At 57.9% G+C, this 230686-nt stretch carries 185 protein-coding genes and 2 tRNA genes (1 of these 187 cut by a window edge); 109 read left to right on the top strand and 78 right to left on the bottom strand.

Annotated features, from left to right (window positions below; all coding sequences use genetic code 11):
• Window positions 1-162: 162 nt before the first annotated feature.
• The gene (locus tag RDK48_RS00005) at window positions 163-1845 is read right to left on the bottom strand and encodes a lytic transglycosylase domain-containing protein (protein ID WP_298991778.1); all 1683 of its coding nucleotides are present in this window, start codon (window positions 1843-1845) and stop codon (window positions 163-165) included.
• Between the two features lie 271 nt (window positions 1846-2116).
• Between RDK48_RS00005 and RDK48_RS00010 the strand changes: the two genes are divergently transcribed.
• The gene (locus tag RDK48_RS00010) at window positions 2117-2929 is read left to right on the top strand and encodes an RNA methyltransferase (protein ID WP_298991781.1); all 813 of its coding nucleotides are present in this window, start codon (window positions 2117-2119) and stop codon (window positions 2927-2929) included.
• A 407-nt stretch (window positions 2930-3336) separates the two neighbouring features.
• Here the strand turns inward: RDK48_RS00010 and fliQ are convergent, their stop codons facing one another.
• The 7 genes from fliQ to era form a co-directional block, all read right to left on the bottom strand.
• Window positions 3337-3606 (bottom strand): flagellar biosynthesis protein FliQ, encoded by a 270-nt coding sequence (fliQ, locus tag RDK48_RS00015; protein ID WP_298991784.1) that lies wholly within the window; start codon window positions 3604-3606, stop codon window positions 3337-3339.
• 83 nt (window positions 3607-3689) lie between these two features.
• Complete coding sequence (gene fliP / locus RDK48_RS00020; RefSeq protein WP_022659839.1) at window positions 3690-4403, bottom strand: flagellar type III secretion system pore protein FliP; 714 nt, start codon at window positions 4401-4403, stop codon at window positions 3690-3692.
• A gap of 16 nt (window positions 4404-4419) precedes the next feature.
• Entirely contained in the window at window positions 4420-5013 is a 594-nt protein-coding gene (gene fliO / locus RDK48_RS00025; protein WP_308587757.1) for a flagellar biosynthetic protein FliO, read from the bottom strand.
• Window positions 5006-5581 carry a flagellar motor switch protein FliN gene (fliN, locus tag RDK48_RS00030; RefSeq protein WP_192112805.1) on the bottom strand — a complete coding sequence of 192 codons (576 nt, stop codon included), beginning with the start codon at window positions 5579-5581 and terminating at the stop codon, window positions 5006-5008. The genes fliO and fliN overlap by 8 nt, the downstream gene beginning before the upstream one ends.
• 160 nt (window positions 5582-5741) lie before the next feature.
• Window positions 5742-6398 (bottom strand): flagellar basal body-associated protein FliL, encoded by a 657-nt coding sequence (fliL, locus tag RDK48_RS00035; RefSeq protein WP_298995859.1) that lies wholly within the window; start codon window positions 6396-6398, stop codon window positions 5742-5744.
• 92 nt (window positions 6399-6490) lie between these two features.
• Window positions 6491-7219, bottom strand: coding sequence for a YggS family pyridoxal phosphate-dependent enzyme (locus RDK48_RS00040; protein ID WP_298995861.1), 729 nt, complete (start codon window positions 7217-7219; stop codon window positions 6491-6493).
• A gap of 2 nt (window positions 7220-7221) precedes the next feature.
• Window positions 7222-8145, bottom strand: coding sequence for a GTPase Era (gene era / locus RDK48_RS00045; RefSeq protein WP_298995863.1), 924 nt, complete (start codon window positions 8143-8145; stop codon window positions 7222-7224).
• Window positions 8146-8604: 459 nt separating this feature from the next.
• On the opposite strand from era, the gene RDK48_RS00050 reads away from it, so the two are divergent.
• Window positions 8605-9123 (top strand): VUT family protein, encoded by a 519-nt coding sequence (locus RDK48_RS00050; protein WP_298995865.1) that lies wholly within the window; start codon window positions 8605-8607, stop codon window positions 9121-9123.
• A 142-nt stretch (window positions 9124-9265) separates the two neighbouring features.
• Entirely contained in the window at window positions 9266-9544 is a 279-nt protein-coding gene (locus tag RDK48_RS00055; RefSeq protein ID WP_192112800.1) for a DUF5665 domain-containing protein, read from the top strand.
• Between the two features lie 80 nt (window positions 9545-9624).
• Here RDK48_RS00055 and tgt read toward each other — a convergent pair whose 3' ends face one another.
• On the bottom strand, window positions 9625-10764 hold the full coding sequence (gene tgt / locus RDK48_RS00060) for a tRNA guanosine(34) transglycosylase Tgt (protein WP_298995867.1): 1140 nt from the start codon (window positions 10762-10764) through the stop codon (window positions 9625-9627).
• Window positions 10765-11080: 316 nt separating this feature from the next.
• Between tgt and alr the strand changes: the two genes are divergently transcribed.
• The 20 genes from alr (at window position 11081) to RDK48_RS00160 (ending at window position 30862) form a co-directional block, all read left to right on the top strand.
• Entirely contained in the window at window positions 11081-12217 is a 1137-nt protein-coding gene (gene alr / locus RDK48_RS00065; protein WP_298995869.1) for an alanine racemase, read from the top strand.
• A gap of 140 nt (window positions 12218-12357) precedes the next feature.
• Complete coding sequence (rpsF, locus tag RDK48_RS00070) at window positions 12358-12666, top strand: 30S ribosomal protein S6 (RefSeq protein ID WP_298995871.1); 309 nt, start codon at window positions 12358-12360, stop codon at window positions 12664-12666.
• Between the two features lies 1 nt (window position 12667).
• Window positions 12668-12931: a 30S ribosomal protein S18 gene (gene rpsR / locus RDK48_RS00075; protein ID WP_022659828.1), complete on the top strand. Its 264-nt coding sequence runs from the start codon at window positions 12668-12670 to the stop codon at window positions 12929-12931.
• A gap of 10 nt (window positions 12932-12941) precedes the next feature.
• Window positions 12942-13448, top strand: a complete 507-nt coding sequence (rplI, locus tag RDK48_RS00080) for a 50S ribosomal protein L9 (protein WP_298995874.1) — start codon at window positions 12942-12944, stop codon at window positions 13446-13448.
• A gap of 8 nt (window positions 13449-13456) precedes the next feature.
• A complete protein-coding gene (gene dnaB, locus RDK48_RS00085; RefSeq protein ID WP_298995875.1) occupies window positions 13457-14953 on the top strand; it encodes a replicative DNA helicase in 1497 nt (498 codons plus the stop codon).
• Window positions 14954-15420: 467 nt separating this feature from the next.
• Entirely contained in the window at window positions 15421-15687 is a 267-nt protein-coding gene (locus RDK48_RS00090; protein WP_022659825.1) for an RNA-binding protein, read from the top strand.
• Window positions 15688-16156: 469 nt separating this feature from the next.
• Window positions 16157-16402: a hypothetical protein gene (locus tag RDK48_RS00095; protein ID WP_298995877.1), complete on the top strand. Its 246-nt coding sequence runs from the start codon at window positions 16157-16159 to the stop codon at window positions 16400-16402.
• Window positions 16403-16718: 316 nt separating this feature from the next.
• Window positions 16719-18533 (top strand): putative nucleotidyltransferase substrate binding domain-containing protein, encoded by a 1815-nt coding sequence (locus RDK48_RS00100; protein ID WP_298995879.1) that lies wholly within the window; start codon window positions 16719-16721, stop codon window positions 18531-18533.
• Window position 18534: 1 nt separating this feature from the next.
• The gene (locus RDK48_RS00105; RefSeq protein WP_298995881.1) at window positions 18535-19167 is read left to right on the top strand and encodes a 3'-5' exonuclease; all 633 of its coding nucleotides are present in this window, start codon (window positions 18535-18537) and stop codon (window positions 19165-19167) included.
• 54 nt (window positions 19168-19221) lie between these two features.
• Entirely contained in the window at window positions 19222-19536 is a 315-nt protein-coding gene (locus RDK48_RS00110) for a DUF485 domain-containing protein (protein ID WP_298995883.1), read from the top strand.
• Window positions 19537-19601: 65 nt separating this feature from the next.
• Window positions 19602-21242 (top strand): cation acetate symporter, encoded by a 1641-nt coding sequence (locus RDK48_RS00115; RefSeq protein ID WP_298995885.1) that lies wholly within the window; start codon window positions 19602-19604, stop codon window positions 21240-21242.
• 339 nt (window positions 21243-21581) lie between these two features.
• Entirely contained in the window at window positions 21582-22136 is a 555-nt protein-coding gene (locus RDK48_RS00120) for a hypothetical protein (RefSeq protein ID WP_298995887.1), read from the top strand.
• Between the two features lie 145 nt (window positions 22137-22281).
• A complete protein-coding gene (locus tag RDK48_RS00125) occupies window positions 22282-22761 on the top strand; it encodes a siroheme decarboxylase subunit beta (RefSeq protein ID WP_298995889.1) in 480 nt (159 codons plus the stop codon).
• A gap of 15 nt (window positions 22762-22776) precedes the next feature.
• On the top strand, window positions 22777-24048 hold the full coding sequence (gene hemL, locus RDK48_RS00130; RefSeq protein ID WP_298995891.1) for a glutamate-1-semialdehyde 2,1-aminomutase: 1272 nt from the start codon (window positions 22777-22779) through the stop codon (window positions 24046-24048).
• Between the two features lie 121 nt (window positions 24049-24169).
• Window positions 24170-25390, top strand: a complete 1221-nt coding sequence (locus tag RDK48_RS00135) for a cobalt-precorrin 5A hydrolase (RefSeq protein ID WP_298995893.1) — start codon at window positions 24170-24172, stop codon at window positions 25388-25390.
• Window positions 25387-26166, top strand: a complete 780-nt coding sequence (gene cobJ, locus RDK48_RS00140; protein WP_298995895.1) for a precorrin-3B C(17)-methyltransferase — start codon at window positions 25387-25389, stop codon at window positions 26164-26166. Before RDK48_RS00135 ends, cobJ begins: the two co-directional genes overlap by 4 nt.
• Window positions 26167-26263: 97 nt before the next feature.
• On the top strand, window positions 26264-26650 hold the full coding sequence (locus RDK48_RS00145) for a cytochrome c3 family protein (RefSeq protein WP_298995897.1): 387 nt from the start codon (window positions 26264-26266) through the stop codon (window positions 26648-26650).
• A 291-nt stretch (window positions 26651-26941) separates the two neighbouring features.
• Entirely contained in the window at window positions 26942-29491 is a 2550-nt protein-coding gene (locus RDK48_RS00150; RefSeq protein WP_308587759.1) for a hypothetical protein, read from the top strand.
• Between the two features lie 458 nt (window positions 29492-29949).
• The gene (locus tag RDK48_RS00155) at window positions 29950-30120 is read left to right on the top strand and encodes a hypothetical protein (protein WP_022659812.1); all 171 of its coding nucleotides are present in this window, start codon (window positions 29950-29952) and stop codon (window positions 30118-30120) included.
• Window position 30121: 1 nt separating this feature from the next.
• Entirely contained in the window at window positions 30122-30862 is a 741-nt protein-coding gene (locus RDK48_RS00160) for a ubiquinone/menaquinone biosynthesis methyltransferase (RefSeq protein ID WP_324835793.1), read from the top strand.
• 108 nt (window positions 30863-30970) lie between these two features.
• Here the strand turns inward: RDK48_RS00160 and RDK48_RS00165 are convergent, their stop codons facing one another.
• On the bottom strand, window positions 30971-31168 hold the full coding sequence (locus tag RDK48_RS00165) for a DUF2065 domain-containing protein (protein WP_192112783.1): 198 nt from the start codon (window positions 31166-31168) through the stop codon (window positions 30971-30973).
• A 160-nt stretch (window positions 31169-31328) separates the two neighbouring features.
• Between RDK48_RS00165 and mqnB the strand changes: the two genes are divergently transcribed.
• The 5 genes from mqnB to RDK48_RS00190 all read left to right on the top strand — a co-directional run bounded on the left by mqnB (window position 31329) and on the right by RDK48_RS00190 (window position 38381).
• Window positions 31329-32090: a futalosine hydrolase gene (mqnB, locus tag RDK48_RS00170; RefSeq protein ID WP_298995903.1), complete on the top strand. Its 762-nt coding sequence runs from the start codon at window positions 31329-31331 to the stop codon at window positions 32088-32090.
• Window positions 32091-32097: 7 nt separating this feature from the next.
• A complete protein-coding gene (locus RDK48_RS00175) occupies window positions 32098-33063 on the top strand; it encodes a polyprenyl synthetase family protein (protein ID WP_298995906.1) in 966 nt (321 codons plus the stop codon).
• A 27-nt stretch (window positions 33064-33090) separates the two neighbouring features.
• Window positions 33091-36090 (top strand): AIR synthase-related protein, encoded by a 3000-nt coding sequence (locus tag RDK48_RS00180; RefSeq protein ID WP_298995908.1) that lies wholly within the window; start codon window positions 33091-33093, stop codon window positions 36088-36090.
• A 434-nt stretch (window positions 36091-36524) separates the two neighbouring features.
• Entirely contained in the window at window positions 36525-37343 is an 819-nt protein-coding gene (locus tag RDK48_RS00185; protein ID WP_298995910.1) for a septal ring lytic transglycosylase RlpA family protein, read from the top strand.
• Between the two features lie 144 nt (window positions 37344-37487).
• The gene (locus tag RDK48_RS00190) at window positions 37488-38381 is read left to right on the top strand and encodes a DMT family transporter (RefSeq protein ID WP_298995912.1); all 894 of its coding nucleotides are present in this window, start codon (window positions 37488-37490) and stop codon (window positions 38379-38381) included.
• A 54-nt stretch (window positions 38382-38435) separates the two neighbouring features.
• On the opposite strand, the gene RDK48_RS00195 is transcribed toward RDK48_RS00190, so the two are convergent.
• The 7 genes from RDK48_RS00195 to RDK48_RS00225 form a co-directional block, all read right to left on the bottom strand.
• A complete protein-coding gene (locus tag RDK48_RS00195) occupies window positions 38436-39293 on the bottom strand; it encodes a (Fe-S)-binding protein (protein ID WP_298995914.1) in 858 nt (285 codons plus the stop codon).
• A gap of 100 nt (window positions 39294-39393) precedes the next feature.
• The gene (gene leuB, locus RDK48_RS00200) at window positions 39394-40467 is read right to left on the bottom strand and encodes a 3-isopropylmalate dehydrogenase (protein WP_298995916.1); all 1074 of its coding nucleotides are present in this window, start codon (window positions 40465-40467) and stop codon (window positions 39394-39396) included.
• Window positions 40468-40784: 317 nt separating this feature from the next.
• Window positions 40785-41276 (bottom strand): 3-isopropylmalate dehydratase small subunit, encoded by a 492-nt coding sequence (locus RDK48_RS00205; protein WP_298995918.1) that lies wholly within the window; start codon window positions 41274-41276, stop codon window positions 40785-40787.
• A gap of 68 nt (window positions 41277-41344) precedes the next feature.
• Complete coding sequence (locus RDK48_RS00210; RefSeq protein ID WP_298995920.1) at window positions 41345-42607, bottom strand: 3-isopropylmalate dehydratase large subunit; 1263 nt, start codon at window positions 42605-42607, stop codon at window positions 41345-41347.
• Between the two features lie 198 nt (window positions 42608-42805).
• Entirely contained in the window at window positions 42806-44353 is a 1548-nt protein-coding gene (locus tag RDK48_RS00215) for a 2-isopropylmalate synthase (RefSeq protein WP_298995924.1), read from the bottom strand.
• A gap of 115 nt (window positions 44354-44468) precedes the next feature.
• The gene (pssA, locus tag RDK48_RS00220; protein WP_374042241.1) at window positions 44469-45233 is read right to left on the bottom strand and encodes a CDP-diacylglycerol--serine O-phosphatidyltransferase; all 765 of its coding nucleotides are present in this window, start codon (window positions 45231-45233) and stop codon (window positions 44469-44471) included.
• A gap of 62 nt (window positions 45234-45295) precedes the next feature.
• On the bottom strand, window positions 45296-45937 hold the full coding sequence (locus tag RDK48_RS00225; protein WP_298995926.1) for a phosphatidylserine decarboxylase family protein: 642 nt from the start codon (window positions 45935-45937) through the stop codon (window positions 45296-45298).
• A gap of 260 nt (window positions 45938-46197) precedes the next feature.
• Here RDK48_RS00225 and RDK48_RS00230 point away from each other — a divergent pair, with 260 nt between their 5' ends.
• From RDK48_RS00230 to infA, 5 genes are all read left to right on the top strand, one after another.
• The gene (locus tag RDK48_RS00230; protein WP_298995928.1) at window positions 46198-46536 is read left to right on the top strand and encodes a chemotaxis protein; all 339 of its coding nucleotides are present in this window, start codon (window positions 46198-46200) and stop codon (window positions 46534-46536) included.
• 3 nt (window positions 46537-46539) lie between these two features.
• Window positions 46540-47748: a metal-dependent hydrolase gene (locus RDK48_RS00235; RefSeq protein WP_298995930.1), complete on the top strand. Its 1209-nt coding sequence runs from the start codon at window positions 46540-46542 to the stop codon at window positions 47746-47748.
• Window positions 47749-47981: 233 nt separating this feature from the next.
• Window positions 47982-48473 (top strand): cyclic pyranopterin monophosphate synthase MoaC, encoded by a 492-nt coding sequence (moaC, locus tag RDK48_RS00240; RefSeq protein ID WP_298995933.1) that lies wholly within the window; start codon window positions 47982-47984, stop codon window positions 48471-48473.
• A complete protein-coding gene (gene lgt / locus RDK48_RS00245; protein WP_298995936.1) occupies window positions 48470-49315 on the top strand; it encodes a prolipoprotein diacylglyceryl transferase in 846 nt (281 codons plus the stop codon). The genes moaC and lgt overlap by 4 nt, the downstream gene beginning before the upstream one ends.
• A 136-nt stretch (window positions 49316-49451) precedes the next feature.
• Window positions 49452-49670: a translation initiation factor IF-1 gene (infA, locus tag RDK48_RS00250; protein ID WP_006008898.1), complete on the top strand. Its 219-nt coding sequence runs from the start codon at window positions 49452-49454 to the stop codon at window positions 49668-49670.
• A 103-nt stretch (window positions 49671-49773) separates the two neighbouring features.
• Here infA and RDK48_RS00255 read toward each other — a convergent pair whose 3' ends face one another.
• Entirely contained in the window at window positions 49774-50244 is a 471-nt protein-coding gene (locus tag RDK48_RS00255) for a phosphatidylglycerophosphatase A (protein ID WP_298995938.1), read from the bottom strand.
• A 122-nt stretch (window positions 50245-50366) separates the two neighbouring features.
• On the opposite strand from RDK48_RS00255, the gene RDK48_RS00260 reads away from it, so the two are divergent.
• From RDK48_RS00260 to RDK48_RS00305, 10 genes are all read left to right on the top strand, one after another.
• Window positions 50367-50798 carry a hypothetical protein gene (locus RDK48_RS00260; RefSeq protein ID WP_192112768.1) on the top strand — a complete coding sequence of 144 codons (432 nt, stop codon included), beginning with the start codon at window positions 50367-50369 and terminating at the stop codon, window positions 50796-50798.
• A 41-nt stretch (window positions 50799-50839) separates the two neighbouring features.
• Window positions 50840-50925: transfer RNA gene (locus RDK48_RS00265), tRNA-Leu, on the top strand.
• Window positions 50926-51098: 173 nt separating this feature from the next.
• Window positions 51099-52298 (top strand): integrase arm-type DNA-binding domain-containing protein, encoded by a 1200-nt coding sequence (locus RDK48_RS00270; protein WP_298995941.1) that lies wholly within the window; start codon window positions 51099-51101, stop codon window positions 52296-52298.
• 111 nt (window positions 52299-52409) lie between these two features.
• Window positions 52410-53327 carry a hypothetical protein gene (locus RDK48_RS00275; RefSeq protein ID WP_298995943.1) on the top strand — a complete coding sequence of 306 codons (918 nt, stop codon included), beginning with the start codon at window positions 52410-52412 and terminating at the stop codon, window positions 53325-53327.
• Window positions 53328-53478: 151 nt separating this feature from the next.
• On the top strand, window positions 53479-53688 hold the full coding sequence (locus tag RDK48_RS00280) for an AlpA family transcriptional regulator (RefSeq protein ID WP_298995945.1): 210 nt from the start codon (window positions 53479-53481) through the stop codon (window positions 53686-53688).
• A gap of 249 nt (window positions 53689-53937) precedes the next feature.
• Window positions 53938-55068 (top strand): AAA family ATPase, encoded by a 1131-nt coding sequence (locus tag RDK48_RS00285; RefSeq protein WP_298995948.1) that lies wholly within the window; start codon window positions 53938-53940, stop codon window positions 55066-55068.
• Between the two features lie 55 nt (window positions 55069-55123).
• A complete protein-coding gene (locus RDK48_RS00290) occupies window positions 55124-55570 on the top strand; it encodes a hypothetical protein (RefSeq protein WP_298995950.1) in 447 nt (148 codons plus the stop codon).
• Window positions 55563-56684, top strand: coding sequence for a primase-helicase zinc-binding domain-containing protein (locus tag RDK48_RS00295; protein WP_298995952.1), 1122 nt, complete (start codon window positions 55563-55565; stop codon window positions 56682-56684). The genes RDK48_RS00290 and RDK48_RS00295 overlap by 8 nt, the downstream gene beginning before the upstream one ends.
• 10 nt (window positions 56685-56694) lie before the next feature.
• Window positions 56695-57195 carry a hypothetical protein gene (locus RDK48_RS00300; protein WP_298995954.1) on the top strand — a complete coding sequence of 167 codons (501 nt, stop codon included), beginning with the start codon at window positions 56695-56697 and terminating at the stop codon, window positions 57193-57195.
• Window positions 57192-57677: an ERCC4 domain-containing protein gene (locus RDK48_RS00305; RefSeq protein WP_298995956.1), complete on the top strand. Its 486-nt coding sequence runs from the start codon at window positions 57192-57194 to the stop codon at window positions 57675-57677. The genes RDK48_RS00300 and RDK48_RS00305 overlap by 4 nt, the downstream gene beginning before the upstream one ends.
• Before the next feature lie 378 nt (window positions 57678-58055).
• Here the strand turns inward: RDK48_RS00305 and RDK48_RS00310 are convergent, their stop codons facing one another.
• From RDK48_RS00310 to RDK48_RS00320, 3 genes are all read right to left on the bottom strand, one after another.
• On the bottom strand, window positions 58056-59267 hold the full coding sequence (locus tag RDK48_RS00310; RefSeq protein WP_298995958.1) for a reverse transcriptase family protein: 1212 nt from the start codon (window positions 59265-59267) through the stop codon (window positions 58056-58058).
• A gap of 142 nt (window positions 59268-59409) precedes the next feature.
• The gene (locus tag RDK48_RS00315; RefSeq protein ID WP_298995960.1) at window positions 59410-60618 is read right to left on the bottom strand and encodes a hypothetical protein; all 1209 of its coding nucleotides are present in this window, start codon (window positions 60616-60618) and stop codon (window positions 59410-59412) included.
• 144 nt (window positions 60619-60762) lie between these two features.
• Window positions 60763-60984: a helix-turn-helix transcriptional regulator gene (locus tag RDK48_RS00320; protein WP_298995961.1), complete on the bottom strand. Its 222-nt coding sequence runs from the start codon at window positions 60982-60984 to the stop codon at window positions 60763-60765.
• 169 nt (window positions 60985-61153) lie between these two features.
• Here RDK48_RS00320 and RDK48_RS00325 point away from each other — a divergent pair, with 169 nt between their 5' ends.
• On the top strand, window positions 61154-61651 hold the full coding sequence (locus tag RDK48_RS00325) for a hypothetical protein (RefSeq protein ID WP_298995963.1): 498 nt from the start codon (window positions 61154-61156) through the stop codon (window positions 61649-61651).
• 554 nt (window positions 61652-62205) lie between these two features.
• Window positions 62206-63201 (top strand): hypothetical protein, encoded by a 996-nt coding sequence (locus RDK48_RS00330; protein WP_298995965.1) that lies wholly within the window; start codon window positions 62206-62208, stop codon window positions 63199-63201.
• A 472-nt stretch (window positions 63202-63673) separates the two neighbouring features.
• Here RDK48_RS00330 and RDK48_RS00335 read toward each other — a convergent pair whose 3' ends face one another.
• The 7 genes from RDK48_RS00335 to RDK48_RS00365 form a co-directional block, all read right to left on the bottom strand.
• Window positions 63674-64498, bottom strand: a complete 825-nt coding sequence (locus RDK48_RS00335; protein ID WP_298995967.1) for a 4Fe-4S binding protein — start codon at window positions 64496-64498, stop codon at window positions 63674-63676.
• Window positions 64495-65019, bottom strand: a complete 525-nt coding sequence (locus RDK48_RS00340; protein ID WP_298995969.1) for a 4Fe-4S dicluster domain-containing protein — start codon at window positions 65017-65019, stop codon at window positions 64495-64497. Before RDK48_RS00340 ends, RDK48_RS00335 begins: the two co-directional genes overlap by 4 nt.
• Complete coding sequence (locus RDK48_RS00345; protein ID WP_298995970.1) at window positions 65016-65363, bottom strand: hypothetical protein; 348 nt, start codon at window positions 65361-65363, stop codon at window positions 65016-65018. Before RDK48_RS00345 ends, RDK48_RS00340 begins: the two co-directional genes overlap by 4 nt.
• Before the next feature lie 78 nt (window positions 65364-65441).
• Window positions 65442-67712 carry a nitrate reductase gene (locus tag RDK48_RS00350; protein ID WP_298995972.1) on the bottom strand — a complete coding sequence of 757 codons (2271 nt, stop codon included), beginning with the start codon at window positions 67710-67712 and terminating at the stop codon, window positions 65442-65444.
• A 109-nt stretch (window positions 67713-67821) separates the two neighbouring features.
• On the bottom strand, window positions 67822-68268 hold the full coding sequence (locus tag RDK48_RS00355; protein ID WP_192112751.1) for a hypothetical protein: 447 nt from the start codon (window positions 68266-68268) through the stop codon (window positions 67822-67824).
• A complete protein-coding gene (locus tag RDK48_RS00360; RefSeq protein WP_298995974.1) occupies window positions 68265-68837 on the bottom strand; it encodes a NapC/NirT family cytochrome c in 573 nt (190 codons plus the stop codon). Before RDK48_RS00360 ends, RDK48_RS00355 begins: the two co-directional genes overlap by 4 nt.
• A 341-nt stretch (window positions 68838-69178) precedes the next feature.
• Window positions 69179-69991 carry an alpha/beta hydrolase gene (locus tag RDK48_RS00365; RefSeq protein WP_298995976.1) on the bottom strand — a complete coding sequence of 271 codons (813 nt, stop codon included), beginning with the start codon at window positions 69989-69991 and terminating at the stop codon, window positions 69179-69181.
• A 310-nt stretch (window positions 69992-70301) separates the two neighbouring features.
• On the opposite strand from RDK48_RS00365, the gene uvsE reads away from it, so the two are divergent.
• Entirely contained in the window at window positions 70302-71561 is a 1260-nt protein-coding gene (gene uvsE, locus RDK48_RS00370; protein WP_298995978.1) for a UV DNA damage repair endonuclease UvsE, read from the top strand.
• A 41-nt stretch (window positions 71562-71602) separates the two neighbouring features.
• Here uvsE and RDK48_RS00375 read toward each other — a convergent pair whose 3' ends face one another.
• The 5 genes from RDK48_RS00375 to RDK48_RS00395 form a co-directional block, all read right to left on the bottom strand.
• A complete protein-coding gene (locus tag RDK48_RS00375; protein ID WP_298995980.1) occupies window positions 71603-72124 on the bottom strand; it encodes a GNAT family N-acetyltransferase in 522 nt (173 codons plus the stop codon).
• Window positions 72121-72435, bottom strand: a complete 315-nt coding sequence (locus RDK48_RS00380) for a hypothetical protein (protein WP_298995982.1) — start codon at window positions 72433-72435, stop codon at window positions 72121-72123. The genes RDK48_RS00375 and RDK48_RS00380 overlap by 4 nt, the downstream gene beginning before the upstream one ends.
• A 21-nt stretch (window positions 72436-72456) precedes the next feature.
• Complete coding sequence (locus tag RDK48_RS00385; protein ID WP_298995986.1) at window positions 72457-72915, bottom strand: MOSC domain-containing protein; 459 nt, start codon at window positions 72913-72915, stop codon at window positions 72457-72459.
• Between the two features lie 246 nt (window positions 72916-73161).
• The gene (locus RDK48_RS00390) at window positions 73162-77592 is read right to left on the bottom strand and encodes a translocation/assembly module TamB domain-containing protein (protein ID WP_298995988.1); all 4431 of its coding nucleotides are present in this window, start codon (window positions 77590-77592) and stop codon (window positions 73162-73164) included.
• Entirely contained in the window at window positions 77592-79604 is a 2013-nt protein-coding gene (locus tag RDK48_RS00395) for an autotransporter assembly complex family protein (protein ID WP_298995990.1), read from the bottom strand. The genes RDK48_RS00390 and RDK48_RS00395 overlap by 1 nt, the downstream gene beginning before the upstream one ends.
• Window positions 79605-79709: 105 nt before the next feature.
• Here RDK48_RS00395 and RDK48_RS00400 point away from each other — a divergent pair, with 105 nt between their 5' ends.
• Together RDK48_RS00400 and thiM are read left to right on the top strand one after the other, a co-directional pair.
• Window positions 79710-80057 carry a DsrE family protein gene (locus RDK48_RS00400; RefSeq protein WP_291445143.1) on the top strand — a complete coding sequence of 116 codons (348 nt, stop codon included), beginning with the start codon at window positions 79710-79712 and terminating at the stop codon, window positions 80055-80057.
• A 96-nt stretch (window positions 80058-80153) separates the two neighbouring features.
• Complete coding sequence (gene thiM, locus RDK48_RS00405) at window positions 80154-80987, top strand: hydroxyethylthiazole kinase (RefSeq protein WP_298995993.1); 834 nt, start codon at window positions 80154-80156, stop codon at window positions 80985-80987.
• Window positions 80988-81119: 132 nt separating this feature from the next.
• Here the strand turns inward: thiM and RDK48_RS00410 are convergent, their stop codons facing one another.
• The 3 genes from RDK48_RS00410 to RDK48_RS00420 form a co-directional block, all read right to left on the bottom strand.
• Window positions 81120-83081: a cache domain-containing protein gene (locus RDK48_RS00410; protein ID WP_298995995.1), complete on the bottom strand. Its 1962-nt coding sequence runs from the start codon at window positions 83079-83081 to the stop codon at window positions 81120-81122.
• 615 nt (window positions 83082-83696) lie between these two features.
• Complete coding sequence (gene typA, locus RDK48_RS00415; RefSeq protein WP_298995998.1) at window positions 83697-85526, bottom strand: translational GTPase TypA; 1830 nt, start codon at window positions 85524-85526, stop codon at window positions 83697-83699.
• A gap of 182 nt (window positions 85527-85708) precedes the next feature.
• Window positions 85709-86620 (bottom strand): purine-nucleoside phosphorylase, encoded by a 912-nt coding sequence (locus RDK48_RS00420; RefSeq protein WP_209818201.1) that lies wholly within the window; start codon window positions 86618-86620, stop codon window positions 85709-85711.
• 314 nt (window positions 86621-86934) lie between these two features.
• Between RDK48_RS00420 and RDK48_RS00425 the strand changes: the two genes are divergently transcribed.
• The 16 genes from RDK48_RS00425 to rlmN all read left to right on the top strand — a co-directional run bounded on the left by RDK48_RS00425 (window position 86935) and on the right by rlmN (window position 104512).
• Complete coding sequence (locus RDK48_RS00425) at window positions 86935-88389, top strand: biotin carboxylase N-terminal domain-containing protein (RefSeq protein ID WP_298996002.1); 1455 nt, start codon at window positions 86935-86937, stop codon at window positions 88387-88389.
• A 13-nt stretch (window positions 88390-88402) separates the two neighbouring features.
• On the top strand, window positions 88403-88573 hold the full coding sequence (locus RDK48_RS00430; protein WP_298996004.1) for a hypothetical protein: 171 nt from the start codon (window positions 88403-88405) through the stop codon (window positions 88571-88573).
• A 16-nt stretch (window positions 88574-88589) separates the two neighbouring features.
• Window positions 88590-90845 (top strand): acetyl-CoA carboxylase carboxyl transferase subunit alpha/beta, encoded by a 2256-nt coding sequence (locus RDK48_RS00435; protein ID WP_298996007.1) that lies wholly within the window; start codon window positions 88590-88592, stop codon window positions 90843-90845.
• 141 nt (window positions 90846-90986) lie between these two features.
• Window positions 90987-91637: a biotin attachment protein gene (locus RDK48_RS00440; RefSeq protein WP_298996009.1), complete on the top strand. Its 651-nt coding sequence runs from the start codon at window positions 90987-90989 to the stop codon at window positions 91635-91637.
• Window positions 91638-91741: 104 nt separating this feature from the next.
• A complete protein-coding gene (locus RDK48_RS00445; protein WP_298996012.1) occupies window positions 91742-92080 on the top strand; it encodes a hypothetical protein in 339 nt (112 codons plus the stop codon).
• A gap of 34 nt (window positions 92081-92114) precedes the next feature.
• Window positions 92115-92678 carry a single-stranded DNA-binding protein gene (locus tag RDK48_RS00450; RefSeq protein WP_298996014.1) on the top strand — a complete coding sequence of 188 codons (564 nt, stop codon included), beginning with the start codon at window positions 92115-92117 and terminating at the stop codon, window positions 92676-92678.
• Window positions 92679-93168: 490 nt separating this feature from the next.
• Window positions 93169-94440 carry a sulfate adenylyltransferase gene (sat, locus tag RDK48_RS00455; protein WP_298996016.1) on the top strand — a complete coding sequence of 424 codons (1272 nt, stop codon included), beginning with the start codon at window positions 93169-93171 and terminating at the stop codon, window positions 94438-94440.
• A gap of 400 nt (window positions 94441-94840) precedes the next feature.
• The gene (locus RDK48_RS00460; protein WP_298996018.1) at window positions 94841-95818 is read left to right on the top strand and encodes a hypothetical protein; all 978 of its coding nucleotides are present in this window, start codon (window positions 94841-94843) and stop codon (window positions 95816-95818) included.
• A 219-nt stretch (window positions 95819-96037) separates the two neighbouring features.
• Window positions 96038-96571 (top strand): RsbRD N-terminal domain-containing protein, encoded by a 534-nt coding sequence (locus RDK48_RS00465; RefSeq protein ID WP_298996021.1) that lies wholly within the window; start codon window positions 96038-96040, stop codon window positions 96569-96571.
• Window positions 96572-96688: 117 nt separating this feature from the next.
• A complete protein-coding gene (gene dsrM, locus RDK48_RS00470) occupies window positions 96689-97708 on the top strand; it encodes a sulfate reduction electron transfer complex DsrMKJOP subunit DsrM (RefSeq protein ID WP_022659762.1) in 1020 nt (339 codons plus the stop codon).
• A 12-nt stretch (window positions 97709-97720) separates the two neighbouring features.
• Window positions 97721-99364, top strand: coding sequence for a sulfate reduction electron transfer complex DsrMKJOP subunit DsrK (gene dsrK / locus RDK48_RS00475; protein ID WP_022659761.1), 1644 nt, complete (start codon window positions 97721-97723; stop codon window positions 99362-99364).
• A complete protein-coding gene (dsrJ, locus tag RDK48_RS00480; protein WP_192112731.1) occupies window positions 99365-99745 on the top strand; it encodes a sulfate reduction electron transfer complex DsrMKJOP subunit DsrJ in 381 nt (126 codons plus the stop codon).
• Window positions 99745-100536 carry a sulfate reduction electron transfer complex DsrMKJOP subunit DsrO gene (gene dsrO / locus RDK48_RS00485; protein WP_298996025.1) on the top strand — a complete coding sequence of 264 codons (792 nt, stop codon included), beginning with the start codon at window positions 99745-99747 and terminating at the stop codon, window positions 100534-100536. The genes dsrJ and dsrO overlap by 1 nt, the downstream gene beginning before the upstream one ends.
• A 12-nt stretch (window positions 100537-100548) precedes the next feature.
• A complete protein-coding gene (gene dsrP, locus RDK48_RS00490; RefSeq protein ID WP_298996026.1) occupies window positions 100549-101718 on the top strand; it encodes a sulfate reduction electron transfer complex DsrMKJOP subunit DsrP in 1170 nt (389 codons plus the stop codon).
• 212 nt (window positions 101719-101930) lie between these two features.
• On the top strand, window positions 101931-103262 hold the full coding sequence (locus tag RDK48_RS00495) for an HD domain-containing protein (protein WP_022659757.1): 1332 nt from the start codon (window positions 101931-101933) through the stop codon (window positions 103260-103262).
• A 185-nt stretch (window positions 103263-103447) separates the two neighbouring features.
• Window positions 103448-104512 (top strand): 23S rRNA (adenine(2503)-C(2))-methyltransferase RlmN, encoded by a 1065-nt coding sequence (gene rlmN / locus RDK48_RS00500; protein ID WP_298996028.1) that lies wholly within the window; start codon window positions 103448-103450, stop codon window positions 104510-104512.
• Window positions 104513-104538: 26 nt separating this feature from the next.
• Here the strand turns inward: rlmN and RDK48_RS00505 are convergent, their stop codons facing one another.
• From RDK48_RS00505 to RDK48_RS00530, 6 genes are all read right to left on the bottom strand, one after another.
• On the bottom strand, window positions 104539-105045 hold the full coding sequence (locus RDK48_RS00505; RefSeq protein ID WP_298996030.1) for a FeS-binding protein: 507 nt from the start codon (window positions 105043-105045) through the stop codon (window positions 104539-104541).
• Entirely contained in the window at window positions 105042-106031 is a 990-nt protein-coding gene (locus RDK48_RS00510) for a 4Fe-4S dicluster domain-containing protein (protein ID WP_298996031.1), read from the bottom strand. The genes RDK48_RS00505 and RDK48_RS00510 overlap by 4 nt, the downstream gene beginning before the upstream one ends.
• A gap of 156 nt (window positions 106032-106187) precedes the next feature.
• Window positions 106188-107597 (bottom strand): oligosaccharide flippase family protein, encoded by a 1410-nt coding sequence (locus tag RDK48_RS00515; RefSeq protein WP_298996032.1) that lies wholly within the window; start codon window positions 107595-107597, stop codon window positions 106188-106190.
• Window positions 107598-107606: 9 nt separating this feature from the next.
• Window positions 107607-108575 (bottom strand): HlyD family secretion protein, encoded by a 969-nt coding sequence (locus RDK48_RS00520; RefSeq protein ID WP_298996034.1) that lies wholly within the window; start codon window positions 108573-108575, stop codon window positions 107607-107609.
• Window positions 108575-110035, bottom strand: a complete 1461-nt coding sequence (locus RDK48_RS00525; RefSeq protein WP_298996036.1) for a TolC family protein — start codon at window positions 110033-110035, stop codon at window positions 108575-108577. The genes RDK48_RS00520 and RDK48_RS00525 overlap by 1 nt, the downstream gene beginning before the upstream one ends.
• 52 nt (window positions 110036-110087) lie before the next feature.
• Entirely contained in the window at window positions 110088-113585 is a 3498-nt protein-coding gene (locus tag RDK48_RS00530; RefSeq protein WP_298996038.1) for an acyltransferase domain-containing protein, read from the bottom strand.
• Between the two features lie 325 nt (window positions 113586-113910).
• Here RDK48_RS00530 and RDK48_RS00535 point away from each other — a divergent pair, with 325 nt between their 5' ends.
• The 7 genes from RDK48_RS00535 (at window position 113911) to RDK48_RS00565 (ending at window position 122538) form a co-directional block, all read left to right on the top strand.
• Window positions 113911-115230 carry an aminotransferase class I/II-fold pyridoxal phosphate-dependent enzyme gene (locus RDK48_RS00535; RefSeq protein WP_215648357.1) on the top strand — a complete coding sequence of 440 codons (1320 nt, stop codon included), beginning with the start codon at window positions 113911-113913 and terminating at the stop codon, window positions 115228-115230.
• 174 nt (window positions 115231-115404) lie between these two features.
• Window positions 115405-116772, top strand: a complete 1368-nt coding sequence (locus RDK48_RS00540; RefSeq protein WP_374042242.1) for a glycosyltransferase family 4 protein — start codon at window positions 115405-115407, stop codon at window positions 116770-116772.
• Entirely contained in the window at window positions 116769-117788 is a 1020-nt protein-coding gene (locus RDK48_RS00545) for a glycosyl transferase family 1 (protein ID WP_298996041.1), read from the top strand. The genes RDK48_RS00540 and RDK48_RS00545 overlap by 4 nt, the downstream gene beginning before the upstream one ends.
• Window positions 117789-117906: 118 nt before the next feature.
• Window positions 117907-119265, top strand: coding sequence for a glycosyltransferase family 4 protein (locus tag RDK48_RS00550; RefSeq protein WP_298996043.1), 1359 nt, complete (start codon window positions 117907-117909; stop codon window positions 119263-119265).
• Entirely contained in the window at window positions 119253-121169 is a 1917-nt protein-coding gene (gene asnB / locus RDK48_RS00555; RefSeq protein ID WP_022659744.1) for an asparagine synthase (glutamine-hydrolyzing), read from the top strand. Before RDK48_RS00550 ends, asnB begins: the two co-directional genes overlap by 13 nt.
• A gap of 91 nt (window positions 121170-121260) precedes the next feature.
• The gene (locus RDK48_RS00560) at window positions 121261-122121 is read left to right on the top strand and encodes a zinc metalloprotease HtpX (protein WP_298996045.1); all 861 of its coding nucleotides are present in this window, start codon (window positions 121261-121263) and stop codon (window positions 122119-122121) included.
• A 21-nt stretch (window positions 122122-122142) separates the two neighbouring features.
• Window positions 122143-122538 carry a DVU_2496 family lipoprotein gene (locus RDK48_RS00565; protein ID WP_298996047.1) on the top strand — a complete coding sequence of 132 codons (396 nt, stop codon included), beginning with the start codon at window positions 122143-122145 and terminating at the stop codon, window positions 122536-122538.
• Window positions 122539-122618: 80 nt separating this feature from the next.
• Here RDK48_RS00565 and RDK48_RS00570 read toward each other — a convergent pair whose 3' ends face one another.
• The 7 genes from RDK48_RS00570 to RDK48_RS00600 all read right to left on the bottom strand — a co-directional run bounded on the left by RDK48_RS00570 (window position 122619) and on the right by RDK48_RS00600 (window position 131607).
• The gene (locus RDK48_RS00570; RefSeq protein WP_298996049.1) at window positions 122619-123482 is read right to left on the bottom strand and encodes a bifunctional 2-polyprenyl-6-hydroxyphenol methylase/3-demethylubiquinol 3-O-methyltransferase UbiG; all 864 of its coding nucleotides are present in this window, start codon (window positions 123480-123482) and stop codon (window positions 122619-122621) included.
• Window positions 123483-123747: 265 nt separating this feature from the next.
• The gene (argJ, locus tag RDK48_RS00575) at window positions 123748-124935 is read right to left on the bottom strand and encodes a bifunctional glutamate N-acetyltransferase/amino-acid acetyltransferase ArgJ (protein WP_298996052.1); all 1188 of its coding nucleotides are present in this window, start codon (window positions 124933-124935) and stop codon (window positions 123748-123750) included.
• Between the two features lie 222 nt (window positions 124936-125157).
• A complete protein-coding gene (gene fusA, locus RDK48_RS00580; protein WP_298996054.1) occupies window positions 125158-127236 on the bottom strand; it encodes an elongation factor G in 2079 nt (692 codons plus the stop codon).
• Between the two features lie 102 nt (window positions 127237-127338).
• Window positions 127339-127809 (bottom strand): 30S ribosomal protein S7, encoded by a 471-nt coding sequence (gene rpsG / locus RDK48_RS00585; RefSeq protein WP_022659738.1) that lies wholly within the window; start codon window positions 127807-127809, stop codon window positions 127339-127341.
• A gap of 110 nt (window positions 127810-127919) precedes the next feature.
• Window positions 127920-128291 (bottom strand): 30S ribosomal protein S12, encoded by a 372-nt coding sequence (rpsL, locus tag RDK48_RS00590; RefSeq protein ID WP_008683436.1) that lies wholly within the window; start codon window positions 128289-128291, stop codon window positions 127920-127922.
• Between the two features lie 184 nt (window positions 128292-128475).
• Window positions 128476-128805, bottom strand: a complete 330-nt coding sequence (locus tag RDK48_RS00595; RefSeq protein ID WP_366005759.1) for an SMR family transporter — start codon at window positions 128803-128805, stop codon at window positions 128476-128478.
• A 138-nt stretch (window positions 128806-128943) separates the two neighbouring features.
• The gene (locus tag RDK48_RS00600; RefSeq protein WP_298996060.1) at window positions 128944-131607 is read right to left on the bottom strand and encodes a valine--tRNA ligase; all 2664 of its coding nucleotides are present in this window, start codon (window positions 131605-131607) and stop codon (window positions 128944-128946) included.
• Between the two features lie 28 nt (window positions 131608-131635).
• Between RDK48_RS00600 and RDK48_RS00605 the strand changes: the two genes are divergently transcribed.
• From RDK48_RS00605 to lipA, 3 genes are all read left to right on the top strand, one after another.
• Window positions 131636-133090, top strand: a complete 1455-nt coding sequence (locus tag RDK48_RS00605; protein ID WP_298996063.1) for a BPL-N domain-containing protein — start codon at window positions 131636-131638, stop codon at window positions 133088-133090.
• Window positions 133091-133215: 125 nt separating this feature from the next.
• Window positions 133216-133899, top strand: a complete 684-nt coding sequence (gene lipB, locus RDK48_RS00610; protein WP_298996065.1) for a lipoyl(octanoyl) transferase LipB — start codon at window positions 133216-133218, stop codon at window positions 133897-133899.
• Between the two features lie 91 nt (window positions 133900-133990).
• A complete protein-coding gene (lipA, locus tag RDK48_RS00615; RefSeq protein WP_298996067.1) occupies window positions 133991-134872 on the top strand; it encodes a lipoyl synthase in 882 nt (293 codons plus the stop codon).
• A 126-nt stretch (window positions 134873-134998) separates the two neighbouring features.
• Here lipA and RDK48_RS00620 read toward each other — a convergent pair whose 3' ends face one another.
• The 3 genes from RDK48_RS00620 to RDK48_RS00630 all read right to left on the bottom strand — a co-directional run bounded on the left by RDK48_RS00620 (window position 134999) and on the right by RDK48_RS00630 (window position 138313).
• On the bottom strand, window positions 134999-135982 hold the full coding sequence (locus tag RDK48_RS00620) for an AEC family transporter (RefSeq protein WP_298996068.1): 984 nt from the start codon (window positions 135980-135982) through the stop codon (window positions 134999-135001).
• 323 nt (window positions 135983-136305) lie between these two features.
• Entirely contained in the window at window positions 136306-136872 is a 567-nt protein-coding gene (locus RDK48_RS00625; protein WP_298996070.1) for an OmpH family outer membrane protein, read from the bottom strand.
• Window positions 136873-137026: 154 nt separating this feature from the next.
• Window positions 137027-138313, bottom strand: a complete 1287-nt coding sequence (locus RDK48_RS00630; RefSeq protein WP_298996071.1) for a transglycosylase SLT domain-containing protein — start codon at window positions 138311-138313, stop codon at window positions 137027-137029.
• A gap of 387 nt (window positions 138314-138700) precedes the next feature.
• Here RDK48_RS00630 and RDK48_RS00635 point away from each other — a divergent pair, with 387 nt between their 5' ends.
• The 10 genes from RDK48_RS00635 (at window position 138701) to RDK48_RS00680 (ending at window position 156611) form a co-directional block, all read left to right on the top strand.
• Window positions 138701-139822 (top strand): hypothetical protein, encoded by a 1122-nt coding sequence (locus RDK48_RS00635; protein WP_027180987.1) that lies wholly within the window; start codon window positions 138701-138703, stop codon window positions 139820-139822.
• Between the two features lie 2 nt (window positions 139823-139824).
• Window positions 139825-141732 carry a SulP family inorganic anion transporter gene (locus RDK48_RS00640; protein WP_298996075.1) on the top strand — a complete coding sequence of 636 codons (1908 nt, stop codon included), beginning with the start codon at window positions 139825-139827 and terminating at the stop codon, window positions 141730-141732.
• On the top strand, window positions 141729-142730 hold the full coding sequence (locus tag RDK48_RS00645) for a tRNA-dihydrouridine synthase (RefSeq protein WP_298996077.1): 1002 nt from the start codon (window positions 141729-141731) through the stop codon (window positions 142728-142730). The genes RDK48_RS00640 and RDK48_RS00645 overlap by 4 nt, the downstream gene beginning before the upstream one ends.
• A gap of 152 nt (window positions 142731-142882) precedes the next feature.
• Complete coding sequence (gene ispH, locus RDK48_RS00650; RefSeq protein ID WP_298996269.1) at window positions 142883-143740, top strand: 4-hydroxy-3-methylbut-2-enyl diphosphate reductase; 858 nt, start codon at window positions 142883-142885, stop codon at window positions 143738-143740.
• A 39-nt stretch (window positions 143741-143779) separates the two neighbouring features.
• Window positions 143780-144784, top strand: a complete 1005-nt coding sequence (locus RDK48_RS00655) for a chemotaxis protein (RefSeq protein ID WP_298996079.1) — start codon at window positions 143780-143782, stop codon at window positions 144782-144784.
• Between the two features lie 135 nt (window positions 144785-144919).
• Window positions 144920-146893 carry a selenocysteine-specific translation elongation factor gene (gene selB / locus RDK48_RS00660; protein ID WP_298996081.1) on the top strand — a complete coding sequence of 658 codons (1974 nt, stop codon included), beginning with the start codon at window positions 144920-144922 and terminating at the stop codon, window positions 146891-146893.
• A 104-nt stretch (window positions 146894-146997) separates the two neighbouring features.
• On the top strand, window positions 146998-148707 hold the full coding sequence (locus tag RDK48_RS00665) for an FAD-dependent oxidoreductase (protein WP_298996084.1): 1710 nt from the start codon (window positions 146998-147000) through the stop codon (window positions 148705-148707).
• 698 nt (window positions 148708-149405) lie between these two features.
• Window positions 149406-152939 (top strand): pyruvate:ferredoxin (flavodoxin) oxidoreductase, encoded by a 3534-nt coding sequence (gene nifJ, locus RDK48_RS00670; RefSeq protein ID WP_298996086.1) that lies wholly within the window; start codon window positions 149406-149408, stop codon window positions 152937-152939.
• A 188-nt stretch (window positions 152940-153127) separates the two neighbouring features.
• Window positions 153128-155236 (top strand): phosphate acetyltransferase, encoded by a 2109-nt coding sequence (gene pta / locus RDK48_RS00675; protein WP_022659720.1) that lies wholly within the window; start codon window positions 153128-153130, stop codon window positions 155234-155236.
• A 163-nt stretch (window positions 155237-155399) separates the two neighbouring features.
• The gene (locus tag RDK48_RS00680) at window positions 155400-156611 is read left to right on the top strand and encodes an acetate kinase (RefSeq protein WP_192112697.1); all 1212 of its coding nucleotides are present in this window, start codon (window positions 155400-155402) and stop codon (window positions 156609-156611) included.
• Window positions 156612-156710: 99 nt separating this feature from the next.
• On the opposite strand, the gene RDK48_RS00685 is transcribed toward RDK48_RS00680, so the two are convergent.
• The 4 genes from RDK48_RS00685 to RDK48_RS00700 all read right to left on the bottom strand — a co-directional run bounded on the left by RDK48_RS00685 (window position 156711) and on the right by RDK48_RS00700 (window position 161457).
• The gene (locus RDK48_RS00685; protein WP_298996088.1) at window positions 156711-157460 is read right to left on the bottom strand and encodes a hypothetical protein; all 750 of its coding nucleotides are present in this window, start codon (window positions 157458-157460) and stop codon (window positions 156711-156713) included.
• A gap of 42 nt (window positions 157461-157502) precedes the next feature.
• The gene (locus RDK48_RS00690) at window positions 157503-159185 is read right to left on the bottom strand and encodes an NFACT RNA binding domain-containing protein (RefSeq protein ID WP_298996090.1); all 1683 of its coding nucleotides are present in this window, start codon (window positions 159183-159185) and stop codon (window positions 157503-157505) included.
• Window positions 159186-159610: 425 nt separating this feature from the next.
• The gene (dksA, locus tag RDK48_RS00695; protein ID WP_022659715.1) at window positions 159611-159973 is read right to left on the bottom strand and encodes an RNA polymerase-binding protein DksA; all 363 of its coding nucleotides are present in this window, start codon (window positions 159971-159973) and stop codon (window positions 159611-159613) included.
• Between the two features lie 332 nt (window positions 159974-160305).
• Window positions 160306-161457: a tRNA(5-methylaminomethyl-2-thiouridylate) methyltransferase gene (locus RDK48_RS00700; RefSeq protein ID WP_298996093.1), complete on the bottom strand. Its 1152-nt coding sequence runs from the start codon at window positions 161455-161457 to the stop codon at window positions 160306-160308.
• Window positions 161458-161667: 210 nt separating this feature from the next.
• On the opposite strand from RDK48_RS00700, the gene recA reads away from it, so the two are divergent.
• The 6 genes from recA to RDK48_RS00730 all read left to right on the top strand — a co-directional run bounded on the left by recA (window position 161668) and on the right by RDK48_RS00730 (window position 169682).
• Window positions 161668-162750, top strand: a complete 1083-nt coding sequence (gene recA, locus RDK48_RS00705) for a recombinase RecA (RefSeq protein ID WP_298996095.1) — start codon at window positions 161668-161670, stop codon at window positions 162748-162750.
• A 79-nt stretch (window positions 162751-162829) separates the two neighbouring features.
• Window positions 162830-165505 carry an alanine--tRNA ligase gene (gene alaS, locus RDK48_RS00710; RefSeq protein ID WP_298996097.1) on the top strand — a complete coding sequence of 892 codons (2676 nt, stop codon included), beginning with the start codon at window positions 162830-162832 and terminating at the stop codon, window positions 165503-165505.
• A 10-nt stretch (window positions 165506-165515) separates the two neighbouring features.
• A complete protein-coding gene (gene ahbC, locus RDK48_RS00715) occupies window positions 165516-166700 on the top strand; it encodes a 12,18-didecarboxysiroheme deacetylase (protein ID WP_298996099.1) in 1185 nt (394 codons plus the stop codon).
• Between the two features lie 275 nt (window positions 166701-166975).
• A complete protein-coding gene (gene hemB / locus RDK48_RS00720; protein ID WP_298996101.1) occupies window positions 166976-167962 on the top strand; it encodes a porphobilinogen synthase in 987 nt (328 codons plus the stop codon).
• Window positions 167962-169167 (top strand): heme b synthase, encoded by a 1206-nt coding sequence (gene ahbD, locus RDK48_RS00725; RefSeq protein WP_298996103.1) that lies wholly within the window; start codon window positions 167962-167964, stop codon window positions 169165-169167. The genes hemB and ahbD overlap by 1 nt, the downstream gene beginning before the upstream one ends.
• 59 nt (window positions 169168-169226) lie before the next feature.
• Window positions 169227-169682, top strand: a complete 456-nt coding sequence (locus tag RDK48_RS00730; protein ID WP_298996271.1) for an AsnC family transcriptional regulator — start codon at window positions 169227-169229, stop codon at window positions 169680-169682.
• A gap of 81 nt (window positions 169683-169763) precedes the next feature.
• On the opposite strand, the gene RDK48_RS00735 is transcribed toward RDK48_RS00730, so the two are convergent.
• Entirely contained in the window at window positions 169764-170510 is a 747-nt protein-coding gene (locus RDK48_RS00735; RefSeq protein ID WP_298996273.1) for a cyclopropane-fatty-acyl-phospholipid synthase family protein, read from the bottom strand.
• Window positions 170511-171072: 562 nt separating this feature from the next.
• Between RDK48_RS00735 and RDK48_RS00740 the strand changes: the two genes are divergently transcribed.
• Window positions 171073-172215: a D-alanyl-D-alanine carboxypeptidase family protein gene (locus tag RDK48_RS00740; protein WP_298996104.1), complete on the top strand. Its 1143-nt coding sequence runs from the start codon at window positions 171073-171075 to the stop codon at window positions 172213-172215.
• A 93-nt stretch (window positions 172216-172308) separates the two neighbouring features.
• Here RDK48_RS00740 and RDK48_RS00745 read toward each other — a convergent pair whose 3' ends face one another.
• From RDK48_RS00745 to RDK48_RS00770, 6 genes are all read right to left on the bottom strand, one after another.
• Entirely contained in the window at window positions 172309-173058 is a 750-nt protein-coding gene (locus RDK48_RS00745; protein WP_209818235.1) for an SDR family NAD(P)-dependent oxidoreductase, read from the bottom strand.
• A gap of 3 nt (window positions 173059-173061) precedes the next feature.
• Window positions 173062-173493: a MarR family winged helix-turn-helix transcriptional regulator gene (locus RDK48_RS00750; RefSeq protein ID WP_298996108.1), complete on the bottom strand. Its 432-nt coding sequence runs from the start codon at window positions 173491-173493 to the stop codon at window positions 173062-173064.
• 154 nt (window positions 173494-173647) lie between these two features.
• A complete protein-coding gene (locus RDK48_RS00755) occupies window positions 173648-175171 on the bottom strand; it encodes a YifB family Mg chelatase-like AAA ATPase (RefSeq protein ID WP_298996111.1) in 1524 nt (507 codons plus the stop codon).
• Between the two features lie 129 nt (window positions 175172-175300).
• Window positions 175301-175921, bottom strand: a complete 621-nt coding sequence (gene lepB / locus RDK48_RS00760) for a signal peptidase I (RefSeq protein ID WP_298996113.1) — start codon at window positions 175919-175921, stop codon at window positions 175301-175303.
• 238 nt (window positions 175922-176159) lie between these two features.
• Window positions 176160-177470 (bottom strand): NCS2 family permease, encoded by a 1311-nt coding sequence (locus RDK48_RS00765; RefSeq protein WP_298996115.1) that lies wholly within the window; start codon window positions 177468-177470, stop codon window positions 176160-176162.
• A 294-nt stretch (window positions 177471-177764) separates the two neighbouring features.
• The gene (locus RDK48_RS00770; RefSeq protein WP_022659699.1) at window positions 177765-178364 is read right to left on the bottom strand and encodes a MarC family protein; all 600 of its coding nucleotides are present in this window, start codon (window positions 178362-178364) and stop codon (window positions 177765-177767) included.
• A 267-nt stretch (window positions 178365-178631) separates the two neighbouring features.
• Between RDK48_RS00770 and RDK48_RS00775 the strand changes: the two genes are divergently transcribed.
• Complete coding sequence (locus RDK48_RS00775) at window positions 178632-178937, top strand: hypothetical protein (protein ID WP_298996119.1); 306 nt, start codon at window positions 178632-178634, stop codon at window positions 178935-178937.
• A gap of 49 nt (window positions 178938-178986) precedes the next feature.
• Here RDK48_RS00775 and epsC read toward each other — a convergent pair whose 3' ends face one another.
• Window positions 178987-179898, bottom strand: coding sequence for a serine O-acetyltransferase EpsC (epsC, locus tag RDK48_RS00780; protein ID WP_192112680.1), 912 nt, complete (start codon window positions 179896-179898; stop codon window positions 178987-178989).
• An 888-nt stretch (window positions 179899-180786) separates the two neighbouring features.
• Here epsC and RDK48_RS00785 point away from each other — a divergent pair.
• The 12 genes from RDK48_RS00785 (at window position 180787) to RDK48_RS00840 (ending at window position 194551) form a co-directional block, all read left to right on the top strand.
• The gene (locus RDK48_RS00785; RefSeq protein ID WP_298996122.1) at window positions 180787-182178 is read left to right on the top strand and encodes an FAD-binding oxidoreductase; all 1392 of its coding nucleotides are present in this window, start codon (window positions 180787-180789) and stop codon (window positions 182176-182178) included.
• Window positions 182175-183443 carry a (Fe-S)-binding protein gene (locus RDK48_RS00790; protein ID WP_298996124.1) on the top strand — a complete coding sequence of 423 codons (1269 nt, stop codon included), beginning with the start codon at window positions 182175-182177 and terminating at the stop codon, window positions 183441-183443. Before RDK48_RS00785 ends, RDK48_RS00790 begins: the two co-directional genes overlap by 4 nt.
• 523 nt (window positions 183444-183966) lie before the next feature.
• Complete coding sequence (locus tag RDK48_RS00795) at window positions 183967-185094, top strand: 2-oxoacid:acceptor oxidoreductase subunit alpha (RefSeq protein ID WP_298996126.1); 1128 nt, start codon at window positions 183967-183969, stop codon at window positions 185092-185094.
• 12 nt (window positions 185095-185106) lie between these two features.
• Window positions 185107-185937 (top strand): thiamine pyrophosphate-dependent enzyme, encoded by an 831-nt coding sequence (locus RDK48_RS00800; RefSeq protein ID WP_022659691.1) that lies wholly within the window; start codon window positions 185107-185109, stop codon window positions 185935-185937.
• Window position 185938: 1 nt separating this feature from the next.
• A complete protein-coding gene (locus RDK48_RS00805) occupies window positions 185939-186469 on the top strand; it encodes a 2-oxoacid:acceptor oxidoreductase family protein (RefSeq protein ID WP_298996129.1) in 531 nt (176 codons plus the stop codon).
• Complete coding sequence (locus RDK48_RS00810; RefSeq protein ID WP_022659689.1) at window positions 186469-186693, top strand: 4Fe-4S dicluster domain-containing protein; 225 nt, start codon at window positions 186469-186471, stop codon at window positions 186691-186693. The genes RDK48_RS00805 and RDK48_RS00810 overlap by 1 nt, the downstream gene beginning before the upstream one ends.
• A 16-nt stretch (window positions 186694-186709) precedes the next feature.
• The gene (locus tag RDK48_RS00815; RefSeq protein WP_298996132.1) at window positions 186710-187615 is read left to right on the top strand and encodes a bifunctional enoyl-CoA hydratase/phosphate acetyltransferase; all 906 of its coding nucleotides are present in this window, start codon (window positions 186710-186712) and stop codon (window positions 187613-187615) included.
• A 109-nt stretch (window positions 187616-187724) separates the two neighbouring features.
• Entirely contained in the window at window positions 187725-188801 is a 1077-nt protein-coding gene (buk, locus tag RDK48_RS00820; RefSeq protein WP_298996134.1) for a butyrate kinase, read from the top strand.
• Window positions 188802-189328: 527 nt separating this feature from the next.
• A complete protein-coding gene (locus RDK48_RS00825) occupies window positions 189329-190759 on the top strand; it encodes an SLC13 family permease (protein WP_298996135.1) in 1431 nt (476 codons plus the stop codon).
• A 335-nt stretch (window positions 190760-191094) separates the two neighbouring features.
• Entirely contained in the window at window positions 191095-193071 is a 1977-nt protein-coding gene (locus tag RDK48_RS00830) for a sigma 54-interacting transcriptional regulator (protein ID WP_298996137.1), read from the top strand.
• A gap of 127 nt (window positions 193072-193198) precedes the next feature.
• Window positions 193199-193381, top strand: a complete 183-nt coding sequence (locus RDK48_RS00835) for a hypothetical protein (RefSeq protein ID WP_298996139.1) — start codon at window positions 193199-193201, stop codon at window positions 193379-193381.
• Between the two features lie 246 nt (window positions 193382-193627).
• Window positions 193628-194551: a phosphoglycerate dehydrogenase gene (locus RDK48_RS00840; protein ID WP_298996141.1), complete on the top strand. Its 924-nt coding sequence runs from the start codon at window positions 193628-193630 to the stop codon at window positions 194549-194551.
• A 116-nt stretch (window positions 194552-194667) separates the two neighbouring features.
• Here the strand turns inward: RDK48_RS00840 and RDK48_RS00845 are convergent, their stop codons facing one another.
• Entirely contained in the window at window positions 194668-205869 is an 11202-nt protein-coding gene (locus tag RDK48_RS00845; RefSeq protein WP_298996143.1) for a VCBS domain-containing protein, read from the bottom strand.
• 707 nt (window positions 205870-206576) lie between these two features.
• On the opposite strand from RDK48_RS00845, the gene RDK48_RS00850 reads away from it, so the two are divergent.
• The 3 genes from RDK48_RS00850 to RDK48_RS00860 all read left to right on the top strand — a co-directional run bounded on the left by RDK48_RS00850 (window position 206577) and on the right by RDK48_RS00860 (window position 215468).
• Window positions 206577-208337 (top strand): methyl-accepting chemotaxis protein, encoded by a 1761-nt coding sequence (locus RDK48_RS00850; protein ID WP_298996276.1) that lies wholly within the window; start codon window positions 206577-206579, stop codon window positions 208335-208337.
• 693 nt (window positions 208338-209030) lie between these two features.
• A complete protein-coding gene (locus tag RDK48_RS00855) occupies window positions 209031-211268 on the top strand; it encodes a methyl-accepting chemotaxis protein (protein ID WP_298996145.1) in 2238 nt (745 codons plus the stop codon).
• A gap of 225 nt (window positions 211269-211493) precedes the next feature.
• Window positions 211494-215468 carry a response regulator gene (locus RDK48_RS00860; protein ID WP_298996147.1) on the top strand — a complete coding sequence of 1325 codons (3975 nt, stop codon included), beginning with the start codon at window positions 211494-211496 and terminating at the stop codon, window positions 215466-215468.
• A gap of 81 nt (window positions 215469-215549) precedes the next feature.
• On the opposite strand, the gene RDK48_RS00865 is transcribed toward RDK48_RS00860, so the two are convergent.
• From RDK48_RS00865 to RDK48_RS00900, 8 genes are all read right to left on the bottom strand, one after another.
• Window positions 215550-216734: a YibE/F family protein gene (locus RDK48_RS00865; RefSeq protein ID WP_374042244.1), complete on the bottom strand. Its 1185-nt coding sequence runs from the start codon at window positions 216732-216734 to the stop codon at window positions 215550-215552.
• A 206-nt stretch (window positions 216735-216940) separates the two neighbouring features.
• Window positions 216941-218515, bottom strand: a complete 1575-nt coding sequence (locus RDK48_RS00870) for an alkaline phosphatase (protein ID WP_298996151.1) — start codon at window positions 218513-218515, stop codon at window positions 216941-216943.
• A gap of 263 nt (window positions 218516-218778) precedes the next feature.
• Entirely contained in the window at window positions 218779-219567 is a 789-nt protein-coding gene (locus RDK48_RS00875) for a DmsC/YnfH family molybdoenzyme membrane anchor subunit (RefSeq protein WP_298996153.1), read from the bottom strand.
• A 4-nt stretch (window positions 219568-219571) separates the two neighbouring features.
• Window positions 219572-220129, bottom strand: coding sequence for a 4Fe-4S dicluster domain-containing protein (locus RDK48_RS00880; protein ID WP_022659675.1), 558 nt, complete (start codon window positions 220127-220129; stop codon window positions 219572-219574).
• Window positions 220126-222396 carry a molybdopterin-dependent oxidoreductase gene (locus RDK48_RS00885; RefSeq protein WP_298996156.1) on the bottom strand — a complete coding sequence of 757 codons (2271 nt, stop codon included), beginning with the start codon at window positions 222394-222396 and terminating at the stop codon, window positions 220126-220128. Before RDK48_RS00885 ends, RDK48_RS00880 begins: the two co-directional genes overlap by 4 nt.
• Window positions 222389-222952: a molecular chaperone gene (locus RDK48_RS00890; protein WP_298996158.1), complete on the bottom strand. Its 564-nt coding sequence runs from the start codon at window positions 222950-222952 to the stop codon at window positions 222389-222391. Before RDK48_RS00890 ends, RDK48_RS00885 begins: the two co-directional genes overlap by 8 nt.
• A 211-nt stretch (window positions 222953-223163) precedes the next feature.
• A complete protein-coding gene (locus RDK48_RS00895; RefSeq protein ID WP_298996159.1) occupies window positions 223164-224588 on the bottom strand; it encodes a LuxR C-terminal-related transcriptional regulator in 1425 nt (474 codons plus the stop codon).
• A 375-nt stretch (window positions 224589-224963) separates the two neighbouring features.
• Window positions 224964-225039, bottom strand: a tRNA-Phe gene (locus RDK48_RS00900).
• A 173-nt stretch (window positions 225040-225212) separates the two neighbouring features.
• Here RDK48_RS00900 and RDK48_RS00905 point away from each other — a divergent pair.
• On the top strand, window positions 225213-226607 hold the full coding sequence (locus RDK48_RS00905) for a chloride channel protein (RefSeq protein WP_298996162.1): 1395 nt from the start codon (window positions 225213-225215) through the stop codon (window positions 226605-226607).
• A gap of 148 nt (window positions 226608-226755) precedes the next feature.
• The gene (locus RDK48_RS00910) at window positions 226756-228021 is read left to right on the top strand and encodes a phenylacetate--CoA ligase family protein (RefSeq protein WP_022659670.1); all 1266 of its coding nucleotides are present in this window, start codon (window positions 226756-226758) and stop codon (window positions 228019-228021) included.
• A gap of 125 nt (window positions 228022-228146) precedes the next feature.
• Here RDK48_RS00910 and RDK48_RS00915 read toward each other — a convergent pair whose 3' ends face one another.
• The 5 genes from RDK48_RS00915 to RDK48_RS00935 form a co-directional block, all read right to left on the bottom strand.
• Window positions 228147-228644: a GNAT family N-acetyltransferase gene (locus RDK48_RS00915; protein WP_298996165.1), complete on the bottom strand. Its 498-nt coding sequence runs from the start codon at window positions 228642-228644 to the stop codon at window positions 228147-228149.
• 125 nt (window positions 228645-228769) lie between these two features.
• Window positions 228770-229240 (bottom strand): hypothetical protein, encoded by a 471-nt coding sequence (locus RDK48_RS00920; protein WP_298996167.1) that lies wholly within the window; start codon window positions 229238-229240, stop codon window positions 228770-228772.
• Between the two features lie 11 nt (window positions 229241-229251).
• Window positions 229252-229689 carry a hypothetical protein gene (locus RDK48_RS00925; RefSeq protein ID WP_298996169.1) on the bottom strand — a complete coding sequence of 146 codons (438 nt, stop codon included), beginning with the start codon at window positions 229687-229689 and terminating at the stop codon, window positions 229252-229254.
• A 165-nt stretch (window positions 229690-229854) separates the two neighbouring features.
• Window positions 229855-230319, bottom strand: a complete 465-nt coding sequence (locus RDK48_RS00930; protein ID WP_298996171.1) for a DUF3828 domain-containing protein — start codon at window positions 230317-230319, stop codon at window positions 229855-229857.
• 17 nt (window positions 230320-230336) lie between these two features.
• Window positions 230337-230686 carry the 3' portion of a hypothetical protein gene (locus RDK48_RS00935; protein ID WP_298996173.1) on the bottom strand. 88 nt of this gene lie beyond the right edge of the window, so only the last 350 of its 438 coding nucleotides appear in the window; the start codon falls outside the window, past its right edge; its stop codon occupies window positions 230337-230339.

Genomic DNA, 230686 nt, shown 5'->3' on the forward strand with positions numbered 1-230686 from the left:
TTCCGCGAAAATTCTTTTCGCTTGCGTTTCCGTGAACCGCTTTCTCTTGTCGCGAAGGGGGAAATTGCCTTAAAGGCCCCCGCAAGTCAAGCAACAAATGCAAATTCTTACAAAACAATTTATCCATATCTGCGCAAACGGGCCACCAGCGCGGTTTTCAGCCTACTGCTCCACAACCAGACGTGCGCCAGTGCGCAGGTTCTTTTCGTCCACGCTGTTCCAGCGCTTCAGGTCATCCACACTCACATTGTAGGTGCGGGCGATCTTCCACAAGGTATCGTTGGCCTGTACGGTATAGGTAGTTTTGCTGGTTTTGGCTGCTTTGGCAGGCTTGTCCTTATCCCGATCCTTGCCGAGACGCCCATCAGGCCCGGCAGCCACCGGCCGCCCAACTGCGGGCACAGCCTGTCCGCTGCTTTGACCGCCGCCCTGGGCCGGGATGCGCAGCACAGCGCCTGCATGCACCTTGTGCGGATCAGAAATACCATTGCTCTGCTGGAGATCCTGTACGCTCACACCATATTTGCGGGCCACAGAGGTGAGTGTTTCATCCGCCCGCAGGGTATGCTTTGGCCCATCATTGGCGACAACCACCCGTGCAGAGGATCCCTGCGGTTCCCGGCTGGCAGCCTCATTGCCGGACTTGCCCGCCTTGGCCTGCCCCTTGGCCGGTTTTGCATCCAGAGCCGCCACGGCTTGGGCAGACATGTTCACCGAACGCGGGACCAGCACCGTTTCGCCAGCTTTCAAATAGGGATTGCCTGGATTGGCAGCCCGCAGCGAAGCCACAGGCACACCGCATCGACGGCTGATTTTATCCCATGAGTCGGCGCTGGAAGCCACCGTGCTGGGAGCCCAACCCGCATAGGGCGCGCACTGGGATGAAGACAGAAATGCCTGAGCCGCCCGTTCCCGGCTTGCCGGTACATATATATATGTAGAGCGGCTGGTGTCGGTCATGGGGCGCTTGTGATGCCGGTTGAATGCCGAAAACTCGTCCATATCCATGCGGCAGGCGCGGGCCACGCCCGCCAGATCCGTGCCGGGCTTTGCGGTCAGGCGCAGCACCCCCGGTGCATTGTCGGGATGTATGGGATCAAAGCCAAGCTGGGGAAGGTTGCGCATGATCTTGGTCACAGCCAGATAGCGCGGCACATACTGCTTGGTTTCATCGCGCAGCTGCGCCTTGTCGTCCAGCATATGGTTACGCGACTTGATTTCAAAAAAGTCACGCCCGCCCGTGCCCTGCTTGGCGCGGCCAATCTTGCCTTCCCCGGCGTTATAGGCCGCGATGGCCGTGGGCCAGTCGCCAAAGTCGCCATAGAGTTTTTGCAGATAGTCCGCCGCTGCCTCGGTGGATTTGAAGGGATCAAGCCGCTCGTCCGTCCACCAGTCCTGATTCAGACCATACTTTTGCCCGGTATAGGGCATGAACTGCCATGCTCCGGCTGCCCCGGCAGGCGAGCGCACCTCGCTACGATAGCCGCTTTCCACAATGGCAAGATAGGCCAGATCTTCCGGCATGCCCCGAGAGCGGAACACGCGCTTGGCATAGGCAAGAAACTGCTCCGCCCTTTTTGATGATGCGCTCATGGTGGGGCGGCCCTTGCGCAAAAAGTATTTGTACTGGCGCGTTACGTCCGCCATAGCGCTTTCGGGGATGTTTTTGTCCACCTGCCCGGTAGTGTTGAGGGCGGCGGTTTCACTGGCAGTCAACGGCGGGGAAGTGTCTTCTTCCGGCACAGACATCGACAATCCACCTCCGGAATCGCTACCTTGCCGTGAGGCGCAGCCCCCGGCAAGCAGCAGACAGCAGACAACAGCCAAAAAGCACAGTCTTGCCATTGCCGATCCGTTCCTGTTCGATGCTGCAACCATTGTTCCCTCCCCTTTTGCCGCCCCGGCTTGCCATCTGCCGGGAAGATGCGTACACAGCCGCCAAGGGCTGTCTGTTCCTTCCCCGTGCGCGATGCCACGGCATGGACTGCCAAAAGCCCACACACGTGCGCAACCGCGCAGCATATCGCATAAATATTTCTAGCGGGTTCTTGCCCGCGCAATCCTCTCCAATCACTCAGGCCGCACGGCGGCCAATGCACACAGCCCGGAGGCGCATATGCATAATGAAACTGAACAAGCCCCGCTGCTGCCGGGCCTCAAGCCTGTGCTGGAACTGCTTGCCAGCGAGCCCCAGCGCATCGACTGCGTCTTCTGCAAAAAAGGCCTGCGTGGCCCCGATGCGCAGGAAGTGCTGAACCTTTGCCGTCAGCACAACGTGCGCTTCAGCCTGGTAGACCAGGTGGCCCTTGACCGCCTTTGCCGTGGCGCTGGCGGTCAAACTACCCAGGGGCGTCAAGGCCGTGACGGCGTTTCCCATCAAGGCGTTGTGGCCCGTCTGGCCGCCACTGGCTTTACCGAACTTGCCGACCTGCTGGCCGCGGCGGGCGATGCCCCCCTGCCCCTCATTGTAGCCCTTGACCAGGTACAAGACCCCGGCAACGTAGGCACAATCTGCCGCACCCTGTATGCACTGGGCGGCGCGGGCATTATTCTGCCCCAGCACAACAGCGCCTACCTTGGCCCTGCAGCCCGCAGGGCCGCAGCGGGCGCACTGGAAAAGCTACCCGTGACCCGCGTTACCAACCTGGGCCACGCCCTGGACAGCGCCGAAGAAGCTGGCTTGACCATTTACGGCGCGGGCGGTGATGGCCCATCAAGCCTCAATGCCTTTGATGAACCCATGCAGTTGCCTGCCGTGCTGGTTCTGGGCAATGAGGACAAAGGCCTGCGGCCCGGCGTCGCCAAACGATGCGCGCACATGCTGCGCATTCCGCTTGCCCGTACCTTTGACTCACTCAATGTGGCGCAAGCCGGTGCCGTACTGCTGGGCCTTGCCGCAGCACACAGGGCGAAAGATTCTGCACCGTAGGGCAATTTCTGCTCAGCAAATCCCAAAGCAAAAAGCACGCCAACATAACTGGCCATTTTTGCGCAGCTCAGACAAGCTCTTGACAGTATAAAAAAGGAAGTGCGGCCGCACTTCCTTTTTTATTGCAAACAAAATAACCCTAAACTTTCTCTAGATTTTTATTAGATAGATTTTATACATCACAAGCAGCGGATTAAACATGCAAGATACAGTTATACTACTGCCCATATCAGAATCGAAACATGCGAAGCAACAGGATCCGAACTGTTGGCGTGTCACGTCTGCGTAAGTTCGTAAACCATCCATTGTTGGACGCAAAAAAACCCGCCCATGCCAGCACCGCGCAAGGATGCGCGGATGGCGGGGCGGGTTGTGCGCGCCAATAAGGGCGACCCGTGAGACAGTCTTTACCGGATATAAGTGGGGATATTGATGAATACGTCACGGGTAAAGGTAATCATGCGCTCCATGAGCCAGGGCAGGGCCAACAGCAGAGCCAGAAACATGCACACGATTTTGGGGATAAAGGTCAGCGTCATTTCCTGAATCTGGGTTGCCGCCTGGATAATGCTCACAACCACACCCACACCAAGGCCCACACCAAGCATGGGCAAGGACATCATCAAGCAAAGTTCAATGGCCTGCCGGCCGAAACCGATGACGAAATCTGGGGACATGGGTGACTCCTGAAAATTGACGGTGTGCGAATCTTTCCAACCCTTAGGCAAAAACCGGGCCAAAGCTGCGCGCGGCACGCCGGTCAGAGCAGAAAGCTGTTCACCAACGAGCCGACCAGCAGATTCCAGCCGTCCACCATGACAAAGAGCAGTAGTTTGAAGGGCATGGACACCATCATGGGGGGCAGCATCATCATGCCCATGGCCAGCAGTACGCTGGAGATGACCATATCCAGCACCAGAAAAGGAATGTAGATGAGAAAGCCGATGGTAAAGGCGGTTTTAAGCTCGCTGATGACATAGGCAGCGGCCAGCAGCATGGTGGGCACTTCCTCCTTGCTGCGCGGCGCTTCCATCTTGCTGATGGAGTAAAAGACAGAGAGATCTTTTTCGCGCGTATGCTTGAACATAAAGGTGCGCAAAGGGGCCTGCGCCCTGTCGAGCGCCACCTTGTAGTCGATCTGCTCGGCCAGATAGGGTTGCAGGGCGTTATCATTGATCTGCTTGCCCACGGGATACATGATGACCACCGTCATAAAAATGGCAAGGCTGGCAAGAATCTGGGTGGGAGGCAACTGCTGCACGCCCATGGCCTGCCGCAGAAAGCTGAAAACAATGATGATGCGGGTAAAACTGGTGACCGTGAGCATGATGGCCGGGGCAACGGAAAGCACGGTGAGCAGGAAGAGAATTTCCAGCAGCACCGAGACCTTTTCCGGTGATTGCGCCCCACCGGCCAGGGTGAGCTGCATTGTGGGCATGGCCAGATCCTGAGCCGCAAGGGCCAGAACCGGCATGAGGAGGATGAAGAGGCTAGCTGCCGCCAGCGCCGCGACGGGCTTCTTCCATGATCTGTTTGAAATCGGCGTTCTCTGGCTCATGCTGTGCCTGCTCCTCTGTCAAAAGGGTAATCTGCTGGTCGGTGACGCCCAGCAGCAACCTTCTATTCAAGAAGCGTACCACCATCAAGCCTTTACGCGGCCCAAGCGGAAGCTGGGCCTCCATGACCAGGGCATCGCGCGGAAGCGCCCCCGGACGCGGCAGAAAATTGAACTTGCCGAAACGGCGCGCCAGCCATACGGCCAGCCACAGCACGGCCACCAGCAAAAATAGAATGCCCACGGCCTGTATGTAGCTGCCCCACGAAAAGGACGACTGCCCAAGCGTTGAAGCCGGTTCCGCCAGCGAGGCAGCGGCCTGCTCCGTAGCAATGCCCACGCTCTGCGCGGCCTGCGCGGCCATGTCCAGCCCGTGCAGCATCTGCTCGGCTGCGGCAGCCACTGTCTGTTCCAGCCCCGGCGGCACCGCTGCCGCAGACCCTTGCGCGCCAGAAGTGACCACGCCGCGCACGGCGCTGCCCGAAAGGCCGCCTTCGGCGGCGGCCAGCAGTATGGGCAGGCTAGCCAAGCTGCTTCACCCTTTCAATGGGGCTGATGATGTCGGTAAGGCGTACGCCAAACTTTTCGTTGATGACCACGGCCTCGCCGCGCGCCACCAGCTTGCCGTTCACAAATACTTCCAGCGGTTCACCAGCCAGCTTGTTCAGTTCCACCACAGAACCCTGACCAAGTTGCAACAGTTCGTTGATAAGCAGACGGGTGCGCCCAAGTTCGGCAGACACATCCAGCGGAATATCCAGAATAAAATCCAGCTCCCGCTTGAGCTTGTTGTCCTTGGGCTGGCGGGCCATTTCAGTCATGTCCTGAAAATGGGCGTCTACCGGATGACCGCCAAGCCCTGCACCTGCACCGCCAAAGGAGGTCGGACCTTTGTCTTCCTCATCCTGGGCCAGCGATTCAGCCCACTGAGCCGCCAGAGCTTCTTCATCCAAACCGCTGCCAGCCGCACCACCAGGCGCAGCATCAGCAGCAGGCGCAGCGGGTGCAGCAGGCGCAGCAGGTTCTGCCGCATTGGCTTCATCTTCCAGTTGCGCGGCCCACTGGGCCGCCAAGGCTTCCTGATCTTCCTGCGACATACGTCACCTCATTCTCTATTCCAACATGCTCACCCGAAATTCGGGCGGCATCGCGGCAACGGCGCGCCCCGCAACGGGCATGGCTGCCAAAAGCCTCTATCAGAAACCGCGTCCGCACAAAATCATCTGCCAGGGGCCGCCAGAGGCAGAGCTTCCCGCGCTATTCCACAACAAAATCGGTAAAATACACGCGTATGACCCTTTGCGCGCCCAGAATCTGGTTCAGCCGCGCGGCCACCTCCGCCTTCAACAGCACCTTGCCGTCAGGCGTGGAGATATCGTTAAACGTCTTGCCCGCCAGCAGCATGATGATGGCATCGCGGATACGCGGATTGTTGGCCTGCAATGCAGCGGCAACGTCCGCATTGACCTCGACCTCCATCCCCAGCTTGAGATACCGCCGCCCCGAGGGGTCGGAAATGTTCACGGTTATGGGCGGCAGAGGCAAGACCTGCCCGCCGCTGCGCGGCAGATCGCCCTGCCGTTCAATGCGCCCGTCACCCGCGCCTCCCGCGCCGCCAGAACCGCCCGCCCCGGCATGACCGGATGCGCCGCCTGCGCCGCCAGAACCGCCTGCGCCTGTCTGGCCCGCCGCGCCCTTGCCTGCGGCATCCGCAGATGCAGCTTCAGCAGGCGCAGAACTTGCCGAAGACGGCGTGCGGATGAAAAACCACCAATAGCCGCCAATGCCAGCGCCGCTCAGCGTGATAAGCAAGATCGCCAAAATAATGACGATGCGCTTGGCCTTGGAGCCCTTCTTGGGGTTTTCAGCCTGCCCTTCCGGCAGGGCCTTTGATTCTTTTTCTTTGGCCGCCATACGTACTCCACCGCTATTGTGGGGTCATGGATGCGAACCGCTCAAGTCATTCCGGTCTGTACGGCATGTAGCAGACTTTGTGCCAAAGCTGTTCACACCTTGGCAGGACGCGGCCCGAAAATATCCGTACCTATGCGCACCATGGTGGCCCCTTCGGCCACCGCGCCTTCAAAATCGCCGCTCATACCCATGGAAAGCTCGGGCATGGGCAGGCCAAGGCGGGTGCTCAAGGTGTCGCGCAATTCACGCAGCCTTGCAAAATAGGGCCGCGCTGCCTCGCCCGCGTCAAAAACCGGGGGCAGACACATGAGGCCCTGCACCTCAAGGTGCGGGCAATGCTCAAGAACATAATCGGCCAATTCCGGCAAATCTGCAGACATCACACCGGATTTTTGCGATTCGCCCCCAACATTTACCTCAAACAGCACGGGCTGACGCGCTCCGCCCTCCGCCAGACGCCGTTCAAAAGCGTCCGCAAGCTTGCGGGAATCAAGGGTATGCACGAGATTGAAAGCCCCAGCCACCAGCGGGGCCTTGCGGCTTTGCACATGACCGATCATATGCCAGCGGATCCCGGCGCACTGCGCTGCTGTGGCCGGGTCTGCGCTCAGGTCTTGCCTTTTCTGCAGGGCTTCCTGAACGTAGTTTTCGCCAAAATCAATCTGCCCGGCGGCGGCCACATGGGCCAGGGATTCCGCCGGATGCAGTTTTGAAACGGCAATAAGCCTCACGCTTTCGCGGGGGCGGCCAGCCGATGCGCAGGCCGCGTCAATGCGGTCGAGCACCCGCGCATAGCGTTCGAGCAACAATGTATCGCCCATGACTACTCCGCCATCAGGCCCATCTCGCGCAGGAAGGCGGCGTCTTCAGTCCAGTGCTCGCGCACCTTGACCCAAAGCTCCAGATGCACCTTGCCGCCCACCAGGTCCTGAATTTCCTTGCGGGCCTCAATGCCTATCTGCTTGATGGATGCGCCCGCACGGCCAATAACCATAGCCTTGTGCATGGGCCGCCCCACGTAGATGACCGCGTGGATCACAGTCTGGCCGCGTTCTTCGTCTTCCTCCCAGCTTTCCACGTCCACTGCCACGGAATAGGGCACCTCCTGACGCAGATGCAGGAACAGCTTTTCGCGCACGATTTCCGCAGTCATAAAACGCATGGGGGCCGTGGAAATCTGGTCTTCGGGGAACTGGGCCTGAGCAACGGGCAGCTTGGAACGGATAAGTTTTGCCAGATCCGGCAGGCCGTCCCGGTTCAGGGCCGAGGTGGGGAAAATTTCCGCCTTGGGCCACATTTCGCTCAGGCGGGTCAAAAGCGGCAGCATGCGGCTTTTGTCCGAGAATAGATCCACCTTGTTGACCACCACAACCATGGGCCGATCATCGTTGGAAAGCGCCCTGGACAGCGGCTCAAGGTCGCGTTCCAGAAATTCCGGATGGCGGATGTACAGGTGGGCGTCAAGCACGGGCATGATGACTTCGGCCTGGGCAAGGCTCTGCCACACGGCCTGGAGCATGGTTTTGCTCAGCCGGCCGCGCACCTGGGCAAGGCCCGGCGTATCCATAAAAATAACCTGGGCTTTCTCGTCCGTAAGGATGCCCACAATCTGATTGCGCGTGGTCTGCGGCTTGGGGGTGACGATGGTCACCTTCTGGCCCAGCAAGGCGTTCAGCAGGGTGGATTTGCCCGCGTTGGGCGGCCCCATAAGAGCGACCCAGCCGCAACGATAGTTCTGATCCGACATTCTTTCTCCCGGCTGGAAACATCCAGCCTCTACCGCCGTAAACTTCGACGGAAATTTTCTGGCAATTTTGCAGGGCGCAGGCGCACTGGCACGACAAAGGCCGCCCTATGCGGGCTAACATCTCAAAGAAATTGCGCTTCCGCGTTCGGGCGGGCATGGATTTGCGCACCTGCCCGGCACACTCAGAGTAAACTTTACTCTAGAAACATACTATAACTGGCTTTCTGTCCCACATCCGCGCTTCGGGGTCAAGACGCGGAGCATTGCCCCGGCCCATCCTCCGGCCCAAAACCGGACAGAGACGGGGGGGCAGACGTTGGCGCAAAACAGGACGCAAAAATCGATCACGAGGCTGCCCTGCGTTTTCCCTGCCTCGGAACATCCCATCATTATTATATTTCTGTCACGCCCCAAACGGCGGGACATTCCACAGCCCACCGCTTGACTACAGGCGCGCCAATGCCTACTCTCCCGCCCATGTTCAGCCTATTTACCTATATTGCACTTATTGTGGGCGTTAACTTCGCCTTTTCTGTCACCCCGCTCATTCAGTTGCCCAATGGCGATATGTGGGCTCCCCTTTCGCTCATCGTCGGCTTTATTTTTGTGGTGCGCGATTACGCGCAGCGCCGCGTGGGGCATCATGTGCTCTGGGGCATGCTGGTGGGTTGCGTGGTCAGCTGGTTCATGGCCAGCCCGCAGCTCGCGCTGGCAAGCGCCGCGGCCTTTGCCGTGGGCGAACTGGGCGACTGGGCGGTATACACCTTTACCCGCCGCCCCTTTTCACAGCGCATTCTCATTTCAAGCCTTGTGGGCGCGCCGCTGGACAGCATCGTGTTTCTGGGCATGATCGGCATTGCCACACCATGGTCTATCATTACCATGAGCCTGAGCAAGCTGTCAGGATCACTGCTTGTTTTCTGGCTGGTACGCCGCCGCGAACAGCGCGAATGCGGGCTGGAGCACATTCAGGCATAGAGATTGACCCCGCAGGAGCATGCCCGAACATCTGCCGCACAACACCGTTTAAACCCGTGATCGCTGGATCACGGGTTTTTTGTTATTTGGGGGCTTACCGTATAGACTCTGCCTCAAGCGACATTCCGCACGAGGGGGATCAATGGACAACAGACCTGAAGCCAGACAGACCGATGCCGAACTCCTGCTGCAACGTCTCGACAACGCGGGCCTCATGGAATACGTCCGGCTGTCGCAAAAAACCGGCAAAATACTCTGGCTCAACTTTCTGTCAGGCATTGCCAGAGGGCTGGGTTTCAGCATTGGCGCATCGTTGGTGCTGGCCGTTCTCTACAAGATACTGGCCCGCATCATCAGCATGAACATCCCCTACCTCACAGAACTGCTGCAACAGATCATGAATATGGCCAAGGGCGGCTGACAGGAACGCACATTCGTTTGCCGCAAAAAAGGGAGGGAACCAAACGCTCCCTCCCTTTATATGGGTAGTATTTGTTGCGCTTACGAGCCAGCGGCGGCGCGGGCGGCTTCATCGGGATACAGGGCCGTGATTTTCGCCAGAAAATCCATATAGCGCCCTTCCACGATGGCCTGCCGCGCGTTGCGCGCCAGATCGAGAAAATAGGTGAGGTTGTGCAGGGAATTGAGCCGGAATGACAGCAATTCCTGACTGGCATACAGATGCCGCAGATAGGCGCGCGAAAAATTGCGGCAGGCGTAGCAACGGCAGTTGGGGTCAAGGGGGCCGTCGTCTTCGGCAAATTCGCGCCGCTTGATGTTGATCTTGCCAAGCGACGTGTAGAGCGTGCCGTTACGCGCATTGCGGGTGGGCAGCACGCAGTCGAACATGTCCACCCCGGCATGGATGCCCGTGGCAATGTCCAGCGGCGTCCCCACGCCCATAAGGTAGCGCGGCTTTTCACCCGGCAGCAGGGGCGCTGTGTGGTAGAGCAGATCATACATCTTGTCTTTCGGCTCGCCCACCGAAAGCCCGCCAATGGCAAAGCCGTCAAAATCCATGCTGCACAATTCGTTTACCGAGCGTTCGCGCAGGTCTTTGTAAAAACCACCCTGCGTGATGCCAAACATCAGATTGTGCGCCGAACCGGGCGGATAGGCGTCCATGGCGCGCTTGGCCCAGCGCGTGGTCAGGGCCAGGGATTTTTCCGTATAGGCGTAATCCGCGCCAAAGGGCACGCATTCGTCAAGCACCATCATGATGTCTGAATTCAGATTGCGCTGAATTTGCAGCACTTTTTCAGGCGTGAACAGATGCTTTGAGCCATCAAGGTGCGAGCGGAACTCCACGCCTTCCTCGCGGATCTTGCGCAGCGAGCTCAGGCTGAATACCTGAAAACCGCCGCTGTCCGTCAGGATGGAGCCAGGCCAGGAGGCGAACTTGTGCAGCCCCCCGCGCCTGTGCACAAGCTCATCGCCGGGGCGCAGATAAAGGTGATAGGTATTGCCCAGAATGATGGGCGCGCCAATGGCGGCCAGATCATCCGGGGCAAGAGCCTTGACGGATCCCACGGTTCCCACGGGCATAAAAATAGGCGTGGGGATAGTGCCGTGAGCCGTGCGCAGCACCCCGGCGCGGGCCGCGCCGTCGGTGTGTTCGATGGTAAATACGGATTGGGACATGCCGCGCAGAGTAGCCGCAAGCGCCGCACTGCGCAAGAGGGGAGCACGCCGCACCGTGAGCAGATATTCGCGGATTCCGGCTCAAAAAATTAAGGTTTGCGGCAAAAGTGACGCGGATGCAGCACGGCTAATTGTTGTGCCTCGGGGGCAATATTGTTAAGGTTGCTCCCTTTCATTAAAGGGTGTTGCGCGCAAGGGCCGGGGCCGTTGCGCCGGGGGGCCGCAAAGGACGGCGACCCTTCGCTGCCGCCATGCGCGGTGCGCGGACAAACCGCGCAGAATGTCCTTCAGCAAAGTTCAAATGAGGGAATTCCCTGTGAGCGATTGCACGTTTTCACCATCGCTGTGCCACATTGATCTGGCCGCCATCCGCCGCAATTTTGGCCGCATGGGCAAGGCTGAAAAGCTTATGCCGGTCATCAAGTCTGACGCCTACGGCCACGGCCTTGTACCTGTGGCGCGGGTTTTGTCTGATGCAGGCGCACGGCGCTTTGCCGTGGGAACCGTATCGGAAGGCATGGCCCTGCGCGACGCTGGACTGCGGCAAACCATTGTACCGCTTCTGGGCGCGCTCACCGATGTGGAATGGCAGGGAGCGGCCATGCAGGGCCTGACCCCGGTGGTGGGCAACTTTGACCAGCTTGAACGCGCCGCCGCCCATTGCCACGCCGGGCGCATCCTACGCGTTGCCATAAAGTGCGAAACCGGCATGGGCCGCCTTGGCTTTTCGCAGGAAGAACTGCCTCATGCTATCGACCGTCTGCGCAATATCCCGGGCATCTCCCCGGCCATGGTCATATCGCACTTTTCCTGCGCCGATGTGCCGGAACAGGAAGCCTATTCGCAGGATCAGATCAAGCGCTTTACCGCCATGTCTGACGCGTTGCGTGCGGCATTCCCCGACATTGAGCGCTCGCTCTGCAATACGGCTGGCACCATAGGCCGCCCCGAAGCGCATTTCGAGGTATGCCGCCCCGGCATTTCGCTCTACGGCGGCAATCCCTTTACGGGAACCTCATGGGAAAGCAAGGGTGCCGCGCTCGGTCTGGAATGGGCCATGAGCGTCAGCGCACCTGTTATCGAAGTACGGCAGGTGACCGAGGGCCGCAGCGTGTCGTATGGCCGGCTGTTCACGGCGCAGAAGCCTGCTACAGTGGCGGTTGTTGCCATTGGCTACGCCACTGCTTTCAACCGCTCGCTCTCCACACGTGCCGCCATGCTCATCAACGGACGGCGCGCCCCCCAGGTGGGCCGGGTGTGCATGGGCATGATCATGGCCGATGTCAGCGATCTGCCGCCCGTGCGCGTGGGCGACACCGCATGGCTTGTGGGCGGCCCCGCCGAGGCGGGACAAAAAGCGGTGACGCCGCAGGACATAGCGGATACGCTGGGCACTATTTCCTACGAAGTCCTCTGCCTTTTTGGCGGCATGAACCCGCGCGTCTACGCATAGCCCACTGCATCCCCCTGGCAGTGCAGGCTTTCGGCCTTCTGAAAATTTCGGCTTGACAGGCCCATTTGCCGGAAGTATAAGACTCGTTCCTTGCTCGCGCCCCGTGTGGCGTGGGCTGCCAATCCAAAAGGAGAATACCAATGCGGAAATTTGAAACCCTGCTGCTCCTTTCCCCGGAGCTTTCCGCCGACAATCGCGAGGGCATCATCAACGCCCTTACCGCGATCATCGAGCGTGAGAAGGGCATCATGGTGGAAGTGGACAATTGGGGCATGCGCGACCTCGCCTACCCGGTTCGCAAACTGATGCGCGGCTTTTATGTGCGTCTGGTGTACCAGGCTCCTGCTGAGCTTATCGCAGAGCTGGAACGCAACATTCGCATCACCGACGGCATCTTCAAGTTTGTGACCGTCAAGCTGGCCGACGAAGTGGCCGGGGAGGTTGCCTAACATGGCTTTTAAAAAGAAATTTGCCCCGCGCCGCAAGTTCTGCCGCTTCTGCGCAGATAAAGATCTGCCCCTGGATTACAAGCGCGCCGACATCCTGCGCGACTTTATCACCGAGCGCGGCAAGATCATTGCCCGCCGCATCACCGGCACCTGCGCACATCACCAGCGCCTGCTGACCCGCGAAATCAAGCGCGCCCGCCAGATGGCCCTGCTCATCTACACCGCGACGCACGATTCCGGCGTCAAGAAAAAGAGCACCATTTAAGGAGGCGCACATGAAACTGATACTTCGCGCCGACGTTGAAAATCTCGGCAGCCTTGGCGATGTGGTTGAAGTGAAAGCTGGTTATGGCCGCAATTTCCTGCTCCCGCAGGGTCTGGCCATGGTCGCTTCACCTTCCAACCTCAAAAGCTTTGAACAGGAACGCAAAAAGCTTCAGGCCCGCATGGATGCCGTGCGCGCTGACGCCCAGTCCCTCCAGGCACGCCTGGAAGCCCTGGAAGTTGTTATTCCCATGCACGTGGGCGACAACGACAAGCTTTACGGCTCCGTCACCACCACCATCATCGGCGATGCTCTTACCGCCCTTGGTGTGGAAGTTGACCGCCGTCGTATCCTTATGGATGCCCCCATCCGTACCCTTGGTGAACATCCCGTTCGCGTGCGCCTGCACGCCAGCGTGATCGCCGTGGTGCCGGTGAAGGTCATCTCCGACCATCAGCCCATCGAAGAAGAACCCGCACCTGCTGCGCCCGCTGAAGAAGCCGAGGCAGCCCAGTAGGGGTTTGCGTGGTTTCCCGCAACGATAGCAATTCCGCCCCCGGCCACGCGGCCGGGGGCTCGCCTTTTGGGCAGGGCCGCAACAAGGATGGCCAGTCTCGCTCTTCAAGCGCGCACAGCGCAGAAAAGGCCGAGGCCGACATTCTGCGACGTGTGCCCCCCCACAGTGTTGAAGCTGAACAGGCTGTGCTCGGCGGCGTTTTCATGCGCCCCCAGCTCATGCACTCCATCGCTGACCAGCTCACTGACGAAGATTTTTACCTGCCCGCACACGCCACCATCTTCAAGGCGTTTCTAGAACTTTACCGCAAATCGGCCCCTCTCGACCTTATTGCCACCGCCGAGCAGCTCAAGAGCATGAACGCCCTTGAAGAAGCCGGCGGCGCGGTATATCTGGGCGAGCTGGCGCAGGCCGTTGTTTCCGGCGCCAATGCGGAATACTACGCCACCATAGTCCGCGACAAATCCTTACAGCGCAGCCTGATCAACGCCTGCTCTGGCATCATAGTCAACTGCTACGATGCCACGCGCGAAGTCGGCGAATTGCTGGACGAATCCGAACAGGCGGTATTTTCCATCTCGCAGCGCACCTCGGGCAAGGATTTTACCCCCACGCGCGAACTGCTGGAACGGGTATTCGACAAACTTTCCAAACTGGCCGATGCCAAGGACGTCATTACAGGCGTCACTACCGGCTATACCCGCCTGGACAAACTGACCGCCGGTCTGCAGCCCTCTGACCTCATTATTGTGGCGGCCCGTCCAAGTATGGGCAAGACGGCTTTTTCCATGTGTATGGCCATCAACGCGGCCGTACGCCAGAACGTGCCCGTGGCTGTTTTTTCGCTCGAAATGAGCAAGGAGCAGCTCATGCAGCGCATGCTGGCCGTGTGGGGCAAGGTGGATCTTTCCAAGCTGCGCCGTCCCTCGCTGCTGACAGACGAAGACTGGCAGCGCCTCTATGACGCGGCGGACGTTGTTGCCCGTGCGCCCATATTTATTGACGACACCCCGGCCCTCACCACGTTGGAACTGCGCGCCCGCACCCGTCGCCTCAAGGCGGACAAAGGCCTCGGCATGGTGGTGGTGGACTACCTGCAGCTCATGCGCACCAGCCGCCGCACAGATTCGCGCGAACTGGAAATTTCGGATATTTCGCGGTCGCTCAAGGGGCTTGCCAAGGAAATGAACGTGCCCGTGGTTGCGCTTTCGCAGCTTAACCGCAAGGTGGAAGAACGCAGCGACAAGCGCCCCATGCTTTCTGACCTTCGTGAATCTGGCGCTATCGAGCAGGACGCGGACGTTATCATGTTTGTGTACCGCGATGACGTGTACAAATTCCAGAAACCTGCCGACCGACCGCCCCAGGGCATTGCTGAAATCATTATCGGCAAGCAACGCAACGGCCCCGTGGGCGTGGCCGAGCTTATGTATATGTCGCCCTACACTTCGTTTGAAGATATCGCGCCAGACTGGATGCCCCCGCCATCAGAGGGCGGATCCTAGCCATTTTCAGAGCCGTACAACTGACGCAAAAGCTGTCGTTGTACGGCTCTTTAGCATCCTAATTGGTGCGACACTAATAATTACAGCCTGAACGTATTCCCCACGCAATAGCTTTCTATTTTAATGTTGGTTGAACAACCAATCCGATTGTTAACAATGCATCTTGCCATTCTTTATCTTTTCAACGCCCGTTGTGTTCCTGCCATGTATTGAACATCCGATGCCCACCGTGTTTTGAGATTCTTTGCACAATCTCCAGGAACTCATTCGTTTATTTCCACTTCCTCCTGTCCCACTGCGGGTTTGCGCCATTTTTACTCGCGGCAATACGCAATACCAACTTTTTTTTGGCGATTCGTTGACAAGGCCGACAAAGCGTGTTTCCATGTTTTTCATGGGCCGCGTACCGGTAATACGTTTTACTGGGCGTAAGCGCGGGAAGATTGTTTTTTTTGAGAGGGTGTTTCATGTCTAAGTCCATCTATGTCGGGAACCTTCCTTGGTCTGCCACTGAAGAACAGGTCCAGGACCTTTTTGCCGAATACGGCAGCGTTCTGTCTGTGAAACTTGTTAGCGACAGGGATACCGGCCGTGCCCGCGGCTTTGGCTTTGTGGAAATGGAAGACGGCGAAGCCGACTCCGCCATTGAAGCTTTGGACAACTTCAGCTTTGGCGGTCGCACGCTGCGCGTGAACGAAGCCAAACCCAGAGCCCCGCGCCAGCCCCGCTACTAGGGCGCTGTAACGGACAAATACACGCCCCAACCGGGGCGTTTTTTGTTGCGCGCACCTCTTAGGGGTCGCCCAAGGGCGCTCCTGCACATTCTAGCGCGGCGGGGCTTTTCCGGTAGTCTCTGGCTGCCGAAAGCCCCGCCGCAGCATTTTTGCCCCCTACCGCCATCCGCCGAATGTTTCTCCCTCCATGCTCACAGGCAAACGCTGAGCCTTCCCGCGCGCCGCTGAACTCCCAGCCGCACTGCCAGCTTGCCCCTCTCCTGATGCCGTAAAGCTCATCGTTTGAAGCAACACGCTCACGCACATGCCTGCTGCCCACGTTCCACGCAAGTGCCCCGGCATCACTCCTGCGCCCCCCTACGACTTGCCCCTCATGCGGCCAAAACTTCGCCCTGCTCAGCACGGAGAAACGGCTACGCCTCCCGCCTCAGCGTTCTCTTGCCCCTGAGTAAAAACAGACTGCATTGCTATGCAACAAGGCAAGGGCATTGTAGCCCTGCCTGAGGCCCTTGCCTGCAAAACCGCTGCTCAACACGCCCTCCAATTGCTTGTCGAGACGGAAGAAAGCCCACAGGCCTCAAAAGCCGCTACTATTGCATGCCTCTTTTTCCTACTGAACCTGCATGCTCCAGCTACATATATTGCACACAATCCTGATTACTGGATTGTTTATGTGTATAGAAATGATCATTTCAACAAAAAATTTTATTTATAATTTATTTTTATGAATATTAACGACTATAAAAAATAATTATTGCATGACTTAGGCTATTAATTGTAATGTATTGATAATTTCAATAGCTAGTTTTATGCCAAATTTGGCTTATTTAAATTGTATAAACAATCAATGAAATATTTCACATACGTTGTTTACACATAATAATTCTGCCTTATTCATAAAACACAATACGCTCATTGATTGAACAGTTTCTATCAATTGCAAACATAATTCGCACAACAGGTAAACAACGCAGGCACGGCGCGGTCGGTAAAAATACAATCATACCGCAGAGACGCATTCGGGACTGACTATGCCAAACACCCGCTTTGACCTCACGCATCCCCCTTTTGATCTGCTGACTCTGGCAGAGGCATCTGCCCTGTCGGCCTCCGCCGATATTCTGTTTTTCAACAATGATCAGGAGATCCTTGCCTCGGGGAGTGAGGTTGATGCGCTCTATCTGGTCATGAAGGGCCTTGTTCGTGAAATGTCGGGCGAGGAAATTGTGGGGGCATACCGAGAGCACGAGGCCTTTGATTGTCGCGCTCTGGCCACAGGCAGAACGCGGCACAGGTTTGTGGCGCATGAAGAAGTGCTGCTTTGCGTGTTCCCTGGGCGGGAGGTGCTGGCCCTGACGGAAAAGAACTCGCTTTTCGGCGCGTACTTTTTTGCAACCGTGTCCGACAAGTTGGGTCAGCTTGTCCAAAGCCGCGACCGCCGCGAATGGCAGAGCCTTTTTGCGGTCAAGATCAGCGATGCCGGCTTTCGCCCCCCCATATTTGCCGAAGCAACGGATACCATTGCCCACGCCGCGCAGCGCATGAAGGAAAGCCGGAGACGATCCATATTTGTGCGCGATGGTTCCAGCACCGGGATTTTCACCACGGGCGACTTTTGCGACATCGTGGCCAACGCGGTTTCCAACCAGACCCCACTCAGGGCCTGCGCGCAGTTTTCCCTGTTGAGCTGCGAAAAGGACGACTACCTTTTCAATGCCCTGCTTCTCATGACCCGCCACAACATCCACCGCATTGTGGTGACGGACAAGGGGCAGCCTGTGGGCGTTCTGGCCATGATCGACCTGCTTTCCTATTTCTCCAACCATTCCCTGTCGATCGCGCGGCAGCTCGAGGCGGCCACCACACTGGCCGACCTGCACAGCGCCATGCGGGACATGGAAGCCCTGATAACAACCCTCGTTACCCAGGGCATAAAAACGCCCCAGCTCGCGCGCCTTGTGCAGGTGCTCAACGCGCAGCTCATGGCCCGCCTCTGGCAGATGACGGCCACGCCCGCCGTATTTGCCGGGAGCGCCCTGCTTGCCCTTGGCTCCGAAGGCCGGGGTGAGCAGATACTGAAAACCGACCAGGACAACGCGCTGATCCTTGCGGAAGGCCTGGACGAAAAGGAGGTGGAACTCTCTGCAAACAGTTTTACGGAGCGCATGCTCAGCCTTGGCTACCCGCCCTGCCCCGGCGACATGATGGTGAACCAGCCGCTCTGGCGGCACACGATGCGCGGATGGGAACGGACCTTGCGTCAGTGGGCGGATTCCGCGCAGGGCGAGGGGCTTATGCATCTGGCAATTTTTCTGGATGCGGAAACAGTCTCCGGCCCAGCCTCATGGCTTGAGGCCTGCCGCAAGGCCTTGCGTTCGGCCCTGCACGATGATGCGGCGTGGTTTGCGCGCATGGCCCTGCCCATTGAACAGTTCCCCACCCGAGCAGGCGAAAGCGGTTTTTGGCGGCAACTGCTGAACCGCGAAAAAAATGCCCTGCTCGACATCAAGAAAGCGGGCATCTTCCCCATTGTCCACGGCACCCGCGTTCTGGCTCTGGAGGCGGGCATTGATGCCACCAACACCTTTGACCGACTGGAGGCCCTCACATCTCGCAGTACTATTGAAAAATCACAGGCGGATGATCTGGCCGAATCTCTGGCCTTTCTGATGCGCCTGCGGCTGGACGCAGGCCTTGAAATGCTGCGCAAGGGGAACCCCCTGAGCAACGAGATTGATACGGCCTCCCTGTCCACTCTGGACAAAGACCTGTTGCAGGACGCCCTTCAGGTGGTCAAGCGCTTCAAACGCATGATCAACCAGCGCTACGGGCTGGACAGGTTCTGAAATGCAAAACACCTGGATACAGGCCGTGGCGCGCCGCTGGCGCATGCGCGGCCTGCGGGAACCCTACCGTTCCCTGCTGGATCAGGATGACGGTCTGCTTGTGAGCATTGATTGCGAAACAACCTCGCTCAACGTGAAGGAAGCGGAGCTATTATCCATCGCCGCCGTCTGCATAGACGGCAGGCGTCTTTGCACCAGAGACGCCTTTTACGCGCTGATAACGCCGCAGCATGCCCCTGACGGGCAGAATGTGCGCGTGCACGGGTTGCGCCCGTGTGATTTCAGCACGGGTCTGCCGCTTCAGGATGTGTTGTCGGCTTTTCTTCAGTTTGTCAGAGGCAGAACACTGGTGGGCTATTATCTGCAATACGACCTTGCAGTGTTGAACAAAAACTTGAGGCCACTGATGGGGGCAGCATTGCCAAACAGTCGCATAGAGGTTTCAGGCCGCTATTACGACTGGCGATTTGCGCAATATCCTGGCGCCTACATTGATCTGCGATGGGAAACGATGGTCAGAAACCTTCGCCTACCCACGCTGCCAAGGCACGATGCCATGAACGACGCCATAACAGCCGCCATGATGTATCTGGCGCTGCAATCGCGCGGATACGGCGCGCACAGGCTCCCATAACGTCCAATGTCTGCGCAAAAGACATTGCGGACAAAAGTATGCGAGGAGGGAACAATGGCCTCAGAACTGACGCAACGAATCGAAAAAAATACGCAATACCAGCACCTGATCAAGACGCGCAACGCCCTTGGCTGGCGCCTCACGCTTGTGGTTTTTGCCGCATATTACTGTTTTATTCTGGTTGTCGCCTTTGACAAGCAGCTCTTTGCCACACCTCTTGCAGCAGGAATGACGACGACATGGGGCATCCCCCTGGGCATCGGCATCATCCTGCTGACCGTTGTGCTTACGGCGGTCTACGTTCGCAAGGCCAACAACGAATTTGACCCTGCGCTCAAGCAGATTCTTGAAAAAGAGGTGCAGTCATGAAGGGTATGAGCACGTGCACATCCGACCATAAGTTCGGGCGACATAAACCCGCCCCAACATTTTTCATGGCTCTTTTTGTCGCCCTGCAGCCCGGCATTGCGTTGGCGGCGGGCGTCATAGAAGAAACGCAAAAGCAGAACACCGACTGGACAGCCATCATCATGTTCACCATTTTTGTCGGTGCATCGCTGTGGATAACCAAGTGGGCCGCCAAGCGCACCCGCTCCGCTGCGGATTTTTACACGGCAGGCGGCGGCATCACGGGCTTTCAGAACGGCCTTGCCATCGCGGGCGACTTTATGTCGGCGGCCTCCTTTCTGGGCATTTCAGCCGCAGTCATGGCGACGGGTTTTGACGGCCTGATCTACGCCATCGGCTTTCAGGTCGGCTGGCCGCTCATAACCTTCATGCTGGCGGAGCGCCTGCGCAATCTTGGGCGCTTCACCTTTGCCGATGTGGTGGCCTACAGGCTCCAGCAGGTGCCTGTGCGCATATTTGCCGCATCGGGCACCCTGGTTGTGGTACTGTTCTATCTTATTGCGCAGATGGTGGGCGCGGGGCAACTCATCAAGCTGCTCTTCGGGCTTGATTACCACTATGCGGTGGTTATCGTGGGTCTGCTCATGATGGCCTATGTGCTTTTTGGCGGCATGACGGCGACCACGTGGGTGCAGATCATCAAGGCCTGCCTGCTGCTCGGCGGGGCCTCGTTCATGGCCTTTATGGTCATGGCCCAGTATGGTTTCAGCCCCGAAAAACTTTTCACCGCCGCTGTGGGCATCAAAAAAAGCGCGGCCATCATGGGGCCGGGCGGCTTTGTCAAAGACCCTGTTTCAGCCATTTCGCTCGGCATTGCCCTCATGTTCGGCACGGCTGGTCTGCCGCACATCCTGATGCGCTTTTTTACCGTGCCGGACGCCAGGGAAGCCAGAAAAAGCGTGCTCTGGGCAACCACATGGATCGGCTATTTCTACATTCTGACCTTCATCATCGGCTTCGGGGCCATAGTGTTTGTGAGCACCAATCCCGAATTCCTCGATGCAAACGGCGTTTTACGAGGGGGCGGCAACATGGCTGCCGTGCATCTGGCCAACGCCATTGGCGGCAATATCTTTCTTGGCTTTATGTCAGCGGTGGCATTTGCCACCATTCTGGCAGTGGTGGCGGGGCTGACGCTCTCGGGCGCGTCTGCCGTTGCGCACGATCTGTACGCCTCCGCCCTCAAAAAGGGTACGGCCAGCTCCAGCGAGGAACTTAAGATATCCAAGCTGACAACCGTGGCCCTCGGCATCATCGCCATGTTTCTGGGCATTGTGTTTGAAAAACAGAACGTGGCCTTCATGGTGTCTCTGGCCTTTGCCATTGCGGCCTCGGCCAACTTCCCGGCCCTGATCCTCTCGGTGCTGTGGAAGGGCTGCACCACCAGAGGGGCTGTTGCCGGGGGCTTTACGGGCCTGCTGGCCGCGCTGGTCATGACCATGCTCTCGGATGCAGTGTGGGTGGCGACCTTGGGCAATCCGCCAGGCTCCGCGCCCTTTCCGTATTCCTCCCCGGCCATTTTTTCCATGCCCCTGGCCTTTTTGTGCATATGGGTAGTGTCCATATGCGATCAGTCCCCGCAGGCGCAGAAGGAAAGGGAGGCTTTTGCCGACCAGAAAATCCGGTCTGAAACCGGCCTTGGAGCTTTCAAGCCCACGGCGCATTAATTCAAGCAAGCGCCTGTCCCTCACCAAGGCCGTGCATGGGGCAGCGTTAGCCTTGCAGCGGCCATCAAACAGCCTGCCCGCCCGAAAACAGATATTTTTCGAGCGGGCAGGCTCATCGATTTTGTAAACCACATCCGCAAAAGCAACACGGCATTGCAGGGCATCTTATTTTGCGGAGCGCGACTGCGTCTGCCAACGCATTCCGGTTGCGGCGCTTTTCTTTGCGGGCTTGCCTTGCCGACTGCTGCAAATTTTGCCATGATGTTCATGACGCTTCTGCCGGTTTTTTTTGGCCCTTATACCCTTGTCCGGCGCAACAATCCTTTGAGGAGGGCATCCATGCTTACCCCCAACCAGTGTGTGCTTTACAGCGGCGGCGCCGCAGGAACAGAGCAGTTTTTCGGCGCTTTGGCCGAAAGCTGGGGTATGGAAGAAGTAAACTACAGCTTTGAAGGTCACCAGATCGAACGTACGCGCGGCGTGCGGGTGCTCACCTCTGAAGAACTGGCCCTCAAGGATGTCAGCCTGACCTACATTTCGCGTCTCATGAGCCGCGAATACACGCGCGCCCCCCTTTTCCGCAAAGTCTTGCAGTCCATCTGCTGGCAGGTCAGCAGCGGCGATCAGATCATCGTTATCGGCGCAGTCCAGCCTGACGGTACCGTCAAGGGCGGCACCGGGTGGGGGGCTGAATTCGCCAAGATATGCAACAAGCCTCTGCTTGTTTTTGATCAGCCCAAGAATGCATGGTTGTTCTGGAACAAAGACAACTGGACCCAGACAGACGAACCTATGATCACCCATGCCCATTTTGCGGCCACCGGCACGCGTTTTCTTGAAGACAATGGCCGTATCGCCATTCAAGACCTGTTTGCGCGTTCTTTTTCGCGCTAAAGCAGAATACTATTGTCAATGCACTAGAAAGATAATCCGCTTCTGCTGCAACGGCCCCTGGTTCGCAAACGACCCGGGGGCCGTGCTTGCGGCATGTACCCCACCTGCCGCAGGCTGCGCCTCAGCCCATAGTATCGGAGAATTCATGAGCCGTCAGTTTACCCCCGCAGAGCAAGCCGTGTTGCGCATCGTGCAGGACAACCTGCCAGATTCGCTCACGCCCTACGCAGATATTGCCGAAAAGGCAGGAATGACAGAAGCCCAGGTGCTTGAGCTGCTTGGTTCGCTCAAGGAATCCGGGGCAATCCGCCGTTTTGGAGCTAGCATCAAACACCAGAAAACCGGCTGGACGCACAACGCCATGGTGGCCTGGAAGATCGACGCCGATCTGGTGGAACAGTGCGGCACGCAGGCCTCCCTGCACGACCATATCTCCCATGTCTACTACCGCCCCAGTTCCGCGCCCGACTGGCCGTATGAACTCTACACCATGATTCATGGCCGCAGCGAGGCCGAGTGCCTTGGCGTGGTGGAAGACCTCAAGCGTGATACCCTGCTGCGCGATCATGCCGTGCTGCGCAGCCTCAAGGAACTGAAAAAAATTTCCATGACCTATTTTGCCTGATACAAGGAGCCTTTGATGGATACCACTTCTCGGCAGCTTTTTGAAAAGGCCTGCGCTGTTATTCCCGGCGGCGTCAACAGCCCTGTGCGCGCCTGCCACAACGTGGACAGCCAGCCCCTGTTCATAGCCGAAGCTCACGGCTGCCGGATTACCGACGTGGACGGCCACGAGTATATCGACTTTGTACTCTCCTGGGGCCCCATGATCCTTGGGCATGACGAGCCTTCCGTCACCAAGGCCGTGTGCGAGGCCGCCAAACGCGGCACCAGCTACGGCGCTCCCTGCCCGGCGGAAGTAACTCTGGCCGAAGAAGTGGTCGCCGCCATGCCCAGCCTTGAAATGGTGCGCATGGTCAACTCCGGCACAGAGGCCACCATGAGCGCCCTGCGCCTGGCCCGCGCCGCCACCAAGAGGGACAAGGTGCTCAAGTTTGTGGGCTGCTACCACGGCCACGCCGATCCATTCCTTGCCGCCGCAGGTTCCGGCCTTGCCACGTTCTCCATTCCCGGCACTCCCGGCGTGCCCGCAGCCGTTGTGGCCGACACCCTGCTTGCGCCTTACAACGACATTGATGCGGTCAAGGCCATCTTTGAGCAGCACGGCGCGAGCATTGCCGCCATCATTGTGGAACCTGTGGCCGCCAACATGGGTCTTGTGCTGCCCAAGCCCGGCTTTCTTGAAGGCCTGCGCTCCGTCTGCGACCAGTACGGCAGCCTGCTCATTTTTGACGAAGTCATCACCGGCTTTCGCGCGGCCTTTGGCGGCGCGCAGGCCCGCTTCAGCATAGACCCCGACCTCACCACCTTTGGCAAGATCATTGGCGGCGGCCTGCCCGTGGGGGCCTTTGGCGGCAAGCGCCGTTACATGGAACTCATCGCGCCCAGAGGCGGCGTGTATCAAGCGGGTACGCTTTCAGGCAACCCGCTGGCAATGGCTGCTGGCATAGCCACCCTGCGCTACCTCAAAACCGCTGACTACGCGGCACTTGAAAAGCGTACCCATGCCTTTGCCATGGAACTGCGCGACATTCTGGCATCCAAGGGCGTGCCGATTCAGATGCCCACCCTTGCTTCCATGTTCTGCCCCTATTTCAGCGAGCAGGAAGTCACGGATTTTGCCATCGCCACGCTGTGTGATCAGGCACTTTTCACCACGTTCTACAAACAGATGCGCGCTCACGGCATCTACCTTGCGCCTTCCGGCTACGAGACTGGCATGGTTTCCTTTGTCCACACGGACGAGGATTTCAACAAGGCTCTGGACGCTGCCCGCAAGGTCATTTTTTAAGTCAAAACAGCAAGAAGGGGACCTCGCATGCGGGGTTCCCTTCTTTATTTCCTCCACGCAGCGGCATCCGCCCGTATCCCTGTCGCCGCGCGTCACCAGACAGGCAGCCGAGGGAGGCCCCTTGCACAGTCCCCGCCGAATCACAGCGCTTGCCTGCTATGCGCTCAGCCAGTCTGCCCTGCCTCTGGCGCAGCGTCTGGCGGACTGCCTTGCGATCAAACCGTGGGGTCTGCCCGGTCAACTCCAGCATCCCGCACGTCCGGCCCAGCCATCAGAGCACCCAGCCCCCGACAAGCCCTCCGGTCTGGCCCACGTGGAAATTTTCGCCCCATCGCGATTTTGCCCTGCGGGGGTTACGCCCTTTGAAAAAATCGGCTCCCTGCTGGCGGCAACCTATAAAAATTTTGCGGCGCATGCCTTCATCGGCGCAACGGGCATAGCCGTGCGCGCGCTTGCGCCCCTGCTGGCGCACAAGAGCACCGATGCCCCTGTAATCGTACTTGATCCTGCGGGTCAGCACGTCATAAGCCTGCTCTCCGGCCACTGGGGCGGAGCCAACGAACTGGCCAGCCATGTGGCCCATCTGCTCGGTGCAACGGCGGTTATCACCACGGCATCGGACACCGCCTCCAATACGCCCGGAGCAGGGACAAATCAGCCCCGCAAGGCCGCTCCTGCGCTGGATATGTTCCTGCGCAACGCGGGGCTGCTCCCCGTGGACTGGAACCGCCTGCCCGCAGCGCAGGCCGCCATGATTGAAGGGGAAAGCCTGGGGCTTTGGGATCCCTGCCATGCCGTGCCGGATCATCCCCAGTTGCAGCGCCTGCCCGCAGGTGAGGCCGATGCCACGCCGCCAGAACACCGCGGCCCCCTGGTTGCGGCGCACTGGCGCGAGCTTGCACCGAGCCCCGCAATCTTGCGTGTGGCTGTTCCCCGGCTGGTGATAGGTCTGGGCTGCCGCAAAAACGCGCCCGGCGATATGGTGGAAACCGCTACACGCAAACTGCTGGCAGCCCAAGGGCTTGAACCTCTGGCTGTGGCGGCGCTGGCGACCGTGAAAGAAAAATTGCAGGAGCCCGCCCTGCTGGCCCTTGCCGAGCGGCTGGGCGTTCCCTTGCATGGCTTTGAAGCCGCCGACCTCGCACGCTGCCCTACGCCCAATCCGTCCGCAGCGGCTGGCAGGCGCTTTAGCCAGCCGCCTTTCAGCGTTTGTGAGGCCGCGGCCCTGCTGGCGGCAGCGCAGATTTTTCCGGCGGGCGCGCCCCGCCTGCTCCTCCCCAAAACTATCGAACAAGGCCAGTTGACTCTGGCCCTAGCCATCTCGGACAGGATTGAACGATGAACCCAGCCAGTCTGCATGTTGTCGGCCTCGGCCCAGGCGATGCCGCATGTCTTACCCCTCAGGCCCGCACGGCCATAGCAAATGCATCCTGCGTGGCTGGCTACAGCCTCTACATGGAACTGGTGCCGCCGGAACTGCTGGCAGGCAAGCAGTGCATCAGCACCGGCATGCGGCACGAGGAAGAACGCTGCGCGGCGGCGGTGGACGCAGCTCTGTCAGGCCAGCCCACGGCCCTTGTCTGCTCTGGCGACCCCGGCATCTATGCGCTGGCGGGTCTGGCCCTCGAGATTCTGGAAAGCCGGGGGCTTGTGGGCCGTGTGCCCTTCAATGTTGTGCCGGGCGTTCCGGCGGTCTGCGCGGCGGCAGCCCTGCTGGGCGCTCCCCTGATGCACGATTTTGCCTGCATCAGCCTGAGCGACCTGCTCACGCCGTGGGAAACCATTGAACGCAGGCTCCACGCGGCCCTTGAGGCCGATTTTGTCTGTGCTATCTATAATCCCCGTTCCAAGGGGCGGCCCCACCATCTGGAACAGGCTCTTGAAATTGCCCGGCAATTCCGCGCGCCACACTGCCCTGTAGGGCTTGTGCGCAAGGCCTTTCGCCCCGGCGAAGAAGCACGCGTGTTCCGCCTTGACCAGTTTGACCCGGAACAGGTCGACATGCTCTCCATACTCATCATCGGCAATGCAGAAAGCCGGGCGTTGGGGAACTTCATGCTCACCCCCAGAGGTTACGCGCGAAAAAAGAGTTCCAATCTCGGCAACTTATCAAAATAGTTGGAATGTCATTTTCCCATAGTCATTGACTTACCGTAATGAGGGCCGTAAAATCACACCAATTTGTTCTCATCTGCCGCACAAAAGGAGGTCTGCCGTGAAGAAAGTTCTGGTTCTTACCTGTATCATGGTGTTTGCCCTGGCCCTGCCCGCGCTTGCAGCGCCCGCCGCTCCTGACAAACCGCTGGAATTCAAGGGTTCCCAAAAGACCGTTATGTTCCCGCACGCTGTGCATGCCAAGGTTGAATGCGTTACCTGTCACCATCAGGTTGACGGCAAGGAAAGCTTTGCCAAGTGCGGCAGCTCCGGTTGCCACGATGACCTCGCAGGCAAGCAGGGCGAAAAGAGCCTGTACTATGTTGTGCACACCAAAAAAGAACTCAAGCACAACAACTGCATCGGCTGCCACTCCAAGGTTGTGGAAGAAAAGCCCGAACTCAAGAAAGATATGACCGCCTGCGCCAAGTCCAAGTGCCATCCGTAGGTCTGGTTAGCTGCCTTGCTCCAAAAGCCGCCTCTGCGCGGCTTTTTTATTTTGGCATAACAGTCTTGTAGCCTTTGCATCGCGGCTGGCATGATCAGTAAATCACGCGTTCCCTGCGCATTGTCTTTTTGCCTATGCGCGGCAGAAGGCAATTCTGGCGCAAAGAGTTTTGTCCTATTTGCGTCTTTTGCCATAAACTGATACGAAAAACTGTCGTTTTTGCAGTATGAAACGATGTATTTTGCATGACTCCGGCCGTTGGCCGCTGCACATAACCCCATGAGGTGGCGCATGGTTGCCAAGAACACCGCTGAAACCGATGACCAGATCATCGATCTCACAGAACTGATCGAAAAAGGCGAAGTTCCGGCAAACGATCCGTCCGAGCAGCCCCAGGCCGCTGCCGCCCCCGAGGTGGAAGCGGATCAGGAGGCGCTGAACGAGCACCTGCGCGGCCTCAACGATGGTTCAAGTGCTGCGGATGCAGAAATTGACGACCTGCTCGCCCAGATGGATATCAAGGACGAAGGCCAGGACGCCCCCAATGACGTGGCGCTGGACTTCTCCGCTCCGTCCACGCTGACCGATCATCCCATTGACCCCAATGAACAGTTGCACATGCCGGGCATGGGCGATGTGGACAGTCTGCTCAATTCCCTTGATATCCCCCCGCAGCCGTCAGAAAGGGAAACGGAAATTGCCGCACCTGCCAGCGCTAACCAGGCCGTAAGCCCGGCAACAAATCCTGCCGCCGATGATGCCGTGGACGCCCTGCTGAACGATTTTCACGCTGCTGCGCCTGCGCCTCAAGCGCCTGCTGAACCGCAAAACAGTATTCCTGATCTGGACGAACTGCTGGCATCTGTGAGTGCCGCCCCGGCCACTGGAAACACAAGCGATATTGACGACCTGCTCAACGCTGGCAACCTCGCAGCTCCAAAGGCCGAACCTGCGACAGCAGCACCTTCCGTTGCGCCCGCTGCGCAAAGCCCAGCCTTTTCCAACGATGATCTCGACAACCTGCTGGCTGCTGCGGCCAATGGGCTGGATGTGGCCCCGAGCCCTGCGCAGACCGCCGCTCCGGCCCCCCATGCTGCGGCTCCGGCTCCGACACCTGCGGCAACACCAGCACCCGCTGCCAGCCCAGACATGGGCGTGGATATAGACAGCTTGCTGGCTGCCGCCGCTAATGATTTGCAGGGCAAGCTTGACGCTGCCCAGCCAGAAGCGGCTCCCGCGCCGCAACCTGCTCCCGCTCCTGCGGCAGCTCCAGCGGCTGCCCCTGCGGCAAGCCCAGATATGACTGCCGACCTCGGCGTGGATATCGACAGTCTGCTGGCTGCCGCCGCTGACGATTTGCAGAGCAAGCTTGACGCTGCCCAGCCAGAAGCGGCTCCCGCGCCGCAACCGACTCCCGCTCCTGCGGCTGCCACTGCGGCAAGCCCTGATATGGCTGCCGACCTCGGCGTGGATATCGACAGTCTGCTGGCTGCCGCCGCGGACGACTTGCAGAGCAAGCTTGATGCTGCCCAGCCAGAAGCGGCTCCCGCGCCTGCCTCGGAACCTCAGCCCGATCTGAATGCAGACCTCGACAGCCTGCTGGCTGCTGTGACCGGCGGTGCGGCCCCTGCCGCTGAACCGCAGGAAGACATTTCCGATGTTCTGCTCCACCCCGAGCTGGAACTCATGGCCGATGCCCAGCCAGAGCCTGTTGCTGGAGCATTGTCCGACTCTTTGCCCGAACTGGAACCAGTGTTGGAGTCAGTTCAGGCCCCCCAGCCGGAACAGGCTGTGGAACTGCCCACAGATTTTGACGCGCTGTTGGCCGCCGCTGCGGACCAAGCCGCCGCAGACCATGCGGATGTGGCCCCGGCTGCTGCCCCCCCTGCGGATGCCACCCCGGCTGACATGCAGGACATTATGGCCGACGCCTCCGCTCAGGCAGAATCCGACGTATTTGAGGCTGTTGCCGCTGCTGAACCAGCGCAGGCAGATGACCTTCCTCTGCTTGAACCCGATGAAATCCTGCCGCCGGATGCCGACGTGCAGGCCGAGCCTTCCGTGGATGAACCTGCCGAAGTGGAACCTGCCAGAGCCGACCTTTTCACGGCCGAGCCTGCCGAAGTGGAAACTACCGAAGTGGAACCTGCGGCGGCGGATATGCCGGAAAGCGCCGGACAGTTCGCTTATGAACCTGCATTCAGGCCTCAGGCGGCCCCTGTTGCGGATTCGACAGATATTGCAACTGACGGTGCAGCAGTAGCTGTGTCCGGCGCAGCCCTTGAGGCTGTCATGGAACAGGCCAAAGAGGCCTCGTCCCACGCCATTGACGCCTTTGCCCAGGCATTTGATGCCTCCACGCGAGCGGCAGACGCTGCCGAAACAGCAAGCAAGCTTACGGAACGCGTTGAGCAGTGCGAGGCCGCGCTTCAGGAAGCCGGGGATCGCATCATTGCGCTGGAAACCGCACTGGAAGCGCAGATTCACGCATCGCAGGAACTGGCCGCCAACAGCCTGCCCCGTCAGGAACTGGAAGACATGTTTGTCGAGGGTCATCCCCTGTACCAGAGCCTCATGGATTGCATCGCCAAGGCGGTTGCCGCAGCCCTTGCATCTGCCCCGGCCCCGCAGACCGAACATGACGATGCACAATCGCTTGTGGAAGAGCGCCTGCAACCCGTTGTCACTGCCGCCCGTAGCGCCACGGCGCGCATAGATGCCCTTGAAACACGGCTGGATGCCCTTGAACCGCGCTTCAACGACAGGGTGGAACGGGCCGCGGCTGCTGCTGCGGCGCGTATACTGCGCGAAGAGATCGGCAGACTGCTCGAAGATCAGTAGGGAACTTTTTGCCTTATGCAGCGACCCGCATTCAGGCTGCAAGCAGCCGCCCGAACCACTTCGGGTTGTTGGCGCTGATTGGCAGCATAACTGCCCGTCTGCACTGCGCGATTTTTGGAGAAATCCCCTTGGCAACATGCCTGCAAGCCGGACCAGCTTCACCCCTTGCCTGAGGCCCGGCTCCAATCGCTGCTTCGCTGGCAACAGGAATTTCAAGGTAAAAGGCTCCAGGCGCACAGACATGCCGGCCTTGCCAATGGCAGGCGGAACGCATATGCTGTTGCGCGGTTTCGCGGGCGCTGCCCCGCGATTCTCAATCAATAAAACAAAGGGGCGGGGGCTGTTGCTTCCGTTTCTTAACCCGTCCAGGCAATACCCGCTGTGGGTCACGGCCGTTCCCCAAAGGGGCGGGTTTTTCATATTTGCCGCGCCCGTCAGGGCCGGAAGCTGAGGCCCACATGGATAAGGATCGCAAGGAAGCCCTTCAGGTTGCCAAGGAACTGACCGCCAAATTCATAGAAACGCGCACGGTTTCCCCCAGCAATTTTGCTGAGGTATTTCCTTCGGTCTATCGTGTTGTCTGCGCCGCTATCGGTGTGGACACCGACCAGGACAAGGCCGGGAAATAACGTGGAATCTCCCCGCAACACCGCTACGGAAACTGTTGTCAAACCTGCCCACGATGCGGCTGTGGCAGGCATGTTTGGCCGTATTGTGCCTTTTTATGACCTGCTGAACCGCGTGCTCAGCCTCGGGCTTGATCAGTACTGGCGCAAGGTGCTGGCGCAAAACGTGCGCCTGGGCGATACCGGGCGCGTACTGGATCTGGCGGCTGGCACGCTGGATGTTTCCCTTGCCATTCGCCGCCGCCACCCCTCGGCCATTGTTCCGGCCATGGATTTTTGCCCGCCCATGTTGGTGCGCGGCAGCCGCAAGCTCAAGGACGCCAACGCCCGCAGCATTCTGCCTGTTGCCGCAGACGCCAAGCGCCTGCCCCTGCCCGATGCTTCTGTTGACTGCATCACCATTGCCTTTGGCATCCGCAATATTCTGCCCCGCGAGGCGGCTTTTGCCGAAATGCTGCGCGTTCTGCGCCCCGGCGGCAGGGCCTGCATTCTTGAATTCGGTTCCGGACAGGAGCGCATCTGGGGTGGCCTGTACAACGTGTATCTCAACCACCTGCTGCCCAGGGTTGGCAAAGTATTTTCAAAAGATCCAGGCGCGTACGAGTACCTTGCCGATACCATCCGCAAGTTCCCCTCGGCCCTCAGCCTTGAAAAAGAAATGCGCGCCGCGGGCTTTGAACGTGCCTGGCACGAAAAGCTCACTTCCGGCATTGTCTGCCTGCATGTGGGTGAAAAAGCGCGCTAGATCAGATTGGCGCGAAAAAATATGCGGTTTTCACGACGCATTGCACACGGCGGCATCTGAAGGCTCGCCGGGCGGCAAGCCAGACACGCTGGTGCGGATAATCAGGCCTTAGTGCGAGGCCAGTGCCACCAGACCAAGCCCTACGGCCAGGGCGATCAGCCCAAGGACGCGGAGGCGGCTTTCCGGCTGGGGCAGCAATTGCAGCAGGGCGCGCCGCATGCCGCCGGGAAAGAGTGTCCAGCAAAGGCCCTCAATAACGATGGCCAGACCAAGAGCGCGGAGAAAAAGGGCATAATCGAGTTTCATGGTTTTCTGGTGACGGAAAACCCGCCTTTTGTAAAGGAACGAATCATGGCTGCTCACACGGCGCTGCAAAACGGCACAGACATGACCTGCGGGAAAAATCCCGCAGGCGAGTTCTGTCCAGCCCTGCGCCCGGCAAGCAGCAGCCAAGGGCAGTGATCCTGTGAGCCTGCTGCTTTGCGCCGCCACCGGCCCGGAACTGGCGGGTCTTGTGCCCGGATTTTCTCCGGCGGGGCTTGCCGCCACAGCTGGGGAAACAGCTGAAAGCCCGGCAAAATCCTGGCCAGAAATGCACCTCTGGCCCGTGCGCCTCAAGCATGGCGCTGCGCTGTGCTGCATTACCGGGGTCGGCCCCATTAACGCTGCTCTGGCCATGGGCATGGCCTTTTGCCGTGCTAAAGCCGAGGGTACGCCCATAACGGCTGTGCTCAACGCGGGTCTTGCCGGGGCCTTTGATCTGGCAGAGCGCCCACTTTTGGGGCTGTGCATGGTGAGCGAAGAAATCTGGCCGGAATACGGCCTGCACGATGGGCGCTCCGTCACCGCCGAGGCTTTTGGCTTTCCGCAGTGGCAACCAGAGACCGGGGCTGCGGTGCGCAACCGGCTGTCCCTGGCAGGGCCTGAAGCGCTGGAGCGCTTTGGCGCACGTCAGCAACGGCATGTTTTTTTGCCCTGCACATCACTCACCGTGGCCGGGGTCAGCGCAAGTTTTGCCAGAGCGGCAGACCTGCGCGCCCGCTACCGGGCTGATCTGGAAAATATGGAAGGCTTTGCCGTAGCGTATGCCTGCGCCCGCGAGGGCATCCCCTGTGTGGAGGCGCGCAGCGTTTCCAACAAGGTCGGGCCGCGCGCCAATGACGAAAAGGATTTTCCCGGCGCGCTGCGCGCGCTCACGCGGGTGTTGCCCGCGCTTAACCTTATCTGAGTAGCATATGATCCAACTGAAAGCACGTCTGGCCCTTGAGCTGCCCGGCATCAACCGCGCTCTGAACAAGGCAGTGGACACCCTGCCGGAACCAGTGCGGCCTGTGGCCCGGCATATTTTTGATGCGGGCGGCAAACGCCTGCGCCCCTTGCTCACCGTGCTCACGGCCCGCCTGCTGGGTCATGAGGCCAAGAGCATACAGGATCTGGCGATCACACTGGAGATGCTCCACGCCGCAACCCTGCTGCACGATGATGTGCTGGACAATGCCGTAAGCCGCCGTGGCAAGCCCGCTGCGCATACGCTGTTTGATGTTTCCAGCGTCATTCTTGCGGGCGATGCCCTGCTGGCCGGGGCCAACGCCCTGGTGGCCAAATATGGCGACACGCGGCTGACCCGCTGTTTCTCGGAGGCCACCAGCCGCACGGCGGCGGGAGAAATCCTTGAAATTGCGGCCCAGCGCCGCGTGGATTCGACCAGCGCCGACTATGAAGACATGGTGCGCGGCAAAACGGCCTGGCTTATCCGCGCTGCCTGTGAAATGGGCGCGCTTGCCGCCGGGGCCGATGATGCCGCAGTGGCTGCTGCCGCCGCCTATGGCGAAAACCTTGGCATGGCCTTTCAGATGGTGGACGATGCCCTTGACTTCGCGCCAGAAAGCGTGACCGGCAAGCCCACTGGCGGCGATGTGCGCGAGGGCAAGCTCACGCCGCCCCTGCGCCTCCACCGCGACAGCCTGAGCACCGCAGAACGCAGCGCCTTTGACGCCGCCTTTTGCGCAGGGCTGATGACGGAAGCCGATGCCGCCAGCATTGCCGAGAGCATCCGGCAGGCCGGGCATGACGATGCCGTGCGCCGTCAGGCCGATGAATTTCTTGACGCGGCCAGGCAGGCATTAGAAACTCTGCCTGACAGACCAGAGCGCGAGCTTATGCGCCAGATGGCCGACTACGTACGCGACAGAAAAAAGTAAGCAGCCAAACCAAGAGGAATGCAAACCATGCTCTATAGGGTGGAAACCGGCCCCCGCGCCGGACTTGACGATACCCAGGGCCGCAAGACGGCCCAGCACCTGCGCAAGGCGCTGAACATTTCTGTTTCTGGCGTTCGCCAGATCAAGGTCTTTACGGCTGACGGGCTTGATGCCGCGCAGGTGGCCCGTCTTCTGGACGAAAGCATCTGGCACGACCCCATACTTCAAGAAGCCTCCCTTGAGCCGCTGCCCCTGCTGGACCCTGCGGCAGACTGGTTTGTGGAAGTGGGCTACCGCCCCGGCGTGACGGATAACGAGGCCCGCACCGCGCGCGACACCGCCGCCATGGTGCTGGACATCCCGCGCGACAGCCTGCGCGTGTATACCGCCGTGCAGTACCGCATCAGCAGCGACAAGGCCGCGCCCCTCACCCGCGAACAGGTGGACATGCTGGCCCGCGACCTTTTGTGCAACACGCTCATCCAGCGCTACCGCATCAAGAGCCGTCAGGAATGGGACGCCCAGCCCGGCTTTGAAGCTCAGGCCGCCAGGGTTACGGGCGAGATCAACGAAACCGTCGACACCATTGCCCTTTCAGCCATGGATGACGAAGCCCTGACCAAGGCCAGCCGCGAAAATACCTGGGCGCTCAACCTCAAGGAAATGCACAGCATCCGCGTGCAGTTCACCGCACAGGAAGAAGCCGACCGCCGCAAGGCCCTTGGCCTGCCCGCCGACCCCACGGATGTGGAAATGGAAGTGCTGGCCCAGACGTGGTCCGAGCACTGCAAGCACAAGATTTTTGCCTCGCGCATCAATTATACCGATGCCGCCACGGGCCTCAGCGAAGTGGTGGACAACCTCTACAAGACCTGCATCCGCGACGCCACGGCCATGCTGCGCGAGCGCATGGGCGAAGACGACTACTGCAAGTCCGTTTTCAAGGACAACGCGGGCGTTATCGCCTTTATCAACGGCTACGACGCCTGCATCAAGGTTGAAACCCACAACAGCCCCTCGGCGCTCGACCCGTACGGCGGCGCGCTCACCGGTATTGTGGGCGTGAACCGCGACCCCATGGGCACAGGCATGGGCGCGGAACTGGTGTGCAATACAGACGTGTTCTGTTTTGCCTCGCCCTTCCACGATAAAAGCCTGCCCCCGCGCCTGCTGCACCCCCGCCGCGTGCTGGAAGGCGTGCGCGAAGGCGTGGAGCACGGCGGCAACAAGTCGGGCATTCCCACGGTCAACGGATCGCTGGTCTTTGACGAGCGCTATCTTGGCAAGCCGCTGGTGTACTGCGGCACCGTGGGCATCATCCCCGCAGAGCTGCATGGCCGCCCCGGCTGGTTCAAGCAGGCCGAGGAAGGCGACTACATTGTTATGACCGGTGGCCGCATCGGCAAGGACGGCATCCACGGCGCAACCTTCTCTTCTGAAGAGCTGCACGAAGGCTCGCCCGCCACAGCGGTGCAGATCGGCGACCCCATCACCCAGCGCAAGATGTATGACTTCATCATGCGCGCCCGCGATTTGGGCCTGTACCACGCCATCACCGACAACGGCGCTGGCGGCCTTTCCTCCTCCGTGGGTGAAATGGCTGAAGACACGGGCGGCTGCGTGCTGGATATCGCCAAGGCCCCGCTGAAATACGATGGCCTGCGCCCCTGGGAGATTCTGCTTTCTGAAGCGCAGGAGCGCATGACCCTGGCCGTTTCGCCGGAAAAGCTCGACGAATTCATGGCCCTCGCCGCACGCATGGATGTGGAAGCCACGGCCCTTGGCCGCTTCACCACCTCCGGCTTCTTTGAAGTGCGCTACCACGACCGCATCATTGCCTCCATGCCCATGGAGTTCATGCACGACGGAGTGCCGCAGCTTGAACTTGAAGCTGAATGGAAGGCCCCGGAAATCACGGATGTCACTGTAGACGTGGCCGAAGTTGAGCAGACTGCCTTTTTGCAACGCATGCTCGGCACGCTCAATATCTGCTCAAAGGAATACATCATCCGCCAGTATGATCACGAAGTGCGCGGCGGCAGCGTGGTGAAGCCCCTTGTGGGCGTCAAGCGCGATGGCCCGGCAGACGCGGGCGTTATCCGCCCCCTGCTGGAATCGGACGCGGGCCTTGTGATCTCCCACGGCATCTGCCCCAAATTCAGCGATTACGACACCTACTGGATGATGGCCAACGCCATGGACGAAGCTATCCGTAATGCCGTTGCAGTGGGTGCAGACCCTGACGCCCTGGCGGGTGTGGACAACTTCTGCTGGTGCGACCCGGTGGTCAGCCCCTCCAACCCCGATGGACGCTACAAGCTGGCTCAGCTTGTGCGCGCCTGCCGCGCCCTGCGCCAGTTCTCGCTGGCCTACGGCGTGCCGTGCATCTCGGGCAAGGACTCCATGAAGAACGACTACACCGGCGGCGGCGAGCGCATTTCCATTCCGCCCACGGTGCTGTTCTCCATCCTTGGCGTCATCCGCAACGTCACGGCTGCCCAGACCTCCGACTTCAAGCAGCCCGGCGATGCCATCTACATGCTCGGCGGTACCTGGCGCGAAATGGCAGGCAGCGAAGCCGCTACGGAGCTGGGCCTCAAGGGTGGCCGCGTTCCCCATGTGGACGCCTCCAACGCCATGTTGCGCTACCGCGCTGTCAACGCCCTCATGGGCCAGCGCGCCATTTCCGCCTGCCACGACTGTTCTGACGGCGGTCTTGCCGTGGCTATTGCAGAAATGTGCATCGGCGGCCGCCTGGGTGCAGAAATCAACCTTGATGCCGTGCCCGCCCTTGAAACAATGAACGTGACCGAACTGCTCTACAGCGAAAGCGCCAGCCGCCTGGTTGTGAGCGTCAAGCCCGATCTGGCCATGATTCTTGATGCACTGGGAATGTGGCAGCCCTGCACCCGTATCGGTACTGTCACCGGTAACGGTCAGCTGACCATGAAATCCGGCGACAGCGTCATCGTCAACTCTTCGGTGGAAGATCTGGCCCGCGCTTTCAAACGCACGCTGGACTGGTAACACCGCTGCGACTGACTATCTGGGCAGGTGGCTTTGCGGCTGCCTGCCCTTTTTATTTGGTGGAATCCGGTGCTGTTCTCTGGATTTTTGCATAAATATTTCTGCCGCACGCAGGGCTTTTTCCTCGACTCCATGCCAACTCGTCACGCCGTACGATCATGCCTATTTCATACTCCCCCACTGCCTTTTTGACATTTTCTAGACTATCTTTTTCAATAACTATTTGAATTAAAAGATTTTATCAGTTTGACACGGAGCATTTTTTTACTGTATAGTGCCTCCACAAAGAACAGGCATTCCCCTGGGGAACCGATGGACGTTGAGCGCAAGGCGCGCTTGCTGCCATCATTGGAAGGTTCCTGGGGTCAGAACCGCGGGCGCGGTTCGTCCGGCAATTTCGCTGGCCAGCCTCGAACACTAACAAAGGAACGATCATGAAGTATTCACGCTGGCCATTAGTGCTGGCGGCCATAGCCTTATGCATGCTTTTGGCCTCCCCCATGAACGCCGACGCGGCTTCACAAAGCGCTCCCTCCGATCAAAAGCATTCGAACGCTGCCCCCCACGCCGCCAAAAAGTCTTCCGGCGACACTGAAACTCGCAAATCCAAACGCGAAAAGACCAGTGACAAAACCGCCTCTTCGCACAGCTCGCGCTCCAAGCGCGATAAAGCTGAATCGCGCTCCAAGTCCAAGCAACGCAGCTCCTCATCCTCTGCGTCCTTATCCGAAAAAGAACGCCGGGATAGCACCGACAGCCGTGATATCTGGCTGAAGCGCGCTCAGGAGAGCGAAATCATGTCCGGCAAGGCCTCCTGGTACGGACGCGATTTCCACGGCGGCTCCACCGCCAGCGGGCTTGATTACGACATGTATACCTTTACCGCCGCGCACCGCACCCTGCCCATGGGCACGGTTGTTCGCGTCACCGACCAGAATAACGGCAAGAGCGTTATGGTCTGTGTGACAGACAGAGGCCCCTTTGTGCGCGGGCGCATCATTGATCTTTCCTTTGCTGCTGCGCAACAGATTGATATCGATGACAAAGGCATCAGCAAGGTCAAGCTGGAAGTCATCAGTGACGAAAGCGGCACGCCCCTCAAACCCGATGAAGCATATTTTGTGCGCTACAACGCCGCTCAGGGTGATGAAAAAATCGGCCCCTTCCGCGCTTTCGCGGATGCAGCGGCCATGCATGAAGCACTGCGCCAGGTTCACCCCGAGGCTGAAGTGGTCATGGATCAATCCAAGTAACAGCGCAATACCTTCCGCGCTGCACACGCGCGACAACGTCCCCGGTTTATACCGGGGACGTTTTTTTATGCCGTGCGCAAGCTTGCCACACTGCAGCTTCCCCGGTATGGAAACTGTTTGTTATTCCCCACCAAGAAGGATGCCATGGGCTTTTTTTTCAGCATTATTTCTTCTGCGGCCTTTGGCCTTATCCCTCTGTTTACACTACCGCTGATGCATGGCGGCGTTTCTGGGCCATCCGCCCTGTTCTACCGCTTTGCCATTGCCACAGTGGTGCTGGGCATTGTGCTTGCCGTACGCGGCGAAAGATTCAGCGCGCGCGGCATTGATCTGTGCAAGCTGGCTGGCATGAGTTCCATGTACACCATGGCGGCCCTGCTCTTTTTTTGGGGATTCAAGCACATGCCGAGCGGTGTTGTGGCAACGCTGCAATTTACCTATCCCGTCATGGTCATGCTGATCATGATTGTGTTTTATCACGAGCGCTTCTCGTGGATCACGGCCTTGTCCATCCTGCTGGCTATTGCTGGCGTTTATCTGCTCTGCGGCGGAAGTGACGGCGACATGGGCGGCGCAAGCCTGCTGGCCGTGTCCCTGCTTCTGCTCTCCGCGCTGTGTAACGCCGTGTACATCACAACCATTTATGCCGCGCGCATCCCCAACATGAGCGGCCTTGTGATGACTTTTTACGTGCTGGCCTTTGGAGCGGTGATATCCGGGGCCAACGCCCTGTTGGCAGATTCGTTCCAGCCCCTGCACTCATGGTGGGAATTGCTACTCGCAACATTGCTGGCTGTGGTGACAGCCGTTATTTCAAACCTCACCCTCATTCTTGCCGTACAGCGCATCGGCTCCACGCTGACATCCATCCTTGGCGTTATGGAGCCTGTAACCGCCGTGGTGGTGGGGATTCTGGTGTTCAGCGAGCCGTTCAGCATGTCGCTGGTCGCTGGGGTGGCCTTTATTGCCGCATCGGTTGTACTGGTTATGCTCGGCAAGCAGATAACAGCCTTTTTTCAGCGCCACAAACACGCATAAAAAAGCGCGGCAAATTATATTTGCCGCGCTTTTTTATTTTCTGCTGCAAGAACGCTACAGCCCTGAAGGTTCATACCCCAAGGCACGGGCCAGCAATTCGGTATAACTCATGACCCTGAGTTTGCCCTGACCAGAACCGCGCAGGGCCACAGTACAGCCGGAACAGGCGCATACAAGGGCGTCAACGCCGCCATCCAGCGCCGCCGCCACAATGCGGTCAGGCTGATTTTTACAGCACAGGCCGCCTGCAATATCCTGGACAGCAAGCCCTTCCACCCCTTCAAGAAACTGCCTGTAAGCGGGCCAGTTCAGCGACGTCTGCGGAAAATGCCTGCGATAAGAGGTGTGGCATCCTTCAAAATAGGCCACTTTCAGGGGTTTGATCCGCAGGCTCTGTCCTTTCAGGGCGTCTAGCAGCACGTCAAGAATATAGCTGTGGGAAACATCACCCCCGGCATCAACCGACTCGGCCACGTGCGCGCAGCCTGCGCAGCAATATGCGAGGCGGGATGCACCCTTCTGCGCTGCCGCCGAGCTGTTGCCCCGCACAAAACCCTTGGCGGTTTCTACCATCTGCGGTCTGTCCTCTGACGCGACCTGATGCAGCAAGGGTAAACCGCAGCAGTTTTCTTTCTCCAGCCAGGTGTGGGCCATGCCAAGGCGGCCCAAAATCCACGCCACCTCGCGCAAAATATTGGGTGTGCTGAACGGCCTGTAACAGCCGAAAACCACCGCAAGATCAGCCTGTTGCGGAGCGCTTGCAAAGCCGTTGGCTCCCAGAGCCATTGCCCGCAGTACCTGCGGCGCACCGTGCTGGCCTGTGGCTGCAACATCCTGAAGCTGCGTTTCAAAATCTCTGCCGCACGCGCTCTTTACTACCCAGCCGCTCAATTTGCCTGTGGTCGCTTTCATGATTCCGCCTCTATGCCCTTATGCAAAAGTCTGCATGGTAAAAACCACAAAAGGCCGCCCGATGGTGCGGACGGCCTTTTGAAATGGTTCGGAGCAGCGGCTACAGCCGCTCCACAACCTTGTCGCCCATTTCTTTGCAACCCAGCAGGGTTTTGCCGGGTTCCATAATGTCGCCAGTACGGAAACCATCAGCCAGAGCTTTGCGCACTGCAGCCTCAATGGCATCGGCTTCCTTGCTCATGTCAAAGCCAAGGCGCAGCATCATGGCCCCGGAAAGAATGGTGGCAAGGGGGTTGGCCTTGTTCTGTCCCGCAATGTCGGGGGCGGAGCCGTGAATGGGTTCAAACAGGCCGGGGCCGGAAGCGCCCATGGAGGCCGAGGGCAGCATGCCCAGCGAGCCGGTGATGACCGAGGCTTCGTCCGACAGAATATCGCCAAAAATATTGCCCGTGAGGATCACGTCAAACTGCGAAGGATCGCGCACAAGCTGCATGGCGGCATTGTCCACGTACATGTGGGTCAGTTCCACATCCGCATACTGGCGGTGCGTTTCAATGACCACTTCCTTCCACAGGCGCGAGGTTTCCAGCACGTTGCTCTTTTCCACAGAGCAGACCTTGTTGCGGCGTTTGCGGGCCGTTTCAAAGGCTACCGTGGCAATACGGCGGATTTCTTCCTCGTTGTACACCATGGTGTTGTAGCCGGTGCGCAGGCCATCGCGCATTTCCTGCCCGCGCGGCTCGCCAAAATAGATGTCGCCGGTCAGTTCGCGCACAACCACGAGGTCAAGGCCCTTGGCGGCAATATCGGCCCGCAGCAGGCACGCGCCTGCCAGTTCGGGCAACAGCATGGCCGGGCGCAGGTTGGCAAAAAGCTCAAGCTCCTTGCGGATGCGCAGCAGGCCTTTTTCCGGGCGTTTTTCAGGCGCGAGGGCGTCCCACTTGGGGCCGCCCACAGCCGCCAGAAACACGGCGTCGGCATTGCGGCACTTGCGCACGGTTTCTTCCGGCAGGGGGTCGCCAGCTGCATCGATGGCGGAACCGCCGATGTGGGCAGTGTCGAAAACAAATTCGTGGCCGAACTTTTCAGCGGCGGCCTTGAGAACCTTAACACCTTCGGCCAGAATCTCCGGGCCGATGCCGTCACCCGGCAAGAGGCATATGGTCTTTTTCATAAAATATCCTTGAACTCAATGCTTTCTGTTGATGCTCATCCTGTTCGCCCGACAATAACTTACCAGCTATTTTTTTACATGAAGATTTTTGCGCCAGAACAAGGAAAAAGGGGATTTGCCGACAGGAGTATACTCTTACGGTATTCGACTGGAGGCAAAAGCCCGTTTTGACGCAGTTCTGGCCAAAAATATCCTGTAAAAATTGGATTTTCGTTCTCTGGCAAGGCAGATAATCCTTTACGCAAGGAGTGTACTCTCATGGTACTCGACCGGAGTAAAAAGGATTATCTAACGCAGCCAGAGAGCAAAAGGCCAATTTAGGCCAGGCGCTCCTTGACATAGCCGACCAAACCGCCCTTCTCCAGGATGGCAGCCATGGACTTGGGCAGCGGCGGGCAGGTTATCTGCGCGCCGTTGGTCAGATCGCGAATAATGCCTGTGACGGCATCGATTTCCAGCTCGTCGCCGTCATTGATCTTGTCCACATCATCGCCCACTTCCATGAGCAGCAGGCCCATATTGAAGGAGTTGCGGTAAAAAATGCGCGCAAAGCTGTGACCGATAACCACCGACATGCCCGCGCCAAGAATGGCTATTGGCGCGTGCTCACGGGAAGAACCGCAACCAAAGTTGCGGCCCGCGACCATGATATCGCCGGGGGTCACACGCTTGACCCAATCGGGTTCAAGGCCGGACATGCAGTTTTCGCCCAGCTTTTTGGAATCGGTGGTGACAAGAAAACGCGCGGGAATGATAGCGTCCGTATCAATGTGTTCGCCCACTTTGTGGGCCTTACCTTTGTAATTCATGAGGCTGTCCTTCTTTCTCTGCGCCGGGCGCGGTGAGCCAGGGCACAGACAGGTACTGAGTGTGCTGCCTAGAGCTGATCAGGCCCGGCCACGCAACCCGCAATGGCCGAAGCGGCTGCCACGATGGGGCTTGCCAGATAAACCTCGGAACTCAGGCTGCCCATGCGGCCCTTGAAATTGCGGTTGGTGGTGGCCACAGCACGTTCGCCATCGCCCAGGATGCCCATGTGACCGCCAAGGCAGGGGCCGCACGTGCAGGGACCAACCACGCAGCCGGAGTCCATGAAGGTTTCAATGAGGCCTTCCTTGAGGCACTGCTTCCATACCGTGGGCGTGGAGGGCAGCACAATGCAGCGCAGATGCTTGGCAACCTTGCGGCCCCGCAGCACTTCGGCGGCATCGCGCATGTCGCTGATGCGGCCATTGGTGCAGGAACCGATAACCACCTGCTGGATGGGCGTGTTGCGCACCTCGGAGACTGGCTTGACGTTGGAGGGCAGGTGCGGGCAGGCCACCACAGGCTCCTTGCCGGTCACGTCAATATTGACCACGCGCTCGTAAACCGCGCCGGGGTCTGCGGCCAGATCCTGCGTCAGGCCAGGGCGATTGTGCTCCGCGCAGTAGGCGCGCGTTTTGGCGTCCACCGCAAACAGGCCCACCTTGCCACCTGCTTCAATAGCCATGTTTGCCATGCACAGGCGGCCTTCAACGGAAAGATCATCCACCACAGAACCGCCGAATTCCAGGGCCTTGTAGAGAGCACCGTCCACGCCGATGGCGCCGATGAGCATGAGCATCAGATCTTTGCCGCGCAGCCACTTGGGCATCTGGCCATCAATATTGACGCGGATTGTGGACGGCACCTTGAACCAGGTTTCGCCCAGCGCCATTGCGGCGGCAATATCGGTAGAGCCCATGCCCGTGGCAAAAGCGCCGATGCCGCCGTAGGTGCAGGTATGACTGTCTGCGCCGATGACCACATCACCGGGACCCACAAGGCCCTGCTCGGGCAGCAGGGTGTGTTCCACGCCGCAGTCGCCGCCTTCATAATAGTGGGTGATGTTCTGTTCTTCGGCGAACTTGCGGGTCACCATGACCTGATTGGCGGAATCAATATCTTTTTGCGGCGTAAAGTGATCCATGACCAGAGCGATCTTGTCTTTGTCAAAAACCTTTTCCGCGCCCATTCCCCTGAAAGATTTGATGGCCAGCGGCCCGGTGATGTCATTGGCAAGCACCAGCGACACACGGCACTGAACAATCTGGCCGTCCTGTTCCACAACTTCGTCTGTGTGGGCTTGCAAAATTTTTTGCGCAAGCGTCTGTGGCATGATCTACTCCTTTCATCCTGGCTCCACCGAGGGGGGCGCGGCGAATACGGTGTTTCGTAAGGCGCGGCAAAAATCGAGCGCCTGTTTTTTATTTCGCGCGCACAGGCTTTGCCTGCGTGGCGCTGAGCGTTCCGGCTCGCGGGCCAGCCGCCCCAAGGGAGGGGCGGTCAGACCCGTTGCAGACCAGAGGAACAGCCCTTAATCGTGCTGGCAGTGCAGCCGCGGCCCTTCCTGTTCCTTCTTGAACAGGTGATTAAGGGCGTTGACGTATGCACGCGCGCTGGCGACAAAAATATCCGGATGGGTGCCGCGCCCCACGGCGCTCACTTCGCCCTCGCGCAGACGCACGGTCACTTCGCCCTGGGCATCGGTGCCGCCAGTGATGGCGTTGATGGCGTACTGCTCAAGCTCGGGCTGGCGGCCCACCATGTCAGCGATCACGTTGAACAGGGCGTCCACGGGGCCAACGCCAAAGCCAGCGCCGCTGCTTTCAATCCCCTTGATGTCCATGATGACTGCTGCCGTGGGCGGCACGCCGCCCGCATCGGAACTCTGCACGCTCACATGACGCAGGCGGAAAAGATCGGGCATGCGGTAGACTTCTTCCTGCACAAGGGCCATGAGGTCATCATCGAGCAGGGTTTTCTTGCGGTCGGCCAGCTGCTTCACAGCTTCAAAAACGAGGTTGAGCTGCTCATCGTCCAGCTTGTAGCCCATGCTTTCAAACTTGTTGCGCACTGCGTTACGGCCGGAGTGCTTGCCGATCACAAGATTGCTCTCGGTGCGGCCCACAGACTGCGGAGTCATGATCTCGTAAGTTTCGCGGTTCTTGAGCATGCCGTCCTGATGGATGCCCGACTCGTGCGCAAAGGCGTTGGCGCCCACAATGGACTTGTTGTTGGCAATGGGCTGACCAATGGTCATGGAAAGCAGGCGGCACGAAGGGTAAAGCTGCTCGGTAACGATGTTGTGCTCAAGCTGGAAATAGTCGTGGCGCACACGCAGGTTCATGACCACTTCTTCAAGGGCGGCGTTACCGGCGCGCTCGCCAATGCCGCACAGCGTAACCTCTGCCTGGCGCACCCCCACGCGGAAGGCGGCCAATGTGTTGGCCACGGCAAGGCCGAGGTCGTTGTGGCAGTGCACGCTGAAGATGGCTTTGTCACTGTTGGGCGTGTTCTTGATGACGTGTTCAAGCAGCGCGGCGTATTCCTGCGGCTCGGCATAGCCCACGGTATCGGGCAGATTGATGGTGCTGGCCCCGGCCTTGATGGCGGCCTCGACCACGCGGCAGGCAAAATCGCCTTCCGTGCGTGAAAAATCCTCAAGGGAAAATTCCACGTTGCTGGTATATGTGGCGCAACGTTTGACGCCCTCAACGATCATGGCAAGAACGTCTTCGGGGTCTTTGCGCAGCTTGTGCTTCATGTGCAGAGGAGACGTGGACAAAAAGACATGGATGCGGGGATTCTTAGCCACTTTCACGGCTTCCCAGCAACGGTCGATGTCATTGGGGACGCAACGGGCAAGGCCCGCCACCTGGATGTCGCCAGCCTGGGCGGCAATGCGCTGCACAGACTCAAAATCGCCGGGGCTGGAGGCGGGAAAGCCCGCTTCCATAATGTCCACGCCGAGCACTTCAAGCTGGTGGGCTACACGCAGCTTTTCCTGCAAATTCATGGTGGCGCCGGGCGACTGCTCGCCATCGCGCAAGGTGGTGTCGAAAAAATAGACGCGGTTGTTCATGACAAACTCCTCTGGTTCTGACAAAGATGGCTATATCTTGCATAACGGCCACCGTAAAGGGCGGCTGTCCAGGGGAGCGTTTCCGCCCTAAGGGGGCGGCAACCGTTACGCAACCTCAATCGCTCTGGGGCGATAGGGCGCGTAGTAGCTGACGATTGCGGCGGGGAAGGATGACGAAGGTGTAGACAACGCCGCCAATGATGTAGACGGCGCAAAGCACAAATCCCATGACGCGCGGAAAGGAAATGACCGTTCCGAGCACAAGCAGGAAGAAAAGCATGGTGCGGATGGGATGGGCACGCAGGAAATCATATTCCTTAAAGGAAAAATAGCGCACCTTGCTGACCATCAAAACCCCTACGCCAATGGCGAGAACAAGGGTCATGTAGGGCAGGGCCGAAGCCATAACGGCAGGGAAATGCGCAGCGCAAAATACAAAGGTGACCACGGTGCAGCCACCCGCAGGAATGGGCAGACCGATGAAAAAGCGCTTGCCCACAGCCGCCGTGCTCACGTTAAAGCGCGCAAGGCGCAAAGCGCCGCAGGCTGCGTAAATGAAGGCGGCGGCAAGCCCCATGCGTCCAAGGGCCGAAAGCTCCCACTGCCACATAAGCATGGCCGGGGCAATGCCAAAGGCCACAAGATCGGAAAGCGAATCGTACTGAACGCCGAACTCGCTGGCCGTATTGGTGAGGCGGGCAACCTTGCCGTCCAGACCGTCCATGACGGCGGAGAGCAGGATGGCGAGGCAGGCCGATTCAAAACGCCCCTGCACGGCCCAGACCATGGACAAAAAGCCGAGAAACATGCTCAACGTCGTGATCATGTTCGGCAGGAGGTATACTCCTTTGCGCGGCTTTTTAACTTCCGGGGCCATCATTCACCATCTTTACTAAACTAGGTGCCGATCTATCGGCTTTAAGGGCACATTCTTCGGCTATGCTACTTCACTCTAGCCACCACGCTCTGCCCGGCGAAGACCTGTTCGCCGATGCGCGTGGCCGCAACATATCCCTGAGGAAGGTAAAGGTCAACTCGCGAGCCAAAGCGGATCATACCATAGCGTTCCCCCCGGGCAAGGGTATCGCCTTCGTCAACGCGGCAGACAATGCGGCGGGCGATAAGCCCGGCAATCTGCACCATGGTCCAGAGGTTGCCGTCCGCATCGCGCATGCTGTAGGCGCAGCGCTCATTGTGCGTGGAAGCCTTGTCAAAAGCGGCGTTGACGAACGCGCCGGGGAAATAGCGGATGCCTTCAACAGTTCCCGCCACGGGGGCGCGGTTCACGTGCACACTGAACACGTTCATAAAAATGCTTATGCACAGCTTGGGTTCATCGGTGAAGGGGTCGGGGCGTTCCTCAATGCGGATAACCTTGCCGTCCGCAGGGCTTACGGCAAGCCCCTCGCCCTGAGGCACAACCCGCTCGGGATCGCGAAAAAAGTGCATGCTGAACCAGCAGAGGGCCAGAAAAATCACGGCCAGAAGCCACCAGCCCATGCAGGCAAAAACCAACGCGCTGAACGCGGTAAGGCCGATGCAAGGCCAACCTTCGGGGGTGATGCCGCAATTGGGTGCACGCATGACGACTCCTGTATATGTCGTAGCCGGACAAATCCGGACAACGCTTGAATAAAAAAGGACAAGTATTGAACGTGCTACATACCCTGCGTTTTTCTGCAAGGCAAGCCCGCATGTGGATACCGTGCCCCAAGGATGCGGGCAGGCGGCGGCAACACAGTCACGTCGCAGCGACAAATCTGCCTGCGCGGCCAGCGTTTGCCCGCAGAGCGAGCGCCTCCGCCCCTGTTGCAGAGTTCTTATGACACAGCTATACTGCGATTATGAACAGAAAGTCCGTTGCCTGTCTTTTTGCACTACTGCTGGCCGCCGTGGGCGGATTGGGCGGTTGCGGCCCCAGGGACATCGGCGCGGGTTCCTCCAGCGAGAGCGATTCGCAGCCTCAGGGCGTGAGCGTGGAAGATCAGTTGCGTTACCCTGTGTACGGATCAAACAACACCCAGCGCATGCTCTATTATCAAAACCGGCCCGATGTCATGGCCAACATGCAGCAATGGCGCATGCAGCAGTTTCGCCGCATGAACGGCCTTGATACGGACGTAAACCCCGAAGACCCGCAATACAGGTCTGTGCCCAAACAGCGCAGCCCGTTCAGGCAGTAATATATGGATCCAATAACTCACGCCGCAAGCGGCGCGGTGGCCATGCTTGCCATGCCCCACCGCCCCGCGAGCCGCTGGGCTGTGCCCTTGGCCGCCCTGGCCGCCGCCTCGCCCGATGTTGATGTGCTGATGGCGAACACCCCCATGCAATTTTTGCTATTGCACCGGGGCATTACGCACTCCCTGATTTTTGCCCCGCTGCTGGGGCTGGTGCTGGCACTTGTGGGCTGCTCGCTGTGGAGGGCGCAAACGCCCGGTCACTGGCGGTTTGCAAAAACATGGCTGTTCATGACGGCTATGGTCTTGCTGCACATCTGGCTGGACTGCATCACCACATACGGCACCATGATCTTTGTGCCGTTCTCGCACATGCGAGTGCGGCTGAACGCGGTGTTTATCATTGACCTGCTGATCACCCTGCCCCTGCTATGGGCCATCTGGCGCTGGCGCGCACGGCGCGGCCTCCTGTTGATGGCGATGGCGTGGCTCTTTGTCTATCCCGGCATTTCCATAGGCCTCAACGCCTGGCATACGGCGCAGACCCGTGAACGCCTCACGGCGGAAGGCCGCGCACCTCAGAAAATTGTGGTGCTGCCGGATGCCTTTTCGCCCTTTTTCTGGCGCGCCCTGTATTCGGAAGCCACACCCAACGGGGGCATGGTGTACACTCAGGGCTTGAATGCCCTTGGCACCCCTCGAGGCCCGGAAGTTGCCGCCACTGCCCTGCCTGACAGCCTGGCCCGCGACCTTGCGCGGCAGTCTGTTGTCGCTGATGCTTTTTTGAATTTCACCCTGCTGCCAGTGGTCGCTCCCCTGCCAGCCGACATGCTGCCCGCCGATAATCCGCAGGCAACGCAGCCAGCAAACGCCCCCGCCCTCACCTATGTGATGATTCACGACCAGCGGTTTGGCAGCAGCCTTGCCATGGTGCGCAAGATCATGAACATGCGCCCGAGTGCGGACATTCCTTTTAAATATATGGCGGAACTGGCCCCTGCGCCGCAGCTTACCGAGCAGGATGCCGCTGCCGAAAATTCCATGCAGGAAAATGCCACAACCGCAGGGCCGCTCGTATCCACAAAGGCCGCATTTCCGCAGCGCCTGCTGCGGGAGCGGATGCGCTTTTCTGACAGCGGGCGTGACTCTTTCTGGCAAGCGCCCCGCCCGCCCACACGTCCCACGCTGCTGCAATGGCTTGTGGGCTTGCGCTAAGCCTGCCCTGTCCGGCCCAGCCCGGTGCCCCCACGGCTCAATACTCAACCAGAACTTTCTCTTCCGGGAAACTGCGGCGGGCAGCGCAATTGCAGGCGCAATGACTCCCATTGTTTTTTGGGGTAGCATCAACATTTGCTCCCGAGTGTTGCGTTTTTCGAGCACGACATACGGAACGCATATTTGAAACAACATCCCGGCAGCCCGTGCTGCGGGAATTTTTTGAGGTATCAATGAACGACAACTTTACGCATCTCGACAGCCAGGGCAACGTAACCATGGTGGATGTGGGCGCAAAAACGCCTACAGAACGCGTAGCCATAGCCGAAGCAGTTGTAGAACTGGCCCCGGCCACCATGGAACTACTGATCAAAAATGCCCTGCCCAAGGGCGATGTGCTCACCTGCGCCAAGATTGGCGGCATCATGGCTGCCAAACGCACCGGCGAACTTATCCCCATGTGCCATCCCCTCAACCTCACCTATGTGGACGTGCGCTTTACCGTAACAGAAATGCCGCCCACGGTGCGTATTGAAGCGGAAACCCGCACTGTCGGCCCCACCGGCGTGGAAATGGAAGCCATTGTTGCGGCCCAGACAGCAGCGGCCACCATTTACGACATGTGCAAGGCCGTGCAACGGGATATCGTCATCAGCCGTGTGCGCCTGCTGCACAAACGCGGCGGCAAAAGCGGCGAATTCAACGCCTCGGGTATTGACGCATGAACCTCGCTCAAATCGACCCCGTAGCCCTTTCCATCGGCAGTCTGCAACTGCGCTGGTACGGGCTTATGTATCTGGCGGGCTTTGGCCTTGGTTGGGCACTGGGCCGCTGGCGCGCCTCGCGGCCCGGCTCCGGCTGGACAGCCCCCGATGTGGACGACCTGCTGACCTGCGTGATGATCGGCATCATTCTGGGCGGCAGAATCGGCTATGTGCTGTTTTATGATCTGCCTGTCTACATCAGCGACCCTATGGAGGTTCTGCGCATCTGGAACGGCGGCATGTCCTTTCATGGCGGGCTGCTGGGCGTACTCGGCGCATTCTGGTATTTTGCCCGCTCGCGGGGCAGGTCGTTTCTGGAAGTATCTGACTTCATCGCCCCGCTGGTGCCGCAGGGCCTCTTTTTCGGGCGGCTCGGCAACTTCATCAACGGCGAGTTGTGGGGCAAGGTCAGTGATGCGCCGTGGGCCATTGTGTTTCCCGGTGCCGGGCCTAATCCGCGCCATCCATCGCAGCTTTACGAGGCTGCGCTTGAGGGGTTGATACTCTTTTTCATGGTGTGGATTTTTTCGTCCAAGCCACGAAAAACAGGCGCGGTATCCGGCCTGTTTGCCCTGGGCTACGGCGTGTTTCGCTTTGCCGTGGAATTTGTGCGCATGCCTGACGTGCAGCTCGGCTATCTGGCCTTTGGCTGGCTGACCATGGGGCAACTGCTCTGCGTGCCGCTTATACTGGCGGGCCTGTGGCTGCTGTGCCGCAAGGCCCCGATGCTTGCAGCCCATGTGCCCCCTGTGGAGAACAAATCCCGCCCCGGCAGCAAATCGCCCAAGGGACGCAAGAAATAACTTTCAACCCGTGCAGTGACAGTGGGCGCTGTTTGCGCGCCGATTATCCCCCAAGTAGGGGCTCCGGCGTGTTGACAGCCCCCCGCTTTTTTGTGAAGCTGACCGGCGTTTATCCACATTATATTTTGGAGTACTCATGGCCAAGGAAGGATCGATCGAAGTAGACGGCGTCGTGCAGGAAGCCCTGCCCAATGCCATGTTCCGTGTGGAACTGGAGAACGGCCACGAAGTTCTGGCCCACATTTCCGGCAAGATGCGCAAGTTTTATATCCGCATTCTGCCCGGCGACCGCGTCAAGGTGGAGCTTTCCCCTTACGACCTTACCCGCGGGCGCATCACCTACCGCATGAAGTAGCGGCGGGCGCGGCGGCTTTTTCCGCCACCAGAGTGGCCTTTTGCGCCATTGGCCGCGCCCCCCTTGCAGCTTTCCGCCTATTCAGTGGCCTTGCCCTTACGGCCTAAACAAGGCCCAGCACACGCAGCAAGGCCACGCACAGCAAGGCCCACACCCCAGCCACAACATCGTCGATCATGATGCCAAACCCGGCGGGCAGCCAGTTTTCAGAAGCCCGCACGGGCCACGGCTTCCAGATGTCGAACAGCCGGAAAAAGGCAAAAGCCGCCAACACCAGCCAGAAACTGGGGCTTTCAAAAGGCAGCAGCACAAGCCACACCCCTACCAGCTCGTCGATGACAACCTCGCCGGGGTCTTTGCGCTCAAGCAAATGCTCGGCGCGTGTGGAGGCCAGACCGCCGACCACAAAAATCGCGACCAGCAGCACCGCCCTCCACGGCAGGGACAGGGGCAGAAAAATATACGGCGCCAGCAGGCAGGCTATGGCCGTGCCCCACGTGCCGGGAGCCTTTGGGTCAAGTCCGGCAACGCCCAGACGGCAAAACGACAGAATCAGCTTGTCAAAAAAACTCATGCGGCCTCCGCTATGTGCGTGTTTTTTGTGCATCTTACGCCCAAAGGGCCCGCAAGACCAGCACTGAAGACATCCACGCGCAATTATTGCCTAAAGGGCTTCTTTGCCGTATATGCAAGCTCATGGACAAAAACCGCAGCGAACTTTTTGCCCACTTCAGCTATGACGACAGCCTCACATATGAGGCCCTGCTTGAAGTGGAAGAAGAACTGACCCGCGAGGTTGAGCAGTTGCTCCAGCGGGCCGGGGCGGCCCATCTGGACTTTACGCCCCTGGGCGATGCGCTCATGTTCCAGTGCGTTTTTGAAGCGCACAGACTGTATGTGTACCGCAAAATTGCGCTCGAAATTGCGGCCCTGCTGCCGCAGGGCGTGCGCGGCAGGCTGCTGTGCCTGGACAAAAATTTTGAATCCATGCACGTTTTCTGGCTGCGGCCCGGCGAATGGCAGGAAGAGGAACGCCCTGTTCCCGAAGACCCGCCAAGCGGCCTCAAAACGTGGCGCATTGCAGGCTCCGGCCCGCAGGATATGGCCGGGGAAGAACCGGACGCATAACAGATCATAGAGGCTCACGTCGCTTGCCACGCGCAATAAATGCCCGGATGGTGGAATGGTAGACACAAGGGACTTAAAATCCCTCGGCCGCAAGGCTGTGCGGGTTCAAGTCCCGCTCCGGGTACCAAACAACAATCTCATTAAGCCCCATAAAGCCTAAAAAGCCTTGTGGGGCTTAATAATTCCCCCAATTATAAGTCTTGAATAGTCTCAAAAGCTCCGTTGACATATCGCGTTATTGGGGGCAACTTTAGGGGCAGCTTATCATTTCTTGTTGCCCCCTCACATGGAGTTGCCCCCATGCCCCTCACTGATACCGCAATCCGGGCAGTTAAGCCCACCGCCAAGGCTACCAAACTGTTTGACGGCGGCGGGCTCTATCTTGAAGTTGCCCCAAGCGGGGGCAAGTGGTGGCGGCTTAAATATCGCTTTCAGGGCAAGGAGAAGCGCATATCTCTGGGCACGTATCCTGCTGTGGGATTGAAGGATGCCAGAGAGAGGCGCGAGCAAGCCAAGAAGCTATTGGCGCAGGGCATTGACCCAAGCGCCCACAAGCAGGAAGCGAAAGCCGCCGCTGCTGTTGTTGAACAGGAGCAGGCAACTACCTTTGAAGTCGTGGCCCGTGAGTGGTTCTCCAAAAAGAAGGCCGCGTGGAAGCCTGTTCACCAAAAGAAAATTCTTTCTCGCTTGGAAAATCAAATTTTTCCTTTCATTGGTGACAGGCCATTTTCACTACTGGAACCCGCCGACATCCTCGCCGCGATTCAGAATGCTGAAGCAAGAGGGGCCATAGTGACCGCCCACCGCCTTGCACAACTTTGCGGGCAGGTTTCCCGCTATGCCCGCATTGTGGGGCATACTCGCTATGACGTTGCCGCAGGCCTAGCAGAAGCACTCACCCCGGTACAAACCAACCATTACGCAACCATTACAGATCCGGCAGAAGTGGGGCACCTCCTCAAAGCAATAGACGAATACGCCGGGGAGCCTTCAATCTGCTTTGCATTGAAGATTCTTCCGTTTGTGTTCGTGCGCTCCGTTGAGCTCCGGGGCGCAGAATGGAACGAAATTGATATTGATGCCGCTGAATGGACGATCCCTGCGGAACGAATGAAAATGAAACGCCCCCACGTCGTTCCCCTGGCGGGCCAGGTGCTGGCGCTGCTAGACAACCTGCGCGCGCTAACTGGCGAAGGGCGATACCTCTTCCCAAGCCTATACAGTGCAAGCCGACACATTTCAGATGTTGGCCTTCTGAACGCGCTACGCCGCATGGGCTACGCCAAGGGCGTTATGACAATCCACGGATTCAGGAGCATGGCCTCTACCCTACTCAACGAGCAAGGATACAGAGCAGACGTAATTGAAGCCCAGCTTGCCCACGGCGAAAAAAACGCCATTCGGGCCGCATACAATCATGCCGAGTATTTGCCGGAGCGCCGCCGCATGATGCAGAAATGGGCAGATTATCTGGACGAACTGAAGGCAAATAACAACTGATCTCAAATTTCCTGCCCCTAGCCTTGGTCTGATCCACTAGGGTGAAAAGCCGTTCCCTTACGGCCTGGGGCGGGAAGCTTTCTAAGGGAGCGACTGAAGGGAGTTGATAGCATGAGTGAACCAGATGAATACTATATTGATGGCCCCAGCTATATAGAAAGCTCTGAACTTGAAGAGGTCATGGATGAAGTTAATGACCGGTTAGAAAAACTGGAATCAAAACTCGCTGCAAGTGATGGACAGCCTATTGACTCTTCGGAAGGTGAACCCCTTCACGCGGGGCTGGCAACTCTCACTGCCAATGAGGTAATCAACCGCTTGGAGATTACCCCCATTGATATGGTGGATATTCTGAACGGCGTAACTATTTACGATGACTATAATAATATTGTCGATAGAAGACGGCTCGTTACCACTGATGAAGGGCGCTTTCGGGCACACACCTATAGTGAGCCATACTTCACGGAAGAGATGCTCAAGAATGTAAAAATTTATCAACTTAATTTTGATCAATATTGTGATGCTTGGGGAATACAGTCATCTTCCAAGCCAGAAAAAGCTGATACTTCTGACCTTGAACACCAGCTTGCCGAGGCCAAAAAGCAACTTGAAGACATTGAAGGCGTCCGCCGGTGGAATAAGCAATTCCTGACAGAGCGGGAAGAACTACGAAAGTCCCTGGAGGAAAAAGACGCCCGTATCGCTGGGTTGGAATCGCAGCTTGCCGAAATAAGAAGCCAAGTTCAAACTTCTGCGACCACCAACGAAGCATTGCAGGAAAAAGACGCCCTCATAGCTGCTCTACAAGCCGAAAACGAATCAATCCGGAAACACCTTGGCCGATATGGCGCACTGGCTGTGGTGATAAAGATGATTGGAGAAGGATATACCGAAGTGGAGATCGCAAAGCACTTAAAAGAAGGCGGACTCAGTTATAGTCAAGTGGGTGTGCTGCTCCATGAAAGCCCCCTTACCGTGGGAGATAGTGCTATCACCATGCGTGCCAAGCGGTTACTTGGTATCGCCTAATATTCTGTACCACCCATGTACCACCCTGGGCACTCGAAAATGTACCACCCTACCGGATAGATTGTACCAGCCTGTACCATCTTGCTGTACCAGCCTGTTCCGCTTGTAGCCTCTCACGTAGTTCAAAAACAACTCGTGGGAGGATTTTTTTATGAAAGATGTCACACTGAACAATCGGAAGACTTTGAGAGCAAAGGGCGTAGCCGCTTATTACGGCATTGGCGTAGCGACCGTTTGGCGCTGGGCAAAAGAAGGAAAACTGCCCAAAGGTACCCGCCTCAGCCCCCGCGTTACAGTATGGCGAATTGAAGACCTTGAGCAATTCTTAAATCAAGCGGCTCAGGGGCAAGGAGCGGGCTAGCATGTCCGCCCACAAAAAAAGCCCCAGCGTGGCGGCGCATGGGGCGGAAGAAATACAGATGCGGGAAATGCTCTGTGCCGCCATATTACCCGCCCCGCCCGTTGATCGTCAATGCTCTAGCTGCGGACACTTCCACACGATATCGGCTGGCTATCGCCCGCTTTCCCTCTGCCGGTTTAGAGGTGAAAGGGTGCGCCTTGATGATCCTGCGTGCTTTGCTTGGCCGTGCCCAGACCACGGGGGTGCAGCATGACCGCCGACACCCCCGCCATTGTTGCCAGCTTTACCCCGCAGATTGAGCAGGCGCGGAAAGACTTTCTCGCCGCTTGCCCAGCAAAAGAAGAACTAAAAGAGCAGCCTGTGCCATCCATTACCCCTTATCCGCTGGTAAGCGTGGGGGAAGTGCTTAAATGCCCCCCGCTACGCTGGCGCGTTAAGGGGCTCATTCCTGCGCGTGGAATCGGCCAGATATACGGGGCGAGCACGGCTGGGAAATCGTTTCTGAGCCTTGATCTTGCAGTACATGTGGCCCGAGGCCGCACTTGGTATGGCCATAAGTCCAAGGCTGCACCAGTGGTCATTTTTAGCCTTGAGGGCCAAGAAGGTACGCGCAACCGCCTTGCCGCATATATTGCCTATCACGGCGAAGAGTTGCCCCCAAACCTAAGCATAGGGACTGCCCCAACCACGTTTTACAAGCCAGAAGACCTTGAGGCTATCACGGCCAGCCTTCCCGATGGTTGTCTTTGCATTGTGGATACCCAAGCTTGTGCCAGTGTGGGGCTTGATGAAAACCGCACGGACGACATGACCTTGCTTATTGAAGGCTGCAAGCAGATTGCCGCCAGCAAGGATTGCTTTGTGCTGTTGACTCATCATGCAGGCAAAGACCTGACCCGTGGAGCGCGAGGCTCGTCAACGCAATTGCCAAGCTGGGATTGCTGCATTGAAGCTACCAGGAATGGACAGCAGCGAGAATGGAAGGCCGTTAAGGTCAAGGATGGTGGCGGCGAAGGCGAAAAGCACCCCTTCCGCTTGGCCGTAGTTGACCTTGGGGCAGATGAAGACGGCGACAGAATTACAAGCTGCGTGGCATTGCCCGATGGGGAAGCCTTGCAGGAAGAAAAACCACTTTCTCCAGCTCTCAACTACGCGCTTGAATCCCTCCGTACTGCGCTCCAAAAGGCAGGAGCAGATAGTATACATGTGGATGACTGGCGACCTACCTTTTACGCAGGTCACACGGCAGATAATGACAATGCAAAAAAGGTTGCCTTCCACCGTGATCGCAACAAGCTGGTTACTCTTGGCAAAATCTGCGTTGAAAACAACAGATATTCCTTTGCCACCACCCCCGGCACGTCACAGCACCGTCACTAGTGACGCACCAGTAACGTCACAGCACGTCACACACCCCTTTAGGGGGTGTGACCCTGTGACGCTGTGTGACGAAGACGGTGAACCCAAAACTTCCTGCGTGGTCGAGCCGGACAATACTCCCGTGCAGGGGGAGAAACCCCTCACCCCTTCCCTGAAATACGCCCTGGAATCGCTGGAAGCCGCGCTGAATGAAGATGGCGGGAATTCTGTCCATGTGGAGGCATGGCGCAAGCATTACTATGCCAAGTCCACTGCGGACAACACCCACGCCAAAAAGACGGCCTTCCTTCGCGTTCGGAAAGAGCTGGCCACCATGGGAAAGGTCACAGTTTTGAATGATATGTACTCAATCCCCGGCACAACCGGCACAGACGGTACAAAACCGGTACAACAAGGAAATCTGTACCCCACCCCTAATCACGATGAAACCGGTACAACCGGTACACACTCCTTTAGGAGTGTACCGTGTGTACCGCCTTGTGAAGGGCCGGGGTATGAATAAAAATATTCTGTCCTTTCTCCCTGCCGAGCTCTTCAAAGCAAAAAGCCCTCACGAATACGCCGGGCCTTGCCCCCTGTGTGGCGGGGCCACGAAGGACGGCTTTATCGTCTGGCCTGACCGCCCGCATGGTGGAGCCTTTCTGTGCCGCAAATGTGGGGCCAGCGGTGACGGCATTGCCTTCCTGATGAAGCGGGACGGCCTGAGCTACCGCGAGGCATGTGAAGCCCTATCTCTGGAGCCGAGGCGCGGCACAACGTCTGCTTTCACCCCATCCCGACACGCAGCATACAGGGCGGCACAAACGGCACATGGCGTAAAAGTACCGCCTGTGCCGTCTACACCGGAGCCCGCCGTTCTCCCCTGCCATAAATGGATGGACAGCGCCGCCGCATTCCTGGCTGACTGCCAGCGCGACCTTGAAACTTCCCCTGAAGCCTTGCTTGCCGTCTGCGGGCGCTTCCTGACGCCATACACCGCACAGTGCACAGGCATCGGCTGGAACCCCGCTGACCGCTATGTGCTGCGCAAATCATGGGGGCTGCCGGATTTGACAGAGCAGGACGGAAAGCCCCGCACGAAGCTGCTGCTTCCCCGTGGCCTTGTCATAGCAACGCGCCGCCGCGCCGGGGTTGTTGCCTTAACCGTGCGTTGCCCCAATGACCGCCCAGAGTCCCGCCCCAAATACTGGCAGGTGAAGGAAAGCTCCAACGTGCCGTTTGTTGCCGGACGTGCCGGGCTCCCTGTTGTCCTTGTGGAGAGCGCACTGGATGCCGCCCTACTCTGGCAGGAATCCTTCAACACCGTTTGCGGCGTGGCCCTCATGGGCAACATGAAAGGCTTGGACGCCGACACCCACAACTTTATCCAGTCTGCCCCGCTCCTGCTGGCTGCACCCGACAATGACGAAGGTGGGCGCGCCGCATGGCAGAGATGGAGTGCAGCTTTCCCGCAAGCAATCCTTACCCCTGCCGTGGGCGCTAAAGATCTGGGCGACATGCACCGGGCTGCACTGGCATGGCCCCTTAATCCTGACATTCCTACCGTCATGGAGTGGGTTCCAAGTGTCCTTGCCTTAGCCTCCCGCCCTTCAAACGCATACACGCTTGCCGCATAAGGATATAGCCATGAAAAAACTTTCCGCACTGGAAGCTATTCGCAAATTCTGCCTGCAATGTCAGGGCGGCGTTTCCGCAAACGTGACCGAATGCCAATATGCCGCCTGCCCCTTTTACGCTTACCGCATGGGTGTGGCCTTGCCCGCAGGTAAGCATCGTCCCTTGAAAACCATCCGCGCATACTGCGTCGAAGAATGCCAAGCCGGGAATCAAGGACAGGTTGAAGGCTGCCAAGGGGACACCGCCGTCGCTGGCTCTTGTCCCGTCTTCCCGTTTCGTATGGGATGGAATCCAAACATTACACAAGAGCAGAGAGAAAAACTGCGGACAGCAGCTTTTCGCCGAATGGAGGATGGCAGCATGGGACTAGCATCTGTTTTGCCCCCTGCTAATGGGCACTTTCAGCCCGCAGAATCGTTGAAAAGCACCCGGCCCGACGTTCGGCAAGGGAAGGCTAAAAATCGACGCTCATTTCGTCAAAATCGGGCTATTTTGGAGTTGATAGCATGACCGTAATCGTGGACAGCAGAGAGCAATCCCCATTTACCTTCAAACATGACCGCTATGGGGTGCAGATACAGCAAGGAACCTTGACCGTGGGCGACTACTCGCTTGCAGGCCTGACAGACAAGGTTGCCGTAGAGCGCAAGGAGCTATCCGACCTCGTGCAATGCCTGGGCCGGGAGCGTGAACGTTTTGAAAGGGAACTTCAGCGCGGGGCCGCCCTTGATGCCTTCGCCGTGGTAATTGAAGCCGGATGGGCTGAACTGTCTGGTGGGCACTTTCGCAGCCGCATTAATCCGCACGCAGCCTGTCAAAGTGTGCTGGCATTCATGGCCCGCTACCGAGTGCCCTTCCTCTTTGCAGGAAGCAGGGCCGCAGCGGAATACGTCACATGGGGATTCCTGCGCCAGTACCTTGAGGGCGCGCGCAAACGGTGGGCAAGCATTGTGAAGGCTCACGGAGATGGATCAGGAGGAGAGGCAGCATAAAAACTGAATCGGGAACTGAAGTTTTCTGAAGTAGCTCAGGCCCGATCCTGCCAGCCCCCACTCAATAGGTTATGACAAGGCAAGGGAGTAATAATGTGGCCACCCTTTCCAGGTGTGGCCTTGGGTGTGGCATTTTGACAGCTTTCCGAGCTTCGTCCGAGCTTCAATCTCACATTTTCCGTTGTTCGTCCGTTGTTCGTGTGTCCCTGCTGAGCAGCATTGCGTCGCTTGGGATACACGGTGAAGCAAGAGCGAACCAAGAGGATTGAGCTTTGCAGATGAATTGGGGCGAATTAAAGACCGCCTGGTGGCAATGAATCACGAAATAGCCAGAGACCTCAATGAACGTTTGAAAAAGTGCTGATCGTGAAGACTTTGCTATTTGTTTTTTTGAACATAGAACTGCTTGTTGATGAAATTGTTTTTTTCTACAAGGCATCGCAGGCGTTCTTGCCATTTCCGAGCGAACATGGGCTCAACTTGCTGGGCATAGTTAATCCTTCCAGATAAATATTCCAAAAAACTGAGGGGATTTTTTGACCTACAAAGTCGTCCTTGATGTGCAATCCCATTTTTTTCTGCAAAAAAAACATCTCTTTTGATGGCATCTTTATATTTTTTATCCAGTCGCAATGCATTATCTTCTACTACTATTCCAGTAATAATTTTTTTAGACTGCGGAGAAAGAATTTTTGTCTTTTCTTTGTTAATTATATACCCAAATTTCGATATGATTTTCTGTACTTTTTTCAATAAATCCTGCGCCCCACCAAGGCTCATTTTATTACATGAAAAAAAAAGATCGTCAGCATATCTTGTATATATGCATTTATGCTTGTCTGAAATACCTTTGAGGGCAATATCTACAGGGGAAAAAAGTATATTAGAAAGCTGAGGACTGGTCGGCGAACCCTGGGGGAGTGAGCCAGCCGGAGCTAAGGGATTGTTATAAATTCTATATATTGAGCCAAACTTCGCACTATTATGGTTATAATCGAAGTCGTTTTGAAATGCTGTAAAACTAATTGTCTCGTCAACATATTGATATTTTGGAGGCCATGTTACCAGCCGGGCAATTTCAAAGGACAAAAGATTGGCATACCCAAGGCTTGAAAAAAAACTATAAACTGCATCTTCAGTAATTGATCCAAAAAAGTCTTTTATATCCACCTTGATAAGCCACCTTGAACCCACATGCCTCCTTGCATTATCAACGATGGAGACTCCCTTTTTATAAGAATAAACAGCACTATGCACCTCATTTAAGGCGCATTCAGCGTCAAGTATTTCTTGTTTTATAAATTTTTGGACATCGAACAGGGCTGGACTCGGAGAACTTATGAGCCTAAGCCCCCCCGTCTTTTTAGGTATTGCGAAACAATGGTATGGGTTAGCTTTGCGCTCAACGATTGAGTGAAGAATTTTATAATGACAACCTGTAGCAAGTGCCAAATGGTTTAATGTGAAAAGTACAGGAAGATTTTTTTCTGATATTTTTTTTGCATCTAAAAAGATCGCACGGATGTAATCTGCATCATATCCATACGCTTCTGCAACCTTTTCAAATTGATAAGGGGATACTCTATTCATCTACTTTTAACTCGCAAAGCGAGATTGATAAGCTTGGCCTGCGAGACTTCAGAGCCAAAGGGCAAGCTTATCAATGTTGTTTGAAAGAGGCCTTATTGCCAAGGTTCGGAATCCGTTCCCTACCCGCAGATGCCTGCGGGGCTCACGCTAGACGAGAGAGTATCCCCTTATACTGATGCGGAAGATACAGTAGCTGATCTTCCTTCAAAACGAAAGCGCACTGTTTTCCTGCAGAGAATCGACGAAATGACTCCAGTAAGGCAAGGCCGAACTCCGTAATTTTATTAGACTCTATCGCACTGCAACATTTAGCTTTTTTTACTATTTTGTCGAATTCTGAGCTAGAAACCTGCAATTTAAGTTGAATCTTGGCCAAAGAAATACGTTTGGCAAAGAAACTCAAAAAGCTAACAAAATTAATATCATCCTGCGATAATTGTCCTAAGTTGTTAAGGAGCGAAAGAGCAACTGAGTATTGGCCCGCAGCCCAAATTTGCTCGGCAAGCTTAACGTTTTCCTGCGAGGCAAGGTACTTAAATAGCGACGCATTAACATTCCTATTCTCAAAAAGAGGCCTCCAACCATGATCCATCCAGAGTAATGGAGGAGTGTTGTTGGGACATTTCCATTCAAAAACAATATTTGTCAGCGTGTTACCAAACCCATAGATAATTTTACTGTTTTGTTGAGAAGTGTATCTATCACATAAAGCAATGATTTGGCGTTTGTCTTTGAATGATGGGTTCTCTATAGTTACAAGAAATTCATCTTTTTTTATACCTCGGCAATTTTTTATGATATTTGAAACCCCATCATTCATTGCCGCATAGCTGACAAAGAACACGTCGCATTTATTATATGACAGCCATGATTTAAGTGTTCTACTTACAATGTGCTTCCAAAAATCAGAGATTCGCTTCCCTGACCCAATAAAATCATCTATAAATACAACAGCTTTTATTCTTTCAGCAATTAAGCATTTATACTGAGGACGTGCAAGAATATGCCGGGGGTTACGTTCTTCCAAACGGCTTATTAGGTAAGCAATTTGATTAGAACTTCCAGCATGTCTACGCATGGATTTGAAAGACTTACTATTTTTTTTAGGGCTACTTTCTTGTATGGCACTGTAATTTTCTTGAGTTAATTCCAGCACAGGAAATAATGCTATCTTTTTATATCTTAGGAGTAGGCTCTCAATCTGCGCTGAGATTCCTTCTTCAAATTGAGAAGTACTTACCAGCCTCAAATCATTGAGCAACATATTAGCTAATGGACGGTCAAGCCTATCAAACTGTTCAATCCACTCCTCTGCCAACCTAAGCGCTGCTTTCGTTTCAGATTCTAGCATTTAGGCCTCTACAACGTGAGTTGATGTTTTTAATTGAGAAGTTAACTAGACATATATTAAAAAAATATTGTAGCAAAACAGAATTTCAACAATAGCCACCTTGGCTTGCTCGCAATTTTAAGAAAGCCTCATAATTCTGTAATCTCAACTAACTCCTTTTTCATTGTCAACCTCGTCATAAAGTCGCTTGGTCTTAACGCCCAAGGCTAAGCCGATCTTGGCAAGAGTGCCAAGTTCACACTTGTGGATGCTTCCGTCTGAAATGGCTCTTTGAATTGTGCGAGATGACATCCCCGTCAGCTTAACTAAATCACGGACTGTCATTTTTTTATTGTCCATTAACTCTCTTATATTGCTTGCAAACATTGCCAATCTCCCATGCTGTTTTGTTGTCTTATAGGAATACACCTTGACGCGATCTGTAGTCTTTTAGTAAAACACGAAGCGCAAGAGAGCAATATAAAAAAACAGCCCGGCAGGAAGGTGCAACTTCCAAACCGGGCCTAACCACCAAGCGCCGTAGGAGGGCGCGAGTATGGCTAACCGAACCAACCACACTTCATCAGACCAGTCAATCAGAGTATCCCATTCACCTAACAGTGTGCAGGCGGTGCGGGAGTTGACCCAAGAGCAAATTCTTACCTTGCTGGGCGAACTCAACGACAAGCTGCTGCCCTTGCCGACCCCCAAGCCAGAAACAGTTGCTCCCATCGACGTGCAAGGCTTCCTTCCCCTGCAAGAAGCCCGCACAGCCCTTACCGCTGCCCTGGAATCGCTTGAACGCGCTTGCGACACTATTCAGGCAGAGGCCGACGCGCTGATCCGTAAGCAATCCTCTGCGCGAAATGAACGCGCATGGCGTGTAGTTTTCAGTCAAACCCGGCGTGATATGCGCGATATGGTGGGCGCGGCCTATATCACTGGCAACAATCTTCGGAGCTACGCCAACCAACTGGCCCGTCTGTTGGTGCTGGCCGGTGACGGAATGCCCGCTGACCTGGACGCGGTGCAGGGAGGCGAAGGCCATGACTAGGCCGCCCGCCGAAATGGCCCAAGACGAAGCCTTGTTGGAGAACTACGAGCTGCTTTCTTTCTTAAAGGCAGTTATCGGCATTGGCCAAACCGGTGATGACTCTGTAAGCCTTTGCCTCGACAATAATGCCATGCGCGGACTGGGTTGCATCCTTGACCGATGCTTCACCCTCAATAGCCATGCCCTGGGCCTTGCAACTGATGCCCGGCTTAATGCTGAGCGGAGGACGGATTCATAACAACCGAACAGATGTTTTGCCTCAGCACCTCTACTTCGCTCTAAAATAGAACCCCCTTCCTGATCACTCAGGCGGGGGGTTTGCGTTGCAGTAGAAAAAAACGCAAGGCCAAATGCAAGAGCATAGATTCCCCAAATGAACGTAGGATAAGGATTTTCAGGCGGGCACGCACCAAACGCAAGGGCTTGGCAGATGGTGCAAAGTGAAAGCCTTTTTTGCTCTAAGCCTTCTGCACAACAACCAACGCGATCAACATGCCATACTAGTTGGGCATTGCGAGGGTTTGACTTTTGGGGAGTATTTTGTCCAATAAACCATGAACAAAATATTACCATCCCAACAGCCCCCCCAACGATTAAGACGGCATGTCCTTGTCGGCAATGGTGAATTTATTGGCTACTGGGTTTCAGTAGAAGATTTTTTGGCACGATATTTACTCCGCAGACTATTCCCCACAGAGCAAGAATTACGCATCTTCTTGCAAAACAATCCTGCGCATCCAATATGCACGTTCATGTCATCATTTCATACTTTTCAGAGTTCAGATGATAAGAGCTTGGTATGCAATGAAGAACAAGGACAGATTGTATTCCACATTAGATGCGCACTCCACCTTCTCCTTGTCGACAACAGCGGACTTCTTCTGGAAAGAAATATAAAAAGGATAAAAAACACAGGAAATTTTTGGGGCGCGATGTATGAAATATTTGTATTATCATACTTTATTACTGGAAAATTTACGATACAGGCAGAAGATGAAACTGATGTTTCAAGACGACATTGTGAATTTATAGCAACGCACAAAAATGGATGTGCATTTGATGTTGAGGCAAAAAGCAAAAACAGAGATTTCTCTCTCATAACTAAGAAAGATTTAGAAGATAATAAAACGAATATGATTAGAATATTAAAGGAGGCACTAAAAAAACCAGCAAGAAATCGCCGATTGATTTTTGCAAATGTAAATATTCCTTCCCTAGTTTCTTATCCTCAAAGATTCACATGGGCCGATGGGGTAAGCAGAGAAATTAAAAAAATATATGACGCGCGTAAAGACGGCAAAAAATGGCCAAATGCATCTTTCGTGCTGACCAATTTTCCTGAACTTACTGCAAAGTTTACCCCTAGCATCAAAGGTCCAGAGCTTTGCATTGCCGCTGTTAACAATCGTTCATCAAAACCTGATTTAAGTACACCAGATTTTGTACCCTTAAATGACCTCTCCGAGGCCTTTAAAAGTCTCAGGGCTATACCGACCAGTTTTGATCAGCTTTCCCAATGGGGCATACGATCATGGCTAAGCTCAACGTAGCTTAACTGCCCCGGCTTATATTGCTCCACCTGTGATGGCTATTTTGTGCTTTACCCTCTCATGCAATCCCCTCGCCATGTATGCACCAAAATATTTTAGGGGCAACTTTGGGGGCAACTTTAATCACAAAATAGTAAATATTGTTTTATTATTGATAGATACAACACATAGACAAGTCCCGCTCCGGCAATATCAAGGAAATTCTCGGATTCGTCAAAATGACGAATCCGAGAATTTGACTTTTTGGTCCACAGATGTGCCAATATCCCGAAAAATGAAACGATTATTTATGGAAATGCCTCATTACGTTGGCAAGGTGAACCTCGGTAGAATTTCAGTTCAATTTTGGAATTTTTTGCAACCATTATTACCTATCAGAGAAATTCAATCTTCCTGTCCGGCGTAGTGATGGCATGGGAACAAATCCGTGTGGGAAATGATACTGAGACGAAATTCCTGATTTGCTCCCCAGCTATCTCTGGCCCATTCCCCACCACTCCAGCGCCTTGCCGTAGCTCGCGCAGGTATTGACGCAGTCGCCGCAATTTGTGCAGTCCCTGCGGTCGGGGCCGCCCTTGCGGCGCGGATTCAGCTCAAGCGAGCAGGCCTGCTGGCAGGGAGCCTTGCCCTTGCAGGTACAGTTTGCCGCCTGCCAGCCGATGCACAGGCCCGGGACCTTGGCGGGCAGGCATTGGGCCGCAGCACCAAGCAGTACCGACTGCGGGCACACAAAACGGCACCACAGCCTTTTGCCAACCGCAAGCTCCAGTATCAGCGCCGCCAGCGGCACTGCCGCCGCACCAAGTAAAAGCCAGAAGTCCCCACCCTGCCATACAAGCATGGGCAGGAGCGATAGCTCGCCCGGCAGCGAAACAATGCCCATTGCGGGAAAGCCCGCCACCAGAGCCGCCGCAAGCCCTGCCCCCAGCAGCAGAACCTTGCCCGCAAACGCACGGCCTTCCTTCACGTGCGCGCCGCCTTGACGCCCACGCGCCCAGTGCGCCAACTCGGAAAAAAATCCGTAGGGGCATATCCACGAGCAAAAAACTCTGCCCAGCACCAATGCCAGCGCCAGCGAGATCAAGGCCCCGCCCAGCAGACGCTCGCCGGGCAAAAAGCCCGTAGCCGCAACCTGAGCCGCGCCAACTGGGTCAGCAAAGGGAATGCCGAAAAAATCCAGCGCAAAAAAACTGCCGCTGATCTGGCGCAGTTCTGCTGCATTGAGCCACGGCAGCACGCACACCACAGCCACCACCAGCGACTGCACGCCGCGCCGCGCCCAAGCGAGAATCTTCATGCCTTGCCTCCGGGCGATTTTTCCGTGGGAGCCGCCATTGGCGGCACAAAACGGGATGAAGCGGGAACAATCTCCACAGCCTGCACCGGGCAGACATAGTCGCAGATGCCGCAACCCACGCAGGCCGTGGTCATGGCAGGCACCAGTCCCCCGCTCAGCACCACGGCTGTTCCGCGCAGGGGGCAGCGGTCGTAGCAGGTCATGCACATGGTGCCGGTTTTGTAATTGTGGCAGCGGTCTTTAAGAATATAGGCCTGCCCCATTCCCGCCCGCGCAATTTCCTTTACGGCTGAGTCCAACGCCCCGGTGGGACAGACAGGCGGGCACTTCATGCAGAGGTAGCAGGGTTTTCTGCGGGGGCGCACCTGCGGCGTGCGCCGCGAGCGGCCCAGACCGCCAGCCAGCTCAATACTTTCGTGCGGGCAGGCGGTCACGCACTTGCCGCAACGCACGCACTTGCGCAAAAAGGTTTCTTCATCCACAGCACCCGGCGGGCGCAGAGGCGGCACAAAAAGGCTCATTTGGCCTCCCCTGCCTGTTCCCCGCTCTCGCCATCACCCGTGCCCGCACCCGCATGGCGGCGCGATTCATGCTCAGGGCAGCCCATGTGCCCTTGCGCGTCCAGATCATCTTCATAATCGGCAAAGGCCAGATGCAGATCGTCCACCTCCGGCAGTTCCCGCAGGGTCATGAGTTCCTTCTGGATTTTGTCCGAAGGCTGCTCCACCACGACCACCAGCCCGCCAATATCCGCGCCATCCGGCGTGCGCTGCACATCCAGAATGCCGTCCCTGCCCTGCAAAGCCTTCGCAAGCTTTGCACAGGCCGCAGCAGAGGCACTCAGGATTATTCCCGCAATAGCCATATTTCCTCCCGCGTTGCCCCGCCCGCATGTCAGCACGCGGACGGGGACTCTCACACATATAGGGCTGACCGCCGGATTTTAAACCTTGCGCACCCGCGCGGCGCATATCTTGTATTCCGGCTCACGCGAACCGGGGTCGGTGGCGTCCAGAAACAGCTTGTTGACCAGCTTTTTGGGATCAAAAAACGGCACGGCCACAAGCCCCGGCCTGCACACATCGCTCACGCGCGCGGGCAGTTCCATTTTGTCGCGCCGGGTTTCCAGAATCACATTGTCCCCGTGCTTCACGCCCAGAGAGGCGGCGTCCTGCTCGTTGATTTCCACAAAGGCCGCGGGGTTGGCCTTGAGCAGTTCCGGCACCTTGCCCGTCATAGTCGCGGTGTGCCAGTGGTCGATAACGCGCATGGAGGTAAGGTACAGCGGGTATTCGGCATCCGGCTCTTCCGCAGCGCCCTTGGCGGGCCGCATGAATATGGTGGGCTTGCCGTCCGGCTTGCCGTAAAAAAAGAACTTGTCCGGATGATCGGCTGGCACCAGCGGATCATGCCCGCGCACAAAGCGCAGGTTGGTGCCGGGGTGATCCTCCGAGGGGCACGGCCAGATGATGCCCGATTCCTTACGCAGGCGTTCACGCGTCATGCCGTAGAAATCATAGGTGGTACCCTTGGCCACCATGCGCCATTCGTTCCACACGTCCTCGGCGTTTTTGAAGTTCACCAGCTTGGGGTCAACGCCTGCGCGCTTGGCGAATTCCACCAGGGTATTCACCGTGGGGCGGCACTGCCCGGGCGAATCCACGGCCTTTTCCGTCAGAGAATACCGCCGCTCGCCGCAGCCGTACACACCGTCGCGCTCGCACCAGAAGGAAGGCGCAAGCACAAGGTCGGCGTATTGCAGGGTGACGGCATCAGGAAAGGCCTCAATGCACACGATAAACGATTCCGGGTGCGACATGGCCTTGTGCACCTTGTTCAGGTTGGGCAGTGTGTGCGCGGGATTGGTCTCGCAAATGACCATGCACTTCACATCACCCCGTCCCAGGGCCTCAAACATCGCCACGGTGTGGTAGCCGGGATTGGGCGAAATGCGCCCTTCCGGCAGGCCCCAGAGTTTTTCCATTTCCGCCCGGTGCTTGGGATTGGGAATGGCACGGCCCGCTGGCAGCAGGTGCGAGAGCGCGCCGGTATCCCGCACGCCGCCGCAGGCGTTGGGCTGGCCCGTGAGCGAAAACGGCGTTGCGCCGGGGCGGCATATCTGCCCGGTCAGCAAATGCAGGTTGTGGATGAGGTTATTGGCAAAAACCCCCTGCACGCGCTGGTTGATGCCCATGCACCACAGGCTCATGGTGGCAGATGATTCGGCAAAGGCTCTGGCCGCCGAATAAATCTGGGCTACGGGGACGCGGCAGATTTCGGCCACTTTTTCAGGCCGGTAGTTTTCCAGAAAGGCCTTGTAGCCTTCAAAGTCCGAGGGTTTGCCCTCGGCATCCACAAAGCTCACATAGCGCTGCCAGAAGCGCGGATTGTCCAGCTCCTCATTGATGATGACCCAGGCCATGCTGTGCATGAAGGCCAGATCCGTGCCGGGGCGAAAGGCCACGTGCATGTCGGCTATGCGCGCAGTATTGGTGCGGCGCGGGTCGGCCACAATGATCTTGATGCCCGGCTCAACCTGCTTGCGGCGGGCAATGCGGCGAAACAGCACGGGGTGCGCCTCTGAGGTATTGGAACCGATGATGAAAAAACAGGTGGCCTGATCTATGTCGGCGTAGGTGCCCATGGGCTCGTCCTTGCCGAACGTGGTGGTGTAGCCGCCCACAGCCGAAGCCATGCACAGGCGGGGGTTGCCGTCCACGTTATTGGTGCCGAAGCCAGCCTTGAATATTTTGCTGGCTAGATAGCTTTCTTCCGTCAGGCACTGCCCGGAGCCGTACCATGCAACAGAATTGGCACCGTACGTATCAATGCTGTGCCGGAACTTTGAGGCCATGAGGTCAAGGGCTTCGTCCCAGCTCACAGGCTCAAGAGGGCCTCCTTTTTTACGCCGCACCATGGGTTGGGTGACGCGTTCCTTGGAATTGAGCACAGGAATGAGCAGCGAGCCTTTAAGGCACAGCAGGCCCGCGTTGTGGTTGTTGGGGTCGCCCTGAATGGCAACGGCCTTGCCGTTTTTAACGCCAACCATCACCCCGCAGCCGGTGCCGCAGTAACGGCATACGCCTTTGACCCATTTGTCGGGTTTCTGATCGTCCGCAGCAAGGGCGAGGGTTGGCAGGCCCACGCCCGTAGCCGCCGCCATAGCGGCAGACATGGCAAAAAAACGTAAAAAGTCACGACGCGATGAATTCATATCCGCAACCTCGCTGTTAGCTTGGCATGATTGTTTCTTTATGCGGGCCGCCCTGCTTGGGGCTGGCCCACCCTGCGCCGCCAAATGCGGCGCATACCGCACGTGCGGGCTACCAATCCGTCTTGCCACTGGGCATACGGTATTCGTAAGCCTTGCCGTGCATGGGGCTCTGGTGGTTGGGATGACAGGCGGAACAGTCATCGCGCTTGCCGAACTTGGCCTCCATGCGCTGGATGGAAAGCGAATGGCAGCGGGCGCAGACTTCAACCCCCGGCTTGCGGGTAAAGGGAATGGCCCCCTTGCCGTCAGGCATGCCGTGACAGGTCTGGCAGCGCACGAGGGTGATGCCGTGCTTGCTCTCGTACCATTCCTGCGCAAGACGCGGGGTGCTCTTCATGTGGCAGGCGTAGCAATCGCCCGCCATCTGCGGAGAATCCAGATGCTTTGCCGCCTCGCAGCGCTCCGCAGGGAAGGCCCAGGCCATATACAGAAAATAGCCGCCCGTCAGCACCGCCAGGGCAAGCAGAACGATGAGCAGTTTCTTGTTGCGAGTCATGGCCGTATCTCCTTGATTTTCTGTGCGAACTTCTGATTTGCGGGAATGCGCTCGTCAAATGCGGGCAAGTGGGCAAGGTTGCGATGGCAGCCCACGCAACCGCTACGGGCCTGACCGTTCTTGCCTTCGTAATTGTCGTGCGCAAGGCGGCCCTCTGCCGAGATCGGCCCGTCTGCCTTGGCATTACGTGTCAAATCCTGATGGCAGGCGCGGCAGTTGGCATCGTCCGTAAAGCGGCGGGCAATGGGTTGCATGGCAGCCCGGTCAAGATCCGTTCCGCCATCCACATTGTGAACCCACAGGTCTTTTATCCCCATCCATGCCTTGGCGCCGAGCATGCGGGCCAGATTGCCCGAAGGGATATGGCATTGCGAGCATCCGATGGCTTTGCCCTGTGCGTCCTTGGCGTGCGGGGAGAGCATCAGTTCATCCTGATACACGCGCATTTCGTGGCAAGACAGGCAAAACTCCGTCCGCGACGAATACGACACTCCCGCTGCCGCCAGGCCTACGCACGCGGCCAGGGCGATACAGCCCACAATCCAGACGCGCTTAGAAGGATACGGCATGGTTTTGGTCTCCATGGCTGATGGTGCCGCCAAGCCAAAAGGGCACTCCCGTCCGGGGATATGCCTGCGGCAGGGCGCAAATTGTGAATTTCACCACAAAAAGCAAAAGAGGTGCCAAAAACCCTGTTTTAAAAATTTGTGTGATTAGCGGTAGTTTGTGATCTTCTGGAAGGCAGGGGGCTTAGGATTTGTCAGAATAAAATGACAAAAGTCATCTTATTCTGACAATGTGACAACTGGAGCAGACAAAAAAACCGAGCCAGCACTTTGACTGGCTCGGGAACGTGAGATGGGGCGGGGGCATATCCCGGCCCTCAGACAGATAAAAAACGCGACAAAAACTATTTTTGCGCGGCAGGCGTATTTTTATAAATCCAGGTGCTAACAGCAGTAACCGCTTGTCCTTCTATACCCAAAAAGCCGTGCGCAGACATGCCCTGGCAAGCGTCGGCAATGGCATCCCCGTGCGAAAGAGCTATCACATCCTTGCGGGGTGCGTTTTTGAAGACGCGCTGCAAACCGGCCACGCCGGAATACGGGCTGACCTTACAGGCATCCTGCTCATTGTGCAGAATAAGAACGGGGATGGAAATGCGCCCCAGATCCGCATTGTAGATGGTGCCGGAATTCTTTTTGCTGCTCTGCGTAACAGTGGAGCTGACCACCAGGGCATCGGCATTGCCGTGCTCCAGCCGCGCGGCGGTGTTGGCCGCGGATATGGTGCCCCTGCTGGTTCCCACCAGCACCACGGGCACATGCCACTGTTTACGCACAAATTCCATGACCATAGCGGCATCCTGAGCCTGCTCCGCGCTTGTGCGGTAACTGTTGGCGCTCTGGTTGCTTATGCCTGTCGGCACATCCAGCAGCACCGCCACCAGGCCCTCCCTGGCAAAGAGTTCTCTGGAGCGGGCCAAAAAATTTCCCTGAAGGCTTGTCTGATCCCCATTTTCCGTCAGCCCCAGGCAGCCGTTATCGCCCGCAAAAAGGATCACGGCGGCCTTTGGCTGTGCGGGCACATCCACCAGAGCGCGCAGTGCACCCTGCTTGGCGGTTTGCCACTGCACAAAAAGGCGCTCGGGTGATGTGGAAAGTTTTTTCTGCACCGCGCTCTGAGCATCTGCGCTCCAGGCTGGGCCACACAACACGCTCAACAGTATTCCACAAAAAAGGCACAGGGCAAAAAAAGGCTTCCACCCCTGCGCATTTTGACGCGCTGTCAGGGGCACTGACGAATCTGAGCCAATACCGATCATTGCGCCTTCCTGTTGTATCTGGCGATCACCGCCGCTCCAGAATCCCTGAGTGTCGCTGCCCTGCCCAGCGCCAGCAGCGCCATATTGTCCACAAATGCCCTTCATTGTGTAAGGAAACCGTTAAGGAACCCCTGCGTGGTGCAAACTGGCACTGCTGCCGCTGTAGTATCCCCGCCCCCATTGTGGTTTGGTGCAAATCCGCTACAGTATGCCCATGATACGTTATGGATTTGCCTGCAAGACCATCGGGGTGCCCGGCGCTGACTTGAGCGCTCTTACCCTTGCCAGAGCCACGCCCGAAAACATGCTCGCCGTGTGCCGCCACAACCTGCGCGCTCTGGGAGTCATGCTGCGCTACTGCGCCTCGGCGCGCATCCCCCTGATGCGCATCAGCTCGGACATCATCCCGCTGGCCTCGCACCCGCAAAACACATTTGAATGGCGTGCCCGGCTGCACGAGGAATTTAAGGCACTACGCGCCGTGCTGGAGGAAACCGGCATCCGGGTTTCCATGCATCCCGGTCAGTACACGGTGCTGAACTCCCCTCGGCTGGATGTGGTGGAGCACGCCGTTGCCGATCTTGTATTCCATGCCGACTTTCTTGACGCGTTGGGGGCGGACGGCAGCGCCCGCATAGTGCTGCACCTCGGCGGGGGCTATGGCGACAAGGCATCCGCCCTCGCACGGCTGGCGGAAAATCTGTTGGCCCTGCCGCCGCATGTGCTGGCCCGCATCTCGCTTGAAAATGATGAGCGCACCTTCACCATTGAAGATGCCCTGCACATCTGCGGAAAATGCGGCATGCCCGCGATCTTTGACGTTTTTCACCATTCCCTAAACGCCCCGGCAAAGGGAAATCTGGCGTACTGGCTTGATCGCGCCATGGAGAGCTGGACCCCACAGCATGGCCGCCCCAAACTGCACTATAGCCAGCAGCTTGCAGGCGGCAAACCGGGCATGCACTCGCGCACCATTGCCATGCGGGGATTTATGGAATTTCATCAGTCGCTGGGGCAGCGCGAGCTGGATGTGATGCTGGAGGTGAAGGACAAAAACCTTTCAGCCGAAAAGTGCATCCAGCTTACCAATCCAGGGCTGACGCGGCAGGAGCTTACGGCCCAGTGGGCCAGATACAAGTATCTGGTGCTGGAGAGGGATCAGGCCGCCTACACGGGCATACGCGCTCTGCTCAAGGCGGAAACGCCCGATGCCAAGGGTTTTTATGCGCTGGTGGAGCAGGCGATGGAAAAGGGACTTTACGGCCCGCAAGCCCGCAATGCCGCAGAGCATGTGTGGGGCTATGTGGACAAGCTGGCCTCTCCCGCAGAAAAAAAGCGCGCCCTGGCGGGCATGGCAGAGCTGCAAAACGGCATTGCCGCCCTGCCGCGCGTCAAACGCCTGCTGCTGACACTGGCCGAGCGGCATAAGGTGGAATACCTGCTGCACAGCATCTATTTTTATGTGTAGCAAAAAAATCGGCGCAGGGCAGAACCGTGCGCCAAAAAATGTCAGGCTGTTTCGCCCTGCCACTCCATGTGCAGCAGGGGATAGGGATTGCCCTGCCCGTCCAGAGCAGACCGCCCCACCACCTTGAAACCCTGCCGCTCATAAAAAGTCAGAGCCTGCGGATTCTGTTCGTTCACGTCCAGCGTCAGCCGTGGATGCAAAGCCCGCATATGCTCCAGAAGCGCCCCGCCCACACCGTGACGGAAGCAGCGCGGTTCAACAAAGAGCATCTCCACCTGCGCGCCGTTGCAGCCAATAAAGCCCGCCAATATGCTGCCCGCTGCGTGTTGCGCGGGTGCAGCCTGCGCGCAAGGCGCAAGCTCCGCCACCCATAGAATTTCTACGCCCGGCAGGTAGGCGTTGCGCACATCATGGAACAGGCGTTCCACCTCGCCGGAAGGCAAAAAATGGTGGGTGGCCTCCACGCTGCGCCGCCACAAATCCGCCAAGGCCGCATGGTCGCAGGCCGTTGCCTGCCGGATGCGCAATGTCTGCAAAAGAGCCTTTTCGTCAGCGCCGCTCATCGAACATTCTGATGAGCAACCCCGGCCAGCAGCCCGGCGGTGCGGTCGACACGCAGGGGCGGCACCTGGCTTTGCACTTCGAGGGTAAACTGCTCCTTGACCAGCTGACCGCTGTCGAGCAGGGCGCGGGCGCGAGCCTCTCGGTCAGGTGCGGCAGAAGCCACCGCTGAGGGCGACTGCTCATGCCCCTTGGCATACTTGGGCGAAAAATGTCTTTCGACCAGCGCCACGCAAACCGTGTAGGCCACAAAAACCACTGTTACCCCGCCGAGAAACAGCGCCGTGCGCAACAACATCTTAAGCGTTTCCATACATCTCCCGACCTGAACGTGTTATGCAGGCGCGGCTTCCCCGGCAGAGGGAGCCAGTACTTCCATCATGTCGCCCGTGCGCACAGCGCCGCCGTGCAGCACTTTGGCAAATACGCCCTGGGTGGGCATGATGCATTCGCCCATGGTGTGGAATATCTGGCAATGACTGTGGCATTCCTTGCCGATCTGCGTAACTTCCAGCAGCACGTCATGACACGCAATGCGGGTTCCCACCGGCAGAGCGGCAAAATCAATACCGTCCACTATCAGATTTTCTCCAAAACAGCCGTTGGCGACCAGAGCGCCCCGCGCCTTGAAGGCCTCAATGGCCTGCCACGAAAGCAGGCTGACCTGCCGGTGCCAGTTGCCCGCATGAGCATCACCTTCAATGCCATGATTTTCAATAATATTTGCCTGATCCACGGCCTTTTTGGCCGTGCCTTTTTTCTGACTGGTGCAAATGGCTATGATCTTGCCCATACTACATTTCCTTTACTGTCTTTATGCCTTGCCGCCTGCAAACGGCTGCCCGCAGTCTGCCCCAGATAGGCGGCTGCGTCCAGTCAGGCGGCAAGCCTGCTGCCAGACACATCATGTGTGCTTGTCCACCCGCCAGATCGCCGTGGGCGAAAAGCCAAGCAAACAGGCGCGTGAGCAGTGGAACCATCTAATAACACTATTTACGTAGGTTATCACAGCCCGCGCGCGCCGCCAAGGTGAGCCGCCTCAGTAATTATACTTCCAGGTCAGGCCACCCTTGGTGCTCTGCTGCTCGGTGCGCAGTTCAAGGTTGGCCTTTGGGGTCAGTTCCAGCTGAATCACAAAGGCGGTTGTGCCCTGCTTGGCACCCTGCTGTACGCCCACATAAATATCTTCTGTGAGGTACTTGCCCATCTCCACCGAGCTGCCCGCAGCCATGCCCTCGCCGCCTTGGCCCGACTGGCCCGTCCCGTTTGTGCCGGAAGCGCCGGAATTGAAGCGCAGCACATCGACGCCCAGCGCCTGACGTGCAGAATCCAGCACACCACTGCCTCCGCTGCCCGAGCCAAATCCGGCCAGTTGCGCCACTGCGGCGGCCAGCCGCAAATTTTCGAACCGCCCAAGTTCGCTGGCACTTTTGCCAAAAAGTATCTGGGCCAGAATTTCATCGCGCGGCATTTCAGGGTCACTGCTCAGGATCAATTGCATTTTGCGCACAGTGCCCACAATGCTGATATTGGCCATGAGCGCAGGAGTCTGAGTGGTCAGCATGATATCCAGCAAGGGGTTGGATACAGCCCCGCCGCCAAAGGTCACAGCGCCCCGCGCCAGCTTGAAATTTTTGCCCAGAATATCAAGGCTGCCTTTTACCGCGCTAAGCTGGCCGGAGATCAGCGGTTCTGCGGGTGTGCCGCCCACATGCATGTCTGCCTTCCACTCGCTCTTGAGGCCAAACCCTTCCACGACAAAACGGCCGGGGATGACAATGCGCAAGTCCAACAGGCCCGCATTGCCGCCAGAGACGGGAGCCGTTGAGGTTGGGGCAGCAACAGCAGAGGATGCGGCCTTTTTCCCCTGCGGCACGGCAGGCGTGGGCGGTTCATACCCGGCTCTGGCCCAGGCGGGCGAAACCTCGCTGATGGGCAAGGTGGTGATGCTGCCGCCCACATCAAGATTGTTAAGCAGCACAAGGCCCTGATTCACGGTAACTGTTCCACGTACTTGGGGCGCTGCGGCACTGCCAGCCACAGAAGTCTGCGCGGAGAATTCCACGCGGATGTCGCGGCGGCGCAGGGGACGCAGATGGTCAACCACGGCCTTGAAATCAAGCATACTGCCGTCAAGCCTGCCCTGCCCGGTGATGCGCGCTGTACCGCCCTGCCCGTCGGCTGCGCCGAGGTTCAGACGGGCAAGCCCCAATGCGCCGCCGCGGCCTTCTTCAAGATCAAGCCGCAGGTTGATGCCCGTGAGCAGCACGCCGTACTGCAAATTTTCGTAACGGGTGTCGTCCATGCGCACAAAACCCTTCGGGGCCGGGGCCTCAAGGCTGCCGCCCACATCAAGCGAAAGCACAAGCCGCCCCGCAAGCCGCTGGTCGGCCACAGGCATCAGGCTCCACAAGGGGGCCACGGCTCCGTTCCAGCGCACTGACGCGCGCAACGGCCCCTGCATGTTCGGGCTCGGCAATCCGTCCGGCCCGAAAAGAAGGGGCAAACGTGCCTCTACCCGGCATTCCGTACCGCCCAGAGCCGCCACCGTGGCCTGATCCGGCACGAGGCGCAGGGCCAGAGCGCCGCCGCCAGCGTTGTCCCTCTCCAGCTTTCCGGTCAGCGCAAGGTTCATGGGTTTGAGCGCCGCACCCGGCACCACAAGACCGCGCACGTCAACGCGCAGATCCCCTCCGGGTTGGGCCGGGGTGCCGGTAAGCCTCGCGCTGGCCTCAAGCTCGCCCTTGGGCAAGGCCGGGATCAGCACATGCCAGGGCGTGAGCGAAAGATGTTCAAGCGTAAGCCGCATATCAAGCTTTTCCGGCCCAAGGGCGGCCTGCGCCCGTAACCTGCCGGAAGGCTTCATGGCTACATCAAGACCGCTGACCGCCAGATCCCCCGCGCCGTAGCGCATTGTGGCCCCTGCCGCCACGCGCAGGCCCAGCTTTTGCGCGGGCAGGTCAAGATCAAGACGGCGCAATTCAAGCAGGCCGGGCTGCCAGCGCACTGCGCAGCGCGTTGCGGCAAATCCGCTTGTTTCGAGGCTGGCCTCCAATGGCCCGAATATGGAACCCTGCGCGCGCAGCTTGGCACCAAGGCGGATAGTCCCGCTGCGTACCCCGGCGAGGTCAAGCCGGGCGGCAAGCAGGCCCTTGCCGAGGGCATCAGTCAGCATCGCCTCGCCCTCCAAACCCTGGACTTCCACCGGCTGACCGTTGCCTGCCCGGTAGGCCAGCCGAGGCACACGCCAGCGAAGCGTTGCCTGCTGGGTGTACGCGACCTGCGGAGCCGGAGGCTGCATTGTCTGGGCCTGAGGATTCTGACCGGGGGGACTCTGAGCTGGCGGATTCTGAACTGATGAATCCTGGCCTGACGAATTTTGAGCGGCTGTGGGCACCGCAGGTTCCGCCCGCTGCGAAACCAGTTCGAGGGCGAGTGCTGCGTCTCCGTCCAGCCGCACCCCCGGCAACATGGCTGACAGCGCCTGCCAGTCGGCCACGCGCACATCCACCTTGCCGTCCACGCGGGGCATGCCGCCCGCCAGAGGCGGCAAAGGCAAAGCCGCAGCCAACTGACCGGAACCGGCAACGCCCAGCAACTGACATTGAAGATCACGCACGCCAGCGCGCAAAAGCCCATGCCCGTCTTCCCTGCCGTTCAGGGCAAAAAGCGTAGCGCCAAAGCGTTGGGGATGGCTATCCACCACGGCGGAGGCCTGCACTTTTACTGTCAGTTCCGCTGCCTGCTCCGCATCTTTTTGGCCGGGGGCTGACAGCTTTACTTGTGCCGGGGCTACACTTGTCTGCTTGAGAGCGCCAAGCAGCACTCGCCCCCAGTTGAGCGGCGTGGACGCCAGTTTCAGGGAAATATCCGCCAGGGCATGCCCACCCACATTCCACGCGGGGCAATCCAGCGCTATCCGCGTGTCTGGAGTTTGCAGCGGCCCCTTTGCCGTGATGCGCAACTGGGCGCGTTCCGGCAACAAGCCGCCGCTATTTGTGGAAGGGGCGGCGGCTGATGCGGGTGCGGACTTTTCAGCAGCGTCTTTTTCCGTATCAGCTTTCTCGCCAAGGCTGGCCTGAATATCCACATCCATAGGCCCGTCCAGCCACGAAGCGGCTCCGCCAGCGTCCCACTTTGCGTGCCCGGCAAGGTGCAGAGGCCCGGCTTCAACGTTGATGCTCTCCAGCGCAGCGCTGGCCCCGACAGCTTCGCCGCCTGCGGCGGGAGCCGTCACGCGCGCCGCAAGGCGCAGCCGCGCATTGGCGCCTTCACGCAGCAAAACGGCAAGCCCACCCGATTCAGCGGGCTGATTATTGGCAGAAGATATTTTTACGGGGGAACTTTTGGGAGGGATTGCAGGAGAATCATCGGCAACAGGGTCGGGAGATCTGCGCAGGATCGCGGCGAGCTCGGCGGCAGCATCAAGGCCAAGAACTTCACCCACGCGGGAGGGGGCAAGGGTAAGATGGGCTGTTGATTCCACCCCGTAGATTACCGCCCCGGCCACCTGTAGAGGGCTATCGTTCGCACACGCGATTCTGACCAGCAGGGATGCTTGCGCGCCCTGAGTTCCGGCCACCAAACTCAGGTTGGCTTCAAGACTGGCATCGGCAGCGGGGGTGTTTTGCCCTCTGCCCTGCGGCTCGGGATGCGACTCGGGATGCCTTTCGGGCAATGTTGCGCCGGATGCCGCTGGTGGAACCTCTGGGGCAGAAGACGCACTTTTTTCAGCAGATGGCGCGGCACCCGTAGCGACTGGCGGAGTTTCATTCCGGGCATCGGCAGGAGCCTCCCCACCCAGCAAGGCCTGAGGCAAACGGGCATTGAGGATGTTCAGCCTTTCAAGGCGCACCTGCGGCAACCAGCTGGGCAAACCGCCAAGCGAACGCAGGGCATCGCCCAACATGGTGCGCAAAGCCGCTTCAGTCAGAGGGGGCGCAGACGCAGGTTCCGGTGCGTCCGGCAGTATGGGCAGGCGCAGCAGTTGCGCGTCATTTACATATACGGAAGCAATACGCACGACCGAAGGCAGGGCGCGCCAGTCCCACTGCACGCGGCAGTCCGGCAGGCGCATCCACAGGCCGTCACCGTCGAACAGTTCCACACCAAGAGAAAATTCAAAGGGCAAAGAGCCGGAAAGATGGGTGATTCGCGCCCTCACCCCGGCAGGGGGCGCGCCGGATTCCGGCGCGGCTTCCATAGCCGTATTGATTTTTTCCGTCAGCCAACCCTGCACGGAGTCGCTGCGCAGGGCCGCGAGGGTTGCGGCAAGGGCAATCACGCACAGCAGCACGCACAGGCCCAGAGCCCAACCTGCGCGACTCAGCCACTTGCGAAAAGGGCCACGGCCCCCACCAGAGGGCTTCCTGTGACCGGGCTGGCCCGCACTGGGGGAAGCCTGGCCGCCCAGAGCGGCAGATGCGGAAGAAGAGGAAGACGGCGGGGCCGCGCTGTGTTCCTGATCCATCAGAAAGACTGCCCTATGCTGACGTAAATCTGCACCGGGGGGTCGCCGTCAATGGGCTGCAAGGGAAAGCCCACATCCAGCCGCACAGGGCCGATGGGCGTGTAGTACCGCAGGCCAAGGCCAGCGCCCCAGTTCATGTCGCCAATGATGCGCGGCAGCTCGTCCCTGTAGACCATGCCGCCATCGAGAAAAGGCACAATGCCCACATCTTCGGTAATTTTATAGCGCGCCTCAAGATTGACCACCTGATAGGAACGCCCGCCCAGCGGCTCGTCCTTGTGGTCGCGCGGGCCGAGCGACTGATAGGCATAGCCGCGCACAGAACCCGCCCCGCCCGTATAGTAGCGCAAACTGGCCGGGATAGTGCGCAGACCGGCGCCCGCAAGCCCCCCGGCCTCGACCCTGCCTGCAAGCACAAGCTTGTCGTCCGGCAGGCCGTCCTTGCGGAAGGGGGCGTAATAGCCGCTGGCTGTAACAACGCCTGTCATGACGTTGAAAGATTCGCCATAAAAGCCCGTGTAGGGCTTGACCTTGACAGCAAGCTCCGAGCCGTCGGAAGGATTGAGGATATTGTTGCGCGTGTCGCGCCGCAGGCCCACCCGTGGCCCAAAAAATCCGTAGCCCTTGGGATCCTGCTCGTTATCCTTGATGGAGCCGCTTTCGCCCCCAAGGCCAGCGCTGCCCCACCACTGGCGCGAAAGCCGTCGCTCGATATCGCCGGAACCGCTGCCCGCAATTTTTTCGTAGGCGCTGGTATCTTCCCGCAGGGTGGAGCCTGTAACAAGCAGTTTCTGCTCTCTGGCCATAAAGGCAGGCTTTTCAAACACTGCCTTGAGGCCCTGTGTTTCCGTAGCCAGAGGCGCTGTGAGCGTAAATTTTTCACCATTGCCAAAGACATTGCGGTTCTCCCACATGCCTTCCACACCGAGGCCCGTATCCGTATCATACCGGGCGCTGGCCCCCACCGAATGGAAGGGGGCTTCCGCCACGGTCACTTCCAGAGGCAGCACGGAGGCGCTTTCGCGCCCTGCGCCCCAGGCGAGATTTTCTTCCAGAGGTTTAACCTGCACCGAGCGGAACAGGCCCAGACCGCGCAGCTTGTTGGCGTAGTCTTCCACCATGTCCGAATCCCACGGCTCCTCACCAACATTCCAGGGGGCGAGCCGCTGCACGTATTCGGCATTCACTTCTTTTGCTCCGCGCACTTCGATGCGGCCCATGAGCGCTGGCGGGCCGGGGCGCACCAGGATATCGGCATTGAGCTTGCGGGCCTCGCGGTCAAGGGTATAGCTGGTATCTGCCACAGCGGCGAGGGGGTAGCCCTGCCGTCGCAAGGATTCTGGCAGGGAATCCACCGCCGCGAGCAGGTCATCGGCCGCAATGGGCTTGCCAATGGCTACACCCGGCAAAACAGCAGGGAAGGACGGCGGGGGCACGGGTTCCGTTTGCAGCCCCCAAAAGCCCACTTCTCGCTGCCTGTTGCGAAAAAACTGCGGGATGTCGGGTTCCGGTTCGTAATACACATCGGCGCGGCCAAGGCTGTAGCGCTTGCCTGGCGAAAGAACGAGGTCAACAACAACGGGCGAGGCGTCCTTGTCTATTTGAACGGAAGCAAGGCCGTCATAATAACCCTGGGAGTGCAGCAGGCTTTGCGCGCTGGCAGTGTCGACTCTGGCGCGCCTTTCCAGAGCCAGCAGGCTGTCTGGCGGCTCCTTGGCAAGCTGCACAAGCTGGCTTGAGGCCTTCATCTGCCCTGCCAGAGAATCCGGGCCATCCTGCACCTTGATGCGCACCTTATACGGCACTGGATTGCCCTGCCACGCCGTTTCCAGCCCCGGCGGCGCTGGCTGCGGTTCTTCTGCGGGCGCGCGGGCCAGCAAACCGCAGCCCCCTGCGCACAGCAGCAGCACCGAGACAACGAAGGCTCGCAGTACGGAAAGGCTGTTCGCCCTCCGGGGGTGTAGTTCGCCAAGGGTGGAGATCATGCCGAAGCATACGTTGCCCCGCCGCATGAATCAAGAACCATTCGCAACTGTTGCTTGCAAAAAACTGCCGCTTGGCTAGGATTGTTGCAACAGGCCTTGCAGCCTGCGCAACGCATAACAACAGGAAAAAGTATGAATTACGATCTCTGCCTGCACATGGACAGCAAGGACCCCGCCATTCTGCGCCTTGTTCTTCGTAATGCGGCCAACTATATCAAAGCCCTGCCCGAAGAACGCTTTCAGCTTGTGGTTGTAGCCAACGGCCCCGCCGTCACCCAGTTCGTCAAGGGCAATGAAGAATTCCGCGCCATTGCGGCCCCCTTGCAGGATCAGGGCCTGCGCATTCTGCTGTGCGCCAACGCGCTGGCCGACAACAAGATCGACCATGCCGACATCTGGCCCGGCTGCGATGTTGTGCCCGCTGGTCTTGTGGAAATTGTGCGCCTGCAACGCGAAGGCTTCGCCTACATCAAGCCCTAGGACGGACTGCGTTTCTGTGGGCATCTGCGGTGTCTGAGCGCGTTCTATCCTGCGCTTTTTTACTATTGCTTCCGGTCTGGCCGGGGGAGACAGAGCATGGAATGCTTTGGGGAAATTCTCGACATGGTGCGCCGCCAAAGCCCCGTGGTGCACAGCATTACAAACTATGTGACAGTCAATGACTGCGCAAATATCATTCTGGCTGCGGGGGGATCGCCCATCATGGCTGATGATGCGGCGGAAGTGGAGCAGATTGTGGGCCTCAGCTCGGCCCTGGTTCTCAATATCGGCACACTCAATACCCGTACGGCGGCGTCCATGCTGGCGGCGGGCAAGCGCGCCAATGCCCTGAACATTCCCGTTGTGCTCGACCCTGTGGGCGCGGGCGCTTCCAGCCTGCGCAATGAAACGCTGCGCACCCTGATGCAGGAAGTGCGCTTTGCCGCCATCAAGGGCAACAGTTCTGAAATCCGCTTTCTGGCGGGCGACAAGGCCACGGCGCGCGGCGTTGACGCTGATGAAGGCACGCTCGTTTCAGAAGACAACCTTGCCGCATCAGCCCGCATGGCCATGGACATGTACGCCGCCACTGGTGCGGTTATCGTCATAAGCGGTCGCATCGACATTGTGGCCCACTCAAAAGGGGCCTGGGCCGTCAGCAACGGCGACCCGCTCATGACCCGCATCACCGGCGCAGGCTGTATGACCGCCGCCGTGGTGGGCTGCTGCGTGGGTGCTGCTACGGCTGAGCTGCCGCAGGCCTGCCTGTGCGCCATGTGCTCCATGGGCGTAGCCGGGGAAATTGCCGCAGAAAATATGGGGGCCGTGGGCGGCGGCACGGGCACCTATCGCACCCTTCTGCTGGATGCCATGAGTTCCCTTGACGGCCCCGCCATCACCTGCCGAGGCAAGGTACAGCACATAGCCTGACCTGCGCCAGAGTTCAGCTACTCACAAAGCCCGCCGCCGCTCGACATTTGAGCGGCAGCGGGCTTTTACAATTCCGGCGTCTGGTTGGCAAAAAAACTTTTAGCTCAGGTTACGAATACATATGTTCCTGCTCTAAATTGGCAGCCGCACAATGCAGAACACATCGTTGACGTATCGCCCATCGCGCTTGTATTCGCGGTAGCCGCGCGAGCGCGCGCAGCCCACGGCATACAGTACACCGTCTACAGATTCGAGCTGCGAGGTGCATTCACCCTGCCCAAGGGCCAGCCATTGGGGCTGTAACTGACAGCTTTCGCCGGGGTGCATGTGGGCTTCGCTGGCGGCCACAACGGTTCCGCCCGCTTCGGCAAAAAAGCTTGCTGCCCCGGTGATCACTTCGCCGTCCCCATTCTTGGGCAGGGTATCGCCCAGCATGTCCGCAAACTGCGGCAGGGAATCAAAAACAATGCTTATGCCGCCAACGGCCTGCCCCCCCTGTGGTGCAAACACGGGGGCGCTGTACACATAGGTGGGTTGCGTCGCGCCCTTGGGGTGATACAACTCAGTAGCGCGAAAGGGCGAGACGGAAAAATCGTCCGAATCCTTGAGCGACAGCGTACGGCGTACATAATCCTCGCCTATCTGTTGCCCGTAGAGACCACGTTCCCCGGCCTGCGAACAGGCCACCACCGTTCCCCGCGCATCGTAGAGAAACAGGTTGGAATACACCGTATAATAGCTGTTGATGTACTCCAGAATATCCTCAAGCCGTGAAAGGTCGCCCTTGCTGACGGACGGATGCGCAAGGATACGCCGAAAATCCGGCGTCAGCGCCCACCAGCGACAGTCGTTGGCCCGTTCATACAGATTGCGATCCATTATTTCCACGGTGATGGAAGCCAGAAACGAGGCATCGTTCAAACGCGAAGCCGTAACCGTTTTCAGCAGGCCATCGGTGAAATAATGGAACTCATGCTCCATCTCGATGCTCATTTTGCGCACCGCATCCAAGATGGGTGGCAGGGCCTGGGCGGCGTGGCGTTCGTCATCCCGCGCGTTGCCGCTTTGACGGGCGGCCATTATCTGCCCGTTGAGCGCCGCCAGCGTCAAGTCGCCCATAACATCGCCAGCCTGTTCTTCAATGCTGGTCAACTGAGCGGAAAAGCCCGCCTCCCGCCGCACGAGGGCAACATCGAGCTCTTCTGCCGTCTTGCTGGCAAACGCGCTTTGCGCGTTGCGCAGCACGTGGGTTTGCCATGCCTGCCCCTCATAGCCCTGATAGCCTTCTGAAGGACGCGAAACCGCCAGGGTTGCCTTGCTGGCATAAGAGGTCGCGGCAAAGCTGTCCTCCGGGGTGCGGGCAAAGGAGCGCCCAATGGGAACCATCCGCGTATCGCTGCTGGCAAAGGCCTGACCTTTTTCGTCCAGCAGCAGAATGACCATATCCTGTGCAAACCGCGCCATGCCTGCAAAAAGGTCTGCGGTTTCGCCGTCCATATCAAATACAAGGCAGAGCAGGCCCAAGGGTTCGGCTACACCTTCGGCCCGGATAGCATGGGAATATATAAGGGCCGACCTGCCATCGGGGGCGAGGTCTGTGGGCCGAAATGTTTCCACATATTCCTGGGCGGCAAGCGTCTGCCTGACCAGCGGATCGTTTGAGGCGCTCACCGGCCTTTTGGTATCAAGCTGCACGCACACCCGGCCCTGAGGATCAAGCACCATAATGTCGCGGTACACGCTGTATTTGGAGCGGTAGGCTGCAAGCCGGGCGCGTAGCGTGGGCACATCGCATGCGCCACTCTGCAAAAAACCCACAATTTCGCCATCTGTTGCCAGAAAGCTCACGTCCGCAGTGCGCTCGTAAAGATTGCGCTTGATGATGTCCATAACCACCTGGGCCACGGGCGACATTTCGCGCACGGCTTTTTCAAGCAGCTTTTCGCCCAGCATGTTGGTCATGTCCTGCCGCAGCAGGCCAAAAGTATCGCGGGTTTTGAAGATGAAATCAAAGAGGGTGGCGGCAATGGCGTTGCAGTTGATCTTGCCCGTGAGGGCAATCCACGTCCATTGCCGTTCCAGTTGAGAAAACACCGTGTGGCACCGCCTGATATCAGGCATAAAGGGAATCAGCTGCTCTACGGCATCTCTCGTGGACGCATGGGGGTCGCGCACAATCACCTCGCTCGGATTTTCTCTCGGCGCCGCAACGCAGAGCTAAAAAACGGACTATTGATAATCCGTTGCAAATTACAGTAACTGTATCAAACCTCAAGCGGGGGGGGCAAAGAACTTGTGGAAAATTTGCATAAAAGTCAATAATACTCTGATTTTTTTTAAAGAGGTATTTTTGCACATTCAGCTGTTTGTCTTATTGCAAACGATAGGCAACAAACAGCCACTTATTAGCGTTCCAATCATCCGTGACAGTCAAATACATTTCATTTTTTCATATTTGAACATGTATTCAATACATATAATCAAATCATTATATATATTACGTATAAAGCAGCGTAGCATGTCTTATCGTCTGCGTAATAAAAACTTAAGGCTATTTGCCTGAAGAGCATCGCCAATCATAGCAAAAAATCCTGCCCCCCTACAAAAAATTCATGTGCGCCGCGCAAACAACAACACCCCCGCAGAGCATGGCCCTGCGGGGGTGAACTATCTGAGAGAACGGCAGGAAGCCGTTCGCGATGCTGATGCTTAGTTGTTCTTGCGCTTGCCTGCGGTCTGGTAGCGCTTCATGGCCGAAAGCTCGGCCTTGCGCAGACGGATGGAAAGAGGCGTGACTTCCACCAGTTCATCTTCGCGCACAAAGTGCAGGGCATGTTCAAGTGTCATTTTTTTCACCGGGGTAAGGGTGACGTTTTCATCCTTGCCCGAAGCGCGCAGGTTGGTGAGCTTCTTTTCCTTGGTGGGGTTCACGTCGATGTCGTTATCGCGGTTGTGCTCGCCCACGATCATGCCTTCGTACACCGGATCGCCGGGTTCCACAAACAGAACGCCGCGCGGCTCAAGATTAAAGAGGGCATAGGCCACGCCAGCGCCAGCGCGGTCGGCAACGATGGAACCCGTGTAACGCGTGGGGAAGTCGCCGCGCCATTCTTCGTAGCCTTCCACATAGGAGTTCATGATGCCGGTACCCTTGGTATCGGTGAGGAACTCGTCGCGGTAGCCGATAAGGCCGCGCGAAGGCACGCTGAATTCAAGGCGCACACGGCCCGTGCCGTTGTTGACGCAGTTGAGCATACGGCCCTTGCGCTGGGCCAGTTTGTCGGTCACTACGCCCATGAACACTTCGTCGCAGTCCACGTACAGACGTTCGATGGGTTCGATAACCTTGCCGTTTTCGTCTTTGCGCAGAATAACTTCGGGCCGGCCGACGGAAAGTTCAAAACCTTCGCGGCGCATGGTTTCGATAAGGATGGCCATCTGAAATTCGCCACGGCCCTTGACCAGGAATGCGTCGCGGTCAGCGGTGTTTTCCACGCGCACGGCCACGTTGCGCAGGGTTTCCTTGACCAGGCGGTCATAGATGGCGCGGCTCTGCACAATCTTGCCCTCGCGACCGGCCAGGGGAGAGCTGTTGATGCCAAAGCGCATGGCCACGGTGGGTTCGTCCACGCGGATGCGGGGCATGGCGCGGGGATTGTCGCGGGTGCAGATGGTATCGCCGATGGTCACATCTTCAATACCTGCCAGAACCACGATATCACCGGGCAGGGCCTTTTCCACTTCCACCACCTGCAATCCATCATACACCTGAAGCTTGGTGGCGCGCAGGGGCTTGGCCTGACCATCCTCGCCAATGCAAGCCAGGGATTCCTTGGCATAGACCGTGCCGTGCATGATGCGGCCCACGGCCAGACGGCCCAGATAGTCGGAATAATCGAGGTCGGCCACCAGCATCTGGAAGGGCTGCTCGGGGTCATGGCTGGGGCCGGGGATGTACTTAACAATGGCATCGAACAGAGGCGAAAGATCCTTCTGCTCGTCGTCAATGTTGTTCATGGCCACGCCAGCGCGCCCAATGGCGTACAGCACGGGGAATTCAAGCTGGTGCTCGTTGGCGTCCAGATCGATGAACAGGTCGTAAATTTCGTTGAGCACTTCCTGGGGACGGGCGTCCTTGCGGTCAATCTTGTTGATGACCACGACCACGGGCAGACCGGCCTCAAGGGTTTTGCGCAACACAAAACGCGTTTGCGGCAGCGGCCCTTCAGAGGAGTCCACCAGCAGGATTGCGCCGGTAGCCATGGAGAGCGAACGCTCCACTTCACCGCCAAAGTCGGCGTGGCCAGGGGTATCAATGATATTGATCTTGACCCCATTCCAGTTGACGGCGCAGTTCTTGGCGGCAATGGTGATGCCGCGTTCGCGTTCCAGATCCATTTTGTCCATCACGCGGTCGTCAACCTGCTGGTCGGCGCGAAACACGCCGCCCTGCTTGAACAGACCGTCCACAAGGGTGGTCTTGCCGTGGTCAACGTGGGCGATAATGGCGACGTTACGAAGGGATTCATTGTGCTGCATGGCTTTGTGCCCTTAAAAAACACTAGGTAGTGCGGTTTTGTTCCCCGCCGGGGGGAGATTCCGACTGGCAGCGAAGCTGCGCCAGTTCAGCGCCGGGTTCGGCCGACGCAGGCAGGGGGAAAAACCGGCAGTCGGTATTGTTTGTTCTTTAATGATGTCCGGGCCGCGCTTTTACGCACTTTTCAGAGTTTTGTCACCATGGCGCGGATGAGCCGACCCAGATTTTTGCCCGCCACTGCGGCCACTGCGAGGATTTCTTCCAAGGGGGCCGGGGTCATGCAGTCAGGTAAATTTTTATTGGTCAAACATGAAAGGCCAAGCACACGCATGCCCATATGACGTGCCGCAATGATCTCAAGTACGGTGCTCATGCCCACGGCATCGGCGCCCCACTGGCGGTACATGCGTGTTTCTGCGGGCGTTTCCATTTCCGGCCCATGCACGCCAATGTATACGCCGCGCTCAAGCCGCAGACCCATTTTTACTGCGGTTTCCATGGCCATCGCCCGCAAATCCGCGTCCAGAGGCGCGCACATGTCGGGGAAGCGCGGCCCCCATTCCTCAACATTGATTCCGGTAAGGGGCGAATGCCCGGTCTGGTTGATGATGTCGCTCATGCACATGATGCCGCCAGCATCAAACTGCGGGTTCAGGCCGCCCGCCGCATTGGTAATGATAAGGGTTTTTACGCCCATCAGCGCCATAACCCGCACACCCATACAGACCTCAGCCGGGGTGCGTCCTTCATAAAGATGGCAGCGCCCCTGCTGGATGAGCGCATAGCGCCCGATGGAGTCGTCCTCGCCGCACGCTCCGGCAAACCGGCCCCATACAAATGCGCCCGCATGCCCTTCCACGCTGGAAGCGGGAAAACCCGGCAAGTCGGTATAGGGAACAACAACACGGTCTTGCAGTTTTTCTGCCAGAGCAGAAAGCCCCGTACCCAGCACAATGCCCACAGGTGCATCCGCATCGGGCGCGGCCTTGGGATCAAGCCTGCGCGCTCCCAAGGGCAAGGCCAGAGGCCCCTGCGCGGCCTGAATGGCGTCACGGAGTGCCGTTGCGGCGCGCTGGACATCCTGAAAATTTTGCATAGAATCCCTCCTGAAAAATACGCTCAGTGGTCTGCTGTCAGGCCGCAATCCGCGCCGCGCGTTCCTTTGCCGCTGCGCGGCTTTTTGTGCCGGACAGCCCCTGCGCGAGTGGATTTTCGCGCCAAAAGCGGGTAAGAGGTGCGGATGCACAGTCTGTATAGCTCGCCAATCGACACCCCACAAGGGGGAAGTGGGCAGCGAAACAGAACCGTAACACCCCGCGATACAAATCCAAACTCCGGCACACGCCCGCTCCGCCACATGGGCAATCGCGGCCTTGCCGGGCATAAACCAACACAAAAAAGCGCAATTCAATGAGGGAGACAGGCTTGGACAAAGCTCAGGACAGCATTCCCCTGCAAAAGCACAAAATTCTGGTGGCCAACCGTGGCGAGATAGCCATGCGCATCATGCGCGCCTGCCGCAAGCTGGGAGTGGCCTTTACCGCCATTTTCACGGCTGAGGACGCGGCATCGGGCCATGTGCGCCTGGCGCGCGAACAAGGCGGAGAAAAAAGCCTGTACCGCGTGTCGTCTTACCATGACGCCAACGAACTTATGGCCGTGGCCGACGAGGCGGGCTGCACAGCAGTTCACCCCGGCTACGGTTTTTTTGCCGAGGATTTTCGTTTTGCACGCCGCGTGACCAAACGCGACCGGAAACTTATCTTCATCGGCCCCTCGTGGAAAATCATTCGCGAGCTGGGCGACAAAATCAACACCAAGCGCCTGGCGCGCAGCCTGGGCGTACCTACCGTTCCCGGTTCCGACCGCCCCATCTATGACGAAATGGAAGCCGAACGCATCGCCAAGAGCGTGTTCGAGTTTCAGGATCAGCAGGGCATCACGCGCCCGCTGGTGCTGGTCAAGGCTTCCGCTGGCGGCGGCGGCATGGGCATTGAGGAAGTGTACGACCCGGATCAGTTCCGCTCGGTCTACCGCCGCATCCGCAGCTACGCCCTGCGCCAGTTCAAGGATGAAGGCGTGCTCATCGAGCAGCGCATCACCGACTTCAACCACCTTGAAGTACAGGTGGTTTCTGACCGTTCAGGGCAGAATCCCGTGCACTTCGGCACCCGCAACTGCTCCATCCAGTCCACTGGCCGCCAGAAGCGCATTGAGATCGCCCCGGGCTTTGCGCCCGAAGAACTCAAGTACACCTTCGATGCGGGCAAGGTGCTGCGCGATATTGTTGACTACTCCCTCACCATGGCCCGCAAGGTGGGCTACGACAATGTGGGAACATGGGAATGGATTGTGACCCGCAAGGGCGAGCCCTTCCTGATGGAAGTGAACACACGCATTCAGGTGGAAAACGGCGTTTCAGCACGTATTTCAAGGGTGAACGGCAAGGGCGATGTGGACCTCATTGCCGAGCAGATCCGCATTGGCCTTGGCGAGCCTTTGGGCTACGGACAGAAGGACATCACCTTTGAAGGTCTGGGCATTGAATACCGCCTGATCGCCGAAGACCCGGACAGCAACTTCACCCCCTGGGTGGGCCGCATTGAAAAATTTGCATGGAAAGACCAGCCCTGGCTGACCATGCTCACCCATGTCCCGACAACTGAGCCTTACGAAATTCCCACGGAGTTTGACCCCAACCTGGCTCTTGCCATCATCTGGGGCAAAGACCTTGAGGAAGCCAAGGCCCGCGGCCTTGAATTTCTTGGGGATCTGCGGCTGGAAGGCCACAATGCCTCGGGCGAGGAACTGAAGTCCAACGTCAACTTCCTTGCGGCCAACACAGAGCGCATTTTGCGCTTCTGACGGGGATCAGCCCATGAGCACGGCACCGTCCACACATCTGGCGCAGGTTTCCGCAAACTGCGGAAGTTCCTGCGCTCTGGCCGGGGCGCAAACTTTGCGCACCCTGTATGGACGCATGCTGGCAGACAAGCCATTGGCCGCCCGGAATTCCGGGGATTTCGCCTACCTAAAAAAACCAGTCTAGCTGGCCCCAATATACTATGGACAACAACATCGAAAAACGCATCCAGAGTCTGCGCGACAGACTTACCTATCTGGTGGACATATTCGCCGGCAAGCACAAGGATAACGCCGACCTGCTTGAAGAAAAGCTGACCGCCTTCACTGCGCGCGTCCGCTCCGGCAATGTGGAAGATCCCTATGCCGAACTTGCCACGGTAGAAGACCTTTTCAACTATGTGGAACGCCGCCTTGAGGGCAGCATCACGCCCATGGACAAGGTGCGCATTGTGCGCCACGCCCAGCGTATCTGCCTGCGCGACATACTTGAAAACGTCTACGACAATTTCACCGAAGTGGGCGGTCAGGACGAGCACAGCCTCGACCCCAGCATGCTCATTGCCCGCGCGGTCATTACCCGCCGCCGGGGCAAAAAGGTATACACCCAGTCCGTCATGGTTATCGGGCAGGAAAAGGGTCACGGCGCGGAATTCCGCAACGGCGGCTCGGTCAAGCCCTGGGGCAACGCCAAGGCGCAGCAGTACATGCGCGTAGCCGAGACCGAAGGGATACCTGTCCACACCTACATCTTCACGCCTGGCTCGTATCCAATTGAGGATTATCCCGGCGCGGCACAGCAGATCGCCCGCAACATCTACAGCATGGCTGGCCTGCGCGTGCCCGTTATCGCCGTTATTTCCGAAGGCGGTTCTGGCGGCGCGGAAGCCATCGGCCTTGCCGACAAGCGCCTGATGCTCTCGCACGGCTACTATTCGGTTATTTCGCCCGAAGGCGCCGCCGCCATTGAAGGCCGTATCAAGGCTGGCCAGCGCGCCACGCCCGAGCTGATTGAAAGCTGCGCCAATAACCTCAAGATGACTGCGCAGGACAACCTCAAGTTCGGCTACATCGACCGCGTGGTGCAGGAGCCGCCTCTGGGCGCGCGCCCTTGGCACTTCGACTTTTTCCGCAGTCTGCGGCAGGAAGTACTGCGCGCCACCGATGAGGTAGTGATCTCCACGCGTACCATGCCCGGCCTCAAGGGCTTGGCCCTGGCCCGTGTGCGCAAGCCCGACGCCAACCTGGACGAAATGTACACCCGCTGGGGGCTGACCTCTGCCGCCAAGGACAGGCTGCGCGAACGCCGCCAGCAAAAGTTCCTGCGGCTCTCGCGTCAGGCAGCGCGCGACAGGCGTCCCTTCTTCACCAAGATGGCCGTTGCCACCTGGGACTGGCTCACCAAGCCGTGGGTCAGCTTCAAGTACGATTTCTACCGCAAGCACCAGATGCGTATCCGCACCTTTATGGAAGAAATCGACAACGAGTGGGAAGTGTTCAAGAGCCGCCTGCTGGCCCCCTGGCACAAGCTCACCCGCAAGCTCCCCAGCGCCAAGGCCGAAAGCAGCAAGGTCAAGGAACTGACCGCCCTGTCCACGTGGTCGGACGACGGCCGCCGCAGCCGGTGGAACTACATTTCGCCGCGTTACAAGACGGACCGGGCCATCACCTGCCCCAACAGCGCCGCCTATGGCTGCCTTGACCTGTGGGGGCCTGACCTCTTTGCCGAATTCGCGGGCGTGTGCAGCCACTGCGGCTACCACTTTCCCATGGAGCCGGAATGGTATGTGAAGAACGTCTTTGACCTCGGCTCGGTCTTTGAATTCAACAGCGAAATTGAAGCGGGCAACCCCCTTGATTTCCCCAACTTCAGCGACCGCGTTCTTGACGCGCAGAAGAAAACCGGGGCCAAGAGCGGCTGCATGACCTTTGAAGCCCGCATTGACAATACCAAGATGGTCGTGGCCATGCTCATGGGCACCTTCCGGGGCGGCTCCGTGGGCGCGGCGGAAGGCTACAAGTTTGTGGAAGCCGCCCAGCGCGCCGCCAAGAAGCGCTATCCCTTCCTGGCCTATGTGCACGGCACGGCGGGCATCCGCATTCAGGAAGGTACGCACGGCGTTATCCAGATGCCCCGCTGCACCGTGGCTGTGCGCCGCTACATTGAATCCGGCGGCCTGTATATGGTGCTGTACGACACCAATTCCTTTGCCGGCCCTGTGGCCAGCTTCCTCGGCTGCTCGCCCTACCAGTTCGCGGTGCGCTCGTCCAACATCGGCTTTGCCGGGCCGGGCGTTATCAAGGAAACCACGGGCATGGACATCCCGCCCAAGTACCACCGCTCGTACCGCGCCCTTTCGCGCGGGCACATTCAGGGTATCTGGGACAGAAGGGAAGTGCGCGCCAACCTCAAGCAGGCCCTGCTGACCATTGGCGGCAGAAACCTGTATTACAGATAGCGCCCCACTGTGTAGAAAAACGACAAGTATTCCGAGTGACGCGGCGGCCAGGAACAGTCCGGTCGCCATGCGCCGGAGGTTCGGGGGCAGCAGCCCCACCAGCCGGAGCGTCGCCAATATATAACGTTAACGGACCCAAGCATGATAAACATATCTGCACTGCTGGACGAAATAAAGGCTTCGCCCTACCGCGAAATAGTCATCAGCACGCCCCACACGGGCAAGGTGAACTTTGCAGGCATAAAACAGGGCGACAAGGTGGTTGGCCCGCAGGGCCAATGGAAGGAAAAGCCCGGGACGCTTATTGCCACGCTTGAACGCGAGCGCAATCCCAAATCCATCTGCGCCAACGAAAAGGGCGAGATCAGCCTTCTGCACACCGAGCTTGAAGGGACATTTGTGGAGGCAGGCACCCCCCTTGCCGTGGTGCGCCACATGCTCACCCGCGCAGAGGTGGAACGCATCCTGCTCAAAAAAGCCCTGCATCTTTTTGTTGCGCCCGAGCGGGCCAAGTACTACTTCACACCTGATGTGGACAAAAAAATCCGCGCGGCAGATTCACAGTCGGTAGCCGTGCGCGAAGGCATGGAACTGCTCATCATGTCGCGCATGAAGCGCGAGGTGCCGCTGGTCTATACCGGGCCTGCGGGCGTTATCTATGCCGTCTACTTCACCTATAACGAAAATATCGACGCCGGAGCGCCCCTCATCGGCGTATGCCCGCAGGATCAGCTTCCCGCCATTCAGGAAGTTATCATGCGTGTACAAACCGAATGGACTGAAAAAGACTAGGCTCTCCTGCCAGCACTGATCGCGTTCCGGAACAAGCTGCCATCAGCAGCAAACCGGGGCGCGGCAAAAACGCACAGAGGCGGCCTGCCGCCAAGGGAGCACCTATGGGCAATGCACTGCAAATCCGCGTTAGCGCCGTTACATGGAACGAAGACCTGCTGGAAAAACTCTGGCCCAAACTTACGGAGCTGGCTTTCAGCGTTCCCATCAAGCATGAAAAGCACGGAGTGCTTGAAATGGTGAAGGCGCTGGATGAAGGATTGCAATTTTTGCCCTGGTCGCCAGCGCGCCGCAAGGCCCTTGGCCCCGGCATTCTTGAAGCCGCAAGGCTCAAGGCCGAGCTGGAAGCAGCCCTTGCCGAATGGCAGCCGCGCGAAGCCAACAAGCTGAGCGACGCCCTTGAAGACGTGCTGGATCAGCTCGAAAAGGCGTTTGTAGCCTGAGTCTGAAACTCGAATACCACCTTGGAGCATCACAATGCTGAATAAAGTAATGATTATTGGCCGGTTGGGCCGCGACCCCGAGCTGCGGTACACACAGAGCGGTTCGCCCGTTGCCACCCTGAATGTCGCCACCGACGAATCCTACACCGACCGTGACGGCAACAAGGTGGATCGCACAGAATGGCACCGTGTTTCTGTTTTTCAGCGTCAGGCGGAAAATTGTGCCAACTTTCTTGCCAAGGGCAGCCTGATCTACGTGGAAGGCAGCCTGCAAACCCGTAAATGGCAGGATCAGCAGGGACAGGATCGCTATACCACTGAAATCAAGGCCCAGCGTGTGCAGTTTCTCGACCGCAAGGGCGGCGATGCCCCCCGTGAAGGCGGCGGTGGCCGTGGCTTTGAAGAAGACTATGGCGCGCCCGTTGCCTCTGCTGCTCCGCGTGGCAATGCACCGCGCGGCGGCCAGGGTGCCCCGAGCGCACGCAGCCAGAACGGCAATGCCCCCCAGGGTGGCAGCCGCAAGCCCCAGCCCATGGACGAAGATCTCGGCCCGGCCTTCCCTTCCGAAGCCTCCAACATGGACGATGTGCCGTTCTAGGGGCTGATTCCCACACATTGATGACCGCAAGGCGTGGATACTGCATCCACGCCTTTTTTTGTTGATTCAGGTTTGACACGGGCATCGGCATTGAGGTTGAGAAAAATTTCCCCCAGTCAACAGATTTCATCCAACCAGACAGTTTTCGCCGTATTTCGCTGCCCGCAAGCAATAGCGCCAGTCCACGCAACATAGCCTAGCAAAAGACTTTGCGAAAAAAAGCGCACTTTCACATGTATTTTTGGGTTCAGGCACATTTTTATTCTGAATCCCCCTTCTCTTTTTGCGCGATTCAGCGTATAGGTTTTTGTGAATTTTCCGTATTACCCGCAGTGGCTGTGGTTTTTTTGGCGAGTAGTCAGGAAAAGTTTTAAGAGGTAGTTGACTTTTTGTTAGATTATTCACAAGATGCGAATTGAACGCTGCCCTTCCGCATGGCGACGCGGCCACGGAAGGATGCCCACATAACTAAAACACGGAGGATTTCGCAATGTCCAAGCTGGTAGCTCCTCATGGCGGTAAGGGTCTGGTCTGTTGCCTTCTGGAAGGTAAGGCCTTGGATGACGAGAAGAAAAAAGCCGCAGGCCTGAAGCAGATCGAGATTACTTCCCGCGCCAAGGGCGACCTGATCATGATGGGCATTGGCGGCTTCTCGCCTCTGAACGGCTTCATGAACAAGGCTAACTGGAAGAGCGTCTGCGAAAAGATGACTCTTACTGATGGCACCTTCTGGCCCGTGCCTGTCACCCTTGATGTTCCCGCTGCTGATGCCAAGACCCTCAAGGTCGGCGAAGAAGTGGCTCTGGTTCGCAAAGGCGAAATCATGGCTACCATGAAGGTCGAAGAAGTCTATGAAATGACTGAAGCCGACAAGAAGCTGGAATGCGAACTGGTGTTCAAGGGCACTGGCCCCGACTCCGAAAAGTTCTGGGAAGTGGCCCCCAACGACCACCCCGGCGTGAAGATGGTTCTCGCGCAGAACGAATTCAACGTTGCCGGTACCGTTAAGGTTCTTTCGCAGGGCGAATTCCCCGAAAAGTTCCCCGGCGTGTACATGACCCCTGCTCAGCTGCGCGCCAAGATGGACGAACGCGGCTGGCAGAAGGTTGCCGCTCTTCAGCTGCGCAACCCCATGCACCGCTCGCATGAATACCTGGCCAAAATCGGCGTGGAAGTGTGCGACGGCGTGGTTATCCACTCCCTCGTGGGCTCCCTGAAGCCCGGCGACATCCCCGCCGAAGTGCGCGTGAAGTGCATCGACACCCTGGTTGACAAGTACTTCGTGAAAGACTTCGTCATTCAGGCTGGCTACCCCCTGGACATGCGTTATGCCGGTCCCCGCGAAGCCCTGCTGCACGCCACCTTCCGCCAGAACTACGGCATCAACAACCTGCTGGTTGGCCGCGACCACGCTGGCGTGGGCGACTTCTACGGCATGTTTGAAGCCCAGGAAATCTTCCGCAAGATTCCTGTGCCCGCCGAAGAAGGCAAGCGTCTGCTCTGCGAACCGCTGAACATTGACTGGACCTTCTACTGCAAAAAGTGCGACGGCATGGCCAGCATGCGCACCTGCCCCCACACCAAGGAAGATCGCGTCATCCTGTCCGGTACCAAGCTGCGCAAGATGCTCTCCGAAGGCGCGGAAGTGCCGGATCACTTTGGCCGCGCTGAAGTGCTTGTCATCCTGCGCGAATACTATGCCAGCCTGACCGAAAAAGTTGAAATCAAGATGCAGCGTGCGGCCTCCGGCTCCACCATGTAAGCTTGACCGCAGCAACACAACGCGAGAGGACGCCCGAAAGGGCGTCCTTTTGTTTGCACCGCGCCAGGCCGCGATGCGCTTAATGATCCGGGCCGCAACAGGCTGCCTTTAGCCGACATATTGCCTGCCTCGCCATCCGCATGCTGAAATAATAGCATGCGGCACGCTTTTGCCACATCCTTGCAATATACTTTCGCACCGCCCCACATTACGGCAATGGGCAGCAAGCCGCAGATATGGGACTGCGCTTTACGAAAAAGCAAAAACAGCCTATAGCTGAAACGAGTTGCATGAAATCGCGGCTGCAGCCCCATGTTTCGGCGGGCCTAATGATGGTCAGTACCGGGCCTGTCGCGCTATTGCTGCACAAGCCAAAAAGCTATTACATCCACAGGTACCTATGAACCGAACCCATCAATTATTTCCCGGCATTCTGAGCATGGCCGTTCTGGCTGCGGCTTTCTGCATCTGGAGTGCCTTTGGCAATGAAGTGAACCTGTGCGTAACTTCGGGTTGCGCACTGTTTCAGGATACGTCAGTTGCGGGCATATCGCTTTGGTGGGCTGGCGGGGTCATGTTCACGCTGCTTGCCGCAGCCGCCTTGATGGGTGCTGCCCAATTGGGCCTGATTCTGGCGGGTCTAGCCCTTCTGGGTGATATCTGCCTCTTGCTGCTCATGGCGGTCACGGCCCCTTGCGTGAGCTGCCTTATTGTGGCCTGCTTTTTTGCCATGATCTACGCTGGCTTTCGGCAGGCGGCGCAGCGCAGCCGCTCCGGCCTCCCCACTGACAAACCGGGACGCTCCTTTCTGCTGGTTCTCTGGGTTCTGCTGTTTATCGTCAACGTCGGTACCGCCCTGCGTACCCAAGCGGACGTGTGGGCCATCACGGACAACAGCAACGAAGCCAGCGTACGCATGTTTTTTTCTCCTTCCTGCCCCAGTTGTCAGGAAGGCATCGCCCTGCTCTCCGGCCATGTGGATGTGGCCTTCTACCCTCTGGCAGAAAATGAAGCCGACATTCATACCGTTGCGCGCATGCTGCGCCTCATGGATAACGGCGCAAGCCTTTCTGAAGCCCTGACCAAGGCAAAAGACATTACCGCGCCAACGGTCATGGCCGCCACCACGCCTGATATGCTGTTGCTGCGCCTGCGCATGTTGCGCAACAAGGCCCATGTGTTCATGGCCGGTTCGCAGACGGTTCCCTTTTTTGAATACCACGGCTTGCCCGCCATGCTGAAAAAGAATACCAAGCAGCAGGCAGGCCAGGCTTCTTTACCGCAATCTCCTACTCCCCCTCCGGCAGCAAGCAGTGCAGATTTGCCACTTGACCCGCAAGTGGCTGGTCAGTGTTCTGGCACAACGCCCTGCCCCTAGGCAAAGTCGACTCCAGTTCTTTTTGCCTCCGGCGCAGGAGCTGCCCGGGTCGATTTAGCCTGTCCAGGCGCAGCCTTAAACTGGCTTGGCTTATCGCCTCCACCGGGGCCTTGTGCAAAAAATGACAAACCTTGCGTTTTAAAAGCGCAAAGGGGCTTGACGCCCTTTGCGCTTACTATTTATATGAGAGAGCCTTATACAAAAGGGCACGGGGACAGAATGAAAGCAATCGACGTGTTTCGTAAACACAAAAGCGAGATGGTGCGTCTATGGACAGACTCCGTATTCGATACCTATCCATTTGAAACTACAGGTTTTCTTCGCACAAAAGACGACCCCTTCGGCAACCCGGTAGCAAACATGACCAAGGAAGCCGCAGGGGCTGTGTACGATGCAGTTACCGGCGAATCCGTAGAAGTGGCACAGACCCGCAAGGCTATGGACCGCTTTATCAAGCTGCGAGCAGTGCAAAAATTCTCCCCCAGCCAAGGTCTGGCTGTGTTCAGCCTCATGAAGCCTCTTCTGCGGCAACACGTCATGCCAGAACTCATGGCCCAGGACGACCTGGCGGCCTACCTTGAAACCGAATCGCGCATCGACAGCCTGATGCTCCTGGCCTTTGATATGTATATGGAAGACCGGGAAGTTCTGGCTGAGTCGCGCATTACGGAAATACGCAACCAGCACGCCCAACTGGCGCGCTGGGCGCAACAACTGGAAAGCGGAACCGTTCCTTCTGGGAACGACCGCTGACATTCCGCGTTCATTAGGCCATAGGGCCTGACCGTGGGCTTTGCAGCATGCGGACCAGAGATCTCTCAAATCCCGTGGTGGGCTTTTGAGGCAACTTTAGTGGAAGTGAGGTAGGGAATGTTCAATTCATTACTGCTGGTGCTGCTCATAGGAGCCATCGCCTGGGCGGGAGCGGCCATAGGGCTTGCTGGCCTGTTCGGCGTGGCGCTGCCTTATGTGGCAGTAGTCGTGTTCATCGCCGGTGTCGTCTGGCGCATGGTGTACTGGGCCAAATCGCCCGTGCCCTTCTGCATCCCCACCACTGGTGGGCAGGAGCAGTCGCTTGACTTCATCAAGCAGGCAAAAATCGACTGTCCCAGCACAACTTGGGGTGTTGTGCAGCGCATGTTTCTGGAAGTGTTCTGCTTCCGTTCGCTGTTCCGCAATACGGTTGCGGAAGTAAGGGAATTTGATCCCGTCAGCAACGGGCCGCGCACCATCTATTATTCCTCCAAGTGGCTGTGGGTATTTGCCCTGCTGTTCCACTACTGCTTTCTGCTCGTTTTTATCCGTCACTTCCGCTTCTTCATGGAACCCGTGCCTTCCTGTATTCGCTTTCTGGAAAGCATTGACGGCATCATGCAGTTTGGCTCGCCCCGCTTCTTCTGGACGGGCGGCCTGTTGCTGGTAGCGCTGCTGTTCCTTCTGGGACGCCGCCTGTTCAACGAGCGCCTGCGCTACCTTTCGCTTGCCAACGACTACTTTCCCCTGTGGCTGATCATCAGCATCGTGGGCACCGGCATCTGCCTGCGCTATTTCGACAAGACAGAAATCGCCCAGGTCAAGATTTTCGTCATGGGTCTGACCCACTTTGCGCCTGTGGCGACCACGGGCATCAACGCACTGTTCTTCACGCACCTTACTCTGGTCTGCGTACTGCTGATTTACTTCCCCTTCTCCAAGCTCATGCACATGCCGGGCGTGTTCTTCAGCCCCACGCGCAACATGGCCAACAATTCCCGCCGTGTGCGCCACATCAACCCCTGGAATCCGCCCAAGCAGTACTTCACCTACGCCGAGTACGAGGATACCTACCGCGACGCCATGGCCGATGCCGGGCTGCCGCTGGATAAGCAACCCGAAAAGGCCGCCGAGTAAGGAGTTTCCACGATGGCAAAATTACCTACGCCGCAAATGCTTGTGTCCAGCCGCCCGGCCTTTCCCGCCCAGGACTGGCTTGACACAAAGCCTGAATTTACACCGGGCAGCTTCTGCTATCCGGCCAAGAAAGAGACCATGGAACTTCTGCACATGCCCAATCCCCATGAATGGGATCCGGCGGCAGAAGACTGGAATCTGCCCGAAAACTGGGAACAGATTCTCTGTGACGCTTTTGAAGAACGCCTTGAAAAGCACCGTTCGCTCAAGCTGTTCATGGATATCTGTGTGCGTTGCGGCGCTTGCGCCGACAAATGCCACTTTTTCCTGGGCACCAATGATCCCAAAAACATGCCCGTGCTGCGCGCCGAGCTGCTCCGCTCGCTCTACCGCCGCGACCACACAATGCTGGGCAAGATCCTCGGCAAGAAAGTGGGCGCTCGCGGCTGGGACAAGGAAGTAGTGAAGGAACTCTTCTACTACGCCTACCAGTGCACCGAATGCCGCCGCTGCTCGCTCTTCTGCCCCTACGGCATCGATACGGCGGAAATCACCGCCATCGTGCGCGAACTGCTGCACGAAGTGGGCCTTGGCATCCACTGGATCATGGATCCGGTCAAGAACTGCAGCTTCACCGGCAACCACCTTGGCATCAAGCCCCACTCCTTTGTGGAAATCGTGGAAATGCTGGCCGATGACTGCGAAACCATCACCGGCATCCGTCCCAAGACGCCCTTCAACGAAAAGGGCCACGAAATCCTGTTCATCACGCCCTCTGGCGACGTATTTGCCGACCCCGGCATCTACACCTTCATGGGCTATCTGATGCTCTTCCACGAGCTGGATCTGGACTACACCTTCTCAACCTACGCTTCGGAAGGCGGCAACTTCGGCTCCTTTACCACGTTCAACATGGCAAAGAAGCTCAACGCCAAAATGTACGCCGAAGCCGAACGTCTGGGTTCCAAGTGGATTCTGGGCGGCGAGTGCGGCCACATGTGGCGCGTGATCAACCAGTACATGGACACCTACAACGGCCCGTCGCCCTCGCACATGACGACGCCTGTTTCGCCCTACACCGGCACGGTGTTCCAGAACGCGGCTTCCACCAAGATGGTGCACATTGCCGAGTTCACGGCTGACCTGATCCACCACAACAAGCTGAACCTCGACCCCAGCCGTAACGACCATATCATCACCACGTTCCATGACTCGTGCAACCCTGCGCGCGGCATGGGCCTGCTTGATGAACCCCGCTACGTGCTCAACGCCGTGTGTAACAACTTTGTGGAAATGCCCGAGAACACCATCCGCGAGCAGACCTTCTGCTGCGGCGCGGGTTCGGGCCTCAACACGGAAGAAATCATGGAACTGCGCATGCGCTCCGGCATGCCGCGCGGCAATGCCCTGCGCTATGTGCAGGAAAAGCACGGCGTCAACCACATGGCCTGCGTGTGCGCCATCGACCGCGCCACCCTGCCCCCGCTTGCCAATTACTGGGCGCCCGGCGTCAATGTAAGCGGCCTGCACGAACTGGTAGGCAATGCCCTTGTGATGAAGGGCGAGTGCAAGCGCACCATGGATATGCGCCAGGAAGACCTGCCCAACGTGGTAGAGGATGATGACGCGCCCGAGGCGCAGGGGGAGGGTCAATAGATGTATAACTCCAAAGCAGTAATTCTTGGGATCATTATCTTTGTGGTCCTGTTCACCTCCCCGTTCTGGGCAAGCATGCTGGGCAAGAGCTATACCAGCACCGGCATTGCGCTGCCCAAGAATGAAAAAGAGTGTGTGGAAAATGTGGATTTCATGCGCGACAAGCACATGCAGCTGCTCAACGAGTGGCGTGATGAAGCCCTGCGCAACGAAAACCGCACCTATGTGGCATCCAACGGTAAAAAGTGGACCATCAGCCTGCAGAACACCTGCATGAAGTGCCACACTGACTACAAGGGTTTCTGCGAAAAGTGCCACGTGGCCAACAGCGTTGATCCCTATTGCTGGACCTGCCACATCATTCCCCAGGGGAGCAAGTAATGAACAAGAGCAGAAGAAGCTTTCTGAAAGTGGCGGGGCTTTCTGCCTGTGCCCTGAGCAGCGGGTTGGCTGGCCTTGGTGCCTTGTCCGGCGTTGCTCAGGCCAAGATTGCCCCCGGTCACTATGAAAAAGGTGCCAACGCCCTGCACGCCAAGCGCTGGGCCATGGTTATCGATACGCGCCAGTTCAACGGACCCAATGACTACGAACCGCTTATCGAAGCCTGCCATAAATTCCACAACGTCCCGCACGTTCCCGGCGATCAGAACATCAAATGGTTCTGGCTTGATTCGTTCGAGCACACCTTCCCTGATGAAATGAACGCCTTTTTGGACAAGCGCCGGGCCGAAGCAAGCTATCCGCTGCTGTGCAACCACTGCACCAATCCGCCCTGTGTTCGCGTTTGCCCCACGCAGGCCACCTACCGGATGGAAGACGGCATTGTAGCCATGGACTACCACCGCTGCATCGGCTGCCGTTTCTGCATGGCAGGCTGCCCCTACGGCGCGCGTTCCTTCAACTTCAAGGATCCGCGCAAGTTCCTGGCAAATCCCGTGCCCAACCCGGCATTCCCCACGCGCATGATCGGCGTGGTGGAAAAATGCACCTTCTGCGCCGAGCGCCTGGCCGTTGGCCAGTTGCCCGCCTGCGTTGAAGCTTCTGGCGGCAAGATTCTCTTCGGCGACCTGGAAGACCCCAATTCAACGGTGCGGCAGGCTTTGTCCGCCAACTACAGTATCCGCCGCAAGCCCAACCTGGGCACGCAGCCCGGCGTATACTACCTCATATAGGGAGGACAGGCCATGGTTGAAAAATTGCTCGAAGGTCCCAAGACCTATTACTTGTGGCTGCTCTTCCTGCTCTGCGTGATTGCAGGCTGCGGCATTGTGTATCTGGATCAGCTCCAGAACGGTCTTTCTGTGACCGGCATGAGCCGCGACGTTTCGTGGGGGCTGTATATTTCGCAGTTCACCTACTTCGTCGGCGTTGCCGCCTCAGCCGTTATGCTGGTGTTGCCCACGTACTTCCACCACTATAAAAAATTCAAGCGCATGATCATTTTTGGCGAATTCATGGCCGTTGGGGCCGTGGTCATGTGCGCCCTGTTCATCGTGGTTGACCTTGGTCAGCCTCAGCGCATGCTCAACGTCATGCTGCACCCCACGCCCAATTCCGTCATGTTTTACGACATGCTGGTGCTCATTGGCTACCTTGGCCTGAACATCGTCATCGGTTGGGTGACCCTTGAAGCCGAACGACACGAAATCGATCCCCCGAAATGGATCAAGCCCCTCATATATCTTTCGATTCTGTGGGCTTTCTCCATCCACACGGTGACCGCCTTCCTGTACGCTGGCGTTCCTGGCCGCCACTACTGGCTCACCGCCATCATGGCTGGCCGCTTCCTGGCTTCCGCCTTCTGCTCCGGTCCTGCCATCCTGATGCTGCTCATGCTGTTGCTGCGCCGCCTCACCGGCTTTGACGTGGGCAAGGAAGCCGTGAAAACCCTGACCACCATCATCGTGTATGCCATGTGCGTGAACGTGTTCTTCTTTGTGCTGGAACTGTTCACGGCCTTCTACAGCAACATTCCCGGCCACATGGAACCCATCCACGTGCTGTTCTTCGGTCACGGCGGGCATCTGCTGTGGGTGAGCTACTGGATGTGGGCTGCGGTTATCATGGCCTTTGGTTGCCTTGCCATTCTTATTCCGCCCAAGCTCCGCACGCACCCCACGCTCATGCCCATCGCTTTGGCCATGCTCGTGGCTGCATCGTGGATCGACAAGGGTCTTGGCCTTCTGATTGGCGGTTTTACCCCCAACATGTTTGAAGCCATCACACCCTACATGCCCACCGGTAAGGAAATTGCCGTGGCCCTTGGTGTTTACGCCGTGGGCGCGCTGGTAGTCTCCCTGCTTTGGCGGATTGCGCTTGGCGTGAAAAAAGAAGTGAACCACTTCTCTGACTAACCGCCTGGTACGTGTACTCAAACGCCCCCGCGTCGCTGACGCGGGGGCGTTTTGTCTTGCTGGTTGGTTTATCACCGTAAAGCCGCAAGTAGCACAAACAATAATCCAGCGTAACCGTAGCGGCATTTCTTCAACCGCAAGCTTGACTCACACCCATGCTCGCGGGCATAGTATCAGCCATTCCCCGTTATTTTATTCGCAAGGAGCCATGGATGCATCAAGCGCTCAAAGACGCCATAACCATAAGCAAAACTCTGTTGCGCAACGGCTATGACGCTCATGTTATCAACGCCCCCTTGCAGGAGCACCTGCTGGAAAACGCCACGCAGCCCACTGTGGATATTGCCTGCGAGCCGGATCTCGATACGCTTATCAAGCTTTTTCCCAAGGCAGTGCCACAGCACGACAAGCGCGCTCTGGCAACACTTGAGGAAAACGGCTTTGTCTTCTGTTTTTATCCTCTGGAAGTAGCTGCTGCCGGACACCCTGAGCTTTCCCTGCTGCGCATCACGCCTACCATGATGGACAGGATGCCCCATGAGGAACAGCTCAAGCTGCGCATCACGGGCTTTGGCAGCCCCGAGACCACGCAGGATGCCTACGATGGCTTTGAAGACGTCAAGGGCGGCGCTATCCAGCTTGCGGGCCTTCCGGATGAAACCCTTCGCCACAATTACCTGTTGGCGGTACGCGCTCTGCGTTTTGCAGCCAATTTTGACCTGCCCATCGAGCCAAACACATGGCTTGCCATTGTGCGCGCCTCAAGCCGCGTGTTGGATTACGTTCCTGCCACGGACATCATGGACGAATGGCGCAAGGTTGCTGCCGAATCCATGTACCGTTTTGTGCGCCTGCTCTTTGATTCGCATATCCTTCAGGGGCTTATTCCTGAAGTGGCCTCCCTTTCCTGCCTCACCCAGATGCGCAACAAGGAAGGCGACACGGAAAACGTATTTGAACACACGCTTGAGTGCATGAAGCACTACCCCGAAGAAGATTTCCACTACGACTGGCTTGGCACAATGGCCATGCTTTTCCATGATGTAGGCAAGCTCTACACCGGCGAATATTTCGACGGCATCTGGACGTACTACCAACACCACCGCGTGGGTGCCAAGGTTACGCGCAAGATACTGCGTCGCCTGCACTTTGCACAGGAAGACATCGACCTGCTGTGCCATCTGGTGCGCCACCACATGCGCTTCCACTTCATGATGACCGACAGGGGCATTCGCCGCTTCAAGGCACTGGACGACTACCCCCGGCTTATCGCCATGGCCAGGGCAGACCTCAAGGCCCGCGACGGCATTCTCACCTCGTTCAACCACAATATGAAGTATCTGGATCGCGCGGAAACGCCGGAACAGATGCTCGAACCGCTGTTGAACGGCAATGAGATCATGAGCGAAACCAAGCTGTCCCCCGGCCCGCTGGTGGGCATTATTCGTGACGCGCTGTTGCAGGCCCAGATTGCAGGCGAAGTTACGGATGTTGAATCCGCAGTGACCTTTGTGCGTGATTACGCGCGCAAGTCAGTGGGATAACCGCCCAACCGCCTATGCTGACACTATGGGCGTTCCTTTGGGAACGCCCTTTTTGCTTGTTCACGCCGCATAAACGCGGTTTTTACCGGCATGAAAATTTCTTGCCCATAAACGTCAAACATCGTAGTTCAACAGCCAGTAAGCAGCACATCTGCACAAAACCTTATCTAATCCCGGCAGAACATATGATCAATCTTCTCAACCTGACCCTTCCCGAGCTGGAAACCTGGCTTCAGACCGAACTGGGCGAACGCAAGTTCCGCGCCATGCAAATTTGGCAATGGTTGTGGCAGCGCATGGTTTGCGACTTTGAATCCATGACCAATATTTCAAAAGACTGCCGTGAAAAGCTGACCGCCAAGGCTGTCATTGTCTGGCCGGAGGTGGTCACGGTCGAGAAAAGCCAGGACGACACCACAAAGTTTCTGTTGCGGCTCGAAGACGGAGCCTTGGTTGAAACAGTGCTCATTCCCTCGGACTCGCGTGAAGGTGTGCGCCGCTGGACGCAGTGCGTGTCGTCGCAGGTGGGCTGCGCCATGGCCTGTACATTCTGCTCCACGGGGCAAATGGGTTTTGAACGCAACATGACCATGGCTGAGATTTTGGGGCAGATTCTTGTGGCCCGCGCGCACCTTGGCGACGACAGGCCGGAATGGCCCATGTTGCGCAATATTGTGTTCATGGGCATGGGCGAACCGCTGCTCAACATGCGCGAGCTCATGCGCTCCCTTGAGAGCCTGAATAATGCCAAGGGGCTGAATTTCTCCCCCCGGCGCATCACAGTCTCCACCTGCGGCATCGAAAAAGGCCTGCGCGAACTGGGAGACAGCGGCTTGGCCTATCTGGCGGTTTCGCTGCATGCGCCCACGCAGGAACTACGGGCCAAAATCATGCCCAAGGCCGCACGGTGGCCCCTTGACGAGATGTTTGAAGCACTCAAGTCATATCCGCTTAAAACACGAGAGCACATTACATTTGAGTATTTGCTGCTGGGTGGGGTCAACGATGGCCTGGAGCAGGCCAGGGATCTGGCGAGGCTGGTGGGCGACCTGCACGGCAAGCTGAACCTTATCGTCTACAATCCTGCGGAAGGTGCGCCCTACGCCGCGCCTACGGAAGAAAGCGTATTGGCCTTTGAACAGTACCTCTGGAGGCGCAAAATCACGGCCATACTGCGTAAGAGCAAGGGGCAGGACATCAAGGCAGCATGCGGACAGCTTAAGGCAGATCGGCAGGAAAAACAGGACTAGCGGGGCAAAGCCGAAAGGGAAATGCTCTAGCGACGGGCAGGCCTCCGCCTTGAAGTGCCGCAGCACGAATCAGCACTATCGCGGGGCCTCAGCCAACCGTAGCCGCCAGTCCAACGACGGCAGAGCCTGTAAATCAGCAGGGGCAGCAGGGCCAGGGCGCACACGAGATGCACCATTTTGACGGCTGCATACACGCCATCATATAAAGAAAAATCTGGCATATTGTGGACGATAAGCGCCAATCCGCTGATGGCCAGCCCCATCAGCAAAATGACGCGCAGTAAGCCACAGCGCGTCAGGCAGAAGGTACCGCGCCCCTGAAGACGCCAGACGGTAAAGGCGTAAGTTCCCAGAAACAACAATGCCGCAGATGAATAATAATGCGCAACTGAAGGCGCCCAGCTTGTACTTTGAATCAGCCCATAACGCCCAGCCTGCGGCAGATGCGCAAGGCCGCTCCATACGGCCGCGAGCATGCTGGCCAGCCACAGCACACTGAAGAATGAGGAAAAGAGCGAAGGCTGGTTCTTCATGGTTTGCGCCTCATCTTCCTTTCACGCCACAATCGAAGACCAGCCAGGGCCGCCCCTGCCACAGGGGCCAGCAGAACAGCGCGCAGCAGGCTGTTTTCCTTATCCATACTGGCACCTGCCGGGCGCAGGCTCGGCATGCCGAAGCCTACCTTTCCCTGACGCAGCATATTTGCCTCAATATCGCGAAAAAGCACCGAAGAAACATAGATGGTGTTTGTGCCGCCATTTTCTTTGAGTCCAAAAATATCTCCGCCCCGCTGCTCTGCCATTTCCTTGGCCAGCTTTGCCATTTCCTCACGAGGTCCTATGCGCATGGCCCCCTGCGGACAGGCCGTCACGCATGCAGGGCTTTCGCCAGCCTTGAGCAGAGAACTGCAATAATCACATTTGAACATCTGCCCGTTGCCAACATATCTGGGCGCAAGATTCAGGTAAGGGCCCACCCCCGCCTGACGCTGCGGGATGCCCCACGGACAGGCCCGGTCACAGGGGCCATCCCCCAGACAGGTGCTGCGATGGGAGTAAACTGCTCCTTCGTTGCTCTGGCGCAAGGAGCCAGTGCTGCAAAGAGTGACGCATTGAGGGTTCAGACAATGCAAACAGCGCCGGGGCAGATATATCCGCCGCTCCACACCGTTAACCGTGATGGCGCATGACTGAATAAAAAGCCAGTTGTAGGGAGTGAGCCGAGAGACTTCATCGCGGCGGGACGACCAGTCGTTGCCGCGCACCCATGATGGGTAAGGCCGGGGAATCGGCTGAGCAGGAAGGGGGATTTCTGCCAGATTTCTGTCGCGGCAGGCTGACACACAAGCTCCGCAACCATTGCAGAGATCCACATCAATGATGGTGGCACGGTCATCACCGCCGCCCCAGTTCTGCAAGCTTGAGGCCATAGAAGGAGTTGCACCCGCCAGCGATAAGCCCGCAGTGCCTGCCATGGCCTTAATGACTGACCTTCGCTGTAGAAGCAGCTTGTTGCCCATGAGAATGCCTTGCCTGTTACTGTCTTGCAGTAATCCTATAGGCCTGCCTTTACCGTGGCGTCAACGTCTCAGACAATTTGCCCGGGCACAGTCTGGTCATCCGGGTAATGGTTGCCACACCATGCCAAGCGCGATGACAGACAGTCCAGATGCGCATCAGGCAAGCGCAGCTTTTTCAAAAGGCGGCGGTGGTCTCCAACGCCAGAACAAGGCCAGCAAAGGCACAACGCCTGCCAGTTCTGCCAACTCACGCGGCGCAACCAGCCCTATCCCCCACCACATTCCTACGCAGGCGGCGCAGGCGGCAAGCATGAGTCCCCACTGCCCAACCGACATGGGGCGCGCGGCCCACTGAAAATAGCCAACTGTAAGCAGGGCCACCCAAACCTTGGTAATGGTGAGGGACAAGGCCGCACCTTCAAGGGGCATGGCTGGAATGAGAGTAAAGCAGCATATCAGATTGCACACCAGGCCCGTGAGATAAAATACCAGGAGCAGCCGATGCTGGCGCATGCCGATCATGGCGTATGCCGCGAGGTTGTGCAAAAAAGCCGTTGCCAGGCAAGGTGTAAGCAAACGCTGAGCGGTGACCGCACTTTGGTAGTTGGGGCCGTAAATCAGGGGAAGAAAGCGGTCGCTCTCCACACAGATAAGAAAAATAATGGGCAGCGATGCAGCCCAAAGGGAGCGTGCTGTCTGACCGGCCAGCTGGCGGAAAGCGGCTTTGTCCTGCTGCCACAGTTTTGCCAGCAGCGGAAAAATCACCTTGCCCAGCAATGCGCTGGAAACAAGCACCGACAGGCCTTCAACTGTTTCCCAGGCAACGCCGTAGCCCCCCACATCGGCATTTCCGCCATATTGCTTAAGGAAAATGACGTTGATCTTGTTATAAAACATGGCGCAGCCAGCCATGCAGGTAAAGATAAGGCCGTGCTTCATGTGACGGGCCAGATCTTTCATGCCATCAAGACCAACACCTGCCAGAGGATTGCGTTGCAAGGCCAGCAAGGCAAAAATGATGCACAGCACCGATTCCATGGGTTTGTAAAGGGCAATCACAATGGGCGGCGCTCCAAGCACCACGCAGGCAATGCCAAAGCCAATGCCCATCAGTGCGGAAGGCACACGGATGCGCATTTCCACATCCTGCCGCCCCCGCGCCTGGCAGAGCGCAAAAAAGGAATCGCTTACACCGTCGAGTCCCAGACCAGCAGCAATGCACATGACCACAAGCCGCAGCTCTGGCGTATAGTTTTGCCAGCCAGTCACAAGCCATGTAAAACAGAGGGCCAGAATAAGCACAACTAGCTTGAGCCAGGTGACTTCACCCAGCAGGGCCACCGGCCGCCCTTCGCGTCGGGCAAATGTCGAGAGCAGAAAATCGTTAAGCCCCACGTCGGCTACGGTTTTCACCAAGTAGCCGAACGTGAGCGCCAGCACGACCTGCCCCAGAATGTCGGGGCTGCGGCGTGCAAGAAGAATGGTAAAAGCGGTCCACGCCAGGTCGCGCGTCCACTGCGCACCCAGAATGTACCCCAATCGTCGGGGGATGCTTTTCAGCTTCATGAAACGGGTTTACCTGCTCCCTTTGAATCGCACCACAGCCTTGAACCCGGGCTTGAGTTCCAGACCAGGATTGGGAACAGTAAGCTCCACCGTGTAGTATGAAGGATTTGAAACGCTCATATCATTAGAAACCCAGGAAATTTCATTCACTGTACCCTTGAACTTCTTGTTGTTCAGCGAAGGAATTTCAACTTCCACCGAGTCGCCAGCCTTGATGCCGCTGATTTCGGCCTCGTAAACGGGCACCTGAATCAGCACAGGATCAAGCCGCCCCACACGCACAGGCGTGGTGCCAGCGGCCAACAGGGAACCGGGGTTGAGCGTTGCGTCAAGCGACAGCACATAGCCGTCAATGGGCGAGGTAAGCGTAAGCGAGGCAGGCAGGCGTTCGCCTTCCTTGATGGTCGTGCCGAAATAGCCGCTCAGTTCTTCAAGGCGAGCGGCAAAGTTCTGCTCAGATTTCTGGATGGTCACACGTAAAAGTTCAATGCGGCGCTTCAGGGAGTGCACATCGTCTTCCAAACGGCTGGATGCCTGGGCAGAACCAAGCCCCGAGGCTGCAAGCTGACGGGCCTTGTTACGTTGGGCCGAGATTTCTGCAAGCTTGCGCTCAAGGTCAAGCACCTGCCCCCTCAGATCCTCCGTGGCGGCCCCAGTGGTCACTTCTCTTTGAAGCACCCGCTCGGCCTCTTCCTGAAGGTGGTAACGCATCAGCGGGGCACCCTTGGCAATGGCTTCGCCGGGCTTGACCAGCACTTCATCCACAACAGCGTTAAACGGCACAGGCACAGCGCGCGTGACCGTTGTAACGACCTTGCCGGTCAGAATGGTCGCTCCAGCGCCTATGGAACCATTATCCGCAGCAGAGGCTGCGTTCTGAAACATCAAAAAAGCAGCAAGCAGCATGACAGCAGACAAGGCTGCGGCAAAGCTACGACGCCTCCCGTGCGACAGCGTTTTCTTATACATACCCAGCATTACAGCAACTCCTTAGCAGGCAGGCCGAGGAAGCGTTGGGCCAGCGAATTGGACAGATCCATCCACTCAAGCTGGGCCAGTTTATAGTCAAGCTCAGCATTGATGTAGGCTATGCGCGCCTGAACCATGTCTTCCTGCTTGGAGGCCATGTCGGGCAACTGCGCAATGCCTTCGTGGAAAGAAATCTGGGCTTCCTTGTACTGCATGCTGGCCGTATCCAGACGGGTCTTGGCGAGCTTGAGTTCCGTTTCGGCCAGGGCTACCCGCTGCTCGCTCTGGAGCCATTTGTTGGAGTAGTCCGTACGCTTGCGGGCCAGTTCGTGGAAGGCCTGGGCCTTGCCCATGCGCGCAGTCTGTACGCCACGGTATCTGCGCCCCCAGTCGATAAGCGGAAAGTCAAAGGTCAGGTGCAAAAATGTGTCTTCAGTCCCGCTCGTGGGCTGATACTGGCCCGCCGGAGGACTATTGTTCACGGCAATGGACATGGTCGGCATATACTGGGCCCAGGCGACCATGATATTGTAATCGCCCAGGGTCACCTGTCCGCGAAGCAGCAGGTCATCTTCTGTGGCAGGCCAGCGTTCTTCCCAGGTGAGCTTGCGGCCATCAAAACCGGCCAGCACGGAATCAGCGCTCTTGGTATCCACCTCAAGCCTCTGCTGCGGCTCAACGCCAGCAAGAATCTTGAGCTGCGTACGCTGCATGACTTCCCGCATCCGGGTCTGCTCCAGCTTGAGTTCAAGCTCGCGCTGGTGCTGAATGGCCATGTTGAGCGAAACCCCCTGTCGGCCATCAACAGCCTCAACCTTCTTCCAGTAATCCACAAGCTCCTTGCCAAGCGGCAGCAGCTCTTTCTGCGCTTCCACAATCTTCTGCTGGGCCTGAAGCTGGAGATAGGCCTCGCCAATCTTGCCAATGGCCTTGCCCACGGCTTTGCGGTGGGTGGAGATTGCCAGATTGACCATGGCCGTCTGCACCTTGTGCTCAAAATAGGTGGCCATGGGATTGGGAAAGGCAGCGTAAAAGCCCACACGGAACCGGGTTTGGCCGTAATCGCTGGGCGTATCCTTGTTGTCCATATTATACCTGGTCAGGTTGTTGGACACGGTAAAATTCATGTGAGGCTCGGGAAGGTACTTCCACACGGCGTCCGTCTGGGCAAGACGCTTGATTTCAATATTCACGGCGCTGTTGACCAGGGCAGGCGACTGCTGGATGGTCAGGAACACGCAGTCTTCAAAGGAAAAAACCTTCTTGGGATCATAGAGGTTCGGCACTGCGGCTTCAAGCTTGGCCTTGTTTTCAACAGGCACGCCTGGGGCTTCTTCAAGCCAGTGCTTGGCGGGAAGTTCCGGCGACTTGAGCCCGGCCTTGTTGGAACAGGCTCCGGCAAGCAGGGCCGCCACAAGCAGCAGCGGCAGGAAAAGACGTGTAGTAAGGTTTGCTTGTGCAGTGAGCATCTGGCACCCTTCGCGCCGTTGCGCTTTGCGCGACGCTGAGCAGATTGAGTGTTTATGCCGAAGGATTCACGACAGGGGAAAGCCCGGCCTGATCGCTTCGGTCAAATTCAAGATGGTGAATTGTCAAAAAAACATGCCCTTCCTGATCAATGACCTGCGCGTCAAAACGACGCAGCCGTGCATTGGCCCAGGAACGTTGCATCAATATGCGCAAGTGCCCATCTGCACGAGAAGGCCCGATGCGGATAAAGCCCACAGCATGCAAAGCCCACTCCTGCATGGCGGCAGCAAGAGCGGCAGTGTCAGAAAAATCCTTGGAGTATTCGGATGTTATGGCAAGCCATGCAGCCTGCAATACGCCCTCCACCACAAGCATGTCGCCAGTATAGCCAGAATCAGCTCCGGGGGCAATGCATGTCTGGGGCAAACTCAACACGCCAGAAAACAGGTCATCGGGCAGTGTGCAGAAGTTTTCCACAAAGCGCCACTCACGGCCAAGCCCGGCTGCTTTATAAAACGGCGCAGTGTCCAGTGCAGGACTTGCCACGGAAGCCGCCGCGGGCACCTCTTCCCATAGGGGGCGCACACTGCTGCGATGGGCCGCAAGCCATACCATCCCCTCGCTTACCGGTGCATACTGGGCAGTATGCCTGCCGTTGGGCGTCAAACCGCGCACTGAAAGCTCACTGCGGCACATGCGCGTCATGACTTTTTCCTGCAGCAGCCAGGGTTCGGCCTCAGCTGTCACCCGGCATTCGCGGGTAATGCCGGGCGGTAATTCCGGCGCATCAAAAAAACGCAAATCGCAAAAGCCAGTAACTGTCAGCCAGGGCAAAGCTTGCCTCGAGCTTTCGAGCATGGCCTCCAGACTGCGGCAAACCGGCAGGCGTGGCGCAGCAGAGCCAAGACAGTTGCCCTGCTGCGCTCCGTGCAGGGCCAGCGTTTTGTCGGCAAAATGCGAAAAATGGCAGCCTCCCTGAAACAGGGTGGCGGTTGAGCGGTATGCGGGCTGTAGCTCGGGAAACACCAGCGGGAACCTCAATGGATTCTCCTTGATGATGTCCCGAATGGACGGTTCCTCGCAAACAACCTGGCCGTCAATGGCTCCTGGCCGTACCCAGAGTACCTGTTCGGCTGTGCCGCAAAAAATTTCACGCGCCAGCATGTCGCCCCATTCGTCAAGGCTCGCTCTTTCAGGGCCGTGCAGCATGCGGATTGCCCGCACCGCCACACCATGAGCGTGAGCCGCCGCATCCAGAGCTTTTTCCAGCGGGGCGTCAAAAATACAGTTCTCCACTTCGGGCGGCAGCACGGAGCAACTGCCGACAAAGCGCAAGCCGTGCGGCACGGCGGCCGCAATGGCCGCTTCCATCAACGCACCAAGATGCTCCGGCGCAGCATGTGGCGGTACATCATCAGCAGAAGGCGCAACCATGATGCCAGTCGGGACAGGCGGCACAAAAAACAGCCCGTCCACTCGGCCTTGTGCCTGCGCGAAATCTGCTACGGCCGTCTGCAACTGACTGGCTACAAGAGCGGTTTCGCCGCCTTTTTCCAGGTCGATATCAAGCGGCACCACACTTGCCCCGGCCTTGGCAAGGGGAGCACACCGCTCAAGCAGCGGCTGGGGCACACCCAGCACGCATCCCAAAGGTGCAATGCCGCTCAGCAGGCGGGGCAATATGTGAGCGTCCAGCACGCAGAGGAGCACCACATCGCCAGGCTGCAGATTTATCCCGGAAGCACTGGGATCAAGCGGCAGTGGATCAAGGCGCAGCTCGTTATTGCTCCCAACAGCGGGCAAGGCTTTAAGGGGGGCAAACCTGCGCAGAGGCTCCGCACAGAGCTTTGCAGTTGCACTGGCCCTTTCTGCGGTATGTTCAGCCTGCCCAGAAAACGCCGAACCGCCGGAAAGCACCCGGCCAAGATCTCCAATGGTTGATACCTGCAGCAGATCTTCAAAATTGACGGCAATGCCAAGGGCCTTTTCCACATCCTGCACAATATGGGGAAAGCGACTGGAGCGCAGGGCAAGATCATACCGCAAGTCCATTTCTGGGCGCAGATCTTCAACCGGCCTGCCGCAGGCCTGCGCCAGAATTTGCAGAACCACCGCCATGCTTTCGGCATAGGATGCCATTGCAGGTGCGGAATCCGGCGCAACGGCAGCAGAATCGGCGAATTCAGCCGGTGCTGTTTCCATGACACTGGATTGCGGTGCATCTGATGCTGCCGAAGCGCAGGTATTTGCACCATTGCCAACCACAGCGGGGCGTAAACCGCAGTGGGGCGCCGGCTTGCAGGCCAGCATGCGGGCTTCGCCGCCGCTTGCCGCCTGCCCTGCCCGCCGGGCCACGGCATCACGCCGCAGATACCCCAGCGAATACAGATGGGCGCAAGCCTGACGCATGCCCTCGACCTCTTTCCCCTTGCGGCCTGCGGTCAGGCATTTTGCCTGCGGCTCATTGTCAGCAGCGAGGCTGCACAACGTATCCTGCGGACCCAGTTCAAGAAAATACCGTATACCCTCACGGTTCCACATGGTCTGCACACATTCTGTCCACCGCACGGAATTCTCATCAAGATCGGCGATGTACTGGCAGATGGAGGGCTGATCCTCTGGATAGAAATCTGCGGTGATCCCACTCAGAATGGGCCTCTCGGGCGCAGACATGTCGAGGGCGCTCAGGCGGCGCAAAGAAATGTCGCGCAAAACGCGCATGCTGGGATGGTGAAAAGCCAGGCTGACATTGAGTACAATGGCAGGGATGCGGCGCTTGCGCAGGCTTTTGCGGGCTTCCTGCAGCACCCCGCGGGGGCCGCTCAGAATAAACTGATGCGGCGTGTTGTAATTGGATACGTACAGGGCGGGCCATGTGGCACAGGCTTCGTTGATGATCTCGGCATCTGCATGCACGGCCATCATGCCTGTTTCGCGGGAGGCCCCTGCCTCCAGCTCCGACATGTGTACGGCGCGCGTGTCCAGAATATACCATGCCACTTCAGGGGCCAGTATACCTGAAAAACAGAGTGCGATCATTTCGCCAAGGCTGTGGCCGCAAAAAAGCGAAGGATTCAGCCCCAGAGAAGCCAACACGCTCCACTGGGCATACTCCAGCATGAATACGTAAGGAGATTGCCAGCGGGTAAGGCTGATTTTCTCCACGCCCGTTTCATCCATGAGGCCAAGAACGTCCCAGTCCGCCACGGCGGCAATGCGATCCATGGCCGCTCGGGCTGCGGGGAAATTGTCATACAGTTCGCGGCCCATTCCGGGCCAGACCGCGCCAAGACCGCAACACATCACCGCCAAAGGCGGCGGGCCTTCAGCCCGATCCGGCGCAATCCACAGACCGCGCGCTTCCAGCCGGGCAAGGGCTTCGGCATCGGGATTTGATGGCAGAGCCAGTAATTCCTGCCGCCATGCGGGGTTGATGGCACCGATGCGCCACTGCTGGCCAGCCTGTTGCAGGTCGGCATAACGCACGCCATCAAGAACTATTTCGTCTTGGAGTGTGCCTGGTACTGGATTTTCGTAGTCCTGACGCATATCTTTGTGCCTGTAAAGGGCCAAGGCCCGGCAACCCGACAGGGCCGAGGCAGGGCAAAAGGGGGGCATAGCAGCCGCTTGGGTAAAGGATTATGTTAGTAGATATCATCATGCTTGTCCAGACAGTGCCCGCAAACTCTTTTACCACGCAGCCCAACAGGACTGCACTGTCTGCAAAGCTTTCAACAGAGCCGCCCCACACGCGACTTGCCATAACATCTTGCTTTGGCTATACTGACGCCTTACAATGTTGCGCCTGCCGGATTTCGGCCCTCATCTGGCCCACCAGGCACGGCTTTTTTGGACAAATTTACGAGGACGAGGCATGAAGAACAACCATTCCTATCAGGCTGGCCAAGAGGCGGTGCAAACTCCCGCCGCCGCCGAAAGCAGCGCTTCCGGATTTAACCGCACGCGTTCCAAGCTCGCCTTTGATCGGCTTGTGGAAATGGGAGCCAAGATGGGGATGGAAAATCCTCTGTTTCTTTGCCATGAGCGCGCGGCCAAGGCCACCACGTTCATTTCCGGCAAAGAATATCTCAATTTTTCCACGTACGACTATCTGGATATCAACGCTCACCCCGAGATCACCGCTGCCGTCAGCGAAGCCGCTGCCATTTACGGCACCTCTGCTGGCGCCAGCCGCCTGGTCGGCGGCGAACGTCCGCCCCACCGTGAGCTTGAACGCGCCTTTGCCGACCTGTACGGTGTGGAAGACTGCATCATATATGTGAGCGGCCACGCCACCAATGTCTCGACCCTTGGCTTTCTTTTCGGCCACCGCGACGCCATTTTCCATGACGGTCTGGCTCACAACTCGCTGGTTCAGGGCGCGCGTCTCTCCGGCGCATCGCGCTACTCATACGCCCACAACGATTGCGATGCCCTTGAAGAAATGCTCAAGGCCAAACGCGCCGAGCACAAGCGCGCCGTTATCGTTACCGAAGGCCTGTTCAGCATGGACGGCAACATCCCCGATCTGCCGCGCATCATTGAACTGAAAAAACGTTATGACTGCATGCTGCTTGTGGACGAAGCCCACTCCCTTGGCGTGCTTGGCGCAACGGGCCGTGGCGCGCACGAGCATTTCAATATTGACCCCACCGATGTGGATATGTGGATGAGCACGCTCTCCAAATCCATGTGTGGTTGCGGCGGCTTCATTGCTGGCAGCCACGAGCTGATCGAATTTCTCAAGTACGGTTCGCCGGGCTTTGTTTTCAGCGTGGGCATGCCCCCCATTATCGCCGTAGCCTGCCACAAGGCTCTGGACATCATGCTGCGCGAACCCGAGCGGGTGCACAAGCTGCAGAAGATTTCGCACTTCTTTGTGGACTACGCCGCCAGCATTGGCCTTGATACGGGCGCAGCTCAGGGCTACGCCGTTGTGCCGGTCATGGTGGGCGACCCCATGGTGGCGGGCTTTTTGTCCAACGCACTGTTCAAGCGCGGCATCTATGTGATGCCCATCACCTTCCCTGCTGTCAAAGAAGGCACTGACCGTCTGCGTTTCTTCCTTTCCGCAGCCCATACGGAAGAACATATCCGCACGGCGCTGGATGCCGTGAAGGAAGAAATCCCCAAGGCCTGGGCCATTGTGGACGACTACAAGCGCCAGAACGCCAGCGAGAGCGGGCAGGCGTAACTTCATAGCGACCCGTGTTGCGCGGTCGAACTGTCGCTTGAGCGGGCGTTATATCGCCCGCTTGAGGATCGCAACGGTGCGATTGTGAGACATGTTCGCATTTTCGGGCAGATGGAACCTCCGTCTGCCGTGCCGGGCCAAGTGGCCCGGCTCTTGTTTGCAGCGGAGAAAACCATGACGCATATTGACGGCGCAGAAGCAGAGCAGAGCGCATCACAACCGAAAATGGACGCCTTGCCGGTTGTTGCCTATGTTCTGCTTTGGTTTCCCCTCTCCTCCGAAACGTTCATCTTTCGCGAGGTGGTGCAGCTTATGGCGCGGGGATTGCCTGTGCGCGCCTATACCATGTATGGTAAAAGCCTGAGCGGCTGTAGCGAAGAAATGCGCAAGTTTACCGGGCCGGTGGAACGCATGGGCGTTGGCGGCACAGTGCGCATTCTCCGGGCTTTCATACGTGCACTTTCACGCAATCCGCTCAAGGTCTGGGGCCTCATGCGTATGGGATTTTTTCATCGCATGCGCAACATGGAGTCCCTGGGTGAAAATCTGTGGTGCTTCATGGCAGGTTTTTTGCTCGCCGAATTGTGCGTGAGGGATGGCGTCAAGCTTATTCACTCCCCGTGGGCCAACGGTCCGGCAACGGCATCATGGGTGGCTTCGCGTCTTACAGGCATTCCCTTTGCCTTTACGGGCCGCGCTGGCGACATCTACCCGGAAGACGGCCTGCTGCGGGAAAAATCTGCAGACGCGCTCTTCATCCGCACCAACAACCACGCCAATGTGAGTTGGCTGCGCAAGTTCTGCCCTGTCGGGCAGGAATATAAAGTTCACGCCATTTACAACAGCCTTACATTTACCCCCAAGGGGCAGTGTGCAGTCAGCATGCGCCCCCCTTACCGTCTGCTGGCGGTGGGGCGTTTTGCGCGCACCAAGGGTTTTCCCGACCTGCTCTCCGCCATGGCGCGCCTGCAAAGAGAAAATGTACCTGTGAGCCTTACCCTCGTGGGCAATGGACGCTGGAGGCTCAAGCTCATGGGTATGCGTGACCGGCTGGGCCTTAAAAATATCGTGCACATGCCCGGTTTTATCCCGCACGATCAGATCTGCGGCTACATGCTCGACCACGACATGCTCATCATGCCGAGCGTTGTCCATTCCAACGGCGACCGCGACGGCATCCCCAACGTGATCATGGAAGCTCTCTCGCACGGCATGCCCGTTATTGCCACGGACGTGTGCGGCATCTCCGAAGTAATCATCAACGGAGAAACCGGTCTGCTTACCCCGCAACGCAACCCGCACGCTCTTGCCGATGCCGTACGGCATATGGTTGAAGACCGGGAGCACGCAAGCCGCATGGCCGAGGCAGGCCGCGCCCGCGTTGAAAAAATGTTTGACCGGGAAAACAACATCACGGCCCTGCTGCGCCTTTATGTGGATGAAAGCCGTCGTTACTGGAGCCATTCCGGCGGACAGACCGGAAGCTCCGCAGAGGACGACATCCCTGCCGCCATGAAAGCCGGAGCGGCGGGTCACGCATGAGCATCAAACAGCCGCTCTATCTGGCCGTCAGTCTGGATGTTGAAGAGGAAGGCCTCTTTGGCGGGCACTACGCCCGCCGTGGCTTTTCAACGCGCAACACCGCCAGCCTGAGAGCATTGACCCCTTTCTGCACCATGGGCGTACGCCCCACGCTTTTCTGCGCCCACAGCGTATTGGCGGACAAAACATCCCACGAGACCCTGGCATGGCTGCGTGACGAGCACCACGCAGAAATTGGCGCGCACCTGCACCACTGGAACACGCCGCCTCTGGCACTGGACGGGTCGGAGCAAACCCTGCCCGACATGGCCGACAGCGTACCAGCAGCAGCACTGTCCAACGACCTGTTCGCCGCCAAACTCGCTGCGCTTATGAAGGCAGGCCGGGCAGTGCAGAGCGCGCCGCTCACTTCCTTCCGCATGGGCAGATGGGATCTCCACCGCCAGCACTGGCCTCTTTTGGCCGCCGCAGGCATCCTTTGCGATGCCTCAGTGCGCCCCCTGCACTGCGCGCCCACGCCACTGCAGGGACCCAACCATTTTGACGCGCCAGGCACTCCATACTGGGTTTCGGTGGGAGACGACAGAATTTTTGAAGTTCCTCTTACCGTGACCCCTCTCGTTCCGCAGCTTCCGGCCCTGTTGCGCAGCGTGTCCGGCCCGACTGGCAAAAAAATACGCGCCAGCCTGAAAAACTGGGGAGCACTGGCTCTGCTGCCAGTTTACCATCCCCTGTGGGCCATGTGCGCCATTACAAAAATTTTTGCGGCCCGTGGCGGACGGGTGCTTTCCCTGACCTGGCATTCATCAGAAATGATGCCCGGCGGCACGCCTCACCTGCCTGACGCCGCAGCTGTGGCGCGCTTCACGCGCAAAGTTGCCGACTGGCTCAACTGGCTGCACAGGCATTACAGTGTGCGGTGCGTGACCATGGACGAACTGCGCTGCGAGCTTGGGCCAACGGCCCCCACCCTGCTGGGCAAGGGCGACTGGACTGGCGGGCCTGCAACCCCATAGCTCTGTTTTTCAAGAGAAATTTTACAAGCAACCCGTGATCATACATGCACAAAGAGACGGCGACAGCATTAATACCCAGCAACCCGCTGAGAAAAGCCCGCCGCATTTGGAGACAACCATGACGGAAACCAGCACCAAGGCCTCCCGCCCCGTATTCAAGACGGGCCTGCCGCACGTGGCCTATGTTCTGCTGTGGTATCCGCTGTTTACACAGCCCTTTATCTTCAGGGAAGTGGAAGGCCTCAAGGGGCTGCTGCCGCTTTCCGTCTACAGCCTGTACGGCCCCAACCTGCGCCACTGCTCCAACGAAATGCGGGCCGTGGCCGGAGAAACGCGCACCTACGGCATGCGCGCCCTGGGGCGTGTGCTGGGTGAATGCTTCCGGCAAATTGCGCTGCACCCTTTGCGTTCTGGACGCCTCTTCCGCAAGGCCATATTCCGCCGCTGGCGCAGCTGGGAAACCCTGGGTGAAAACCTTTGGGCATTCTGCGCCGGCATGTACCTGGGCCGCCTGTTCAGCGAGGCTGGCATAGACATGATCTACGCTCCATGGCCGCGCGGCACTGCCACAGCTGCCTGGGTTGCCTCGCAGATCGCCGGGTTGCCCTTTGCCACCGCCGCGCGCGGCGACAATCTGGAGCCAGCCGACCCGGATCTCGGCGACAAACTGACCGCAGCTTTCTTTGTACGTGCCAACAACGAGGCGGACAAAACCCGTATCGAGGTTTTTGCCAAGGGGCAGGCCAAGGGCAAGGTGGAGCTGATCTACAACAGTCTTACCCTGCCGCCCTTGCCAGAAACTGATATTCCCGCAAGCGTCGCCGCACCCAAGGCACAGGAAAATGCCCAGACACAACAGCCCATGGAGCGCCCCGTGCGTCTTCTGGCTCTGGGGCGGTTTGACGTTACCAAGGGTTTTGACGTGCTGATCAAGGCCTGTGCCATCCTGCGCGACAGGGGCGTGGATTTCAGGCTTACCCTTGCAGGCGGCGGCGGCGCGGTTATGGGTCTTGGACGTATGGAAGCCGAGATATTGCGCCTGCGCGAGGAGCTACGGCTTGAAGACCGGGTGCTGCTGCCGGGCATTATTTCGCACAACGAACTGCCGCACATCCTGGCCGAGCACGACATTTTTGCAGCGCCCTGCGTGGTGCACGAATCTGGCCGCCGCGACGGCATTCCCAACACGGTTATTGAAGCCTTGGCCTACGGCCTGCCCGTGGTGAGCACCACGGTCAACGCACTGCCTGAAGTGGTGATCAACGGTAAAACCGGCCTTGCCGTGCCGCCCAACGATCCCGAGGCTCTGGCCGATGCCCTGCAATGCCTTGCCGATAACGACGCTCTGGCTCAGGAACTGGCGCGCAACGGCAAACAGCTTGCGGCGGATATGTTTGACCCGACCCGCAACAATCGGCGTCTGGCAGATATTTTCATCAAACATTACACGATCTGGAAACAAAAATGTGCGGTATAGCTGGCATTTGCCAAGTTGACGCCTCGCCTCTCACTCCCGAAGCCGGGCAGTGGGTCAAGGCCATGACCGATCGCATGTCCCATCGCGGCCCCGATGGTGAAGGACAGTGGAGCAGCGGCCCGGTCTGCCTTGGGCACAGGCGGCTCTCCATCATCGACCTTTCCGGCGGCGGCCAACCCATGCACAGCGCCGACGGTCAGATGACCGTCACCTTCAACGGTGAAATATACAATTATGCCGAGCTCAAAGAACAGTTGACCGCCCTTGGCGGACAATTTCAGACCAGTTCCGACACGGAAGTCATTCTTGAGGGCTACCGCATATGGGGGCCGGACTGTCTGGCCCGCTTTGACGGCATGTTTGCCTTTGCCCTGTGGGACAACCAGCAGCGCCGTCTGTTCTGCGCCCGCGACCGCTTTGGCAAAAAGCCATTTTTCTATACCGTGCAGCACGGCAGGCTGTATTTTGCCTCCGAACTGACCGGGATTGAACAGTTGCGCCATCTGAGCCTGACCATGAACCCGCAGGCCGTTATGCGCTATCTGGCCTACGAATATGTGCCCACGCCGCACAGCGTCTACACAGAGGTGCAGAGCCTGCCGCCTTCGCACATGTTGCTGCTGCAGGATGGCAATCTGAGTATTTCCCGCTACTGGGATATGCCCATGCCCGATGAGTCCGACAGGCGCAGCGACAATGAGCTTTGCGAAGAACTGCGCTTTCTGCTCTCACGGGCGGTACGCCGCCGTATGGTCAGTGATGTGCCGCTGGGTGTCTTTCTTTCCGGCGGCATTGATTCTTCCATTGTGGCGGGGCTCATGGCCCGCCAGTCTTCCACGGCCATCAAGACATTTTCCATCGGCTTCAGCGAGGCCAGCTACGATGAGTCGCGCTATGCCCGCATCGTGGCCAAGGCCTTTGCCACCGACCACCATGAACGCGTGCTTTCCGCCGAGGAATGCGCAGATACCCTGCCCGGCATCATCAGCCGCATGGACGTGCCAATGGCGGATGCGTCCGTTGCCCCCACATGGCTGCTTTCCGGCGTCACGCGCGAAAAGGTCACCGTGGCTCTTGGCGGCGACGGCGCGGACGAACTGTGGGCGGGGTACGAACACTATATCGGCTTCAAGGTTGCCCAGTGGTACAATGCTGCCCCCTCTGCGCTGCGCAAGGGCATCATAGAACCGCTTGCGCAATTGCTGCCTTCCTCTGCGGGGTACATCAACCCCCGCCTGGCCGTTGCCACATTCCTGCGGGCGGCGCATGCCCCGGCATGGCAGCGGGTGCAGACCATGCTCACGGCCTTTACGCCCGACATGCAGGAATCCATTCTGGATAGCGCTTTCAAGGCGCAACAGCCCGGTTTTCTGGCTCCCGAAGTTCTCTTTGCCCCCACGCGCGAACACTATGACCACTGGCAGCCGCAAAACGCCGCCACGCCGCTTGCCCGCGCTTTCCACGTGTATGCCCGCCAGTTCATGCTTGATGATATCCTGGTCAAGGTTGACCGTTGCTCCATGCTGCACAGCCTGGAGGTTCGCGCGCCGTTCCTTGACAAGGATGCGGCGGAGTTTGCCGCACGCCTGCCCGTGAGCAGGAAACTGCACGGCTTCAAGCGCAAGTGGCTGCTCAAAAAGGCTTTTGCCGAGCTGCTGCCGGATGAAATCCTGTACCGCAACAAACGCGGTTTCCAGATTCCTGTGGCAGAGTGGCTGCGCGGCCGCATGCGGCCCCTCATGGAAGACCTGCTGAGCGAATCCACCCTGAAGGCGCAGGGCATATTCAACCATCAGGCGGTTCGCGCCCTTATGGACGAGCATGTCTCCGGCAGGGCCGACCTGCGCAAGCCCCTCTGGACGCTGCTGGTCTTCCAGCTGTGGTGGAGGGCTCGCCATCCCTGAGCCTGCCCCGCTTGCCACCATCAACAGAGTGCTTATACTGAAAGAAGCATGCGGAAAACCCGCAGCTTAAATCTGCTTGAGAGGAAAATGCATGACCAGCCAGATCAAGACTGTTCTTCTGCTCGCCCTGCTTTCCGCCATTATAATTATGCTTGGCGGCCTGATGGGAGGGCGCACAGGCGTTATCTTTGCCTTTGGCCTAGCCCTGATCATGAACGTGGGCAGCTACTGGTATTCTGACAAGATAGTGCTTTCCATGTACCGCGCGCGCGAGCTCGCACCGGAGGAAGCACCATATCTGCACAAAATTGTGGAAGAACTTGCCCACAATGCGGGCATTCCCAAGCCGCGCATCTGCGTGGTGCCTGAAGAAGCTCCCAATGCTTTTGCCACGGGCCGCAACCCGGAAAATGCCGTTGTTGCCGTCACGGAAGGCATCATGCGCCTGCTCTCGCCCGAAGAACTGCGCGGTGTGCTGGCGCATGAAGTCGGGCACATCGTCAACCGCGACATCCTTATTCAGACCATTGCGGGCGTTATGGGTTCCGCCATTGTGACCCTTGCCAATATCTTTCAGTTTACGGCCATTTTTGGCGGCAACCGGGACGAAGAAGGCGGCGGAACCAACCCCATTGCCGCCATTGCCATGGCCCTGCTGGCACCCATGGCTGCCGGTCTTATCCAGATGGCGATTTCACGCTCGCGCGAGTATCTGGCGGACGACACTGGCGCCGCGCTTTGCGGTCAGCCCTTGGCCCTTGCCGGGGCGCTGAACAAGCTGGGCATCGCCAGCGGCCAGATCCCCATGCAGGAAGGCAACCCCAGCACGGAACAGATGTTCATTGTGACCCCCATGTACGCTCATGGCGGCATGGCAAGCCTCTTCAGCACCCATCCGCCCCTGGAAGAGCGCATTCGCCGTCTGCGCGAAATGGCAGCTTCCGGGCGCTGAAAACCACAGCCCATGAGGTAGATGATGCACGCACGCCTTGTTTGCGCCGCCCTGCTGAGCCTTGCGCTGATAGCCTGTAACAAGGCCCAGCCAACGCAGGACACTACGCCCCTTCCTCCGGTCGAACCATGCCCCTTTGTGTACGTCTACGCCCCCGGCAACTACATTGTAGATATTGCCAGCGGGTCACAGGTGATACTTGACCCTGGCGTACAGGAGTTCGATCTGTTCTGCTCGCCTGGCGAAGCACGGGCGGCTGTGAATGAAGCCGTGCGGCTCGGTGTTCTGACCGAGGGAGACTGGCGCATCTACCGACTTGAGGGCTCCATGGAAGAGATTGGCCAAAGGCAGCGCAACAACCAGCATACCCTTACCCGCATGACCCAGATTGTGGACTGGGTGGCTGAAGGTTTCTAAACGCCGCATATGAATGAATTGCAAAAGCTCCGGGCATGAAAAATGTCCGGAGCTTTTTTGTCTGCACTGGCACGTGGGGCTCAGTTTTTACGAAAAACCATGGTCATCATGTTGCCCCAGAATGGCGGCGACGGTTCTAGTGGTTCCTGCCCCCTGTTTATGGCCTCCACAGCCCTGCTGACAGCCTGAATGTCGCAAGCGGGGTTTGCATACGGGGTTTCCTCATAAAAGAACGTTTGCCCCACTGTGCTGCACCCCAGCGCCGCAAACTCGCCTGCCAGCGATTGCGGCGTGTAGCCCACACAGTCACACGGAGTAAGGCTGAAACGAAACCTCTTGCGGAACACCTGATGGCAATAAGCCTCCATGTTGGGCTGCGCGGTCACGTACACATGGCCGCCCGGCGCGAGCAGGGAAGCCGCCTTGCTGAAAAAGCGTCGCGGCGTGTGCACATACTGCAATACGCCGCGAAAAATAATCAGGTCGTAACCGGGGGCTATGTCCAGATCAGGGAAATATCCCTCTTGTACCGGGTACCGCTGCGCGGCCTTTAGTGCCGCCTCGTGCCCAAATTCCACACCATGGCACTCGTGCCCGGCAGCCGCGAACCAGTCCAGAAACAGGCCATCCGCACAACCTACATCCAGCACCCTGGCCCCGGGTTTCAGAAACTGGGCGATATACGCATAGTCCACCGCGTACATGCGCTGCCGCTGGGCACATTCTGCTTCTACCGCGCAGTGTTCACGGTTCTGATAATCCTGCCAGTAAGCAGACAAACCTTCGGGGTTAAGGCGATGGTCGCAATAGTACCCGCCGCAAGCGCACTTTTGCGCCATTACTCCCCCGCCGACCTCATAGACTACCTGACTCTGTCTGCTGCCACAGACAGGACAGGCGTCAACATTTTCCAGATAGCGCCGTTCAAAAAACTCTTCTTCCATAATTCCCTCCTCAAAAACACTAAAGCTCCTCTGGCCTGCCTGTCCAGTATGTCTGCATGAACTGGAGGCAGAAATTATGACGTGCAGAAAAATCGTATCTTCATCCAGCATGGAAGGCGTAAACGCATGAACGCATCCTTCCATGCCAGGCAAGTATTTGTGAAAATATAGGAAGATACAGCAAAAGCCCCGCAACGCACAGACAAGGTCTGATGCGGTGCGGGGCTTGATACGGTCAATAACAGTGTGAAGTGGTGGAGAAGCCTTACGAACGGTAGTCAGAGTTCAGGGTCACGTATTCATGACCAAGGTCGGAAGCCTGGAAATTGTAGAAACCGGAACCGCCGCCCAGATCAATCTCCACCTGCACGTCCTTGGCCTTGAGCAGTTCGGCCAAGGCGTCTTCCTTGTCTTCATTGACAGGACAGCCCAGGCGGAAGCGCTCAATGCCGCACAGCTTCATGCTGACCTTGGCGGGGTCAAACTTCGCGCCGCTGTAACCAACAGCCGTAACGATGCGGCCCCAGTTGGCATCGCCGCCGTAGATGGCGGTCTTTACCAGCTGTGAATGCCCCACGCTGCGCGCCACGGTGCGGGCATCGTCATCACTGGCGGCACCGGTCACGGTGATGTGGATAACCTTGCTGGCTCCTTCACCATCCATAACCAGCATATGCGACACAGTGCCCAGAATGTCGGTAAGCGCTTCTTCCAGCAGTGCCAGATCAGCCGCACTTTCAGCGACAACGCCAGACGCGCCGTTGGCAAGGCCCAGAATGGTGTCGTTGGTCGAGGTGTCGCCGTCAACGCTCACCCGGTTGAAGGTCTTTTCCACGGCACGGCCAAACATGGCCTGCCAGGGATCGCGCGCCACCTTGGCGTCTGTAAGCGCCACGCAGAGCATGGTTGCCATATTGGGGCAGATCATGCCCGCGCCCTTGGCCATCACGGTAAGGCGCACAGTGCCGCCTGCAAGCGTAACCTCGCGCATGGAAAATTTGGGAAAGGCATCCGTGGTCATAAAGGCGCGGGTAAAGCCCTCCGCATCGCGAGTGCCGATATTGCTGACCAACTTGGGGACGGCATCAAGCCACAGATCCATTTTGAGATGCGCGCCCACAACGCCAGTGGAAAGGGGCAAAATTTCATCGGCCTCAAGCCCGCTAAGGCCAGCCACCATAGCCTGCGTGGCGTGGCAGTTGGCAAGCCCCTCATCACCGGTGCAGGCGTTGGCCTGGCCGGAATTGGCAAGAACAGCGCGCGCGGTGCCGCGACTTGCAAGTATTTCCTGGCACACAAGCACAGGTGCGGCCTTGAACAGGTTCTGGGTGAACATTCCCGCCAGCACAGCGGTTGTGTCTGAAACTATAATGCCAAGGTCGTCCCGGCCAGCCTTTTTGAAATTGGCAGCCGCAGCCCCAGCCCTGAAACCCTTTGGCAGATCGTCCTGCATCACCTACTCCATCACATCGTTGACTGTGCCGTGATGCCCCGGCAAAGAGCGAAGCTTCACGCAATATAGCAAATCCATATTTCCGTTAGCGCAGAATGCCCTTTTCTGGCCCTGCCAACAACAGCTAATTTCAGTGCCTGCCACAAACCAGACGGGGGAGAAAGCTTGCCGCTTCCTCCCCCGCCGTATAAAGCCCTGAGCGGCTAGGCCGCCAGGCTCAGATTATGTACGGCTCTTCTGGATTTCTTCGGCAATGGCCTGGGGCACGCGTTCGTAGTGATCGAACTGCATGGTGAAGGTGGCGCGGCCCTGAGTGCGCGAACGCAGGTCAGTGGCATAGCCGAACATGGCGGAAAGCGGCACCTGAGCGCGCACGCTCTGCGCGCCGCCAGCGCGGGCTTCCATGCTCTGCACGCGGCCACGGCGGCCATTGAGGTCGCCCATGACGTCGCCGAGGTATTCTTCAGGCGTAACCACTTCCACGTCCATGATGGGTTCGAGCAGCACAGGGGTGGCCTTGCGCATGCCGTCCTTGATGGCCATGGAGCCGGCCACGTAGAAGGCCTGTTCCGAAGAGTCAACTTCGTGGTACGAACCAAAAATGAGCTTAACCTTCACGTCCACGACGGGGAAGCCAGCCAGCACGCCGGACTTCAGGGCATCGTTGATACCCTTGTCCACTGCGGGGATGTATTCCTTGGGAATAACGCCGCCGGAGATGGCATTGACGAACTCATAACCGTTGCCGGGATTGGGTTCCACTTCAATGACAACGTGACCGTACTGACCACGACCACCAGACTGCTTGGCGTACTTGAGGTCCGACTTGGCAGGCTTGGAAATGGTTTCGCGGTAGGCAACCTGGGGCTTGCCCACGTTGGCGTTCACGCCGAATTCGCGGGTGAGGCGGTCAACAATGATTTCCAGGTGCAGTTCGCCCATACCGGCGATCAGGGTCTGGTTGGTTTCATCGTCGCCCTTCACGCGGAACGAGGGATCTTCCTTGGCCAGCTTGTTCAGGGCGGCGGAAAGAGCGTCGCGGTCGGCCTTGGTCTTGGGCTCAATGGCAACTTCGATAACCGGATCAGGAATGTTCAGCGATTCCAGAATGACTTCGCGCTTTTCGTCGCACAGGGTGTCGCCGGTGGAGGCGTTTTTCAGACCCACCAGAGCCACGATGTCGCCAGCGCCAGCCCATTTCACGTCTTCACGCTTGTTGGCGTGCATCTTCAGGATGCGGCCAATGCGTTCGCGCTTGCCGGTGTTGGCGTTGTACACGGTCATGCCGGATTCAAGGAAGCCGGAGTAAATACGGAAGAAGGACAAGTGACCGATGAAGGGGTCGGAGAAAAGCTTGAACACCAGACCGGCAAGGGGTTCCTTGTCGTCGCAATGGCATTCCACAATGTCTTCGGGCTTGCCAGCAACGTGGCCGGGCATGGCCGGGATGTCCACCGGAGAAGGCAAGTAGTCCACCACCGCGTCCAGCAGGGGCTGCACACCCATGTTGCGGAAGGCGGAACCCAGCAGCACCGGCACGATGTTGCGGGCAATGGTGGCCTTGCGGATGCAGGAGATGATTTCTTCTTCGGAAAGAGTCTCGCCGGCAAGGTACTTTTCGAGCAGGGCTTCGTCTTCCTCTGCCACGGCTTCCAGCATCTCGTGATGCTTTTCGTCGTAAAGATCCTTCATTTCGGCAGGCACGTCTTCAACGCTGAATTCCGCGCCCTTGGAGCTTTTGTCAAAACGGATGGCATGCCCGCGCACCAGATCCACCACGCCTTCAAACTTGTCTTCGCTGCCGATGGGCAACTGCAACGGCACGGCCTTGGCGCCAAGACGGTCGTGAATCATCTCCACGCAACGGAAGAAGTTGGCGCCGATACGGTCCATCTTGTTCACAAAGCAGATGCGGGGGACATTGTAGCGGTCAGCCTGACGCCACACGGTTTCAGACTGGGGTTCCACGCCGGCAACGGCGTCGAACACGCACACGGCACCGTCGAGCACGCGCAGCGAACGTTCCACTTCAATGGTGAAGTCCACGTGGCCGGGGGTGTCGATGATGTTAACGCGGCAGTCTTTCCAGAAGCAGGTGGTGGCGGCGGAAGTAATGGTAATGCCGCGTTCCTGTTCCTGCTCCATCCAGTCCATGGTGGAGGCGCCGTCGTGCGTTTCGCCGATCTTGTGATTAACGCCGGTGTAGAAAAGAATGCGTTCGGTGGTGGTAGTCTTGCCTGCGTCAATATGGGCCATAATGCCGATATTGCGCTGTTTGTTTACAGCAACGGTGCGGGACACGGTGTTTCCTCCATACTGCGGATGCGGTGTGGTGCAAAGCCGACGCCGCTTCCTTGCGGACGCGGCGTCGGGCTGAATTCAGATAAAAAACGGAAGGCCCTCTTACCAGCGGTAGTGAGCGAAAGCCTTGTTCGCGTCGGCCATGCGGTGCGTGTCTTCACGCTTTTTCACCGCGCCGCCGCGTCCGTTGAAAGCATCCAGCAGTTCGGCGGAAAGCTTGGCAGTCATGCCTTTTTCACCGCGCGAACGGGCATAGTTGATAAGCCAGCGGATCGACAGGGAAACCTGGCGTTCCGGGCGCACTTCCATAGGCACCTGGTAGGTGGCGCCGCCAACGCGGCGGGCCTTGACTTCCATGTGGGGCTTCACATTGTCCAGGGCCTTTTCAAAGGCGCGCATGGGTTCTTCGCCCGACTTTTCAGCCAGGGTCTCAAGGGAGCTGTAGAAAATCTTTTCGGCTGCACCCTTCTTGCCGTCGAACATAAGCCTGTTCACAAACTTGGTGACAAGGCGGCTGGAGTACAACGGATCGGGCAGCACTTCCCTCTTCGGGACAGGACCTTTACGGGGCATGGGGTTTCTCCTTCATGCTTGATTTGCGGCGGCACCAAACCCCGCGGCGACCGGCGCTCCCCAGGGGAAGCAGCCAGGCGGGCCGCATGGCACGCGCCGAAAGAATAAAACTACTTGGGACGCTTGGCGCCGTACTTGGAACGGCTCTTGCGACGATCGGCCACGCCGGACGTATCAAGGGTACCGCGCACGATGTGGTAACGGACACCGGGCAAGTCTTTTACACGACCGCCGCGGATGATGACCACGGAGTGTTCCTGAAGGTTGTGGCCTTCGCCGGGGATGTAGGCCGTAACTTCGATACCGTTGGTCAGGCGCACACGGGCGACCTTACGCAGAGCCGAGTTAGGCTTTTTCGGGGTGGTGGTGTAAACGCGGGTGCAAACGCCACGGCGCTGCGGGCAAGCCTGCAGGGCGGGGGTCTTCTTGCGCTTCACCACGGCCTTCCGCTCAATGCGGATAAGCTGGTTAATCGTGGGCATTATTTCCCTCCATATGGGATATTGCGCTCAAAAAAGAGCTTTTTGAACGACAGGACATAGCGTGTCCGCCAGGGCCTGTCAATAGGCAGGCCCTGGCGGACACGTGCACAAAAAATTTATTTTTATACCAAAGGCTGACAAAAAAACAAGCTGTTAGCCAACGGGCGGCATCAGTAAGTCCGTTTTAGTGGGGCATGGAGCCTGAAAAAAAATGTATGACAAGTACCCCAAGCACAATCAGCCCGAGGCCGAGGCAGGCGGCAAGATCAAGCTTCTGCCCAAAAACCAGCAAGCCCAGAAGCGAAACCAGCACAATGCCAATGCCACTCCAGATGCCGTATGATATGCCCATGGGCACGACATTGAGCACCTTGGAAAGCAGGTAGAATGAAATACCATAGCCGAGCAGCGAAGCAAGGGTGGGCAAAAGACGGCTCATGCCCTCCGAATGCTTGAGACAGGCCGTGGCCCCCACCTCGACCAGAATGGCCGCTCCAAGCTGAACATACGCCATCGCGGCAGGAGTCATATCAACCTCTTTTGTATACAGGGGCGGCAAAGCCACCCGCAGGAACTGCGGCGCGGACAACAGGCAACCGCCCGCCGTCCGCGCCGCATATTCAGACCGGAAACCCCTTGGGGCGACAGCCGGTTATTCTTCGTTCAGGGCCTCGGCAAAACGGGCACGCAGGGCCTGCATTTTTTCCTTGGCATCCAGCAGCTTTTCGGCGCGTTCACGCTCGCGGGCCACCACATCCGCAGGGGCGCGGCTCACAAAACTCTCGTTGCTCAGCTTCATGTTCACACCCACCACGTCTTTTTCAAGCTTGGCGATTTCCTTGTCCAGACGTGCCAGCTCGCCGTTCAGATCCACAGCGCCCTTGAGGGGCACAATAACCTGGCAGCCTTCCACCACCGCAGAGGCCGAAGCCTTGGGCGCGTGTACATCCGCGCCGATGGTGAGGGTTTCAAGCCGCGCCAGGGTGGCCATGCACTGACTGCTGGCCTCGAGCAGTTCGGCCTGGGCCGCGTCCACAGGGTGCAGCATGAGGCTGACCTTGTGGCTGGGGCTGATGCCAAGTTCCGCCTTGATGGTGCGCACGGCCACAATGATGCCCTGAATCAGCTCCATGCGACCGGCTTCCAGCGGGCGCAGGCAGGCCGGGCGCGCGGCGGGGTACAGCTCGCGGGCGATGTCTGTGGCCTTTTCGCCAGCCGCCACGGGCAAGGCGGCCCATATTTCGGCAGTCACGAATGGCACGATGGGGTGCAGCAGCACCAGCAGCTCGCGCAGGGCCAGCCACAGCACATACTGGGCCTCGGCCTTGCGTTTGGGATCTTCAGACTGCATGTCGGGCTTGATAAGCTCAAGATACCAGTCGCAGAATTCATTCCACAGGAACTTGTAACCCAACTGCGCCGCATCGTTGAAGCGGTAGTCGGCCAGGGCCTTGTCCATATCCTGCTTGACCACTTCAAGCCGGTGCAGCAGCCACTGATGGTGCAGACCGGGAACCGTCTCGGGAGCCACCGGGGCCGGGGCTTCTTCCGGCAGGTTCATGAGGGCGAAGCGGGCCGCGTTCCAGAGCTTGTTCACAAAGTGGCGGTAGCCCTCGATGCGCTCCTCGGAAAGGCGGATGTCGCGCCCCATGGCGGCAAAGGCCGTCAGGGTAAAACGCAGGGCATCGCAGCCGTATTTGTCGATCATTTCCAGCGGGTCGATGACGTTGCCCGTGGATTTGGACATCTTGCGGCCAGAGGAATCACGCACAAGGGCATGCAGATACACATCCTTGAACGGCACTTCGCCCATGAAGTGGATGCCCATCATCATCATGCGGGCCACCCAGAAGAACAGGATGTCAAAGCCCGTAACCAGCACCGAGGTGGGGTACCAGCGGCGCAGATCCTTGGTGTCCTCAGGCCAGCCCATGGTGGAGAAAGGCCACAGCGCGGAGGAGAACCACGTGTCCAGCACGTCTTCTTCCTGCTTCAGCGCGCCGCCGCACTTGGGGCAGACTGCGGGGGCTTCTTCGGCCACCACCAGTTCACCGCAGGATTCGCAGTTCCAGGCCGGGATGCGGTGCCCCCACCAAATCTGACGGCTGATGCACCAATCGCGGATGTTATCAAGCCAGTGATAGTAGGTCTTGAGCCACGTTTCGGGAAAAATCTTGGTCATGCCGGGCACGGCATCGCGCGCGGCAGGGGCCATCTTGGTGGCGGCCACAAACCACTGCGTGGAAACGTGCGGTTCGACCACCGTATGACAGCGGTAGCAATGGCCCACGGCGTGATCGATTTCTTCTATGCCCTCAAGCTGCCCGGCGGCTTCAATATCGGCCACGATGCGGGTGCGGCATTCTTCCTTGGCAAGGCCCGCATAGGCCCCGGCCTCGGCGGTCATGATGCCGTTTTCGTCAATGGCCTTGAGGAAGACGAGGTCGTGCTTCTTGCCCAGCATCCAGTCGTTATGGTCGTGGCAGGGCGTCACTTTGAGCGCGCCTGTGCCAAATTCGCGGTCAACATAGGCATCGGCGATAATGGGGATCTCGCGCCCAAGCACGGGGACCACGGCCTTTTTGCCTATGAGGGCGGTGTAGCGCTCATCTTCGGGGTGCACGCAAATGGCGGTGTCGCCAGGGATGGTCTCGGGCCGGGTGGTGGCAATGGTGATATGCCCGCTGCCGTCGGCCAGCTGATAGCGCACCTTCCACAACTTGCCCCGGCTCTGCTCGTGTTCCACTTCGTCATCGGCAAGAGCCGTGTGGCAGCGCGAGCACCAGTTGATGATGTAATCGCCCTTGTAGATCAGCCCTTCATTATAGAGCTGCACAAAAACCTTGCGCACGGCGGCGGAAAGGCCTTCATCCATGGTGAAGCGCAGACGCGTCCAGTCCACGGAATCGCCAAGGGCGCGCGCCTGATCAAGAATGCGGTGGCCGTATTCATCGCGCCATTCCCACACCCGGTCGATAAAGGCTTCGCGGCCAAGATCCTTGCGGCTCTTGCCTTCCTTGGCCAGGGCGCGTTCCACCACGTTCTGCGTAGCAATGCCCGCGTGGTCGGTGCCGGGCACCCAGAGCACGTTCTTGCCCTTCTGGCGGGCGTGACGGCAGAGCACGTCAATAAGTGTATGGTTGAGCGCATGCCCTATGTGCAACGCGCCCGTGACATTGGGCGGCGGAATGACAATGGAATACGGCTCGCCGGGAGCGTCCGGATCGGGCGTAAAGGTTTTGTCATCTTCCCAGTGCTTGCGCCACCGGGCTTCAACGTCATGGGGCTCATAGCCCTTGGGTAGCGTATCCGCCATCTTGCTTTCTCCATGAAAGGCGGCGATAATGCGGTATATGTTTGCCGCACAGCCAATCTGCATTTTATGGGACGCGTCCCACATCTGGGGCCTCATGGCCTGGCGCGCTGTTCGCGCGCTGGGACTGCCCTGCCGCCTGGTTAAGGGACAAGAAATAGCCGAAGGCGCGTATTTAGGCAAGCCGGGGGGCGTCAGCCCCAATGGCGGCCCGCAACAGGGCGGCGCAGGCGTAAGCCTGCTGCTGGTTCCCGGCGGCAACGCACGGCTTAAGGCCTCGGGCCTCGGCAAAAACGGGCGCGAAGCCGTGCGCCAGTGGGTGGAACGCGGCGGCAACTATCTGGGTTTCTGCGGCGGTTCTGGCCTTGCCCTGACCCACCCCAATCCCGACCACGGCCTGAATATCTGCCCCTGGGCGCGGGCCGCTTATCCTGAGCGTCTGTACCATCTTATTTCCGGGCATGTGCGGACCCACGTTGCCAGCGGGCATGAATTTTCGCCCCGCAGGCCCGCCGCGCCAGCCAACCAGCCCGTGAACGGGCACAATGATACTGGCTCAACTGCCCCCCTGTGCCCCGGTGTTCGCCGCGCTGCCGCGCGGCAGGCCCAGTGCGGAACACCATCTGAAATATTTTCTCCTTCCCTGCCTGTCTGGTGGCCGGGGCGCTTTGCGCCTGAAAAGAACGACAACGTCACCGTGCTGGCCTCCTACGGTTCGCCAGATGCGGATTTCTGGCTGGCGGACCTGCCCCTGCAAAGCTTGCCCTCCAAGGTTTTTTCTCACTGGCGCGACCTTTATGGTCTGAACCTCTCGGCAGATTTTCTTGAAGGCCAACCCATGGCCGTGACCGGAGCTTACGGGCAGGGACGCTATGTGCTGAGCTACTCGCACCTTGAAACGCCACACAGCCCCGATGCCAACGCGTGGCTGGCCCAGTTGCTGCGCAGCATGACAGGCCTTGAGCCAACACGCGAAGATGTGCCCCTGTGGCAACTGCGCCACCCCTGCGCCGCATGGCCAGAAGGTTCAGGCGGCCCTCTGCTGGACGCGCTGCGCCACATGCGCGAACTGCTTGATCTGGCTGTGGCCCACCACCTTTTCTTTGGTCGCACCCACTGGCTGTGGGGCTGGCGCACGGGTCTGCCCGGCGCGGCCTGCAACAACCTGCATGCGGCATTGTGCACGGCGGCAAGCCTCGAGCCATCAGCGGCGGCCTTGGCCTATTGGCAGCAGATGGCCCCGCGCTTTGCCAAGCTTGAAGGCCTGTTTGCCGCCGGAGCGGAAGATTATTTTCTGGCCTGCCGCCTCGCGGAGACCCTCTCCCCCACCATGCCGGACGCCATTGACAAACGCGGCCTTGACCACCAGCGCGAAGCGCTGTTCGGGCACCCCATGAACGGCGGGGGCATTCTGGCCGAGCTTCTGGAAATGGTTGAAGAGCTTGTTTACCTTTCCCAGACCTCCATGCCCTGCGATCTGGCCTGATTCCGCTGCGCCTGATCCGTCACGGCGTCATGCCCCGCCCGCCTCTGCGCGCCGCAAGCGCTGGACGCCGAGGCCGCAAGCCGCTATGAGGGCTTTTTGCATCAACCTCCAATGCCAAGGCTCACATGTACGCATTTGATCTCGGCTGCGCCGCCTACCAGCGCGCCTTTGAAATACAAAAACAGGCGCAGGCTTACGTGCTTCAGGGCGGCGACGACATTCTGCTGCTTCTGGAGCATCCGCCCACCGTCACCCTGGGCAAAAACTCCGGCCAGGAGAATCTGCCTCCCAACCTCGCCAGTCTGTGGGGTTCGGCTGTGGATGTTGTGCACAGCACGCGCGGCGGCAATATTACCTGCCATTTTCCCGGTCAGCTGGTGGCCTACCCCATCATCAATCTGAAAAAGCGCACCGGGGGCGTCCGGGCCTATGTAAATGATGTGGAAGAAGCCGCCATCCGCACGGTGCGGCGCTTTGGTATTGAAGCGGCCCGCAAGCCGGGCTTTCCCGGCGTATGGGTGGGCGGCAGCAAGATTGCCTCTCTGGGCATTGCCGTGCAGCGCCACGTGACCCTGCACGGTCTGGCCATGAATGTGGACAGGGATCTTTCCCTCTTCAACATCATCACCCCCTGCGGCCTTGACGGCGTGACCGCCACCTCGGTGCAGCGGGAACAAGTCGGCGACCTGGCGACTATGGATGCTGTGAAAGCATGCTTTCTTGAGGCCTTTTGCGAGGTTTTCAGCCAGCCGCTGCCGCCCCTGCAATCGACGCAAGCCTGCGAAGCCCTGCTCGCGGGCCAACCGTAACGGGATGCAGGACGAATCAAATCACAAGCCCAACACCAGTTCAGGCAATTTGCGGCATGCCGCCGCAGGTGCCCCAGCAAGGACGAAATAGATGACCCAACCCGATTCTTCCGGCAATTCCGGTTCTGCCAACGCCCCTCTGCGCAAGCCCGCATGGCTGCGCCGCCCGCTGGCCTCCGACAAACGCTTTTTCACCACCTCCGCCCTGCTGAACGAGCAGGGGCTTTCCACCGTCTGCAAGGAGGCCAACTGCCCCAACCGGCAGGAATGCTTTTCTTCCGGCACGGCCACATTTCTGATTTTGGGTGAAACCTGTACGCGCAACTGCCGCTTCTGCAATATCCACCCCGGCCAGACCAGCGCCCCCGACCCCACGGAACCGCAGCGCGTGGCTCAGGCCGCCGTGACGCTGGGGCTCAGGCATGTCGTTGTCACTTCTGTGACGCGTGACGACCTTGCGGATGGTGGCTCTGCCCAATTTGCCGCAGTAATTACGGCGCTGCGGCAGGCTCTCCCCGACAGCAGCGTCGAGGTGCTTATCCCCGATTTTCAGGGCAATGCCGATGCCCTGCGCACGGTCATGGACGCCAAACCCCATATCATCAACCACAATGTGGAAACGCACCCCGCGCTCTATGCGCAGGTGCGGCCACAGGCCGATTACGAACAAAGCCTGGAACTGCTGCGCCGCGTGAACGATTGCGGCATGATGGCCAAGAGCGGCCTCATGGTGGGGCTGGGGGAGACAGACGCGCAGGTGCTTGAGGTGCTCAAGGACCTGCACACTGTGGGCTGCTCCATTGTGACCATCGGCCAGTATCTGCCGCCCACAAGCCAGCACCACAAGCTTGACCGCTATGTGACGCCGGAACAGTTTGACGAGTACGCCGCCTACGGTAAATCACTGGGTTTGCGCCATGTGTTTTCCGGCCCGCTGGTGCGCAGCAGCTACCACGCAGCCAACTTTGCCTGATTGCGGGCCAATCGCTGGCCAGCCTCTACCTGCCCCAACCGCGCAACCATAAAAAGCGGGCTTTGCTCCCCGGATCACCCCGGAGAACAAAGCCCGCTTTTCGTTCCTCAAATTTCAAGGTTCGGCTTAAACCATGCCCAACACCTGAAAACCCCATACAAAACCTGTCAGGGTAAAAATGCTTAGTCCGTTGGCGACCACCGCCGTAAGGGCCGCTTCTTCCGGCACGGCGCTGTACACCTCGGCGATGACCGTCACCACCAGAGCCGTGGCCGTGGCGCTGATGATCACACTGATCACGAGCCACAGGCCCGAAACACCCAGGGCCGCCAGCATGGCCCAGCACAACAGCGGGTGCAGCACCAGCTTGCAGAGAATAAACCACGCATGCCGCACAAAGGCGTGGCCGTGAGCCTGCCGCGTAGCCACCACCAGCTTTTGCCGCAAATCAAGCCCCAGAGCCAGCAGCATGCAGGGGGCCGCCGTGTAGCCCACAAGGCTCACCGCGCGGTCAAGGGGAGCCCACAGACCAAGCCCGGAGGCGGAAAGCGCTATGCCCGCCAGAGTCGAAAGCAGAATGGGGTTGCCGAGGATAAAAACTTTCAGGAGCTTGCCCACAAATTTCAGGGGATTGCCGCCGTCCCAGGCCAGCGATCCGGCCAGAGCATCCAGACGGGACTGCCCGATGATCATGACCACATTGGGCGTGAGGGTGCACAGACCAGCAATGAGCATGGCCGTGGCATTGCCGGGGAACAGGTTGGACACGATGGGCAGCCCCACAAAGGCGGCATTGCAGGCGGAACACGAAAGCCCGGCAATAACGCCCGGCCCCACGCCGCGCCGACAAAAAATTCTGTCGCCCACATAGCCAAGGCAGTACACCACCAGCTGGGAACCAAGGATGCCCCCCCAGAAAGCCCAGTGCCCAAGATCAGCCAGGCTGGCCCCGGCCAGCAGGTGCAGAATCAGCAGAGGCAGAGCCAGCTTGAGCACATAGATGCCAAGGACAGGGCCAGCGTTTTCGGGCAATACATCGCGACTGCGCAAAAGAACGCCCGCGCCAATAATCAGAAATACGGGCATGACGGCAAACAGCGCTTGAAACATAATCAACCTTTTCCATTTGGATGCGTTTTTCGCCCACCGGCGTGTCCGGCTGGCGACGGCGAAACTATGGCGCGGCTTGTCTACCTTGTCCAGCAAAAACTGTTTGGTCGTTCAAACAGTTTTTAAGCTGTATAATTACAGAATATTACAAAAACGATATCATCTGTTTCAAGCCTTTGGCAACCTTTTGCCAAAGGTTCAGCACCGCCACTTTTCAGCTCAGCCTCACCCAAACCCGCATGCAGGTCATAAAAAAGCCCTCCGTCAATGACGAAGGGCTTTACCAAACATTCAGCCGTCGAATGCAGCCGAAAGAATCTGTCTTACTTCTTGGCCTTGGCAGCCTTGTCGTCCTTGGGCGTTTCGGCCTTGGGGGCGGGGGCGGCTTCCGGAGCCTTTTCAGCTTCAGGCGTCACAGACTTGAAATCAAGCTTCTGCTTGTTCACAAGATCCAGCACTTCGTTGGTCACATCGCTCTTGGAGTCAAAAGCGGCGACAGCTTCAGTGCTGATGATGACGGCATAGCCCTTTTCAGTGCGATAGGTATTGATCACGCGCTGAATGGCATCATACAGCAGGTTTACAACATTCTGCTGCTCCACCTGCATGCGCTGCTGGGCAGACATGTAGACGGCCTGCAGTTCTTTCTGCGCTTCAGCGTCCTTGGGGTTGGCTTCCAGGCGCTGCTGGATGTCGTTAAGCTTGGTCTGCATGTCGCCCTGAAGGCTTTCAAGGAACTTCACGCCGGCCTTGCCAGGTTCGCTATCGCGCATCACGCGCGCCATATCCACCACCGCCACCTTGGGCTGGGCGTTATTGTCGCCCTGTTGGCAGGCAAAAAGCATGAAGCTCAGCAGCAGAGCCAGCGGCATAAAAAAACGGATTCGCATGGTTGTGACCACTCCTCTAATAAATGCCGGGCATAGAGTTGGGGCTCGGCGTTGAAGAACATGTACGTTGTTTTTATAGGCACCACAACCATTTTTCGCTGAAATTCCCTTTTGGGCGGCGCTTTGCGCGGCCCCTGCGCGAGGTAAATCCGCATCAGCGCAGCGAGGCGTACTGGGCCTTCATTCGCTGCACCCGGGCGACGTAGAAACGTGTTTCACGGGCAGGCAGGCGCGTGGCAAGATCCCTGTAAAAAGCGTCAACCGTCATGGCGTTTATGTTGTCCACGGCTTCTTCCACGGTTTTGCCGTAGAGCCGCAGAAAACGGTTCGGTCCCATATTGTAGGCGGCAATCGCGCAATATTCCCTTGCCAGAGGGTTGTGCACACCGGAAAAATAGCGGGTGAACAGGATGTGCAGATAGGTTGTGCCATAGCGGATGTTGGTTTCGGGCACGCGCAGGTCTTCAAAACCCACATCGCCCATGCTTCCGTAAAGGTATTTGTGCACTTCATCGTTAGCTGTATCCGGCACGACCTGCATGAGGCCCATGGCCGACTTGTTGCTGACCAGGGTTGGCGAAAAGTCGCTTTCGCTGTGAATGATGGCGTACACAAGCTCGGTGCTCAAATTGTAGCGGCGCGAAAAATTCTCCACCAGATTCTGATAACGGCGGGCTCTGGCCTGTAGTTTTTCCATGTCGTTATCATCAATATCGCCCACAAAGTTATCAAAAACAGTACCGTGGCGCAGCACTTCAATGGCAGCCCTGCGCACCACGCGGGGCGAATAGCCTGCCATCATGGCCGTGGGCGTCACCCAGCGCAACGGGCGGCCCGCCGCATCAAGGGCGTCGCCGTAATCACGGGGCTGGTTGCTGACCAAAAGCGGAATGGAAACACCGTCCAGAGCCAGCAGCGGGGCAAAATCACCCTGCGCATCGCCGGAAAAGGCCAATGAGGGTTCGCCAGTATCAAGAATGACGCCTTCCGGCCCAAAGGAAACAATGCGCCTGACCAGAGCCAGATCTGTAGCCTTATCCGTAGCAGAGGATGTCCCCTGCGTTTTGTGGGCACCGGATGCCCGGGCAGATGTGCTGGCATCGACAGCCAGACGCGTCTGCGGACTACCCCCGGATGTCTGTTCAGAATGCGGCTCCACCGCCCCGCGCACGGCCCACTGGCGTATGCCGTCACCCTGCGCCTGAATGGGAATGGGCATGTCTTCGGGACGCAGGCGGGCCACCATGCCGCTCGCGCGGCGGCGCAGTTCCGGCCCCTCGCTCTGCGGCACAAAACCGGCCAGCAGGCCGAGCACCAGCAAGGCGGCGGCAAGGCCGAGCGATATGAGCAATATTGTGTTACGTTGTTTCATGGGCATCCCCGTGGGCGTCGGCACGGCCTTGAGCCTGCCGCCGTCTGACGGTTGTAGGGCTGATCTCATGCACCCTGCCCGCAGGCAGAATATAGCGTCGGAAATCCGACAGCCGAGAATCTTCCGCAACACTTCTTGCAATTCCTTTGCCAATTCTCCACACGTCCCAGACAAACCACTTTACAAAATGTGTACTTTAATTCAGAACAGACGGCCCCTTTTATGAGCTACCGTTGACCAGACCTTTTTTCCCACCTATACTTATTTCTGTGAAAAAAGGCTTGCACGCCATGCGCGCGAAAGCCGCCGCACAGGCCTCAAAAGAGCGCCCAAGGCAGTCATTTCTCTGGGAATCAGGCGGTTCAGCCCGGGCAACAACGTCTTAATACGCGCATAGCCGCGCCGGTTCCCCATACTGCCAGCCAACACAGGCACCCCGGGGAAATGGAGCAAACCGTGTCCCAGCATTCGCCAGAATACATTCGCGAAGAAATCAAGCGACTCCTCAAATATGCGCCGCCCGAGATGCGCGCCGCAGCCATTGCCCTGCTGCCCGCCGCAAAGCGCTCCCTCAACACAGGCTATCACCCCTGCCTGCGCGGGGTGCCCATGCGCAGCTGGCGCTGCCTGCTCATGCTGCTCACCTCCATATCTGCCATGCAGAACGATACCGAAATGCTGCTGCGCGTTTCCAACGATCTGCTCGCCATTGCCGACCGCATGGCCCCTCCTGGGGAAGTGCTGCGGCAAAGCGCTGAAATTCTTGTCCACGCCCTGTACGCCGATATGTACGTGTGCCGCCTGCGCAATGCCAATGGAGAATGGGTGGCGCGCTCGGCCAATCAGGTGGACGGCGGCAGCATTCCCATCGTGACCCCCATGCTGGAGGAAGGCCTGCGCGAACACCCCGTGATGCGCGCCATTCTTGAAGGGCACGTCCGCTATGTGGTGTCCAACAACCTTCAGGCCCTGGCCATGGGCGGTGAATCGTTCGACTGCATCATCTACAAGGAAGGCTACCGTTCGCGTCTGGCCTTTGTGCTGCGCGAGCGCAGCAACAAGCCTCCCTTCGGCCTGGTAATGTTGTATACCAAACGCGAGTATGGCTTTGAAAGCTTTGACGAACGTTTTCTTTCAAAATGTGCCAGCATTGTTTCGCTCACCGTGGGCCGCCGCGTGGCCGTTGCCCGCGACACGCTGGAAAAAGCCGCCGGAGCCATGGCCCACTACGGCAACAACGCCCTGAACGTCATGCGCAATCAGGCGGAGTATTGCGGCGAACTGGTGGAAGATCTGGACGCCAACCAGGCGCGCAGCCTGCGCCTTGCGCGCGAGCTGCTGGCCGAGTTTCCTGAAAATTCGCGCGGGCGCATGCTGGGCATGGAGCTGGAACGCGCGCTCGCCCGCAACGACCTCACCGAACTTGCCGGACATCTGGGCGGTGTGCTTGAAGGTACGCGCCGCATGACGCGCATTATCAATTCGCTCAAAAAATCCGCAGACCGGCCACGCCTGATGCACTACGCCCTTGGGCACGATGTGCTGCGCCTTGAGGACGATGTAACCCGCGAGGATTAGTCATGCGAGCCGCCCGGCTTTTTCCCTTTCTTGAGACCATCAGGACTTATTCCGCCCAGGATTTCAAGGCGGACATGACGGCGGCCCTTACCGTGACGCCTATGGCTGTGCCTCAGGCCATGGCCTACGCCATTATTGCCGGGGTTCATCCGCAGTATGGCATCTACGCCTGCATGCTGCCCGTGGTGCTGGCCGCCCTGTGGGGATCATCCCGCTTTATGGCCGCTGGCCCCACCAACGCCATCTCCATGATTATTTTCTCCACCCTCGCTACCATCAGCGTGGGCGGCGAACTGATCAGCACCATGCCCGAAGAATCGCGCATGGCCTATATTTTCGGCATGGCGCTCCTGTGCGGTCTTATCCAGCTGGGCATGGGGCTGGCGCGGCTGGGCGATCTGGTCAATTTTATCTCGCACTCGGTCATGGTGGCCTTTTCCACCGGAGCGGCGCTGCTCATTGCCGCGGGGCAACTCTACATGGCCATGGGCCTGACCGGCCCCAAGCCCTCGGGCTTTTTCAACCAGATGTTCGGCGCGCTGCACGGCCTGCCCTTTATCAATTACTGGAGCCTCGGCATTGCCGTTGGCACCATTGTTCTGACCGTGTTCTTCAAGCGCCTGTCGCCGCGCTTTCCCGCATCACTGGCCGCGCTCGGCGTAATCACGCTCTTTGCCGCCGTGTTCAGCGTGGACGAAAGGGGTGTTCCGCTGGTTGGGGCCATCCCAAGCGTTGTGCCGCCTTTTTCCCTGCCTCCCTCTTTTGATCTGGACGCGGTGCGCGACCTGTTCATGCCCGCGCTGGCCATTGCCCTGCTGGGAACAGTGGAATCACTGGCCATTGGCAAACAACTGGCAAACATCAAGGGCGATGCGTTTGACGGCAGCCAGGAACTTATCGGTCAGGGCCTCGGCAATATCGCCGCGGGCCTTACGTCGGGCATCCCCGGCTGCGGTTCCTTTACCCGCAGCGCCCTTGTGGTCACATCCGGCGGCAGAACGCGCATGGGCACGGTGTTTTCCGGCATTCTCGCCCTGCCACTGCTGTTTGTGCTGGCCCCGCTCATAAGCTGGCTGCCGCTCCCCGCCCTGAGCGGCGTACTGCTGCTTATTTCCTTCAAGATGATAGACATTGACGCCATCCGCCTCTGCGTTGTGGCGACCAGCGTGGACAGGGCCGTGCTGCTCATCACCTTTATGTCCACACTGCTGTTTGATCTTGAAAAAGCCATCTTCATCGGCGTGATGCTTTCCCTCACGCTGTTTATTTACAAGACCGCCCACCCGCGTGTGAACAGGCTTCACAAGGGCGACCCGCTGCTGCGCGAAGGCCCCGCCGAGCTGCCGCAGGGCGTCACCGTGTACATGATTGAAGGAACCCTGTTTTTCGGGGCCATCCACGAGCTTGAACGCCTGCTGTATGCCGAGGACAACGAGCCAACCCGGCTTGTGGTGTTGCATCTTTCGCGCGTGTTCTGGATTGATGCTTCAGGAGCGCATGCGCTTTCGCAATTTATCGAGCGCTGCTATGCCCGTAGCCTGCCGGTTATTCTGGTGGTGGGCAGCCCTTCGGTGCGTACCATCTTGCGACGCACAGGCCTTCTGGATTATCTCAGCAACGGCTTTGTGGCCGACACCACGGGCGAAGGCCTGCGGCTGGCGGCAGCCATGCTGAACCGCTTTGCATGCAGCGATGCCCAGTGCGCGACAGTGGGCGCAGATGTCACCAACGCGCAGCCCGCGCAACCTGTGCAGGCAGCCCCGCCTGCCTCCGGCAGTTCCGGCCCGGAGGATATGGCGCAGTCTGCCCGCGTGGCGCTGGATCCCCAAGGCAACGAGCTGCCCGCCGAACAAACCGCCCCTGCGGAAAATTCCGCCGAACCGCCGCGCGTGACCAAGGAGCGCCCGTGACCAAGGTTTTTCAACTGCCCACCTGCCCCGCAAACCCTGATTCCCTGCCCTTTGGCCCCGAGCATCCCTGGCTGGCCCCGCTGGCCGGGTACAGCGATCTGCCCTTTCGCCTGCTCTGCCGCGAATACGGCGCCGCCGTGTGCGTTACCGAAATGGTCAGCGCCAAGGGCCTTGTTTATGAAAGCCCCGGCACCAACGAGCTGCTCATGACCCTGCCCGAAGACCAGCCGCTGGTGGTTCAGCTTTTCGGCGCGGAGGCCTCCTTTCTGGGGCGCGCGGTGGAGCTGTTGCGGCAGTCCGGCTTTGGCTGGTTTGACCTGAACATGGGCTGTTCTGTTTCCAAGGTGTTGCGCCAGAGTGCTGGCGCGGCCATGCTGGGCGATACGGAAAACGTGCTTGTTGTGGCCCGCGCCATGATTGAGGCCGCTGGCCGTGGACGCGTGGGCTTCAAATTACGCCTGGGGCTGGACGACACCCGCCCGGTGCTGCCCGATCTGGCCTTGCGCCTTGAGGATGCGGGCGCTGGCTGGCTGACCCTGCACCCACGCACGGCCCGTCAGGGTTTTGGCGGCACCGCGCAATGGGAAGCCATTGCCATGCTGGCCCAACGCCTGACAATCCCCCTGCTTGCCAGCGGTGATCTCTTTAGCGCGGAAGACGGCGTAAACTGCCTTAATAGCACCGGAGCCAGCGGCGTCATGTACGCCCGTGGGGCCATGCACAATCCCGCCATCTTTGCCGACCACGCAGCTCTGCTGGCCGGAAACACCCCAGTTCAGGCCGATGCCCCCCGTTTGCGGGCCATGATTTCCCGGCATCTGGAGCTCGCCCGCGCCCACTGCCCCGGCAAGGCCGCCCTGTGGAAAATGCGCTCCGTGGTGCCGCGCTACGTGCGCACCCTGCCCGGCGCACGGGCCTTGCGTCAGGAGCTGTGCCGCTGTAATGATTGGGAAGAGCTTGACCGGTTACTGGATATTTTTCTGGGAAGCCCTGACTAGCAAGGAACAAAGGTGCATGCGGTTACGCTTGCTGCGCTTCTGTAATACACTATTACATACAGATAATTTTTTGTTGATGGGTTGGGGTCAGACGGGGGCAGTGCCGACACGGCTCCACGCCTGAAAGCGCCGCCCTTTGAAGGAGAGCCATGATGGATGTTTACCGCGCCAAGACTGCGGGCTTTTGCATGGGCGTGAGCCTGGCCCTGCAAAAACTTAACACTGCGCTGGAGCGCAGGGGGGGCACCCCCGAGACGGCCCGCATCTGTACCCTTGGCCCCATCATCCACAATCCGCAGGTTCTGGCGGAATATGAATCGCGCGGCGTGGTCTGCGTCAAGGAAGCCGCGCAACTGCACCCCGGTGATGTGGCGGTTATCCGCGCGCACGGCATCACGCGGCAGGTTGAGGAGCAGGTCAAGCAAAGCGGGGCCGACATTGTGGACGCCACCTGCCCCAAGGTAAAAAAAGCCCAGCTTTCCATCGGGCGGGCCACCGCCGATGGCGCAACCCTGCTGCTTTTTGGCGAGGCGGATCACCCAGAAGTACGCGGGCTGGTTTCTTACGCCTGCGGCCCGGCCCATGTGTTCGGCACGGCGGCAGAGCTTGAGTCCTTGCACCTTGCCGAAAACAAGGCCTATGTGCTGGCCTCGCAGACAACTCAGGATCGACAAATATTTCAGGAAATTGTGGAAGATCTGCGCACGCGCATTGCCGACCTTGTGGTGCTTTCCACCATTTGCGACGCCACCCGCGAGCGGCAGGAGGAGGCACGCAACATTGCCTCCTGTGTGGATGTCATGGTAATCATAGGCGGAAGGCAGAGCGGAAATACCCGCAGACTGGCTGATGTGGCCTCTTTGAACGGCATCGACACCTACCTTGTGGAGCGTGTCGAAGAGCTGGCCGCAGAAAATTTTTTGCAAAAAAATCGTGCAGGTCTAACGGCTGGCGCATCTACGCCGAAAAGTCTTATTGACGCGGCTCATTTGTGGCTGCAGTCGCTTTAATCCCGTTTGCTCCTGAAGCGGTACTTTTCTGGAGGCAGCATGGCCCAGACCAATATTCTGCTGGAAGCCGGCACCAACGAGCTGGAAGTGGTGGAATTCTATCTTGAAGAATTCACCCCTCCTTCTGCCGACGCGCCGCAGTTGGACGAAAATGGCGAACCCGTTCCCGCCAAGCCCTATCGCGGCTACTACGGTGTCAACGTGGCCAAGGTGCTTGAAATTATCCGCATGCCCAAGGTGACGGCGCTGCCCGAAGTGCAACACCCGAGTGTGCTCGGTGCTTTCAACCTGCGTTCGCGCATTATTCCGCTGGTGGATCTGGCCATGTGGCTGGGCAAAACCCACCCTGCGAAAGAAGAACAGCCCAAAACCATAGTGACGGAGTTCAACAACGTCACCACGGCCTTCATGGTTTCCGGCGTCAACCGCATCCACCGCATTAGCTGGGAGCAGGTTGAACCGCCGAACAAGTACGTTGCCGCCGTATCCAACAATACGGTCATCGGCGTGGTCAAACTTGAAGACCGCATCATCTTTCTTCTCGACCTTGAAAAGGTGGTCGCCAACCTCAATCCCAAACTGGGCCTGCGGCTTGACGATCTGGGTGAAGACTGGACGAATGAAGGCTACCGCGCCCTCGTGGCCGACGACTCCGCCCTTATCCGCGAAATGCAGCGCGACCTGCTGGAAAAGGCGGGCTTTACCGTTGAGGTTGTTTCCAACGGACGCGCAGCCTGGGATCGCCTGCTGGACTTCAAAAAGAGCGCTGAAGAAGGCAACCGGCCCATCACAGACTTCGTGCACGTGGTGGTTTCGGACATCGAAATGCCGGTCATGGACGGCCTCAATCTTACCCTGCGCATCAAGGAAGACTCCATGCTCAAAAAGCTGCCGGTGCTGCTTTTTTCCTCACTCATTACCGAAAAACTGCGCCACAAGGGCGTGAGCGTGGGTGCGGACGACCAGATTTCCAAGCCGGAAGTTACCCAGCTGGCTCACAGGGCCATGGCCCTCATCAAGGCCAGGGAACAGGGTCAGGCTTAAAAGCTCCCAACCGCTTTTGCCGTTTTCAAGGGGACTCCTTTTCGCAAGGGGTCCCCTTTACGTTTCTGGGCGGGCGCTGTTTGCAAAGGCGCTTGCCAGAGTGTAAACTCGGCCCAAGACCACCAAGGAGCTTTTATGGCAGTAGTGCTAGGCACGGCAGGGCATATAGATCACGGCAAAACTTCGCTGGTACGGGCGCTTACAGGCATCGACTGCGATCGCCTGCAAGAAGAAAAACGCCGTGGAATCACCATTGAACTTGGCTTCGCCTGGGTTGATCTTCCTGGCGGCGAGCGGCTGGGCATCGTGGATGTGCCGGGACATGAACGCTTTGTCAAAAATATGGTGGCTGGCGCGGCAGGCGTGGACTTTGTCATGCTGGTCATTGCCGCAGACGAAGGCATCATGCCCCAGACCCGGGAACATCTTGAGATATGCTCCCTGCTGGGCATACGCACCGGGCTTGTGGCCCTCACCAAGACAGACATGGTGGACGCCGACTGGCTCGAAATGGTGCAGGAAGAAGTGCGCGGATTCCTGCAAGGCACCTTTCTTGAGGGTGCGCCCATCTTCCCCGTTTCCGCAACCACAGGCGATGGCGTGGACACGCTGCGCGACCACCTTGCGTGCATGGCTGCCGAGCTGCCCGCTCAGCGGCGCAGCGATATTTTTCGCCTGCCGGTGGACCGCGTATTCAGCATGAAGGGGCATGGCACCGTTGTGACAGGCACTGTCATTTCCGGCGTGTGCAACCTTGGAGATGAACTGCGCTTCATGCCGCCCGATCTGCCCACCCGCGCGCGCGGGCTGCAACGTCATGGCAAGGCCGCCGATTCCGTGCAGCCGGGCCAGCGCTGCGCCGTCAACGTGCAGGGGCTGGATGTGGAGGAAATCGAACGCGGCTTTGTGCTGGCCCGCCCCGGCGAACTGTTCCCCTCCAACCGCTGGCTGGTCAGGCTCACCTGCCTTTCCTCCGCCCCAAGAGCCATGCGCCAAAGGGTGGAAATCCATTTCCACCATGGTACGCGCGAATGCGCGGCGCGGGTGGTCTTTCGCGACAGGGACAAACTGGCCCCCGGCGAAACCGCACTGGCGGAACTGCGTTTCAAGGAACCCATGGTGGGCGTATTTGGCGACCATTGCGTGTTGCGGGCCTATTCGCCCCTGCGCACGGTTGCTGGCGGGCTGCTGGTCAGTCCTCTGCCGCCCGAATTGCGCGCCAAAGACCCTGAACTGGCCGACAAGATGCGGCTGTTGCAGGAGCTGCCCGACCTGCGCGATGCGGCAGAAGCCATCGGCGGGGGCAAGGCTGAAGCCAAGGCGCGCGATGAGGCCAGGGCCGCGCTTGCACGTGGCGCACTGACCCTGCGCGGTATCGAGGGTGCTGACGAAGCGCGGCTGCGCGCCCTGACGGGCCTTGCCCGATCCGCTGTGGAGGCGGCGCTGCAACTGCTTTCCACCCGTGGCGACGCTATCTGCTGGGACAAGGAAAACCGCTGTTGGATCGGCAAAATTCCCTTTGAAAAGCTGCTGGCCGCCAGTCTTGAGCGCGGGGCTGACCTGCACCGCCGCGAACCTCTCAAACCCGGATTTACCCGGGGGGCCCTTTGCACGGGCTGGAGCCGCAACCTGCCCCCCAAGCTGGTGCAAAAAGTGCTGGATCAGGCCCTCAAGCAGGGCGATCTGGTCACTGAAGGCGAGGGGCTGCGCCTGCAATCGCATACAGTGAGCCTGGCCGCCGATCAGGCGGGCTTGCGCCAAAAGCTTCTGGACGCGCATGCCAGCGCGGGGCTGACCCCGCCCAACGCCAAGGACGTGTTTGAAGAACTCGGCGTTTCCCCCAAGGAGGCCGCCCCGGTGCTGCGCCTGCTCTGCGAGGCTGGCGAACTGGTCAAGATCAAGGACGGCCTGTATTACCACGGCCCAGCCCTGGCCGATATTCTTGAACGTGTGCGCGGCTGGTTCACCACCCACGACAATCTTGATGTGGGCGGCCTGAAAGAACTTCTGGGGCTTTCGCGCAAATATCTGATCGCCTTGCTGGAATATATGGATAATGAGCGCATAACCGTGCGAGTGGGCGACCAGCGCCGTTTTCGCGGGCGTTAGGGGCTGTTTCTGAAAACAGGAATTGTCCTTGCATTCTTGCCTTGAATGCTCATATATCTCAGTAATGCTCATTTGCTCATAACTCTTCACTAAGGAGCCCGGATATGTCTGAAAAAATTCTGGTAGTTGGTGGTGTTGCCCTGGGGCCCAAGGCGGCTTGCCGCTGCAAGCGCCTCATGCCCGATGCGGAAGTGATGCTTGTGGACGAAAACGTCTTCATTTCCTACGGCGGTTGCGGCATCCCCTACTACGTGTCCGGTGAAATACAGAATCTCGACGATCTGCGCTCCACACCCTATCATACCGTGCGCGACACCGAATTTTTCCGCGATATGAAGGGAATCACCGTACGCACCCAGACGCGCGCCCTGGCCATTGACCGGGCTGCCAAAACCCTGCTCGTCAAGGACGTTGTTTCCGGCAAGGAAGAAAAACTGCCTTACGACAAGCTGGTGCTGGCTACCGGCGCAAGCCCGCGTGTTCCCCCCATTGAAGGCAAGGATCTGAAAAACGTGCTTTCTCTGACCCGCCTTGAAGCCGCCGGGGCCATCCGAGCCGCTTGCCAGGAGGGCAAGGTGAGCGAGGCGGTCATTGTGGGCGGCGGCTTCATCGGCCTTGAGGCTGCCGTGGCCCTGGCCGATATGTGGGGCGTGAAAGTCAGCGTTGTGGAAATGATGGATCAGATTTTGCCCGGCGTGCTTTCCCAGCCTCTTTCGCTCATGGCCGCCAACGACTGCCTGACCCACAAGGTCGATGTGTTCACCTCTGAAAAAGTGCTGCGCCTTGAAGGCGAAAACGGCACCGTCACCAAGGTGGTCACGGACAAGCGCGAAATCCCCGCCCAACTGGTGATCTTTGCAGCTGGCTTTATCCCCAACGGGCAGCTTGCCAAGGATGCCGGGCTGGAAGTGGCCCCCTTTGGCGCGGTGGTGGTGGACGAGCACATGCGCACTACCGACCCCTCCATCTATGCGGGCGGCGACTGCGTGGCCATCAAGAACATCATCACCGGCAAGATCGGCTACCTGCCCCTGGGCAGCATGGCCAACCGCCAGGGCCGCATCATCGGCACCAACCTTGCTGGCGGCAATGCCAGATTCCCCGGTTTTGTGGGCTCCTGGGCCGTCAAACTCTTTGGTCTTTCCTTCTGCGGTGTGGGCCTTACGGTTGAACGCGCCCGCAAGGAAGGCTTTGACGCCATGAGCGTCAGCGTGGAGCAGCTCGACCACGCCCACTTCTACCCCGAAAAATCCATGATGAGCCTTGAGCTGGTGGTGGACAAGGCCACCAGCCGGGTGCTGGGCATTCAGGGTGCCTGCGCCGACCCGGATTCGCTCAAGGCCCGCATTGATGCGGTGGCTGCGGCCCTGCAGTATTCCAGGCCCACGGTGGAAGACATCTCCAACCTTGAAATCGCTTACGCCCCGCCCTTTGCCTCGGCCATGGACGTGGTCAACGTGGTTGCCAACGTGGCCGACAACGCCCTCGCCGGGCGCTTCACCCCCGTGACTGCCGACCAGTTCATGGACTTGTGGAAGAAGCGCAGCGAAAACCACGTATTCTTTATTGATTCCCGCCCTGCGGCGGCAGGCAAGGCAGTGCAGGAAAAGCATCCCGACTGGCACGCCATGCCGCTGGAAGAAATCGCCGCCAGAATCAGCGAAGTGCCCAAGGACCGCCCTGTTGCCATTATCTGCAATACGGGTCTGCGCGCCTATGACAGCCTGCTGGTGCTGGCCCGCAATGGCGTGACCAACGTGGTCAACTCCACAGGTGGCATGCAGGCGGTCATCAAGATGGGCCTCTCGCTGTAACATGCCCGCCAGGAAAATACGCTTCTGAACGCTTTCGGGGGAGGGATCTTGCAAAAGGGTTCCTCCCCCGCTTCAATCGGGCACTGGTTTTCTCCACCCTGTGAACTCTGTCAAAATCAACATAGATTGCTGCTCGCAGAGCAGATTCAGACTGGAGGCGCATCAAGTGTTCAGCCCGCAGGCACCCAAAATCCGTAACATTGAACCAGGGACAAGCCGCAAATTTTGCTGCCCTGAAACATTTGTGATATTTTTTTCATTTGTCCTGCACATTCCAACGTGCCGTCATCATAGGTTTTCCCATCGGGCATGACCCAAACCACCTTGTCAGGTTTCACAATTCATCACTATTTTCCGCATGTTGCGTCTGTCACAATTTTTTTTGATACGTCCACGATTAAACTGTTCAAACAAACAATTTTATGGTAAGCGCAAAAACGCGCATTCCGTCGGGGCAGACGAGGGTGTGCAGCAAGGCTCCAAAACAAGTGATACCAAGCTTTTTTGGTGGACGCGAAAAGCCGGATTGGGTAGGGTTTTTCTACCACGATTCCACTCCCAGCCTCCATTTTGTGTTCACTTCACGGCACTAGCCGTTGCCCGTCCCTGCCAAGTGCGGGGCCTTATCTCAGGGGCCGATCCGACCCACGCTGATTTTGTAAAAACATTGCGCGCCTGTGGGCGCCAAGGAGGAACAGATGGCTCATATGAAAACTATGGACGGCAACAACGCCACCGCGCACATTGCCTACGCTCTGTCGGAAACGGCAGCCATTTACCCCATCACCCCTTCGTCCGTCATGGGCGAAGTTATGGACGAAATGGCCGCCAAAGGTGCCAAAAACCTGTTCGGCCAGATCGTGAATGTGCGCGAAATGCAGTCCGAAGCCGGCGCCGCTGGCGCTGTGCACGGCATGCTTTCCGCCGGCGCCCTTACCTCCACCTACACGGCTTCCCAGGGCCTGCTGCTCATGATCCCCAACATGTACAAAATCGCCGGTGAACTGCTTCCCGGCGTTTTCCATGTTTCGGCTCGTGCTCTGGCCTCCCATGCCCTGTCCATCTTTGGCGACCACCAGGACGTGATGGCCGCCCGTCAGACGGGCTTCTGCTTCCTGGCTTCCTCCTCCGTGCAGGAATGCATGGATCTGGCCCTCGTTGCGCATCTTTCCGCCATCGACGCCAGCCTGCCCTTCTGCCACTTCTTTGACGGCTTCCGCACCTCGCACGAAGTGCAGAAGATCGAAACCATTGATTACGAAGACATCCGCCCCCTGGTGAACTGGGAAAAGGTGGCCGAATTCCGCGCCACCGCCATGAACCCCGAGCATCCGCACATTCGCGGCACCGCCCAGAACCCCGACATTTACTTCCAGAACCGCGAAGCTTCCAATCTCTACTACGACGCCGTGCCCGGCATCGTGCTTGAGAACATGAAGAAGGTTGAGTCCATCACTGGCCGCAAGTACCGCCTCTTTGACTATGTGGGGCACCCCGAAGCCGACCGCGTGATCGTTTCCATGGGTTCTTCCTGTGAAGTCATTGAAGAAACCGTGAAGTACCTCAACGCACAGGGCCAGCGCGTGGGCCTCGTGAAGGTGCACCTGTTCCGCCCCTTCTCCACCGAGCATCTGCTGCGCGCCCTGCCCGCCAGCGTTACCTGCATCACCATGCTTGACCGCACCAAGGAAAGCGGCGCTCTTGGCGACCCGCTGTATCAGGACGTGTGCACCGCCTTCCTCGAAAAGGGCGAAGCTCCCACCCTGGTTGGCGGCCGCTACGGCCTGGGCTCCAAGGACTTCACCCCCGGCATGGCCAAGGCCGTGTTCGACAACATGATGGCCCTTCAGCCCAAGAACCACTTCACCGTGGGCATCAACGACGACGTCACCAACCTTTCGCTTGATGTGGAAGAAGAAATCGACACCGTGCCCGCTGGCACCGTGCAGTGCAAGTTCTTCGGCCTCGGCGCTGACGGCACCGTGGGCGCCAACAAGCAGGCGATCAAGATCATCGGCGACAACACCGATCTCTACGCCCAGGCCTACTTTGCTTACGATTCCAAGAAGTCCGGCGGCTTCACCGTGTCGCACCTGCGCTTCGGCAAGGAACAGATCACCTCTTCCTACCTGATCACCAAGGCCGACTACGTTGCCTGTCACAAGGCTGCCTACGTGACCCAGTACGACATTCTTGAAGGCATCAAGGAAGGCGGCACTTTTGTGCTGAACTCCAACTGGTCGCTGGCCGACATGGAAAAGCACCTGCCTGCCTCCATGAAGCGCGTCATCGCCCGCAAGAAGCTGAAGTTCTACAACGTGGACGCCGTCAAGGTTGCCCAGGAAGTGGGCCTCGGCGGCCGCATCAACATGATCATGCAGACTGCCTTCTTCAAGCTTGCCAACGTGCTTGACTTTGAAAAGGCTGTGGGCCTGCTCAAGGAATCCATCAAGAAAACCTACGGCAGCAAGGGCGACAAGATCGTCAACATGAATATTGCCGCCGTGGACAAGGGCATGGACGCTCTGGAAGAAGTGAAATACCCCGCTTCCTGGGCCACTGCCACCGAAGGCGCCGCTGCCTGCTGCTGCGACGATGACGAATACATCAGCGCCGTTGTACGTCCCATTCTGGCCCAGCAGGGCGACAAGCTGCCCGTGTCCGCCATGGATCCGGCTGGCTTCATGCCCCTTGGCACCGCCGCCTGCGAAAAGCGCGGCTGCGCCATCGACGTGCCCGAATGGCAGGTTGAAAACTGCATCCAGTGCTGCCAGTGCTCCTTTGTGTGCCCCCACGCCGCCATCCGCCCGGTGCTCGCCACCGAGGAAGAACTGACCGGCGCGCCCGCGTCCTTTGTGACCAAGGACGCCATTGGCAAAGAACTCAAGGGCATGAAGTTCCGCATTCAGGTGTACACTGAAGACTGCCTGGGCTGCGGCTCCTGCGCTGAAGTGTGCCCCGCCAAGGTCAAGGCCCTCGTTATGAAGCCCCTTGACACCCAGATGCCCACCCAGAAAGAAAATCTGGCCTTCGCAGAAGCCAACATCACGCTCAAGGACGAGCTCATGGCTCGCGACACCGTCAAGGGTTCGCAGCTGCAGCAGCCCCTGCACGAGTTCTCCGGCGCCTGCGCCGGTTGCGGCGAAACGCCTTACGTCAAGGTGCTCACCCAGATGTTCGGCGAACGCATGATCGTGGCCAACGCCACGGGCTGCTCGTCCATCTGGGGCGCTTCTTCGCCCACCACGCCTTACTGCACCAACAAGGACGGCTTTGGCCCGGCCTGGGGCAACTCCCTGTTTGAAGACGCCGCCGAATACGGCTGCGGCATGGGCATTGCCTACGAACAGCGCCGTGGCCTGCTGGCCATGAAGGTTCAGGAAGCCCTGAAGGAAGAAACCGCTTCTCCCGAACTGAAGGCCGCCCTCCAGGGTTGGCTGGACAACAAGGACGATGCCGAAGGCTCCCGCAAGTACGGCGAGATGATCATGGCCAACCTGGAAGGCTTTGACAGCCCCCTGGCCCATGAACTGTGGCACATGGACGATCTCTTCACCAAGAAGAGCGTTTGGGTCTTCGGCGGCGACGGCTGGGGATACGACATCGGTTACGGCGGCCTTGACCACGTCCTCGCCAGTGGCGACGACATCAACGTGCTGCTGATGGATACCGAAGTGTACTCCAACACTGGCGGTCAGTCCTCCAAGGCCACCCCGCTTGGCGCCGTGGCCCAGTTTGCCGCCGCAGGCAAGCGCACCGGCAAGAAAGACCTTGGCCGCATGGCCATGACCTACGGCTATGTGTACGTTGCTTCCGTGTCCATGGGCGCGGACAAGCAGCAGGTGCTCAAGGCCTTCCGCGAAGCCGAAGCCTACAAGGGCCCCTCGCTCATCATCGCTTACGCTCCCTGCATCAACCAGGGTCTGCGCAAGGGCATGGGCAAGAGCCAGGAAGAAGCCAAGATGGCCGTGCTTTCGGGCTACTGGCCCCTGTACCGCTACAACCCCGAACTGGCCAAGGAAAAGAAAAATCCCTTCCAGCTCGACAGCAAGGCTCCTTCTGCTGACATTCAGGAATTCCTGGGCGGCGAAACCCGTTTTGCCTCTCTGGAAAAGATGGCTCCCGAAGTCTCCAAGAAGCTGCGCGCCGAACTGGCCGAAGCCTATACTGAACGCTACGCCATGCTCAAGCAGATGGCTGATCTGCCCTACCCCGGCACCAGCGCCGAGTAGAGAGGTCTGACGTTATGACTACCCGCGCCCGCCAGCATCTGGCTCCTCTCCGGGGGGCAGCCTGCTGCTGCGGGCGCGGGCTATGTCACACGCTTGGGATCAAAGGTTAAAGGCCTGGGCGCGAGGAATGCCCTCGCGCCCTTTTCGCGTTAATACCGCCAGCCTGCCGGCACAGCAGGGGAGGCACTATGCACAACGGTCTATACATCACCGCCACCGGGCCCATGACGGGCAAGAGCGCCATTGCCCTTGGGGCCATGCAGCTGCTCACCCGCAGCATGCGCAAGGTGGCTTTTTTCCGTCCCATCATCAACGAACCTCTGTGGGACGACCGCGACCCCGACATCCATCTGATGCTTGAATACTTCAAGCTCAAGATGGACTACGCCGACACCTTCGCCTACACCCAGCGCGAAGCCCGCCAGATCATCAATCAGGGTTCGCGCAACCTGCTCATCGAAAACATCATCCAGAAGTACAAAAAGCTGCTGGAAACCTATGATTTCGTTGTGTGCGTGGGCACAGACTTTCTTGCCAAAGACCCGGTTTTCGAGTTTGAACTCAATGCCGAAATTGCGGCCAACCTTGGCTGCCCGGTTCTCTTGGTCACCAGCGGCTACAATGTGAGCGCCGAAGACATTCGTGATTCGCTCCAGATCACCATGGACAGCCTTGAACCCTATGCGCTGGACGTGGTTGCCACCATTGTGAACCGCCGCAGCCTCACGCAGACAGAACTGGACGAACTGCGCGCCCACTTCAGCACGCAGGAAAGCCCAGCCCTGATTTTCTCCGTTCCCAACGACCCCACCATCGGCCAGCCCACCATGGCTGACGTGAAAAAGGGCCTGGACGCGGAAGTGCTGTTTGGCGAAAAGCGACTGGACGCGCTGGTGGGTGACTACCTTATCGCCGCCATGCATGTGGACAATGTGCTCAACTACATTGCCAAAGACCAGCTCATCGTCACCCCTGGCGACCGCGCTGACGTGCTCCTGGCAGCCATTGCCTCGCGCCTGTCGTCTTCTACTCCCGACATTGCGGGCGTGCTGCTGACCGGGGGCATCCGTCCCTCCGAAAACGTCTGCAAATTCATTGAAGGCTGGACAGGCTCGCCCCTGCCCATTCTGTTGACGCCTCACCACACCTACAAGGCCTTTATGGCCCTGCAAAGCATCATCGCCCCCATTGAACCGGGCGATCTGCGCAAGATCAACAGCGTGCTGGGCCTGTTTGAACAGTACGTCAACGGCAAGGAAATCGAAAACCGCATCGGCGGCGAGCGCAGCAGCCGCATCACGCCCATGATGTTTGAATTCGAGCTGATCCAGCGCGCCAAGGCCAACAAGATGCGCATCGTGCTGGCCGAAGGCACCGAAGAACGCATCCTGCGCGCAACGGATATCCTCCTGCGTCGCGATGTGGCCGAAATCATCCTGCTGGGCGATGTGGAAGAAATCCGCTCCAAGGCCAGCGCCTTTGGCCTGGACATTGCCAAGGCCCGACTCATCGACCCGGTGAAATCCGACCTGTTTGAAGACTACGCCAATACCTACTACGAACTGCGCAAAAAGAAGGGCATTACCCCTGAACAGGCGCGCGACACGATGACCGACGCCACCTACTTTGCCACCATGATGGTCAAGAAGGACGATGCCGACGGCATGGTTTCCGGTTCGGTCAACACCACGGCGCACACCATTCGCCCGGCCTTTGAATTTGTGAAGACCAAGCCCGGATTCACCGTGGTTTCCTCGGTCTTCCTCATGTGCCTCAAGGATCGCGTGCTGGCCTTTGGCGACTGCGCCGTGAACCCCAACCCCACTGCGCAGCAACTGGCAGAAATCGCCATTGCCTCGGCCCACACGGCCAAGGTGTTTGGCATTGAGCCGCGCGTTGCCATGCTTTCCTACTCCACCGGTACTTCCGGCAAGGGTGCGGACGTGGACGTTGTGGTGGAAGCCACCAAGATCGCGCAGGAAATGGCCCCCGATCTCGCGCTGGAAGGCCCCTTGCAGTACGACGCGGCCATCGACCCCTCGGTTGCCAAAACCAAGATGCCTGACAGCAAGGTTGCCGGTAAGGCCACGGTGTTCATCTTCCCCGACCTCAACACCGGCAACAATACCTACAAGGCTGTGCAGCGCGCTGCTGGCGCGGTGGCCATCGGCCCCGTGCTTCAGGGCCTGAACAAGCCTGTCAACGATCTCTCGCGCGGCTGCACCGTGCCCGATATCGTCAATACCGTGGCCATCACTGCGGTGCAGGCCGCTGCCGAAAAGGCCGCGCAGAAATAGTTGCAGATATTCAGCCCCGGCTGTCATGAGCTTTCGGCGGTTTGCCTGACACGGCAAACCGCCGCATAAAGCCTGCCGCCGCAAAAACATTACTGACGCAAGGCATGCGCCACAAACTGCCGGCCCGCGATCAGAATAAACAAGTTCAAGGAAAGGAAGAGTTATGAAAATTCTGGTGATTAACGCGGGTTCCTCGTCCTGCAAGTATCAGTTGCTGGAAATGGACACGCGCAGCGTGCTCTGCTCCGGTCTTGCCGAACGCATCGGCCAGGAAGGCGGACGCCTCACCCACAAAATCGCCCCCGATACGGACAAGGAAGAAAAGCTTGTTCGCGAGGCCTTCTTCCCCACTCATGTGGAAGCCATGGAACTGGTCATCGCTCTGCTGACCGACGCCGACAAGGGCGTTATCAAGGACAAGAGCGAAATTTACGCCATCGGCCACCGCGTGCTGCACGGCGGCGAAGCCGTGAGCGATCCCGTGCTGGTGAATGAGCGTGTGAAGCAGATTGTGGAAGAATGCGCCGTGCTTGGCCCCTTGCACAACCCCGCCAACCTCATGGGCATTGAAGTGGCTGAGAAGCTCTTCCCCGGCGTTCCCAACGTGGCCGTGTTCGATACCGAATTCGGCATGGGCATGCCCAAGGAAGCCTTCATGTACGCTCTGCCCTACGAGCTGTATGAAGAACTGCGCATCCGCCGCTACGGCTTCCACGGCACCTCGCACAAGTACATTGCCAACGCCACCGCCGAGTTCCTTGGCAAGCCCCTTTCCGAGCTGCGCTCCATCACCATGCACCTTGGCAACGGCTCTTCCATGAGCTGCGTGAAAAACGGCAAGTGCTTTGACACCAGCATGGGCCTCACCCCGCTGGAAGGCCTTGTGATGGGCACCCGCTGCGGCACCATTGACCCGGCCATCGTGCCCTTTGTCATGGAAAAGAAGGGCCTCAGCCCCTCCGAAGCCGACACCCTGATGAACAAGAAGTCCGGCCTGCTTGGCCTGTGCGGCTACACCGACATGCGCGATGTGCATGCCCAGGTGGACAAGGGCAACGAACGCGCCGAACTGGCCCTCAAGCTGCTCGTGCGCAGCATCAAAAAGACTCTTGGTTCCTACTTCTTCCTGCTTGAAGGCAACGTGGACGCTCTGGTGTTCACCGCAGGCATCGGCGAGAACGACGACATCGTCCGCGCCATGGTTTGCGAAGGCCTTGAAGCCTTCGGCATCAAGCTGAACAAGGAAGAAAACAGCACCCGCAAGCCCGGCGCGCGCATCATCACCACGCCGGACAGCAAGATCCCCGTGATCATCATCCCCACCAATGAAGAGCTCCAGATCGCCCTTGCCACAGTGGAAGTGCTGAAAAAGTAAGCCAGCTTACTTTTGCCTTATGCATGTCAAAGGCCGCCCCCGAAAGGAGGCGGCCTTTTTGTACTCTTGCACAGAAAAATTGAGCGGATGTGAAAACCGTCAGCTGGCTGCTCCGGCCTCGTGCTTCATGGCTTGCTCAAACTGCTGAATATAGCTTTCCAGCTTCTTTTTGCGGTTGTAGTCGTTGGAACTTTTCACATACAGGCCCCCGCCCACGGCGACTACAAGGGCAGAAACACCCCCGAATTTGGCGCTCATGTACAAGGCATCGGGCAGCCGGCGCACAAATTCATCCATGCTTTCCGTAAACAGATGCATAAGGAAGCTAAAGCACACCAGCCCAACCAGAAAAACAATGGTGCTGACTTTACAAACTTTTTTCAGCGGGTACTTTTCAACCACATATTCGTCGGCACGAGCCAGACCGCAGCGCTTCATCACGGTGGCAGCGTCTGCGAATTCGTAGCTTTGAACTGTGGACTCGCCGTGGCCTGCGCTTGGGTTGGCATTGGGGGCTGTGCTGCGAACGGCATAGACCTCCAGCGGCACGCTTTCGCCGAACGAACCATTTTTTACATCCTCGACGGGGCCCAGACAGCCCAGTTCCAGCGAATCTCCCTGTGCAGCCGCAAAGGGTTCCGGCAAGGGCAGTTGCACTTCCGTGCCGTATTCCAACTGAAGGGCAGCGCTCTGCCAGCCTTTTTCTCCACAGGGCATACGCAATGCCATGCCGGTGCTATCCCCCAGTGACACAACAGTTCCCCGCGTGTCGGCCGTGGGCGCTGTGCCCAACACAACCGCCCTTACGGTCATCACGCGAAAATTCCTGCCTTCAACTGTAAAATCCATGAAAACCTCTCTCCATAATGCGCCCGTGGGGCTTGCTTCCCTTTACCGGGGCAGCAGCGTTTCCTCAAGGGCAAGATCTACGGGAACCTCGCGCGAGGGCAGCGACTTATCTATGCGCACCGTGCCCGCAGGGGCGTTGCGCATGGGTTTGACGTGACGCACCTCGGCATACTGTATGCGCGCCCGGGCGGCGTCGCGCTGCCAGCTTTTGCAGGCGGCCAGCGCCCCGGCCTCGTCAAGAGTGCGCGGCGGCACTTCCTGCCCACCGTGGGCGCGGCGAATAATCACGTGCGAACCGGGGCCGTTTTCCGCATGAAGCCAGATATCATGCGGGGCAGCAAGCTTGCGCGCGGCCAGATTACCCTTGGAATCGCGGCCGCGCAGCAGCACAAACCCATCTGAACTTATAAACATCTGCACATTTTTGGGCAAGGTGGCGGCCATTCCGGTACCAACCGCGCGCCCGGTGGGAGCCGCCTCATCGCCAGCGCCCGCAGTGGCACCCAACAGGCTGTCATGCCGGGCCTGACGCAGAGAGGCCAGTTCGTCTTCCAACGCGCCGCGCCGCACGGCCAGATGTTCCATGCCGCGTTGTCCGCGCCGGGCCGTATGAAAAAGGCGGGCCATTTGATCGCGCACTGAATACCGCAGATCCAGCGGTATTTCCCGCGCCGGGCCGTGCGGGCCTTCCTCTACGGTGACGCAAGCCGCACGAAAATCCGCAGGCCAGCGCCACAATTCGGCCTGAAGCGCCAGAGCGTCGGCCTGACAGGCCATCATCTTGCCAAGGCGGTTTTCTTCCTCGCGCAATTTTTCCAGCAGCTTTGCGAGCTTGCGCGTGCGCCTGTCCAGAGGCTGGGCCGCCTCCCGTGCCTGATCCAGAGCCAGACGGGCAAGCACCATATCCTGCCCTGCCAGTTCGGTCAGATTCAGGGCCTCCGGTCCGTAAAATTCAGCAGTAGATGGAGCGTCCGCATTCTTGCCCTGCAAGGCCCTTTGCTGTTCCGGGGGCAGGGGCCAGGCGCTTATGGCGAGCACCGGGCGTGGCATGGCCGGTGCAGAGGCATTACCGGAGGCAGGCGCGCAGGGGCCGTAGCAGAATATATCGCCGCCCCCTGTCCGCAGGTCTTCCAGCAAGGCCCACTGTTCCGGTTCTTCAAGGCAGGCAAGGGTTCGGCGCAAGGCGGGGGTAAGCACAGGCCATTGCCGCCAGTTGTTCAGGGCATCCGCCAGTTGCGCAGGCTCGGGCCAGGTGGCCTGCTCGTCTTCCGGCGATTCATTCTCGGCCAGAAAGCGAAGCGATGGCCCTTCGCGCAGATCAAGCAGCAGCCAGGTCAGACGCGGGGATTGCTCTGAGCCTGCATCTGCCTGCCCCATTTGCGGCAATGGCGGCAGTTGGGGAGCCTCAGCGCCGCCAGCGAGCAGCAGCCACAAACAGCGTTCGCTCCAGCGGGCCACGCAGGCAACGATGCGCCGGCCGGTGGCATACTTGCGCAGCCGCATGATGGGCGCTGAAGGTGCGCGGCCCACGCTGATGCGTTGGGATGTGACAAAACAGAACGGTTCCTTTCGCCCAAAGCGCAGGCAAAGCTGCCGCTTGCGCCCACCGCTGTAGACCATGAGGGCCAGCAGTCCATCAGAGGGTTCCTGAATTTTTTCCACCCTTGCGCCAATGAGCAAGGGGGTCAGGTCTTCACAAAAACGGCGGAAAAGATGGGCATCCATAGAAAAGACCGGCTTCGGGGCAAGGTAAATGGCTGGGGAGTAAACGGGGCAAGGCGCGGCAGACGGCCCGCTCGGGATGGAAGGCATTACCCTGCCGAAGACAAGGCCGCACAATGTCCCAACGCGTGCGCAAATGCAGCAGCAAACGCAGTTCCAGGTGCAACAGATGACAGACCGCAGGCTGGCATGATTGCGCAGACGGTTCAGGTAACAGCCTCGCCAGCATATCCGATGGGCATGATACGTCCGTTGCAACCGGGCCAGAAATCTCGTAGACCCAGTTCGCTAGACCCCCGCCGCAAGGCGGAACCACCGGGGAGCCTACCCGAAGTAGCATGCCGTCAGGCGCAAGCGGGAGTGCGCGAGCGCAGCGCCCGCCTGGCCGAAAGCAACAAAAACAGTGCCTTTAAGGCAAAGAAATGACGTTAATCGCCGCGAAGGTGTTCGTCTTCTTCCTGTTTGGCTTTGCAGTTGATGCACAAACGCGTCACAGGCCGGGCCTTGAGACGGGGAACGCTGATGTCGTCGCCGCAGTCTTCGCAAATCCCGTAGGTGCCATCGTCAATGCGGGTAAGGGCTGCCTGAATCTTGCGGATCAGGCGGCGCTCACGGTCACGGATGCGCAGGGTAAAGGCCCTGTCGGATTCTGCAGTGGCGCGGTCAGCCGGGTCGGCAAACACTTCGTTGCTATCCGTCAGTTCTTCCAGGGTGCTGTCACCCTTCTGCTTCGCTTCTTCAAGCATGTCGGAAAGAAGCTTGCGAAAGTATTCTAAATCCTTGTGATCCATTTAAACCTCCGGCGGACGCCGCTGGGGGGCGCATGAACGGTCTACTAATAGGCCTGGCAGGAGCATGCATGGAGCAAGCGATTCGCACCGCATATCCTGCATTGGCCAGCCATGCGGCGGCATGGCCCGCTCAGAGCACCTCTCAATGAAAATGCTCTTTTGATGCAATGGACTCATATAGCTACATGCGCAACCTTTGTAAAGCTGTGCCCTCAAGATTACGCAAAGCATGCACTTTGGCGACTGGCACAAACAGAAACCCCGGTTAAACCGGGGCCTAAGGTGCCATAAAAGCGCAAAAATAAGAATTTATGGTGAACGTTGCGTGGCAATCAGGCTCCAGCTGGATCGTCTTCCCGTCCGGCTTCAAGCCGCTCGGCCTCGTAGCGGGCTTCGCGGGCTGCGGCCTTGGCGGCATCCTGTGCGGCTTGCCGCTCGCGTGCTTCGGCGCGGATAACGCCCTTGATTTCTTCCCAGGCAGGCTCGTTCCACAAATCCTCACAACGCCGCGTGGGAACGGATACGTCTGTAAATTCCTCGCCACGGCGGGCGCGCACAAACACATCCCCCCCGGTGGCAACGGCCTTGGGCGCGTAAGAGGCCGTCATCTGACAGGCGGTGCGCAGCACGCCCTCGGGCCACAAGGCTCCGTTGCGGGCCAGAGCCAACGGCCCCGGCATGTCGCGCATGCGCAGGATAAGATCGTCCGGACCTGCGGCTGCGGCCAGCAGATCATTGTCCGCGCTGTTGCGCCCAACGCACAGCCAGTAGTGGTTCTGCCCTTCGCTGTGCCAGAACTGACGCCCAAGATTGGCAAGGGTAAAATCACTGGCGCCTGGCTCCGGCAAACGGGTGAGCACCAGCCAGTAGCGGCGGGCGTTCTCACGCTCGGTCAGGCGGCAGCCGCCCCCCGGCGTGGGAATTTCCTTGATGCCGTATTCCTTGGCAAGGTTCAGCTGCTCGGTGCGGCCCCGGCCCCAGATGCCCAGCAGACGCGAGCGGTCCACAAGCCCGCTTTCTTCAACAGGAGTCGGCAGCAGATGCTTGGCGCACAGTGGCCGCAGCAAAATATCGGCCACGGCGGCATCACGCATGATAACGTTCAGCGTGTCGCGCCGCTGTGACATGGGACGCTGCCCCAGAACCTCGCCCGAAGCCAGGGCCTTGGCGCCCACGCTTTCCATATATTTGCGGGCCTCGCGCAGCAGCAGGATCTTGCAGTCAACGCAGGGGTTCAGCACCTTGCCAAAGCCGTGTTCAGGCCTTTGGCGCAGCATGGCGGCAAACTGGGGGCCAACATCCTGAGTAACAATATCAAGGTCGTAAATCTTGCGCCAATGTGCGGCCGCCGCTTCACCGCCAAAAAAGGGCGAATAAAAATGCAGACAGCGCACGGCAAGGCCTTGGCGTTCGAGCAGTTTGGCTGTGAGCAGACTGTCGAGCCCGCCGGAAAACAATACTATTATTTGGGGAGAATCGCTCATGCCGCGCTTGTACGACAGCAATCGCCGGTGCGCAAGGGGCGCATGCAAGCCTTGCCCTGCTTTTACCTGCTTGCAATTACCTCTATCAGGAATTAAACTCAATTAGTGGTGGCACAAGCGCAGCCTCTCCGCCGATCTGGCATTTGCCTTGCTCGCCTTGGTCTGCTACACTAATGCGCTTGAAGATATTTTTACCCGGAGCAATGAGCTATGGCGAAGAAACCGGCCATGAGTCAGGAAAACGCGCGCGCCGAAGCCTTGGGCACCGCACTTGCCACCATCGAACGCAAGTACGGCAAGGGCGCTGTGATGAAGCTTTCCGACGATGCCCACGTCAATATTCCCGTAATCCCCACCGGTTCCATCGGCCTTGATCTGGCCCTTGGCGTGGGGGGCATTCCGCGCGGGCGCATCAGCGAAATTTTTGGCCCGGAATCTTCGGGCAAAACCACGCTGACCCTCCACATTATTGCAGAATGCCAGAAAATGGGCGGCACCTGCGCCTTTGTGGACGCAGAACACGCTCTTGACATTGCTTACGCCAAACGTCTCGGCGTCATCACCGACGAACTGCTCATTTCGCAGCCCGATTACGGCGAACAGGCGCTGGATATTGCCGACATGCTCGTGCGTTCCGGTGCGGTTGACCTTGTGGTAGTGGACTCTGTGGCCGCGCTTATTCCGCAGGCCGAACTGGATGGCGACATGGGCGAAACGCAGGTGGGCGGCCATGCCCGCCTTATGTCGCACGCCATGCGCCGCCTCACCGGCACCATCCATAAATCGCGCACGTCTGTGATCTTTATCAACCAGATCCGCATGAAGATCGGCGTGACCGGCTACGGCAGCCCCGAAACCACCACCGGCGGTAACGCGCTCAAGTTCTATTCTTCCGTGCGCCTTGATATCCGGCGCATCCAGACCCTCAAGGACAAGGAAGAATCGTTTGGTTCGCGCACCAGGGTCAAGGTGGTCAAAAACAAGGTTGCCCCGCCCTTCCGCAGCGCCATTTTTGACATTCTGTACGGTCAGGGCATTTCGCGCTCCGGCGAACTGCTTGACCTCGGCATTGAAGCCAAGATCATCGACCAGAGCGGCTCGTGGTTTGCATTTGGAAACGAAAAGCTCGGCCAGGGCCGCGAAAAAGTACGTGCGCTGCTGGATGAAAACCTTGATCTGCGCAACCAGATTGAAGCCAAGGTTGTGGAATTTCTGGGCCTGAACCCCAAGGAATTTGTACCCACAGAAGAAGACCTGGACGAAGGCGAAGCCCCCACGCCCACTTACGAATAAAGGCCATTTTTTACCTGCGACCGCGCGCCTTGGTGGTGCGCGGTCGTTGTTCGCGCAGACCCCATTACGGAGCCAGTAAATGCTCACCGCCAAAGAAATACGCCGCCGCTACCTCGAATTTTTCAAACGCCACCAGCATGAAATTGTCGAATCCGGCCCCATTATTCCGCCCAACGACCCCACCCTGCTGTTTACCAATGCTGGCATGGTGCAATTCAAGAAGCTGTTTCTTGGCGAGGAAAAGCGCGCATACAGCCGCGCCACTACCTGCCAGAAATGCCTGCGTGTTTCGGGCAAGCACAACGACCTTGAAAACGTGGGCCGCACCGCGCGCCATCACACGTTTTTTGAAATGCTGGGCAACTTCTCTTTCGGCGACTATTTCAAGCGCGAAGCCATCACCTGGGCCTGGGAATTTGTAAGCAAGGAGCTTGAACTGCCCAAGGAAAAGCTCTGGGTCACAGTGTTCCGCGAGGACGACGAGGCCGCGGCCATCTGGGCCGAGGTTGCCGGTTTGCCCGCCGACCGCATCGTCCGTATGGGCGAAAAAGACAACTTCTGGACCATGGGCGATACCGGCCCCTGCGGCCCCTGTTCTGAAATTTATGTGGATCAGGGCGCAGACATGTCTTGCGGGCCGGACTGCGGCATCGGCAAATGCGACTGCGACCGGTTCCTTGAAATCTGGAACCTGGTGTTCACCCAGTTTGACCAGTCTGCCGACGGCACTCGCGTAGCTCTTGCCAATCCGAACATTGATACGGGCATGGGCCTTGAACGCATGGCCGCCGTTGCCCAGGGCAAACGCTCCAACTTTGACTGCGACCTGTTTCAGGAAATCATCCAGTACGCCGCCTCGCTTGCCAATGTGAGCTACAGCTTCAGCGCGCCCGACACCAACGATGTGGATACGGCCCTGCGCGTCATTGCCGACCACAGCCGTTCGGCCGCCTTCCTTGTGGCTGGCGGCGTGCTGCCCTCCAACGAGGGCCGTGGCTATGTGCTGCGTCGTTTGATTCGCCGCGCCCTGCGCTTTGCCACGCTCATTGGCGTGAACGAACCCTTCATGTACAAGGTGGCCCGCAAGGTTACGGAAGTGATGGGCGATGCCTATCCAGAGCTGACCGAGCATGCCGACTTTATCGCCCGCGCCGTGCATGAGGAAGAACAGCGTTTCTCCCTCACCCTGCAAAAGGGTCTGGAACTGCTGGACGAAGAACTGGCATCCCTCAAGGCCGCCGGGCAGACGCAGATTCCCGGTGAGTTCTGCTTCAAGCTGTACGACACCTACGGCTTCCCGCTCGATATCGTGACCGACGTTGCTGAAAAGCGCGGCTTCACCGCTGACGCCAAGGGCTTTGAAAAGCACATGGGTGAACAGCGCAAGCGCGCCCGCGAGCATCAGAAAAAAGGCGGCCTGCTGGGTCAGGCTGACGGCGTAAACGTGTTCAAGCCCCTGCTGGATGCTGGCGTAACCAGCACCTTTGTGGGTTATGAACGCCTGACCGAAACCAGCCCCCTGACCCTGCTGCTCAATGCCGCTGGCGAAGAAGTGGCCGACCTCGGCGAGGGCGATACCGGCTACGCCATTACCGCTGCCACGCCTTTTTACGGCGAGGGCGGCGGTCAGGCTGGCGACATGGGCACGCTGGCAAGCACCTCCGGCGAGGCGCGGGTACTGACCACCCACAAACCTGCCCCCACCCTGTTGGTGCATGAAATTGAAGTGACCAAGGGCGAGCTGCACAAGGGCGGCGAGGCCACCCTCAAAGTGGACGCGGACCAGCGCAAATCCACGGCCCGCAACCACACCTGCACCCATCTGCTGCACGCTGCCCTGCGCCGCGCGCTGGGCACCCATGTGAAGCAGGCTGGTTCTCTGGTTGACCCGCACCGCCTGCGTTTTGACTTTTCGCACATTGCGGCCCTCACGCCTGAAGAACTGGCGGCGGTGGAGCGCGACGTGAACCGCGCCATCATGGCCGATCTGCCTGTGGCCGCCAGGGAAATGCCCGTGGCCGAAGCAATGGCAACCGGGGCCATGGCCCTGTTTGGCGAAAAATATGGTGATATTGTGCGTGTGCTCACAGTTTCCGGCGCGGAAAAGGGCGAACCTGAATCCGTGGAACTGTGCGGCGGCACACACCTTGAGCGCACCGGCGAGGCCGGGGCCTTCATGATCGTTTCTGAAAGCGGCGTGGCCGCCGGTACGCGGCGCATAGAGGCCGTAACCGGCTGGAACGCCTATGCCCAGGCTGTTGAGCAGCGCGCGGAACTTGCCGCGCTTTCGGGCATACTCAAGGCGCGCCCCGGCCAGTTGGCCGAACGCGTGGCCGCCCTGCAAGGCGATGTGAAAAAGCTGCGCAAGGCCTCGGAAAAAGCCGCCGCCGCACCTGCCACCGGGGCCGATCTGGCCGCCCGCGCGCAGGACGTCAACGGGGTGCGCATGCTGGCTGCCAAGCTTGATAATGTTCCTGTGAAAGCCCTGCGCGAAGTCATGGACGATGTGCGCTCGCGCCTTACCGACAATGCCGTTGTCTGCCTGGCAACGGCTGAAGACGGCAAGGTTGGGCTTTTGCTTTACGTTTCCAAAGACCTGCACGGAAAATTCACTGCTCCCGCGCTTATCAAGGACGTGGCCGCTCCCTGCGGCGGCTCCGGCGGCGGCAGACCCGACCTGGCCCAGGCGGGCGGCACAAAGGCCGATGGCATTGACGAGGCCTTTGCCGTGCTGAAACAACGCATCGAACAATAAGGACAAGGCCATGATAGGCATTTCCAAGCTGTATTGCGGACAGGTCGAGCCTTCCGACGCTCTGCGTTACGGACGCGAATCGGGCAAGCTGCCCTCGCACCTGCTGCAATTCTCCAAAGATAAGAAGCCCGTTGTGGTCTGGAACATGACCCAGCGCTGCAACCTCAAGTGCGTGCACTGCTACGCCCACGCCATTGAAGTTGACGGTTCGGACGATATCAATACCGCTCAGGCAAAAACCATGATCGATGATCTGGCGGCCTACGGCGCGCCGGTCATGCTGTTCTCCGGCGGCGAGCCGCTGGTGCGCAAGGATCTGGTGGAACTTGCCAGCCACGCCACATCCAAGGGCATGCGCGCGGTTATTTCCACCAACGGCACGCTTATCACCAAGGAAAAGGCCCGCGAACTCAAAGAAGTGGGGCTTTCCTACGTTGGCATTTCGCTGGACGGCATGGAAGCAGTGCACGACAAGTTTCGCGGCGTGCCCGGTGCTTACCAAAAAGCGCTTGAAGGCATTGCCAACTGTCAGGCCGAAAACCTCAAGGTGGGCCTGCGCTTTACCATCAACAAGCGCAACGTGTCTGAAATTCCCGGCATCTTCCGCCTGCTCAAGGATCTGGAAGTGCCCCGCGCCTGCTTCTACCACCTGGTGTACTCTGGACGTGGTTCCGAGCTTATCAAGGAAGACCTGGATCACGCCGAAACCCGTCAGGTGCTCGATCTTATCATGGATGAAACCCGCGCCCTTTTTGACGCTGGCAAGCCCAAAGAAATCCTTACTGTCGACAACCACGCCGACGGCCCCTACGTATGGATGCGCATGAAGCGCGAAGATCCCAAACGGGCCGAAGAAGTGTTTGAGCTTTTGCAGTACAACGAGGGCAACAGCTCTGGTCGCGGCATCGGCTGTATTTCGTGGGACGGCAAGGTTCACGCCGACCAGTTCTGGCGCGACCACACCTTTGGCAACGTGCTGGAACGCCCCTTCTCGCAGATTTGGGACGACCCGCAGATCGAACTGCTGCACAAGCTCAAGGACAAGAAGACCCACGTCAAGGGCCGTTGCGCCAAGTGCCAGTTCCTGAACATCTGCGGTGGCAACTTCCGCGCCCGCGCCGAAGCCTATTACGGCGACGAATGGGCTCAGGATCCTGCCTGCTATCTGACTGATGAGGAAATCGGCATCAAGTAGCGCTCCGGCGCAGCCCTTTTTCCGCTGAATGTGCAAGCATGGCGGCGCGCCCCGGTCGTAGCCCGCTACGTTCCGCCCAGGCGCGCCGCTTGTTTTTTATGTGGACAAAAGGGCATACTGATACTGCGTAAAGCACCCGGCAACCGCTGTGCAAACAGCAACAGTCACGGCTGCCGCGCCTTTGCCATACAGAACAACTACTGCATCACCGGCAGCATTGCCGCACAGGCTGGCCAAGCACCGACCTGCAACTCGCAGAATAAAGGACAACAGCCATGACCACATTCCATAGAGGCCGCCGCCTTCGCGCCACCCCGGAACTGCGCTCCATAGTACGCGAAACCCCGCCCCTTCTGGTTGAAGACTGCATCATGCCCTATTTCGTTGTGGAAACTGACGACAAGGGCTTTCGCAAGGAAATAGGCTCCATGCCCGGCCAGTTCCAGCTCAGCCTTGCCGAACTGGAAAAGCAGGTGGAAAAGGCCGTGGATACAGGCCTGAAATCCGTCATTCTTTTCGGTATTCCCGAGCTCAAGGACGAATACGCCTCCGGCGCTTACGCCGAGGACGGCATCGTGCAGGAGGCCGTGCGTCTGCTCAAGCACCGCTGGCCCAAGCTTTACGTCATCACTGACGTCTGCCTGTGCGAATACATGAGCCACGGGCATTGCGGCATACTCATGCCCTCTGGCGAAGTGAACAACGATGCCACCCTGCCCCTGCTTGCCAAAACAGCGGTGAGCCATGCGGCGGCAGGCGCGGACATGGTTGCCCCCTCGGATATGATGGATGGCCGGGTAGCCGCCATCCGCGAAGCGCTTGACGAAGGCGACCTTATGGCAACGCCCATCATGTCCTATGCCGTCAAATATGCCTCGGCCTACTACGGCCCCTTCCGCGAAGCGGCGGAAAGCGCCCCGGCCTGCGGTGACCGCAAATCCTATCAGATGGACCCGGCCAATGCCCGCGAAGCCCTGCTTGAGGCCTTTGCCGACCTAGAAGAAGGCGCGGACGCCCTGATTGTAAAGCCCGCCGGGCCTTACAGCGACATCATCCGCACCGTGCGCGACAATACCAGCGTACCTCTGTGCGCCTATCAGGTGAGCGGCGAATACTCCATGATCCGCGCGGCTGGCCTCAACGGCTGGATCGACGAGCGCGCCGTCATGCTGGAATCCCTCACGGGCCTGAAGCGCGCCGGGGCGGACATGATCATCACCTACTTTACAGAAACCATCCTGCGCGAAGGACTGGCACGATAATGAGCAATCACCCTCACAACATGGGGCACCCCGGCGGCCACCCCGCTGGCCATCCGGGCGGGCACCCCGCAGCCGCAGCGGGCAACCCTTCCTCCGGTCATCCGGACAGCATCTCCGCCCCCCTGCGCACCCTTGAGGACGGCAGCCCCGCCTGTCGCCTCATCGCCTGGGAAGTGACCCGTTCCTGCAATCTTGCCTGCAAGCACTGCCGTGCCGAGGCCCACACGGAGCCGTACCCCGGCGAGCTTTCTACCGAAGAGGCCAAGGCCCTCATCGATACCTTCCCGCAGGTGGGCAAGCCTATCATCATCTTTACCGGCGGCGATCCCATGATGCGGGCCGACGTGTACGAACTGGTGGCCTATGCCCACAGCAAGGGGCTGCCCTGCGCCTTTTCGCCCAACGGCACCCTCATAACTCCCGAAAACGCACAAAAAATCAAGGATGCCGGAGTCAACCGCTGCTCGATCTCCATTGACGGGCCGGACGCCGCCAGTCACGACAGCTTCCGGGGCGTGCCCGGCGCGTTCGAGGCATCGCTGCGCGGCATCGAATACCTCAAATCCGTGGGCGTGCCCTTTCAGATCAACACCACGGTCACGCGCAACAATCTGAGCAGCTTCAAAAAGATATTCGAGCTGTGCGAAAGCATCGGCGCTGCCGCATGGCATATTTTTTTGCTGGTGCCCATGGGGCGCGCCTCAGGTCTGGCCGATCAGGTCATCACCGCGCAGGAATACGAAGACGTGCTGCACTGGCTGTATGATTTTCGCAAGAGCACCAGCATGCACCTCAAGGCTACCTGCGCGCCGCACTACTACCGCATCATGCGCCAGCGCGCCAAGGAAGAAGGCATCAGCGTTACACCCGAAACCTTCGGCATGGACGCGCTCACGCGCGGCTGTCTTGGCGGCACGGGCTTCTGCTTTATCAGCCATGTGGGGCAGGTGCAGCCCTGCGGCTACCTTGAGCTGAACTGCGGCAACGTGCGCGAAACTCCCTTTCCGCAGATATGGCGCGAGAGTAAATACTTTTTGCAGTTCCGCGACCAGTCCTGTTATACGGGCAAGTGCGGCGTGTGCGAATATCACAAAGTCTGCGGCGGCTGCCGCGCCCGCGCCCACAGCATGGACGGCGACCACATGGGCGAGGAGCCCCTGTGCACCTATATTCCGGCCAAACTGCGCCGCAAGGAAAACCCCTGAGCCACATGAGGAACGCCATGACGCAGCCTACGGCCCACGCGGCCACCACCGAAACGCTGATGGACAGCGTTGACCGTCAACTGCTGGATATCATCCAGACAGGCTTTCCCCTCACGCCGCGCCCCTATGCAGATCTGGGCCAGATGCTTGGCATCAGTGAGGAAGAAGCTTTTGAACGCGTGCGCGGCCTCAAGGCCCGCAAGATCATCCGCCGTCTGGGGGCCAACTTCCAATCGGCCAAACTGGGTTTTGTGTCCACCCTGTGCGCCGCCAAGGTGCCGGACGACAAAATGGACGACTTTGTGGCACGGGTAAACGCCTGCCCCGGCGTGACGCACAACTACCTGCGCGAGCATGCCTACAACATCTGGTTCACGCTTATCAGCCCCTCGCGGGAGGAAAGCCAGGCCACGCTTGATGCCCTCACTGAAGCTACCGGCATTGCCATTCTTAACCTGCCTGCCACCAAACTGTATAAAATCCGTGTGGATTTTCGCATGGATGCAGACGCCTGATACACTACAGCCTTGGGGCAACAAAGCCGGTGCTTTCGCAAAAATCGAAAGCACCGGCTTTTTCATGCCTGTAGTTGTTGATTACCGCGCCATGAGTGCAAACACGCCCCAACCAAGGTACTCGCGCGTATACGTGGCGTACCGCTTTGGCTCGTTGGTCAGCTGGTCGCGAACTTCTTTGGCAAAGTCGTCATCCGGGTTGGCCTCAAGCCAGCGCCGCATGGTCAGCCACTTGGCAGCTTCGTACCTGTCCCAGCCATCCTGATTTGCCAGAACCATTTCCACAACATCATAACCAAGATCACCGAACGATTCGATAAGCTTGGGCAAAGTGAGAAAGTCGGCAACGGCCGTTGCGCCGCAGCCTTGGGCAACGTTTTCCGTTGGCGGCATGCGCAGCCAATATGGCTCGCCAATGAGGACAATCCCACCGGGGCAAAGGCTGTGCGTCAAAAGCTCAACTGTTCCCGCAACGCCGCCGCCTATCCATGTGGCCCCAACGCAGGCGGCCAGATCAACCTTTTCAGCCGCAACGTAGCCTGCGGCGTCAGCGTGGACAAACTCCACCTGACCAGTAACGCCAAGCTCCTTCGCGCGGAGCCGTGCCTGCCCGCAAAACAGCAGGCTCATGTCTACGCCGAGGCCTGTGATGCCGTAATCACGCGCCCATGTGCAGAGCATTTCGCCCGAGCCGCAGCCAAGGTCGAGCACTCGGGTTCCCGGTTTAAGACGCAGCGCGGCCCCGAGGGTAGCAAGCTTTTCTGAAGTATACGGATTATGGATGCGGTGTTCGCTTTCCGTAATGGTGAAAATACGTGGGATATCCAACATTGTAGCCTCCTTGCCTTATTTCATGTCGTTCGGGATATTGAGTGCGATACGCCATTCAATAGCCTCTTTGCATGTTGCAAAAAATCAAAGACACGTCATTTCATTTTTTATAGCTATGATAGACGTGCAGTAATCCATTACACGCCCAACATGCACTGGAATATTATGCAATACCGATGAAAAAAACATTCTACTTGTTATTTCAGAAATGAATAATAGCAAATCTGCAACCATACATCGATTAGGCAGGAACCACTAAACTAAACAATGAATCGGTTGTCACGCAGATATGTCAGGAAATGGAGTAAAATTAATATCCACCCCACTGGAACAACGCAACATCGCGCAAAGATAGCGCAAAATGGGGGACTCTGCCTGCTTGCCATAACTGCCCATCTTTAGTACACAAGCATTGCGTTGTTCCATTTAGCAAATCTCTAAACTTTTTCTCGTGGCTTTCCTCAACACATACGCCCGCGACCCCACGGCTTAGCCCGTTGCAGCCGCGTAGCGCAGCGCACTTGAGGCTTGACGTCCAGCCAACGCATAAGGACTGTGCATGACCAGCACCCGTCGTTTTTGCCTGCCGCTCCGCACGCTCTTTGCTATCGCCGCCCTGCTTTGTGCAGCCCTCCTGTCACAGCCAGGCGCTGCTGTTTCGGCCCCAGCCGTTCCGCCGCAAAGTTCCCTTGGCGTATGTTCCGCCATTTTATACGACCTTGACCGCGACGCCATACTTTTTGAGCAAAATGCCGACCAGCGCATTCCCCCGGCCTCGCTGACCAAGGTCATGTCCATGTTTCTTGCCATGGATCAGATCAATTCCGGCCTGGCCCGCATTGACAATACCACCACCATCAGCCGCAATGCGGCCCGCACTGGCGGCTCGCGCATGGGCCTCAACGAGAATGAGCAGGTTACGCTCGACCAGCTCCTCACGGGCATGGCTGTTTCTTCCGGCAACGATGCCAGCACGGCAATGGCCGAGTATGTGGGCGGCTCCGTGCCCGCGTTCATCAACATGATGAATGCCAAGGCCCGCGATCTGGGCATGCGAGACAGTTACTTTGTCAATCCGCATGGCCTCCCGGCCAAGGGGCAGTACACCACCGCGCGCGACATGCTGACCCTTGCCCGCGCCTATCTGCATACCTACCCCGATGCGTTACGCTTCCATAATACCCATGTACTGAACTACCGGGGCCGCGTCACCTGGAACAAAAACCCCCTTCTTGGGCAGTACCCTGGCGCGGACGGCCTTAAAACCGGCTGGATCAACGCCTCGGGCTACAATATGATTTTCACGGCGCTCAAGGGCGACAAACGCCTGCTGGCCGTTATCATGGGTGCGCCCGATTCGCAGATCCGCAGCATTGAAGCCTTCCGCCTGTTGGATGCCGGTTTTGAGGTATGCAACAGCGAGGCTCCCACAGTGCTGGCCGCTCTGGACACCCTGCCGCGCGAAAAGTATCACCCCGACATCCGCAAGAATGCCCGCGAGGCATACCATCAATTTGCCGGAAACGACCAGGGCGAGGGTGCCCAGACTGTACACCGCGCCAAGGCCACAAACCACAGCAAGCAGGCCAAGGCGACCAAAACGGCCAAAAACAAAAAGAAAAACGTGGAAAAAGTCGCACGCCAGCGCAGCAATGGCACCGATGGGCAGGCAGCCCGCCGCGTTGCCAACAACGCCAGCTAAAGCAAAGCCGCCCAACTGAAAATTTTGAAGGCCCGTGAACCACAAAGGTTCACGGGCCTTTCTTATAAAACCGGGGGGGAGAGACGTTCCACGCTATTGCGCAGTGTAGCCACCGTCTACAGTATAACAACCGCCGGTAATGAACGATGCTTCATCTGAAAGCAAAAAAGCCGCCAGTTTGCCCACCTCTTCCGGTTTCGCCATCCGTTTCATGGGGTGAGATTCCGCCATCATCTGCCGAACGCTTTCCGGCAACTCTTTCATCCGGGGGGTATCAACATAGCCTGGGGCCAGAGCGTTTACACGTATACCTTTTTCTGCAAATTCCAGCGCAACAGATTGCGTCAGTCCCACAACGCCGTGTTTGGCGCAAGTGTAAGGGGCAATCCCCGGAATCCCCACCATGCCGTTGACGGCGGAAAGATTGACCACCGCGCCACCTCCGTTCCTGAGCATGGCGGGGATAGCATACTTCATCCCATAAAAAACGCCGCTCAGATCCGTCTGGATAACTTCCTGCCAGTCTTCCACATCATAATCGCATATGGAGACGCCATGCGGCCCGGTTATACCCGCATTGTTCACAAGATAGTCAATTCTTCCCCAGCGTTCCATGATCGAATCAATCAAGTTTTTGACGGAAATATGGTCTTTGACATCTGCAATCATGGGGAAAACGCGTTGTCCGGATGGATCCATGTTCCGTGCCGTGGCCTCAATAGCCGCACTGTCCCTGGCCGTTATAACCACTGTAAGCCCACGGCCATAAAGCTCCTGAGCGATGGCTTCGCCAACGCCAGTGGAAGCGCCTGTAACTATGGCGATATTGCCCCTAAATTTCATTGGTTACGCCTTTTCCTTTCCCTTGGCGGACGAAGCTACGATTTTGCGGCAAAGGGTCGCAAAGGTTTCGCGTTCCTGTTCCGACAAGGCGGCTTCGATAGTGAGCAGCAGTTCTTTTCTGAATTTTTCCGCTCTGTTAAGAAAATCTCTTCCCTCGGGAGTGATTGATATGTCGTAACTGCGCCTGTCGGTTCCGCTTTTCTTTTGCACAATATAATTTTTATCCAAAAGCCTTTTGGTAAGCTTGGACGTGCCAGATTGCGAAATTCCACGCAGGGTGGCCAGTTCCGTGGTGGTTTTGCTGCCGTTCGTGACCAGGGCATCCAAAATTTCGTATTGCGCGGTGGTGATGCCTTCCACATTGAATCGGTTAAGAGTGTTGATTACCAAACATTGAAAAGGGATGTACGATTTTTCCAACATATCGTTTTCCATAAACACCTCATATATAGAACTGGGGAAATATATTCCTCGGTTGATATATGACCGTGTCATGTATTTAGTCAAGAACACTTCGCGCCCCAGGTCTCACCTAAACTAGGGCTGACCAAGGCGTTAACATTCTTAAAGTTTGTGGGATGTTGCTGAATCAGCCCCTGTCCAGCACTCGGAGCGACACAGCTTCGGCCAGATGCCGGGTGGCAATGCTGGCGGCATCATCCAGGTCGGCAATGGTCCGGGCCATGCGCAGCACTCTGGCGCATGCCCGCGCGGAAAGGGAAAGACGGTTGACCGCAGCCTCCATCAAGGCATGCCCTTCGGCATCCAGCGCGCAATGCTGATCAAGCAACGCGCCTGAAAGCTCCGCGTTACAGCGCGGCCCATTGCTGCCGTAGCGCGCCCGCTGGGTTGCCCGGGCTTTGAGCACGCGTTCGCGCATCTGTGCGGACGAAGCGCCGCGGCCTGCACCGCGAAAATCCGCATAAGCCACAGCAGGCACTTCCACATGCACGTCAATGCGGTCCAGCATGGGGCCGGAAAGTCGCGACTGATAGCGCACCCGTTGTTCCTCGCGGCAGGTGCACTGGTGCGTGGGGTCGCCGTAATAGCCGCATGGACAGGGATTCATGGCTGCCACAAGCATGCAGGCAGCGGGAAAGTTCACACTGTGCGCGGCGCGCGCAATGGCAGCCACGCCGCCTTCCAGAGGCTGGCGCAGCGCCTCAAGGGCTGTTTTGCGAAATTCCGGCAGTTCGTCCAAAAAAAGAACGCCTCGGTGGGCAAGGCTCACCTCGCCGGGGCGCGGGTATCCCCCGCCGCCCACAAGGGCCACGTCGGATATGGTGTGGTGCGGCGCGCGGAAGGGCCGCACACGCATAAGCCCGGCCTCGGGCGGCAGCTTGCCAGACACGCTGTATATCTTGGTGACTTCCAGGGATTCTTCAAAGTCCAGCGGCGGCAGAATAGTGGGCAGACGCTGCGCCAGCATGGTTTTGCCGCTGCCGGGAGGGCCAATGAGCAGCACGTTATGCCCACCCGCCGCAGCCACTTCCAGCGCGCGTTTGGCAGCCTCCTGCCCTTTGACTTCGGCATAATCCTGCCTGTAGGCAGGAGCCTCGAGCATATCAGCCACCGGTTCGCACAGAGGCTCAAGCGGCTCCGCGCCAGCCAGAAAGGCCGCACAGCGGCCAAGCCCCTCGGGAGCGAACACCTTGAGTCCACGCACCACCGCAGCTTCCGCGCCGTTGCCAGGGGGAACCACCAAGCCTGCGGCTTCATGCTCACGCGCCAGCAGGGCCAGGGGCAGCACGCCGCTCACCGGGCGCAACGCGCCATTGAGCGAAAGCTCGCCCGCAAGATACATGCCCTGCAAAGGCTCCGCAGGTATAATCCCAGCAGCGGCCAGCAGCCCAACGGCCAGCGGCAGGTCATAGCTTGCGCCGCTCTTGCGCCGCCACGCCGGGGCAAGGTTTACCGTAATCCGCGCCGGGGGCAGCTTGAAGCCGCAAGCCCGCAAGGCGGCAAAGACCCTGTCCTTGGCCTCGCGCACCGCTGTTTCCGCCAGCCCCACCATGGTGAAGCCGGGCAGTCCCTGCCGCACGAAGTCCACTTCCAGTTCCACGGGGTAGGCATCCACACCCTCAACCCCGCCGCTGTTCAAACGGACAACCATGCGCTCTCCTTGACCCTGCAAATGATAAGCGGCGCGGATGGTTGCATCTATCCGCGCCGCAAAAGTCTTGCTGTCAGGCGCACCGGGCAAATCCCCTCTACGTCTGCAAGCAGAAGGTACCGCCAGATGCTATTGCACGGCCTTGCCGATGCGATCCCAGCGGATATCACCCAGACCGCCCCACGACCAATAGATGCGCCAAGCTTTGGCGCGTATGGCGTTGCGGTCCACAAGGCCCCAGAAGCGCGAATCCATCGAGTTGTCCCGGTTGTCGCCCATGACAAAATACTTGCCTTCAGGCACGGTGATCGGGCCAAAATTATCGCGCACCGGCTGGATGCGGTCAGGCTCGGTAAAGCGGATATAGGATTCCTTTACCGGCTCACCGTTGCGGAACAGCTGCTTGTTGCGCACCTCAATGGTGTCGCCGGGCGTCCCGATGATGCGCTTGATGTAGTCCACGCTGGGATCATTGGGGTATTCAAAAATGATGATGTCGCCCTTGACCGGGTCGCTCCCCTTGTAAATGTAGGAGTGGGTAAAGGGAATCTTGATGCCGTAGGAAAACTTGCTTGCCAGCAGGTGATCGCCCACAAGCAGGGTTTTGACCATGGATTCCGAAGGAATCTTGAATGCCTGCACCACAAAGGTGCGGATGACCAGAGCCAAAATAAGCGCGACGAACAGAGCTTCGCCGTATTCCCGCCACAGGGGTTTGGGGGGGCGCTGTGATTGCAGAAGCATTGCCATGTGCGAATATTCCTCATGTGCCCTTGGGGCTGGTGAACGTTACATTTTCGGTCGCAAAGTATGCCCTGATGCGAAAGTAAAGGCAAGGAGCAGTGCTTCTTCTCCCTGCGGTTCCGCAAAAAACAGGCCCCCGCCCGGCATCAGCCGGAACAGGAGCCTGTTCAGCAATCACAATGCGTTACCGCTATTGAGCCTGGAGCAGGCTACCTTGCAAGACTCGGCTGCTCCATAAAAGACTCTAGTGGAGGCGCAGGGCAAAGTTGACCACAAAGCACAGGGCAATGACCACCATCACCACGTTAAGATCCTTGAAACGCCCAGAAAGTACCTTGATGCCGACCCAGCTCACAAAGCCAAAGCCAAAGCCCGTGGCGATGTTGAAGGTAAGCGGCATGCTGATGATGGTCAAAAAGGCGGGCAAGGCAACGGTAAAGTCCTTGAACTTGATGCGCCCCACTTCCTGCATCATCATGGCGCCCACGATGATCAGCACCGGGGCCGTGGCATAGGCCGGAGCCATGCCAATCACCGGCGCAAAAAACAGGGTGAGGAAAAAGAGCACCGCAATGGTCACGGCGGTCAGCCCGGTGCGCCCGCCTTCGACCACGCCCGCCGCGCTTTCAAGATAGCTGGTGGCTGTGGTCGCGCCCATGACGGCGCTGGCCATAGTGGCGATTGAGTCGGAAATCAGGGCCTTGTCCAGATTTTCAATGTGCCCGTCTTCACGAATGAACCCGGCTTTCTGAGAAAGGCCGATGAGCACGCCCATGTTGTCGAACAGATCAACCATGGTCAGGGTAAAAATGATGGAGATCAGGCCGTGGTGCAGCGCGCCCTTGAGGTCCATCGCCATGAAGGTCTCTGTGGGCAGGAGCAGGGATGTGTTGATGATGCTGCCCTGCGGCATATGTGGCCCGTTCAGCACCATGTCCGCCGCCGCAATGGCCACGATGCCGATGATCATGGCTCCCGGCACGCGCAGTGCAAGCAGCGCGCTGATGAGGAAGATGCCCGCCACCGAAAGCAGGGTTTTAGGGTCGCCCAGGTTACCGAGGGTCACAAAGGTGGCCGGGCTGGCCACCACGAGGCCACAGCTCTTCATGCCGATAAAGGCGATGAACGCGCCAATACCAACCACGATGGCGTACTTGAGATCCATGGGAACGGCGTTGATGATAAGCTGGCGCACCTTGGTGACGGTGAGCAGCAGAAAGACCACGCCAGAAATGAACACAGCGCCAAGGCCAGTCTGCCATGTATAGCCCGCAGGGCCGCAAACATAGTAGGCAAAAAAGGCCGTGATGCCGAGGCCGGGCGCTACGCCCACGGGAAACTTGGCCCACAGGCCCATGATCAGCGTTGCAATGACGGTAATCCAGATGGTGGCCGCCACGGCGGAATCCTTGGGCATACCGGCGTCAGCAAGCATGCTGGGAACCACAAAAATGAGGTAGCACATGGCCATAAAGCTGGTAAGGCCAGCCCGTATCTCGCGCCGAACCGTACTGCCTCTGGCCGCAGGATTAAACATTTTTTCCAGTATGCCCATGACATCCTCCTCTTGTTGCCGCACCGCGCGCCCAAGATATCAAGTTGTTTTGCGCCGGGGCAGCAGCCCCCATGCCGTTAATCTCTTTGCTTTGCCCTTTGCAGCACAGCCGCTTGCGGCCATCGCTTCCGGGCCTCGCCCCGAGCCTGTGCCCAGATTGGACCTGAACCACAGCCGGGGCGGCCTACCCCTCTACCACCAAATTCTGTTCATCTTATAGAAAGTACGGCGAAATCCGTAATTTTCGCCGTCTGTTCGCATTGTTGGCCCGAACCGTGCACCGGGACAAATATTCTACCCCAGAAAGGCCCGTATGCCCGTAAAAATTACCTGTGCCGCAATGGCGGCCAGCAAAAGCCCCGTCAACTTGGACAGCACGGCAATGCCCGTGCGGTGCAGGGCGCGCACCACGCCATCGGCCATGCACAGCAGCACAAACATGCCAAAGGCAGCGGCCAGCAGCGAAAACACCCCCACCAGCACCTGATGCATCTCTGTGGCGGACGCGCCCATGACCATTACCGCGCCGATGGAGGCAGGCCCCATGCCAAGCGGTATGGCCAGCGGCACAACGCTGATGTCGCCCTCCTTGCCGGAAAGCGCATCCTTGCCGTCATCGTTCATGAGGGAAACTGCCGTAAGAAAAAGCAACACGCCCGCGCCGATACGAAAGGCGTCAAGAGTGAAGCCGAAGAGCGAAAACAGGTGCGGGCCAAACAGGAACAGCGTAACGCCGATAAGAAAGATGGCCGCAGAGGTTTTGGCGGCCACCCTGGATTTTTGTTTTTTATCAAAGCCCTTGGTGCCGCTGATAAAGGCGCTCAGCACGGCAGGGGGCGTCATGAGCGCATAAATTTTGATGCTCGTGCCCACAACTTCAGTAAAAAATTCCATGCGAACTCCCCTTCCTGCGCCGGAAGCCTAGCGTTAGAGCAACTTGCCTGCCCTGCACGAATTGTTGCAAAAATCCGCACATAAAATGTTTGCAAGGCAATGTATCTTGTCCGTTGCCCCAATCATTGCCCTACAGGAAGTTACCCCTGAAGGCAGATTGGAGGCCTTGCTGGCAAGCAAACATTTCAAAATGAAAACACACCAAGGAACACGCGCCGCGAAAGGCCAGAATTTATGAAGGCGGGAGTATGTCATGCAAGAGGCGGCATGTCCATAGCGCCAGCCCGCCTGAACCTGAAATTTCCTACACTGGCGCGCCTTGCACGGCCTGATGCCTGCGCGGTTTCAAGCACCCCCTGCCAGTCTGCCAGCAACCTTGATCAATGCTTCAAAAGCAAACAACAGACCCTGCCGTTCCTGCGCGCCACAGGAGCGTGCAAGAACGACAGGGTTTGTCAATTTGTGGCAGGGGCCCAAGCCGCGTTAATGCCCCACGCTGACGTCTGTCACCACCTGGCCTTTGGGTTTCACACTGAGGCCGCAGCCGCCAAGATTCAGCAAGGCGGCGCATAGGGCAACGCAAGACAAAAGCAGCGCCAGACGGCGCAGCTGCTTGCGGCCTTTAGTCACGGGGTTTCTCCTGAGTAATGCGGGCTCCCGCCTGTACATCCTGAGTAATCCACACATTGCCGCCGATGACGGCCCCCTTGCCCACTGTCACACGGCCAAGAATCGTGGCCCCGGCGTAAACAGTGACGTTGTCGCACAGTATGGGGTGCCGGGGATTGCCCTTGGTGAGGGTTCCGTCCGCATTCTTGGGAAAGGAGAGCGCGCCCAGTGTCACGCCCTGATACAGGCGGCAGTTACGCCCGATGATGCAGGTTTCACCGATAACCACGCCTGTGCCGTGGTCGATGAAAAATTCCTCGCCAATGGCCGCACCGGGGTGGATGTCGATACCCGTTGTGCCGTGGGCCATTTCAGAAATGATGCGCGGAATGACCGGCACCTTGAGTTTGTAGAGCTCGTGGGCAATGCGGTGGTGAAACATGGCCCGCAGCGAAGGATAGCAGAAAATGGTCTCGCCGGGGCTGGTGGCCGCAGGGTCTCCCTCGTAGGCGGCCTTGGCGTCACCCGCCAGCAGACGGCGAATTTCCGGCAGGCTGTCCATAAATGCCAGAGCCGCCTGCTGGCCCTCTGTTTCGCACGAGGTGCAGGGAATGCCCAGCCCCTCGCAGCTGAAGCAGAAGCCGCGCACGATCTGCTCGCCCAGCAGGCGGTGGATGCTGTCCAGGTTGGCGGCAAGGTGATAGCGCATGGATTCGCGCCGCACAGTGGCCGCGCCAAAATAACCGGGAAAGATCGCCGCGCGCAGACGCTCTAGTATTTCAGAAAGCACCGGCAAAGACGGCATGGGCGCTCCCTGCCCCGAGCGGTGCCACACGGTGCTGAGCGAATCTTCGCGGCAGAGGCGTTCAACAACGCTGTCTATAAGGGGCATGCCGGTCGTGGTGATGTCCTGCTTTTTGTTCATATCAAAATCCTGCGGAAATATTCGGTTGCGCTTGAACCCACAGGCGGCTCAGACCTACTGCGGGCATCCCGGTAATTCTTATAAGTCTACATGGAGTTGCCCGCTGCCGCAATGGGCAGCCAGAGCCGCTCCAAAGAATACATGATAAATCAGGCCGTTCGTTAAAACTTTTAACATAAGCTGGCGTTCCGTACTTCAAACCACCCACCATCCTCTCACAAAGAAGCTGCATGCAGAAGAAATATTCCATACGCTACGTGCCCTAAAAAAACACTGTCCCGTTGTTATTCAGTAAGCACGCTCCGGGCATAAGCAAGCCCGCAGCCGCAGCCTTAATCCACAAAACTGTTTTCAGCGTTTTTTCCTTCTGCCGTGTCTGCCCGAATCCGGCAAGTTGGCAGATGAGCAGACGAACAGATGGCAACCGTGCCGCTGCCATGCCCGCAGGCTGGGTGCAGAATGCCACGAGCTGGAGCAGCTCCAGCCACAGACCGCCGCACCGGCAAGCAACCCCACACGCAAAGCCGCGCGGCATTATTAGCTTCGATTCACACCGTGTTAAGTTTTGCAACCAGCGCGTACGCAATATAAACGGGCACTGGGGATTTTGTGCAGCAGAATTTCATAAAAATACATCTAACTAATTAAAAAATAAAATTATATTCCTTGTGGCATGATTGCTGCTTAGCCATGAGCTATCGTAACAAGCGTCGCAAGCTCTCGGCAAATGACGGCTCAGGTTACGTCAAAACAGACAAGTTATGCGCGGAGTGTCCGCGATTTTATTGAATATGTTGTCGCGGTCTTGCTGGACGCTCATGCCATCGGCAGCCGTTTGGAAGACCCCAATTTTGCACACCGCGCCAATGCGGTTAGCGAGGAGAAAAAATGCTGACAAAAGAGGATATTCGCACACATATCGCTTCATTTATCGGTGAAAAAAACATGCTCACCAAGCAGGAAGACCTCGTTTGTTACACCTACAATGCTGGCGGGGCGGCCCCATCAGCCTTTCTGCCCATTCTGGTAGCACTGCCCGTCACCGCCGAAGAAGTTTCCAAAATCGTCGGCTTCTGCAATGAGCACAAAATCAGCGTGGTCACCCGCTCACAGGGAAGCGGCCTCAGCGTCAACGCCATTACTGAAAGCGACTATTCCATCATCATTTCGCTGCAACGCATGAACTCCATCATTGTGGAGCCGGAAATCCTGATGGCTGTCGTTGGCCCCGGCGCCATCACTGCCGACATCAAAAAAGCTGCTGCCGCGCACAGCCTCATGTACCCGCCGGACCCTGCCAGCTTCACGTTTTCTTCCATCGGCGGCAACGTGGCGACCGATGCAGGCGGCTTGCAGTGCGTCAAGTACGGCACCACCAAAAGCTACGTCACGGGCATGCAGGTCGTGCTGGCTTCGGGCGAGATCATCCGTGCGGGCGGCAAGTGCATCAAGGACGTGACTGGCTACAACCTGACCCAATTGTTCACTGGCTCTGAGGGTACGCTTGGCGTCATAACAGAAATCACCCTCAAGCTCATTCCCCTGCCGCAGGCAAAGCGCGCCATGCGCGTTGCCTTCAACAACATTGAAAACGCCGCCAAGGCTGTTTCTGCAATCATGACGAGCGGCGTTGTGCCCTCCATCATGGAATTTCAGGAACAGACTTTGATCCGCGCTGTTGAAGACTACACCCATGCCGGTCTGCCCGTGGATGCGGGCGCAATGCTGCTGATCGAAGTGGACGGCGACGTTTCCACCCTCAAGCCGCAGGTGGAAGTGATCCGCCGGGTGTGCGAGCAGCTGGGCATGGTCGATTTTCACGTGGCAGAAACCGCAGAAGAAGCCGAGCAGCTCTGGGTTGCGCGGCGTTCCGGCCTGCCCGCCCTTGCACGCGTGGCAAAGGGACGTTTGGGCGGCGACCCGGCTGTGCCCATCAACAAGCTTGCCCAGGCCGTGCACATGCTCTTTGAAGTGGGCAAGAAGCACGGCATCAAGGTGAGCTGTCAGGGCCATGCGGGCGACGGCAACATTCATCCGCACTTCTTCTTCAACTCAGATGAAGAAAAGAAAACAGCCGCCAAGGCCCGTTCCGAGTTCCATTACGAAATCATCAAGATGGGCGGGACAGTTTCTGCGGAGCACGGCGTGGGCCGCGAAAAAGCGCCCTACATCACCAAGCAGCTGGGCGAAGCTCAGGTCGGGGCCATGCGGGCCATCAAAAAGGCTCTTGATCCCAACAATATCCTGAATCCTGGCTGCATCTTCGGAGGCCAGGCATGAGCAAGTCCCTGGACGAATTGAAAGCAGCCGCCCTCAAATGCACCCGTTGCGGGCAGTGCCTCACCATCTGCCCGGTTTACGGCAAGACATACGAAGAATCCAATTCTTCACGCGGCAAGCTTTTTCTGCTGCGTTCTCTGGCGGACGGCACGGTAAAGCCCACCAAGGAACTGATGGAACTGGCCGCCCGTTGCACCCTGTGCATGCGCTGCAAGGCCATCTGCCCTTCCGGCGTCAACACCACCGACCTGATCATGGCCTTACGCCGCAAGATGGCGGAAGAAGGCCAGCTGCCAGCCGCAAAGAGCATCGCCTTCAAAGCTGTCACCAAGGGTCGGCTGTTTGATATGGCCCTGAGCCACGCCAAACCTTTTCAGTCCATACTCTTCAAAAATACGGAAAACGGCGCGGGCAAGGTTTCACGCATTCCCATCCCCGCCGCAGGGCTGAACCTACGCCGCGTTGTCCCGGCCCTGGCCGACAAGCCGCTGCGCAAGATCATGCCTGCCGTCAGCAGCCCCAAGGGATCCGCCCGTGCTCGGGTGGCCTTTTTCCCCGGCTGCATGCTCAACTATGTCTATGTCAATGCAGGCAAGGCCCTCATAGACGTGCTGGTTGCCAACGGCGTGGAAGTGCATTTGCTGGACAACCTTCAGTGTTGCGGCACACCACTGTTTTCATCCGGCGATTTTGACGGCGCGGCCCTGCTGGCTGAAAACAACGCGCGCATCCTTTCGCGCGGCAGCTTTGACGCCGTCATCACCGGCTGCGCCACCTGCGGCTCGGCCCTCAGCAAGGAATACGGCGAGGTGCTGCAAAACAGCGACGCGCTTTCTGCGTGGGAAGGATTCAAGGACAAGGTCTTCGACTTTTCCGACTTCCTCATCAAGCTTGGCCCTGCGCCCTATGTGCAGAACGTCCCCCTCAAGGCGACCTATCACGATGCCTGCCACCTTGTGCGCGGCATGGGCGTTTCCAAGCAGCCCCGCAGCCTCATCCGCGCCATACCCGGCCTGCGCTTTGTGGAAATGAGCCGCCCCGATGTCTGCTGCGGTTGCGCGGGCACGTTCAGCGCCACCCACTACGAGCTGTCCCAGCAGATTCTGGCGGATAAAACCAGCGACATTCTGTCCACTGGGGCGGATGTTGTCGCCACGGGCTGTTCTGCCTGCAAGATGCAGCTTATCGACGGTTTGAGCCACCGCGGCGCAAACATTCGCGTGCTGCACACTGCCGAACTGCTTGCCAAGGCATATGGCCTGTAACAGGGCCATGCCGCGTCCCCTACGCGGCATCCCTTGCGGGCATGCTTGCTGTTTTGATTGAGCCATCTGCACAGCGAGCATGCCCGCAGGGGAAACAGGATCCAGTCAACCGCAGAATATTCATAACGCCCTGTTATTTAATTTTTCCGCGGAAATAACGGATCAGCCCAATACTTCGCAACGGTACACAACGTTAACTTTCGCAACACAGCCGAAAACATAGTTAACCAAACAATCCAGCCTTTAGAAAAAAGAGAAGTAATTTCAGCGCAGTGTAGCAATCAATTTTTTGGCACAATATTTGCTAAACTACAAACTGCAACTCTTGGATAATGGCAGAAAAATACACTCTCAAGCGCCTGTATTTTTCATATAAAAAAGAGAATTACAGCCATTACAACTGCAATTAATGCCGTTACATCCGACAAATGAAGTTGTTTTGCACAAAGCAGTACACATCAATTTGAGCAATGGCAGAATAATTACTGGTGGCACCACAACGGAAACGAGGTTTAGAAAGGCAATGAAAAAACAAAGCAAGCTCATCCAGGGTAACGCCGCCATAGCCCAAGGCGCGTTCTACGCAGGAGCGCGGTTTTACGCCGGGTATCCCATCACCCCTTCGTCCGAAATTGCTGAAATCGCCTCGCGCGAGCTCCCCAAGCTTGGGGGGATTTTCATGCAGATGGAAGACGAACTGGCGAGCATGGGCGCCATTGTGGGTGCATCGCTGGCAGGCGTGAAGTCGTTCACCGCCACCAGCGGCCCCGGTTTTTCGCTTATGCAGGAAAACCTCGGCATGGCGACCATGGGCGAAGTACCTGTGGTGGTAGTGAACGTGCAACGTTCCGGCCCATCCACAGGCCTTGCCACCAAACCGGCCCAGTCCGACATCATGCAGCTGCGCTGGGGACGGCATGGCGACCAGGAAATTATCGCGCTGACCCCGGCCTCGGTACAGGAATGCTTTGACCTGACGGTCAAGGCCTTCAACCTGTCCGAAAAATACCGCGTGCCGGTCATCATGGCCCCTGAAGAAGTCTGCGGCCATATGCGTGAAAACGTCGTCATTCCTGACCAGGGTGAAGTGGAGGTGGTTGACCGTAGCCAGCCCACCTGCGCACCCGCCGACTACAAGCCCTTCTGCTTTGATGAAGGCGCGGTTGCTCCTCTGGCACGCTATGGCAGCGACTATGTTTTCCATGTCACCAGCTCCATGCATGGCGAAAACGGCTTTAGCTGCAATACGCCCGAAAATGCCGGACGCAGGGTCGCCCAGCTGCACACCAAGATTGCCAAGGGCCGTGATGAGATCGTCATGACGCGCTACTTCGGTAAAGAAGACTGCGACACCCTGATCATTACTTCCGGCGTAGTCACCCGTGCGGCCCGCAGTGCCGCGCAAGAGGCAAATGCCAGCGGCGGCAAGGTTGGCGTTCTCCAGCTGCAAACCCTGTGGCCCTTTGCCGATGTGGAAGTGCGGGAAGCCGCACGCAAGGCCAAGCGCATTGTTGTTGCTGAAATGAACTATTCCGGCCAGCTGGCTGGAGAAGTGAAAAAGTATGTGCCGGATCCATCGCTGGTTGTTGGGGTTAACAGCTACAACGGCAGCATCATGACCCCGGCCCAGATCGCAGCCGCCTTGAAGTAAAGGAGAAATACAATGGCACAGGCTATTTCACGCTCGCTTCTTAACAAAGAAGCACTGCCGCTCATGTGGTGTGCGGGCTGCGGCAACGGCATTGTCCTGAACGCGCTTTTGTGCGCCATGGACGAGCTGAATCTCAAAAAGGAAGACGTTCTTGTCGTCACCGGCATTGGCTGCTGGGGCAAGGCCGATGATTATATTTCCGCCAATGCCCTGCATACCACGCACGGGCGCGCCCTCACCTTCGCCACCGGCGCCAAGGCGGCCAACCCCAATCTCCACGTCATCGTTCTTATGGGCGATGGCGACGGCACCACCATTGGCGGCAACCATCTTATCCATACGGCCCGCCGCAATATGGACCTTACGGCCATCATTGTGAACAACCTGAACTACGGCATGACCGGCGGCCAGTATTCGGCAACCACGCCCAACGGAGCCATCACCAGCACCTCTGTTGGCGGCAACCCCGAGCGCGGCTTTGACGTGTGCGATCTGGTGCGCGCCGCAGGGGCCAACTTTGTGGCCCGCGAATCCGTCACCAGCGGCATGCGCCTCAAAAACCGCATTGTTGCCGGTATCCAGAAAAAAGGCTTTTCGCTTATCGAAGCCATGAGCCCCTGCTCCACCCTGTTCGGCCCCCGCAACAAGATGAAGCAGCCTGTGGATATGCTGCGCAATCTCAAGGAAAAGGCCGTTTCCCAGGCAAAGTTTGATTCCATCGAGAACGCAGCGGATCTTGGCTACTTTGTCACCGGCGTCATCGCCGACAAGGACGTTCACGATTTCAACACTCGCTACGAGGCCGAGCGCGCGGTGATCACGGCCGCCAAGGGAGGAAAGTAGCATGGCCCAGTATGAATTTATCATGGCTGGCACCGGCGGGCAGGGCCTTGTGTTTTGCGCGTCCTTCCTTGCTGAAGCCGCTATTCTGGGTGGCCGCAACGTGGTGCAGTCCCAGTCGTACGGCATCTCGCAGCGCGGCGGCTTTATCAGCGCCGAAGTGCTGATGGATGATGCGGAAATCCTTTTCCAGCAGGTCGTCAAACCCAATCTGATCATTGCGCTGAACGAGGTTGTGGGCACCCGTTACGACAATGCCGTAGCCCCTGTTGTGTACGACACCTCGCTCATGAAACCCCGCCAGCTGAGCAACTGGATCGGCATCCCCATGACCGAGATCGCCCACGAGCTGGGCGCACCCAAATCGGCCAACCTTGCCGGTCTTGGAGCGGCCATGGCGCTTACCGGTGCACTGCCTCTGGACACGCTGCTGAGCATCGCCGAGCGCAAGGGCAAACCCGAAGTGGCCAAGATTAACATGGAAGTGATCAGGCGGGGCGCTGCTGCTGCCCAAGCCGCCCGGGGGGGAAACTGATGAGCGAGGAAAAGAAAACTTTTGAAGTTTGCGTGGACGCCGTGCTCTGCAAAGGTTGCGGCTACTGCAAGGAACTCTGCCCCAAGTCTGTTTACGACTTCGGCACGGAATACAATGCGGCTGGCTATCTCTTTATGACTCCGGTCAATGCGCAGGCCTGCATAGGCTGCCGCACATGCATGATGGTCTGCCCCGACTTTGCCATTGAAGTTTTGGAAAAATAACAGGCCGGAGTCAGTCATGGTATACAAGAGCTTTGACGAACTTGAAGCAGCAGTGATGCAAAAAGCCCACAAGTGCAAGGTGGCTGTGGTGGAAGCCGCAGACGAGCATGTGCTTGAAGCTGTGCGGCACGCTGTTGAAGTGGGCCTTGTGGAGCCGCTGCTGTTTGGCAAGAAGGAAGATATCGCAGCGAAACTCAAGGCCATAGGCCTGCCGGGCGATGCCTATCCCATTGTTGAAACTGCCACGCCGCAGGAATCCGCCACAGGGGCTGGCATGGCGGTCAAAGAAGGCCGGGCCAACTTTATTCTCAAAGGGCTGATCCAGACCGGCATTCTTCTCAAGGGTCTGTTCAAGGAAGAAACCGGCTTCCGCACCGGGCGGCTGATCTCGCACATGAACATTGTGCAGGTTGCCACCTACCCCAAGCTTCTAGCCCTGTGCGATGCCGCCATCAACATCGCGCCTACGCTCGAACAGAAGCGCGACATTATCCAGAACGCGGTGGATGCCCTTGCGCGCATGGGCATTGATAATCCCAAGGTTGCGGTACTGGCCTCTGCGGAAACCGTTAATGAAAAAATGCCTGAAAGCGTTGACGCCGCCGCGCTGAAAGAAATGAACAAGAACGGCCAGATCACCGGATGCCTGATTGAAGGCCCCATATCCTATGATCTGGCGGTATGCGCGGAATCAGCCGCCACCAAGGGCTATGAAAGCCCCGTTGCTGGTGATGCTGACCTGCTGGTGTGCCCCAATATTGTCACCGCCAACGTGCTCATCAAGTGCCTGCGCCATACGGCCAACGCGCTGACCGCAGGCATAGTGGTGGGCGGCAGGGTGCCGGTGGTGCTCAATTCCCGCGCCGCGAGCGCTGAAGACAAGTTCAGGACCATGGTTCTTGCGGCCTCTGCCGCGGGGTAGCCACCTGCTCGCAGGGTTTCAGGCTGCCGCGCTGCAATGCCGCTCAGCGCATCAGGCGCGGCAGCCCATAACAGCAAGAGCATTTTACATCGTTCCACAAGGATATGACATGGCGGAAACCAACTATACCGTTCTTTCCATCAATCCCGGTTCCACCTCCACGCGGATTGCCGTTTACAAGAACCATGAGCTTTTGTTCCAGAAAAAAGTGGATCATCCGGCAGAATCCCTGCGCGGGTTTGAAAGCAACGTCGCCCAGTTTCCCATCCGGCTGGATGCCATACTGAAGGCGCTGCAAGAAGAGCAGTTTGACCTGCACCAGCTCTCCGCCGTGGCCGGGCGTGGCGGCAAACTGCCCCCACTCTTGCAAGGCGCGTATCTTGTTGATGAGGGCATGCTGGATTTTCTGCGGCACCGCCCCATTGACGACCACGCCTCCAACCTCGGTGCATTGCTGGCGCACGAAATAGCCAAGCCGCTGAACATCCCCTCCTACATCTATGATGCCGTGGTGATGGATCAGATGGAAGACATCGCCAAGCTCTCCGGCCTGCCGGAAATTCGCCGCAAGGCCTCGTGCCATGCTCTCAACATGCGTGCCATGGCCATCAAGGCCACCGCGAGCAAGGGCTGGAAACTGGCGGACAAAAACATCATCGTCAGCCACATGGGTGCGGGCATCAGCGCCACGGTCATTCATCAGGGGCGCATGATTGATGTCATCACTGATGAGGAAGGCCCCTACTCGCCCGAGCGTTCCGGCGGCCTGCCCAACAGGCAGCTCATCGACCTGTGCTTTTCGGGCAAGTTTGACCGCCATTCAGCCACGCGGCGCACGCGCGGTCAGGGAGGCCTGATGGCCTACCTTGGCACCAACAACGCCCTTGAGGTTGAACGCCGCATTGCCGAAGGCGATGAAAAAGCCCGCCTTGTGTACGACGGCATGACCTATCAGGTTGCCAAGCACATTGCCTCGCTGGCTGCGGTCATCAACGGCAAGGTGGATGTTGTTGTGCTTACCGGCGCATTGGCCAACTCCTCGTACATCATTGACCGCGTGGTGCCCCGGATACAGTTCCTCGGCGAGGTCATGGTGCTGCCGGGAGAAAACGAGCTGGAAGCGCTGGCATACGGAATTTTGCGCGTACTGCGCAAGGAAGAAGGTTTCCATACCTTCCACGAATAGTCAGGTGCACCCGTGTCGCGCTGCTTACCCCAATCCCTGTAGATCAAGCAGCCCCCTCAGGGGCAAGGCGGATCCCCGCCTTGCCCCTGCGAGCGACATACCGTTCCGGCCTGTTGGCGCATTGCTGACAACGCAACATTTAGCTTGCTTATTGACATAGTTAGCGCAAAAAAACACTGGCGCACGGCACATTGCAGTTAGCTGAAAAACAAACAATATTTTTACGATACCCATGGCGCAAATGCGGCCCAAAGCGGGATCAAAAACAAAGCGCATAAAGAGATTCTGTGGATATCTCAAACGCGTTTAACAGACTGGTTGTTTGTGTTTGGCATGCGCGCACTAGAGCCCGGCAAGAGCGTTATTGTGGTTGTATCTGAAGTGACGCTCAACATATGAAACAAAAGATATTTTTACGTTGGGTTGCTTGCGCCTCTTTTGCATTTCCGGTCTGCTCCGGGGTTTTTAATTTTTCGTTCATTTTTTTGCCCTGAGGCCGTTCCATTTTTTTACACAGAGGGAGTGTCATGGCTGAAATAGCTGCTGAAAACAAAGGGAATCTGGTCAAGAACATTCGCCTTGCGGGGTCTGTTCTTTCCATCATCCTTGGTATCTGGGTTGCCCTGCAAGCGCCACCAGAAGGCCTGAACGAAAAGACCATGATTGCTCTTGGCATCACCGTGTGGGCTGTGGGTTGGTGGATCACCGAGATCGTGCCAGAATTTGTCACCGGTTTGATGATGTGTATCTTGTGGTCGGCCTTCAAGTGCGTGCCCTTCAAAACAGCGTTTGCCACGTTTTCCACCTCCGGCTGGTGGATCATGGTCGGTGCATTCGCCCTGGGCGCAGTGGCAGGCAAAACAGGTCTCTTAAAGCGCATCTCGCTCTGGGTGCTCAAGCTGTTCCCTGCCAGTTTTGCCGGTCAGGTGTGGGGGCTGATTGGTTCGGGCACTGTGATCGGGCCGCTCATTCCCAGCATGAACGCCAAGGCCACGCTTTCTTCGCCCATTGCCATGGGCATCAGCGATGAACTTGGCATTGAACGCAAGTCCAACGCCGCCAACGGCCTGTTCGGCGCATGCTATGTGGGCTTTATCCTCATGGGCCACATGTTCATGAGCGGCTCGTTCAGCCATTACGTGCTGGTGGGCATGCTGCCCGAGGCTTATCGCGGCGTTACGTGGCTGCAGTGGCTTTTGTGGTCGTTGCCCTATGGCGTGTGCGTTTTCCTCGGCATGGGTCTTTTTATCGTGACCTGCTACAAGCCCAAGGAAAAAGTCAGCCTGCCCGCAGGCTACAGCAACGCCCAGCTTGAAAAGCTCGGACCCATGACCCGTAATGAAAAGCTGTGCATGGGCGTACTTATTGTCACCCTGCTTATGTGGATGACCGAATCGCTGCACAAGATATCTGCCGGTGAAGTTTCCCTCATGGCCATGTGCGTGCTCATGCTGCTCAAGGTTATGGACAAGAATGATTTCAAGACGGGCATCGACTGGTCGTCCGTTGTTTTCGTGGGCAGCATCCTGAACATGGCCTCGGTTATCCAGTCTCTCAAGGTTGACCGCTGGCTTGGTACGGAGCTGCAGCCCCTTCTTGCCAACGTGATTTCCGAACCCGCCCTGTTCATTGTGACCCTGGTGGTTGTGGCCTCGCTCGTCAAACTGGTTATTGTGTCGCTCACGTCCGCCTCGGCCATCTTTGTTCTGATTCTTCCGCCCATCATGATCGCCCACGGCATGAACCCCTGGATCGCCTGCATGGTCACCTTTGCCGGCAGCGATATCTGGTACCTGAGCTACATGAACTCCATTTACCTTTGCGCCCATTTCGGCACACAGGGCAAAATGGCGCGGCACTCAGCCATGATTAAACTTTCGGCTGCCTATACCGCCATATGTATAGTGGCCTTTCTTATCAGCATACCCTACTGGAAAATGCTCGGCCTCATAAAATAACGGGGTTCCGGCGTATCCGGTACGCAAGTCGGATTTATTACGCAGTCGCGGCATGGATTTTATTGTGAAATCCTTGCCGTGACTGCGTCGTTGAACAGAATATACGAGATAATCACGGCATAAACGGTGCAAGACATTCCTGGCTTGCGTTGCTTGCATGGCAGGGCAAAGCGGCACTGACGCAAGACAGGTTTTGGCCTGTGTTTTTTCAATACCTGCTGTATTCATTCAATATTTCATGCTGTTCATGTTTACTTTGCATACAGCGAGGTTTATGTTTTTAACACCACCCGGCGCATACGCCATGTGCGAACCATTCAGATGACGAGGCCCCCATGCTGCCAGCCAGTTTCAAACCGCGTATTCTTTGCGTTTCCATTTATGGTGAAATGGCCCAGCTTGTGCGCCACTCCGCAGGCCAGTTCGGCGTTGAGGTGGATGTATTTGATGGCGGCATTTACAACAGCGGGCACCTCCACGCGCTTGAGGTGGAAAACCGTTACGATGTCATCATCAGCCAGGCGGGAACGGCCATTGCCATCCAGCATATGGTCAAAACACCTGTGGTGCCCATCCAGATTACAGCCAACGATATCGTCACCCCCCTGCGCGAAGCGTCAGAGCGTCATCAGAACCTGCTCTGCATCACCTACGACAGCAATCTGAGCGTTGATATTGAATCATTGGCGGCCTTTGCGCGGCTTAAAAATTTCCGGCAGGTCATCTACCGCAACGAGCAGGACTTCAACAGTATCATTGCCCGCCTTCCCACGCTGAAAGATGTTGCCATTGTCGGATTTGGCGGATGCGTCATTGAAAAGGCGGCACAGTACGGCCTGCCATACTATCTCATACGTTCCAGCAAGGACAGCGTGCATCAGGCTGTGCTTTCCGCCCGCAACATTGTTGACCAGCACATCAAGGAGCGTACACGCTCCCGCCGCCTGAACAATATTATCAACTATTCTCTCAGCGGCATCGTTTCCGTCAATCGCGACAAAACCATTGCCATCTGCAACCGCCCAGCAAAGCAGATGCTTGACCTGCACGGCAAGAAGCTGGTGGGCATGGACATTGATGCCCCGTCAACGCCGCCGGAACTCAAGCAGATGCTCGGCAACGGCGAATACACCGTGGACAAGGTCTTGCCCCTCAAGGGCAAGACCCTTGTGGTCAACCGCGTACCTATCCGCGTTCGCGAGCATGATCAGGGCACCATCATTGTTTTTCAGGAACTTTCCAAAATCCAGAAAATCGAAGCTGAGGCCCGCGTACAGCTTGCCAGCAAGGGTTTGGTGGCAAAATACAATTTTTCAGACATCATCGGTTCAAAAAATACCCTTGGCCCGGTTGTGGCCGAAGCCAAGCGCTATGCCCGCAGCAGCGCCTCCATTCTCATTGAAGGAGAAACAGGTTCCGGCAAGGAGCTTTTTGCCCAGAGCATCCACAATTTCAGCGAGCGCAAAAAAGGCCCCTTTGTGGCCCTGAACTGCGCGGCCCTGCCCGAGCACTTACTGGAGAGCGAACTTTTTGGCTATGAGGAAGGGGCCTTTACCGGAGCGCGCAAGGGCGGCAAGCCGGGCATGTTTGAGCTGGCCCACCGGGGGACGCTGTTCCTGGATGAAATCAGCGAAATGAGCCTCGCGACGCAGGTGCGTCTGCTGCGCACCTTGCAGGAAAAAGAAATCTTCCGCATTGGCGGCGACCGTGTAATCAACATTGACGTACGCATTATTGCGGCTTCAAACCGCGACCTCTACGCCATGGCGCAGGAAGGCTCTTTTCGGCGCGACCTGTTCTTCAGGCTCAACATCTTGCCGCTGCAAATACCGCCGCTGCGCAAGCGCAAGGAAGACATCCCCACGCTCATTGCCCATTTTATCAAAAAAAGCCATCAACACGTGGCCGGACGCAGTCGCCTCAAATTTGACAATGCAACGCTTGCCGCGCTGTCAGCGCACGGCTGGCCGGGCAATGTGCGCGAGCTGGAGCATATTCTGGAGCGCGTGTTTACCCTCTATGACGAGCAACAGGACTTTGACGCGCTGATTACAGACATCATGCGGCGGCACTGCCTGCGGCAGGGCATGTCTGGCCCATGCCACCCTCTGGATGATGTTTTGCAGGTGCCACGCGGCACCATGGCAGAGATGGAACGTTTCATTCTTGAGGCCTCGCTTGAAGAGCACGGCGGCAACAAAAAAGCTCTCGCTGACGCTCTTGGCATCAGCCGCGTGACCGTGTGGAAAAAGCTCAAGGAACTTGAAGGCGAAGAACAGGGGAGGACTGACCCCAAGGCGAATATGACCTGAAGCCAGCCGCGCATCTGACGCCCATAATCACGGCTGGTCTTGCTTTTGTATTTTTGCCCTACAGTTTTTTGCGCTTTTGCCGATCAGATGGATGCACAGGTTCGCACAAGCGGCCAAGGAGCAAGCCATGGACGATGTGAAGATGGGCATGAACGTAAGCCTGGCCAGAAGCGCTTTGAACATTCAGGCCAACATGTCTGCCGCGCTTATCAACGGAACTATTGATAAGGGCGCTGAAATGGAGCAGAACATGCGCAGCCAAGGGCTTGCCGCCGAGGGCATTGGCGGAAAGCTGGACGTGCAGGCTTAATACGCTTTGCCGTACGAAGAGGAACAGCCGCCGGGTACTGCCCGGCGGCTGTTGCGCGTTGAGAGGGTAAACCACGAATCAGGATCAGGCTGCGGCCCGGCAGCAAGCGGCCATCTTGGCCTTCGGCTGCCGTCGTTCCGACATTTTTTCGTTTACCCGCGCGCGTTGACAAATACCCGCAGAATAGTAAGGCTGTATGCGCCGGTTCCCGGCCCAGATTCTGCCATATCCGCACAAGGAGTTTTTGTGAAAATTCTTGTAACACCCCGTTCTTTCGGCAAAACCAATCCCGAGCTGTTTGACCGTCTGGCCCAGGCCGGGCTGGAAGTGATACGCAACGACACAGGCGGCATTCTCTCCGCCGAGCAGATGAAGGAAAAACTGGCCGACTGCGCTGGCGTTATTCTTGGCGTTGACCCCATGGACGCCCCGGTGCTGGCCGCTGCCCCCGGCCTCAAGGCCATTGCCAAATACGGCGTTGGGCTGGACAATATCGACCTTGCGGCCTGCAAGGAGCGCGGCATCGCAGTTTCGCGCACCGTGGGGGCCAACAGCAATGCCGTGGCCGACTACGCCCTGACCCTCATGCTCATGGTGGCCCGCAAAGCCGGGCTTATCGACCGCCGCTGCCGCCAGAAAGACTGGGGCAAGATCACCAGCATTGACCTGTACGGCAAAACCATCGGCATTATCGGCCTTGGGGCCATTGGCCGCTGCGTGGTCAAACGCGCACAGGGCTTTGGCATGAAGATTCTGGCCCATGATGTTGTGTGGGACGATGTCTGGGCCGCCAAGGAAGGCGTGGAACGCGCAGATGTTGACCGCATTTGCCGCGAGGCCGACTTTATCACCCTGCACACGGTGCTGACGGATGACACCCGCAACCTCATCAATGCCCAGCGCCTTGCAAGCATGAAAAAGACAGCCGTGCTGATCAACACCGCGCGCGGCGGGCTTATTGACGAAGCCGCCCTGCTGGCAGCCCTGAAAGAGGGCAGCATCTACGGCGCGGGCCTTGACGTATTTGAACAGGAACCCCCGGCTGATGCGGCATGGTATGAACTGGACAACCTTGTGATGGGTTCGCACTGCTCATCCTCCACCGCAGGTGCCACGGAAACCATGGGCAACATGGCTGTGGCCAACCTGTTGCGCGATCTGGGGCTGTAAGCAGCTTCACGGCCTGAATAGTACGCGCCTGTGGGCGCGAAATGCAGCCCGCCCGCATCCTCACAGGAGAATGCGGGCGGGCTGTTATTTACTGCTCAGAGGGACATGACGCGCCCCTAGCCGCCTTGATTGGTCGTCAGATGCTGCACGGCAACCTGTACGGCTTCACTCCCGCTGTCGGTAGTTATAGTTGTGCTGTGTACATCCCACACGGTGCCATTGCTCGCAGTCTGGGTAGTGGTTGTCCATGTATGCGAAGCATCAAATGACACAGCGGTGCTGCCGTCACTGCCAGTGCTGATGGAAACCCCGGTTTTGGAAGCAATTTCCGCCATATCGGTGAGGTTGTTCAAAGCATCGCCGGAGGTGCTGACCATTACCTCCACGCCTGTGATTCCGTCCACGCCCTTGGCGTGTTCCGCTCCTGTAAACAGGGCATCCACACTGCCGCCCTTGACCACCAGCATATCTGTGCCGTCGCCGCCATCGATGGTGTCGCCCTGATGGAAGACCAGCACATCATTACCTGCGCCGCCATAGAGATGGTTGCCGCCGTGATCAATGGCGAAAGTATTGGCTCCGCCGTCCAGAAAGTCATTGCCAGCGCCACCGTAGAGATGATCGTTGCCCTCCCCGCCGTAGAGATGGTCACCCTGATTACCGGCATAAAGGGTATCGTTGCCGTCCCCGCCGTATAATTCATTGTGTCCAGCGCCACCGTAGAGGATGTCGTCGCCTCCGCCACCGTAAAGGATATCGTCATGGCTACCGCCAAGGATGACATCATTATGCTCGGTGCCGGTGAGGTTTCCATTGGCAAAAAGCAACTGCCCGCCAGCGGCATCCAGTTGCGCGCCATCGTGCAGATCAATGCTCAAGCTGCCGGAATGGGTGGCCTCCGTACTGGTTTCATGACCATCGGTTACGCTGAAGCCAAACTGGTCATGCACATGCCCATCGGAAGAAGAGTCATAAGCATTCCGGAGAGTGCCAAGAGCGCTTTCTGCCGTGCCAAGAGCATATTCATAGCTGCCGTCAGTATGCATATGCATGGTGCCGAGGTGACTTCCACTGGCATCGGATTGGAATGCCAACACATCGGAGTGCTCATTATTGATCGCTGTGACATGCCCGAACAGCAGCCCATTATCCACATCTACCGCAATGGGGGCCTCGTTGGTGCCATTTACCGATACAGTTACACTGGAATCCACCGCGCCAATTCCGTCATTAACGCCAAGCTTTACAGTGTAGTCAGTATGCGTACCCTCCCGCATGCTGGCAGCGAGGGTGGCATCAGCCACAAAGGTATAACTCCATTGCTGGCCAGAACCCGATGTGTCTGTACCGTCGTGCGTAAACGTGAAGTTGCCGATCTGGGTTTGGGCAACATACGCGCCGCCAGAGTCTTTCACTACATTTGCAGAAACACCGCCGATGCTGACCGACAGGGTGTGGGCATTCGCCACATCTGCATCGCTGAATGCGAATGTTCCGCTTTCCGTAGCCGCATTATAGGTCGAGGCTGTTACCACCGGCGCATCGTTGGTGCCGGTGATGTTGACAACAACGTCATGGCTTACCGTGCCGCCGTGCCCGTCATTCACTATAACGGTGAAGGTTTCCGTGGCCTTCGCACCCTGGGCCAGTTCGTGGTTGGTCAGGGTGTATTTGTAGTTGCCGGAGGCATCCAGGGTCAGCTGTCCGTAGTGCCCTTCCACAACAGCATTTGTTGCACCGGAAGCCGTGGCGCTGCTAGAGCCGTAGGCAATGCTGTATGTCAGCAGTCCGGCATCGTTGGTGTCCACGTCCGCAGCACCCAGGTTCCCGGTGAGAGGGATTGCCCCCTCCACAATGGCAAGGCTGGGCGCGGTGAAGGTGGGGTCGTTGTTCACGCCCTTGAGGGTGATTGCCAGCGTCTGGCTGGCCTCAACGCCGTATTTGTCCACAGCCACAACGGTAAACGAGCCGCCTGCGGTTGCAACATCCTTGCCCTGGGCCTCGAGGTTCTTAGCGTAATCAGCATCAAGCTCGTAGGTATAGCTGCTGCCCACAAGCTTGAGAGTGCCGTGCCCATCATGCAGTTCCGTCACATACTTGCCGCCAGACATGATGTAGTAGGTCAGCGTATCACCATCCACATCTGAGGCGGTAATGGAGCCCGAAAGCGTCTGAGCGCTAGAGCCATTATCTGTGAGCGTTGTTGCACCTGCATCAAAGGCCTCCATTTTGGGGGCGTCATTGGTGCCCGTGACGGTGACGGCAACCTTTGCTGTATCCGTTAAGCTACCATCGCTCACGCCGACTGTGGCGTCGATGGTCAGGGTTTCACCTTGGGCAAGATGCGCAATACCGCCTTTGTCGCCCTGGAAATTGTAGGTGCCGTCCTTGTTCAGTTCCAGCAGGCCCATGTACACCGTGCCAGACGAGGTGCTTGTCGTATGCCAGCCAGAGGCATCCCTGTAGGCGTACACAGCCTCTGTGACGGAAGTGCTGCCAGATGCGATGGCATGCCCGTTGAGGTTGAGCGTGAGGCTGTCGCCCGCATCAACATCGTACGTCACTGCCGTCCCGCCGACTGTCAGGTTTGCCTGACCGTCGGCCACAAAGAGGGCCGCGCCCGAACCAGCCACACTGGAACCATCGGCATGCAGGGTAATGACAGGGGCATCGTTGACACCATTCACGGTGACGGTGAGAGGCGCATCAGTGTAGCCGCCATGTCCATCGCTCGCGCGAACCGTGAAGGTCACTTCATGCGATTTCCCGTCGCCAAGCTGTTGCACAGCCTCACTGCTGGTATTGAGATGGAATTCGTACTTGCCATCCTTGCCCATGATCAGGGTGCCATAATCGTTGTCCGTGACCATACCCGTGGATTTGCCGTCGCTGCCTACAATGGCGAAGCTAAGCGCATCCTTGGGCGCACCGGTCGCGGTTACGTCCGGATCTGTAGCGGTAATGGAGCCCTTGGCCACCATGTCCGCCGGGGAATCTTCCGTTACCGCGACATCAGAACCAGCCACCAGCACAGGGGCGCTGGGCTTGTCGTTGGCGTAATTAAGATCGGCGGACAGTTTGACATCCACCTTGTCGCCAACAGTGTTGCCATTGGAAAGAGTCAGCGTTGCACTGTCTTCCATATGCCCGCTGTAGTTCGTGCCGCCAGCGGGAGCCGCATAGGTGTAGGAGAAATTGCCGTTGCTGCCCTTGGTGACAGTGAATATGCCGCCGAGCTTGCCCGTAACCGTATACGAGGTTGGTTCAAGCTTGTCTGTTTCACCCTTGTCAACATCAGCCAGGGTGAAGGAGCCAGAAGGGTCTGTTTGCGCCCAGGTGCCGTCCGCATGCTGCTCCAGGGCCACGGTATCGTTCTGCGAAACCACGTACGGCTTGTCGTTGCTGCCATTGATGGTGATGGTGATTGTTTTGTAATCGCTGCCATTGGTAATCTCAAACTTCTGAGTAATGCTATCACCAGCCCGGAGCTGCTGCACTTCGGAGCTGTCGTTGTTCAGCGTATACGTATAGGAACCGTCGGGCAGAAGTGTGATGGTTCCGTACTTCGTGGGAATGCTGCTGACATTTTTTTCAGCATGTAATGGAGTAGTGCCATTAGCGTCTACAGTTGTATATTTGCCCGTGAGGCACAAGCCCGAATCGTATTGGGGGTGGTGGGAATTTTTTTCATCCAGTACGCTGCCCTTGGCAAATGTAGTGCCGTCCTCCTGAACCTTAACATTATCAATCGACTGAATATCAAGATCACCAACGCTGCCGCTACCACTGCCACCATCGCCGAGCGATGGTGCCTTTACATTGATAACCAGCTCAATGGGTTTATCTGCCACAGCGTTGTTTTCGTCGCGCACATAAACCTTGAAGGTCTCACTGGCCAGCCCGCCAATGGGATGTCCTTTGGCAAAGTCTTTATATTCCTGGCCGTTGAAGTCCAGCACGTACTGGTAGGAACCATCAGAATGGATTACCAGCGTACCGTATTCGCCCTTTATGCTCTGTGTGAGATTGCCTGTGGTGTTTCCCTTATTGTCTTCTTCCAGGGCAAAGAAGCTCAATTTGGTACCATGGTCCACATCGCTGACGATGTCTTTGGTGTTAAGCATACCACGCACCACAACATCGCCGCCGTGGGAGTTTGACCAAACCGCGGTTTCGTCGCTGTCCACAACAACAGTGTGCCCGGCAAGCTCCCCCTTGAGGAAGCTGGTGATGTCGTCTGTGCGACCGGCCAGTTTGAGGATATCATCCAGCGCGCCAAGTTTGTCCAAGAAGCTGTTGACGCCGCTGGCCATATCAACAAGAGCTTTAATAGCATTGGCTTCACCAGCCAGGGCTATAAATCCCTGAGCAAGCAACCCTCCGTGATCTTTGAGATTATCAATAATCTCTTTAGCTTCCTGCTCCACATACTTCTGGAGCAGATTCTGGTGGGTCACAAGGTAGTCTATTGCCGTATCCCCGGTTATGGCTCCAGTAAACTGGGCGGAGCTGTTTTCAACGCCCGTGAAGCTGTCGGTATACTTGTCTACCGAAAAGGCTCCCTGCGTAATATCCACCACCGGCACATCGTTGGTGCCGGTGATGGTAATGCTGAGAGAGCCATCAATGGACTGACCGTGCGAAGCACTGTCGCTGTGGGCGGTTATGTCGAGGTTCACACTGACATGTTCATTCTGGGCCAGACTATTGAATGCCTTGCTGCTGGTATCAGGCGTGAAGGTATAGGAACCATCCCCGTTCACATGCAATGTGCCGTAGTCGCCAACCTTGTAGTCATACCCGGCAGTGGCATTGCCGCTGCCGCCAACATCATGCGTACCCGTGCCGTCAGTATAGGACAGGGTCTTGTATGTGTAGGTGCTGTAGCTATCTTTCTCCGCGCCTGCGGTGAGGTTTTTGAGGGCATGACCATCGGCATCCAGATTGGTATCCGGATCATTCACCCCAAGATGCCCGCGAATAACCCCGGCAGCGAGTATTCCACCGCTGGCATCAACAGGCTGCGCCTTGTTGGCGCCCAGCTTGTCAGCCTCGGTATAGTGCAGAATGCCCTGGATTGAACCTGTAACGCCGTCTTCCTTGACGGTCAGGGCGTTGCCAGCCAGCTTGCCTGCGGCATCCTCACCTGTGATGGTAATGACAATGGGCTTGATTTCAGAATACGCACCGTCGGCATCCTTGACGCGCACATAGAAGGTATCGGTAACGGAACTGCCCTTGGCAAGTGATGTCAGGTCTTCTGTACGCTCATAGCGGTATTCGCCAGTGGCCTGATCAATGATCAGGCGACCGTATGTGCCTTGCTGAACTGGCATGTCGCCAGAATAGTCAGTGGTGGATTTTACCAGCGAGAAGGTGAACCCCGAAGATACCGTCTGGGCTGCGCCCCCGGTCTGCTCGTAATCCAGCAGTTCTACCCGCCCGGTCGTGGAATCCACATCGCTTTCAGAAAGGGTGACGGCAGGAGCCTGTGTAATGATAGGCCTGTCGTTGGCGCCCTCAATGCGTATGGAAACTGGGGCCGTGACCACGTCCGTATGCGTTGTAGTGTCATGAACGACTACTGAGAAGTTGTCCTCTGTGTGTTCATGAAAGTTCTTTTCCTGCACATCCGCATCGGTATTGTCCACAGTGTAGACGTATTTGAACACGGACGTGCCGTTGGCGTCAGTATGCGAGGTATCCTTGGAGATGGTCAGCGAACCGTTTTCCAGCTTGATGACAATATTGCCGCTGGCATCTTTGGCGGCCTGCCCCACGTCAAGAGTGCTGGCAGAACCACCCGTAAGGGTCAGCTTGCCATCGGCATCTATGCTGGCTGTGCCCGTTTGCAGACCTGTGCCAGCCATGAGGGCATTCAGATCGCAGTTCTTGCCGCCCACCTGAATAACATAGTGCAGCTTGGCACTTTCAGCAGCGGAGGCGAGAGCGTTGTTGTCCGTGGTATCGGCATCATGCGCGCCAATGTAGCCAGTGGCAGTGCGTACGCCAGCGCTACCGTCCTGCATTTTGGCGGCATTGGCAGCAGCAGCGGCACTGGTGACCGGGTTGACACCAGACTCCACCACAGCATTGCTGGGCGTGACCCAGCCAGTATTGATGATGGTGGGATCGTCATGGCCGTGGATCGTCACGGTGACTTCCTTGATGTCGAAAGCACCGAACTTGTCCACCACTGCCACCTTAAAGGTCTCGGAATGCTCTTCGTTCTTGCCAAGACTGATGACGTCGGCATTATTTTTAGCGATTGTGTAGGTATACTTGCCAGTGGCAGGATCAATGTTGAACGTACCGTATTTGCCATCCACTGATGTGCTTGTGGCTGGTGTTGTACCTTCATCGCCAGTCACGCCATTCGCCATGATACCAAATTTTATTGTTGTGTCCGGGCCAGTGACGACATCGTCGGGGTCTTTAACCGTGATATTACCATCAACGGAAGCGGCTGTGACGGCAGTCTGGTCGGTGACGTCAAGGTTGGCAGAGGCGAGTGTAAGCTCGGGCTTGTCATTGGTGCCGTAAATGACAATGGGGATGATAGTTGGCGTTGAAGACGCGTTGTGTTCGTCCACAGTCACGGCCTGGAAGTTCAGAGTGAGCTTGTCGCCGGAACCAAGGGCGTTGACTACGCTGCTGCCCGTAGCCAGCGTAAAGGTATATTGCCCGGTGGCTTCATTGAGGTACAGCGTGCCGTAGAGGTTATCCGCCGTATGCGGCTGTCCGGCGGCGTAGACGTTGATAACCGTGGCGTTGCCGCCACCAGTGCCGGGATATGCGCCAGTGCTCGCAACCATGTCTGCGCCGATGGTCGTGGTCTGGGTCGTGCCATCCTTGACAAAGGTGCCAGCCACGGTACCTGTCGAAAGCTCGCCGGAATCCGTGCCCAAATGCTTATAAGCATCGAGGTCGGCAGCAGCAGTGGAGTTGATAAGGCCATACGTTAACGTGGCTCCGGTGTCGGAATCCTTGCCTGCCAACTCGCCCTCAACCGAAGCAGCATAGCTGTTGCCATGGGCAGTTGGCGTTGCCGTATCTGCTGGCATATGAGCGTTCCCGCCGTCCAGCCGTCCGTCGTCCTTCAGCGTAAGGATTTGGCCCGTCACGGTGGGCGCATCATTGGTGCCCTGCACGTTGATGGTGATATTGTGCTCCACAGGAGTGCCGTGACTATCCGTGACAGTAATCTTGTAGTCCAGAGTTTTGGTCTGATCTTGGGCCAAGCTCTCAGTCTTGGACTGATCTACTGCATAACTGTACGAATAGGTGATCGATTCCGAGCCATCGCTGGTGTTGCCGTTTTTCACGCCAATAACAGTCAGGGTGCCGTAGGTATCATTGACGGTCCACGTGCCTTTGCCATTCATTTCGTGAATTCCGCTCAGATCTACTCCCGATGGGCCGCTGAGCGTAGCCTTGAGAACATCACTGGTGTCCCTGTCCGTCACGGTAAACGAACCTGTGCTTACGGCAGGAGCAGCCTTCATTTCCGACGGATTGGCAGGATCGGGCACAGAAATTTTCGTGCCATCAGCAGCCCAGTTGTTGTAGCCAGATATGCCCGAAGAACTACCCGTATGCGTGGGGTCAGCCTCAGAGGTCACGCCCGCTTCCTTGACAGTCAGGGTGCCGCTGTTCTTGTCAATCAGGGTCTGATCATTGGTGCCCGTGATTGTGAAGGAAACGGTTTCCGTGTCCGTGGAGCCGTGCAGGTCCGTCACCTTGACCTGGAAGGTTTCGGTATGGGTTTGTCCCTCGCCCAGATTCTGCACCGCATTGGAGCCATTGTTCAGATCATACTTGTAGGTGCCGTCCGGATTGACGGTAAGAACGCCGAACTTGGTCGTATAGGTAGCCACGCCAGTTCCTGGATCCACACTGGCCGTACCGGTAGTGGTTTCACCGCCGGAGGTGCCGCCAGCGATGGCATAGCTATGGTTGGCCGCGCCGTTGGTGCTGCCCTTGAACGTGCCGTCAGCATCGGCATCAGCCACAGTAAAGGTGCCGCTGGCCTGATAGCTGCCGCTGTCTTCCTTAAAGGAACCGGCGCTCGGTGCTGCCAGGGAAAGATCGGGCCTGTCGTTTGTGCCTGTGATGGTCACGGTAATGGGCTGGGTTACTGAGCCGCCATGCCCGTCCGCCACTTTGACCACAAAGGTTTCCGTGACTTTCTGGTTTTCGTTGAGCGCATCGGCCTTGGTGTTGTCGAGCGTGTAGGTATAAGCGCCAGTCTTGGGGTCAATAACAAGTGTGCCGTAGCTGGTGGTTACGGTTGTTGCGCTGTTGGTTCCACTGTTGTCCACCGTGGTGCCGGTTCCGGCGGCCACGCTGAAGGTCAGCTCGGGTTTGCCGCCAGAATTGTCGTTATCGTCCACATCCGTGGCGGTAACATAGCCTTGAGCCGCAACCGTGCCGTTGAAAAGATCATTGGAGTGGGCGGGGTCATGGCTGCCCTGCACGCCCTTTTCAATCACGTCAACAGCGATAGCGGAGCTGCCAATGACGGGATTGTCATTGGTGCCGTTAATAACCACTGTTATTGCCTGGGAGTGGTTAGCTCCATGGATATCTGTGGTGGTAACGGTGAAGCTTTCCGTGTGCGACTGCCCCTCGCCAAGTTTCTGCACGGCGGGCTTACTGTTATCCAGCTCGTAAGTATAGGTGCCGTCAGACTTCAGGGTCAATGTTCCGTAGTCCGTTGCGACGGAAACGGGGTTGCCAGCATGGCTGTTTATATTCATTGAGCCGCTGGCGGTCTGTCCCATGCCTGCAATGGAGAGGGTCTGACTGGCACCATCGTTATCAGGATCGGCCACGGCCCAGGTGCCTGCGGAGGTGGTTGTGGCAGCGTCTTCCTTCAGTGTGCCGGAGTCGCCGGGAGTTATGGTCAACTGGGGCTGGTCGTTGGTGCCCGTGATGGTCAGGCTGACGGCCTGATCAACATGCACGCCCTTGCTGTCCGTGACAGTAACCGTAAAAGTATAATTGCGCGTTTCGCCCTGATGGAGGGCCTGCGTTTCGCTGGCGTTGTTGTTCAGCTCGTAGGAATACGTGTAGGTTTTGCTGCTGCCGGAATCATTGGCAACGGCGGCACCCGCCGTGAGCGTAAACGTTCCTTCGGGCGTGGTGACGGTATAGGTGCCGTCATGGTTGTCCTTAAAAGCCGCGCCCGGCAATTCCTTCACCGCGATACTGACGGACTGAGTGTCGTTATTGTCCACATCGGTCACAGTAAAGCTGTGTCCAGAATCCGCATCCTTGGGCGTGCCTGCAAAGGCCTCGTTGGGGTCGCCATGCACATTCTTGACGCCGAGTTCCACCACCGACATTGCGGCGAGAGTCGGTGCGGTAGTGATGACAGGCGTGTCGTTAGCGCCCTTGACGGTAACGCTGACGCTTTCCTGCACATAGGCGCCAAAGCTGTCGCGTGCCACCAGACCGATGGAAACATCCCGCGAATCGCCATCTTGCATGCCCTGCACGGCGGGCGAATCATTGTACAGAGTGAACTTGTAGGATGCGCCCTTGGTGGGGTCTGCATCTTCTGTCAGAGTGAATTCGCCCACATAGTTTTTGGCTGTGGCGGCGGTGGATGCATCCGTGGTGGTCGTTAAGGTATGCCCGTCACTGGCAAGCACCACATACACCTTGCCGTGCATGGTGTCGCTGCCGGGCTGGATCAGACCGTAGTGCAGCGAGTCGCCATTATCCACATCATGCCCGATGATCGTGCCGGTCACAGAGCTTTGGGCGGTGCTGTCGCTGGCTTCAGTCAGGGTAGCGCTCAGGGCGGTGCTGCCGCTTTGGCCGTTCCAGGTATTTTGCGTAATGGTGGGCGTATCGTTGGTGCCCAGGATGTTGATAACAATGGCGTTGCCCGCCACGGTGCCGTCCCGCAGGGTTGAGCTGTTGCCGTCTTCAGCGCCGTGCTCGTCACGCACATAGGGCTCAAACTTCAGGCTGACCTGCTGGCCCTCGGCCAGTTTGTTGGTGGCCCCCTCGCCATCGACGTTTTTCAGCGTAAACGTATACGTGGCCGTGGTGTCGCTGGTTTTTCCCAGCACCAGATCGCCATAATTGGTGCTGATGACAATCTGCCCGCCCTGCTCGGCTATGCCCGTCACCACCACATCGGAAGTAGTATGGTCAGGATTGTTAACAGAACCGATCACAAACGTGCCCTTGAGGGTGCCGTCAGCGTTGACGCTGGTCATGTCCAGCAGATTGCCGTTCACATCCTTGAGGCCAAAATACAATTGCGCACCGTGGTCGGGATCATGAGCCGTAATCGTGCCGCTCAGGATAGCCTGCACACCGGGTGCACCGTTCAGCTCATCCGCATGCAGTTTGTCCCCCACAGGCTGGTCGGCGTAGACTCCGCCTTCCTTGAGCGTCAGCGTAGAGCCAACCCCCGTAATATCCGGCGCATCGTTGCTGCCAGTGATGACAACATTGATGGGCTGGGTCACGGTATGGCCCTGCCCGTCACTGATGGAGAAGACGATGTTGTCGGCCTGCTTCTCGCCTTCAGCAAGGCTGTCTGTGGGGCTGTCGGGATCCTGCTTGAGGGTGTAGGTATATTCAAAGGTGACATTGCTGCCGCCGCCCTTGGGCGTGATAACAAGCGTACCGTAGTCGCTTTCAATAGTCGTGGGGCCAGCGGTGCTGACCGCTACAACCTTGCCGCCCATGCTCACGGTGGTGGTCAGGCTGTCGCCATCCGGGTCGGCCACAGAAAATGAGCCGCTCTGGCTGACCACAGGTGCGGCGCTGGCGGTTTTGCCGTCCCATGCGGATTCCGTGAGGCCAATGGCAATGGCTGCACCACCAGTGGACAATGTGGGTGCGGCATTGGTGAGAAAGGACGAAGCGTAAGGATTGATGTTCGGCTGGGTATCGCCGCCAAAGCCAAGACGGTAATCAAGCCCGTCAAGGTGGTTTACGCCGTCTTCAAGCCCCGCGTTGGCAAAATCGCTGTATCTGCCGCTGCGGGTGGGCGATGCCGAAGGGCCGGCGGCAGGGGCAAGGTCAGGCCCGAAGGCGTTGAAAAAATCCGCACCCGCAATGAGCTGACCGTCAACCTCAAATGAGGGAATGTCGTCCTTGTTGTACTGGGTGTAAAAATTCTGCAATTCAATGGCTGCGCCATCGTCAAAGCGGAAAAAGAGGCTGTCGGAACCTTGCGGACGTTCAATGCTGACCTGGTCAGCAGAAAAATCAAGAACCATGCGGGCATCGGGCGCGCTGGGAATAACGGCAGTCTGACCGGCGGAGGGGCGAACAAGCTTGATGTCTGCCATGGAAATACCTTCTTTTTACTGGGCATTACAAAAACACCCGGTTTAACACGCAAAACGGCATAAGCCGCAAAAACGGCACTCACGCGTTTGCGGAAAAAAGGCGCCAATGCGCCGCAATGACGGGGAATAAAGAAGGGGAAACCTTCGCGAATAAAAAGGAAAAGCTTCCAGCAGCCAATGCTGCCGACAACCCTTTTTATCGACACACCGGAACCCGAAGCAGGTTCGGCGTAGTAATCATGTCTATGAGAGGCTCAGGGGCGGCCTCCGCCACTGGCCCGCGCAAATACGGCTGCTGCCGCCACGCGTGGTACCCAGCTCTGGCAAAAACAGTTTGCCGTGGTTTGCAAGGATATGTCAAGCAGCCCGTACATTTCTCCCCCGCCGGGCAAATATTTCTCCATACTCTGGCGAACACCTCAAATCCAGTTTTTTCAAAGATATCCGCATGCTCACGTATCAGTCGTCTACACTGTTTAAACAACTCATCTTACGCAACATCTCTATAATATTGATTACTATCATATATAAAATATTTGCATACAATATGTAATATCATTTACAATTGAAAAATTTTTTGTACTATACCCTATGATAAACCAGAAATATGCCGAATGAAATTGCATTAACAAGCGTTCCCCCAAATGATTACACACACAACCAACCACGTCCCTGACGCGGAGGGGAAAATGATTAGACTTACGACTATGCAAAAATTATTTTGCCTGTCACTGATTCTTTCATTATTTACTATTGCTGTTGGTATGTATGCAGTAAGCAACCTTAGCAAGCTATCAGATGACATTGACACCCTTTATAGCATGCACGTCAAAGGGCTTGATGCGGCTCGTGCAATGAATATCAGCGCGCTCAGAATCCTCCGGGAAGAAAAAAACATCATTCTGACCAATGAGGATGCAGAAATTCAGCGATATCTTGATATTCTTGCAAAAGAACGCAAGGTATTTGAAGGCATGATGCAAACTCTGCCCAAGTATTTCACCTCGGGCGAGGGCAATGCTTTGTGCAACAAAGTATTGCAATCTGCCCAGGCATGGCTTGCCGTACATGATAAAGTTGTAGAACTTGGCAAAACGAGCGATGCCGCCATGAACGAACAGGCGCAGAAACTATCCACTACCCAGGCGCGGCAAACAATGGCGGCAATGGCGCAAGACATTCAGAAGATTGTTGATTTCAAGCTCATGCGCACAGACCAGTTGAACGAAAGCAGCACGCGCATGTATGAAACCTCACGCCTTATCACCATTATTGGCATTATTGCCTCAGTGCTGGTGGGCCTTGGGCTGGGCTTTACCATGGCCCGCAACATGCTGCGCCAGTTGGGCGATGAACCCGCCTCACTTTCAAAGCTGGCTCTGGCAATCGCTGGTGGTGATCTGGACGCGCGCTTTGACCCGGCCCGCACAGAACAGGGCGTGTTTGGCGCCATGAAGAACATGGTAGCTACGCTGAAGACCAAGATCGCCGAAGCCGAACAAAAAGGCCTGGAGGCAGCGGAAGAGTCGAAAAAAGCCCAGCAAGCGACCCTTGAGGCAGAAGCTGCCCGCAAGCAGGCAGAACGGGCAAAGGCCGAGGGCATGTTGCAGGCCGCCCGCCAGCTTGAAAGCGTTGTGGGTATTGTCAACACAGCTTCCGAGCAGCTTTCCGCCCAGATCGAACAGTCCAGCCGTGGCGCTGACGAGCAGTCCAGCCGCGTGCGTGAAACCGCCACAGCCATGGAAGAAATGAACGCCACCGTGCTAGAAGTGGCCCGCAACGCCCAACAGGCAGCGGACGCCTCCTCCCAGACCAAGCAAAAAGCCCTTGAAGGCTCCAATATCGTCAGTGATGCGGTCAAGGGCATTGAAACTGTCCGGAATCAGTCGCTGGCCATCAAGGAAGACATGAACGCCCTTGGCAAGCAGGCTGAAGGCATTGGTCAGGTCATGAATGTGATCGCCGACATCGCTGACCAGACCAACCTGCTGGCCCTCAATGCGGCCATTGAGGCAGCCCGCGCGGGTGATGCCGGGCGCGGGTTTGCCGTGGTTGCTGACGAGGTGCGCAAACTGGCGGAAAAAACCATGTCCGCCACGCAGGAAGTAGGGCAGGCTATCCGCGATATTCAGGAAGGCACCCGCAAGAATATTGAAAACGTGGACAAGTCGTCGACGTCTATTGAAAGCGCCACCACTCTTTCTGTAAAATCAGGCGAGTCACTGCAACAGATTCTCACCCTTGTGGAACACGTGAACGATCAGGTGCAGTCCATCGCCACTGCCAGCGAAGAACAGTCCGCCGCCAGTGAGGAAATCAACCAGTCTGTGGAGCAGGTGGCTACCATTTCTGCGGAAACCGCCCAGGCCATGGAACAGGCCTCGCACGCTGTTTCCGAATTGCTGGAGCAATCACAGGTACTGCAAGGCCTTATCGCTGAAATGAAGGCTCAGGGTGAAGCCGCTTAGGCAGGGCTGCTTCGCCCCGTGCAGAATCCCCTGCTGCAACCACCTGCCTCCTGTTTTGCCGTCGCCTTTCGGGCAAATCCCGTTTTACGGAGTTTGCCCCCGCTGGTGACAGGGCTGCGGGTTGAGGTACAAAAAACTTCTCGCCATATGCCCTCGCGAGCAAGGATCTAGCCTGCTCCATCTTCTCGTTTGCGTTGACAAGATCAACACACCAAGCGCTGGCTCTGTCGGCGCTTTTTGCTATGCTGGCCCGCCTTCCTCCGATGACGCGATATCGCGTGATACAAAAATGAATCAAAGTGCCACAGCAGAACAATTCCCAAATGTTAAAACCCGCACTGTTGCCAAGTATTATGTCGCTACTATACAGCTTCTACATTCACAATATTTTTTCAGAATTTTAAATCTACATTTACTACAAACAAAACTCCAATTTATTCATTTTTATTAAATAATTTAATTACAAATACGATTTCGTTAATTTTTTTACACACCCTTACAACTAGCATCAGCCAAATACATTCTTTACAAGCAATATTCTTCGCCCTAATCTTATTACATAATCAGCCGATAATATAACTGTATAGCATTTAATGCTGATTGTTCACTCAATAAGATAAGGATTTTGTTCATGGTAGCAGGATTCAATCGTCGCGCTGATCTTTCGACGCCAATCTCAGGGGGGCAAGGATAATGCATTCCATCAAACAAAAAATTGCGCTGGCTGCGGGCATTGGGCTGATCGCCACGGCTGCCATACTTATGGCTTTCGGGCTGTATTCCACCAATAAAACCAAGGGATTTGTTTCCGACCAAGTTTCGCAGCTCTTGGAAAAAAGCGCCATTTCGTCCCTTGAATCGCTGGTTTCTGACAGAGCTTCCGTTGTGGAAACTGCCCTTCAGGACAACATTGACACTGCCCGCACAACAGGAAAAATCTTCGAGGTGTTGCGCGCCAATATCGGCAGCGAACACCTGCGCGATCTTTTTGTAAAAATCCTGCGCGCCAACCTTGATAACAACCCCACATATCTGGGTTCATATTCCGCATGGGAACCAAACGCCCTTGACGGTATGGACGCTCTGTACGCCAATACGGAAGCTCACGATGCTTCTGGCCGCTTTATCACGTACTGGAACCGCGATGAAACGGGCAAGATCAGCCGCCAGGCTCTGGTGGAATATGAAAGCCAGGCCAAACACGCCAACGGCGTGCGCAAGGGCGGCTGGTATCTTGGCCCCAAGGAAACCGGCAAGGAAAGTGTGCTTGACCCCTTCCCTTACATCGTACAGGGCAAAACGGAGTGGCTGACCACAATCTCCGTGCCCGTCAAGGAAAACAACAAGTTCCTTGGTGTTTCCGGCACGGACCTGCGCCTCACCTTCTTGCAGAAGATGGCAGAAGATGTTGATGCCAAAATATACAGTGGCGCTGGCGATGTATTTATTGTCAGCTACGATGGACTGGTAGTTGCCAACAGCGGCGATGCTTCCATGGTGGGCAAACCGCTGAGCAACGGCCTGCCCAATGCGGACAAGATCATGCCCAATGTGCGTGACGGCAAGGCCTTTGCCGGGCTTAGTTTGGACGGCAAATCCATTGTGGCATACGCCCCGGTCAAGCTTGGCCGCTCCGGCAAATTCTGGTCAGTACTTGTCAGATTGCCCAGAGATGTTGTGCTGGCTGATGCCGACGCACTTGAAGCGCAACTCAACGAGCGCGCTAAAAACGATGCATTCAATCAGATCATGGTCGGCGCAGGCGTGGCCTTGCTGGGCATAATCTGCCTGTGGTTCTTTGCGGGTTCGCTCACGCGGCCGCTCATCAGGGCCAAGAACTACGCCGAAGGCGTTGCCGCTGGCGATTTCAGCGGGGAACTGGTGGTGAACCAGCAGGACGAAATCGGCGTGCTGGCCAATTCTTTGCGCACCATGGTTTCCAACCTGCAAGCAATGATAGCTGAGGCGCACGCCAAGGGCGAAGAAGCTCAAAAAGCCATGCAGGAAGCACAGGCCGCCATGCAGGAGGCCCACGCCGCCAAGGCTCAGGCAGAACGGGCCAAGGCCGAGGGCATGCTGCATGCTGCCGGTCAGCTTGAAGGCGTTGTGGAAATCGTCACAGCGGCCTCGCAGCAGCTTTCATCCCAGATTGCACAATCGAGCCGTGGTGCGGACGAGCAGTCAGGCCGGGTGCGCGAAACCGCCACAGCTATGGAAGAAATGAACGCCACAGTGCTTGAAGTGGCCCGCAACGCCCAGCAGGCAGCGGACGCCTCCACCCAGACCAAGCAAAAGGCCCTTGAGGGCTCCAATATTGTCAGCGATGCAGTCAAGGGCATTGAAACAGTCCGGGATCAGTCGCTGGCCATCAAGGAAGACATGAACGCCCTTGGCAAGCAGGCCGAAGGCATCGGGCAGATCATGAACGTGATTGCCGACATTGCCGACCAGACCAACCTGCTGGCCCTTAACGCCGCCATTGAGGCCGCCCGCGCTGGCGATGCCGGACGCGGATTTGCGGTTGTGGCCGATGAAGTGCGCAAACTGGCGGAAAAGACCATGGCCGCCACGCAGGAAGTGGGACAGGCCATCCGCGACATTCAGGAAGGCACCCGCAAGAACATTGCCAACGTGGACAAGGCTGCCGTAACCATCGAAAGCGCTACAGATCTTTCCGTACGCTCCGGCGAAGCCTTGAGCCAGATATTCAACCTTGTCGAACAGGTCAACGACCAGGTACAGTCAATTGCGACTGCAAGTGAGCAGCAATCTGCAGCAAGTGAAGAAATCAACAAATCTGTTGAACAGGTTTCTGCAATTTCTGCTGAAACAGCTCAGGCTATGGAACAGGCATCGAGTGCCGTTTCTGAACTTGCGCAGCAGTCAAAAGTACTGCAAAATCTTATTCATGAAATGAAAACACAGAAATAAATAGCGCAATACATAATGGCTTGCCCGGCCCGCCCTCACGCTGATGCCGGGCAAGCCATTGACACACCTTCACTTTCACTGCATTAACCTAGGAGAATATTTTCCAATCAGCGATGCTGCATTTTTTGAAATAATATTTTGAAACTGCTGGCAAGCCTGACAGACTCGCAACTCCAACGGCCCAGGAATTCTATGCGCGGCTTTATTGCTGGAATATTGCTTTTTATGGCGATCGCATCCATTACGACCGCCGCAATTCCTGCCCCCGCTCTGGCAGCAGACAGCCAAGCCCCGATCATCGTTTCCCTTCCCCGTGAAAACGAGCCTTATTCTTTTGTTTCCATGTTCGGCGAACCCTCAGGCTTGCTTGTGGATATCTGGCGACTGTGGGGCGAAAAAGTCGGGCGAGACGTCAAATTTCGCATGGGGGAATGGCCTGACTTGCTGGCCGATGTCCGCTCCGGTCAATCGCAAATTCACGGCGGGCTTTTCCGCACCACCACCCGCTCCCTGCTGCTGGATTTCGGCCCAGCGTTCTTTCCCTCGCGCGGCGTGATCATTATGGCTTCGGGCGCCAACGCTGATCTGGACAGCACCCCGGCACCGGTCATCGCCACCCTCAAGGGCACCATCCTTGAAACGCATCTGCGCACCCGCTACCCCACCCTGCGTCTTTTGTCGCTGACATCTTTCAAGGACATGATCATGGCTGTGGGCGGCGGCCTGGCTCAAGGCGTTGCTGGGCCGCTCTTGCCGCTTATCAGTGCCATCGACCGCCTGGGGCTCAACGAAAAGTTTTCCACCGAGCCTTTCCCGCTGCTGGAGGATACCCTCCGGCCCGGCGTGCGCAAAGACGATATGGATACCCTGGAGCTTGTGGAACAGGGCATGGCCCAAATCCCCCGTGCGGAACTCATTGCCCTGGAAGAGTACTGGGTGCGCGTTCCCGCCATGCGGGAAATAAACAGGGTACGCCGCCCCCTGAACCTCAGCACGCATGAACGCCAGTGGCTCGAAACGCATTCGCGCTGGCGCGTTGGTTTTCTTAAGGACGGAGCACCGCTCGCCTTTACCAATAAGCAGGGGCAGTTTGACGGCATCAGCGCTGATATTTTGCGGGCTGTCGCAGGGATTCTGGGCGTGGAAATTGTCCCCCATCCCGAAGCTTCTACCCGAAACTTGAGCACAGATCTGGCAACCCAGCTGATAGATGTGGTGCCCTTCAGCGAAAAGCTGCCGCCTGCGCACGAAAATACGCACCAGCACAGCCTGTTGTTCTATCTGCCGCTGGATGTGGTCACCAGGGCCAATGCGGGCTTTTCCATTACCAGCCCCCGTGATCTGGCAAAAAAAACCGTAGCCGTGCTGGCATACCCCGGCGTGGCAATCCAGTTGGAAAAACTCGTGCCCAGCGCCATTGTGGTTCCCCTGCAAGTCATGGACGATGCCCTTAATGGCCTGCGATCAGGGCGCTACGATGCTGTGGTGGGCCTTTCTGTTTCCGTCAGTTTTTTTCTGACCAACGGCGAGCGCAACGACCTCAGGCATACCCGGCTGCCCGATCTGCGTTATGCGGCGCAAATTGCCTTTCGGTCTGACTGGCCAGAACTCCCCAGGATTTTTGAGAAAGCCTACGAGAGCATCCCCTACACCAACCTGCTGGAAATGGCCCAGCGCTGGGGCAGTCTGCGGCTCGAAAAGGATATTGATTGGGAACGCATCAAGCAGGTGGGCGGCGTGGTCGCCCTGCTTGTGGGCAGTTTTTTGTGCGTAATGCTGATTGCCAACCACAGGCTCGCGCGCGAAAGCCAGGCCACCCAGATTGCGTTAAGCACCCTGCGGCAAAGGGAGCGGCAGCTTAAAACTGTTATGGACAACCAGCCAAGCATGGTCATGCTGATTGACACGGCTGGCAGATATGTACTGGTCAACCGTCAGTTTGAACGATTTATAGGCCGCCCGGCAGAAGCCATGATCGGCAAGCAGAACGAAGATAACCTCCCCCCGGAAATTGCCGCTGCCGCAACACTTGCTGATGCAGAAGTTCTGAGAACCGGGGAGCCGCTTACCTGTGAAGAGTCCTACCGCAATGCCAGCGGCGACCTGCGAGATCTTGATACCTGCAAGGTTCCGCTCAAGGACGACAGCGCCAACATCTTTGGCATTGTCATTACTGCCACAGACATTACTGAAAGACGCAAGGCCGAGCGGCAGGCCCTGCGTACGCAGACCGAGATGGCTCAGATATTCAACGCCGCAGGCAGCGCCATGCGCGTGCTGGACACCAATCACATTGTCTTGCAGGCCAACGATGCCTTTCTGAAACTGCACGGGTTCAGCCGGGAAGAAGTGATCGGCGTCCGCTGTTCCGACTACACGCAAAATTCAGAAAAATGCACCATCTGCGCGGTTACGCGAGTGTTGAACGGCGCGCCCAAAGCTGCGGAAACCACCATGCGCCGCCGCAAGAACGGCGATGAAATTTGCTGCGATATTGTGGCTACGCCCTTTCTTTCGCCCGAAGGGGAACTGCTGGGGGCTATTGAAGACTGCCGCGATGTCACAGAGCTTGTAAAAAGCCAGCGGGCCATGCAAATGGCCGCGCGGGCTGCAGAAGAAGCCAACCGCGCCAAGAGCGAATTTCTGGCGAACATGAGCCACGAAATCCGCACTCCCATGAACGCCGTTATCGGCATGGCCTATCTCGCACTGCAAACCAAACTCACAGGCAAACAGCACAGCTACCTCTCCAGCATCAAGGATTCCGCCAAATCGCTGCTGCGCATCATCAATGATATTCTGGATTTTTCAAAAATTGAAGCGGGCCGCATGGATATTGAGCATGTGGACTTTGAGCTGGACGAAGTGCTGCAAGGGCTGGCAAGCCTCGACATTGTCAAGCTGGCCGAAAGCAAGGTCGAACTGCGGATTGACGTGGAGCCGGACGTTCCCTTCACCCTCATGGGCGACCCTCTAAGGCTGGGGCAGGTGCTTATCAACCTTGTGGGCAACGCCATCAAATTTACCGATCAGGGCGTGGTGTGTGTGCGGGTGCAAAAACGCGAAGCTGCGGACAACAAAATAACTCTGCTTTTCAGCATCAGCGACACTGGCGTTGGCATGTCGGAAGAACAGAAACAAAAGCTGTTCCACGCATTTTCTCAGGCCGACATGTCTACAACAAGAAGATTCGGCGGCACAGGGCTAGGGCTTTCCATTTCCAAGAGGCTTGTGGAAATGATGGGTGGCACGATCACTGTTGAAAGCACTCCCGATCATGGCAGTACATTTCTCTTTACCGCATCCTTCGACCTGCCCCCGGCCGATCTTGCCACATTGCCGGAGGTGCAGGCGCTCTCTGGCCTGCGCGCCCTGGTGGTCAACAGCGACAGCGCCCAGAGGGAGAAGCTGGGGCAAACCCTTGCTGGCCTTGGGCTGCAATACGGCGAGGCAGCAGACTGCACTCAGGGCGCGCGCGTTGTCGCAAAAGCCGCCAAGGCTGGCATGCCTTACGAAGCCGCGCTGATCGATTGCAACCAGGCTGAAAAAATCAATCTGAAAGCGGCAGCCCGGCTGAAAAAATTGCAGAACATGCCCGTCATTATCCTGACCGGGGTTCACAATCTAGGCAGACTCAATGCGCAGGCAACAGCCCTGGGCATCAATCATGTTCTCTGTAAACCTGTTTGCAGAACAACATTGCTGCGCGCAATCCAGGAGGCCACACGCAGCAGCCAGCAGGCAGAAGACCGCCTGCTGGCCAGCAACGAGCTGCCAAGATTTATAGAGGGGCTGGAAGGCCAGCGAGTGCTTCTGGCTGAAGATAATGAAATCAACCAGATTGTCGCCAAGGAACTGCTGGAAGGCATGGGCCTTGTGGTGGATATCGCCGATAATGGTCGCATCGCCTTGGATATGATTTGCAAAGGCGCATACGCAGCCGTATTCATGGACATACAGATGCCCGAAATGGACGGATTTGAGGCAACACGCATGGTACGCGCCACACCAGGGTTCCGCCATTTGCCCATCATTGCCCTCACAGCCCACGGCATGGTTGGCGACAGGGAAAAATGCCTCAAGGCTGGCATGAACGACCACATTTCCAAGCCCATCGACCCCACGGCTCTGGCAGAAGTTGCCAGGCGCTGGTGCCGCAAATCCGGTGGGGACATCCTACAGCAAACAATCGATTTGTAGGAAACCCGCCCCCTCGCCCTTCACACTGATCCTGCTGTACTGTTTCCCATACACTGCATCAAATGCATTGCACCAGATGCATTACGCCCCGGCGCTGGCGCTATTTGCATGCCCGGGCCGTATGAGCAGCCATGTGCCTGTGAGCGCGGTAAAGGGCGCAACCGTCACAAGCCCGATGCTGCCCACCAGCGTGTTCATGATTTCAGCGGAAACAAAGGGCAGGTTGAGGGCGTTTTCCAGCGGGATGCCCTGCGCCATGAACAGCATCAACGTGGCAATGTAGCCGCCGGAGTAGGCCAGCAGCAAGGTTGTGGTCATGGTGCCCACAACGGCGCGGCCCACACGCAGGCCCGAGGCCAGCGCCGCGCGGCGCGAAATGCCGGGATTCTGCGCCGCCAGTTCGGCCATGCTGGCAGCCACATCCATGGCGAGATCCATCAGCGCGCCAGAAGAAGCCATGAATATGCTGGCAAGAAAGATGCGCGTCATGTTCAGATGCGGATAGCCGGAATAGAGCACGGTTTCCGCATAAGGGCGCACGGCCCCGTGCAGGTGGAACGGCCCTGCAAAAGCCAGCGCAAGCGCACAGGTGGCGGCAATGCCCAGCAGGGAGCCGAGCCAGGCAGCCAGCCCGCGTCGGTTCATGCCGCCCACAAGCAGGATGGTTGCGGCAGTTATGGCCGTGGTGACACCCAGCCCCAGCAGGATGGGATCCACATCGCGCAGCAGGGCCGGAACCAGCGCCTTCCAGATCATCAGTGCAGAAAACACAAAGGAGAGCAACGCCTTGAGGCCTGTGGCCCCGGCAAAGGCCAGCAGCAACAGGGCAAAGATGCCAAAGGCCACGGCCTGCGTGTGCAGCCGATAGTGATCCTGCGCCACGACATCGGCCACCTTGCCATCGCGCAGGGTAAGCACCATCAGGGCTGTGTCGCCGGGGGCGAATACTTTATCCAGCTCCATCTTGCCCACCAGATCATTGCCCGCCTGCCATGTCTGCCCCTCATAGGGGCCATCGATGGCGCGCATGGTCACATATTGCGTCCCCATGCGCACAATGCCGTACTGATGCACCCGCTCGTTGTCCACGCTCAGCACCGTTGCACGGCAGCGCACCGCATTATCCGGCAGGCGGTTTTCAAAACCTGTGGGCAGCAGATACAGCGCAAGACAGGCCAGTCCCAGCACCACGCACAGCAGGGCGTCGCGCCGGGTGGAACGCAAGGGCATATGCCCTGCGGCGGCCCCGGTCAGCATCGGAGCCATTGATTGAGCCTGTATTTGCGGATGCGCCTGATCTGCCCCGGTTACATCCGCAGTGCTGCCCGACAATTGGTTTTCTTCGCTCTGCTGCGCCATGACAACTCCTGTGCTGCACTCGTGCCTTTTGCCTTTATTACGCCATAACAAACAGGCCGGACAGCAGGCATATAACCCCGCCGCCCGGCCTGCAAAATACACTTCCCTACGCGCTAGTTGGCGGCTGCCGCCAGCCGGACTGCCGGGCTCGCAGCAGTATTTGCGGCAGGGCTGACAGCGGCGGCAGATTTCTTCATCCCCATGATTTCAGCCATGCGGGCAAAGATATCTGTGTTGTCGTAAAACCCGCCAAAGCGATCAGCGCCCACGCCCCCGGCAGAGGTCAGCACCGGAACGCCCGTGTGGGAATACGTTGTCCACGCGATGCCCGATTTCTGGTTGAGCAGATGGGTAAGGGTAACAGTGAACGGCTCATATTCGCCGTAGAGCAGGTAATCCTGATCCGAAATATTCTTGCTGTCGCCGCCCTTCATGCTGCGCTCAAAGGCTGCGCGCAGTTCGTCCACCTCGTAGGGTTTCAGCACCATGCCTGCGGCGTCGCCATCCTTGGGCAGGGCGGCGGCTTGGGCATCAGAAAGCACCACAAGGCCAAAGTTTTCCTTCACCAGAGGCAGCACGTCTTCCAGCTTTGCCTGCGGATTGGCCTTACGGAAGGCGTTGAATTTTTCGTCAAAGGCCACGTAGGATATCTTCTGATTTTTCAGGCGGGTGTGGTACGAATCGTACTTGGTGCCCGCAAAGCCGATGGACATGCCACCGGTTTCGTGGTCGCCCGTAACAATGACCAGGGTGTCATCCGGGTGGTTGCGCATGAACTGCATGGCCTCGGCCACGGCGGCGTCAAAAGCCAGCACATCGGTGATGGAGCTTACGGCGTCGTTGGCATGGCATGCCCAGTCAACCTTGCCGCCTTCGACCATCATGAAAAAGCCTTTGGGACTGTCCAGAAGCTCAAAGCCCTTGCGCGTCATTTCAGCCAGCGAGACGTCATCCTTGGCAGCATCCATGGCGTAGGTCATGGCGGATTCGTCCTGAAGGCGCGGATTGACGAACACCACGCGTTCCTTGCCGGGCTTGAGCGAGCGGAAATCCTGCGCGCTGTTCACATAGTGGAATCCATTGGCGCGGATGGCGTCCAGCACGTTGCGCTTGTCGCCTTCCATCTTGGATTTTTTGCCAGCAGGATCAAGAAAACCGCCGCCAGCAAAATAATCCATGCGGCTCGCGGCCAGTTCAAGGCCGATTTCGTAATAATTTTTGCGGCTGGGCTGATGCGCGTAAAAAGAACCGGGCGTGGCGTGGTCAAGCGACACGGTGGTCACTATGCCCACCTTCATGCCCTTGTCGCGCGCCATTTCGGCAATGGAAACCACGGGCACGTTCTTGCCGTCCACGCCAAGGCCGCGATTGGTGGTCTTGACGCCACAGGCCATGGCGGTTCCAGCGGCGGCGGAATCCGTAATGAGCGAATCAATGGAATATGTGGTGGTTGCGCCCTGCACGGGCAGCTGGCTCATGTTGAGCTTGACTATGCCGGGGGTGGTGTCGCCCTTCTGCGCAGCCAGATACAGCTCCGCCGCGTTGCGCTGGGCCATGCCCATGCCGTCGCCTATGAGCAGAATGACGTACTTGGCCTGCCCCGCATGGGCAACCCCCATAAAGCCGAACAGCATGACGCAAAGAACAAAAGCCGCTCGTGCGGCATTGTGCCAACGAAACTGGGCCATGACCCGAACCTCCTGCATGAATGCGATGGTGGAAAGCCCCCGAAAATCGGCCAGCCTTCCCCAAAACCATACAAGGCTGCCTGCGGGCTCTGCAATGGGCTAACGCTCGCCCATGCGGGTGACGCCTGCGTTACGGACAAACGCATGTTGCGTGACGACGGGCGATGTGCAACCTGTTACCGCACCCTTGGCATGCAAGGCAACGCAAAAACGGCCTGCCCGCAGTTGCGGACAGGCCGTTCACATAAGGTGTCATCAGCCCGTTAATAGGGCAAGCCAAGACCTGTTGCGGTGTGGATGGTATCCTTGAAAAAGACGATGCGGCTGAGCAGCACGGCGCAGAGCACCAGCAGGCCAAGCGCACAGGCGCGTTGCCGCGCCGCATACGTCAGCCCAAAGGCCGCGCCCAGCAGCGCCAGCCCGCCCCAGAACAGGGGCGAAGCCAGCCATGCATTGGCCGTGGCCTGCATGATCGTACCGCCGGAGGCCCACACGCAGGGCACAATCAGCAGCACCGCCATGAGCATGCCCAGAAACACCCGCAGCACCCCAACCCGGTTTTGCGCAAAGGCCGCGCCCAGCGAAAGGCTGGTGAGGGCAAAGAGCAGCATGGGCACGCCGTTGCTGATGGCAGGCATGGAAATGACGGCATAGGTCATGCCCTGCATGATGATGCCCGCAAGCCCCGCCACGGCAGTGAGTACGCACAGCATGCGCGAAGGCTTGAAACAGCAAAGGCAGGCCAGCGCGGCGAACAGGCCGAATACCAGCCCTTCCCTGCTGAGCCAGGAACCGCCCATATTGGTAAGCGCCGTTGCGGCGCGCCAGGGCTGAGCCAGATGCAGCATGGAAGCCGCCAGCCCAAGCAGGGCGGCCCCGGCCACAACATACCATTCCTTGCCGCCAAGAGGATTCGCTCCTGCGGCCTTTCCGGGGGCCGAGGTCACAGCCCCGGCAGCCGGGCGCAGCATTCCAAAGGCCGCAAATACGGCCATGCCCACGGCAAGCTGGGTAAGCACCGTAAAGAAGACAAGAGGGAATTCGTAATGCATGGCGTTACCCCCTGACCTGACGCGGCATCCTGGGCAGGATAAACCGGGTGGAAGGATTAAGGCGCGGCATGGCGGGATAGCCAGCCGGATTCTGTACGGCGTTGGTGTCGTCAAACTGCTCCAGATCCACAAGCTCCAGCGCGCCAGTGGGGCAACCCTGCACGCAGGCGGGCAACAGTCCGGCATCAAGTCGCTCATGGCACATGCTGCATTTTTCCGCATGCTTTTCCGCCTTATTGAAGCGCGGCGCGCCGTAAGGGCAGGAGCGGATGCAGTTGGTGCAGCCGATGCAGGTTTCCTTGTGGTGCACTACCACGCCGTCAGGCCGCTTTTCGTACGAAGACGTCGGGCAGGCATCCATACAGGCGGGATGCTCGCAATGGTTGCACGCCAGCGAAAGAAAGGCCCTGTCGTGGTGCGGATAAATGGCCTCGTCCAGCGGATACACCTGCCGCCAGACCATGTCCGGCTCCAGCTGGTTGAAGTTTTTGCAGGCCATGGCGCAAGAGCGGCAACCAATGCACTTATCCATATCCATCAAGAACGCGCGTCTTTTACTCATGCCAAGCCTCCGTTCACCGCAATCACGTCTGCAAACTGATCGTGAATGGCAACACCCGGCGAACCGGTTTTCATGGCCCCCATGTCTGACGGACAATCGTCCACAAGGTTCTGCACGTTAAAGTCGAGTTTGCGGAACCATGCCTCGTACATGACCAGACAATCTGCAGCAACGTTGGTGCTGAGCCGCGCCCGCAGCCGCACCTCGCCGATGCCGTTGAATACCTTGACCATGCCCATATCCCTGATGCCGCGCTCCTGCGCCGCCTTGGGGTGGATGTAGACATATGGCTCGGGATAGAAGTTTTCCATCCAGTCCAGATTGATAAACTGGGAGTGCAGGCCAAACTGCACATGCGGAGTCAGCAACCGGAACGGCCCGTTGGCCTTGCGGCCTTCCACAAATTCGGGCAGGGCCTTGAAACCGTTTTTGGCGCAGAGGTCGGACTTGAACTCGTACTTGCCCGAGGGCGTTTTGAAGGTGCCCTCCGGCCATGCGGCAGAGGATTTGCGTTTGGCCTTGACCGGCCCTTGACGCAGCGTCTCCCAGCTGGGGATGCCAAACAGGTCGTAAATGCCCTTGTTGCATTCCTTTGCCATCCATTCCTTGCCGTCCACTTCCTGCGGGAAGGTGCACGACCCGGCTTCCTTGCGGTTCATGGCGCGGGAGAGGGCCGCCGCGATTTCAATGTTCGACCGCGCCTCGTGCATGGGCTTGATGGCCTGCTCGTTGAGCGAAAGCCAGTAGTGCCAGTAAGATACGTTGATCGTCCATTCCTCAAAAAGCGTTGTCACCGGCAGCACGATGTCGGAATTACGCACGGTTTCCGTAAAGAACTGCTCTACGGAGACAACCATATCCAGCTTTTTGAAGGCCCGCTCCAGCTTGTTGCGGTCAAAATCCTGCGCAAAGGGATTTTTGCAGGATACCCAGAGCATTTTCAGCTCCGGGTCTTTCGCATCCAGAATTTCCTGGGCAATCCTGTTGATGTTCAGGGAGCGGTCGGTGTAGGCGGCCTTTTCACCGCCGCCAAAGTCAAATTCGCCCTTTGGACCGCCGCCGCCCACAAAACCCCTGGAGCCTGCGGGGCGCTGCTGCGCCATGGCGTGGTAGTTGAACCCCCAGGTTTGCAAATGCCCGTAACGAGCGCCGCCGCCCTCAACGCCCACGTTGCCGGTCATGGCCACAAAGGCATCCACGGCGCGCACCATGGCCCCGCCGTTGGTGTGGCGCTGCATACCGTAGCCAATCCACACGGTCGCGGGGTGGGCCGCAGCAAATTCTTCCGTCACCGCGCGGATTTCATGGGCGGGTACGCCAGAAACCTGCGCCGCCCACTCCACGGTGACATTGGCCCGCAAATATGCCGCAAACTCGTCAAAACCCACGGCCCTGTTTTTGACAAAATCCTGATCCACAAGACCAGAATCCAGCAGATGCCGGGCCATACCGAGCGCAAGGGCCCCATCGCCGCCCGCGCGCACCTGCCAGTACACATCGCCCTTGGCCGCCGTCTGGGTAAAGATGGGGTCAATAACCACCACCTTGGCGCCCTTCTGCCGGGCCTCGTAGATGTACTTCATGCTGTGCATGGAACACCACGCCGGGTTTGCGCCCCACACGATGATGTACTTGGCCTTGACCATGTCTTCCGGGTCGTTGCACCACATGTCGCCGAAGTCGTAGTTCTGGGCGTCAATGCCCGCAGGCCAGCAGGGCGTGCCCACAAAGCGGCTGGTGTAGCCGAGGGAAGACATCATGCCTTCCACACCGTAGTTGGTGATGCCGAAATTGCCGGAATACTTGGTAAGGCCCAGCCCCAGCAAGTTGCCGTCCTTTTTCTTCAACTCCAGAATCTTGTCCGAAATCCGGTCCATGGCCTCGTCCCAACTGATTCTGCGCCAGTTGCCCGAGCCACGGCCCTCCTGAATCATGGGATACTTGATGCGGTCAGGGCTGTAGACCCGCCGGGGGTAGGAATAGCCCTTTACGCACAAGGCCCCCTGTGTGAAGGAGGATTCCGGCGCGCCCTCCACAAACTGCACGATGCCGTCCTTGACGTAGGTCTTTATGCTGCATGTATCGTAGCAGTTGCGGGGGCAGGCGTTGCGAAACACCTGATAGGCCGAGGGGTCAAAGGGTTTTGCCTCGCTGCGCGCAGGCAGAAGCAGCGAACCGGAAACGCCGCCAAGCGCGCCCGCAGCCCCGGTCGCCAGCAATCCTTTAAGGAAGCCGCGCCGTTCTTTTGAGCAATCAGATTTATGCATACATACTCCTTTGCGTGCAATGACACAGCCAATATTCAAGGCAGCGCAGGGCCGCCTGTATTGCGGGCGTGGGCGCGTCCGCCTTGCGTGCCCTCTCCACAAATGCGGGGAGCCACCGCGCCATGTGCTCATCCACAAGCCAGGCAAGGGCTTCGCGGGCATGGGCGCGCAAGTGCTCATCGCGCTCGGGGCGCAGCAGCAAGGTCAGCATTATCCAGACCTCCAACTCGCAGGCGATAAAGTCGTCCGGCTGGCCCTCCGGCGCGGCAAGGCCAAGGGCTTGCAGCATTTCACGCATGTCTGCCGCGGCATTGCCCATGAGCCGGGGTTCCGCCTCCAGGTACACCGAGGCGTAGGGCGGCGCGGGCACGGCCTGCGGCCCCACAAACAGCCGGTTAAAGGCATATTCTTCCGCCTGCCAGTTTATGCTGTCAGGCAATGTTTCCACGGGCGCAAAGTGTGTGGCCGCAGCAGCCAGAGTGTCAGCATCCTTGCTGTTGAAAAAGTCGCGCAAGGCCTGAGCCATAGTCTGCATTTCCGCTAATGATGGGAACATTCAAGCCTCCGGGCAGGACGCCCCACGCGGGGCATCACGAGCATTTTGATACGTTATTAAAATGCCCGCTCTGTGTGCAGTGCGCCAGAGTGAATGTTTGGTGAGAGATCAGGTATACAGCCGTACCCGATTAATCGGAATTGGGTAGTAAGGGGGAAACGAAGAAGCGAAGTGAAGAGACGGCGAGCTACGGATGCAATCCGGCAGAGCCTCAAGTCTGACTGGTAATCAGGTACATGGCAAGCTGGGTATCGTGCCCGCGCACGCCAAGTTTGCGCCGGATGTTTCTGCGGTGGGTCTGCACTGTCTCCGGCGAAATGCGCAGGATGGCGGCAATCTCCTTGGTCGTGCGCCCGGTCTGGATCCACTGGCAGATTTTGAGCTCGGCAAGGGTCAGCTTGCTCAGCCCCTTGTCCTTAACCATCTGCTCCTGCGCGGAGCCTGAGCCGCCAAGGATGCGCTCAAGCTGCTCGCGTGCAAGCTCGATTCCCTGCTTGCGGGCCGCAGCATCCTGCTCCCGGCCCAGTTCCGCCAGGGCGGGCCACAGGAAGTTGCGCACGTTTTCCGCCAGTTCATCGCTCTGCTGGCAGCGCTCTTCCTCAACATGGCGCAGCACGTTGCGCAGGGTGATGTTCAGCTCTTCAAGGCGCTGCTTTTCCTGCTGAAGATCCTGCGTTTGCCGCTGCACGGCGTCTTCGAGCATTTCCCTGTGCAGCACGTGCGGCGTTATGTTGGTCAGCAGCAGCAAAAAGTCGCCGGAGCTTGCCATGCTCAGGTCGCCCAGCGAAGCCATGGAAAGCCGGAACACCAGGCCATTGCCGAAGGGGGAAATCTCGACAGTCTGCCCAACCTTGTAGCGGGCGAAGAATGTCCTGGCGTCTGCTTCTTCCAGGCCGAGCGCATCCCAGATGTATTTGCCTTCAAGGTTCTCGCCCGCGTACTGCCGCAAGGAGCGGTTGGCGGTGACTATGTGGCAGGCGGAATCCATGACCAGCACGCCGTCGGACGTGGCGTTGAATATATTCTCAAAACGGCACTTTTCCACGGTCAGCAGGCGGAACAGATCATCCTGATCAAAGGTGTGGGCACTCTGGGCGGCCTGCATGCAGGTTTCCATCCACACTATCTCAAAAGCCTGACTGTAAATCTCCACCAGCCGGGCGGCCAGAGCCGCTGCACGTTCCGTGACCTCTGGCGAAAGGCGCGGCAAGGCCTCAAGGGCATCCTGCACCGACAGGGTAAACGTCTTGTAGCAGCCCAGAAACATGCTGCCGGTGATGCCCCGCCTCAGATGACGCAGACCCGAACTTTTCAGCGCATCGGCCCAGCCGTCGGCATTGGTGCGCAGCATCTCGAAGGTGGGCGGGGTGTCGCGGTCGGCATGGCCTTTCACCGCGTCCAGCAGCCCGTCGCAGGAGGTCATGCAGTCTTCCCGCCGGGCAGTGGTAAAGGACAGATAGCCCGCAGCCTTCATACGTAGTGTCCATTGCCCGAGGAAGACTTCGGCGCAGTCGTCAAAGTGGTTCACCGCTCCAAGCGCGCACTGCCACTCCTCGCAGCTCAGGTCAAAAAGACCGGAAGACGGGCTCTGCTCCGCAGGGTGGGATGTATGACTTTGGGAAATCGCTTTTGACATGACTGCCTTAACGCCCATGGGGATTGCAAAAAGGGCTGCGCGGGATTCAGGGCAAGGACGGGTTACGGGCGTGGTTCTGGAGCGGGATGCGTAACGAATAACGGGAACGGCACACTTACAAAAATGTGACGCACAATCACTCTTTCTGTCAAGAGCGTGAAAGGCCAGCGCGCGCGTGACAGACAAAAGGCTTGCAATAAAAGCAGTTATGGGCGCTCCCGCCCGAATGCATGGCAGGAAGGGATGGGCATAAGGGGCGCAGGGAGCACTTATATAAAATCTGCCCCCACAGATAAGGGGCCAAGAAGGGGCCAGAGAATCATATAAACAGAAAAAGGACTCATGCAGATCATGCATAAGTCCTTGAAATCTATATGGTGCCGAGGGACAGAATTGAACTGCCGACACGGGGATTTTCAGTCCCCTGCTCTACCAACTGAGCTACCTCGGCCCATTAGGGCTTGCCGCCAGAGCGTTTGCTCTTTCACAGCGGCTGGAAAAGTCTTCTATCTACTTGCGCTGACTTTGGCAAGCTTTTTTTTAAGAATTTTGTACAACGGCTTGAAATATGGCTTTCTTCCGGCCATACTTTCCCCCGTCAACAGATCAAATCAAGGATTTATCGTGCCTTTTCACAGCCCCATACCCCCAACCTTGCGGGATCTCGATGCCCTGCGCAACATTGGCGTCAGGCGCGTCATCATGCAGGCCCTTGTTACCGGCGGCGTCACTGGCGCCGTTATCGGCCTTTTCCGCCTTGCTTACGACCACATCAACGCCGCGCTTGTACACACCATACGCCAGCACGACCTTTATGATCCTGTTGTGGCTGCCTGGATTTTCGGCGGTTTGGCGATCTTGGCCCTGCTGGCCCTGCTGGCCCTGCGCCTTGAACCCCTTGTGAGCGGCAGCGGCATTCCGCAGGTGGAACTGATGGTGCGCGGACAGATGCGCATGAGCTGGCTGCGCGTGCTGCTGTGCAAGTTTGCCGGAACCCTCGTTTCCCTCAGTGGCGGCCTGTCCGTGGGCCGCGAGGGGCCTTCCATCATGATGGGCGCTGCCGTGGGGGCTGGCGTGGGGCACCTGTGGGGCGAGCGCAGCGGGCAGAGCCTGCCGCGTTACCTTGTGGGGGGCAGCGTTGCCGGGCTTGCCGCCGCCTTTGGTGCGCCAATGGCGGGCATGTTCTTTGCTTTTGAAGAAATGAAAACCATCCTCAGCGCCCCCATGTTGCTGTTTACAGGCGTGTGCGCCCTTGCCGCGTGGTTTGTGGTGCAGGTTCTGCTTGGATTCGGCCTGGTGTTCCCCTTTGCGCAACAGCCCTTCATCCACTGGACGCAGTGGTGGATCATCCCCGTAGTCGGCGTAGCCATGGGCGTTCTGGGCGCTTTTTATAATCTGATATTGCTGCGGCTCACCCTTTGGGCCGACCACAGCCCCCTGATGCCCCGCCCCTTGCGCGTGCTCCTGCCCTTTATGCTGGCTGGCGCGCTGCTTTACCTCTGCCCGCAGGTGCTTGTGGGCATTGGCTTCAGCACCTTGCAGCTTGAGAGCCTGCCCCTGCCCTTGCTGGGCCTGTTTGGCCTGCTGGCGGTAAAGATGGCCTTTTCATGGATAAGCTTTGCCTCCGGCGTTTCCGGCGGCCTGCTGATGCCAGTGCTGCTCATGGGTTCCATTGGCGGGGCATGCATGGCCTCGGGCCTGCAATCTGCCGGAGTTATCAGCCCGGAGCAGACCGCCACTGTGCTGACCCTTGGCATGACAGGCCTTTTTGCCGGTTCTGTGCGCGCGCCGCTGACCGGCGCATTTTTGCTGCTTGAAATGACAGGATCGTTCCATAACATTCCCACGGTGGTGCTCACGGCTTATATTGCCGCCTTCACCGCCAATGCCTTGCGCTCCGAGCCTGTGTACGACAGCCTGCGCGCCCGCTGCCTTGATCTGGCTGGCGCGGCAGCCCCCAGCGACAAAAATGGCAATGATACCGATGCGTCAGGCAGCGCAACACAACTGCAAAAATGAAAGGTCGTGCAAAAGGCGCACGATGCCGCAAAAATTTTATCCATATAACCACTTGTTATATTTGAATTTTTAAAAAAATGCTTGCGTTTTGGAATTGGAGTGTCTATGTTCACCAATTGCAAAACCAACCGCGCCCCATGGAGTAGGTATGACCCGTAAAGACCGCACAGAAGGCATATACAGCCGCCGAGAAGTACTGGACGAAAGTGAGCGTCGTCAGTACTGCCTTATTCAGCTCAAAGATTTGCTCTCCTACGCATACCGCTATTCAGAAGACGTTAAAAAACGCTTCGACCGTGCGCAGTTCAATGTGGAGAAATTCAAAACACTTACCGATATAAAGCACATTCCCATCCTGAAGAAGAAAGAACTTATCTTCCTTCAGTCCATGGGGCCGCGCCTGGGCGGTCTGCTGACCAAGGATATCGGCGAGCTCAAGCGCATCTTTTTGTCGCCTGGGCCCATCTTCGATCCCGAAGACCGTGGAGAAGACTACTGGGGTTACACCGAAGCCTTCTATTCCGTTGGCTTCCGCCCCGGCGACGCCGTGCAGAACACGTTCAACTACCAGTTGACGCCCGCTGGCCTCATGTTTGAAGAGCCGCTGCGCAACCTGGGCTGCGCGGTTATTCCCGCTGGCCCCACAGACGCCGCCACCCAGCTCGACATCATGCAGAAGCTGCGCGTCTCCGGCTATGTGGGCACGCCCAGCTTTCTCATGCACCTTGCGCAAAAGGCCGAAGAAAAAGGCCTCAACCTGCGCAAGGATCTTTTCCTTGAAGTGGCCTTTGTCACCGGCGAGCGCCTGTCTGAAAAGATGCGCTCCCAGATGGAAAAGAAGTACGACCTCGTCATGCGTCAGGGCTACGGCACCGCCGACGTGGGCTGCATCGGCTACGAATGCTTCCACAAAACCGGCCTGCACATTGCCAACCGCTGCTACGTGGAAATCTGCCATCCTGACACGGGCATCCCGCTGAAGGACGGCGAAGTGGGCGAAATCGTGGTGACGGCCTTCAACAAGACCTACCCGCTCATCCGCCTTGCCACGGGCGACCTTTCATACATCGACCGCAGCCCCTGCGCCTGCGGCCGCACCAGCCCGCGCCTTGGCAGCATTGTGGGCCGCGTGGACACCACCGCCCGCATCATGGGCATGTTTGTGTACCCGCATCAGGTTGAACAGGTCATGAGCCGCTTTGAAGAAATCAAACGTTGGCAGATCGAAGTCACCAACCCCGGCGGCATCGACGAAATGACCCTGTTTGTGGAAACCAGCGGCTTCAAGCGCGAAGAAGAGCTGCTGCACCAGTTCCGCGAAAAGATCAAACTGCGCCCCGAACTGCGCGTGCTGGCTCCCGGCAGCCTGCCCCCGCAGATCAGACCCATCGAAGACAAGCGTCACTGGGATTAACCCGCAGATATACGCAACAAGCCCGGCCAAAAGCCGGGCTTGTTTTTTGCAATTCTAAAAGAACCGCAAGCGGCGTGGAAAAGAAGCAAACCACTTTTTCCACACTGCAATTTTTACGGTTTACTTTACGCATCAAGTCCAAGCGTCATATCAAACCACTGCGCTCCGCCATGACTTGATTTCGAAATTCCATCATTCACAAAACCAAAGCATTCGTAGTAGCGAATCAGTCGCTCTTTGCACGTCAGTATGACTTTCTTTTTGCCTAACTTTTTAGCTGTTTGCACAAAATTCTTCATGAGCTGGGAGGCAATGCCTTGCTTCCGAAATTCTGGAATCACAGCCAGCCCGAAAACAGTTAGGTTTTCACCAGTCTTATTGTGGTGAGACGTGCTATAAAAAAGTTCATCGTATATGACGGGGCTATCGGTAGCGCATCCATTAATATACCCCACCAGTCTACCGCCGACTTCAGCCACTAGAAAAGACTCAGGAAAAGCCGCAATCCTTTCCTTAAAGGATGCCCGTGAGGCGGCTTCAGCCGCAGGAAAGCACACGGATTCTATTTCAGCTATACTCTCCAAATCATCCTGGCGAACACTTCTTACTGTGAATTCTTGCATGCAGTTTACTCTTTACTGGTGATTTTGCTGGCTTGCCCCTGTCTCTAGTCGATCATGCTTTGTACCAAGTTGATTTCAGCCTGAGAGCACATAGCAAGACTCCGCCAACCAAGTATCACAACGAATCAATACACAGGCGCGCGACGATTGAATCCAATGTTACGCTCTACCTTACTGATACACATACGACCCTTATTTTTTTCCACATAAACCACAACGTAAGGTGCGTATTCTTTGCGATAGCTCATACTCACAGGCACAAGACTGAGACTCTCGTTTACGGAAATTGATTTACCAACCATCAGGTTTTCCAGATCTTTTCGTCCAACGTCTTGCCCCTTCAGATAGTAATCAGCATCATCCCCGCCTACTCCCCTCTTATAGTCAAACTGAACTCGCTTGGCTGTACATCTGCACACGTATTTAAATATGGCTTGATCAAAAACAGGAAGATCGTCTGTCGCCAGCGATTGCTTCAGATACCATTTATAAAAGTCCCGTACAAAAGACTCCACGTCTTGCGCGTACGCAACTTGTGGACTGGCTTGCAGCAAGCTCATGATTATAAATAGGCAGATAAGAAGAATCTTTTTCATATGTATTCCCTTTAGTATGGGTAGGCATCAGATATGGATGCTATTTTATAACTCGATTCAGTCTTTTTTATATATGCAATCACATAGTACTCAAAGTCTTTACCTTTGAATGTCACAGGAACGACAAAGACTCCATCCGCCATAGAGAGAACACTTTTTACAAAAATACAACTTTCCTTAAATTCCAGTGTTTCACCCATTTGCGTGAAGTAATACAAGTCTGATGATCCTTTCTTCTTGAGATACGCAATGAGCGATTCATCAACGTATTTCGGCAAGTTTTCATTTTCAAGAATATCATTCTGCTCATAATGTTTGATAATATACCATTCATAAAATTCTTTAACAAATTCCTGCGGTGTTTGTGCTGCGTCTGCCGCCTTGGGGCAAAAAAAGCCAAGGCACAGTATGCCTGTAAGCGCACAAATAAGTATATTGCGAATGGGCATATTTTGATTCCTACGTTTATTTTGCAAACTGCGCCCGGCGAAACACTGCTCACCGGGCGCATACATGAATAACTTTTAAGCGCGGATTGCGGCTGCTTTGAGTGAGCACTGGAACTAATTTTAGCCTAAATAGCATCTGCCTAGACTCGGCAGCAGCGCAGCGAATCAGTACACAGACTCACGGAAATTAGGTCCATGGGAATCTTCTACCTTGCTTATGCACATGCGACCCTTTGTTTTTTCCACATAAACTACAATATACGGTGTGTACTCATTCCTAAAGGACACACTCACCGGCACAAGACTGAGACTATCGTCCACATCAATGGATTTACCTACCATAAGGTTATCCAGCAATTCTTTTCCAAAGTCTTGCCCCCTAAGATAATAATCAGCGTCACCAACCATCCTTTTATAATCAAGGCGTACTCTTTTTGCTGTACATTTGCACACGTACTTAAATATGGCATCGTCAAAAACAGGACGATCATCTGTCAGCAGCGATTGCTTCATATACCATTTATAAAAATCCTGCACAAAAGACTCCACATCTTGCGCGCGCGCAACTTGTGGGCAGGATTGAAGCAATCCTATTCCAAAAAACAAGCATATAAGGAGAAATTTTTTCATATACATTTCCTGCTAATTTAGTATGGGTAGGCATCGGATATGGATGCAATTTTAAATTCTGATCTCGATTTCTTTACATACGCGATTACGACATTATAAAAATCTTTTCCCTTAAATATTACAGGAACAACATACATATCGTCTGTCATAGTAAGAACATTTTTCACAAGCACACGGCAATCTTTAAATTGCATCGTTTCGCCCATTTGCGTAAAATAATATAAATCTGGTGATCTTTTCTTTTTGAGATACTCAATAAGTGACTCATCAACATATTCTGGCAGTTTTCCATCTTCTAGAATATCCTTATGTTCATAATGCTTGGATAGATACCACCCATAAAACTCCTTAACAAATTCTTGCGGTG

The organism is uncultured Desulfovibrio sp. (genome assembly GCF_902477725.1).
In the GTDB taxonomy this organism is placed as follows: domain Bacteria; phylum Desulfobacterota; class Desulfovibrionia; order Desulfovibrionales; family Desulfovibrionaceae; genus Desulfovibrio.

Coding starts and splice junctions, on each gene's coding strand:
- RDK48_RS00275 (WP_298995943.1), top strand. CDS start 52,410: ATGAGTGAACCAGATGAATACTATATTGATGGCCCCAGCTATATAGAA.
- rpsG (WP_022659738.1), bottom strand. CDS start 127,809: ATGCCCCGTAAAGGTCCTGTCCCGAAGAGGGAAGTGCTGCCCGATCCG.
- RDK48_RS00150 (WP_308587759.1), top strand. CDS start 26,942: ATGGTTGCCAAGAACACCGCTGAAACCGATGACCAGATCATCGATCTC.
- infA (WP_006008898.1), top strand. CDS start 49,452: ATGGCCAAGGAAGGATCGATCGAAGTAGACGGCGTCGTGCAGGAAGCC.
- rlmN (WP_298996028.1), top strand. CDS start 103,448: ATGATCAATCTTCTCAACCTGACCCTTCCCGAGCTGGAAACCTGGCTT.
- RDK48_RS00175 (WP_298995906.1), top strand. CDS start 32,098: ATGATCCAACTGAAAGCACGTCTGGCCCTTGAGCTGCCCGGCATCAAC.
- RDK48_RS00325 (WP_298995963.1), top strand. CDS start 61,154: ATGGCTAACCGAACCAACCACACTTCATCAGACCAGTCAATCAGAGTA.
- RDK48_RS00420 (WP_209818201.1), bottom strand. CDS start 86,620: ATGCAAAATTTTCAGGATGTCCAGCGCGCCGCAACGGCACTCCGTGAC.
- argJ (WP_298996052.1), bottom strand. CDS start 124,935: ATGCAGGACGATCTGCCAAAGGGTTTCAGGGCTGGGGCTGCGGCTGCC.
- RDK48_RS00800 (WP_022659691.1), top strand. CDS start 185,107: ATGGCACAGGCTATTTCACGCTCGCTTCTTAACAAAGAAGCACTGCCG.
- RDK48_RS00380 (WP_298995982.1), bottom strand. CDS start 72,435: ATGGAAACGCTTAAGATGTTGTTGCGCACGGCGCTGTTTCTCGGCGGG.
- RDK48_RS00395 (WP_298995990.1), bottom strand. CDS start 79,604: ATGCGGCGGGGCAACGTATGCTTCGGCATGATCTCCACCCTTGGCGAA.
- RDK48_RS00880 (WP_022659675.1), bottom strand. CDS start 220,129: ATGAGTAAAAGACGCGCGTTCTTGATGGATATGGATAAGTGCATTGGT.
- RDK48_RS00520 (WP_298996034.1), bottom strand. CDS start 108,575: ATGCTGGGTATGTATAAGAAAACGCTGTCGCACGGGAGGCGTCGTAGC.
- RDK48_RS00565 (WP_298996047.1), top strand. CDS start 122,143: ATGATGCACGCACGCCTTGTTTGCGCCGCCCTGCTGAGCCTTGCGCTG.
- RDK48_RS00440 (WP_298996009.1), top strand. CDS start 90,987: ATGATAAACATATCTGCACTGCTGGACGAAATAAAGGCTTCGCCCTAC.
- RDK48_RS00655 (WP_298996079.1), top strand. CDS start 143,780: ATGGCCCAGACCAATATTCTGCTGGAAGCCGGCACCAACGAGCTGGAA.
- RDK48_RS00810 (WP_022659689.1), top strand. CDS start 186,469: ATGAGCGAGGAAAAGAAAACTTTTGAAGTTTGCGTGGACGCCGTGCTC.
- hemB (WP_298996101.1), top strand. CDS start 166,976: ATGACCACATTCCATAGAGGCCGCCGCCTTCGCGCCACCCCGGAACTG.
- RDK48_RS00815 (WP_298996132.1), top strand. CDS start 186,710: ATGGTATACAAGAGCTTTGACGAACTTGAAGCAGCAGTGATGCAAAAA.
- RDK48_RS00805 (WP_298996129.1), top strand. CDS start 185,939: ATGGCCCAGTATGAATTTATCATGGCTGGCACCGGCGGGCAGGGCCTT.
- RDK48_RS00400 (WP_291445143.1), top strand. CDS start 79,710: ATGAATTACGATCTCTGCCTGCACATGGACAGCAAGGACCCCGCCATT.
- dksA (WP_022659715.1), bottom strand. CDS start 159,973: ATGGATCACAAGGATTTAGAATACTTTCGCAAGCTTCTTTCCGACATG.
- RDK48_RS00105 (WP_298995881.1), top strand. CDS start 18,535: ATGCAAAACACCTGGATACAGGCCGTGGCGCGCCGCTGGCGCATGCGC.
- RDK48_RS00040 (WP_298995861.1), bottom strand. CDS start 7,219: ATGGGCGATACATTGTTGCTCGAACGCTATGCGCGGGTGCTCGACCGC.
- RDK48_RS00355 (WP_192112751.1), bottom strand. CDS start 68,268: ATGACTCGCAACAAGAAACTGCTCATCGTTCTGCTTGCCCTGGCGGTG.
- RDK48_RS00770 (WP_022659699.1), bottom strand. CDS start 178,364: ATGGAATTTTTTACTGAAGTTGTGGGCACGAGCATCAAAATTTATGCG.
- RDK48_RS00300 (WP_298995954.1), top strand. CDS start 56,695: ATGAAAAAACTTTCCGCACTGGAAGCTATTCGCAAATTCTGCCTGCAA.
- RDK48_RS00225 (WP_298995926.1), bottom strand. CDS start 45,937: ATGCGTGCACCCAATTGCGGCATCACCCCCGAAGGTTGGCCTTGCATC.
- rplI (WP_298995874.1), top strand. CDS start 12,942: ATGAAACTGATACTTCGCGCCGACGTTGAAAATCTCGGCAGCCTTGGC.
- RDK48_RS00755 (WP_298996111.1), bottom strand. CDS start 175,171: ATGGTTGTCCGTTTGAACAGCGGCGGGGTTGAGGGTGTGGATGCCTAC.
- selB (WP_298996081.1), top strand. CDS start 144,920: ATGGCAGTAGTGCTAGGCACGGCAGGGCATATAGATCACGGCAAAACT.
- RDK48_RS00920 (WP_298996167.1), bottom strand. CDS start 229,240: ATGAAAAAGATTCTTCTTATCTGCCTATTTATAATCATGAGCTTGCTG.
- RDK48_RS00885 (WP_298996156.1), bottom strand. CDS start 222,396: ATGCATAAATCTGATTGCTCAAAAGAACGGCGCGGCTTCCTTAAAGGA.
- RDK48_RS00450 (WP_298996014.1), top strand. CDS start 92,115: ATGCTGAATAAAGTAATGATTATTGGCCGGTTGGGCCGCGACCCCGAG.
- RDK48_RS00330 (WP_298995965.1), top strand. CDS start 62,206: ATGAACAAAATATTACCATCCCAACAGCCCCCCCAACGATTAAGACGG.
- RDK48_RS00385 (WP_298995986.1), bottom strand. CDS start 72,915: ATGGGCAAGATCATAGCCATTTGCACCAGTCAGAAAAAAGGCACGGCC.
- epsC (WP_192112680.1), bottom strand. CDS start 179,898: ATGAACAAAAAGCAGGACATCACCACGACCGGCATGCCCCTTATAGAC.
- moaC (WP_298995933.1), top strand. CDS start 47,982: ATGAACGACAACTTTACGCATCTCGACAGCCAGGGCAACGTAACCATG.
- RDK48_RS00890 (WP_298996158.1), bottom strand. CDS start 222,952: ATGTTCCCATCATTAGCGGAAATGCAGACTATGGCTCAGGCCTTGCGC.
- RDK48_RS00215 (WP_298995924.1), bottom strand. CDS start 44,353: ATGAACAACCGCGTCTATTTTTTCGACACCACCTTGCGCGATGGCGAG.
- RDK48_RS00785 (WP_298996122.1), top strand. CDS start 180,787: ATGCTGACAAAAGAGGATATTCGCACACATATCGCTTCATTTATCGGT.
- RDK48_RS00165 (WP_192112783.1), bottom strand. CDS start 31,168: ATGAAACTCGATTATGCCCTTTTTCTCCGCGCTCTTGGTCTGGCCATC.
- thiM (WP_298995993.1), top strand. CDS start 80,154: ATGGAATGCTTTGGGGAAATTCTCGACATGGTGCGCCGCCAAAGCCCC.
- RDK48_RS00155 (WP_022659812.1), top strand. CDS start 29,950: ATGGATAAGGATCGCAAGGAAGCCCTTCAGGTTGCCAAGGAACTGACC.
- RDK48_RS00600 (WP_298996060.1), bottom strand. CDS start 131,607: ATGGCGGATACGCTACCCAAGGGCTATGAGCCCCATGACGTTGAAGCC.
- RDK48_RS00110 (WP_298995883.1), top strand. CDS start 19,222: ATGGCCTCAGAACTGACGCAACGAATCGAAAAAAATACGCAATACCAG.
- RDK48_RS00185 (WP_298995910.1), top strand. CDS start 36,525: ATGAAGTATTCACGCTGGCCATTAGTGCTGGCGGCCATAGCCTTATGC.
- RDK48_RS00010 (WP_298991781.1), top strand. CDS start 2,117: ATGCATAATGAAACTGAACAAGCCCCGCTGCTGCCGGGCCTCAAGCCT.
- cobJ (WP_298995895.1), top strand. CDS start 25,387: ATGAACCCAGCCAGTCTGCATGTTGTCGGCCTCGGCCCAGGCGATGCC.
- RDK48_RS00855 (WP_298996145.1), top strand. CDS start 209,031: ATGCATTCCATCAAACAAAAAATTGCGCTGGCTGCGGGCATTGGGCTG.
- RDK48_RS00210 (WP_298995920.1), bottom strand. CDS start 42,607: ATGCCACAGACGCTTGCGCAAAAAATTTTGCAAGCCCACACAGACGAA.
- RDK48_RS00205 (WP_298995918.1), bottom strand. CDS start 41,276: ATGAATTACAAAGGTAAGGCCCACAAAGTGGGCGAACACATTGATACG.
- RDK48_RS00865 (WP_374042244.1), bottom strand. CDS start 216,734: ATGGCTCCGATGCTGACCGGGGCCGCCGCAGGGCATATGCCCTTGCGT.
- RDK48_RS00360 (WP_298995974.1), bottom strand. CDS start 68,837: ATGCCGTATCCTTCTAAGCGCGTCTGGATTGTGGGCTGTATCGCCCTG.
- RDK48_RS00445 (WP_298996012.1), top strand. CDS start 91,742: ATGGGCAATGCACTGCAAATCCGCGTTAGCGCCGTTACATGGAACGAA.
- RDK48_RS00295 (WP_298995952.1), top strand. CDS start 55,563: ATGAATAAAAATATTCTGTCCTTTCTCCCTGCCGAGCTCTTCAAAGCA.
- ahbC (WP_298996099.1), top strand. CDS start 165,516: ATGATAGGCATTTCCAAGCTGTATTGCGGACAGGTCGAGCCTTCCGAC.
- RDK48_RS00550 (WP_298996043.1), top strand. CDS start 117,907: ATGACGGAAACCAGCACCAAGGCCTCCCGCCCCGTATTCAAGACGGGC.
- dsrJ (WP_192112731.1), top strand. CDS start 99,365: ATGTATAACTCCAAAGCAGTAATTCTTGGGATCATTATCTTTGTGGTC.
- RDK48_RS00460 (WP_298996018.1), top strand. CDS start 94,841: ATGAACCGAACCCATCAATTATTTCCCGGCATTCTGAGCATGGCCGTT.
- RDK48_RS00915 (WP_298996165.1), bottom strand. CDS start 228,644: ATGCAAGAATTCACAGTAAGAAGTGTTCGCCAGGATGATTTGGAGAGT.
- RDK48_RS00825 (WP_298996135.1), top strand. CDS start 189,329: ATGGCTGAAATAGCTGCTGAAAACAAAGGGAATCTGGTCAAGAACATT.
- RDK48_RS00255 (WP_298995938.1), bottom strand. CDS start 50,244: ATGAGTTTTTTTGACAAGCTGATTCTGTCGTTTTGCCGTCTGGGCGTT.
- RDK48_RS00830 (WP_298996137.1), top strand. CDS start 191,095: ATGCTGCCAGCCAGTTTCAAACCGCGTATTCTTTGCGTTTCCATTTAT.
- RDK48_RS00530 (WP_298996038.1), bottom strand. CDS start 113,585: ATGCGTCAGGACTACGAAAATCCAGTACCAGGCACACTCCAAGACGAA.
- RDK48_RS00625 (WP_298996070.1), bottom strand. CDS start 136,872: ATGCGAATCCGTTTTTTTATGCCGCTGGCTCTGCTGCTGAGCTTCATG.
- ispH (WP_298996269.1), top strand. CDS start 142,883: ATGGATGTTTACCGCGCCAAGACTGCGGGCTTTTGCATGGGCGTGAGC.
- fliN (WP_192112805.1), bottom strand. CDS start 5,581: ATGTCGCAGGAAGATCAGGAAGCCTTGGCGGCCCAGTGGGCCGCGCAA.
- leuB (WP_298995916.1), bottom strand. CDS start 40,467: ATGAAAAAGACCATATGCCTCTTGCCGGGTGACGGCATCGGCCCGGAG.
- RDK48_RS00775 (WP_298996119.1), top strand. CDS start 178,632: ATGTCCATAGCGCCAGCCCGCCTGAACCTGAAATTTCCTACACTGGCG.
- buk (WP_298996134.1), top strand. CDS start 187,725: ATGGCGGAAACCAACTATACCGTTCTTTCCATCAATCCCGGTTCCACC.
- RDK48_RS00340 (WP_298995969.1), bottom strand. CDS start 65,019: ATGAGCCTTTTTGTGCCGCCTCTGCGCCCGCCGGGTGCTGTGGATGAA.
- lepB (WP_298996113.1), bottom strand. CDS start 175,921: ATGGCAATGCTTCTGCAATCACAGCGCCCCCCCAAACCCCTGTGGCGG.
- RDK48_RS00765 (WP_298996115.1), bottom strand. CDS start 177,470: ATGGGCATACTGGAAAAAATGTTTAATCCTGCGGCCAGAGGCAGTACG.
- RDK48_RS00605 (WP_298996063.1), top strand. CDS start 131,636: ATGCGGTATATGTTTGCCGCACAGCCAATCTGCATTTTATGGGACGCG.
- RDK48_RS00505 (WP_298996030.1), bottom strand. CDS start 105,045: ATGAAGAACCAGCCTTCGCTCTTTTCCTCATTCTTCAGTGTGCTGTGG.
- era (WP_298995863.1), bottom strand. CDS start 8,145: ATGTCGGATCAGAACTATCGTTGCGGCTGGGTCGCTCTTATGGGGCCG.
- RDK48_RS00090 (WP_022659825.1), top strand. CDS start 15,421: ATGTCTAAGTCCATCTATGTCGGGAACCTTCCTTGGTCTGCCACTGAA.
- RDK48_RS00230 (WP_298995928.1), top strand. CDS start 46,198: ATGAACAGAAAGTCCGTTGCCTGTCTTTTTGCACTACTGCTGGCCGCC.
- RDK48_RS00115 (WP_298995885.1), top strand. CDS start 19,602: ATGGCTCTTTTTGTCGCCCTGCAGCCCGGCATTGCGTTGGCGGCGGGC.
- RDK48_RS00335 (WP_298995967.1), bottom strand. CDS start 64,498: ATGAAGATTCTCGCTTGGGCGCGGCGCGGCGTGCAGTCGCTGGTGGTG.
- RDK48_RS00465 (WP_298996021.1), top strand. CDS start 96,038: ATGAAAGCAATCGACGTGTTTCGTAAACACAAAAGCGAGATGGTGCGT.
- lgt (WP_298995936.1), top strand. CDS start 48,470: ATGAACCTCGCTCAAATCGACCCCGTAGCCCTTTCCATCGGCAGTCTG.
- RDK48_RS00875 (WP_298996153.1), bottom strand. CDS start 219,567: ATGCATTACGAATTCCCTCTTGTCTTCTTTACGGTGCTTACCCAGCTT.
- RDK48_RS00850 (WP_298996276.1), top strand. CDS start 206,577: ATGCAAAAATTATTTTGCCTGTCACTGATTCTTTCATTATTTACTATT.
- RDK48_RS00350 (WP_298995972.1), bottom strand. CDS start 67,712: ATGAATTCATCGCGTCGTGACTTTTTACGTTTTTTTGCCATGTCTGCC.
- RDK48_RS00535 (WP_215648357.1), top strand. CDS start 113,911: ATGAAGAACAACCATTCCTATCAGGCTGGCCAAGAGGCGGTGCAAACT.
- lipB (WP_298996065.1), top strand. CDS start 133,216: ATGTACGCATTTGATCTCGGCTGCGCCGCCTACCAGCGCGCCTTTGAA.
- RDK48_RS00690 (WP_298996090.1), bottom strand. CDS start 159,185: ATGGATGCCCATCTTTTCCGCCGTTTTTGTGAAGACCTGACCCCCTTG.
- alaS (WP_298996097.1), top strand. CDS start 162,830: ATGCTCACCGCCAAAGAAATACGCCGCCGCTACCTCGAATTTTTCAAA.
- sat (WP_298996016.1), top strand. CDS start 93,169: ATGTCCAAGCTGGTAGCTCCTCATGGCGGTAAGGGTCTGGTCTGTTGC.
- RDK48_RS00315 (WP_298995960.1), bottom strand. CDS start 60,618: ATGCTAGAATCTGAAACGAAAGCAGCGCTTAGGTTGGCAGAGGAGTGG.
- RDK48_RS00795 (WP_298996126.1), top strand. CDS start 183,967: ATGAAAAAACAAAGCAAGCTCATCCAGGGTAACGCCGCCATAGCCCAA.
- RDK48_RS00005 (WP_298991778.1), bottom strand. CDS start 1,845: ATGGCAAGACTGTGCTTTTTGGCTGTTGTCTGCTGTCTGCTGCTTGCC.
- RDK48_RS00285 (WP_298995948.1), top strand. CDS start 53,938: ATGACCGCCGACACCCCCGCCATTGTTGCCAGCTTTACCCCGCAGATT.
- ahbD (WP_298996103.1), top strand. CDS start 167,962: ATGAGCAATCACCCTCACAACATGGGGCACCCCGGCGGCCACCCCGCT.
- RDK48_RS00750 (WP_298996108.1), bottom strand. CDS start 173,493: ATGGAAAACGATATGTTGGAAAAATCGTACATCCCTTTTCAATGTTTG.
- RDK48_RS00685 (WP_298996088.1), bottom strand. CDS start 157,460: ATGGATTTTACAGTTGAAGGCAGGAATTTTCGCGTGATGACCGTAAGG.
- RDK48_RS00845 (WP_298996143.1), bottom strand. CDS start 205,869: ATGGCAGACATCAAGCTTGTTCGCCCCTCCGCCGGTCAGACTGCCGTT.
- RDK48_RS00430 (WP_298996004.1), top strand. CDS start 88,403: ATGAGCACGGCACCGTCCACACATCTGGCGCAGGTTTCCGCAAACTGC.
- RDK48_RS00540 (WP_374042242.1), top strand. CDS start 115,405: ATGACGCATATTGACGGCGCAGAAGCAGAGCAGAGCGCATCACAACCG.
- RDK48_RS00260 (WP_192112768.1), top strand. CDS start 50,367: ATGGACAAAAACCGCAGCGAACTTTTTGCCCACTTCAGCTATGACGAC.
- RDK48_RS00525 (WP_298996036.1), bottom strand. CDS start 110,035: ATGCTCACTGCACAAGCAAACCTTACTACACGTCTTTTCCTGCCGCTG.
- fliP (WP_022659839.1), bottom strand. CDS start 4,403: ATGCCGGTTCTGGCCCTTGCGGCTCAGGATCTGGCCATGCCCACAATG.
- dsrO (WP_298996025.1), top strand. CDS start 99,745: ATGAACAAGAGCAGAAGAAGCTTTCTGAAAGTGGCGGGGCTTTCTGCC.
- lipA (WP_298996067.1), top strand. CDS start 133,991: ATGACCCAACCCGATTCTTCCGGCAATTCCGGTTCTGCCAACGCCCCT.
- RDK48_RS00630 (WP_298996071.1), bottom strand. CDS start 138,313: ATGAGATCAGCCCTACAACCGTCAGACGGCGGCAGGCTCAAGGCCGTG.
- recA (WP_298996095.1), top strand. CDS start 161,668: ATGGCGAAGAAACCGGCCATGAGTCAGGAAAACGCGCGCGCCGAAGCC.
- RDK48_RS00125 (WP_298995889.1), top strand. CDS start 22,282: ATGAGCCGTCAGTTTACCCCCGCAGAGCAAGCCGTGTTGCGCATCGTG.
- RDK48_RS00835 (WP_298996139.1), top strand. CDS start 193,199: ATGGACGATGTGAAGATGGGCATGAACGTAAGCCTGGCCAGAAGCGCT.
- RDK48_RS00860 (WP_298996147.1), top strand. CDS start 211,494: ATGGCGATCGCATCCATTACGACCGCCGCAATTCCTGCCCCCGCTCTG.
- fliL (WP_298995859.1), bottom strand. CDS start 6,398: ATGGCGGCCAAAGAAAAAGAATCAAAGGCCCTGCCGGAAGGGCAGGCT.
- dsrM (WP_022659762.1), top strand. CDS start 96,689: ATGTTCAATTCATTACTGCTGGTGCTGCTCATAGGAGCCATCGCCTGG.
- RDK48_RS00435 (WP_298996007.1), top strand. CDS start 88,590: ATGGACAACAACATCGAAAAACGCATCCAGAGTCTGCGCGACAGACTT.
- RDK48_RS00730 (WP_298996271.1), top strand. CDS start 169,227: ATGGACAGCGTTGACCGTCAACTGCTGGATATCATCCAGACAGGCTTT.
- asnB (WP_022659744.1), top strand. CDS start 119,253: ATGTGCGGTATAGCTGGCATTTGCCAAGTTGACGCCTCGCCTCTCACT.
- RDK48_RS00190 (WP_298995912.1), top strand. CDS start 37,488: ATGGGCTTTTTTTTCAGCATTATTTCTTCTGCGGCCTTTGGCCTTATC.
- RDK48_RS00320 (WP_298995961.1), bottom strand. CDS start 60,984: ATGTTTGCAAGCAATATAAGAGAGTTAATGGACAATAAAAAAATGACA.
- RDK48_RS00280 (WP_298995945.1), top strand. CDS start 53,479: ATGAAAGATGTCACACTGAACAATCGGAAGACTTTGAGAGCAAAGGGC.
- RDK48_RS00425 (WP_298996002.1), top strand. CDS start 86,935: ATGAGGGAGACAGGCTTGGACAAAGCTCAGGACAGCATTCCCCTGCAA.
- RDK48_RS00050 (WP_298995865.1), top strand. CDS start 8,605: ATGCCTACTCTCCCGCCCATGTTCAGCCTATTTACCTATATTGCACTT.
- rpsF (WP_298995871.1), top strand. CDS start 12,358: ATGCGGAAATTTGAAACCCTGCTGCTCCTTTCCCCGGAGCTTTCCGCC.
- RDK48_RS00740 (WP_298996104.1), top strand. CDS start 171,073: ATGACCAGCACCCGTCGTTTTTGCCTGCCGCTCCGCACGCTCTTTGCT.
- RDK48_RS00235 (WP_298995930.1), top strand. CDS start 46,540: ATGGATCCAATAACTCACGCCGCAAGCGGCGCGGTGGCCATGCTTGCC.
- typA (WP_298995998.1), bottom strand. CDS start 85,526: ATGCAGCACAATGAATCCCTTCGTAACGTCGCCATTATCGCCCACGTT.
- RDK48_RS00700 (WP_298996093.1), bottom strand. CDS start 161,457: ATGAGCGATTCTCCCCAAATAATAGTATTGTTTTCCGGCGGGCTCGAC.
- rpsL (WP_008683436.1), bottom strand. CDS start 128,291: ATGCCCACGATTAACCAGCTTATCCGCATTGAGCGGAAGGCCGTGGTG.
- pta (WP_022659720.1), top strand. CDS start 153,128: ATGCACAACGGTCTATACATCACCGCCACCGGGCCCATGACGGGCAAG.
- RDK48_RS00515 (WP_298996032.1), bottom strand. CDS start 107,597: ATGAAGCTGAAAAGCATCCCCCGACGATTGGGGTACATTCTGGGTGCG.
- RDK48_RS00195 (WP_298995914.1), bottom strand. CDS start 39,293: ATGAAAGCGACCACAGGCAAATTGAGCGGCTGGGTAGTAAAGAGCGCG.
- RDK48_RS00640 (WP_298996075.1), top strand. CDS start 139,825: ATGCGAGCCGCCCGGCTTTTTCCCTTTCTTGAGACCATCAGGACTTAT.
- fliQ (WP_298991784.1), bottom strand. CDS start 3,606: ATGTCCCCAGATTTCGTCATCGGTTTCGGCCGGCAGGCCATTGAACTT.
- RDK48_RS00925 (WP_298996169.1), bottom strand. CDS start 229,689: ATGCCCATTCGCAATATACTTATTTGTGCGCTTACAGGCATACTGTGC.
- dsrK (WP_022659761.1), top strand. CDS start 97,721: ATGGCAAAATTACCTACGCCGCAAATGCTTGTGTCCAGCCGCCCGGCC.
- RDK48_RS00055 (WP_192112800.1), top strand. CDS start 9,266: ATGGACAACAGACCTGAAGCCAGACAGACCGATGCCGAACTCCTGCTG.
- RDK48_RS00510 (WP_298996031.1), bottom strand. CDS start 106,031: ATGGGCAACAAGCTGCTTCTACAGCGAAGGTCAGTCATTAAGGCCATG.
- RDK48_RS00270 (WP_298995941.1), top strand. CDS start 51,099: ATGCCCCTCACTGATACCGCAATCCGGGCAGTTAAGCCCACCGCCAAG.
- uvsE (WP_298995978.1), top strand. CDS start 70,302: ATGCCCATGATACGTTATGGATTTGCCTGCAAGACCATCGGGGTGCCC.
- RDK48_RS00930 (WP_298996171.1), bottom strand. CDS start 230,319: ATGAAAAAATTTCTCCTTATATGCTTGTTTTTTGGAATAGGATTGCTT.
- RDK48_RS00745 (WP_209818235.1), bottom strand. CDS start 173,058: ATGAAATTTAGGGGCAATATCGCCATAGTTACAGGCGCTTCCACTGGC.
- RDK48_RS00680 (WP_192112697.1), top strand. CDS start 155,400: ATGAAAATTCTGGTGATTAACGCGGGTTCCTCGTCCTGCAAGTATCAG.
- RDK48_RS00560 (WP_298996045.1), top strand. CDS start 121,261: ATGACCAGCCAGATCAAGACTGTTCTTCTGCTCGCCCTGCTTTCCGCC.
- RDK48_RS00345 (WP_298995970.1), bottom strand. CDS start 65,363: ATGGCTATTGCGGGAATAATCCTGAGTGCCTCTGCTGCGGCCTGTGCA.
- RDK48_RS00100 (WP_298995879.1), top strand. CDS start 16,719: ATGCCAAACACCCGCTTTGACCTCACGCATCCCCCTTTTGATCTGCTG.
- RDK48_RS00910 (WP_022659670.1), top strand. CDS start 226,756: ATGACCCGTAAAGACCGCACAGAAGGCATATACAGCCGCCGAGAAGTA.
- pssA (WP_374042241.1), bottom strand. CDS start 45,233: ATGATGGCCCCGGAAGTTAAAAAGCCGCGCAAAGGAGTATACCTCCTG.
- RDK48_RS00570 (WP_298996049.1), bottom strand. CDS start 123,482: ATGGAAGAAGAGTTTTTTGAACGGCGCTATCTGGAAAATGTTGACGCC.
- tgt (WP_298995867.1), bottom strand. CDS start 10,764: ATGTCCCAATCCGTATTTACCATCGAACACACCGACGGCGCGGCCCGC.
- RDK48_RS00390 (WP_298995988.1), bottom strand. CDS start 77,592: ATGGATCAGGAACACAGCGCGGCCCCGCCGTCTTCCTCTTCTTCCGCA.
- RDK48_RS00310 (WP_298995958.1), bottom strand. CDS start 59,267: ATGAATAGAGTATCCCCTTATCAATTTGAAAAGGTTGCAGAAGCGTAT.
- RDK48_RS00495 (WP_022659757.1), top strand. CDS start 101,931: ATGCATCAAGCGCTCAAAGACGCCATAACCATAAGCAAAACTCTGTTG.
- hemL (WP_298995891.1), top strand. CDS start 22,777: ATGGATACCACTTCTCGGCAGCTTTTTGAAAAGGCCTGCGCTGTTATT.
- RDK48_RS00895 (WP_298996159.1), bottom strand. CDS start 224,588: ATGTCAAAAGCGATTTCCCAAAGTCATACATCCCACCCTGCGGAGCAG.
- rpsR (WP_022659828.1), top strand. CDS start 12,668: ATGGCTTTTAAAAAGAAATTTGCCCCGCGCCGCAAGTTCTGCCGCTTC.
- RDK48_RS00120 (WP_298995887.1), top strand. CDS start 21,582: ATGCTTACCCCCAACCAGTGTGTGCTTTACAGCGGCGGCGCCGCAGGA.
- RDK48_RS00305 (WP_298995956.1), top strand. CDS start 57,192: ATGACCGTAATCGTGGACAGCAGAGAGCAATCCCCATTTACCTTCAAA.
- RDK48_RS00595 (WP_366005759.1), bottom strand. CDS start 128,805: ATGGCGTATGTTCAGCTTGGAGCGGCCATTCTGGTCGAGGTGGGGGCC.
- nifJ (WP_298996086.1), top strand. CDS start 149,406: ATGGCTCATATGAAAACTATGGACGGCAACAACGCCACCGCGCACATT.
- RDK48_RS00620 (WP_298996068.1), bottom strand. CDS start 135,982: ATGTTTCAAGCGCTGTTTGCCGTCATGCCCGTATTTCTGATTATTGGC.
- dsrP (WP_298996026.1), top strand. CDS start 100,549: ATGGTTGAAAAATTGCTCGAAGGTCCCAAGACCTATTACTTGTGGCTG.
- RDK48_RS00790 (WP_298996124.1), top strand. CDS start 182,175: ATGAGCAAGTCCCTGGACGAATTGAAAGCAGCCGCCCTCAAATGCACC.
- RDK48_RS00375 (WP_298995980.1), bottom strand. CDS start 72,124: ATGAGCGGCGCTGACGAAAAGGCTCTTTTGCAGACATTGCGCATCCGG.
- RDK48_RS00095 (WP_298995877.1), top strand. CDS start 16,157: ATGCAACAAGGCAAGGGCATTGTAGCCCTGCCTGAGGCCCTTGCCTGC.
- RDK48_RS00180 (WP_298995908.1), top strand. CDS start 33,091: ATGCTCTATAGGGTGGAAACCGGCCCCCGCGCCGGACTTGACGATACC.
- RDK48_RS00870 (WP_298996151.1), bottom strand. CDS start 218,515: ATGGCCCAGTTTCGTTGGCACAATGCCGCACGAGCGGCTTTTGTTCTT.
- RDK48_RS00665 (WP_298996084.1), top strand. CDS start 146,998: ATGTCTGAAAAAATTCTGGTAGTTGGTGGTGTTGCCCTGGGGCCCAAG.
- RDK48_RS00545 (WP_298996041.1), top strand. CDS start 116,769: ATGAGCATCAAACAGCCGCTCTATCTGGCCGTCAGTCTGGATGTTGAA.